The 224,499-nt window shown below is 69.5% G+C and carries 216 protein-coding genes, 3 tRNA genes and 8 pseudogenes (1 of these 227 only partly in view); 138 read left to right on the top strand and 89 right to left on the bottom strand.

What is annotated here, in order from left to right; translation table 11 throughout:
* Positions 1–253, top strand: partial view of a sulfite exporter TauE/SafE family protein gene (locus tag BJY18_RS21880; RefSeq protein WP_184781726.1) — the end only. Its footprint begins 509 nt before the window's first position; 253 of the gene's 762 nt are visible here — the last part of the coding sequence; its start codon lies off the left edge, out of view; its stop codon occupies positions 251–253.
* Here BJY18_RS21880 and hisC read toward each other — a convergent pair.
* Complete coding sequence (gene hisC / locus BJY18_RS21875) at positions 246–1,301, bottom strand: histidinol-phosphate transaminase (RefSeq protein WP_184781725.1); 1,056 nt, start codon at positions 1,299–1,301, stop codon at positions 246–248. The genes BJY18_RS21880 and hisC overlap by 8 nt on opposite strands.
* Before the next feature lie 104 nt (positions 1,302–1,405).
* Between hisC and BJY18_RS21870 the strand changes: the two genes are divergently transcribed.
* The 5 genes from BJY18_RS21870 to BJY18_RS21850 all read left to right on the top strand — a co-directional run bounded on the left by BJY18_RS21870 (position 1,406) and on the right by BJY18_RS21850 (position 6,080).
* The gene (locus BJY18_RS21870) at positions 1,406–2,038 is read left to right on the top strand and encodes a dienelactone hydrolase family protein (RefSeq protein WP_184781724.1); all 633 of its coding nucleotides are present in this window, start codon (positions 1,406–1,408) and stop codon (positions 2,036–2,038) included.
* Between the two features lie 39 nt (positions 2,039–2,077).
* Entirely contained in the window at positions 2,078–4,057 is a 1,980-nt protein-coding gene (locus tag BJY18_RS21865; protein ID WP_184781723.1) for an acetoacetate--CoA ligase, read from the top strand.
* Between the two features lie 42 nt (positions 4,058–4,099).
* Positions 4,100–5,809: a phosphatidylglycerol lysyltransferase domain-containing protein gene (locus tag BJY18_RS21860; RefSeq protein WP_312873921.1), complete on the top strand. Its 1,710-nt coding sequence runs from the start codon at positions 4,100–4,102 to the stop codon at positions 5,807–5,809.
* 66 nt (positions 5,810–5,875) lie between these two features.
* Positions 5,876–5,965 (top strand) — tRNA-Ser (locus BJY18_RS21855).
* Positions 5,966–6,006: 41 nt separating this feature from the next.
* A tRNA-Arg gene (locus BJY18_RS21850) sits at positions 6,007–6,080 on the top strand.
* A 930-nt stretch (positions 6,081–7,010) separates the two neighbouring features.
* On the opposite strand, the gene BJY18_RS21845 is transcribed toward BJY18_RS21850, so the two are convergent.
* Complete coding sequence (locus BJY18_RS21845) at positions 7,011–7,997, bottom strand: RNA polymerase sigma-70 factor (RefSeq protein WP_184781722.1); 987 nt, start codon at positions 7,995–7,997, stop codon at positions 7,011–7,013.
* 153 nt (positions 7,998–8,150) lie between these two features.
* Between BJY18_RS21845 and BJY18_RS21840 the strand changes: the two genes are divergently transcribed.
* A complete protein-coding gene (locus BJY18_RS21840) occupies positions 8,151–8,525 on the top strand; it encodes a DoxX family protein (protein ID WP_184781721.1) in 375 nt (124 codons plus the stop codon).
* A 334-nt stretch (positions 8,526–8,859) separates the two neighbouring features.
* Here BJY18_RS21840 and BJY18_RS21835 read toward each other — a convergent pair whose 3' ends face one another.
* On the bottom strand, positions 8,860–9,489 hold the full coding sequence (locus tag BJY18_RS21835; protein WP_312873920.1) for an SDR family NAD(P)-dependent oxidoreductase: 630 nt from the start codon (positions 9,487–9,489) through the stop codon (positions 8,860–8,862).
* Positions 9,486–9,803 (bottom strand): hypothetical protein, encoded by a 318-nt coding sequence (locus tag BJY18_RS21830; protein WP_184781720.1) that lies wholly within the window; start codon positions 9,801–9,803, stop codon positions 9,486–9,488. Before BJY18_RS21830 ends, BJY18_RS21835 begins: the two co-directional genes overlap by 4 nt.
* Before the next feature lie 70 nt (positions 9,804–9,873).
* Here BJY18_RS21830 and BJY18_RS21825 point away from each other — a divergent pair, with 70 nt between their 5' ends.
* From BJY18_RS21825 to BJY18_RS21810, 4 genes are all read left to right on the top strand, one after another.
* Positions 9,874–10,731, top strand: a complete 858-nt coding sequence (locus tag BJY18_RS21825; protein WP_184781719.1) for a LysR family transcriptional regulator — start codon at positions 9,874–9,876, stop codon at positions 10,729–10,731.
* Positions 10,732–10,876: 145 nt separating this feature from the next.
* Positions 10,877–11,272, top strand: coding sequence for a nuclear transport factor 2 family protein (locus BJY18_RS21820; RefSeq protein ID WP_184784768.1), 396 nt, complete (start codon positions 10,877–10,879; stop codon positions 11,270–11,272).
* A 302-nt stretch (positions 11,273–11,574) separates the two neighbouring features.
* Positions 11,575–11,988: a carboxymuconolactone decarboxylase family protein gene (locus tag BJY18_RS21815; protein ID WP_221457892.1), complete on the top strand. Its 414-nt coding sequence runs from the start codon at positions 11,575–11,577 to the stop codon at positions 11,986–11,988.
* A gap of 29 nt (positions 11,989–12,017) precedes the next feature.
* Positions 12,018–13,718: a thiamine pyrophosphate-binding protein gene (locus BJY18_RS21810; RefSeq protein WP_184781718.1), complete on the top strand. Its 1,701-nt coding sequence runs from the start codon at positions 12,018–12,020 to the stop codon at positions 13,716–13,718.
* 77 nt (positions 13,719–13,795) lie between these two features.
* Here BJY18_RS21810 and BJY18_RS21805 read toward each other — a convergent pair whose 3' ends face one another.
* Positions 13,796–14,968 carry an epoxide hydrolase family protein gene (locus tag BJY18_RS21805; protein WP_184781717.1) on the bottom strand — a complete coding sequence of 391 codons (1,173 nt, stop codon included), beginning with the start codon at positions 14,966–14,968 and terminating at the stop codon, positions 13,796–13,798.
* A 99-nt stretch (positions 14,969–15,067) separates the two neighbouring features.
* Here BJY18_RS21805 and BJY18_RS21800 point away from each other — a divergent pair, with 99 nt between their 5' ends.
* Positions 15,068–15,667 carry a TetR/AcrR family transcriptional regulator gene (locus BJY18_RS21800; RefSeq protein ID WP_184781716.1) on the top strand — a complete coding sequence of 200 codons (600 nt, stop codon included), beginning with the start codon at positions 15,068–15,070 and terminating at the stop codon, positions 15,665–15,667.
* 36 nt (positions 15,668–15,703) lie between these two features.
* Here the strand turns inward: BJY18_RS21800 and BJY18_RS21795 are convergent, their stop codons facing one another.
* Positions 15,704–16,393 (bottom strand): TetR/AcrR family transcriptional regulator, encoded by a 690-nt coding sequence (locus BJY18_RS21795; protein ID WP_184781715.1) that lies wholly within the window; start codon positions 16,391–16,393, stop codon positions 15,704–15,706.
* A gap of 109 nt (positions 16,394–16,502) precedes the next feature.
* Between BJY18_RS21795 and BJY18_RS21790 the strand changes: the two genes are divergently transcribed.
* A complete protein-coding gene (locus BJY18_RS21790; protein ID WP_184781714.1) occupies positions 16,503–18,104 on the top strand; it encodes a linalool dehydratase/isomerase domain-containing protein in 1,602 nt (533 codons plus the stop codon).
* A 17-nt stretch (positions 18,105–18,121) separates the two neighbouring features.
* The gene (locus BJY18_RS21785) at positions 18,122–18,631 is read left to right on the top strand and encodes an SCO family protein (protein ID WP_184781713.1); all 510 of its coding nucleotides are present in this window, start codon (positions 18,122–18,124) and stop codon (positions 18,629–18,631) included.
* Positions 18,632–18,655: 24 nt separating this feature from the next.
* Here BJY18_RS21785 and BJY18_RS21780 read toward each other — a convergent pair whose 3' ends face one another.
* Positions 18,656–18,889 carry a hypothetical protein gene (locus tag BJY18_RS21780; RefSeq protein ID WP_184781712.1) on the bottom strand — a complete coding sequence of 78 codons (234 nt, stop codon included), beginning with the start codon at positions 18,887–18,889 and terminating at the stop codon, positions 18,656–18,658.
* 211 nt (positions 18,890–19,100) lie between these two features.
* On the opposite strand from BJY18_RS21780, the pseudogene BJY18_RS21775 reads away from it, so the two are divergent.
* From BJY18_RS21775 to BJY18_RS38080, 5 genes and pseudogenes are all read left to right on the top strand, one after another.
* Positions 19,101–20,015, top strand: a pseudogene (locus BJY18_RS21775) (LLM class flavin-dependent oxidoreductase); the annotation flags it as partial.
* 12 nt (positions 20,016–20,027) lie between these two features.
* Entirely contained in the window at positions 20,028–20,465 is a 438-nt protein-coding gene (locus BJY18_RS21770; protein ID WP_184781711.1) for a nuclear transport factor 2 family protein, read from the top strand.
* A gap of 2 nt (positions 20,466–20,467) precedes the next feature.
* On the top strand, positions 20,468–21,283 hold the full coding sequence (locus tag BJY18_RS21765) for an alpha/beta fold hydrolase (protein WP_184781710.1): 816 nt from the start codon (positions 20,468–20,470) through the stop codon (positions 21,281–21,283).
* A pseudogene (locus BJY18_RS38085) lies at positions 21,280–21,852 on the top strand (DUF1028 domain-containing protein); the annotation flags it as partial. The gene BJY18_RS21765 and the pseudogene BJY18_RS38085, both read left to right, overlap by 4 nt.
* Positions 21,807–22,049 carry a helix-turn-helix domain-containing protein gene (locus tag BJY18_RS38080; protein WP_184781709.1) on the top strand — a complete coding sequence of 81 codons (243 nt, stop codon included), beginning with the start codon at positions 21,807–21,809 and terminating at the stop codon, positions 22,047–22,049. The pseudogene BJY18_RS38085 and the gene BJY18_RS38080, both read left to right, overlap by 46 nt.
* A 146-nt stretch (positions 22,050–22,195) precedes the next feature.
* On the opposite strand, the gene BJY18_RS21750 is transcribed toward BJY18_RS38080, so the two are convergent.
* The 3 genes from BJY18_RS21750 to hxlA (BJY18_RS21740) form a co-directional block, all read right to left on the bottom strand.
* A complete protein-coding gene (locus BJY18_RS21750) occupies positions 22,196–22,816 on the bottom strand; it encodes a GPR1/FUN34/YaaH family transporter (protein WP_184781708.1) in 621 nt (206 codons plus the stop codon).
* A 287-nt stretch (positions 22,817–23,103) separates the two neighbouring features.
* A complete protein-coding gene (locus BJY18_RS21745; protein ID WP_184781707.1) occupies positions 23,104–23,397 on the bottom strand; it encodes a hypothetical protein in 294 nt (97 codons plus the stop codon).
* Between the two features lie 93 nt (positions 23,398–23,490).
* On the bottom strand, positions 23,491–24,120 hold the full coding sequence (gene hxlA / locus BJY18_RS21740) for a 3-hexulose-6-phosphate synthase (protein ID WP_184781689.1): 630 nt from the start codon (positions 24,118–24,120) through the stop codon (positions 23,491–23,493).
* 473 nt (positions 24,121–24,593) lie between these two features.
* Between hxlA (BJY18_RS21740) and pqqB the strand changes: the two genes are divergently transcribed.
* The 8 genes from pqqB to BJY18_RS21700 all read left to right on the top strand — a co-directional run bounded on the left by pqqB (position 24,594) and on the right by BJY18_RS21700 (position 32,593).
* Positions 24,594–25,496, top strand: coding sequence for a pyrroloquinoline quinone biosynthesis protein PqqB (gene pqqB, locus BJY18_RS21735; RefSeq protein WP_184781705.1), 903 nt, complete (start codon positions 24,594–24,596; stop codon positions 25,494–25,496).
* The gene (gene pqqC / locus BJY18_RS21730; RefSeq protein WP_184781704.1) at positions 25,493–26,188 is read left to right on the top strand and encodes a pyrroloquinoline-quinone synthase PqqC; all 696 of its coding nucleotides are present in this window, start codon (positions 25,493–25,495) and stop codon (positions 26,186–26,188) included. The genes pqqB and pqqC overlap by 4 nt, the downstream gene beginning before the upstream one ends.
* Positions 26,188–26,463 (top strand): pyrroloquinoline quinone biosynthesis peptide chaperone PqqD, encoded by a 276-nt coding sequence (gene pqqD / locus BJY18_RS21725; RefSeq protein WP_184781703.1) that lies wholly within the window; start codon positions 26,188–26,190, stop codon positions 26,461–26,463. Before pqqC ends, pqqD begins: the two co-directional genes overlap by 1 nt.
* Positions 26,460–27,584 (top strand): pyrroloquinoline quinone biosynthesis protein PqqE, encoded by a 1,125-nt coding sequence (gene pqqE / locus BJY18_RS21720; protein ID WP_184781702.1) that lies wholly within the window; start codon positions 26,460–26,462, stop codon positions 27,582–27,584. Before pqqD ends, pqqE begins: the two co-directional genes overlap by 4 nt.
* 793 nt (positions 27,585–28,377) lie before the next feature.
* Positions 28,378–29,388 (top strand): LysR family transcriptional regulator, encoded by a 1,011-nt coding sequence (locus BJY18_RS21715; protein ID WP_312873918.1) that lies wholly within the window; start codon positions 28,378–28,380, stop codon positions 29,386–29,388.
* A gap of 96 nt (positions 29,389–29,484) precedes the next feature.
* Positions 29,485–30,462, top strand: a complete 978-nt coding sequence (locus BJY18_RS21710; protein WP_184781701.1) for a class I fructose-bisphosphate aldolase — start codon at positions 29,485–29,487, stop codon at positions 30,460–30,462.
* Between the two features lie 54 nt (positions 30,463–30,516).
* On the top strand, positions 30,517–31,548 hold the full coding sequence (locus BJY18_RS21705) for a fructose-bisphosphatase class II family protein (RefSeq protein WP_184781700.1): 1,032 nt from the start codon (positions 30,517–30,519) through the stop codon (positions 31,546–31,548).
* The gene (locus tag BJY18_RS21700; protein WP_184781699.1) at positions 31,538–32,593 is read left to right on the top strand and encodes an HAD-IIA family hydrolase; all 1,056 of its coding nucleotides are present in this window, start codon (positions 31,538–31,540) and stop codon (positions 32,591–32,593) included. Before BJY18_RS21705 ends, BJY18_RS21700 begins: the two co-directional genes overlap by 11 nt.
* Positions 32,594–32,715: 122 nt before the next feature.
* On the opposite strand, the gene BJY18_RS21695 is transcribed toward BJY18_RS21700, so the two are convergent.
* Positions 32,716–33,195: a ribose-5-phosphate isomerase gene (locus tag BJY18_RS21695; protein ID WP_184781698.1), complete on the bottom strand. Its 480-nt coding sequence runs from the start codon at positions 33,193–33,195 to the stop codon at positions 32,716–32,718.
* A 458-nt stretch (positions 33,196–33,653) separates the two neighbouring features.
* Here BJY18_RS21695 and BJY18_RS37515 point away from each other — a divergent pair, with 458 nt between their 5' ends.
* The 6 genes from BJY18_RS37515 (at position 33,654) to BJY18_RS21670 (ending at position 39,810) form a co-directional block, all read left to right on the top strand.
* A complete protein-coding gene (locus BJY18_RS37515) occupies positions 33,654–33,779 on the top strand; it encodes a hypothetical protein (protein WP_281393686.1) in 126 nt (41 codons plus the stop codon).
* Between the two features lie 273 nt (positions 33,780–34,052).
* Positions 34,053–34,607, top strand: coding sequence for a manganese efflux pump MntP (locus BJY18_RS21690; protein ID WP_184781697.1), 555 nt, complete (start codon positions 34,053–34,055; stop codon positions 34,605–34,607).
* Positions 34,608–34,644: 37 nt separating this feature from the next.
* The gene (gene katG, locus BJY18_RS21685; RefSeq protein WP_184781696.1) at positions 34,645–36,900 is read left to right on the top strand and encodes a catalase/peroxidase HPI; all 2,256 of its coding nucleotides are present in this window, start codon (positions 34,645–34,647) and stop codon (positions 36,898–36,900) included.
* A 377-nt stretch (positions 36,901–37,277) separates the two neighbouring features.
* A complete protein-coding gene (locus tag BJY18_RS21680) occupies positions 37,278–37,733 on the top strand; it encodes an MSMEG_3727 family PQQ-associated protein (protein WP_184781695.1) in 456 nt (151 codons plus the stop codon).
* Between the two features lie 17 nt (positions 37,734–37,750).
* Positions 37,751–39,433 carry a PQQ-dependent dehydrogenase, methanol/ethanol family gene (locus BJY18_RS21675; protein WP_184781694.1) on the top strand — a complete coding sequence of 561 codons (1,683 nt, stop codon included), beginning with the start codon at positions 37,751–37,753 and terminating at the stop codon, positions 39,431–39,433.
* A 170-nt stretch (positions 39,434–39,603) separates the two neighbouring features.
* On the top strand, positions 39,604–39,810 hold the full coding sequence (locus BJY18_RS21670) for a recombination activating protein 1 (RefSeq protein WP_184781693.1): 207 nt from the start codon (positions 39,604–39,606) through the stop codon (positions 39,808–39,810).
* 35 nt (positions 39,811–39,845) lie between these two features.
* Here the strand turns inward: BJY18_RS21670 and BJY18_RS21665 are convergent, their stop codons facing one another.
* Positions 39,846–41,240: a DNA-binding protein gene (locus BJY18_RS21665; RefSeq protein WP_184781692.1), complete on the bottom strand. Its 1,395-nt coding sequence runs from the start codon at positions 41,238–41,240 to the stop codon at positions 39,846–39,848.
* A 155-nt stretch (positions 41,241–41,395) separates the two neighbouring features.
* On the opposite strand from BJY18_RS21665, the gene BJY18_RS21660 reads away from it, so the two are divergent.
* Both BJY18_RS21660 and BJY18_RS21655 read left to right on the top strand, forming a co-directional pair.
* The gene (locus tag BJY18_RS21660) at positions 41,396–41,566 is read left to right on the top strand and encodes a hypothetical protein (RefSeq protein WP_184781691.1); all 171 of its coding nucleotides are present in this window, start codon (positions 41,396–41,398) and stop codon (positions 41,564–41,566) included.
* A 201-nt stretch (positions 41,567–41,767) separates the two neighbouring features.
* Positions 41,768–43,219, top strand: a complete 1,452-nt coding sequence (locus BJY18_RS21655; protein WP_184781690.1) for a DNA-binding protein — start codon at positions 41,768–41,770, stop codon at positions 43,217–43,219.
* Between the two features lie 43 nt (positions 43,220–43,262).
* Here the strand turns inward: BJY18_RS21655 and rpe are convergent, their stop codons facing one another.
* Complete coding sequence (gene rpe, locus BJY18_RS21650) at positions 43,263–43,943, bottom strand: ribulose-phosphate 3-epimerase (protein WP_184784764.1); 681 nt, start codon at positions 43,941–43,943, stop codon at positions 43,263–43,265.
* Positions 43,944–44,138: 195 nt separating this feature from the next.
* Here rpe and hxlA (BJY18_RS21645) point away from each other — a divergent pair, with 195 nt between their 5' ends.
* From hxlA (BJY18_RS21645) to BJY18_RS21610, 8 genes are all read left to right on the top strand, one after another.
* Positions 44,139–44,768, top strand: coding sequence for a 3-hexulose-6-phosphate synthase (hxlA, locus tag BJY18_RS21645; protein WP_184781689.1), 630 nt, complete (start codon positions 44,139–44,141; stop codon positions 44,766–44,768).
* Positions 44,769–44,830: 62 nt separating this feature from the next.
* Positions 44,831–46,963, top strand: coding sequence for a transketolase (tkt, locus tag BJY18_RS21640; RefSeq protein WP_184781688.1), 2,133 nt, complete (start codon positions 44,831–44,833; stop codon positions 46,961–46,963).
* Positions 46,964–47,221: 258 nt separating this feature from the next.
* Positions 47,222–47,809: a 6-phospho-3-hexuloisomerase gene (hxlB, locus tag BJY18_RS21635; protein ID WP_184781687.1), complete on the top strand. Its 588-nt coding sequence runs from the start codon at positions 47,222–47,224 to the stop codon at positions 47,807–47,809.
* Positions 47,810–47,867: 58 nt separating this feature from the next.
* Positions 47,868–48,836 carry a class II fructose-bisphosphatase gene (gene glpX, locus BJY18_RS21630; protein ID WP_184781686.1) on the top strand — a complete coding sequence of 323 codons (969 nt, stop codon included), beginning with the start codon at positions 47,868–47,870 and terminating at the stop codon, positions 48,834–48,836.
* 45 nt (positions 48,837–48,881) lie between these two features.
* The gene (locus BJY18_RS21625) at positions 48,882–50,264 is read left to right on the top strand and encodes an ATP-dependent 6-phosphofructokinase (protein ID WP_184781685.1); all 1,383 of its coding nucleotides are present in this window, start codon (positions 48,882–48,884) and stop codon (positions 50,262–50,264) included.
* 189 nt (positions 50,265–50,453) lie between these two features.
* Positions 50,454–51,239, top strand: coding sequence for a DUF2382 domain-containing protein (locus BJY18_RS21620; RefSeq protein WP_184781684.1), 786 nt, complete (start codon positions 50,454–50,456; stop codon positions 51,237–51,239).
* Between the two features lie 231 nt (positions 51,240–51,470).
* Positions 51,471–51,818 (top strand): hypothetical protein, encoded by a 348-nt coding sequence (locus BJY18_RS21615; RefSeq protein WP_184781683.1) that lies wholly within the window; start codon positions 51,471–51,473, stop codon positions 51,816–51,818.
* A 431-nt stretch (positions 51,819–52,249) separates the two neighbouring features.
* On the top strand, positions 52,250–52,909 hold the full coding sequence (locus BJY18_RS21610; protein ID WP_184781682.1) for an anti-sigma factor antagonist: 660 nt from the start codon (positions 52,250–52,252) through the stop codon (positions 52,907–52,909).
* 3 nt (positions 52,910–52,912) lie between these two features.
* On the opposite strand, the gene BJY18_RS21605 is transcribed toward BJY18_RS21610, so the two are convergent.
* Entirely contained in the window at positions 52,913–53,857 is a 945-nt protein-coding gene (locus BJY18_RS21605) for a glycoside hydrolase family 43 protein (protein ID WP_184781681.1), read from the bottom strand.
* A gap of 332 nt (positions 53,858–54,189) precedes the next feature.
* Here BJY18_RS21605 and BJY18_RS21600 point away from each other — a divergent pair, with 332 nt between their 5' ends.
* The 4 genes from BJY18_RS21600 (at position 54,190) to BJY18_RS21585 (ending at position 57,796) form a co-directional block, all read left to right on the top strand.
* Positions 54,190–55,089: a hypothetical protein gene (locus BJY18_RS21600; protein ID WP_184781680.1), complete on the top strand. Its 900-nt coding sequence runs from the start codon at positions 54,190–54,192 to the stop codon at positions 55,087–55,089.
* Positions 55,090–55,950: 861 nt separating this feature from the next.
* Positions 55,951–56,337 (top strand): hypothetical protein, encoded by a 387-nt coding sequence (locus BJY18_RS21595; RefSeq protein ID WP_312873917.1) that lies wholly within the window; start codon positions 55,951–55,953, stop codon positions 56,335–56,337.
* Between the two features lie 372 nt (positions 56,338–56,709).
* A complete protein-coding gene (locus BJY18_RS21590) occupies positions 56,710–57,069 on the top strand; it encodes a hypothetical protein (protein WP_184784762.1) in 360 nt (119 codons plus the stop codon).
* A gap of 406 nt (positions 57,070–57,475) precedes the next feature.
* The gene (locus tag BJY18_RS21585) at positions 57,476–57,796 is read left to right on the top strand and encodes an STAS domain-containing protein (protein WP_184781679.1); all 321 of its coding nucleotides are present in this window, start codon (positions 57,476–57,478) and stop codon (positions 57,794–57,796) included.
* 172 nt (positions 57,797–57,968) lie between these two features.
* Here the strand turns inward: BJY18_RS21585 and BJY18_RS21580 are convergent, their stop codons facing one another.
* On the bottom strand, positions 57,969–58,313 hold the full coding sequence (locus BJY18_RS21580) for a hypothetical protein (RefSeq protein WP_184781678.1): 345 nt from the start codon (positions 58,311–58,313) through the stop codon (positions 57,969–57,971).
* A gap of 148 nt (positions 58,314–58,461) precedes the next feature.
* Between BJY18_RS21580 and BJY18_RS21575 the strand changes: the two genes are divergently transcribed.
* Positions 58,462–59,049: an HNH endonuclease family protein gene (locus tag BJY18_RS21575; protein WP_312874116.1), complete on the top strand. Its 588-nt coding sequence runs from the start codon at positions 58,462–58,464 to the stop codon at positions 59,047–59,049.
* A 40-nt stretch (positions 59,050–59,089) separates the two neighbouring features.
* On the opposite strand, the gene BJY18_RS21570 is transcribed toward BJY18_RS21575, so the two are convergent.
* The 4 genes from BJY18_RS21570 to BJY18_RS21555 form a co-directional block, all read right to left on the bottom strand.
* Positions 59,090–60,070 (bottom strand): aldo/keto reductase, encoded by a 981-nt coding sequence (locus BJY18_RS21570; RefSeq protein ID WP_184781676.1) that lies wholly within the window; start codon positions 60,068–60,070, stop codon positions 59,090–59,092.
* A 29-nt stretch (positions 60,071–60,099) separates the two neighbouring features.
* Positions 60,100–60,510 (bottom strand): ATP-binding protein, encoded by a 411-nt coding sequence (locus BJY18_RS21565; RefSeq protein WP_184781675.1) that lies wholly within the window; start codon positions 60,508–60,510, stop codon positions 60,100–60,102.
* A gap of 69 nt (positions 60,511–60,579) precedes the next feature.
* Complete coding sequence (locus BJY18_RS21560; protein ID WP_184781674.1) at positions 60,580–61,356, bottom strand: SigB/SigF/SigG family RNA polymerase sigma factor; 777 nt, start codon at positions 61,354–61,356, stop codon at positions 60,580–60,582.
* Positions 61,353–61,769, bottom strand: a complete 417-nt coding sequence (locus BJY18_RS21555) for an ATP-binding protein (protein ID WP_184781673.1) — start codon at positions 61,767–61,769, stop codon at positions 61,353–61,355. The genes BJY18_RS21560 and BJY18_RS21555 overlap by 4 nt, the downstream gene beginning before the upstream one ends.
* Positions 61,770–61,919: 150 nt before the next feature.
* Between BJY18_RS21555 and BJY18_RS21550 the strand changes: the two genes are divergently transcribed.
* From BJY18_RS21550 to BJY18_RS21535, 4 genes are all read left to right on the top strand, one after another.
* On the top strand, positions 61,920–62,225 hold the full coding sequence (locus tag BJY18_RS21550; protein ID WP_184781672.1) for a WhiB family transcriptional regulator: 306 nt from the start codon (positions 61,920–61,922) through the stop codon (positions 62,223–62,225).
* Between the two features lie 217 nt (positions 62,226–62,442).
* Complete coding sequence (locus tag BJY18_RS21545; RefSeq protein WP_184781671.1) at positions 62,443–62,796, top strand: STAS domain-containing protein; 354 nt, start codon at positions 62,443–62,445, stop codon at positions 62,794–62,796.
* Between the two features lie 57 nt (positions 62,797–62,853).
* On the top strand, positions 62,854–63,639 hold the full coding sequence (locus tag BJY18_RS21540; protein WP_184784761.1) for a metal-dependent hydrolase: 786 nt from the start codon (positions 62,854–62,856) through the stop codon (positions 63,637–63,639).
* A gap of 138 nt (positions 63,640–63,777) precedes the next feature.
* Positions 63,778–64,317, top strand: coding sequence for a TetR/AcrR family transcriptional regulator (locus BJY18_RS21535; RefSeq protein ID WP_184781670.1), 540 nt, complete (start codon positions 63,778–63,780; stop codon positions 64,315–64,317).
* Here BJY18_RS21535 and BJY18_RS21530 read toward each other — a convergent pair.
* Entirely contained in the window at positions 64,314–65,522 is a 1,209-nt protein-coding gene (locus BJY18_RS21530; protein WP_184781669.1) for an MFS transporter, read from the bottom strand. The genes BJY18_RS21535 and BJY18_RS21530 overlap by 4 nt on opposite strands.
* Positions 65,523–66,068: 546 nt before the next feature.
* Between BJY18_RS21530 and BJY18_RS21525 the strand changes: the two genes are divergently transcribed.
* From BJY18_RS21525 to BJY18_RS21500, 6 genes are all read left to right on the top strand, one after another.
* Positions 66,069–66,548, top strand: a complete 480-nt coding sequence (locus BJY18_RS21525) for a GbsR/MarR family transcriptional regulator (RefSeq protein WP_184781668.1) — start codon at positions 66,069–66,071, stop codon at positions 66,546–66,548.
* A gap of 687 nt (positions 66,549–67,235) precedes the next feature.
* On the top strand, positions 67,236–67,991 hold the full coding sequence (locus BJY18_RS21520) for an SGNH/GDSL hydrolase family protein (protein ID WP_184781667.1): 756 nt from the start codon (positions 67,236–67,238) through the stop codon (positions 67,989–67,991).
* Between the two features lie 89 nt (positions 67,992–68,080).
* Complete coding sequence (locus BJY18_RS21515; protein ID WP_184781666.1) at positions 68,081–68,221, top strand: hypothetical protein; 141 nt, start codon at positions 68,081–68,083, stop codon at positions 68,219–68,221.
* Between the two features lie 1,046 nt (positions 68,222–69,267).
* Positions 69,268–69,873 (top strand): RNA polymerase sigma factor, encoded by a 606-nt coding sequence (locus tag BJY18_RS21510; RefSeq protein WP_184781665.1) that lies wholly within the window; start codon positions 69,268–69,270, stop codon positions 69,871–69,873.
* The gene (locus tag BJY18_RS21505) at positions 69,870–70,352 is read left to right on the top strand and encodes a carboxypeptidase regulatory-like domain-containing protein (protein WP_184781664.1); all 483 of its coding nucleotides are present in this window, start codon (positions 69,870–69,872) and stop codon (positions 70,350–70,352) included. The genes BJY18_RS21510 and BJY18_RS21505 overlap by 4 nt, the downstream gene beginning before the upstream one ends.
* 41 nt (positions 70,353–70,393) lie before the next feature.
* Positions 70,394–73,036, top strand: coding sequence for a CHAT domain-containing protein (locus tag BJY18_RS21500; RefSeq protein ID WP_246458936.1), 2,643 nt, complete (start codon positions 70,394–70,396; stop codon positions 73,034–73,036).
* 264 nt (positions 73,037–73,300) lie between these two features.
* Here the strand turns inward: BJY18_RS21500 and BJY18_RS21495 are convergent, their stop codons facing one another.
* Positions 73,301–73,744 (bottom strand): SRPBCC family protein, encoded by a 444-nt coding sequence (locus BJY18_RS21495; protein ID WP_184781663.1) that lies wholly within the window; start codon positions 73,742–73,744, stop codon positions 73,301–73,303.
* A gap of 75 nt (positions 73,745–73,819) precedes the next feature.
* On the opposite strand from BJY18_RS21495, the gene BJY18_RS21490 reads away from it, so the two are divergent.
* Complete coding sequence (locus BJY18_RS21490) at positions 73,820–75,781, top strand: FUSC family protein (RefSeq protein ID WP_184781662.1); 1,962 nt, start codon at positions 73,820–73,822, stop codon at positions 75,779–75,781.
* A 78-nt stretch (positions 75,782–75,859) separates the two neighbouring features.
* On the opposite strand, the gene BJY18_RS21485 is transcribed toward BJY18_RS21490, so the two are convergent.
* From BJY18_RS21485 to BJY18_RS21470, 4 genes are all read right to left on the bottom strand, one after another.
* Entirely contained in the window at positions 75,860–76,087 is a 228-nt protein-coding gene (locus BJY18_RS21485) for an antitoxin (RefSeq protein WP_184781661.1), read from the bottom strand.
* A gap of 80 nt (positions 76,088–76,167) precedes the next feature.
* Complete coding sequence (locus tag BJY18_RS21480; protein WP_312873916.1) at positions 76,168–77,136, bottom strand: prephenate dehydrogenase; 969 nt, start codon at positions 77,134–77,136, stop codon at positions 76,168–76,170.
* Between the two features lie 29 nt (positions 77,137–77,165).
* Complete coding sequence (locus BJY18_RS21475; RefSeq protein ID WP_184781660.1) at positions 77,166–79,175, bottom strand: NADPH-dependent 2,4-dienoyl-CoA reductase; 2,010 nt, start codon at positions 79,173–79,175, stop codon at positions 77,166–77,168.
* Positions 79,172–79,720, bottom strand: a complete 549-nt coding sequence (locus tag BJY18_RS21470) for a PadR family transcriptional regulator (protein ID WP_184784758.1) — start codon at positions 79,718–79,720, stop codon at positions 79,172–79,174. The genes BJY18_RS21475 and BJY18_RS21470 overlap by 4 nt, the downstream gene beginning before the upstream one ends.
* Positions 79,721–79,795: 75 nt before the next feature.
* Here BJY18_RS21470 and BJY18_RS21465 point away from each other — a divergent pair, with 75 nt between their 5' ends.
* Positions 79,796–80,236, top strand: a complete 441-nt coding sequence (locus BJY18_RS21465) for a VOC family protein (RefSeq protein WP_184781659.1) — start codon at positions 79,796–79,798, stop codon at positions 80,234–80,236.
* A 60-nt stretch (positions 80,237–80,296) separates the two neighbouring features.
* Positions 80,297–81,226, top strand: coding sequence for a patatin-like phospholipase family protein (locus tag BJY18_RS21460; RefSeq protein ID WP_184781658.1), 930 nt, complete (start codon positions 80,297–80,299; stop codon positions 81,224–81,226).
* 2 nt (positions 81,227–81,228) lie between these two features.
* On the opposite strand, the gene BJY18_RS21455 is transcribed toward BJY18_RS21460, so the two are convergent.
* Positions 81,229–82,074, bottom strand: a complete 846-nt coding sequence (locus BJY18_RS21455) for an SAM-dependent methyltransferase (protein WP_184781657.1) — start codon at positions 82,072–82,074, stop codon at positions 81,229–81,231.
* A 38-nt stretch (positions 82,075–82,112) separates the two neighbouring features.
* On the bottom strand, positions 82,113–82,586 hold the full coding sequence (locus BJY18_RS21450; protein WP_184781656.1) for a MarR family winged helix-turn-helix transcriptional regulator: 474 nt from the start codon (positions 82,584–82,586) through the stop codon (positions 82,113–82,115).
* 195 nt (positions 82,587–82,781) lie between these two features.
* Between BJY18_RS21450 and BJY18_RS21445 the strand changes: the two genes are divergently transcribed.
* Positions 82,782–83,486 (top strand): DUF4383 domain-containing protein, encoded by a 705-nt coding sequence (locus BJY18_RS21445; RefSeq protein ID WP_184781655.1) that lies wholly within the window; start codon positions 82,782–82,784, stop codon positions 83,484–83,486.
* 128 nt (positions 83,487–83,614) lie between these two features.
* Here BJY18_RS21445 and BJY18_RS21440 read toward each other — a convergent pair whose 3' ends face one another.
* Together BJY18_RS21440 and BJY18_RS21435 are read right to left on the bottom strand one after the other, a co-directional pair.
* The gene (locus tag BJY18_RS21440) at positions 83,615–84,967 is read right to left on the bottom strand and encodes a class-II fumarase/aspartase family protein (protein WP_184781654.1); all 1,353 of its coding nucleotides are present in this window, start codon (positions 84,965–84,967) and stop codon (positions 83,615–83,617) included.
* A 131-nt stretch (positions 84,968–85,098) separates the two neighbouring features.
* Complete coding sequence (locus BJY18_RS21435) at positions 85,099–85,638, bottom strand: DinB family protein (protein WP_184781653.1); 540 nt, start codon at positions 85,636–85,638, stop codon at positions 85,099–85,101.
* A 335-nt stretch (positions 85,639–85,973) separates the two neighbouring features.
* Between BJY18_RS21435 and BJY18_RS21430 the strand changes: the two genes are divergently transcribed.
* Complete coding sequence (locus BJY18_RS21430; RefSeq protein WP_312873915.1) at positions 85,974–87,080, top strand: tryptophan dimethylallyltransferase family protein; 1,107 nt, start codon at positions 85,974–85,976, stop codon at positions 87,078–87,080.
* 37 nt (positions 87,081–87,117) lie between these two features.
* Positions 87,118–88,491, top strand: coding sequence for a tryptophanase (locus BJY18_RS21425; RefSeq protein WP_184781651.1), 1,374 nt, complete (start codon positions 87,118–87,120; stop codon positions 88,489–88,491).
* Between the two features lie 74 nt (positions 88,492–88,565).
* On the opposite strand, the gene BJY18_RS21420 is transcribed toward BJY18_RS21425, so the two are convergent.
* The 8 genes from BJY18_RS21420 to lanKC all read right to left on the bottom strand — a co-directional run bounded on the left by BJY18_RS21420 (position 88,566) and on the right by lanKC (position 99,148).
* Positions 88,566–89,156 carry a GTP-binding protein gene (locus BJY18_RS21420; protein ID WP_184781650.1) on the bottom strand — a complete coding sequence of 197 codons (591 nt, stop codon included), beginning with the start codon at positions 89,154–89,156 and terminating at the stop codon, positions 88,566–88,568.
* A complete protein-coding gene (locus BJY18_RS21415) occupies positions 89,137–89,505 on the bottom strand; it encodes a DUF742 domain-containing protein (RefSeq protein WP_184781649.1) in 369 nt (122 codons plus the stop codon). The genes BJY18_RS21420 and BJY18_RS21415 overlap by 20 nt, the downstream gene beginning before the upstream one ends.
* Positions 89,502–89,927: a roadblock/LC7 domain-containing protein gene (locus BJY18_RS21410; RefSeq protein ID WP_184781648.1), complete on the bottom strand. Its 426-nt coding sequence runs from the start codon at positions 89,925–89,927 to the stop codon at positions 89,502–89,504. The genes BJY18_RS21415 and BJY18_RS21410 overlap by 4 nt, the downstream gene beginning before the upstream one ends.
* A 66-nt stretch (positions 89,928–89,993) precedes the next feature.
* On the bottom strand, positions 89,994–92,396 hold the full coding sequence (locus tag BJY18_RS21405; RefSeq protein WP_184781647.1) for a sensor histidine kinase: 2,403 nt from the start codon (positions 92,394–92,396) through the stop codon (positions 89,994–89,996).
* Between the two features lie 303 nt (positions 92,397–92,699).
* Complete coding sequence (locus tag BJY18_RS21400; RefSeq protein ID WP_184784757.1) at positions 92,700–94,445, bottom strand: ATP-binding cassette domain-containing protein; 1,746 nt, start codon at positions 94,443–94,445, stop codon at positions 92,700–92,702.
* 238 nt (positions 94,446–94,683) lie between these two features.
* Positions 94,684–96,339: an ABC transporter ATP-binding protein gene (locus BJY18_RS21395; RefSeq protein ID WP_184781646.1), complete on the bottom strand. Its 1,656-nt coding sequence runs from the start codon at positions 96,337–96,339 to the stop codon at positions 94,684–94,686.
* Between the two features lie 87 nt (positions 96,340–96,426).
* Entirely contained in the window at positions 96,427–96,570 is a 144-nt protein-coding gene (locus BJY18_RS21390; RefSeq protein WP_184781645.1) for a class III lanthipeptide, read from the bottom strand.
* A 31-nt stretch (positions 96,571–96,601) separates the two neighbouring features.
* Positions 96,602–99,148: a class III lanthionine synthetase LanKC gene (gene lanKC, locus BJY18_RS21385; protein WP_184781644.1), complete on the bottom strand. Its 2,547-nt coding sequence runs from the start codon at positions 99,146–99,148 to the stop codon at positions 96,602–96,604.
* Positions 99,149–99,542: 394 nt separating this feature from the next.
* Here lanKC and BJY18_RS21380 point away from each other — a divergent pair, with 394 nt between their 5' ends.
* The 3 genes from BJY18_RS21380 to BJY18_RS21370 are packed head-to-tail and all read left to right on the top strand — an operon-like array spanning position 99,543 to position 100,718.
* Complete coding sequence (locus tag BJY18_RS21380) at positions 99,543–99,908, top strand: hypothetical protein (RefSeq protein WP_184781643.1); 366 nt, start codon at positions 99,543–99,545, stop codon at positions 99,906–99,908.
* Positions 99,909–99,930: 22 nt separating this feature from the next.
* Positions 99,931–100,311 (top strand): hypothetical protein, encoded by a 381-nt coding sequence (locus BJY18_RS21375; RefSeq protein ID WP_312874115.1) that lies wholly within the window; start codon positions 99,931–99,933, stop codon positions 100,309–100,311.
* A gap of 41 nt (positions 100,312–100,352) precedes the next feature.
* Positions 100,353–100,718 carry a DUF427 domain-containing protein gene (locus tag BJY18_RS21370; RefSeq protein WP_184781641.1) on the top strand — a complete coding sequence of 122 codons (366 nt, stop codon included), beginning with the start codon at positions 100,353–100,355 and terminating at the stop codon, positions 100,716–100,718.
* Here BJY18_RS21370 and BJY18_RS21365 read toward each other — a convergent pair.
* From BJY18_RS21365 to BJY18_RS21350, 4 genes are all read right to left on the bottom strand, one after another.
* On the bottom strand, positions 100,682–101,158 hold the full coding sequence (locus BJY18_RS21365; RefSeq protein ID WP_221457890.1) for a VOC family protein: 477 nt from the start codon (positions 101,156–101,158) through the stop codon (positions 100,682–100,684). The two genes, BJY18_RS21370 and BJY18_RS21365, sit on opposite strands and share 37 nt — an antisense overlap.
* Positions 101,151–101,867: an SDR family oxidoreductase gene (locus tag BJY18_RS21360; RefSeq protein ID WP_184781640.1), complete on the bottom strand. Its 717-nt coding sequence runs from the start codon at positions 101,865–101,867 to the stop codon at positions 101,151–101,153. Before BJY18_RS21360 ends, BJY18_RS21365 begins: the two co-directional genes overlap by 8 nt.
* A 12-nt stretch (positions 101,868–101,879) precedes the next feature.
* Positions 101,880–102,629 carry a DUF427 domain-containing protein gene (locus BJY18_RS21355; protein WP_221457889.1) on the bottom strand — a complete coding sequence of 250 codons (750 nt, stop codon included), beginning with the start codon at positions 102,627–102,629 and terminating at the stop codon, positions 101,880–101,882.
* A 128-nt stretch (positions 102,630–102,757) separates the two neighbouring features.
* On the bottom strand, positions 102,758–103,642 hold the full coding sequence (locus tag BJY18_RS21350; RefSeq protein WP_184781639.1) for an alpha/beta fold hydrolase: 885 nt from the start codon (positions 103,640–103,642) through the stop codon (positions 102,758–102,760).
* Positions 103,643–103,726: 84 nt separating this feature from the next.
* Between BJY18_RS21350 and BJY18_RS21345 the strand changes: the two genes are divergently transcribed.
* From BJY18_RS21345 to BJY18_RS21315, 7 genes are all read left to right on the top strand, one after another.
* Positions 103,727–104,230 carry a CGNR zinc finger domain-containing protein gene (locus tag BJY18_RS21345; protein ID WP_184781638.1) on the top strand — a complete coding sequence of 168 codons (504 nt, stop codon included), beginning with the start codon at positions 103,727–103,729 and terminating at the stop codon, positions 104,228–104,230.
* A 13-nt stretch (positions 104,231–104,243) separates the two neighbouring features.
* Positions 104,244–105,917 carry an MOSC domain-containing protein gene (locus BJY18_RS21340; RefSeq protein ID WP_184781637.1) on the top strand — a complete coding sequence of 558 codons (1,674 nt, stop codon included), beginning with the start codon at positions 104,244–104,246 and terminating at the stop codon, positions 105,915–105,917.
* 59 nt (positions 105,918–105,976) lie between these two features.
* Complete coding sequence (locus BJY18_RS21335) at positions 105,977–106,420, top strand: helix-turn-helix transcriptional regulator (RefSeq protein ID WP_184781636.1); 444 nt, start codon at positions 105,977–105,979, stop codon at positions 106,418–106,420.
* A 10-nt stretch (positions 106,421–106,430) separates the two neighbouring features.
* Complete coding sequence (locus tag BJY18_RS21330) at positions 106,431–106,841, top strand: VOC family protein (RefSeq protein ID WP_184781635.1); 411 nt, start codon at positions 106,431–106,433, stop codon at positions 106,839–106,841.
* A gap of 28 nt (positions 106,842–106,869) precedes the next feature.
* Positions 106,870–109,260, top strand: a complete 2,391-nt coding sequence (locus tag BJY18_RS21325; protein WP_184781634.1) for an ATP-binding cassette domain-containing protein — start codon at positions 106,870–106,872, stop codon at positions 109,258–109,260.
* Positions 109,257–110,165 carry a phosphotransferase gene (locus BJY18_RS21320; RefSeq protein ID WP_312873914.1) on the top strand — a complete coding sequence of 303 codons (909 nt, stop codon included), beginning with the start codon at positions 109,257–109,259 and terminating at the stop codon, positions 110,163–110,165. The genes BJY18_RS21325 and BJY18_RS21320 overlap by 4 nt, the downstream gene beginning before the upstream one ends.
* A 119-nt stretch (positions 110,166–110,284) precedes the next feature.
* The gene (locus BJY18_RS21315) at positions 110,285–111,763 is read left to right on the top strand and encodes a class I adenylate-forming enzyme family protein (RefSeq protein WP_184781633.1); all 1,479 of its coding nucleotides are present in this window, start codon (positions 110,285–110,287) and stop codon (positions 111,761–111,763) included.
* Here the strand turns inward: BJY18_RS21315 and BJY18_RS21310 are convergent.
* The gene (locus tag BJY18_RS21310) at positions 111,760–112,986 is read right to left on the bottom strand and encodes a cytochrome P450 (RefSeq protein WP_184781632.1); all 1,227 of its coding nucleotides are present in this window, start codon (positions 112,984–112,986) and stop codon (positions 111,760–111,762) included. The genes BJY18_RS21315 and BJY18_RS21310 overlap by 4 nt on opposite strands.
* Positions 112,987–113,116: 130 nt before the next feature.
* Here BJY18_RS21310 and BJY18_RS21305 point away from each other — a divergent pair, with 130 nt between their 5' ends.
* Positions 113,117–114,124 carry a pyridoxamine 5'-phosphate oxidase family protein gene (locus BJY18_RS21305; protein ID WP_184781631.1) on the top strand — a complete coding sequence of 336 codons (1,008 nt, stop codon included), beginning with the start codon at positions 113,117–113,119 and terminating at the stop codon, positions 114,122–114,124.
* A gap of 2 nt (positions 114,125–114,126) precedes the next feature.
* Here the strand turns inward: BJY18_RS21305 and BJY18_RS21300 are convergent, their stop codons facing one another.
* On the bottom strand, positions 114,127–114,834 hold the full coding sequence (locus BJY18_RS21300) for a FadR/GntR family transcriptional regulator (protein WP_312873913.1): 708 nt from the start codon (positions 114,832–114,834) through the stop codon (positions 114,127–114,129).
* 100 nt (positions 114,835–114,934) lie between these two features.
* On the opposite strand from BJY18_RS21300, the gene BJY18_RS21295 reads away from it, so the two are divergent.
* Entirely contained in the window at positions 114,935–116,254 is a 1,320-nt protein-coding gene (locus BJY18_RS21295; protein ID WP_184781630.1) for an MFS transporter, read from the top strand.
* 19 nt (positions 116,255–116,273) lie between these two features.
* Here the strand turns inward: BJY18_RS21295 and BJY18_RS21290 are convergent, their stop codons facing one another.
* Positions 116,274–116,492: a hypothetical protein gene (locus tag BJY18_RS21290; protein ID WP_184781629.1), complete on the bottom strand. Its 219-nt coding sequence runs from the start codon at positions 116,490–116,492 to the stop codon at positions 116,274–116,276.
* A gap of 166 nt (positions 116,493–116,658) precedes the next feature.
* Between BJY18_RS21290 and BJY18_RS21285 the strand changes: the two genes are divergently transcribed.
* The 5 genes from BJY18_RS21285 (at position 116,659) to BJY18_RS21265 (ending at position 120,246) form a co-directional block, all read left to right on the top strand.
* A complete protein-coding gene (locus BJY18_RS21285; protein ID WP_184781628.1) occupies positions 116,659–117,543 on the top strand; it encodes an ABC transporter ATP-binding protein in 885 nt (294 codons plus the stop codon).
* 26 nt (positions 117,544–117,569) lie between these two features.
* Complete coding sequence (locus BJY18_RS21280) at positions 117,570–118,289, top strand: ABC transporter permease (RefSeq protein WP_184781627.1); 720 nt, start codon at positions 117,570–117,572, stop codon at positions 118,287–118,289.
* 182 nt (positions 118,290–118,471) lie between these two features.
* The gene (locus BJY18_RS21275; RefSeq protein WP_184781626.1) at positions 118,472–118,708 is read left to right on the top strand and encodes a hypothetical protein; all 237 of its coding nucleotides are present in this window, start codon (positions 118,472–118,474) and stop codon (positions 118,706–118,708) included.
* A 121-nt stretch (positions 118,709–118,829) separates the two neighbouring features.
* Positions 118,830–119,789, top strand: coding sequence for an aldo/keto reductase (locus BJY18_RS21270; RefSeq protein WP_184781625.1), 960 nt, complete (start codon positions 118,830–118,832; stop codon positions 119,787–119,789).
* 85 nt (positions 119,790–119,874) lie between these two features.
* Positions 119,875–120,246, top strand: coding sequence for a MerR family transcriptional regulator (locus BJY18_RS21265; protein WP_184781624.1), 372 nt, complete (start codon positions 119,875–119,877; stop codon positions 120,244–120,246).
* 113 nt (positions 120,247–120,359) lie between these two features.
* On the opposite strand, the gene BJY18_RS21260 is transcribed toward BJY18_RS21265, so the two are convergent.
* Entirely contained in the window at positions 120,360–120,668 is a 309-nt protein-coding gene (locus BJY18_RS21260) for a hypothetical protein (RefSeq protein ID WP_184781623.1), read from the bottom strand.
* Positions 120,669–120,842: 174 nt separating this feature from the next.
* Here BJY18_RS21260 and BJY18_RS21255 point away from each other — a divergent pair, with 174 nt between their 5' ends.
* The 4 genes from BJY18_RS21255 to BJY18_RS21240 all read left to right on the top strand — a co-directional run bounded on the left by BJY18_RS21255 (position 120,843) and on the right by BJY18_RS21240 (position 125,880).
* Positions 120,843–121,508: a response regulator transcription factor gene (locus BJY18_RS21255; protein ID WP_184784753.1), complete on the top strand. Its 666-nt coding sequence runs from the start codon at positions 120,843–120,845 to the stop codon at positions 121,506–121,508.
* Complete coding sequence (locus BJY18_RS21250) at positions 121,505–122,710, top strand: sensor histidine kinase (protein WP_184781622.1); 1,206 nt, start codon at positions 121,505–121,507, stop codon at positions 122,708–122,710. The genes BJY18_RS21255 and BJY18_RS21250 overlap by 4 nt, the downstream gene beginning before the upstream one ends.
* A 38-nt stretch (positions 122,711–122,748) precedes the next feature.
* Entirely contained in the window at positions 122,749–124,224 is a 1,476-nt protein-coding gene (locus tag BJY18_RS21245; RefSeq protein WP_184781621.1) for an alpha-amylase family protein, read from the top strand.
* A 210-nt stretch (positions 124,225–124,434) separates the two neighbouring features.
* Entirely contained in the window at positions 124,435–125,880 is a 1,446-nt protein-coding gene (locus tag BJY18_RS21240) for an alpha/beta hydrolase (RefSeq protein ID WP_184781620.1), read from the top strand.
* Between the two features lie 14 nt (positions 125,881–125,894).
* On the opposite strand, the gene BJY18_RS21235 is transcribed toward BJY18_RS21240, so the two are convergent.
* Genes BJY18_RS21235 through BJY18_RS21205 form a run of 7 tightly spaced genes read right to left on the bottom strand, consistent with a single transcriptional unit; the run spans position 125,895 to position 132,558 of the window.
* Positions 125,895–127,136, bottom strand: coding sequence for a hypothetical protein (locus BJY18_RS21235; protein ID WP_184781619.1), 1,242 nt, complete (start codon positions 127,134–127,136; stop codon positions 125,895–125,897).
* On the bottom strand, positions 127,133–127,804 hold the full coding sequence (locus BJY18_RS21230; protein ID WP_184781618.1) for an N-acetylmannosamine-6-phosphate 2-epimerase: 672 nt from the start codon (positions 127,802–127,804) through the stop codon (positions 127,133–127,135). The genes BJY18_RS21235 and BJY18_RS21230 overlap by 4 nt, the downstream gene beginning before the upstream one ends.
* Before the next feature lie 10 nt (positions 127,805–127,814).
* Complete coding sequence (locus BJY18_RS21225; protein WP_184781617.1) at positions 127,815–128,747, bottom strand: N-acetylglucosamine kinase; 933 nt, start codon at positions 128,745–128,747, stop codon at positions 127,815–127,817.
* Positions 128,744–129,589, bottom strand: a complete 846-nt coding sequence (locus BJY18_RS21220; protein ID WP_184781616.1) for a carbohydrate ABC transporter permease — start codon at positions 129,587–129,589, stop codon at positions 128,744–128,746. Before BJY18_RS21220 ends, BJY18_RS21225 begins: the two co-directional genes overlap by 4 nt.
* Positions 129,586–130,491 (bottom strand): carbohydrate ABC transporter permease, encoded by a 906-nt coding sequence (locus tag BJY18_RS21215; protein ID WP_184781615.1) that lies wholly within the window; start codon positions 130,489–130,491, stop codon positions 129,586–129,588. Before BJY18_RS21215 ends, BJY18_RS21220 begins: the two co-directional genes overlap by 4 nt.
* Before the next feature lie 4 nt (positions 130,492–130,495).
* On the bottom strand, positions 130,496–131,806 hold the full coding sequence (locus BJY18_RS21210) for an ABC transporter substrate-binding protein (protein WP_184781614.1): 1,311 nt from the start codon (positions 131,804–131,806) through the stop codon (positions 130,496–130,498).
* A gap of 20 nt (positions 131,807–131,826) precedes the next feature.
* The gene (locus tag BJY18_RS21205) at positions 131,827–132,558 is read right to left on the bottom strand and encodes a GntR family transcriptional regulator (RefSeq protein WP_184781613.1); all 732 of its coding nucleotides are present in this window, start codon (positions 132,556–132,558) and stop codon (positions 131,827–131,829) included.
* 258 nt (positions 132,559–132,816) lie between these two features.
* Between BJY18_RS21205 and BJY18_RS21200 the strand changes: the two genes are divergently transcribed.
* Positions 132,817–133,314 carry a hypothetical protein gene (locus tag BJY18_RS21200; RefSeq protein WP_184781612.1) on the top strand — a complete coding sequence of 166 codons (498 nt, stop codon included), beginning with the start codon at positions 132,817–132,819 and terminating at the stop codon, positions 133,312–133,314.
* Positions 133,315–133,469: 155 nt separating this feature from the next.
* Here BJY18_RS21200 and BJY18_RS21195 read toward each other — a convergent pair whose 3' ends face one another.
* A complete protein-coding gene (locus BJY18_RS21195; RefSeq protein WP_446680349.1) occupies positions 133,470–133,895 on the bottom strand; it encodes a hypothetical protein in 426 nt (141 codons plus the stop codon).
* Positions 133,896–134,266: 371 nt separating this feature from the next.
* On the opposite strand from BJY18_RS21195, the gene BJY18_RS21190 reads away from it, so the two are divergent.
* Entirely contained in the window at positions 134,267–135,757 is a 1,491-nt protein-coding gene (locus BJY18_RS21190; RefSeq protein WP_184781610.1) for an alpha/beta hydrolase, read from the top strand.
* 931 nt (positions 135,758–136,688) lie between these two features.
* Here BJY18_RS21190 and BJY18_RS21185 read toward each other — a convergent pair.
* The 3 genes from BJY18_RS21185 to BJY18_RS21175 all read right to left on the bottom strand — a co-directional run bounded on the left by BJY18_RS21185 (position 136,689) and on the right by BJY18_RS21175 (position 139,318).
* Positions 136,689–137,336, bottom strand: coding sequence for a response regulator (locus BJY18_RS21185; protein ID WP_184781609.1), 648 nt, complete (start codon positions 137,334–137,336; stop codon positions 136,689–136,691).
* Positions 137,333–138,526 (bottom strand): sensor histidine kinase, encoded by a 1,194-nt coding sequence (locus BJY18_RS21180; RefSeq protein WP_184781608.1) that lies wholly within the window; start codon positions 138,524–138,526, stop codon positions 137,333–137,335. The genes BJY18_RS21185 and BJY18_RS21180 overlap by 4 nt, the downstream gene beginning before the upstream one ends.
* Before the next feature lie 273 nt (positions 138,527–138,799).
* Positions 138,800–139,318, bottom strand: a complete 519-nt coding sequence (locus BJY18_RS21175) for a winged helix-turn-helix transcriptional regulator (RefSeq protein ID WP_221457886.1) — start codon at positions 139,316–139,318, stop codon at positions 138,800–138,802.
* Between the two features lie 94 nt (positions 139,319–139,412).
* On the opposite strand from BJY18_RS21175, the gene BJY18_RS21170 reads away from it, so the two are divergent.
* The gene (locus BJY18_RS21170) at positions 139,413–140,867 is read left to right on the top strand and encodes an MFS transporter (RefSeq protein ID WP_221457884.1); all 1,455 of its coding nucleotides are present in this window, start codon (positions 139,413–139,415) and stop codon (positions 140,865–140,867) included.
* A 4-nt stretch (positions 140,868–140,871) separates the two neighbouring features.
* Positions 140,872–141,153 carry a hypothetical protein gene (locus tag BJY18_RS21165; RefSeq protein ID WP_184781605.1) on the top strand — a complete coding sequence of 94 codons (282 nt, stop codon included), beginning with the start codon at positions 140,872–140,874 and terminating at the stop codon, positions 141,151–141,153.
* 109 nt (positions 141,154–141,262) lie between these two features.
* On the opposite strand, the gene BJY18_RS21160 is transcribed toward BJY18_RS21165, so the two are convergent.
* Entirely contained in the window at positions 141,263–142,045 is a 783-nt protein-coding gene (locus BJY18_RS21160; protein ID WP_184781604.1) for an N-acyl homoserine lactonase family protein, read from the bottom strand.
* Positions 142,042–143,361, bottom strand: coding sequence for a bile acid:sodium symporter family protein (locus BJY18_RS21155; RefSeq protein WP_184781603.1), 1,320 nt, complete (start codon positions 143,359–143,361; stop codon positions 142,042–142,044). The genes BJY18_RS21160 and BJY18_RS21155 overlap by 4 nt, the downstream gene beginning before the upstream one ends.
* A 155-nt stretch (positions 143,362–143,516) precedes the next feature.
* On the opposite strand from BJY18_RS21155, the gene BJY18_RS21150 reads away from it, so the two are divergent.
* Positions 143,517–144,284 carry a TIM barrel protein gene (locus BJY18_RS21150; RefSeq protein WP_184781602.1) on the top strand — a complete coding sequence of 256 codons (768 nt, stop codon included), beginning with the start codon at positions 143,517–143,519 and terminating at the stop codon, positions 144,282–144,284.
* A 22-nt stretch (positions 144,285–144,306) separates the two neighbouring features.
* Here the strand turns inward: BJY18_RS21150 and BJY18_RS21145 are convergent, their stop codons facing one another.
* The 3 genes from BJY18_RS21145 to BJY18_RS21135 are packed head-to-tail and all read right to left on the bottom strand — an operon-like array spanning position 144,307 to position 147,561.
* Positions 144,307–145,044, bottom strand: a complete 738-nt coding sequence (locus BJY18_RS21145; protein ID WP_184781601.1) for an SDR family NAD(P)-dependent oxidoreductase — start codon at positions 145,042–145,044, stop codon at positions 144,307–144,309.
* Between the two features lie 37 nt (positions 145,045–145,081).
* Positions 145,082–146,473 carry a GntT/GntP/DsdX family permease gene (locus BJY18_RS21140; protein ID WP_184781600.1) on the bottom strand — a complete coding sequence of 464 codons (1,392 nt, stop codon included), beginning with the start codon at positions 146,471–146,473 and terminating at the stop codon, positions 145,082–145,084.
* Entirely contained in the window at positions 146,473–147,561 is a 1,089-nt protein-coding gene (locus BJY18_RS21135) for an isocitrate/isopropylmalate dehydrogenase family protein (RefSeq protein WP_221457883.1), read from the bottom strand. Before BJY18_RS21135 ends, BJY18_RS21140 begins: the two co-directional genes overlap by 1 nt.
* A 168-nt stretch (positions 147,562–147,729) precedes the next feature.
* Between BJY18_RS21135 and BJY18_RS21130 the strand changes: the two genes are divergently transcribed.
* Genes BJY18_RS21130 through BJY18_RS21110 form a run of 5 tightly spaced genes read left to right on the top strand, consistent with a single transcriptional unit; the run spans position 147,730 to position 153,127 of the window.
* Entirely contained in the window at positions 147,730–148,527 is a 798-nt protein-coding gene (locus BJY18_RS21130; protein WP_184781598.1) for an IclR family transcriptional regulator, read from the top strand.
* Positions 148,524–150,245, top strand: a complete 1,722-nt coding sequence (locus tag BJY18_RS21125; RefSeq protein ID WP_184781597.1) for an IlvD/Edd family dehydratase — start codon at positions 148,524–148,526, stop codon at positions 150,243–150,245. Before BJY18_RS21130 ends, BJY18_RS21125 begins: the two co-directional genes overlap by 4 nt.
* Positions 150,246–150,271: 26 nt before the next feature.
* Positions 150,272–151,210: an acetaldehyde dehydrogenase (acetylating) gene (locus tag BJY18_RS21120; protein ID WP_184781596.1), complete on the top strand. Its 939-nt coding sequence runs from the start codon at positions 150,272–150,274 to the stop codon at positions 151,208–151,210.
* Between the two features lies 1 nt (position 151,211).
* The gene (gene dmpG / locus BJY18_RS21115) at positions 151,212–152,240 is read left to right on the top strand and encodes a 4-hydroxy-2-oxovalerate aldolase (RefSeq protein ID WP_312873912.1); all 1,029 of its coding nucleotides are present in this window, start codon (positions 151,212–151,214) and stop codon (positions 152,238–152,240) included.
* Positions 152,237–153,127: an NAD(P)-dependent oxidoreductase gene (locus BJY18_RS21110; protein ID WP_184781594.1), complete on the top strand. Its 891-nt coding sequence runs from the start codon at positions 152,237–152,239 to the stop codon at positions 153,125–153,127. Before dmpG ends, BJY18_RS21110 begins: the two co-directional genes overlap by 4 nt.
* 192 nt (positions 153,128–153,319) lie before the next feature.
* On the opposite strand, the gene BJY18_RS21105 is transcribed toward BJY18_RS21110, so the two are convergent.
* Positions 153,320–154,459, bottom strand: coding sequence for an FAD-dependent monooxygenase (locus BJY18_RS21105; protein WP_184781593.1), 1,140 nt, complete (start codon positions 154,457–154,459; stop codon positions 153,320–153,322).
* Between the two features lie 176 nt (positions 154,460–154,635).
* Between BJY18_RS21105 and BJY18_RS21100 the strand changes: the two genes are divergently transcribed.
* Positions 154,636–155,244, top strand: a complete 609-nt coding sequence (locus tag BJY18_RS21100; RefSeq protein WP_184781592.1) for a TetR/AcrR family transcriptional regulator — start codon at positions 154,636–154,638, stop codon at positions 155,242–155,244.
* 62 nt (positions 155,245–155,306) lie between these two features.
* Here the strand turns inward: BJY18_RS21100 and BJY18_RS21095 are convergent, their stop codons facing one another.
* The gene (locus tag BJY18_RS21095; RefSeq protein ID WP_184781591.1) at positions 155,307–155,990 is read right to left on the bottom strand and encodes a GntR family transcriptional regulator; all 684 of its coding nucleotides are present in this window, start codon (positions 155,988–155,990) and stop codon (positions 155,307–155,309) included.
* A gap of 128 nt (positions 155,991–156,118) precedes the next feature.
* On the opposite strand from BJY18_RS21095, the gene BJY18_RS21090 reads away from it, so the two are divergent.
* The 5 genes from BJY18_RS21090 to BJY18_RS21070 are packed head-to-tail and all read left to right on the top strand — an operon-like array spanning position 156,119 to position 163,097.
* Positions 156,119–157,627 carry a fumarylacetoacetate hydrolase family protein gene (locus tag BJY18_RS21090; RefSeq protein WP_184781590.1) on the top strand — a complete coding sequence of 503 codons (1,509 nt, stop codon included), beginning with the start codon at positions 156,119–156,121 and terminating at the stop codon, positions 157,625–157,627.
* On the top strand, positions 157,624–158,589 hold the full coding sequence (gene dapA, locus BJY18_RS21085; RefSeq protein WP_184781589.1) for a 4-hydroxy-tetrahydrodipicolinate synthase: 966 nt from the start codon (positions 157,624–157,626) through the stop codon (positions 158,587–158,589). Before BJY18_RS21090 ends, dapA begins: the two co-directional genes overlap by 4 nt.
* Before the next feature lie 2 nt (positions 158,590–158,591).
* Positions 158,592–160,085: a 5-carboxymethyl-2-hydroxymuconate semialdehyde dehydrogenase gene (gene hpaE, locus BJY18_RS21080; protein ID WP_184781588.1), complete on the top strand. Its 1,494-nt coding sequence runs from the start codon at positions 158,592–158,594 to the stop codon at positions 160,083–160,085.
* A gap of 29 nt (positions 160,086–160,114) precedes the next feature.
* Positions 160,115–161,182: a 3,4-dihydroxyphenylacetate 2,3-dioxygenase gene (gene hpaD, locus BJY18_RS21075; protein WP_184781587.1), complete on the top strand. Its 1,068-nt coding sequence runs from the start codon at positions 160,115–160,117 to the stop codon at positions 161,180–161,182.
* Between the two features lie 10 nt (positions 161,183–161,192).
* Positions 161,193–163,097, top strand: a complete 1,905-nt coding sequence (locus tag BJY18_RS21070) for an FAD-binding monooxygenase (RefSeq protein ID WP_184781586.1) — start codon at positions 161,193–161,195, stop codon at positions 163,095–163,097.
* Positions 163,098–163,141: 44 nt separating this feature from the next.
* On the opposite strand, the gene BJY18_RS21065 is transcribed toward BJY18_RS21070, so the two are convergent.
* Both BJY18_RS21065 and BJY18_RS21060 read right to left on the bottom strand, forming a co-directional pair.
* Complete coding sequence (locus BJY18_RS21065; protein WP_184781585.1) at positions 163,142–163,552, bottom strand: Dabb family protein; 411 nt, start codon at positions 163,550–163,552, stop codon at positions 163,142–163,144.
* 81 nt (positions 163,553–163,633) lie between these two features.
* Positions 163,634–164,349 (bottom strand): annotated as a pseudogene (locus BJY18_RS21060) (SDR family oxidoreductase).
* A 52-nt stretch (positions 164,350–164,401) separates the two neighbouring features.
* Here BJY18_RS21060 and BJY18_RS21055 point away from each other — a divergent pair.
* Together BJY18_RS21055 and BJY18_RS21050 are read left to right on the top strand one after the other, a co-directional pair.
* Positions 164,402–165,268, top strand: a complete 867-nt coding sequence (locus BJY18_RS21055; protein ID WP_184781584.1) for a LysR family transcriptional regulator — start codon at positions 164,402–164,404, stop codon at positions 165,266–165,268.
* Positions 165,269–165,428: 160 nt separating this feature from the next.
* Complete coding sequence (locus BJY18_RS21050) at positions 165,429–166,028, top strand: TetR/AcrR family transcriptional regulator (RefSeq protein ID WP_184781583.1); 600 nt, start codon at positions 165,429–165,431, stop codon at positions 166,026–166,028.
* Positions 166,029–166,044: 16 nt separating this feature from the next.
* Here BJY18_RS21050 and BJY18_RS21045 read toward each other — a convergent pair whose 3' ends face one another.
* Together BJY18_RS21045 and BJY18_RS21040 are read right to left on the bottom strand one after the other, a co-directional pair.
* Positions 166,045–166,608: a manganese efflux pump MntP gene (locus BJY18_RS21045; RefSeq protein WP_184781582.1), complete on the bottom strand. Its 564-nt coding sequence runs from the start codon at positions 166,606–166,608 to the stop codon at positions 166,045–166,047.
* Between the two features lie 67 nt (positions 166,609–166,675).
* Positions 166,676–167,047: an ArsR/SmtB family transcription factor gene (locus tag BJY18_RS21040; RefSeq protein ID WP_184781581.1), complete on the bottom strand. Its 372-nt coding sequence runs from the start codon at positions 167,045–167,047 to the stop codon at positions 166,676–166,678.
* A 112-nt stretch (positions 167,048–167,159) separates the two neighbouring features.
* Between BJY18_RS21040 and BJY18_RS38250 the strand changes: the two are divergent.
* Together BJY18_RS38250 and BJY18_RS21030 are read left to right on the top strand one after the other, a co-directional pair.
* Positions 167,160–167,435, top strand: a pseudogene (locus BJY18_RS38250) (cation diffusion facilitator family transporter); the annotation flags it as partial.
* Positions 167,436–167,488: 53 nt separating this feature from the next.
* Positions 167,489–168,259, top strand: a pseudogene (locus BJY18_RS21030) (IS982 family transposase); the annotation flags it as partial.
* A gap of 16 nt (positions 168,260–168,275) precedes the next feature.
* Here the strand turns inward: BJY18_RS21030 and BJY18_RS21025 are convergent.
* A complete protein-coding gene (locus tag BJY18_RS21025) occupies positions 168,276–168,833 on the bottom strand; it encodes a TetR/AcrR family transcriptional regulator (protein WP_221457882.1) in 558 nt (185 codons plus the stop codon).
* A 204-nt stretch (positions 168,834–169,037) separates the two neighbouring features.
* Between BJY18_RS21025 and BJY18_RS21020 the strand changes: the two genes are divergently transcribed.
* Complete coding sequence (locus BJY18_RS21020) at positions 169,038–170,471, top strand: MFS transporter (protein WP_184781579.1); 1,434 nt, start codon at positions 169,038–169,040, stop codon at positions 170,469–170,471.
* A gap of 108 nt (positions 170,472–170,579) precedes the next feature.
* Positions 170,580–171,314 (top strand): methyltransferase, encoded by a 735-nt coding sequence (locus BJY18_RS21015; RefSeq protein ID WP_184781578.1) that lies wholly within the window; start codon positions 170,580–170,582, stop codon positions 171,312–171,314.
* Positions 171,315–171,429: 115 nt separating this feature from the next.
* Here BJY18_RS21015 and BJY18_RS21010 read toward each other — a convergent pair whose 3' ends face one another.
* On the bottom strand, positions 171,430–173,055 hold the full coding sequence (locus BJY18_RS21010; protein WP_184781577.1) for an FAD-dependent oxidoreductase: 1,626 nt from the start codon (positions 173,053–173,055) through the stop codon (positions 171,430–171,432).
* A 240-nt stretch (positions 173,056–173,295) separates the two neighbouring features.
* On the opposite strand from BJY18_RS21010, the gene BJY18_RS21005 reads away from it, so the two are divergent.
* Together BJY18_RS21005 and BJY18_RS21000 are read left to right on the top strand one after the other, a co-directional pair.
* Positions 173,296–174,768 carry an AfsR/SARP family transcriptional regulator gene (locus tag BJY18_RS21005; RefSeq protein ID WP_184781576.1) on the top strand — a complete coding sequence of 491 codons (1,473 nt, stop codon included), beginning with the start codon at positions 173,296–173,298 and terminating at the stop codon, positions 174,766–174,768.
* Positions 174,768–175,555 (top strand): annotated as a pseudogene (locus BJY18_RS21000) (beta-ketoacyl-[acyl-carrier-protein] synthase family protein); the annotation flags it as partial. The gene BJY18_RS21005 and the pseudogene BJY18_RS21000, both read left to right, overlap by 1 nt.
* A gap of 834 nt (positions 175,556–176,389) precedes the next feature.
* Here BJY18_RS21000 and BJY18_RS20995 read toward each other — a convergent pair.
* From BJY18_RS20995 to BJY18_RS20985, 3 genes are read right to left on the bottom strand one after another with little or no spacing between them, the layout of a single operon-like run.
* A complete protein-coding gene (locus BJY18_RS20995) occupies positions 176,390–177,733 on the bottom strand; it encodes an MFS transporter (protein WP_312873911.1) in 1,344 nt (447 codons plus the stop codon).
* A gap of 45 nt (positions 177,734–177,778) precedes the next feature.
* Complete coding sequence (gene ilvD, locus BJY18_RS20990) at positions 177,779–179,473, bottom strand: dihydroxy-acid dehydratase (protein WP_312873910.1); 1,695 nt, start codon at positions 179,471–179,473, stop codon at positions 177,779–177,781.
* Positions 179,474–179,499: 26 nt separating this feature from the next.
* On the bottom strand, positions 179,500–180,867 hold the full coding sequence (locus BJY18_RS20985; RefSeq protein ID WP_184781574.1) for an FAD-dependent oxidoreductase: 1,368 nt from the start codon (positions 180,865–180,867) through the stop codon (positions 179,500–179,502).
* Between the two features lie 67 nt (positions 180,868–180,934).
* Here BJY18_RS20985 and BJY18_RS20980 point away from each other — a divergent pair, with 67 nt between their 5' ends.
* A complete protein-coding gene (locus tag BJY18_RS20980) occupies positions 180,935–181,594 on the top strand; it encodes a GntR family transcriptional regulator (protein ID WP_312873909.1) in 660 nt (219 codons plus the stop codon).
* 33 nt (positions 181,595–181,627) lie between these two features.
* Here BJY18_RS20980 and BJY18_RS20975 read toward each other — a convergent pair whose 3' ends face one another.
* Positions 181,628–182,644, bottom strand: coding sequence for an Lrp/AsnC family transcriptional regulator (locus BJY18_RS20975; protein ID WP_246458934.1), 1,017 nt, complete (start codon positions 182,642–182,644; stop codon positions 181,628–181,630).
* 95 nt (positions 182,645–182,739) lie between these two features.
* Here BJY18_RS20975 and BJY18_RS20970 point away from each other — a divergent pair, with 95 nt between their 5' ends.
* Entirely contained in the window at positions 182,740–184,023 is a 1,284-nt protein-coding gene (locus BJY18_RS20970) for an MFS transporter (protein ID WP_184781571.1), read from the top strand.
* Positions 184,020–185,453, top strand: coding sequence for a M81 family metallopeptidase (locus BJY18_RS20965; protein WP_184781570.1), 1,434 nt, complete (start codon positions 184,020–184,022; stop codon positions 185,451–185,453). The genes BJY18_RS20970 and BJY18_RS20965 overlap by 4 nt, the downstream gene beginning before the upstream one ends.
* On the opposite strand, the gene BJY18_RS20960 is transcribed toward BJY18_RS20965, so the two are convergent.
* A complete protein-coding gene (locus tag BJY18_RS20960; RefSeq protein WP_184781569.1) occupies positions 185,437–186,858 on the bottom strand; it encodes a carboxylesterase/lipase family protein in 1,422 nt (473 codons plus the stop codon). The two genes, BJY18_RS20965 and BJY18_RS20960, sit on opposite strands and share 17 nt — an antisense overlap.
* A 25-nt stretch (positions 186,859–186,883) precedes the next feature.
* Positions 186,884–187,786: an MBL fold metallo-hydrolase gene (locus tag BJY18_RS20955; protein WP_184781568.1), complete on the bottom strand. Its 903-nt coding sequence runs from the start codon at positions 187,784–187,786 to the stop codon at positions 186,884–186,886.
* Between the two features lie 127 nt (positions 187,787–187,913).
* Between BJY18_RS20955 and BJY18_RS20950 the strand changes: the two genes are divergently transcribed.
* A complete protein-coding gene (locus BJY18_RS20950; RefSeq protein WP_184781567.1) occupies positions 187,914–188,765 on the top strand; it encodes a helix-turn-helix transcriptional regulator in 852 nt (283 codons plus the stop codon).
* On the opposite strand, the gene BJY18_RS20945 is transcribed toward BJY18_RS20950, so the two are convergent.
* Positions 188,736–189,197 carry a hypothetical protein gene (locus BJY18_RS20945; protein WP_221457881.1) on the bottom strand — a complete coding sequence of 154 codons (462 nt, stop codon included), beginning with the start codon at positions 189,195–189,197 and terminating at the stop codon, positions 188,736–188,738. The genes BJY18_RS20950 and BJY18_RS20945 overlap by 30 nt on opposite strands.
* Positions 189,198–189,299: 102 nt before the next feature.
* A complete protein-coding gene (locus BJY18_RS20940; RefSeq protein WP_184781566.1) occupies positions 189,300–190,259 on the bottom strand; it encodes an ArsR/SmtB family transcription factor in 960 nt (319 codons plus the stop codon).
* A gap of 91 nt (positions 190,260–190,350) precedes the next feature.
* Here BJY18_RS20940 and BJY18_RS20935 point away from each other — a divergent pair, with 91 nt between their 5' ends.
* From BJY18_RS20935 to BJY18_RS20915, 5 genes are all read left to right on the top strand, one after another.
* Positions 190,351–190,980, top strand: a complete 630-nt coding sequence (locus tag BJY18_RS20935; RefSeq protein WP_184781565.1) for a hypothetical protein — start codon at positions 190,351–190,353, stop codon at positions 190,978–190,980.
* Between the two features lie 422 nt (positions 190,981–191,402).
* On the top strand, positions 191,403–192,203 hold the full coding sequence (locus BJY18_RS20930; RefSeq protein ID WP_184781564.1) for a hypothetical protein: 801 nt from the start codon (positions 191,403–191,405) through the stop codon (positions 192,201–192,203).
* Positions 192,204–192,480: 277 nt separating this feature from the next.
* The gene (locus BJY18_RS20925; RefSeq protein ID WP_184781563.1) at positions 192,481–192,678 is read left to right on the top strand and encodes a hypothetical protein; all 198 of its coding nucleotides are present in this window, start codon (positions 192,481–192,483) and stop codon (positions 192,676–192,678) included.
* Between the two features lie 101 nt (positions 192,679–192,779).
* Positions 192,780–193,478: a PAS and ANTAR domain-containing protein gene (locus BJY18_RS20920; protein ID WP_221457880.1), complete on the top strand. Its 699-nt coding sequence runs from the start codon at positions 192,780–192,782 to the stop codon at positions 193,476–193,478.
* A 20-nt stretch (positions 193,479–193,498) separates the two neighbouring features.
* A complete protein-coding gene (locus BJY18_RS20915; RefSeq protein WP_184781561.1) occupies positions 193,499–193,801 on the top strand; it encodes an MFS transporter in 303 nt (100 codons plus the stop codon).
* A 167-nt stretch (positions 193,802–193,968) separates the two neighbouring features.
* On the opposite strand, the gene BJY18_RS20910 is transcribed toward BJY18_RS20915, so the two are convergent.
* Positions 193,969–194,940 (bottom strand): hypothetical protein, encoded by a 972-nt coding sequence (locus BJY18_RS20910; protein WP_184781560.1) that lies wholly within the window; start codon positions 194,938–194,940, stop codon positions 193,969–193,971.
* A 110-nt stretch (positions 194,941–195,050) separates the two neighbouring features.
* Here BJY18_RS20910 and BJY18_RS37805 point away from each other — a divergent pair, with 110 nt between their 5' ends.
* Both BJY18_RS37805 and BJY18_RS20900 read left to right on the top strand, forming a co-directional pair.
* On the top strand, positions 195,051–196,262 hold the full coding sequence (locus BJY18_RS37805; RefSeq protein ID WP_221457879.1) for a sensor histidine kinase: 1,212 nt from the start codon (positions 195,051–195,053) through the stop codon (positions 196,260–196,262).
* Positions 196,259–196,942, top strand: a complete 684-nt coding sequence (locus BJY18_RS20900; RefSeq protein WP_184781559.1) for a response regulator — start codon at positions 196,259–196,261, stop codon at positions 196,940–196,942. The genes BJY18_RS37805 and BJY18_RS20900 overlap by 4 nt, the downstream gene beginning before the upstream one ends.
* On the opposite strand, the pseudogene BJY18_RS20895 reads toward BJY18_RS20900, so the two are convergent.
* The 4 genes and pseudogenes from BJY18_RS20895 to BJY18_RS20885 form a co-directional block, all read right to left on the bottom strand.
* Positions 196,909–197,754: pseudogene (locus BJY18_RS20895) on the bottom strand (FAD-linked oxidase C-terminal domain-containing protein). The gene BJY18_RS20900 and the pseudogene BJY18_RS20895 overlap by 34 nt on opposite strands.
* A 77-nt stretch (positions 197,755–197,831) precedes the next feature.
* Positions 197,832–198,071: an FAD-binding protein gene (locus BJY18_RS36985; protein WP_312874114.1), complete on the bottom strand. Its 240-nt coding sequence runs from the start codon at positions 198,069–198,071 to the stop codon at positions 197,832–197,834.
* A gap of 88 nt (positions 198,072–198,159) precedes the next feature.
* Positions 198,160–198,513: a transposase gene (locus BJY18_RS20890; RefSeq protein ID WP_376774764.1), complete on the bottom strand. Its 354-nt coding sequence runs from the start codon at positions 198,511–198,513 to the stop codon at positions 198,160–198,162.
* A 577-nt stretch (positions 198,514–199,090) separates the two neighbouring features.
* Positions 199,091–199,163 (bottom strand) — tRNA-Lys (locus BJY18_RS20885).
* A 137-nt stretch (positions 199,164–199,300) separates the two neighbouring features.
* Between BJY18_RS20885 and BJY18_RS36980 the strand changes: the two are divergent.
* Positions 199,301–199,521 (top strand): annotated as a pseudogene (locus BJY18_RS36980) (helix-turn-helix domain-containing protein); the annotation flags it as partial.
* A 65-nt stretch (positions 199,522–199,586) separates the two neighbouring features.
* Complete coding sequence (locus tag BJY18_RS20880; protein WP_184781557.1) at positions 199,587–200,168, top strand: dihydrofolate reductase family protein; 582 nt, start codon at positions 199,587–199,589, stop codon at positions 200,166–200,168.
* A gap of 185 nt (positions 200,169–200,353) precedes the next feature.
* Here the strand turns inward: BJY18_RS20880 and BJY18_RS20875 are convergent, their stop codons facing one another.
* Entirely contained in the window at positions 200,354–200,989 is a 636-nt protein-coding gene (locus tag BJY18_RS20875) for an FMN-dependent NADH-azoreductase (RefSeq protein ID WP_184781556.1), read from the bottom strand.
* Between the two features lie 207 nt (positions 200,990–201,196).
* On the opposite strand from BJY18_RS20875, the gene BJY18_RS20870 reads away from it, so the two are divergent.
* Together BJY18_RS20870 and BJY18_RS20865 are read left to right on the top strand one after the other, a co-directional pair.
* Positions 201,197–201,550, top strand: a complete 354-nt coding sequence (locus BJY18_RS20870; protein ID WP_312873908.1) for a winged helix-turn-helix transcriptional regulator — start codon at positions 201,197–201,199, stop codon at positions 201,548–201,550.
* 334 nt (positions 201,551–201,884) lie between these two features.
* A complete protein-coding gene (locus BJY18_RS20865; RefSeq protein ID WP_184781554.1) occupies positions 201,885–202,322 on the top strand; it encodes an SRPBCC family protein in 438 nt (145 codons plus the stop codon).
* A 4-nt stretch (positions 202,323–202,326) separates the two neighbouring features.
* Here BJY18_RS20865 and BJY18_RS20860 read toward each other — a convergent pair whose 3' ends face one another.
* Positions 202,327–203,112 carry an MBL fold metallo-hydrolase gene (locus BJY18_RS20860; protein WP_184784750.1) on the bottom strand — a complete coding sequence of 262 codons (786 nt, stop codon included), beginning with the start codon at positions 203,110–203,112 and terminating at the stop codon, positions 202,327–202,329.
* Between the two features lie 189 nt (positions 203,113–203,301).
* Between BJY18_RS20860 and BJY18_RS20855 the strand changes: the two genes are divergently transcribed.
* Positions 203,302–204,423 carry an amidohydrolase family protein gene (locus BJY18_RS20855; RefSeq protein WP_184781553.1) on the top strand — a complete coding sequence of 374 codons (1,122 nt, stop codon included), beginning with the start codon at positions 203,302–203,304 and terminating at the stop codon, positions 204,421–204,423.
* Here the strand turns inward: BJY18_RS20855 and BJY18_RS20850 are convergent.
* Positions 204,420–205,439 (bottom strand): Rieske (2Fe-2S) protein, encoded by a 1,020-nt coding sequence (locus BJY18_RS20850; RefSeq protein WP_184781552.1) that lies wholly within the window; start codon positions 205,437–205,439, stop codon positions 204,420–204,422. The genes BJY18_RS20855 and BJY18_RS20850 overlap by 4 nt on opposite strands.
* A gap of 143 nt (positions 205,440–205,582) precedes the next feature.
* Between BJY18_RS20850 and BJY18_RS20845 the strand changes: the two genes are divergently transcribed.
* From BJY18_RS20845 to BJY18_RS20820, 6 genes are read left to right on the top strand one after another with little or no spacing between them, the layout of a single operon-like run.
* Positions 205,583–206,671 (top strand): polyprenyl synthetase family protein, encoded by a 1,089-nt coding sequence (locus BJY18_RS20845; protein ID WP_184781551.1) that lies wholly within the window; start codon positions 205,583–205,585, stop codon positions 206,669–206,671.
* 31 nt (positions 206,672–206,702) lie between these two features.
* Positions 206,703–207,644: a phytoene/squalene synthase family protein gene (locus tag BJY18_RS20840; protein WP_184781550.1), complete on the top strand. Its 942-nt coding sequence runs from the start codon at positions 206,703–206,705 to the stop codon at positions 207,642–207,644.
* A gap of 1 nt (position 207,645) precedes the next feature.
* Entirely contained in the window at positions 207,646–207,981 is a 336-nt protein-coding gene (locus BJY18_RS20835) for a lycopene cyclase domain-containing protein (RefSeq protein WP_184781549.1), read from the top strand.
* Positions 207,978–208,298, top strand: coding sequence for a lycopene cyclase domain-containing protein (locus BJY18_RS20830; RefSeq protein ID WP_184781548.1), 321 nt, complete (start codon positions 207,978–207,980; stop codon positions 208,296–208,298). Before BJY18_RS20835 ends, BJY18_RS20830 begins: the two co-directional genes overlap by 4 nt.
* Positions 208,295–209,011, top strand: a complete 717-nt coding sequence (locus tag BJY18_RS20825) for a class I SAM-dependent methyltransferase (RefSeq protein ID WP_184781547.1) — start codon at positions 208,295–208,297, stop codon at positions 209,009–209,011. Before BJY18_RS20830 ends, BJY18_RS20825 begins: the two co-directional genes overlap by 4 nt.
* A 20-nt stretch (positions 209,012–209,031) precedes the next feature.
* Positions 209,032–210,513, top strand: a complete 1,482-nt coding sequence (locus tag BJY18_RS20820) for an FAD-dependent oxidoreductase (protein ID WP_184781546.1) — start codon at positions 209,032–209,034, stop codon at positions 210,511–210,513.
* Between the two features lie 48 nt (positions 210,514–210,561).
* Here BJY18_RS20820 and BJY18_RS20815 read toward each other — a convergent pair whose 3' ends face one another.
* Positions 210,562–211,422, bottom strand: a complete 861-nt coding sequence (locus BJY18_RS20815; RefSeq protein WP_184781545.1) for a hypothetical protein — start codon at positions 211,420–211,422, stop codon at positions 210,562–210,564.
* Positions 211,423–211,590: 168 nt separating this feature from the next.
* On the opposite strand from BJY18_RS20815, the gene BJY18_RS37800 reads away from it, so the two are divergent.
* The gene (locus BJY18_RS37800) at positions 211,591–213,297 is read left to right on the top strand and encodes an AAA family ATPase (protein ID WP_221457872.1); all 1,707 of its coding nucleotides are present in this window, start codon (positions 211,591–211,593) and stop codon (positions 213,295–213,297) included.
* A gap of 3 nt (positions 213,298–213,300) precedes the next feature.
* Entirely contained in the window at positions 213,301–214,149 is an 849-nt protein-coding gene (locus BJY18_RS20805) for a DUF7192 family protein (RefSeq protein WP_184781544.1), read from the top strand.
* A 461-nt stretch (positions 214,150–214,610) separates the two neighbouring features.
* On the opposite strand, the gene BJY18_RS20800 is transcribed toward BJY18_RS20805, so the two are convergent.
* Complete coding sequence (locus BJY18_RS20800) at positions 214,611–215,123, bottom strand: DUF4232 domain-containing protein (protein WP_184781543.1); 513 nt, start codon at positions 215,121–215,123, stop codon at positions 214,611–214,613.
* 162 nt (positions 215,124–215,285) lie between these two features.
* Between BJY18_RS20800 and BJY18_RS20795 the strand changes: the two genes are divergently transcribed.
* The 3 genes from BJY18_RS20795 to BJY18_RS20785 all read left to right on the top strand — a co-directional run bounded on the left by BJY18_RS20795 (position 215,286) and on the right by BJY18_RS20785 (position 219,756).
* Positions 215,286–216,842, top strand: coding sequence for a molybdopterin-dependent oxidoreductase (locus BJY18_RS20795; protein WP_446680364.1), 1,557 nt, complete (start codon positions 215,286–215,288; stop codon positions 216,840–216,842).
* Positions 216,843–217,227: 385 nt separating this feature from the next.
* Complete coding sequence (locus tag BJY18_RS20790; protein ID WP_184781542.1) at positions 217,228–218,208, top strand: LacI family DNA-binding transcriptional regulator; 981 nt, start codon at positions 217,228–217,230, stop codon at positions 218,206–218,208.
* A 108-nt stretch (positions 218,209–218,316) separates the two neighbouring features.
* Positions 218,317–219,756, top strand: a complete 1,440-nt coding sequence (locus BJY18_RS20785) for a GntP family permease (RefSeq protein ID WP_184781541.1) — start codon at positions 218,317–218,319, stop codon at positions 219,754–219,756.
* Between the two features lie 142 nt (positions 219,757–219,898).
* Here the strand turns inward: BJY18_RS20785 and BJY18_RS20780 are convergent, their stop codons facing one another.
* Entirely contained in the window at positions 219,899–220,312 is a 414-nt protein-coding gene (locus BJY18_RS20780; RefSeq protein ID WP_184781540.1) for an acyl-CoA thioesterase, read from the bottom strand.
* Complete coding sequence (locus BJY18_RS20775; protein ID WP_221457870.1) at positions 220,306–221,628, bottom strand: hydroxyacid-oxoacid transhydrogenase; 1,323 nt, start codon at positions 221,626–221,628, stop codon at positions 220,306–220,308. Before BJY18_RS20775 ends, BJY18_RS20780 begins: the two co-directional genes overlap by 7 nt.
* Positions 221,629–221,712: 84 nt before the next feature.
* Between BJY18_RS20775 and BJY18_RS20770 the strand changes: the two genes are divergently transcribed.
* Positions 221,713–223,356: a thiamine pyrophosphate-binding protein gene (locus BJY18_RS20770; RefSeq protein WP_184781539.1), complete on the top strand. Its 1,644-nt coding sequence runs from the start codon at positions 221,713–221,715 to the stop codon at positions 223,354–223,356.
* A gap of 242 nt (positions 223,357–223,598) precedes the next feature.
* Positions 223,599–223,964, top strand: a complete 366-nt coding sequence (locus tag BJY18_RS36970) for a hypothetical protein (RefSeq protein WP_246458933.1) — start codon at positions 223,599–223,601, stop codon at positions 223,962–223,964.
* Positions 223,965–224,499: the final 535 nt, after the last annotated feature.

The raw sequence follows: 224,499 nt of genomic DNA, 5'->3' as shown, positions 1-224,499 counted from the left end.
GCTGCTCTCGGAACCCATGCAGCGGCTCAACGGCGTGAAGAACGCGCTCTCCGCGGTCGTCAACGTGGTCGCCGGCGTGATCTACGCCTTCGTCGCCCCGGTCAGCTGGCCGGTGATCGGGCTGCTCGCGCTCGGCTCGACCGTCGGCGGACAGCTCGGCGCGAAGATCGGCCGGAAGCTGCCGCCCGCGGTGCTGCGTGGCGTGATCGTGGTGATCGGCCTCGCCGCGGTGGTGCAGCTGCTGCTCAAATAGCGAACTCGCGCGCCGCGGTCAGGAACTGGTCGTTCTCCTCCGGGGTTCCGATGGTCACCCTGGCGCCGTCGCCGGCGAACGGGCGCACGATCAGCTTCCGGTCGAGCATGTGCTCGGCGAAGGCGACGGTGCGCTCGCCGAGCGGGAGCCACACGAAGTTCGCCTGCGTCGGCGGGATCTCGTAGCCCATGTCCAGCAACGCGTTCCGCACCCGCTCGCGCTCGGCGACGATGTCCTGGCAGCGGGCGAGCAGCTCGTCCGCGGCGTCCAGCGAGGCGATGGCGGCGATCTGCGCCAGCGAGTTCACCGAGAACGCCACGTAGACCTGTTGCAGTGCCTGGGCGATCGCCTCGGGGGCCACCGCGTAGCCGACCCGCAGCCCGGCCAGCCCGTAGGCCTTGGAGAATGTGCGCAGCACCGCGACGTTGTCCCGCGTGCGCGTGAACTCCACGCCGTCCGGGACCTCGGGATCGGTCACGAACTCCTGGTAGGCCTCGTCAAGCACCACCAGCACGTGCGGCGGCACGGCGTCGAGGAACCGCTCGATCTCGTCGCGGCGCAGTGCGGTGCCGGTGGGATTGTTCGGATTGCAGACGAAGACCAGCTTCGTGCGCTCGGTGACCGCCGCCAGCATCGCGTCGAGGTCGAGGCCGTGCTCCGGGGTGAGCGGGACCTTCACGCCGGTGGCGTGCGCCACCTGGGCGACGATCGGGTAAGCCTCGAACGAGCGCCACGGGAACAGCGCCTCGTCGCCCGGCCCGCACACCGCCTGGATCAGCTGCTGGCACAGCGACACCGAACCGCAGCCGACGGCGAGCCGTTCCTGACCCACCTTCAGCTCCTGGGAAAGGCGCTCACGCAGCGCCTGCGCGCCGTTGTCCGGATAGCGGTTCACGCTGGTCATCGCGGCCGCGACGGCCTGCTGCACGCTCGGCAGCGGTCCCCCGGGTACCTCGTTGCTCGCAAGCTTGATCGCGCCTTCGATCGTCCGGCCGGGGACGTACTTCGGCAACGAATCGAGGTCGGAACGGGGGGCGAGAGACGGCATCGTCGGTCTCCTGGGGGCTGGCTGGGACGGCTCGGTCACCGTATCTCGCCTCCGCGGATCCGCAAAGGTTCCCAATGTTCACCCCGAGGTGATTGCATGAGGCGATGACGTCGACGACCACCCTGGATCACCAGCGTACCGACGGCCGCGCGGTGCGCCTGACCTTCGCCGAACCCGAGGGTGCCCGCCGCGGCGGCCTGATCGTGCTCCACGAGGGCGATGGCGTCACCGACGGTGTGCTGCTGCTGGTCAAGAGCCTCGCCGGGGAGGGCTGGCTCGCGGTCACGCCGCACCTCGAACGCGACGCGGACCTGACCCAGCAGGACCTCCTCGACGCGACCGACCGGGCACTGGAATGGCTCCTCGACCGCGGCGTCGAGGCCGACCTGCTCGGCGTCGTCGGCTTCGACCTCGGCGGCACGGCCGCACTGCTGGTGGCGTCGCGTCGCAAGCTCGGCGCCGCGGTGAGCGTCGGCGGGCAGGCGGTCGCCGAACTGCCGCGGCTGCTGGAGATCGCCGGCCAGGTCACCAGCCCGTGGCTCGGGATGTACGGCGACGCCGGTGACGCCGACGGCGAGGCCACGGTCGAGCAGCTGCGAGAAGCCGCGTCGACCGCGAAGGTGGCCACCAACGTCGTCCACTACCCCGGTGCGAACCACCGCTTCGACGCCGATCCGGAAGCCGCGCAGGAGGCCTGGCAACGCACCCTGGACTGGTTCGACGCACACCTGCGGTGAGCTCTTGCCGGTGGTGATGGCCACAGTTAGCTTCGGTGCGTGACCCCGAACGCTGATGTTCCCGAAGTGCTGTGGCAACCCGAACCCGGCCAGGTCGCCGGCACGAGGATCGAGGCTTTCCGCGAGTGGCTGCGCGAGCGCCAGGGCGTCGAGCTGGCCGATTACGACGAGCTGTGGCGGTTCTCGGTGGAACACGTGCCGGAGTTCTGGGCCGCGGTCGCGGAGTTCTCCGGCGTGCGCTGGCACGAGCAGCCGCGCGAGGTGCTGTCCGGAGCCATGCCCACGGCCAAGTGGTTCGAAGGCGGCACCCTCAACTACGCCGAGCACGCGCTCAGCCCCGGCGTGGCCGGAGCGGCGAAGGCCGACGACGAGCTGGCCGTGATCTTCCACCGCGAGGACGGGTTCGCCGAGCAGCTGACGTTCGGCGACCTCCGCGCGCACGTCGCCGCCGCGCGAGCCGGGCTGGCCGCGCTGGGCGTCGGCAAGGGCGACCGGGTGGTGGCACTGGCGCCGAACTGCCCGCAGACCCTGATCGCCTTCCTCGCCACGGCCTCGCTCGGCGCGATCTGGTCGTCGTGCTCGCCGGACTTCGGCATCCGCGCGGTCTCCGACCGGTTCACCCAGATCGAGCCGAAGGTGCTCGTCGCGGTGAACGGGTACGCCTACAACGGGCGTTCGTTCGATGTGTGCGACACGGTGCGACTGCTGCAGGAGCAGATCCCGACACTGGAAGCCACCGTGCTGGTGAACTACGCCGGCGAGGGGACCGTCGAGGGCGCGATCGACTGGAGCGCACTGCTTGCCGAGCACTGCGGCGGACCGCTGGACTACGAACCGGTCGATTTCGCGCATCCGTTGTGGGTGCTGTACTCCTCGGGCACGACGGGCCTGCCGAAGGGGATCGTGCAGGGGCACGGCGGAATCGTCGTCGAACACCTCAAGGCGCTCGGCCTGCAGTCCGGTCTGGGCCCGGGCGAACGGTTCTTCTGGTTCACCACCACCGGCTGGATGATGTGGAACTTCCTCGTCTCCGGCCTCACCGTGGGCGCCACGATCGTGCTGTACGACGGCAGTCCCGGCCACCCCGACCTGAACGTGTTGTGGCAGCTGGCGCAGCAGCACCGGATCAGCTACTTCGGCACGTCCGCGCCGTTCATCCAGAGCTGCCTCAAGGCGGGACTGAAACCGGCGGAGCGCTACGACCTCGGCGCCCTGCGCGCGCTCGGGTCGACGGGGGCGCCGCTGTCGGCGGAGGGATTCCGCTGGATCGCCGACGAGATCGGCCCGTCGGTGCAGATCTGCTCGGTGTCCGGCGGCACCGACCTGTGCGCGGCCTTCGTCGCCGCGGCGCCGGACGTGCCGGTGTGGCTCGGCGAACTCTCCTGCCGCGCGCTGGGTGCGGCGGTGGCGGCGTTCGACGAGAAGGGCGAACCGGTCGTCGAGGAGGTCGGCGAGCTGGTGATCACCGAGCCGATGCCGTCGATGCCGGTGTACTTCTGGGCCGACCCCGACGGTTCGCGGCTGCGCGAGGCGTACTTCGAGATGTATCCGGGGGTGTGGCGGCACGGGGACTGGATCAAGATCACCCGGCGTGGCTCCGCGGTCATCTACGGCCGCAGTGATTCCACTCTCAACCGCGGCGGCGTGCGGATGGGCACGGCCGAGTTCTACCGCGTCGTCGAGGCGTTCGACGAGGTCGCCGACTCGCTGGTGGTGGACACCTCGGCGGTCGGCAACGAGGACGGCCGGCTGCTCTGCTTCCTGGTCATCGCCCCCGGAGCCACCCTCGCCGAAATCGAGCCCGAGCTGCGCAAACAGCTGCGCAGCGCGCTGTCGCCACGACACGTTCCGGACCGCTTCGTGGTGGTCGCCGAGATCCCCCGTACGTTGAACGGTAAGAAGTGTGAGGTACCAGTGAAGAAGATCCTCTCCGGAGTCGCGCCGGAGCGGGCGGTGAGCAAGGACGCGCTGGCCAACCCGGCCGCGTTGACGCCGTTCGTGGAGCTCGCCGTGGAGTGAGGAAAACGGGGGAAGCATGGCTCGGCTGTACGTGTTGCACGCGTGGTGACGGGGACGCGCGCGCAGCACACCTGGCAGGTGGCGGGGGTCACGTCGGTCGTCGCGATCACGTGGGTCACCCGGCTCGTCGGCCTGATGACGATCGTGAGCGTCGTCGTTCCCATCGGCCGTGACCTGCGTGGTCACCTGGCGAAATGGCTCGAGCTGCCGCAGGAGGCGACGACCGCGGCGGCCGCGGTGGCGATCGTCATCGGCGTGCTGCTGATCCTGCTGGCCGCGGGGCTGCGCCGGCGCAAGCGCCGGGCCTGGCAGCTCGCGGTGGGTTTCACCGCGCTGTTGACCTTGTCACACCTGGGGTTGCGCCATTCGTTCGGCGCCGGGCTGGTCTCGGTCATCCTGCTCGCCGGGCTGCTCGCCACCCGCCCGTACTTCATCGCCCGTCCGGACCCGACGGTCGGTCGGTGGCGGGCCGCGCGGGTTTTCGCGCAGCTGCTGCTGGCCGGGTTCGTGATCAACGTGCTGCTGCTGTCGATGGCTTCGCCGCGCATGCTCGACCCGCTGCCCTTCCCACAGCGGCTCACGCAGTCGGCGCTGGCGCTGACCGGGGTGAGCGGGCCGGCGGTGTTCCGCGAGGAGTGGCTGGAGGACCTGTCCGCGACCGTCGGGCTGGTGTTCAGCCTCGGCGGGGTGCTGCTGGCCGCGTACTTCCTGTTGCGCTCGGCCGAACCGGCGCCGGAGCTGTCCGACGACGAGCTGGCGCGGCTGAACGCCTTGCTGCGCCGGCACGGCGATCGCGATTCGCTGGGCTACTTCGCTTTGCGGCGGGACAAGTTCGCGGTCTTCTCGAAGTCCGGCAAGGCGGCCGTGACGTTCCGGGTGATCGCCGGCGTCGCGCTGACGTCGGCCGACCCCCTGGGCGACCACGAGGCGTGGCAAGGGGCGATCGAGGAGTACCTGGAGATCTGCCGCCGCAACGCCTGGGTGCCGGCCGCGATGGGGGCTTCCGAACTGGGTGCCACGGTGTGGGCGCGGTTCGGCCTGGAGGTGCTGGAGATCGGTGACGAGGCCGTCGTCGACACCCAGGACTTCACCCTCGAGGGCCGGACCATGCGTGGTGTGCGGCAGGCCGCGTCGCGGACGAAGCGGGCCGGGTACAAGGTGCTGGTGCGCCACGCGGAGGACCTGCGCCCTGGCGAACTGCCCGAGCTGAGCGACCTGGCCGCCGCCTGGCGTGGCACGGAGACCGAACGCGGTTTCTCCATGGCACTCGGGCGAATGGGCGACGCCGGCTCGATGATCGTCACCGCGGAACAGGACGGCCGGGTCCGTGGCGTACTGCAATTCGTGCCGTGGGGCGAAAAGGGCCTGTCGCTGGACGTGATGCGGCGTGACCGCAATGTGGACAACGGCGTCAACGAGCTGATGATCTCGGAGCTCCTGCTGTACGCCCGCGAACACGGCGTCGACCACGTGTCGCTGAACTTCGCCGCTTTCCGTGCCCTGATGGAACAGGGCCAGCGCATCGGCGCGGGCCCGGTCGCGAGGCTGTCGGCGAAGGTGCTGCACTTCTTTTCCCGGTGGATCCAGATCGAAAGCCTGTACCGGTTCAACGCCAAGTTCCAGCCCCGGTGGGTCCCGCGCTACCTCGTGTACCCGGGCGTGGGTTCCCTGCCGAGAGTCGGCATCGCCACCTTCGAGGCCGAGGGCCTTGGCGGCCGTTCTCCCTGGATGCGCCGCCTGCTGCACCGTTGAGGGGGGTACCTTCACGGTGGGTGGTGGGGGTGTGTAACCTATCTGAGCAGTGGTCGTGTGGACCCAGGAGGCTTCGCCTAGTCTGGTCTATGGCGCCGCACTGCTAATGCGGTTGGGGGTAACCCCCCCTCCCGGGTTCAAATCCCGGAGCCTCCGCTGGTGTCTGCTCCGGCAGGTGCTAGGTTACAACTGAACACGCGCCCGTAGCTCAGCTGGATAGAGCATCTGACTACGGATCAGAAGGTCAGGGGTTCGAATCCCTTCGGGCGCACTGTCTGGTCGAGACAGTATAAGCAGGTCAGGGGCCTTGTCTCTCTTGAGAGACAAGGCCCCTACTTGTCTCTCGCGGGGAAACTATCTCACAATTTATCACGTACGCTTGTACTGTTAGATCAGGTCGACCTCTGCAGCTCGGCCTGAGCCCGCATCGCTGCGGCCGGATCGCCCTCGCTGGCTCGTACGTGAAGCTTGGGCTGTAGTGCCCGGCCCACAGGCTGAGGATGCTGATCGGTACTCCGGCCTTCTCCGTGAGGTTCAACGAGACCGATCTTTGATCACGGAGAGTGATTCTCGTCTTGACCTCGAAGGTGCGTGGGCTCATGCCCTCGAGCCCAACCCGGCCATGATCTTGGCCGCGGTCTTCGCTGTGATCACCTCGCCATGGTCGCGGAGTCATCTTTGGCCACATCAGCGCCGCGATGGTCACTGACGCCATCGACGCCGCGGTGGCCGTGTCGTGGCACGATCCCGCATTCCGACCGGGGCGGCCGAATATACCGCCCATCTGACAGCGCGTGCGTGCTTCGGGCACGGACTGCGGCGGTCGATGGGCGAGACCGGGACCTGCTGGGACAACAGCACTTCCGAGTCGTTCTGGTCGACGTTCGAACACGAGGAAACTACCGGCGCGGCTACGCCTCGAAGACGGAACTCATTGCCGCAATTGACAAGTGGGTCCGTAGAGCATGCGCTGCCTATCCCAGGTCTCCCGAGGAAGCTGATCCTGGCCTGCTTGCGCCGGTGCTGCGCTGCGGTCGCAGCCAACGAGCGCGTCCGGACGATGTGCATCTCGTCGCCGACCCGGATCGACGCCGTGACCCGGTCGTGGTCCTGCGCGGTATCGATCAGTTCCGCGCCGAGCTCCACCCGGCGGCGCAAGATCGTCCGCACTGCCGTCGGCAGGGACTGAACGGCACACCGTTCAGTCGCTGTCGCGCCGGTCGGACCTTCGGGCGCGATTGCGTTCGCGTGCGGTCGCGGGCAGATCGCCGACGGGCCCGAGGTGCGCCAGCTTCTCGGGGTTCGTCACGGAACGGATCGTCTGGATCCGGTCGTCGAGGATCTCCAGTACCCACGCGGCGAGAACGCGACCGTCGCGGTCACGGACGACCGCTCCGGGCTGTCCGTTGAGCTCGCACTGCCGGAGCGTCGCGTCCAGAGCGAGCAGTGGCGAGACTGCGTTCGCAAGCAGCCGCGCGGCGCGCCGTGCGCCATAGACCCCACCGGCGCCACCGGCGATGCCGCCGCCGTCGTTGATCGTCGCGACGTCGGCGGCCAGGAAGACCTCGAGTGCCTCGACGTCGCCGTCCTGCAGCGCTGCGAAGAACCGATCGGCGAGTTCTGACCGTTCGCGACGGTCGGCCTCGAAGCGCGGGCGTCCGGCGTCGACATGGCGACGGGCACGGGAGCGGAGTTGACGGCACGCACTCTCGGACCGGCTCACGATCACGGCGATCCGGGCGTACTCGAAGCCGAAGACGTCGTGCAGTACGAACACCGCGCGCTCCAGCGGGCTGAGTCGTTCGAGCAGCACGAGCGCCGCCATCGACACCGAGTCAGCGAACTCCGCCGCCTGCACCGGATCGACGGCCGGGGCCGTGCCCCACGACCGGCTGTCGCCGGCGTCGGTCGGGAGCGGTTCGGGGAACCACGGCCCCACATACGTCTCCCGTCGCGCCCGCGCCGAGCGGAGAACATCGATGGACAGGCGCGTGACGATGGTGCACAGGTACGCCCGCGGAGAGTCCGGCTCGACGTCCGTGGTCGCGTAGCGCAGCCACGTCTCCTGGACCGCGTCCTCGGCTTCAGTGACACTGCCGAGAATGTGGTAGGCCACCGAGAAGAGCGTCGGGCGCAGCGTCTCGAACTCCGCCGCTCGGTCCTGAGCATCTGCGAACTGTCGTGCCACCTCTACGCTTCCCACCTTTCACGAGACCCTCTGGTACAGGACGGCGTAGCGCTTCGGGCTGTGACACGTCGGTCCGGCGCCGAGGCGATGTCACGCCGACGGAGGCTATCCCGTCTCACTTCCGGAAGCGTGATCGCAGTCGGGAGCACAACCATGAACATCGCACTCTGGATCGTCGCCGGCCTCTTCGCCATCGGCTACATTGTCGGCGGCGTCGTCAAGCTCGTTTGGCCGTACGAGAAATACGCCGCAAGGCAATACTGGCCCGAGGACTTCACCTCCGGCAACGTGAAGTTCATGGGAACCATCGAGGTGCTCGGCGGGCTCGGCCTGGTTCTTCCCGGCCTGCTGAACATCGTGCCCGTCCTCGTGCCGGTGGCCGCTTCGGGTATGGCTCTGTACATGGCGGGCGCCGCCACCGAGCGGATGCGCCGAGCCGAGTACAAGGAACTTCTCGGTGACCTGCTCTTCCTCACCGGGGTGGTCTTCGTCGCGTGGGGACGGTTCGGACTGGTCCCGTTCCACTGACGTGGTCCGTCTCCCGCGCCCATCGGGTCAGCCTCGGGGCCCGGTGACACGTGCAGCACCTCGTAGTGGGCGGGCAACGGCCGAGTCGAGATCGACATCAAGTTCAAGCCAGAGAATCCGTCGAGCAGACTCCCGCTCCGGGCGACGCGATCACCGAGAACCATCGAACGGAGTGCTTCCCACGGTCTGCCCCACGCGTACTTCTCCCGAGGGACCCAGCACAGGAGCCGGGGATCGGTCGCCCACGTCATCGCCGAGTTGAACGACCGGCCCTGCCTATGTCTCGATGACAGAACGCCACTCGCGCGCGGCCATCAGGCCCGGCGGCCGCCGTCTACTGACAGGGTGGTGCCGGTGACGAAGGGAATTCCGTGTTCGCCGCCCATTTCTCGAAGCCGGGCGTGCGGGTCGGGCCGGGGCAGACGGCGTTGACGCGGATGCCTCGCGCGGCGTAGTCCACCGCGGCGACCTTCGTCAGTCCGACGACACCGTGTTTGGCGGCCACGTAGGCGGGCGCGTTGCGTATCGCGGCCAGGCCGCCGTTGGAGGCGACGTTGACGATCGCGCCGCCGCGGTCGAGCGCGGGCAACTCGTGCTTGAGGCACAGGAAGGTTCCCGCGAGATTGACGTGGACCACCCGCTCGAACCCGTCCAGGGGCATCTGGTCGAGCAGCCCGCGCGAGGACATGCCGGCGTTGTTGACCGCGAAGTCGAGGCCGCCGTACCCCGCGACCGTGCGGTCGACGGCTGCTCGCACTGATTCTTCGTCCGCGATGTCGACGGCTGCGGCCAGCGCTTCGCCGCCGTCCTTGCCGATCATCGCGGCGGTCTCGGCCGCGGCGTCCTCGTCGACGTCGAGCACGGCGACCGACGCGCCCTGCCGGGCGAACTCGATCGCCGCCGCGCGGCCGATTCCGCTGCCCGCGCCCGTCACCAGTCCGCGTTTCCCGGAAAAGGCGCTCACGACAGCGGCTCGTGGTTTGCCCACGCGACCCTGTACGGGTGCCGCGACTGCCAGCGGTCGATCATCTGGTGCAGGCTGGGCGAGGTGAACGCTTTCGCCAGCGTGTCTGTGTCGGCCACGGCGACCTGCACGATCGCGGTGGCGATCAGCGCCGGGATGGCCTCCTCACCGGGGGTCGGAACATGCCGCCGAGTCGCGACCGACTGCGCGAAACCCGTGTCGAACATCGCCTGTTCGATATCCGCGAGGTACTGGTCGAGCTCGGCGTCGGGAAGGGGCTCGTTGAAGGAAACGATCATCGTATGTGTGAGCATGCCTCGATTCTTCGCCTGTCCTGCCGCCGCCGTCCAAGACCGATTGGACATTCGGCGATAACCTGGAGGCATGATTGAGCTGGAGACGCGGGAGCTCGAGTACTTCATCGCGGTCGCCGACGAACTGCACTTCGGCCGGGCGGCCGCCCGGCTGTCGATCGCCCAGCCCGCGCTGTCGAAGGCGATCCGGCGGATCGAGGGACGACTCGGGGTCGCGCTGTTCGTCCGCTCCAGCCGTCAGGTGTCGCTCACCCCGGCTGGGGAGGCGTTGCGGGAGCACGGCAGGCACGCGCTGAACGCGGTAGGTGCGGCGGTGCGGAACGCCCGTCGCGCCGGCGACACCCAGGCTCCCCTGCGGCTCGTGCTCAAGCCGGGCGGCGATGGCGGTCTGCTGTCCGGGATCCTGGCCGGGTACGCCCAGCAGCCGGGCGCCCGCCGGGTCAACGTCCTGTTCAGCGGTCCTGCCGACCGCACCGACTTCCTGCGCGACGGAAGGGCGGACGTCGGCCTGCTCTACGCGCCGTTCGACGATCTCGACGGCTTGGCCCACGAGACGCTCCGCACGGAGGACCGGGTCGCCATCCTCCCGCTCGGGCACCGGCTGGCCGGCCGGAAGTCGGTCCGGATGGCCGACCTGGAAGGCGAGACCCTGCCGCACTGGAAGGACGTTCCCGGTGGTGCCGGCACCGGCCCGGAGGTCGCCGACGTGGTCCAGCTGGTCGACATGGTCAAGGTGGGCCGGATGGTCGGCGTGCTGCCCCGCTCACTGATCGAACCGATGCAGGTCGGCGTGGAGTGCGTCCCGGTGACCGACGCGCCACCCAGCCGTCTCGTACTCGCCTGGAACGAGCAGGACCGCCGGCCACTGGTCGCGTCGTTCGTGACCGCCGCCCTGGAGGCGAAGCCGCACGCGGCCGGCCTGGTGTAGGGCGCCGCTCCTGTCTTGCGCCGCGGCGGGCCCCGGAGCCTGCTTGTCGAGGCGGCCCGTGAGTCGAGTTCACCTCGCTGGACACGACGACAGACCGACCATAGGGTCGGCGATGTTCGATCATGTGCAGGAGCGGGGAGTGGCTGTGCGGACGTTTCGCGAGGCTGTCGAGGCGCATGACCCGGCTGCGATGGACGCACTGCTGGCCGAGGACGTCGTGTTCCGTAGCCCGGTCGCGTTCAAGCCCTACCGGGGCAAGGCGATCACCTCGGCCATTCTTCGCGAGGTGATCCAGCTGCTGGAGGACCTGCACTACATCCGCGAGATCCGCGACCCGAACGGCGTCGACCACGCACTGGTCTTCGAGGCAAAGGTCGAGGGGCTCGACGTCACCGGCTGCGACTTCCTGCAGTACGACGCCGACGGCCGGATCGCCGACTTCATGGTGATGGTCCGCCCGTTGCGCGCGGCCGAGGCGGTTGCGCGGCAGATGAGTGCTCGGTTCGAGCAGATCAAGGCAGCCGCCGGCGGCGAGCACTGAGGCGATCTGCCACAGGGTCTCCATCGGCATCAGTGCCGGTGACGTCGGCGCGGAAGTGCGGGCAGTCGACCCCAGTCCGATCCCAGCCCGACCCCAACGCGGCCCTCTTCGCCGGAATATCCCCGAAAACCCGTCGTCACGAGTCGGTCGCAGGGAAAAGGATCAACGGGCACCAAGGTTACCCGTTGTTACCGATCGGCTACCAGTGGCGGTCGGCGGCCGATATCGTCTGACCTTGCCCATCGGGACGTTGCTCACCGCGACGAGGCTTACCGGGACGAGGGTGGCGGAGAGGTGGCGGCATGGCGGACTCGTCCGCGGGCTCGGAGCGTTTCCTGCGTGGCGAGGCGGCGATGCGCCGGCTCACCGGAGGTGATCCCGCGCTGTCCCGTGCCATGGCGCAAGCGGACGAGGTCACGCCCGACCTCGCGCGCTTCGTCGTGGAGTTCGTCTTCGGCGAGCTGTACTCCCGCACCGGACTCGACCCGCAGCGCCGCCATCTGGTGACGCTGTCCTGTCTGATCAGCCTCGGTGAGACCGAAGAACTGCGCGTGCACCTGGGCCTGGCGCTCAACACCGGGTTGTCGCCGGACGAGATCGTCGAGGCGATCCTGCACACCGCCGCGTACGTCGGGTTCCCGCGAGCCGTAGCCGCCACCCGCGTCGCGCGGGAGGTCTTCATCGACAAGGGAATCATCGGCTCCGGCGACCAGTGAGGTACCACCACAGCCGGAGAGAGAAGGCCATGTCGCCAAAGGCAGGAACGCTGATCGAGACGGCCGCCGACGCGATCGTCCGAGCGCTCGAACAAGCGGGCGCCGAGCACGTGTTCACGGTGCCGGGCGGGGCGGTGACGCCGCTGCTGTTCGCGGCGGAGTCGGCGGGCCTGCGCGTGGTACTCGCCAAGCACGAGAACGGCGCGGCGTTCATGGCGATGGGCTACGCCCAGGCGGGCCACCGGCTCGGGGTGTGCGCGGTGACCTCGGGACCGGGCGCCACCAACGCCGTGACGGGCGTCGCGGCCGCGTGGCACGACTGCGCACCGGTCCTGGTGCTCACCGGCCAGGTCGCGGTCGGCCAGTTCGGTCGCGGCGCGTTCCAGGACAGCAGTCCCGGGGGACCGCTGGACATCGTGGGCCTGTACCGGCACCTCGCGAAGCGCTCGGAGCTGGTCATGGACCCCGACGAGGCCGGTCCGCTGACGAGCGACCTGGTGCGGGAGGCGCTTGCCGGACGGCGTGGTCCGGTGCACCTGAGCGTGCCGAACAACGTGGCGATCGCGCCCTGTCCGGTGTCGCCGCGGGTGGACGACGAGGCCGAGCCGCCGACGCTGGACGAGGCCGCGATGAGCACCGTCACCCACATCCTCGCCACAGCCCGGCGCCCCGTGATTCTCGCCGGTCACGGCGTGTACGTCGCGGACGCATGTGCGGCATTGCGTGCCGTGGCGGAGCAGTTCCGGATTCCCGTTGCCACGACCCCGAAAGGCAAGGGTGCTTTCCCCGAAGACCACCCGCTCTCGCTGGGGGTTTTCGGGTTCGGCGGTGACGCCCCCGCCGAGTCGTACCTGCTCGGCGAGAACGTCGACGTGCTCGTGGTGGTGGGCAGCAGCCTGGGTGAGTTCCAGACGGGCGGCTACGCCCCCGCCCTCGGAGCCGGCCGCACCGTGGTGCAGATCGACATCGACCCGAACGTCATCGGCCGCACCTACCGGACCGACGTCGCGGTGATCGCGGATGCCCGCGCAGCGCTCGAGAGCCTGGCGGTGCTCGGTGGTGACGTGGTGCCACGTCGGGAATTCGAGCCCCTGCCCGTGGCCGTGCGCAGAGACGCCGACCGCATGGAAGGCATGCTGTCTCCTCGCGCCGCCGTCGAGACGGTGTGCGAAGCACTGTCGCCGGACACCCTGCTGTTCGTCGACATCGGCAACTGCATGGGGCTGGCGAGCGAATGCCACCGGGTGCGGGAGCCTGGAACGTACTTCGTCGGGCTCGGTCTGGGGTCGATGGGATACGCGGGTCCGGCATCGATCGGCGCGAAGCTCGCCCGGCCGGACCGTCCGGCCGTCGCGTTGATGGGGGACGGCGCATTCGCGATGACCGGCGCGGAGATCCACACCGCGGTGGACAACGACATCCCGGTGATCTGGGTGGTGCTCAACAACGGCGGCCACGGCATGGTCCACGCGGGCGAGGTCATCGTCTTCGGCGAGTCCAAGCCGTGGAACCTCTTCGGCCAGAGCATCGACGTCGGCAGCGTGGCCGCCGGCCTCGGAGCGGTGGCCCGCACCGTGAAGTCCGTCGACGACCTGCGCGCGGCCGTCGAAGAGGCCACGGCGGCACGGCTTTCCACGGTCATCGACGTGCGGGTGGACCCGGACGAGACCGCCGCCGTGGTCCGGAAGCGAGCCGAGGTGCTCCGCGACAAGATCGCCGGCCCGGCCTGAATCGGGCGGGACAGCCACTTCCGCTCGGGGCCCTCGTCCGACGGCCGGGTGGCCATGCCTGAGCTCGCGCGTCGGCGTCAGGAACGAAGGGTGCGCAGCCCGGTGCGGATTTCGCCGACCAGGAGCTCGGGCTGTTCCAAGGCCGCGAAGTGCCCGCCCTTGTCGGCCTCGCCGTAGTGGATCAGATTGTGGTAGGTGTCTTCGATCCAGCTTCGTGGCAGGCGTGGGATGTCCCTCGGGAAGACGGTCACCGCGACCGGAAGCGACAGCTTCGGGCCGGCGAAAGTGAGCGACTTGTTCTCCCAATAGATGCGGGCGGACGACGCTGCGCTGTTGGTGAACCAGTAGAGGGATATCGCGTCCAGCATGTCGTCGATGCCGAGGACGTCCTCGGCGAGCCCGTGGTTGTCGGTCTTGGACTGGAACTTCTCGTAGATCCAGGCTGCCTGCCCAGCCGGAGAGTCCGCCAGGCCGAACCCGACAGTCTCCGGTTTCGTGCCCTGAAGGTGGTTCGACCCACCGAGTTCACCGGTGTAGAGGGCGAGGGTCTCGACGGTGTGGCGCTGTTCGGGCGACAAGGTGCCGGGTATCTGCGCGGGAAGGGCGTACTGGGTGTTCAAATGGATTCCGAGCAGCCCTTCAGGGTGCATGGCTCCGAGTGCGGTGGTGACGACGGCACCCCAATCGCCGCCTTGCGCGGCCCATTTCGGGTAGCCGAGACGCTTCATCAGCTCCACCCACGCGCTGGCGATGCGCGATACGGTCCACCCGGTCTCCGTGGGCTTCTGGGAGAACCCGAACCCGGGGAGCGACGGGATGACGACGTCGAACGAATCGGCGGCGTCTCCTCCGAACGAAACCGGATCGGTCAGCGGGCCGATCAGCTTCAGGAACTCGGCGATCGAGCCCGGCCATCCGTGCGTGAGGATCAGCGGCATCGCGCAGGGATTCCGGGACTTGACGTGGATGAAGTGGATGTCCAGCCCATCGATCTCGGTCCGGAACTGGGGGAAGCGATTGAGCTCGGACTCGAAGCGCCGCCAGTCGTAGCCGTGCTCCCAGTAGCCGACCAGAGATCTGGCGTTCGCCACGCGAACCCCTTGCGACCAGTCGCCCACCGTTTCCGGATCCGGCCATCGGGTTCTGGCCAGTCGCCGCTTCAGGTCGTCGATCTCCGCATCCGAGATCGAGACGGTGAACGGGCGGACGAGGGTCGAGGTCGGCGGGGTCGGCGGGGTCGGTGCGGTCATTGCCTTCTTCTCTCCTGAGCTTCGAAGCACAGCGCAACTCTTCGTTGCACACTGGTGTGCAAGCTACGTCATTGCACACCAGTGTGCAACAATGGTGCCGTGCCCGCCGAGTCCTCCCGCGCGCGCTCGATGAACGAGACACGCGATCGCATCCTCGACGTCGCCCTCGATCTGCTGGGAGACAACCCCGACGCCGGAATGGGCGACATCGCCGCCGCCGCCGGCGTCGTCCGCCGCACCGTCTACGGCCACTTCCCCTCGCGCCTCGACCTGGTTCGGACACTCACGGAACGGGCCGTCACCGAGATGACGACCGTGCTCACCGAAGCCAACGCCTCCCACTCGGAAGCAGACGTGACGTGGGTCGAATTCATCGCCCGCGTCTGGCCGGTGGCGCACCGGTACCGAGTCCTGCTGGCGCTTCGCCGTGGCGAGTACGGCGAGGCGATCCACGGCCTGCTCGGGCCGGTTGATGAACTCCTCGCCGACCTCGTGAAACAGGGCCAGGACAGCGACGTGTTCGCCCAGCATCTGCCGGCAGACATCCTGAGTCAGCTTGCCTACGGCGCTGTTTTCACGATCGCGGACAGCGACCGGTCGAACGGGCCCCTCGGCTCCCGAGCAGCGACGATCACGAGCCTGCTGATGCTCGGAGTTCCTGAAACGCGCGCAACCGCTCTCGTGGACGACCGGCCGTGACCCCGCCCGGCCGCGTGCGATTCTCGGCGGCGCCGGTCACGCTCCCGGCTTGTGCATGATCCCGCTGAGGAGCAGGCCGGCCAGTGTTTGCCCGTACTGGATGTCCTCGTCGTCCGAGGACGGTTCCGGGCGGCCGAACTTGCGGGCGAGCGGCTGCTGGATCAGCCCGCTGGTGGGCCCCATGACCGCGAAGTAGAGCAGATGCACGGGTACCGGCGGCATGATCCCCTTGGCGACCAGCCGGTGGATGCTCGGTTCGACGTTCGACATGAAGGGGCGCAGGTAGCGCTCGAAAAGGTAGTCGAGCCGTTCGGAGTCCCGGGCCGCCTCGTCGGCCACGATCCGGTGCAGCTGGGGCAATTGGGCGGACACCCGGTAGATCTTGCGCACGGAGGCGGCGATCAGCTCCTGGTCGTCCTCGTAGTCCTCGGCGAAGATCCATCCTCCGCTTTCGAGCGCCTCCGAGGAAGCGAAATCGACGACTGCGCACCAGAAGGCGAACTTCGAGCCGTAGCGCACGCTGATGAAGTTGTGGCTGACTCCCAGCCGCTGCGCGAGGACGCGCACCGTGGTCGCCTGGTAGCCCAGCTCGGCGAAGGCGTCGAGGCCCCGCCGCAGGATGGCCTGTTCGGTCTCGGCCGGATCGCCGCCGAGTACCGACGTCGGCGAGCCTGCCCGCTGCCCGGATGAATCCGGTGAACCCGTCATGCCGCTGCTCCTCGTCATCACTCCCCAGTGTAGTTGACAGCTGTCAAATCGCCGAGTCATACTGTGTTGACAGCCGTCAACTTCGTCCGTTCCGTGCCGCCGTCGAGCACTGACGAAGGAGGAAGCCATGACATCCGAACTCGTTGCTCGTGATCCGGGGCCGGGAATCGATCCGGACCAGGTCCCGGCCCTCGACGATCTTCAGATCGGCCACCTGCGTCATATCGAGAATCTCGCGAACCAGTTGCCGGGTGACTGGTCGAAGATGGGCGGGGTCGATCCCGGGCAGGAGCTGTTCGACGCCTACCGCTACCAGCTCGCATACATGGCGTACACGCTGGGGCTCGCGCAGTATCACTGGTTGCCCGCCGCGCCGTCGGCGCTCAAGCCGACCTTCGAGAAGACGGTCGAGAAAATGCTGCGCCGCGACGTCTGGAGCTATTGGAAGGAGACCAGCCGTGGTGCCCGCGTCCTCGACCCGGACATCACGGCGCTGCGCGAACCCTGGACCGACCCGGTGGTCAAGGAGAACATCATGTACAGCGGGCACCTGTACATGATGACCGGTATGCACGCGGCGTTGTTCGATGACGACCGTTATGACACGCCTGGGGCCCTGACGTTCGAATGGGATCCGGTTTTCCAGGGGCTGGCACCGGAAAGTCACGTGTATCAGCGGTCGACTCTCGGCGAGGTCATCTACTGGCAGATGGTGGAGAACGGGTGGCTGGGCGTGGCCTGCGAACCCAACTGCATCTTCATCGTCTGCAACCAGTTCCCCATGATGGGTTTCCGGTTCGAGGACCTGCGCAAGGGGACGTCCCGCGCCGAGGAAGCGACCAGCGCCTACGCGGCGGCATGGGAGCGGCGGGGCATGTATGCCGGCAACGGCTCGTTCCACCCGTTCCTGATGGTGAAGCAGGACCAGCTGGCCCCGCCGGGCGGCATCGCGGGCGACGCGTGGGTGGCGTCGGTGATGAACACCTGGAATCGGGACGTCGTAAGGGAAGTCTTCCCCCGGCAGCTGCGCGGCACGCTGAAAACCGGGCCGGACGGCACCCTCTCGCACTACTCGCCGTCTGTCGTCCCGCAGGTCCGGGCCGCGCTGGACGCCGGCGAGCCCGCGGACCTTCCGCACGACACCACCGACCTGTCGACGGATCCGACTTTCGGGTACATCGCGGCCGCGTTGTCCGAACTCGGTGACGAGCGCGTGCGTGGATTGCGCGCCCACGCCGACCGGTTCATGAACCCCACCTGGGAGAACGGCGGACTGTACTATCCACGCAACGACAGGGCGTGGGACGGCGAGGGCAACCGGACCGGCGTCGACACCATGACCGGCAACGTCCTGCTGGGCTACAGCAGGCTCAACGTCCCGGACGGGCTCTGGGCACTCTACAACCGGCCGTGGACCGCCGAGCACTTCGCCGAACCGCGTGTGGTCTCGCAGGAGGGCGCGTTTGACCTGCGTCGCGCCTACTATCACCGCGACAGCCGCACTTTGCTGCTCACCGCGCGCCCGCGCGACGGCAAACCGACCGATCTTTCGCTGACCGTCGCCAATGCGCTGCCTCGTCCCTGGACGCTGAGCGTCGACGGGATCGCTGTCGCCGGCAGTGACGGTCCGGAGCACTCCTCAGCGGTGCGTGTCGTCGCGGACGGCGACACCCTTCACCTCAGCACCGCGCTCGATTCCGAGACGACACTTGCCCTGCGCTGGTCATGAACACGGAGGTCTCTCGCATGCCAACCTCGCAAGCCCGCGTCGGCGGCCACTTCGAGCTCATCGATCACTTCGGCGAGCGCGTCACTCCCGAGTGCTACCGCGGGCAGTTCATGCTCGTCTTCTTCGGTTTCACTCATTGTGGACAGATTTGTCCTGCCGTGCTGAGCCGAAACAGCCGGGCGCTGGAGCTGCTGGGGCGGGACGCCGACGAAATCCGGCCGCTCTACGTCACTGTCGACCCCGACCGCGACACGCCGGAGGTGCTCGCCGAATACCTCCGCGACCGGCATCCCCGCTACACCGGGCTGACCGGTACTGCGGAAGAGATCGAAGCAGCCAAGCGCGCTTATCACGTCTTCGCCAGGCGTGCGGACGAACTGGACGACTACACCGTGCCGCACACGTCGTTCACCTTCCTGATGAACCCCGACGGCGACTACGTCACGCACTACACGGACACCGTCACAGCGGAAGAACTCGCTGCCGCCCTCGCCGGGGAAATCGCACGCCACCGCAGGAACAGCTGAAGGACTTCCCGGTAGAAGTCGCCCTCAACGGTGCAGGGCCCGGTATCCGGCCTGGTTCACGTTGAACGCGAGATCGATCGCCAGCGGAGCCACGACGACCAGCGTGGCGAGCGGCTGCGGCAGGCGAGCGGTCAGCTCGAGCACGTACCGGCCGACGTCGTTTCCGGCGGCGTCGGTGATGTCGAACTGTTTCTGCCGGGTGCCTGCCGACCGTAGTTTCCCGGGCTTCGTCCCCTGGTACGTGAGGTCGAAGCTCACCCGGCTTATGGTGCGCTTCGCGGGCCGGAATCTCTTCGATGTCGTACGAACTCTCAGAAAGAATGGCGCGATCTCATCCTGGTTGACAACAGGCTGCGAAAACCCGCCACGGCGACCATCGAGGTGACATCGCCGGTCCCGTGAGTCGGTTCGAGCCTGTCGTGCACGGTGCACTGTCAGGACCTTCGCGGTTCGGCGCCGTGCCCGAAGCGCGGGTGGCGGTCTGTTGTGGCTCCCGGAGGACTACTTCTTCCTCGGCGGCGTGGCTGGCGCCGCGCTCGCCCTCGGTGCCACGGCGCGCATTCCGGTGGGCATCGGGGTCGTGTCCTCGGTCGCGCGCCATCCGGCGTTGCTGGCCATGGAGATCAGCACCCTCGCCCGCGCCCACCCCGGCAGGCTGATCCCCGGAATCGGGCACGGCGTCCCAGGCTGGACCGGGCAGATGGGCCTGACCCAGCGGTCGCCGATGAGCGCCCTGCGCGAAACCCTCACCGGCGTCCGGGCTTTGCTGAACGGGGAGACGGTCGATGCCGAGGGACGGTTCGCCACCTTCCGTCAGGTCGCGATCGCCCACCCGGTTCCTGACCGCGTGCCGCTGTTCACCGGCGTACTCGGCGACAAGGGGCTCGAGCTGACAGGGCGGCTGGCCGACGGTCTGCTCGTCAGCGCCCTCGCACCGGTCGAGTACGTGCGGAGTGCCCGGCGCAAACTGGACGAGGCCGCCCGAGCCGCCGGACGCGACGAGCGGATCGCGATCACGGTTCTCACCGCGGCCAACGTCACGCGGGACCCCGGCCAAGTGGCCGCGACGCGGAAAGCGCTCAAAACGGTCCTCGCTTTCTACCTCGCCGCAACAGGTCCCGGCCCGCTGTTCGACGCGGTCGGTGCCAACGAACAACTCGCGGACCTGCTCTCCCGCGGCGGCCCCGAGGTGGTCGCCGCGGAGATGCCGGACTCCTGGATCGACGTCTTCGGCATCGTGGGCGGCCAGGACACCGCACGGGCACGCATCGAGGACTACCTCGACGCCGGCGCGGACAACGTCGCCATCGCGACCGTCGTCGCGGACGGAGCGGAAGAGACCGTCGCCGCCGTCGGTGAACTGACCGGCGAATTCACCCACTGAAAGGGCACGACCATGAGCACCGATCTCGAGCGGATCCTCGAAGTGCACCGAGGCTGGTACGAAGCGAACGTCGGCCTTGTCGCCGACCGGATGCTGCGGTACTTCCCGGAGGGCAACGGATACCACCAGTTCAACCTCAACGGCCACACCTACCACGGCGTGCTCGACAAGCACCGGCTGTGGGTCAACGCCGCGAAGATCGGGTTGAGCATCACCGCGATCAAGGACACCGTCGGCCCGGACGTCCAGGTCTTCGGTGACGTCGCGCTGCTCACCGCGGAAGGGATCGCGGACGTGCTGGCCCCCGGACAGCAGGACGCTGTGCCGACTCCGTTCCGCACCACGGAGTTCTTCCGTCTCGACGACGGCAAGGGCGCCCCGGACTGGCGGATCTGGCACATGCACGTCAGCGTCCAGGATCCGCAGATGCCCAAGCACGGTACGGAGTGAGGATGGGACTGGACCGACTGGGCGTCGAGGGGCGGACGGGACGGTTGTCGGTGCTGCGCACCTCCGGTCACCGGCCCGGGGTCCCGCTCGTGCTCATCCACCCGATCAATTCCGCCGCCGTGGTCTGGACCGACGTCGCCGCGCGGCTCGACCGGCCGGTCGTGGCGCTGGACCTGCGCGGGCACGGCGACTCCGGGCTGACCGGCCCGTTCACCGTCGAGGAGGGCTATGTGCCAGACGTCCTCGCGGTACTGGACAGCCTCGGAGTGAACGAGGTGCATCTGGCCGGGGGGTCGCTCGGCGGCACGATCTGTGTCGCGCTGGCCGCGCTGTACCCGAGACGGGTTCTCAGCGTCACCACGTTCGGTTCGACGCTGGGCACCGGTGTTCCGGCCGAGGCCATCGGTGCGATGGTGAGTGAACTCGAAGCCGGCGGCACCGCCGCGTACTTCGCCGGGCTGGTGCCGGACATCGTGGGCCGCGAACATCGGGAATCGGCTCACCTCAAGGAGGTCATGGCCGAGGCGGTCGGCACCCGGCCGGAGGCGGTGGTCGCCGAGATCCTGTACGGGGCCTTCGGTGCCGACATCCGGCACCTGGCCGGCAAGGTCGCCACGTCCACGATTCCCGTGCTTGCGGTGGCCGGCGACGAGGATCCGACCTGCCCGCCCTCGATGTCGCGAGAACTGGCCGAGACCACTGGCGGCATCGCGAAAGTGCTGGACGGGACGGGACATCTGCCGATGCTCGAAGAGCCCGGCCAGGTGGCGGATCTCCTTCGGACGCACATCGCCCGTGCCGAGGGAGAGGCGTCGTGACGTACTCGATCGTCGCGCGCGATCCGGTCACCGGATCGCTCGGCATCGGCGCCCAGACCCACTTCTTCGGCGTCGGCACGTTGCTGCCCTGGGCCGAGGCGGGCGTCGGCGCGGTGGCCACGCAGGCGTTCGTCAACGTCGACTACGGTCCTCGTGGCCTGGAATTGTTGCGGGCCGGCGTACCAGCACCGTCCACTGTGGACCTGCTGGTGGCGGATGACCCGGATTCCGGTTACCGCCAGCTGGGAATCGTCGACGCCCATGGCTCGGTCGGTACGTACACCGGCGAGTCCTGCGCGCCACACGCCACCTTCGCCCGGGGACATCAGGTGACGGTGCAAGGCAACATGCTGGCCGCTGACGACGTGTGCCGGGTCGCGCTCGCCGCCTTCGAGTCGGCGGACGGCGACCTCGCCGACCGCATCCTCGCCGGGCTCCTGGCCGCGGACGGCGCCGGGGGAGACGTGCGTGGTTCGCAGTCGGCCGCGTTGAAGGTGGTGTCGGGCCGTCGTGGTCCGGCACCGTGGAACGAGGTGGTCGCCGACCTGCGTGTCGACGACCACCCGGAGCCACTCGCCGATGCTGGTTCGACGCCGGCGGTGACGCCACCCGCGCCGCCGCCGCACTGCAGATACACCGCAACACCTTCCGCTACCGGCTGCAGCGCATCGAAACCCTGTGCGCCGTCGACCTCGACGACCCCGCCCAGCGATTCACGATCGAGCTGCAGACCCGCCTCCTCACCTCGCCCAGCGGACGATCCTGACTGCCGGCCGGATCGCGGGGAGGCGCTGACTCGTGGGTGTCGCACGACTTGGCCGGCCCCGCACTCCGTCCGGAGACGGCGTGCGGGGCCGGCGATGAGCCGACGCCGGGTGGGAGGGCTGGACAGGTGCCCACCCGGGCGTCGACTCAGGTCAGGACCGGGCGGCCCAGCGGGAGCGGACGGCCGCCGGTCGCGGCGGAGACGGCGCCGGCGTACAGGTACACCCCTACTGCCGTGAACGCGAACGTCACGTAACCGCCTGCCGTGGTGGCTGCTGTGGAACCGCCGACTGTGCCGTAGAGGACGAGGGCGAGTGCGATGTCGATCAAGCCGAACAGCAGCGTGAACGCGGCGGGCATCCGCAAGGTGGTCAGGGTCAGCAGGACGATCGTGATCAGCCAGGCGATCAGGAACAGGCCCTGGGTGGCGATCGCCGCGTCGGCGGAGATGCCGAACCAGTTGTGCGCCAGGCCGAGCACGAGTGCCGCGTAGCTGATCCAGAAACCGGCGAAGATCCCGAACACCGAGGCGACGGCGTTCTGGCCCAGCGCCGCTGCCCACACGGCCGCGATGAGCTGGCCCAGGCCGGTCGCGGGCAGGATGATCGCGATCGAGGCGCCGACGGCATCGGCCGGGACGTACCCGGTCAGCACCAGGCCGAGTGCGGTCGCGCCGACGATGAAGGTCGGTACGCCGATCAGGGCGGGATCGCCCGCCGGAGCGGACCGGGCGGGGGCTTCGGTTTCGGCGGCAACGTCAGTGGTCATCGGATACTCCTCGTTGAGCTGCGGATGATCCTCGAGTTCGGTCAGGTCGGGCGGCAGCCCGGAATCGGTGTGCCGCAGAGAAATGGGGAGACGCGACGGCAGCACCCCGCCGTCGGGGCCCGCTCGGTCACCGGCACCGGGACGAAACGGCGGGCCTGGCCGGTGACCGAGCCGGACGCCGAACGCGCCAGACCACGGTGTCCGGCCGGCGGGGCGGAAGGTGACCGGAATCCGTCCGTGGTCAAGGACATCAGCGAAACCTTCAAGCCACAGTGGACTCTCGCCGGTCAGCCGGTCCTGGGCCACATCCCGGACAGCTCCGGCTGGTCGTCGTCGATCAGACGATGCGCCAGTGCGATCGCCTCCTTGGGATCGATCTGGTCGAAGTCGGGATGGCCGTTGGCGAGACCGTCGAAGACGTTCGCCAGTTCGGCCGCCGCGGCCGGAGACAGGCCGGTGTCGCGGCCGCACTGCACGTAGCGCAACCGCACCACTCCCGCGGCCTGCAGCAGCAAGGCGCAGTACGAATCGTGTGCGGCTGGTGCCCGATCGGCTCGAGCATTCGGCTCTTGGCTTCCCACGCCGGCTCCCTTCCTTTCTGCTCGTCTCCCGCCGCGGCTCATCAGCGTGTCCGGAAACGACGGCTGATGCCCGTTCATCGGCGCGGTGTGGGGTCAGGCGGTGGCGTGTTTTTTGAGTTCTTTCGCGGCGGCGGCGGGGTCGGTGGCGTTGTAGATCGCGCCACCGGCGACCGCGACCTTCGCACCCGCCTCGCGCACCGACCCGATCGTGTCGATCTTCACCCCACCAGCGATCGAGAACGGCACCCCAGCCTGACGACCATCCTCCAGCAACGTCGCGATCGTGTACCCCGGACGGGCCTGCTCGTCCAGACCCGCATGAATCTCCACGAACGACACCCCCAGCTTCGCCACCTCACGAATCCGCGCCACCCGACCCTCGGTCACCGTGATCATGTCCGCCACCACACTCTTGCCGTACTTACGACCCGCCGCGACCGCACCCCGCACCGTGTCATCATCAGCGGCACCCATCACCGTCACCAGATCCGCACCCGCCTCGAACGCCAACCCCGCCTCCAACTCACCCGCATCCGCCGTCTTCAAATCCACGAACACCAGCTTGTCCGGATGCGCAGCCTTCACCGCACTCACCGCACCGATCCCCACCGACTTCACCAACGGAGTCCCCAACTCCAAAATATCCACAAACTCCGCCACCTGATTCGCCAACGTCAACGCCGACGGCAAATCCACCACATCCAACGCCACCTGCAACTCCACAACACCCTCCACAACACTCAACCCGACAACGGACACGCCACCAGCCTCACACCAGCAACCCCCACAACAATTCCCCCCAACCCCACCACCCACAACACCCCACCACATGCAAAAACCCAATCCACCAATACACACAACAAATAACCTGCCCGGGACGTGGCCTCGCGCGTACGTGCCGGGGGTCGGGCGGCTGGGGCGGCGGGGTGGAGAGGCGTGGGGGCTGCCGCCTTGGGCGTGCAGTCAGTCGCTTACGCGGCGGGTATGCGCTGGTCAGGGGGACTTTTCAACGGGACGAGGCGGGCGTGGTGACAGGCTGGATGACGGCGGTCCGTTCGTGACGGCGCGGGCGCCGTTCGTCGGTGATTCGGTGCCGGTCGTTCGTGATCGGTTGCCAGGCCGGGAGTGGGCGAAGAAGCTGTGAAACCTGTTGTCGTAAGGCCGCGGCGAGAGGTCGAATCCGAAGGAGGACGCCGGTGTTCGTACATTGCCTCGGAGCGGCGGCAGGCGGCGGTTTTCCGCAGTGGAATTGTGCTTGCGACGGGTGTCGCAGGGGCCGCGCCAAACCCGAAGCCGCCACGACCCACGCGGGAATCGCGGTTTCCGGGGACGGCGAACAGTGGTTCCTGCTGAACGCCACCCCGGACGTCCACCATCAGATAGCGGCGGATTCCGCGCTGCATCCCGGTCCGGAAATCCGGAAGACGCCGGTCGCCGGCGTGCTGCTGACCGACGCGGAGTTCGACCACACGATCGGCCTGCTGATGCTGCGGGAGGAGTCGTCGCTGACGGTGTACGGGACCTACCCGGTGCTGGAAGCGCTGACCTTGTGGTTCCCGATCCGGGACCTGCTGAGCGACTACGCGGACCTCACCTGGTCGGTGGTCGAGGCCGGCAAGCCGCTCGACCTGGACGATCGGGTGCGGGTGACCCCGTTCATGACCGGCGCCAAGGCACCCCGTTACGTCGGCACTTCCCAGCTGCGTGGGCCGTCGTCGGAGTGGGAGGTCGGCTACCGCCTGGAGGACAGGAAGACCGGCGGGATCGTCGTGTACGCACCGACGCTGCCGCGATGGGACGAGAAGTTCGCCGAGCAGGTGGCCTCGGCTGACTGCGTCTTCCTGGACGGCACGTTCTGGACCGACGACGAAATGTCGCGTCAGGGCGCGGGAAGCCGTACCGGACGGTCGATGGGGCACATGCCGGTCGGCGGCGAGGACGGCTCCGCCGGTGCACTGGCCGCGCTGCCGGCGAAGCGCAAGATCTACACCCACATCAACAACACGAACCCGATTCTCGACGAGGATTCCGCCGAGCGGCGCCGGCTCACGGACCTGGGCATCGAGATCGGTCGAGCAGGCTTGGAGGTGGAAGTATGAATGCTTGGTCCGCTGAGGAGTTCGAGGCGCGGCTACGGGCGATCGGCGAAAAACGTTACCACCATCTGCACCCGTTCAACGAGCGAATGCACTCGGGCGACCTGTCCGAGGGCGAGTTCCGCGGCTGGGTACGAAATCGCTTCTACTACCAGATGAACCTTCCGAAGAAGGACGCGTTCATCCTGACCAAGCTGCCCGGCCGCGAGGACCGGCGCAGGTGGATCCAGCGCATCATCGATCACGACGGGCGGACCGGCGACGAGGGCGGGATGGAGAAGTGGGTCCGCCTCGGCGCGGCCGTCGGGCTGACCCGCGAAGAACTCTACGACGTCGACACGGTGCTGCCCGGCGTGCGGTTCGCCGTGGACGCCTATGTGGACTTCTGCCGGGAGAAGCCGTGGCTGGAGGCCGTGGCGTCGGCGCTGACCGAACTGTTCGCGCCGGACCTGCTCAGCCGGCGGATCACCGACGTCCGGCAGCACTATCCGTGGGTCGCCTCCGAGGGCCTGGAGTACTTCCGGGCGCGGCTCACCCAGCAGCCCAAGGACATCGCGCACCTGCTGGAACTCGTGCTGGACAACGCGAAGACCAGGGACCAGCAGGACGCCTGTGCCCGGGCGCTGGAGTTCAAGTGCGACGTCCTCTGGAGCCTGCTGGATGCCGTGCAACTCGCCTACCGCAAGAGCTCATGATGGATGAAACCGATTTGACGGCGGTCCCGAAGCTGGCGACCAAGGCGATGCTCAAGCACGACAACGTCCGGGACGTGGAGTTGCTGCTGCTGCCCGAACGGGTCGTGCTGCTCAACAAGTCCGGCGCGGCGATCCTGGGTCTGTGTGACGGCAGCCGGACCGTGCGGCAGGTGGTCGACCAGCTCGAGCGGGATTTCGAGGCCGCCGAACTCGCCAACGACGTGATGACGTTCCTGCACGATGCCCGCGGACGGGGTTGGGTGGTGGTCACATGAGCGGTACGCCGCAACCGTACGGCCTGCTGGCCGAGGTCACGCACCAGTGCCCGTTGCACTGTGTCTACTGCTCGAATCCGCTGGAGTTGATGGGCCGCCAGGACGAGCTCGCCACCGAGGACTGGGTGCGGGTGATCGGCGAGGCGGCCGAGCTGGGGGTCGTGCAGGTGCACTTCTCCGGCGGTGAACCCCTCGTCCGCGGCGATCTGGAGACGCTCGTCGCCGAGTGCCGCCGCCTCGGCCTGTACACGAACCTGATCACCAGTGGCCTCGGGCTGACCGAGAGCCGCGCGAGCTCGCTCGTCGCGGCGGGCCTCAACAGCGCCCAGCTGAGCATCCAGGGTGACGCCGCCGAGTCGACGAACCTGGTCGCCGCGAGCAAACGGTTCGACAAGAAGGAAATCGCCGCGCGCATCATCCGCGAGGCCGGGCTGCCGTTGAACATGAACGTGGTCCTGCACCGGGTGAACCTGTCCCGGCTGGACGCGATCATCGACGTGTGTGTGTCGTGGGGCGCCGAACGGCTGGAGCTCGCGAACGCCCAGTACTACGGCTGGGCCCTGCGCAACCGCGGTCTGCTGATGCCGAGCAAGGTCCAGCTGGACGAGGCGGTCGGTGTCTACGAACGCCGGAAGGCCGAGCTCGCGGAGAGCATGGAACTGCTCTGGATCCTCCCGGACTACTACGAGCCCTATCCGAAGCCCTGCATGGGTGGCTGGGCGCAGAACGCGCTGACCGTCGCACCGGACGGCACCGTGTATCCGTGTCCGGTGGCGGCCGAGATCACGACGATGAACTTCGCGTCGGTTCGGGACCACAACCTCGCGTGGATCTGGTCGAAATCCGAGGCCTTCCAGGCGTTCCGGGGAACGGCGTGGATGCCCGATCCGTGTCAGAGCTGTCCACGCAAGGAGATCGATTTCGGCGGCTGCCGATGCCAGGCCTTCGCGTTGACCGGGGACGCGGCGCGCACCGATCCGGTGTGCATGCACTCGCCCGATCACCACCTGGTGCAGGAAGCCCTCGTCGGCGCCAACGAGGATGTCGTCGCGGTGGACGCCGAGGTGCTGCGCGAGAAGCTGGTCTACCGCCGCCCGACGGTGCCGGCGCGCGACCGCTGAGGGTGCGACGCGAAGGTCCGCTCGTTTCGTGAGGTGAGCTGACGCGCGGCGAGGCGGCGCGCTCTCCGACGTTCACTATGCGGTCGAACTCGAGGTAACCGCCGGCGAGCGGACTTTCGCGACGACTACATTTCGCACCCGAGTACGCGTTCGGAAGGAAAATCCGGGCTGTGCGTCGGAGAGTTCGGCGGGGCCCCGCCGCACCCGGGTTCGTGCTGGCGTTCGCGTGTGCCCTCTTTCCTCGCTTCATCCACGTCACGCAAAGCGTGCTGGCGAGTGGGCCGGACAGTGGATGGCGCAAGACTCCGGTGCCGGTGCATGCCGGAGTCCTGCGCCGGCTGGGGGTCCGCCCGCGGTTGCCGGTCAGCCACCGCGATCGCGGGAATCCGGCAGGTCGCGGCAAACTATCGACGGAAACTCGGAAATGTCGCAACCCGGGACGGACAATTGGCGGATAATCGGTGACGAGCGGCGCTGATACTGCCATGAGCGGGACGGCGCCAGGTGGTCGGCCGTACCGAAATTCGCGGCGGGAAACGAAGATCAGGTGACAGTAAACGAGTAAGCCGCACGATTCCGGAGAAAGCCCGTAGGTGGCACCGTGACGGCCGTTCATGCCCGTGCGGTGCGCGTTCGTGTCCAACAGATTGACCGGACGTACGGCACCCAGGCAATCTCGTTGAACACCGCGAGTCGCCGGTGTAACCGACAAGTGTCTTCCGGCGTTCCGCGCATGCCGCGCATTCTGACCACAGGTGACAGCACGACGTCGTCCGGAGCGAGAGGTGAAATCGTGGTTCTTCCGTCAAAGATGCCTCAGCTCGCCGATCTTGATCTGCTGCTGTCGGTCGAGAGCTACGGCAGCGTGGGAAAGGCCGCGCAGGCGCACAGTCTTTCCCAGCCGGCCGCCAGCATCCGGATCAGCGCGATGGAACGTCGCCTCGGTCTTCGGCTGCTGGAGCGTTCTCCCACCGGTTCGAAGCTCACCGAGGAAGGTGAGATGCTGGCGAAGTACGCCCGCAACGTGATGAGTGCCGCGCGGGAGCTGCTGGAGTTCGGCTCCGGTTCCCAGCCCGCCGCCGCGAAACGGTTGCGGGTCGCGGGCAGTCCGGCCATCTCCGAGCACCTGATCCCGGAATGGCTGAACCGGTCGGGGTTCTCGTTCGGTGAGGCCAGGGTCGAGGTGCAGTCAGGGAGCATCGACACGCTGCGTCAGCTGATCCGGGCGAGCCACATCGATCTCGCGTTCATCGACGGCTGGTGCCAGGCCGGCAACCACGTGCAGAAGCAGTTCGGTGACGACATGGCCACCCGCTACATCTGTGAGGACAGGCTGTCCGTGGTGGTCGGTGCGAAACACCCGTGGGCAAGGCGGACCAGCCCGCTGACGGTGCGGGAGCTGGCCTGCGCTCCACTGGTCCTGCGCGAGCGTGGCTCGGGGATCCGGGAGTTCACGGACGAACTGCTGGGCACCGCACGCACCCCGCACAGCTATGTCGAATTCCCCTCCAGCGCCGCGGTCAAGCAGACGGTCGCGACCAGCCAGCGGGTGACGGTGCTGAACATTTCCACCGTGCGGTCCGAACTCGAGGAGGGCCGGCTGAATCTGGTGACCGTCGACCAGGAAATGCCGGCGAAGCCGATCTACGCGGCGTGGAGTGAGCGCCGTGGTCTTCCGGAGTATGCGCGGGAGCTGGTGGACATCGCCGCGGCGAAGGGCAGCCCGATGCCCGTTTTCGTTCCTGGACAGAAGATCAAGAGCAGCCGGCTCGCGGAGGCGAAAACCACCATCATCGCAAGCTGAACACCCGGTACAGGTCTGTCCGGCCGGGGCTCATTGCCGAACCAGTCGTGAAATTGCCACCCCATCCGGTGTCGAGCGCAGGAGGATCAAGGTTAGATGTCAGCTCTGAACAAGATTGCGCGTACGCTCGTCTCGAATCGGCGCGGTATTCTCGCGGCCGACGAGAGCATCGGGACGATGTCGTCCCGGCTGGAGAAGGTCGGGGTCGAGCCGACCGAGGAGAACCGCCGGATCTACCGGGAACTGATCGTCACCACCCCTCGGCTCTCCGAATCGATCAGCGGTGTCATCCTCGCCGACGAGACGTTCCACCAGGAACTGGACAACGGCCGCACGTTCCCGGAGTTCCTCGACGATCTCGGCATTCTCGCCGGGATCAAGGTGGATACCGGAGCGAAGCCGCTGGCCGGCTCTCCGGAGGAGAAGATCACCGAGGGGCTCGACGGACTGCGCGAACGGGTCGCCGGCTACGAGCGGCTTGGGGCGACGTTCGCCAAATGGCGCGCCGTGCTCACGATCGGCGACAACCAGCCGTCGGCTCGCGCGGTGCAGGCGAACGTCCACGCGTTGGCGCGGTATGCCGGTCTTTGTCAGGAAGGTGGCCTGGTGCCGATCGTGGAACCCGAGGTGCTGATGGACGGCACCCACTCGCTGGCGCAGTGCCAGCAGGTGACGACTTCGGTGCTTGAGTCGTTGTTCGAGGAGCTCGAGCTGATGCGGGTGCAGCTCGACGGCATCGTCCTCAAGCCCAACATGGTGGTTGCCGGGTCCGGCAGCGGGGAGCAGCCGGCGGTCGCCGACGTCGCCCGGGCCACTGTGGACGCTCTGCGTGCCACGGTGCCCGCGTCGGTGCCGGGTATCGCGTTCCTCTCCGGTGGGCAAAGCCCGGAAACGGCGACCGAGCACCTCGGGGCGATGCAGAACTTCGATGCGCTTCCCTGGGAACTCACGTACTCGTTCGGACGGGCGCTGGTCGGTCCCGCGCTGGAGACCTGGCGCGGGGACGAAGGCAAGCGGGTCGCCGCACAGGAAGTGCTCTCCGCGCGCGCCGTGGCGAACGCCGCCGCCCGCTGAGCGTAGGTATCGAAGGCGGTCTCGGGCCCCGTTCGTCGGAGTGGAGTGAAAGTGATGAAGGCCAAGGAATGGGGCATCTCCGGGGCTGCCGGAGGTCTCCGTGTGGACGAACGCGACGCCGGCACCGATGGACCCGGTGACGGGCTCGCGCTCGAACTCGTGCGGGTCACCGAGGCCGCCGCGATCGCCGCGGGAAGGTGGGCCGGACACGGCGACGAGGAGGGCGGCAGGGCCGCTGCCGACGTGATGCACGAACTGATCAGGTCGGTGCCGATGCGCGGCGTAGTGGTGATCGGCAGAGGCACGGAGCGGGACACGCCGGTGCTGTTCAACGGCGAGACCGCCGGAGACGGGACCGGACCGGCCTGTGACATCGGGATCAGCGTGGGCGACGGCGTCCTTTCGGCGGCCGGGGACGTGCCGAACGCGCTCGCGGCGATCGCTGTTGCCGAGCCCGGTGCGCTGTACGACCCGTCGCCGGTTCTCGCCATGGAGAAGCTGGCCGTCGGACCCGATTACGTCGATGTGGTCGACATTCGCCTGCCGGTGGCGGACAACCTTCGCGCAGTCGCCAGAGCCGGCGACGCCCAGGTGTCGGACCTCGTCGTCGCCGTGCTCAACCGGCCACGGCATCGGCGACTGGTGCACGAGATCCGTGACGCCGGCGCACGGGTTCACTTGATCGAGGGCGGCGACGTCGCGGGTGCGATCGCGGCAGCGCGCCCCGAAAGCCCGGTGGACCTGATGCTGGGCACCGGAGGATCGGCGGAGGGCGTCGTCGCCGCGGCTGCCCTGTCCTGCCTCGGTGGGTCGTTGCAGGCCCGGCTGCGGTCCGAAACTCCCGGACCAGCCGAAACCGGCTTCGGTGAAGTCCTGCACACCGGTGACCTGGTACGCGGCGAGAACGTGGTGTTCTGCGCTACCGGGGTGACCGGGAACGAGGTGCTGCGCGGCGTACAGCACCACTCGGGTCGCACCACCACCCAGTCCATGGTGATGTGCGCCAAGGCGAACACGGTACGGATCGTCACCTCCGAACACCGGCCCTCCGGTGGCACGAGGAGCACCGGTCCGTATGACGGGTGAGACGACGTCCGTCCGGGCCGAGTCGCTCATCAGCCGTTACCGCGGGCTGATCTGTGATCTCGACGGTGTGGTCTACCGCGGCGCGGTGGCCATTCCCCATGCGGTGGAAACCTTGAACCGGGTGGCGGAGGACGGCGTACCGGTCGTGTTCGCGACCAACAACGCGTCCCGTCCGCCCGCGGAGGTGGGTGACCACCTCCGCGGGCTGGGCGTCACCCAGCAAGGCTGGTCGGTGGTCAACAGTTCTCAGGCGGCCGCGGCGTACCTGACGGCGCGTCTGGCCCCGGGCGCGCGCGTCTGCGCGGTGGGCGGGCCAGGCGTCGCGCACGCGCTCACCGAAGCCGGGTTGACCGCGGTACGCGCCGCGGACCTGGAGAACGCACCGGTCGAGGCTGTGGTGCAGGGACTGGGTTTCGACATCACCTGGCGCGAACTCTCGGCGATCAGCAGGCTCGCCGAAGCCGGGGCCACCTGGGTGGCCACGAATGTCGACCTCACGTTGCCCACCCCGTACGGGCGTGCGCCCGGCAACGGGGCCTTGGTCGCGTTGGTGCAGACGGCGACCAGTGTCTCGCCGCACGTGGTCGGGAAGCCGCAGGCCGCGCTCTTCGACCTCGCCCGCGACCGGCTCGGTACCGAGCGGCCGGACACTCTGGTGTGCGGGGACCTGCTGGACACCGACATCAAGGGCGCCAACGCTTCCGGCCTCGACTCGCTCTTCGTCCTGACCGGTGCCTCCCGGCTCCGGGACCTCGCCTTCGCCGAGCGGCCCGCGCGTCCGACGTACGTCGCCGCCGACCTGAGCGGACTGCGCACGCCCGGACTGCCGTTGCACACCACCTCGCGCGAGTACCTCGTCGAACTCGGGCCGGACGCCGTACCGCGCATGGCGGATGCCGGCGACAACGGCACACTGCTGCAGTCTGTGGTCACCATGGCGTGGGCGGCCAGGGACGCCGGTCGCGCGGTCTCCGACGACGCCGGCGTGTGGGACCGGATCGAACGGCAGCTCGGAGTTTCCCTTCCGGCACAAGCGACACACTGAAGCCGCCCTTGCCGGTCGCGCGGTGGCCATCGCTGTAGTCGATGGCCACCGCGCGGCATTCCAGTGGGACGCTTGCCGCGCCCCGTGCGGACGGCACAACCCGTGCGGGGCCGGGGGATGGGTCAGCGCACGGGTTCTCCTGGCAGCGCGGGCGGTTCACCGGACCGCTCGTAATCCGAGAGCAGATCGATCCGGCGCTGGTGACGGCCGCCCTCGAATCGGGTGGTGAGGAACGCTTCCACGATGCGTTCGGCCTCCTCGACTGTGTGCATCCGGGCGCCGATGCCGGCCAGCTGCGCGTTGTTGTGCAGGCGGGCCAGCCTGGCGGTGTCCACATTCCAGGTCAGCGCGGCGCGGGCGCCGGGCACCTTGTTCGCGGCGATCTGTTCGCCGTTCCCGGAGCCGCCGATGACGATGCCGAGGCTGCCTTCGTCGGCGACGACGCGCCGTGCGGTCTCGACGCAGAACGGTGGATAGTCGTCATTCGCGTCATAGCCGGCGGGGCCGACGTCGGTCACCTCGTAGCCGAGACCGGAAAGTCTCGTGACGAAGTGGTTCTTGAGTTCGAATCCAGCGTGATCAGAGCCGAGGTAGATGCGCACGCACGCCATTCTAAGTGAAGTTCGCGAGATTGTCCGGACGCAGACGAGGTATTTCCGGAGCGCATTGTCCGGTGGTCAAGGTCGAGTCTTGGGCGGTGGCTGTGGAATTGTGGTGGATACTGATGGGTGAGCGCGGCGACCCGACGGCCACGGTCGAACGCCGGACGGCAACGGGCACCGGACTGTCTCGGTTCAGTCGGCCACTGTCCGGGCGCAGATGGTCCGGACGAGATCGGCTGCACGGCTCTGACCAGGCCGTCGTCCGTCGTCACGGTCCGTTGACCCGCCGTGCGCCGCCGGTGTGCGGGCCCGGCCCACTCGTCGGCTCCGGGACGCCGTTCGGCACTGGTTACCGACCACTGGTGCCAGGTCGGTTGCGGGGGCCGCGTTAAATCGAAGATGCTCTTTCATGACCGCGGTATTTCGGGAGGTTGTCCTCGAAATTGCGCGGATCACGAATGTCCGGTATTTGCCCGGTCGCCGGGCGCAGCCAACAGGAGGAGGAACATATGAAGTGGGAAACTCCGCAGTACACGGTGGTCGAGGTCTGCGCTGAGGCCACCGGCTACTTCTACCGGGCCTGACAGCCGGGGCCCCGTGGCCTGTGCTGCTCGATTTCTCGTAGTCGCGGCAGGTGGCTAGGCCTGCGACGGGACTACGCCCGGGTCGACGCAAGGCCCCTGGATTCACGAGTCGATCGTCCAGGGGCCTTTGCGTCACTCGGTGAAAAGCGGGGCCGGCGTGCCTCGCGCGGGCAAGTGCTCCGTTCCCGGTGAGAAGTGAATTTCGCGCCGTAGAAACGTGATTCCCTGCCGATCTCCCGGTCCCCCTGGTCATGCATTCGAGGTGGTTCAAAGGTGACACTCGAGTTTCTTCCGCTGATCGCGCTCGCTTTCGGCCTCGCTCTCGACAACTTCCGTTCGTCGATCGCCATCGGAACGATCCCCTTCGGCTGGCTCCGCGCTTTCCAGGTGGCGATCGTATTCGGGGTGTGGGACGCCTTGAGCCCGCTGCTCGGCGGACTGATCGGACACTTCCTCGGCGAGTTCCTCGGAGACTGGGCGGACTACATCGGGGCGGCCGCGCTGGGACTGTACGGTATCTACTTCATCGTCGGAGCGATCCGGAACCCGCAGCCGGAAGAGGACGACCTGGACCATCCCTGGGTGACGCTCTTCGGTATGCCACTCTCGCTGAGCATCGACAACTTCGTCGCCGGTGCCGGCCTCGGGATCGCGGGCTTCTCCCTCATCGTCCCGATGCTGACTTTCGGCGCCATGACGGTGGTGATGTCGTTCGCCGGGCTCTTCGTGGGGCGGATGGCCGCCAAGGTCATCCGGATCCGTGCCGACCTGCTCTGCGGTATCTCGCTCCTCGGTTCGGCAATCCTGCTGCCGCTGGTCTTCGACTGACGACGCCTCAGGTCCGGCAACACCGGGGAGGATCCTGATGCCCGAGAATCCCGATACCCACGTCTACCGCACGTACGACAAGGTGCTGGGTGAGACGCGGCCGGCTCGGCGGCGGAATCATCCGGTGGCGGGGGGCAACGCCAACGACTGGTGGCCGCACCGGCTCAACCTGAAGGCATTGCGCCGCAACCAGTCTGCGAACAATCCGCTGGGCGCCGACTTCGACTACGCCGCGCGGTTCGCGACGGTGGATCTCGAAGAGCTGGCGCGTGAGGTCGACGAGGTGCTGACGACCTCGCAGGACTGGTGGCCCGCCGACTTCGGTCACTACGGTCCCCTTGTCCTGCGCATGGCCTGGCACGCCGCGGGTACCTACCGGATCTTCGACGGGCGGGGTGGTGCGAGCGCCGGAATGCTGCGCTTCGCCCCGTTGAACAGCTGGCCGGACAACCGCAATCTGGACAAGGCACGCCGGTTGCTGTGGCCGGTGAAGAAGAAGTACGGCCGCAGGATCTCCTGGGCCGACCTGATGGTCTTCGCGGGAAACCGCGCACTGGAGTCGATGGGTTTCCGGACTTTCGGGTTCGGCGGCGGTCGCGAAGACGTGTGGGAGCCGGACGAGACGTACTGGGGCCCGGAACGCAAATGGCTGTCCGACGAACGGTACAGCGGTCTGCGTGAGCTCGACGCACCGCTGGCAGCCGCCGAGATGGGACTGGTCTACGTCGATCCGCAGGGCCCGGCCACCAACCCCGACCCGGTGCTCGCCGCCCGCGACATCCGGGAGACCTTCAAGCGGATGGGGCTGGACGACGAGGAAACGGTGGCGCTCATCGCGGGTGGGCACACTTTCGGCAAGACGCACGGCCCGGCGGATCCGAACGTGACCGGTGGCCCCGAACCCGAGGCGGCGCCGCTCACCGACCAGGGCCTCGGCTGGATCGGCGGGTACGGCAGCGGCATCGGGCCGGACGCCGTCAGCACCGGACTGGAAGGCATGTGGACCCGCACACCGGTCACCTGGGACCACACGTTCTTCGAGACACTGTTCGACTACACCTGGGACGTCGAGCTCAGCCCTGCGGGCCTGTGGCAGTGGGTGCCGAGCGACGGCCAGGGCGAGGGCACCGTGCCGGACCCCTTCGACCCGGATACCAGACACCATCCGGTCATGCTCACCACCGACCTGTCGTTGCAGCAGGATCCGAGCTACGAGGCGATCTCGCGGCGGTTCATGGAGCACCCGGAGCAGTTCGAGGACGCGTTCGCGCGGGCCTGGTTCAAGCTGACCCACCTCGACATGGGCCCGATCCAGCGCTACCTGGGGCCGCTCGTCCCGGATGAACGGCTGATCTGGCAGGACCCGGTGCCGGAGGTGGACCACGAGCTCGTGGACGCCGCCGACGTCGCCGCCCTCAAACGCGAAATCCTCGAATCCGGCCTGACGGTGGCACAACTCGTCTCCACGGCGTGGGCGTCGGCTTCGACCTACCGCGGCAGCGACAAGCGTGGCGGGGCGAACGGGGCGCGGATCCGGCTCGAACCGCAGCGCGACTGGGCGGTCAACGAGCCCGCGCAGCTGGGTGCCGTCCTGGCCATGCTGGAGGCGATCCAGCAGCGGTTCAACGCCTCCCAGCAAGGAAACAAGCGCGTCTCGATCGCCGACCTGATCGTGCTCGGCGGCTGTGCGGCGGTGGAACACGCCGCCGCGGCCGGTGGCCACGTCCTCGACGTTCCGTTCCGTCCCGGACGCACCGACGCGACTCAGGAATGGACCGACGTCGAGTCGTTCGACGCGTTGCGGCCCGTCGCGGACGGATTCCGCAACTACCTCGGTGACGGCTTCTGGATGCCCCCGGAGCATTTGCTGATCGACCGGGCGGACCTGCTGACCCTGAGCGCGCCGGAGATGACCGTGCTGATCGGCGGACTGCGGGTGCTCGGAGCCAATCACCGGCGTTCCGCGGTGGGCGTGCTGACCTCGGCGCCGGGAACACTGACGAACGACTTCTTCGGCACCCTGCTGGACGAGAAAACGGAATGGGCGCCGAGCCGGAACGGGGACACCTGGGCCGTCGTCTACGAGGGCCGCGACCGGGACACCGGTGCGGTGAAGTGGACCGCGAGCCGCGTCGATCTGGTCTTCGGCTCGAACTCCGAACTGAGGGCGCTCGCCGAGGTCTACGCGAGCGAGGACGCGGGCGGGAAGTTCGTCCGGGACTTCGTCTCCGCGTGGGTGAAGGTCATGGAACTCGACCGGTTCGATCTCCCCCGGCCGTGGCGGCACCGATGAACCCGGACGAAACCCTTCTGCAGCAACACAATCGGCGCTCCCGCGGCCGGCGGGACGCGGCAGGGGACGTGCTCGATGTGCGGGCTGCCGCGGCCGATCGTCCGGCGCGAGAGCGCACGAACGGTAGCTCATCGCGGGGGAACGGCGGGGCCGGGCCGGTCGGTGGCGATGGATATCCGAATGGCTTGCGCCGGTGTAGAGTTCGAACTCGTCACCAGCCAGGAAATCGGTTTTCGGGTGACGGATCAGGACAATCGAGATCCTTGGTTGTCGCGCCCACGTCGACCAGAACAACGACACCGGCGCTTTCGGGAAATCAACGTGTTCCGCGAATTCTGTCAGAACCTGCATTTTTGCTGACGAGGAGGTGAAGTCCGATGACGATTGCCCAGGAACGAGAGGATCTCCTGGCCGAGCTCGGCGGACAGAACAGGGCGACGATCGGTGCCGTGCTCGGGACCGGCTCGATCGCCAAGGCGGTCGAGCGTGCCGACGGGACGATGGAAGCGACCATCCGGATCCCGGAGGACGCGATGGCCTGGGAGCCGGGCGTGCTGATCCTGCCGCACGGCGGCACTCTCGAGCTGACGATCATCAACGACGACAAGAACACCCACGCCTGCCTGCTGCCCAGTAACGGCGACCGGCAGTTCATCGGCCTGCTGAACCACTCGAAGGGCAGCGCGACCCTCGAACTGGACGGCCCCGGCTGCTACTGGTACGGCTCGCCCGCCGGCAACGACGAGGGCCGGGGCCTGCAGGCCGCCATCGTCGTGACCGGTGAGGTGCCGCCGGAAGCGAAGCTCGACCGCCCCGCCCAGCCGCGTCCGTAGAAAGGCAGGAACCACCCATGACACTCGAATACGTCGATGCCGGCAAGGCGTTCGACCACGGTCAGCTCTCCAATCTGCCGCACAGCGCGCCGGACGTGACGCGCGGCGTCAACTACGAGCGCATCCTCCAGGCGCGCAGTGAATCCCAGAACTGGATCACCTACTACGGCGACTACGACGGCAAGCGGCACAGCCTGCTCGACGAGATCAACGTCGACAACGTCAAGAACCTCAAGGTCGCCTGGATCTTCCAGGCCGGCGCGACCGGGATGATCGCCTCCACCTCGACGTATGCGTTCGAGGCCTGCCCGCTCGTCGTCGACGGCGTCATGTTCGTGACCGGCTGGGACGGCTGGCTCTGGGCGCTGGACGCCAAGACCGGCGAGCAGCTGTGGCGCTACAAGCACGCGATCCCGATCGACGTGACGCTGTGCTGTGCCAACGTCAACCGCGGCTGCGCGGTGGCGAACGGCAAGGTCTACATGGTGACCCAGAACGCCCAGCTGGTGGCGCTCGACGCCACCAACGGCCGGAAGGTCTGGCAGAAGACCATCGGTGACGTGCGGGCGGGTGAGAGTGCTTCGCTGGCTCCGCTGGTCATCAAGGACACCCTCATCACCGGTTCCGCCGGTGGCGAGTACGGCGTCCGCGGTCACATCGACTGCTGGGACCTCGAAACCGGTGAGCAGCGCTGGCGCACCTACACCGTGCCGAAGCCCGGTGAGCCGGGCTCGGAGACCTGGCCCGCCGACGGCGAGGCCTGGCAGCGCGGTGGCGCGAACCACTGGGTCACCGGAACCTACGACCCGGAGCTGAACCTCTACTTCGCGGGCACCGGCAACCCGGCTCCCGACTTCGACGGTGAGGTCCGGGAGGGCGACAACCTCTACACCGACAGCGTGGTGGCACTCGACGTCGACACCGGCGAGATCAAGTGGCACTACCAGTTCACCCCGCACGACCTGTGGGACTACGACTCCACGATGGAGATGACCCTGTTCGAGCGGGACGGCAAGAAGCTGCTCGCCCACTTCGACAAGAACGGGTACATGTTCGTCCTCGACCGCACCAACGGCGAGCTGCAGCACGTCACTCCGTTCGTCGACCGGATCGACTGGGGCGCCATCACCCGCGACGGCAAGTTCCTGCCCCGGAAATACCCGGACAAGGAGGGCGAGCCCTGCCACTTCTTCCCCGGCCCCGCCGGCGCGAAGGAATGGACGCACGCCTCGTACAACCCGGACCACGACCTGTTCTACGTCCCGGTGGCCGACGTGGGCGCCACGGCCACCCGGCGTCGACGCGAGTTCAAGGAAGGCATGCCGTACTGGGGTGCCGCCGTCGAGGTCGACATCGACAACATGGCCGGGTCGGTCAGCGCGTTCGACTCCCACGGTGAGGAGAAGTGGCGCCACCGGCTCACCAACATGCCGATGGCCGCGTCGACACTGAGCACCGCGGGGAACGTGGTGTTCGCGGGTACGCCCGCGGGCGAGTTCCTGGCGCTGCACGCCGAAACCGGTGAGAAGCTGTGGAGTTTCCAGTGCGGCAGCGGGCACCACAGCAGCCCGAGCACCTTCACCGTCGAGGGCAAGCAGTACATCTCGGTGCCGGTCGGCTGGGGCGGCTGGCTGGAAGGCATCGTCCCCGGCCTGTCCGGGCAGGGGCACGGTGCCGCGCTGATCACGTTCGCCCTGTGATCGGGAACGGCTGTGCTCGGGAACGGGACTGAAGCGTACTGAGCGAGGCCCGAGGTAACTCCTTTTCCCGCCCGTGCTCGGGCCGTCCGTGGGACGGCCCGAGCACGGGCGGGTTCCCGCATGCGCACCCGGCCGTGCGGAACCAGCGGACGGAAACTACAGGTGATCTGATGAACCAGTCGTCGGTGCCCCAGCAGGACAACGGACCCAGGCTTCTGCCGTGCCAGTACTGCGGGGAGGCCTACGGGCCCGAAGACGTCGCGCGGCACACCGAGCCGGTGCGCTGCGGGCCGTGCATCACCTGCGTGGACAAGCCCGCGTGCTTCAGCTGTCGTCTCATGTACTGCGTGTGCGACGTGCACCGGTACCGAGGGTGAACCACCCCGCGGGGTTGCCGTAGCCGGGAAGCGTCTCAGATGTTCAGCGCCCGCCGGACCACCGGGGTGTTCCGGCGGGAAACCGGCACCATCGTCTTCTCCTGGTCGTCCATGACCAGGAACAGCTCGCCCTTGAACCGGCGCTCGACCTCGCGGATGCGGCTGAGGTTCACCACGTACTGCCGGTGCACGCGCAGGAAGCCCGAATCGCTCAGCTCGGTCTCGAGTTTGTCGAGGCCCGGCGAGGCGGAGCGCAGCCGTCCTTCGTCCGTGGACAGCCACACGTCGTTGCCGTCCGACTGCGCGAACGAGACTTCCGGGAGCTGCAGCAGGACCATCCGGTTGCCGCGGATCGCGACGACCCGGTGCGGCTGCGTCTGGATCGGGCTGTCGTTACCCGTGCGCGGCAACGGATCCCCGCCGGATACTCCGAACGAGACGAGGTTGCCGACCAGGTGCCCGGACAGAAACACCGGCCGGAAGCTGATGGACATCGGTTCGTTGGCGAGCCGGGTGAAGATCTGGGTCGAGCCGACCCAGCCGGGATCGCGGGTGGCCTGTTTCGCGGCATATCCGGCGGCCCGGATGAATTCCGGCAGTTCCGGCTTCCACCGCACCGCGGGGTCGGGCGCCGGCGTGGAGCCAGGGATACCGAGCAGCACGCCCGCGGTGTCGTCGGCGAGCACCACCCGGCCCGCGGAGTCCACGGCCGCGAGTGCCGCGCTCGAGCGCGACCTGGCGTCGTTGAAGGCCGCGATCAGCTCGGCACCGTCGTCCTGGGCACGCCGGCGCAGGATGCGCTGGGTGACCGTGGCGGCGTTGCCGAGCCACGCTGCCGCGGCCGAGGGGAGCTCGCCGCGCCAGCACGAGATGTTGAGCACTGCCACCGGTTTCCTGGTCACCACGTCCCGTACCGCCACGCCGGCGCAGGTCCAGTCGTGGAAGGCCTGGCACCAGTGCTCGGCTCCGCGGATCAGCACCGGGGTGTAGGACATCAGCGCGGTGCCCATGCCGTTGGTCCCGGTGGCGCCCTCCGACCAGCAGAACCACGGTGCCAGGTTGGCGTCGTCGGCGACGGTGCGCGTGGCCTGGTCTCCCCATTGGGCCAGGACGCGGCCGCCGGCGTCGGTGATGGTCACGATGCCGCCGAGAGTGCTGACCTCGTGCGCCAGCGAGGCGGCGCGGAAGCCGAGCTCGGCGATCACGCCGTCGTGCTCGAGCGCGTGGTCGACTTCCGCGACGGCCACCGGGGCTTCGGTGAGGTACGGGTCGACCCGGTACTGGTCCCGGCACCGGTGCCAGGAGATCGCGATCTCGGGGCGTACGCCGCGGAGGTCGTCCCCGCCCGCCACGAACCGCTCCCAGGCGCCGTGCACCGTGGCCTCGCCGCGGCCGCGAGAGGTCGGTTCGAGCCGGCGTACCTGTGCCATGTGAGACCGCCTTTGGTCTGTCGCCAACCCGGATGGCGTACTCGCGCGCGGTTTCGGTGACCGCTCGTGTACCGCCTGGAGTGCCGGGCCTTGCCCCGTCGCTTGGCCGTCGCCGAAGCTAAGCTCTCCGGTCAGCCGAGGGCAAGCGAACTGGGATGACCGCGCGCGAACGACTGACGAACGGTCGCGCGACGGCGACGACCGGTGGCCATCGGCACACCAGCGGTCGCTGCGCGGTGTTCGGGTGCGCGGCCTCCAGTATGCCCGGCTTGACCCGCATTGCTGTTGTGCCGCATGATGTTTCGCTGATCGACCACGTGTTGTGAAGGCGTCCGCCGTGGTTGTCCGTCCGACGGATTGCCCGGTTTTTCCGGCGACCGACAGCCGATCTTGATTGTCTACAGGCAAGTGGTTGAACGACACGAACATGTCTTGCAATGTCGTACGGCGCGGGGTTACGTTGGCTTTTCCGTCACCGCCCGGTGGTCCCAGAAAACCCCGGCGCGCCAGGCGACAAGGAGGTGGCGATGACCGGGACAGTGCCGCCGCTGGCGATCGCACCGAGCAGGCGCAGCGGTCGTGACCGCGGGCCCGGTGGTTCGCTGGTGACCACGTCGTCCGCGAGGGAAGTGGCTCGCGCGTGGGAAAGCTTCGCCGCCGGTGAGGACGTGGAAACGGGAGTACGGCCCGAGATACTGGCCTCCTGGTACCGGTGCCGGGACCGGTACGACGTGGACCGGACGCTGGACGTCGCGCCGGGGGCCCGCAGCGAGGCCGCGGAACGCATCGACAACGGTGTCATCTTCACCGCGCTCGGCGGGCTGGGTGCGTTGGCGGGCAAGGAAGTGGAGCGGGACGGCGCCGTCGTCACGGTCACCGACGGGGACGGGCGCGTTCTCGGGAGCTGGGGCGACCCGACCGCGCAGCGCCGGGCCGAACTGCACAACCTGGCTCCGTGGTCGTCGTGGTCGGAGCAGTGCACCGGAACGAACGGGATGGGGACCTCACTCGAGATGTCCGGCCCGGTGACCGTGACGGGGCCGGAGCACTGGTGTGAAGCCTTCCACCAGTGGGCCTGCGCGGGCATTTCCATCCGCGACGTGGTGACGGGTTCACCGGTCGCGTCGATCAACATCTCGCGGTGGAACGCGTCGCTGTCCGAGCTCGTCCCGGCGTGGCTGACGACGGCGGTCGCCTGCGTCGAGCAGGAGATCTACCGGCGCGCTGTCTACGAGGCCGACAAGGTCATCTTCGAGTTCAACCGGAAATCCGCCCAGTTCAGCGGTCCGTTCATGGCGATCGACCGTGGCGGGAACGTGGTCGCGGCCAACGAAGCGGCGGTCTCGTTGCTCGGACTGACCGGGGAGACCCCCATCGCCGCGGGGGCGATCGAACCGGCGCAACGCTGGATGCCGGAGATCTCCGGGCTGTCCGGCGTGGTGCGGTGGGCCAAGGACCGGGCACAGGCGGCCACCGACTGGAGCGGCTACGCGTGTCTGCCGATGGGGCCCGGCGAGGACGCCACCTCGCTGACGATGCGGCCCGTTGTCGACGCGAACCACGTGGTGGGCATGCTGTGCGCTTTCGGGGTGCAGGAAGGCGAACCTTACGAGAGCCCGTCGGAAGCCGCGGCCGGTCCACTGCCAAGACGGGTCATCGGAATGCGCAACGACCGGCTGGTCCTGCTCGCTCCGTCGGAGATCCGCTATGCCGAGGCCGACCGGAACATCGTGTGGCTCAGCACGGAACGGGGCAGGATCCAGGCCGCCACCCGCGGCCTGGAAAACGTCGAACGGTTGCTGACGCCCTACGGGTTCAGCCGGGTGCACCGGCGTTTCCTCGTCAACCTCCGCCGGGTCGCCGAGCTGGAGCGCGGCATCAAGGGCGAACTGTTCCTGATCATGGACTCCCGTTCACACGAGTTCGTTCCCGTTTCCCGGCGGCACGCCCCGGAGCTGCGACGCATGCTCGGGGTGTGAGCCACCGGCCGTCATCGGGCCGAACAAGGGGTTCCGGCGGGAATCAACGCCTGCGGTGCGTGGAGGAGGCCGCCGCCTGGCTGCGCAGCCCCGCCACGGCACGTGCCGGGTCGTCGGCGGCGTAGACGGCCGAACCGGCCACGAAGCAGTCGACACCGGCTTCGGCCGCCTGTTCGATCGTGCCGGTGTTGATGCCGCCGTCGATCTCCACCACCAGGTTCAGGTGGCCGGTGTCGACCATCGTCCGCGCCGTGCGCACCTTGCCGAGGACCTCGGCGATGAACTTCTGGCCGCCGAAACCGGGCTCCACGGACATGACCAGCAACGTGTCGTAGTGCTTGAGCACGTCGAGGTAGGGCTCAAGGGGTGTGTCCGGCTTGATCGCCAGCCCCGCCTTCGCACCCGCGGCCCGCAGGTTCTTCGCGAGCTTGACCGGGTCGTCGGCGGCCTCGACGTGCACGGTCACGTTGTAGGAACCCGCTTCCGCGTAACCGATCGCCCAGCGATCCGGATTCTCGATCATCAGATGGCAATCCACCGGCAGTCCGGTGGTCGCCAGCAGTGACTGCACGACCGGCAGGCCCAGCGTCAGGTTCGGCACGAAATGCGCGTCCATGACGTCCACGTGCAGCCAGTCGGCTCCTCGGCCCTGCTGCCCTTCCACCACGGCCACTTCGTCGGCGAGCCGGGCGAAGTCGGCGGAGAGGATGGACGGCGCGATCAACGGCTGCTTAGTCACGAAACTCAGCGTAAAGCAGCCGGCGAACCCGGTGGCTATTTGTTGTGTGTATTGGTGGATTGGGTTTTTGCATGTGGTGGGGTGTTGTGGGTGGTGGGGTTGGGGGGAATTGTTGTGGGGGTTGCTGGTGTGAGGCTGGTGGCGTGTCCGTTGTTGGTTGTGAGTGTTGTGGAGGGTGTTGTGGAGTTGCAGGTGGCGTTGGATGTGGTGGATTTGCCGTCGGCGTTGACGTTGGCGAATCAGGTGGCGGAGTTTGTGGATATTTTGGAGTTGGGGACTCCGTTGGTGAAGTCGGTGGGGATCGGTGCGGTGAGTGCGGTGAAGGCTGCGCATCCGGACAAGCTGGTGTTCGTGGATTTGAAGACGGCGGATGCGGGTGAGTTGGAGGCGGGGTTGGCGTTCGAGGCGGGTGCGGACCTGGTGACGGTGATGGGTGCCGCTGATGATGACACGGTGCGGGGTGCGGTCGCGGCGGGTCGTAAGTACGGCAAGAGTGTGGTGGCGGACATGATCACGGTGACCGAGGGTCGGGTGGCGCGGATTCGTGAGGTGGCGAAGCTGGGGGTGTCGTTCGTGGAGATTCATGCGGGTCTGGACGAGCAGGCCCGTCCGGGGTACACGATCGCCACGTTGCTCGAGGATGGTCGTCAGGCGGGGGTGCCGTTCTCGATCGCTGGTGGGGTGAAGATCGACACGATCGGGTCGGTGCGCGAGGCGGGTGCGAAGGTCGCGGTCGCCGGTGGCGCGATCTACAACGCCACCGACCCCGCCGCCGCCGCGAAAGAACTCAAAAAACACGCCACCGCCTGACCCCACACCGCGCCGAGAGCGCGAATTCCCGAAAACACCGAATTCATCAGGAGTGCGCGTCCATGGCAGCACAGGAATCGATCCCGAGACACCGGGCGATCGAATCGACCGACGACGTCGCTCGCTTGACCACCAGGCGAGTTCCCGAGGACTGGACGGAGCTGGACCGGCGCGCGGTCGACACCGCACGGGTGCTGGCCGCGGATGCTGTCGAGAACTGCGGCAGCGGGCACCCCGGCACGGCCATGAGTCTCGCGCCCGTCGCCTACGCGCTGTTCCAGCGGGTCCTGCGGCACGACCCGGGTGACGCGCAGTGGATCGGCCGGGACCGGTTCGTGCTCTCGGCCGGCCATTCGAGCCTCACCCTCTACATCCAGCTGTTCCTCTCCGGCTACGGACTGGAACTCGACGATCTGAAAGCCTTGCGCAGGTGGGATTCGCTGACCCCTGGCCACCCCGAGTACGGGCACACCACCGGCGTCGAGACCACCACCGGCCCGCTCGGCCAGGGCCTGGCCAACGCGGTCGGCATGGCCATGGCCGCCCGCCGCGAGCGCGGGCTGTTCGATCCGGACGCCGAGCCGGGCCGCAGCGTGTTCGACCATCAGGTCTACGTGATCGCCTCGGACGGCGACATCGAGGAGGGCGTCACCTCCGAGGCTTCGTCGCTGGCCGGAACGCAGCAGCTCGGCAACCTCACGGTGATCTACGACAGCAACGAGATCTCCATCGAGGACGACACCCGCATCGCGCTGTCCGAGGACACCGCGAAGCGCTACGAGTCCTACGGCTGGCACGTCGTCACGGTCCACGGTGGCGAGGACGTGACCGGATTCCTGGACGCGGTCGAGCAGGCCAGGGCCGAGACCACCCGTCCGACCCTGATCGTGCTGCGTACCGTGATCGGCTATCCGGCACCGACGAAGATGAACACCGGCAAGGTGCACGGCGCCGCGCTGGGCGCCGAGGAGCTCGCGGCGGTCAAACTCGCCGTCGGTTTCGAAGCGGAGCGCAGCTTCCAGGTCGACGACGAGGTCCTGCGTCATACCCGTGCGGTGACCGAACGGGGCCGGGCCGATCACGAGAAGTGGCAGCTCGAGTTCGACGCATGGGCGCGGGGCAATCCGGAACGCAAGGCGTTGCTGGACCGCATCAGCAAGCGCGAGCTGCCCGCCGGCTGGGCCGCGGGCCTGCCCAGCTGGGAGACCGGCGGCAAGGCGGTCGCCACGCGCAAGGCCTCGGCCGCGGTGCTGGCCGAGCTCGGCGCGGTGCTGCCCGAACTCTGGGGCGGGTCGGCGGATCTGGCCGAGAGCAACAACACCACGATCAAGGGCGCGGACTCCTTCGGTCCGGCCGAGATCTCGACGAACGCCTGGCAGGCCAACCCGTACGGCCGGACGCTGCACTTCGGAATCCGCGAGCACGCGATGGGGTCGATCCTCAACGGCATCGCGCTGCACGGGGGAACCCGCCCGTACGGCGGTACGTTCCTGATCTTCAGCGACTACATGCGTCCGGCGGTGCGCCTGGCCGCGTTGATGAAGCTGCCGACGATCTACGTGTGGACCCACGATTCGATCGGCCTCGGTGAGGACGGCCCGACCCACCAGCCCGTCGAGCAGCTGGCCTCGCTGCGCGTCATTCCCGGGATGTCGGTGGTGCGCCCGGCCGACGCGAACGAGACCGCGCACGCGTGGAAGGCCGTGCTGGAGGACACCAGCGGTCCGGCAGGGCTGGCGCTGAGCCGTCAGGACCTGCCGATCCTGGCGGGCACCTCCGCCGAAGGCGTGGCGCGCGGCGGTTACGTGCTCGCGGAGGCGTCCTCGGGCAGCCCCGAGGTGGTGCTCGTCGGCACCGGATCCGAGGTCCAGCTCGCCGTGGCGGCCAGGGAAATCCTCGAAGCCGAAGGCGTGGCCACGCGGGTGGTGTCCATGCCGTGCGTGGAGTGGTTCGACCGGCAGGACCGGTCGTACCGGGACCGGGTGCTGCCCCCGTCGGTCCGCGCGCGCGTGATCGTCGAAGCGGGCACGGCGCAGCCGTGGCACCGATTCGCCGGCGACAGCGGTGAAATCGTGTCGCTGGAGCATTTCGGTGCCTCGGCGGACTTCAAAACCCTGTTCCGCGAGTTCGGCATCACGACCGAGGCCGTGGTCGAAGCGGCACGACGAAGTGTGCGTTCCGTGCGACCGAATTGATACCGGCCGTTCGCACCGGCGGCCCCGGCAAGTCTGCCGGGGCCGCCTTGTCGTGCTTTCGGCCAGCATTCGTTATGCCAATTACGGGATAGTGCTTCCCAATGTCGTAAGCCTTGCCGGGCACCGCGAATGTCGAGAATCATCGTGGTCTGAGCGGCTCATCGGTGCCGCTGACACGATCCGCGCGATGGCGTGTGCACCGTACCCGGCGAAGTGACCGGCGAATGCCGTCCGCCCGGCAAGTGGAGGAAGATCTCGTTGACGCAGTCGACCACGAAAAAGCTTGACTCCAGCCAGTTCTCGGACGCGGCGCGGGCCGTCGTCGGGGAGGTGGACAAGGTGAGCGCGGGCGTGCACTCGCCCGCCTGGATTCGTGCCGGTGCCCTGTTGCTCAAGGCACCGACGGTGTTCACGATCGGCACCGGGCGCAGTGGGCTCGCCCTGCAGATGGCCGCGATGCGGTTCATGCACCTTGGGCTTCCCACCCACGTCGTCGGGGAGGTGACCGCTCCCGCGATCGGTTCGGGCGACGTGCTCGTGGCGGCTTCGGGCTCGGGCTCGACCGCCCGCGTGGTGCGGGCCGCCCAGACCGCCCGTGACCAGGGCGCGAACGTGATCGCGCTGACCACGGCCGCGGATTCGGCGTTGGCCAAGGCCGCCACCGAGGTCCTGATCATCCCGGCCGCGGACAAGCAGGACTTCGACGGGACCGCCTCCGTCCAGTACGCGGGCAGCCTGTTCGAACAGTCCGTGCTACTGATCACCGACGCGCTGTTCCACACGCTGTGGCAGACGAGCGGGACGCAGGCCCGCGAGCTGTGGCGGCTGCACGCGAATCTCGAGTGATTGCACCGTCATCGCGAACTCCGGCGTCCTGATGCCACCGACGAGAATGGAGCCCCAGATGCAGTATCGGAGCGAGGTCGCGCCGCGGACTTCCGGCGATCTCCACACTCTGGAGTCGGTGGCGCTGGCCGCGACCCGTGGTGCCGCGCTGGCCAGCTATCCCTGGGTGGGCCGCGGCGACCAGAAAGCCGCCGACGCGGCGGCGACCACGGCGATGCGCGCGGCACTGGCCGACGCACCCGGGCGGGGAAGGGTGGTCATCGGGGAGGGCGAGAAGGACGACGCCCCGATGTTGTTCAACGGCGAGATCGTGGGCAACGGCCAGGGACCGGACTTCGACATCGCCGTCGATCCCCTCGAGGGAACCTCGTTCTGCGCGCACGACCTGCCCGGCGCACTGGCGACGATCGCGTTCGGCGACGCGGGAACGTTCTGGTCGCCCGGCCCGGGGTTCTACATGGACAAGATCGTGGTGCCGCCCCGGGCGAAGGACGTCATCGATCTGGACGACCCGCCCGAGCAGACCTTGGCCAACGTCGCGAAGGCCCTCGGCAAGCAGGTCGGCGAACTCCGCGTGGTCATCATGGACAAGCCGCGGCACAAGGAGCTGATCGCCCGTGTGGTGCGTGCGGGCGCGGCCGTGCAGACCCCGGCGGGCGGTGATGTCGGGGGGAGCCTGGCGGTACTTCTGCCGACGCTCGACATCGACCTGCTCATCGGGGTCGGCGGCACGCCCGAGGGTGTGCTGACCGCCGCTGCGGTCCAGGCGCTCGGTGGCGGCATGCTGGGCAGGCTGGCCCCGCAGCGGGACGAGGAAGCGGACAACATCCGGGCGGCAGGTCTGTCCCTCGACCGCGTCTACACCGGCGCCGAACTGGTCGCAGGCGATGCCTTCTTCGTCGCCACCGGCGTCAACGGCGGCCCACTCGTCGGACGTCCGCGGAAAAGCAATGGCACGACGATCGCCGAATCGCTCCTGATCTCCCGGGGAGAAGTCCGGCACATCACGCACACCACCTTCGAGTAGGCAGTGAACCGCCTCGAAACGGACCATCACGATCAAGGAGATCCGGTGACGTTGCATCTGGACGACCTCCGCGTTCGCCGGCTCGGCGAATGCCGCTACGACTCGCCGTTCTCCGAGACGCTGTCCACCAAGCAGACGTCCCCGCACTACGTCGCGGAAGGCGATCGCGTCCTGCTCGAGGACACCGTTTCCATGCTCGCCGACCACGGTCTGCCCCTCGGCCGCATTCCGAGTTTCGAGGCCGCCGGGCCGCGCCGGAAGATCTACTTCGATCCCTCGCAGGTGACCGCGGGCATCGTCACCTGCGGGGGGCTGTGTCCCGGGCTCAACAACGTGATCCGCGGTCTCGTCCAGGAAATCTACGTGCACTACCAGGTCAAACAGGTGCTGGGCTTCCGCAACGGCCTGCAGGGACTGACCGCCGCGCACCGCGACGACACCATCGAACTGACGCCGGACCGCGTGCGCGACATCCACAACGCCGGCGGCACGATCCTGGGCAGCTCGCGTGGTGGCCAGGACGCCGACGAAATGGTCGACACCCTCGTTTCGCGAGGCATCGACATCATGTTCGTCATCGGTGGCGACGGGGGAATGCGCGCGGCGACGTTCCTCAGCGAGGCCATCCGCGCGCGGGGGCTGGACATCGCGGTCATCGGGGTGCCGAAGACGATCGACAACGATCTGCCGTTCACCGATCAGTCGTTCGGTTTCCAGAGCGCCTTCGCGCGGGCCACCGACTTCATCTCCGCGGTCGCCGTCGAAGCCGCGGCCGGCCTCAACGGCGTCGGGATCGTGAAGCTGATGGGCCGGCACTCGGGATTCATCGCCAGCTACGCCGCGCTGGCGGCCAATGCCGCGGACATCGTGCTGATCCCCGAAATTCCCTTCGCACTCGGCGGACCGGACGGCCTGCTGGCCCACGTCGAGCAGCACGTACGCACGAAGGGACACGTGGTCATCGTCCTCGCCGAGGGGGCGGGGCAGGAGCTTCTCGAAGAACACGGCCTGCCGCAGCAGAACGGACGCGGCACCGACGCCTCGGGCAACCTCAAACTCGGTGACATCGGCGGCCTGCTGCAGGCGAGCATCACCGCGCACCTGACCGCGGTCGGCCTGTCCCCGACGATGCGCTACATCGACCCGAGCTACGCGGTCCGCAGCATCGCCGCCAACGCCTACGACAGCGTTTACTGCCTGCGGCTGGCCCATGCCGCGGTGCACGCTGCCATGGCCGGTCGTACCGAGGCCGCGGTCGCGCGGTGGCGGCGCCGTTTCGTGCATGTCCCGTTGTCCCTGATGACCAGCCGGCGCAACCAGGTCGACCCCGACGGCGACCTGTGGATGTCCGTGCTCGAAACCACCTGTCAGCCGGCGGTGTTCGGTCCGGCGCGCGACCGTGGGATGGTCCGCATCGGGTTCTGCTGACACCCCACTTGTCACTCACACGAGAAGCGCTCGGGCGCGTAGCGCTGGGGTCGCGCGGACGCGGGGGTCGCTCGTTGGTGTGGCGGGACGGTCGTGCGGCGGGATGGTCGCCGGACCTGGGTATCCGATGGACACGAACGTCCATGAAGGGCAGCGCGAGGCGCTGGCACCCCCAGGAAAGGACAGGGCATGACTCGCAATCTCGACCCTCAGCAACTGGTCGGCAGCACCGCGCTCGACCGTGACGGTGAGAAACTGGGGAAGATCGGCTCGGTGTATCTCTCGGACGACACCGGGGATCCGGAGTGGATGACGGTCAAGACCGGCATGTTCGGGCACAAGGAAAGTTTCGTCCCCCTGCAGGGCGCGGTGCTCCGGGACGAGGACGTCGTGGCCCAGGTGCCGAAGCAGAAGGTCTCCGACGCGCCGCAGATCGACGCCGACGGCCATCTCTCCACTGACGAAGGTGACGAGCTCTACCGCTACTACGGGCTGCAGCAGTCCGGCCGGCACGCGCAGAATCCTGGCGAGGGCGCCCAGCCCGCAGCCGGGGCGGTACCGGGCACCGGCCGTAGGAAGGCTGCCCCGGGTGAGCACGCGGCGCGTGGCGAGAATGCCGAGGTGACCCGTTCGGAAGAACGGCTTCGCGTGGGGACCGAGTCGGTGGAAACCGGGCACGTACGGTTGCGTAAGTACGTGGTGACCGAGGAACAGGAGATGAAGGTTCCGGTACGCCACGAAGAGGTCCGGGTGGAGCGCGAACCGATCGAGCGCGGCGAGCCGGGCGAGGCCCGGATCGAGGAGGGCGAGCAGGAAGTCACCCTGCACGCCGAGAAACCGGTCGTGAACACCGAAACGGTCCCGGTGGAGAAGGTGCGGCTGGACAAGCAGCAGGTCACCGAGGAAGAGACCGTGCACGGGCAGGTCCGCAGGGAAGAAATCGACGTCGACGACGACACCCAGCGCCGCCGTTGAGCAGAACCTGTGAGTGGCCACGCCGATGGGAACCGGCGTGGCCACTCACGACTGCGAAAAAAAGAATTCGTGAGACCAACCGATCAGGGTAGGAAAACCTCGGTCAGAGAACTGCGACCCGACACGATCGTGGAACGAAGTGGAAGATCGTCGTGAGGCGCCAGTACGTTCTCGGCACACATACGGCGAGGCGGAACGCCCCCGTCAATCCTCAATCCCCGGGAGTACCCGATGCTGAAGAAGATCGGTTTCATGACCGCTGCGCTCGCGGCAGGTGCCTTGTTGTCGGGCGGGATCGCGTCCGCGGCCACCGACGGCCACCACGGTGACGGAGATCGGAACGGTCAGGTCGGTCTGGTGAACCTGAACAACGTCGACGTTCTGCACAATGTGAACGGGACGCTCGGTTTCTGTGGAAACGACGTGAATGTGCTCGGCGTGCAGGTTCCGATCCGGCACTCACTCGAAGGTATCGGTGTGCCGGTGCTCTCCCCGGGCGCCAACTCCGCGGAAGGGAAGAACCCGTACAACTGCGCTTCGGGTGGCGTGGCCGACGGAGGCAGCCTCCAGCACAACTGAGTCTTCGCGCCCGGCCGCCCGTGGTGGGCGGAGTCCGGTTGAGGCGCGGAGTCCGGCGGTTCGGGTTCGAGCCGCGCGGCGTCCGGACCGGAGCCGAGTCCTGACATTCCCGGTTCCGGTCCGGGTCCCCGCACCCGCCCAGTGCAGCCGGTCAATCCGGTAACGACCTGGTAGGGCGGTTCGCGCAGTCGTCAGACGACGGCCGTCGTGTGCATAGCGCACACGACGGCCGTTTTCATGTGGCGCACCTTTCCGGCGACCAGCGTTCGGCCCGGTCACGGTGGCGCGTGCGTTTGCGTTTGCTGGTGCACGTGCGATGTGCATTTTTCCCTCCGGACGCGGTAAGTTGGTCTCTCGAACGGTCAAGCAGTGCGCCGCAGCCATCCGTCGTACGCGCTGGGAGAATTCCGTTGAACATTTCACGACCTGAGATGAGCGCGGCGCTGTCGGTCGGCGTCGACAGTGGGCAGCCGATCCCCACGGTGACCGCGAAGGGTGAAGTCGACCTGACGACGACGTCGGTGTGGCGGGAGGCGTGGAGCCGGCTGTGGCAGGCCGGGGTCACCGCCCCGGTGGTGCTCGCGGACACGACCGGCGTCACCTTCTTCGGTTCCGCGGGAATCACGGTCCTGCTCGAAATGGTGCGCGAGGCACGGGAACGCGGTCTGGAGCTGGCGGTCGCGGCGTCCACGACGGTGCGCCGGTCGTTGCAGATCGTCGGTGTCGACTCGCTGATCAGGGTTTACGACACTCTCGACGAAGCCCAGGAGCACATCGGGGCCGCTCGCGCCGGCGAGGCGAACGGAAACGGTGCGTACTGGAAGCCGCCCGCGGTGCCCCGGCCACGGGAGGACGCGACCCCGGCGGAACTCGTCCGGTACCTGCGTGCGGAGAACCTCCAGCTGCGCGAGGCCCTCGAAACCAGGACGGTGCTGGAGCAGGCGAAGGGAATCGTGATGGCGCGGGAGGAGGTCTCCTCCGACGAGGCGTTCGAAATGCTGAGACGGCTTTCGCAACGCACCAATGTCAAGGTCTACGACCTGTCCGCGCAGCTGATCAACCGGGTCGCACGGCGCGGGTCCCGGCGGTGAGGCTCAGCCGAGCCGCGGAACGCCACCGGGGAACGTGATCGGCAACTGGTAGAGACCACGTGCCGGTTCCCCGCTGGTCCGCCTGCCGTGGAAGTAGATGTACCCGTCGACCACATCGGCGCCGCCCGGCCCGTCGACCTTGCCGTCGAGCAGATCGGTCGACAGCAGCGGCGCATCCGCCTTCACGAACGGTCCGGCGAGGGTCGGCGCCGAGGCGTAACCAGTGTGGTATCCGGAGCTCTGGAACGTGTCGGCGGAGTAGAAGAGCAGGTACTGCGACGAGGTCTTGACCACCGAAGGCGCCTCCACCACGTTCTTCTCCGAAGTGAGGTCGGCGCGCAGCAGCTCGGTCCGCGGCCCCGACAGTGTTCGCCCGTCGGAGCCGAGTTTCTGCGACCAGATCGCCGCGGGCGGTCCCACGGTCGCGCCGTCCGCCTTGTACAGCAGGTACCGACTGCCGTCGGAATCGAGGAAGGTTTGCGGGTCGATGTCTCCGTCGTCGGCGGGCACGCAGACGAGCGGCTCGTCACCGGCGGGCTGATAGGGGCCGGCCGGTCGCGAGGAGGTCGCGACGCCGAGGCACATCGGTCCGTCCGGTGCGATGGGCGCGGCGAAGTACAACACGAAAGTCCCGTCCGGCAGCGTCGTGACGTCCGGCGCCCAGAGCCCGCCGTCCGGTTTGGCCCACTTCGGTACGGCGGCGAGTGCGTCACCGACGACCTGCCACGGACCGCCGGGTGCCGGCGCGCTTGCCACCGGGATCTTCCCGGAACCGGTGTTCGTCGAAAAAGCGAAATATCCCGATTCGGTTTTGACGATGTCGGGGTCCGGGAAATCCTGGTCCAGCAGCAATCGGGGCGCGCTGACCGCCAGCGCGGCCGGCGAGTGAACGAGGGCGAGCAGAACGGCGGCGGCGACGGCGGACCCCGTGCGGCGGAGAATGGACATGCCGACGATTCTGGGTGCCGGGGAACGGATTCGCCCCCGGAAATCTGAACCCGGGGCGCCTGCCACCGTCAAAGCTGCGAAGCGCAGTCACCCTGCAGTGGCCGGGTTTTTACCCTCGTGACGGGCGAAAGCCCAGGTGAGGTGCGCAATCGCGGCGTTACTGGGCGAAGGGGAAGGAACACGGCTGGGCGGATCGCTTTCCCTTCGGGGCACCGCCGGTCGTTCTCCGGGTAACGTCAGTTCGGCGGGCAGGACGCCCGGTCATCCCGGCGCTCGCTCGTGGCACTTCGGCTTTCATCTCGGGCGCCTTTCCTTGAGAGGAAAACACTGTCATGTCGAGAAAGCGGACCTTGCTGTCCGGAGTGCTCTTCGTCCCGTTGTGCCTGGCGCTGACCGGCACGGCCGCGGTCGCCGCCGAGCCGGCGCACACGCTCCCGCTCACCACCGGCTGGTGGCCCGGCGGCGCGAGCAGCCAGGAGGACTCGGCGGTCTACGCCGGAATCGGCGGAGCGGGCGTCCTGCACCAGGAATCCGGCACCGACGGATGGGGAAATGTGTGGAACGAGCAGCACGGCAGCGTCGCCGGGATCGGCGGTGCGGCCGTGCTGCACGGCGAGAGCGAGGCAAGCGGACGGGGCGACAGCCGCCCCACCGCCACCACGGACCCGGCACGTTCGGCGAGCGCGACTCGGCCGGCAGGCACATCACGTTCGGCCTCCGCCCCCGCTGTCGACCAGGGTTCGGCCTCGGCTCCGGTCGCGGCTCCGGTACGGGCGAAGGTCGCGAAGCGGCATGCGGCTCCGGCGAAGTCCGAACCGGCGTTGCGGCGTAAGGAAGCCGTCACACCAGTGAAGAAGGCTGCTCCGGCGCACGCGGTCAGCGCCGCCGAGCCGAGGACGACCAAGGCCGGACACCAGCGCTCCGGCACTCGCCCGGACAGGGCGAGCCGGCACGTTCAGGATTCGTCGTCGTACCACCAGGGAACCACGTCCGCCGGCCCGGCAGGGGCGGCCTCGTCGAACGTGGCGAGTTCCGCGGGACGTGACTACGCCGCATACGCCGCCTCCTCGCTCACCGCGGGGCCGGAAGGCGCTACTTCGAGTGGAACGAGCGCACTCGCAGTACCGGGAGCGGCCGCGTTCCGCACTTGGGACGTCGCGGCCGGCCCGACGGGGGCGTACAGCCACAGCACCGAAACCTCGACGGGTGTCGGCGGACACGACGTCGACTGATCGGACGCCGAGGAGCGCGAAGGTGGGCTGGTGCGAAGGCACCGGCCCACCTTCGCGTCCAGCAACGGCCCCCGGGCGACGCGCGACGGCGATCTCGGTCACTGCGGCGAAGCAGGCAACGACTGGTACCGCTCCGCGTATGGCATTGCTCCATTCGTCCCAGAAATTGGCATTAGCGTGAGGCAGTAGCAGGGCCTGCTCTGATCGATATCACTAGGCGCAGTCATCGCCACTCTTCAGTGTCATCGCGGCCGGGCGGAATGCAGGACGCCGGCGCCCCGTGATCCCGATGTTTGGCCTTCTGGAATTCGGGTAGCCACGGGGGTTTCCACCTGACCGGACAGCCACTCGTAGGACGGTCATTCCGTGCGGAAACTGTTCGGACGGCTGTGGGGTCGGTATTCTCTCGGGTGCCGGGGAAGCGCCTCGGAGGCGGCTTCGCGGCCGACCGCTCCCGGCGCCGGGGACCTGACAACCAAGGCGCCGGAGAGGCCGCATCCCTGGTGGCGGAGGACTTCTCGGCGGGATCACCCCGCCGGGAGGTTCTCGACGGGGGCCGCCACGGCGTTCCGGATCGCGGCGCGAGCCGGACGATTCTTGCCGGATCTGCCTGTTGAGGCCGGTCATGGCTGCTGTTTTCGCAGTTCGATCCCCATGCCCGCCGAGTCGTGAAGAGCGGTTTCCGGAACCGGAGCGGATGATCGTTTACCGGTCCGATTCCGTTTCGGCGGGTCGAGTTTCGCCGCATCCGGTGGATCCGTACCATTAGTGGTGGTTCAGTAAGCAGCCGTGGAAGGACGAGCCCCCGGGGGAGCGTCCGCCGGCAGCTGTCCTTCCCTGGTAACGCCTACGCTCCCGCGCGTGGGCGGACCGCCACACATCCGGCTCGGTGGACTCGGGGGAGGAATGGACAGTCATCTCGTGATCGGCGCTCCGGGCGCGGCCTACACGCCGCGCCTGGTGGCGATCACCGGCGACCGGCTCATCCATCCGGCCGACGCACGCAACGACCTCGCACGGATCGTGCTGCGCTGGGCGCGTGCCTGGGTTCCGGAAACCTGGGCCGCACGCCAGTACTTCGCGTCCTTGGGCATCGGTGATGACGAGTCACCGCGCTACACCGATCGGGACGTGACCGGCTGGCTGTTGCTCCGGCCGCAGCCGGGATCGCTGGCCTCGCAGGTGCGTTCGAGCGAGCTGGATGTCGCCACTGCTCTCGCGGCGGAAGCGGAGGCCTGGCCGGAGTAGCGCTACCCGAATTCCCGTTGCGGCTCTGTATCGCCTGATCCCGGCGATGCAGGGTCTTTCCGTGCGCGCGTAAGAGAATATCGTGCCGATCGTAGCGAAACGCCTTGTCCCGCAACGAGCTTGATGTCATCGTGAGGTGAATCTTGTTGTCCGACATACAATAACGCGGCGGACGACCCGAAAGAGGTCTTGTAGGCCGGTCAACGGGTCGGCAGCTGACACGATGGTGGCGTGCGGTGGAAATGGCGACCATCGGTCGGTACGTTTCCCTCACGCGGTTCGGATTACACACCTTCATTGCCGAATCCGTGGACGCAATCGTCAGAGTCGGTGATCGTCGACTTCGATCATCGAAGCCCCAGAGGAGTTCGAATGCTGAAGAAGATCGGTCTCGTGACCGCCACGATGGCGGCCGGCGCCTTCATGTTCGGTGGCATCGCGGCCGCCGACACGCAGGACAGCGGCCACCACGGTCACCACGGCGGTGGGGACCAGGGCCAGGTCGGCCTCGTGAACCTGAACAACATCGACGCGCTGCACAACGTGAACGGCACACTTGGCCTGTGCGGTAACGATGTCAACGTGCTCGGCGTCCAGGTTCCGGTTCGCAACGCCCTGAACGGGATCGGCGTGCCGATCCTGTCGCCGGGTGAGAACGAGGCGTCCGGCGAGTCCCCGTACAACTGCGCTTCGGGCGGCGTCATCGACGGCGGAAGCCTGCAGGGTAACTGAGTCTCCTGCCGAGGCCGCCCGCAGTGTGTGCGGAAGGCAGGCCGAGGCACGGAGTCCGACGGTTCGCGTCAGCGCCATGAGGTACCCCGGAGCACGGATAGAGCTGCACACTCCTGATCCGTGCCCCGGGTGTACCGGACGCCGTGCGACGTCGGCACGGGTGGGATCGGTTGCCTGGCCCAGGTCTGTGCCGGTCCCACCCGGCGTGCCCGACACGATAACCAATGCCCGCGATCCCGGCGACCGGAGACGGTGTCCGCACGGGACGGTGAGCACGCCGGCCTGAGGTTTCGCCAGGTCGCGTCGGTCTCAGGCTGTGCGTATCGAGAATCTCCCTCCCCGCCTTCGGCTGTCCGCCCCGTGGACAGTGGTGCTTCCGGTGTGGTGTGTGCGAGGGAGGCTGACCGTGGCGATTTTCACCCCGTTGAACGTGTCCGTGGTGACGACGTCCGCGGGCGGAACCGTTTCGCTCGAGGTGGCCGGCGAACTGGACGCCATCAGCAAACCGGTACTGGAGGCGGAATTCGCCGACGCGCTGCGGCGCCGTCCCCGTAACCTGGTCGCCGACCTGGCCGGGGTCACGTTCTGCGGTTCCGCAGGTCTGACCGTGCTGGTCAACCTGTGGCTCGAATGCGCATTCGCCGACATCCGCTTCTTTCTCGTACCGTCGTGGATCGTCCAGCGTGCCCTGGACCGCACCATTCCTGCCTGGCGTCCCTCGCTTTAACACAAATAGCCCCGGTGAAGTGATCAGGCAGCCTCGAGGGCGAAGAACAGAAACGCGTGCTTGTCCCCGAATTCGTCGGAACACCGCTTCCGGGCTCGCCCTCGGCGTCGGCTGGCATGGTCGAACCCCAGGCTCGCGAAGCGCCTTCCTGCACCGTCCGAAGTCCGTGTGGTCAGTGCCCTTCCGGTTGCTCGCCGGAGCGCATTGCGCGCAGCGCCTCGTTCGCCGCGGTGATCTCCGGGTAGTACTGCCGGTGCACCTTGTACCGGCGATCCAGTTCGATGCGGTGGTACATCCCGTTCGGTTCGCCGAAGCTCACATCCCGGGGAAGCCGTTGGACCTGGTTGCCGCCCACGATGAGGACGGCGCGGTCGGTGACCACAAAGGTCCAGATCTTTGCGGTGAACAGTAACGAACCGGTCTGCGCGATGAACCCGGTCTGGATGCGTTCACCCGGCTCGAGGTGCGCAGCGGCCCGCTTGGCGATCAGTGCCACCCGGCGTTCCTGGTAGCCCACGGTTTCCTCCGGAATGAGCGGCGGGTACCCAGCGGCGAGCCGGGTGTCCGCGCGTTGTTGTCGGTGGTGGCGGGCATACTGCCGGACTGTGTCCCGGACTTTCTCCGTGCAGCGGATCGCGCCGCTCGTGGTCGTGCTCGTCTTCGCCGTGGCCGGCATCTGGTGGTACTCCGGCCGTGAGGTGGATGCCGAACCGGTGCCGGACGGAGACGCCGGGCAGCAGCTGGCCGAGCTGCAGATCGCCGCGCGCACGTCGATGTCCGGCTACTCGCGCACGAAGTTCCCGCACTGGGCAAGCCAGGGGCACAGCTGCAACACGCGCGAATCAGTGCTGAAGCGCGACGGCAAGGACGTCACGGCGGGCAAGGACTGCAACCCGAAGTCCGGGACCTGGTACAGCGTCTACGACGGAGAGACCTGGACGAAGCCGGGCGACCTGGACATCGACCACATGGTTCCCCTCGGTCAGGCATGGGCCAGCGGCGCGCGGGACTGGCCACAGGACAAGCGTGAGCAGTTCGCGAACGACCTGACGCGCCCGCAGCTGCTCGCCGTGACCGACAACCTGAACCAGCAGAAGAGCGACAAGGCACCGGACGAGTGGAAGCCGCCGCTGGTGTCGTTCTGGTGCACGTACGCGACCGACTGGATCACGGTGAAGCACTACTACGGGCTCACGATCACCATCGGGGAGAAGTCCGCGCTGGAGGACATGCTGCGACGTTGCCCGGCCTAGCCCGGAGGAAGGCACCGGTCGGAACGAGGCGAGCGCCCGGTCACCACTTGTCGTGCACGAGTGGCCGGATCAGGTCGTCGTACGTGGCGCGCACGCCGGCGGCAGCTTCCGCCGACAGTGCCGGAAGCCCGGCCGCGACGGTGTTCGCGCGTGCCTGGTCCGGGTTGCGCGCGCCCGGGATCACGACACTCACGCCAGGCTGGTCGAGGATCCAGCGAAGGGTGAACTGGGCGAGCGTCTGCTGTCCGGGTACGAGGCCGCGCAACCGGTCCACCGCCTCCAGGCCTGCCTCGAAAGGCACCCCGGCGAACGTTTCGCCGACGTCGAAAGCCTCGCCGTGCCGGTTGAAGGTGCGGTGATCGTCGTCGGAGAAGGTGGTGTCCTTGGTGTACCGGCCGGACAACAGGCCGGACGCCAGCGGAACGCGCACGATGATCCCGGCGCCGGCCTCGGCCGCGGCCGGCAGGACCTGCTCCAATGGCTTGAGCCGCAGGCAGTTGAGGATGATCTGCACGGAAGCGACGTTCGGGCGGCGAAGCGCGGTGAGGGCTTCTTCGCAGGTCTCGACGCTCACGCCGTAGGCGTTGATCCGGCCCTTCTCGACGAGATCGTCCAACGCGTCGTACACCGCGTCGGTCGAGTACACCGGAGTCGGCGGGCAGTGCAGCTGGACCAGGTCGAGGGTGTCCATCCCGAGGTTCCGCCGCGACCGGTCGTTCCACTCGGCGAAGTTCGCGGCCACGTAGTTCTCCGGCACCTGCTCGGCCCGGCGGCCCATCTTCGTGGCGACGAAGACGTCGTCACCACGCTCTTTCCGGAACCGGCCGACCAGCGTCTCGCTGCGCCCGTCGCCGTAGACGTCGGCGGTGTCGAAGAACGTGACCCCTTCGTCGGCAGCCGCGTGGAGCACGCTCATCGCGTCGGCTTCGTCGACCGAACCCCAGTCCCCACCCAGCTGCCAGCACCCGAGCCCGACGACCGATACCGCACGGCCCAGACGGGCGATCTCACGAGTCTCCATCCGCCGATCCTAGAACCGGCCGGGACGCGTCACAGGGCGAAGGCCGCCCACACGCACTTGCCGCCTTCGGCCGGGTCGTACCCCCACCGCGCGGACAGCGCGTGCACCAGCTGGAGACCGCGGCTACGCGCCGCGGCGGGCATGGGCTCCTTGAGCTCCGGGATCTTCGAACCGCGATCGAACACCGACACCACCAGCTCGTCGGTAGTCAGCATCAGCTCCAGCCGCTCGGGCCGTTCCCCGTGCTCGACGGCGTTGGTCACCAGCTCCGAGGTGGCCAGCAGCACGTCGTCACGCAGGTGCCCGGGCAGGTCGATCGAAGCCAGCGCGGTCCGTACCTTGTGGCGGGCGACCGCAGGCGCGGTGACGTCATCCGGGAGGTGCAAGCGCACCGGGTCCGGTGCAGTGGTGCGCATCGCCGGCAGCTTCGACGTCGTCATGGCCTTCCCACCTCCCAGCCTCTTCCGTGTCTCGCACTGTGGTGTTTACCCAACCGCGTCCGAGGCGAATCAGGTGCCTTCGGTGATGTCTGTCTCGGACAGTCCGGTGCGGAGTTTCGCCAGCGTAGCGGCCAGCAATCGGGACACCTGCATCTGCGAGACCCCGACGCGACGCGCGATGTCCGACTGGCTCATCCCGGACCCGAACCGCAGCGCGACGATCTTGCGCTCGCGTTCGGGCAGGCTGTCCAGCATCGGCCGGAGCGCCTCGCGCAGCTCCGCCTGCCCGAGGTTCGCGTCGGGCGCGCCGAAGCGGGTGTGCGCGGAGTTCTCCAGCAGGTTGTCCAGCGACGCGCCGTAGCGGCCCTGCCCGGCTCTCAACCCCTCGTAGACGTCTTCGATCGGGACGTCGAGGTGCTGGGCGAGCTCGCTCGGCCGGGGCGCACGGGAAAGCCGCACGGTGAGTTCCTCGCGGGCGGCCGAGATCGTCGCGTTGAGTTCCTTGAGCCGCCGCGGTACCCGGACCGACCAGCTGTTGTCGCGGAAGTGGTGGCGTAGTTCGCCCGAGATCGTCGGCACCGCGAAGGCGAGGAAATCGGTGCCCTGGCCGGGATCGTAGCGGTCCACCGCGTGGATCAGGCCGACCGTGGCGATCTGCACCAGATCGTCCATCGCCTCGTCCCGGTTGCGGAACTTGCGGGCCAGGTTGCGGGCGAGTTCGAGGTGCTCGCGGACCAGCTGGTCGCGGATCTCCTCACGGCGCGGTGCCTGCGCCGGCAGAGTGGACAGTTCGTGGAACAGGGCCGCCACGTCGGTGGGCTCGTCGCCGCCGGCGGGCTCGGTCACGAGGGGGCCGCCTCGCTCTCCCGGACCAGCTGCACCCGCGAGAGATACCGCCCGTCCGCCGGGGTCACGGTGCGCCGGGCCGAGGTGGCGAGCGCGGTGAGCAGCTGCCAGGACAGGCCGGTGTCGTCGCCGTGGTCGGCCTCGTCCGACAGCACCGACACGGTGACCTCGATCCGGCCCTCGATCCAGGAGAAGACACAGGTGAGCTTGCCGTCCGCCGCGGCGGGCAGCAGCATCGAGCAGGCCTCGTCCACGGCCATCCGCAGATCCTCGACCGCGTCCAGGTCGAAGTCCTGCCGCATGGCGATGTCGGCCACGATCGTGCGCAAGGTCGGGACCACGTGCGGGATGGCTGCCGTCCGCACCTCGATGAGCTGGGCGTCCTCGCGCTCGAGCGGGGCGTTCTCCTCCACGTGCTGTCCTCTCTCCGGCGGGCTACGCCGTCTTCTGTGGTGCCCGGTCTGCACATGCCCGGGGTGTGAGCAAACCAAACCCGCGTTTGACCCGTGCGACCGGCGGGCATGTAGCGGTCGGAGTGCCGATCCCGGGAAAGGTGGGACGAGATGGCTGACGTGAGCCGGCTGCCCAACGTGGTCGCCGAGGAGTGGGAGTGGCAGCTTCGCGGGTCCTGCCGAGGTGCGGACAGCAGCTTGTTCTTCCACACCGACAACGAGCGGGGCTCCGCGCGCGAGCGCCGCGAGTCACGGGCGAAGGCGATCTGCCAGAGCTGCCCGGTCCTGGCCCAGTGCCGCAGCCACGCGATGGCGGTGCAGGAGCCGTACGGAATCTGGGGTGGTCTCGGCGAGATCGAGCGGCGGGAGCTGTTCATGCGCGAACGACGGGCGAAGCGCAAGGCGTTCACCGCCTGACCCGTCCCCGGCTGTCCCCGCGTGCGAAGTGGCACGCGGGGTTCGTAGTGCGTGTGCGGTCCCGGGTCGCCGAGTGCGGGAAGCCGTGCCGCCGCAGCGGCGGTCACCCACTGGGTTAGGGTTGAGTTTCCAGATGCCTTGGAACCGTGACACGGTTGCCGCTTGAGACCACAGGCGCGTACCGGCGCAGGAGCAGCGCCTGACGAGGAGAAACTGCATGCCCGCAGCCGACCAGAACGCCACTCCGCCCGGATTCGGCATCACGCTCGACACCGCGGCCGCCGAACCCAGGGTGGTGGTCACCGGTGAGCTCGACCTGCTCACCAGTCCGCAGCTGCAGGAAACCCTTGCCGGGCTGATCGCGGACGAGAAGTCCCACCGGGTGGTGGCCGACCTGACCGGGGTGACCTTCTTCGACTCCTCGGCGCTGAACGTCGTCCTGCACGCCCAGCGCGACGCCGGGGAGCGCCACGTCGAGCTCGAGGTCGTGCCGAGCCCTGCGGTGAGCCGCGTGATCGAGCTCACCGGCGTAGCCGAGCACCTGAGCGTGTCGGAGGACCCGCAGTCCTGATCCCCCGGTACGGTCGCGGCGCGGAAATCGCTCGCGACCTGGGGGACGACCACGATGATGGGGCGCACGCACGCCCTGACCGGCTGGTGCGCGGGCCTTGCCCTGGCGCCCGCGGTCGGTGCCGGCACAGTGCATCAGGCAGTCGTTTTCGCCGCCACCACGGCCGGCTTCGCCCTGCTGCCCGACCTGGATCATCCGGGGGCCAGCGCGTCCCGGTTGTTCGGCTGGCTGACCGGCGCGCTGTCCTGGCTGCTGCGCCGGCTGTCCGCCGGGGTGTACGCGCTGACCAAGGGCCCCCGAGACGAGAAGGTGACCGGCACGCACCGGCACCTGTCCCACACCGTCCTGTTCGCCGCCGGACTCGGCGCGGCGACGTCAGCGGGCTGTTCCGCAGGGGGACTGTGGGCCGTGCTCGCCGTGCTGCTGCTGGGGTTGCTGCTGGCCGAGTCCGCACTGGGCGACTGGCTGCTGCCGGTCTACGGCGGCGCGGTGGCCTGGTGGTTCTTCACCGCCCCACCGGACCGGGAAGGCCAGCTGGCGGAGATCTCCGGCTGGCTGGGCGTGGCCGTGGCGGCCGGCTGCTTCGTGCACTGCCTCGGTGACTCGTTGACCGAGTCGGGCTGCCCGTTCCTGTTCCCGCTGCCCATCGCGGGCGAGACCTGGTACGAGATCCGCCCACCCAAGCCCCTGCGGCTGCGTACCGGCAAGAAGGTGGAGACCCGGCTGGTCTTCCCGCTGTTCGCGGTCGCGGCGGTACTCCTGGTGCCCGGCGTGTGGGACTGGCTCGCCGGCACCGCGGAGCAGCTGTTCGTCCCGCCCGACGCGCAGACGGCGACCCCGTGACCTTGGTGATCCGGCGCCGACCGGCAATCGAGTGGAAACGTTCCCTCAGCGCCAGGAGAATGGACGTGAATCGGAACGGTGCACCCGCTTCCGGCGCTACGGAACGAGCGTTCCGCTGGTCAGCAAAGGAGGCTTCCGGTGGACAAGTCAGCGCTGCGTGCGGACGCGCGACGGAACCGGGCTCGGGTCCTGGCGGCCGCCGAGGAGGCGTTCGCGGCCGACGGCCTGGCCGTGCCGCTCGACGACATCGCCCGGCGGGCGGGTGTCGGCGCGGGCACGGTGTACCGGCATTTCCCCAGCAAGGAGGCGCTGTTCCAGGCTGTTGTCGCGGAGCGGCTGGAGCAGTACGCGGACGAGGCGCAGGAGTTGATCGACGCTGAGGCGCCGGCGGAGGCCTTCTACGAGTACTTCCCCCGCGTGATCGAGCAGGCGTCCCGGAACCGCGCGATCTGCGAAGCACTGGGCGAGGCGGGCGGCGCCACCTACAAGGCGGAGGTCGGCGAACGGTTCCGCAAGAACCTCACCGCGCTGCTGAAACGTGGGCAGGCGGCCGGGATCGTACGCAGCGACATCAACGGCGACGACCTGCGCGCGTTCATCATCGCGGCCCTTGCCGTAGAGCGGCATTCGCCCGGCGACCAGCGTTTGGTGAGAGTGCTGCTGGACGGCCTGCGCTAGCCGGGCAGCCGACGCAACGGCGTGGCGAACAGAATCGCCGTCGACGCGAGCAGGCCGAAGCCGCACACGTAGAGCGTGACCCGGATGTTCGCCGCTTCCGCGATCGCGCCTCCGAGCAGGCTTCCGAGTGGGGCGGCGCCGAACAGCACCGTCTGCGTGACCGAGGTGACGCGGCCCAGCAGCGGCCGTGGCGTGACAGCCTGACGAAAGCTGGTCGTGTAGACGTTCAGCAGGATGATCCCGAAGCCCGAACCGAGCCCGGCTGCCACGAACCAGGTCAGGCCCCAGCCCGCGGTGGTGAACGCGTAGAGGGGGAATGAACCGCCGTACACCACCGCTGCGAAGAGCAGCGCCCGCGCCGCGCCGAACCGGGCCCCGATGCGCTGCGCGACGACGCCCGCGAGCAGCGCTCCGAGGAGTGACACCGCGCTGAGAAGGCCGATCACCCCGGGTGCCAGGTGGAGATCGCGGCTGAGGAACACCACCGAGACCGCCAGGTACATCGATTGGAACAGACTGGACAGTGCGCCATACGCCGCGGTCGACCGCAGGATCGGCTGCCGCAGCACAGTGCGCAGTCCTTCGGTGATCTCCCGGCGCAGATTCCGCTCCGCCGCCTCGGGTGCCGCCTCCGGTGTGCGGATGCGGCGTAGCCACAGCGCAGACCACAGGTAGGACAGCGCGTCGACGGCGATCGCGCCTGCGTTTCCGGCGGCCTGCACCAGTAGTCCGCCCAGTCCCGGACCGGCGATGGCGGCGACCGACATGTTCGTCTGCAGGGCCGCGTTGGCCTCCGCGAACGCGGATCGCTCGACCAGCAGCGGCAGGTAAGTTTGGTGCGCGACGTTGAAGAACACCGTGCACACGCCGGTCAGCAGGACCACGGCGAACAGGTGGCCGAGCGTGAGCATGCCACACAGCGCGGCCACCGGGACCGAGCCGATCAGCAGCGCTCGGGCCAGGTCGGCGGTGATCAGCACCGGCCGGTTCCGCATCCGGTCGCACCACGCGCCCGCCTGCAGGCCGAGCAGCAGGTACGGGAGCGTGCTCAGTGTCCGCAACAGCGAGACCTGAACCACCGACGCGGCCAGTGTCGTGGTCGCGAGCAGCGGGAGCACGAGGAAATCCACGCGGGTGCCGAGCTGGCTCAGTGCGTCGGCGAGCCAGAGCCGGCGGAAGTCGGGCCGCTGCAGGATTTTCGGCACTCGGCCACTATGCCTTACTTGAGTCGGTTCGACTCAAGTTGCACGGTCGGTAACGGAGCTTATGATCGACACGACCTGATCCTCGGAGCCGGGCAGTGGCGCGGCGAGGAGGTGCCGGATGTCAGATACGGCTCCCACCTGGGGATACGTTGTGGTGACCGGACTCGCCGGGTTTGCCGGCGGCCTGCTGGTCGCGGCGCTCCTCGTCGCTGGGAGTGCATCCCGATCCGCGCCGGTGTCCACGCCGCCGAGCAGCACGCCGGCTCCCGCGCAGCCGGTCACGGAGACTGTCACGCACGCGCCTCCGCCACCGATCACGGTCACCAAACGGCCCCCGGCCGAGGTTCGCACCACGACGGCCACCGTGCCGGTGACACCATCCGTGCCGTCCGGAGTTCCGACGTCGTTGGGCCCGACCGGCTTCCGCCAGGACGCGCGCTGAGTTCCGGCCTCCCGTGGCCGAGCCGCTATGATCGCTTCATGAAGTTGTGAAGTTCAGAAAATGTCTGGATGATCTTCGGCGGGGCGTTACGGGAGGATGGACCGATGGCGACCGAACGTGACGACGAAGCCATCCGCCGTTACGTCGAGAGCCTCGCTCTGGTGCTGGCGCAGATCGGCATGCAGCGGATGGCCGCACGGGTGTTCGCGGCGCTGATGACCACCGACGCGGGGCAGCTGACCGCGGGCGAGCTGGCCGAGCAGCTGTCCGTGAGCCCGGCCGCGATCTCCGGTGCGGTGCGGTACCTGGAGGGCGTCGGCATGGTGACGAAGGTCCGCGAACCCGGCGAACGCCGCGACCACTACCGGCTCTACGACGACCTCTGGTACGCCACGTTCCTCAAGCGCGACCGCCTCCTGATGGTCTGGCACGACGCGTCCGAGGAGGGAATCGAGGCGCTCGGCGCCGACTCCCCGGCCGGCAAGCGCGTCGCCGAAATGCGCGACTTCCTGGCGTTCATGCTCGAGGAACTCGACGACCTGTTCGCCCGCTGGCAGGAGCGCCGGGGGAAGCGCCACTCCTGACGGGCTGCGGGTCGAGTCTCTCCGACCGGGAGGACGGTCGATCGGGGCGTGGACTGCGCTGACTGGGGACGACTGCGCTGACCGGCGACGATCGCGCCGACTGGGGAGGACTGCGTTGACCGGCGACGATCGCGCCGACCGGGCGGCCGTTCCTGCGACCGGGCCTTGTCCGCGCCACTGTCCGCGCCACTGTCCGCAGCTGTGGACAACCCTTCGCGTTCGCCCTTCGGCCATGTCGGTGCGTTTTCGGCACCCTGCGGTGTTTACAGCTGTTGACACGCACGGAGTCCGGTTGGCCTTGACGCCGAGGTCAAGGCCGGGGTGCGGCAAGGAACCTGTTATCGATTGCTGACACCCGCCGCTGTTCGTGAGCGCCAGGTCAGCGATGCCATTCCGGCTCAGCTCGAAACCGCTGGAACGCCCGTCGGCGCTCACGGTCAGCTCGTCGTGGTGCGTGTCGTGCTCCGTGTCCGCACTTGGTGACACCCATGGGACGCCGCGATCGCTGATGCGCAGGTGCACGCGATAACCGTCGGAGTATTCGTCTGCAATTGGTGACGTAGTAGGGCGCGCTGGAATCGCATCCGTTCGTCGTGGCCGCGCCCAGTTGTCCACAACTGGATACGCCTGTGGACAACTCCGCGCAGCGGACCGGTTCTGTCGGTGTCTCTCGCTAGTGTCTGACCCATGGCATTCCTCCGGCTGTTCGTCCTCGTCCTGCTGGCGCCCGTGCTCGTCGTGCAGGCGGTTCGGGTGCGCCGGGCGACCCCTCGTCTGCCCGGCGCGGCGGGGCCCGCCAAGGGCGCCGTCGGTGCGGGTCATCCGCTGCGGATCGCAGTCCTCGGTGAATCGACCGTGGACGGAGTTGGGGCGCCCACGCACGCCGAAGCGCTCACCGGGCAGCTCGCCGGGCTCCTGGCCGAGGCCGGGCGGGAGGTGCGATGGCAGGCGGTCGGCCGCACCGGGGCCACCGCGCGGAATGTTCTGCACGAGCTGGTTCCGCGGCTGCAGCCCGCCGACGTACTGGTCGTCGTCTTGGGCGTCAACGACACTCTCGCGCTGCATTCGGCGGCACGTTTTCGTCGCGAGCTGCTCGAGGTGGTCGTCGCTGCGCGGCGCCGGCTCGGTGATGTTCCGGTGATGCTGGCGGGCGTCCCACCGCTCGGGAGTTTTCCCGCCCTGCCCCGGCCGTTGCAGGATGTGCTGGGGGCGCGGGCCTCAGCGCTCGACCGGGCGGTCCGCGCGCTGGACCGGCTGCCCGCGGTGACGTACACGCCGTTCGCGGAAGACCTGCTGAGTCCGGAACTGTTCGCCGTGGATGGGTTTCACCCGGGTCCGGCCGGTTACCGGGAATGGGCCCGGGTCCTTGCGGAGGGCTTACCAGCCGTCACGGTCCGTCGGCATTCGGGGGATCCGCCCCATCCGTTTGACCAGGTGGTTTGAAAAAGGGCCGAAAAAGTTCTGCGCTCCGTGTATCCGGGTGCACTCTGGTTGCGTCATATAGGGCGACCTGATGGAGCAAGGAGGCACCGATGTCGATCGAACAGCAGGAGAAGCCCGAGCCGAACGTTCCGGCCGCCCCTCCGGCCACGGAGGAGCCGCCGTTCTCCCAGGGCCACGAAGTGCACCCGACCAATCACGAGCCGTTCGACGACCCGGTGCCCGCCAAGTAGTCCAGACGGGCGGTGCCCGGTAGCCGAGGGGGTTGCCGGACGCCGTCGGCCGGACGGGTTCGGGGAGGAAACCGTCCGGCGGGCCTGAAGGGGAGCAGGCCCCGGCGGGGGAGGGGAGCATCGGTCGGCGCGAGCATCGACTCGTGCCGGCCGGTGTGCTCCGTCCGCCCCATGACCGGCACTCGCTTGCCGCGCCGCTGGTGCAGGCTCGGTGTGGGTGCGGGTGCGGGTGCGGGTGCGGGTGCGGGTGCGGATGCGGATGCGGGTTGCGGTCGTCACCACCCGAGGCCAGCCCGAACCCCGGCACGCTCCGCGTGCAAGATCCGGCGACGCCCCTCCGTCCGGGGATGACTGGCCAGGACACCGGACCGCCCTGACGAGTTGGGCAGCACCGCACCGGCCGAGGCTCAGACCAGACCAGACCGACCAGACCCGACCGTCTTCTGCCCGGCCCGGCCCGGAGACGGTCGAAAGGACGAGCCCGACACCGCTGCCAGGGCGAGCTCGATACGGTTGCCCGGGCGAGCTCGATACGGCTGCCAGGGCGAGCCCGAAAACGGCTGACCAAGCGGACCCGAGACGGCTGACAAGCCGGTCCCGAACCACCGCGGCGTCCCTGTCATCCCGGCCGCGGAGGCAGTAGCGGCGCGCCTGCGGCCCGGTCGTCTCGACTGCGGTGGCAGTGCCGGCATGTCCGCGACCCTGTCGGCAAGCCCGCGGTCCCGTCCGCGGCGACACCGCATCGGCAAGCCCGCGGTCCCGGCGTCTCGTCCGCGGCAGCACCACCGGCAAGACCGCGCCCCTGCCGTCCGACCGCGGCGTCGCCCCCTCTGACCAGGGCTGCGACTCCGCCGGAAAAAAATCCGGCCGAAATTCCGATTCGATGTATCTGGGCGCCGTCTCGTCGCTCTTCATGGTCAAGGGCCCTACTACCTACGACCTCCCCGCGAGACCTCATGACTTTCGTGACCTTGACCAGACCGACGAAGATCGAACCTACGACACTGTTGCTCGGGACGACCCACCTTCGGAGTGAGGCAGCTACGGTGACCGACGTGCGTACCACTGAGGTAGACCCGCCATGGGAAGGCTTGACCGGCGCCGATCTGCATGCTGCCTGTATGGAGGCGGCGCGGGGTGGTGACCGGCGGGCCATGGCGAAGCTCGTCGACGAGCTGACGCCGCTCGTCTGGCACGTGGCTCGGGCCAACGGGCTGGATCGGCAGGTCGCCGAAGACGTGGTGCAGACCGTGTGGCTCGCGCTGTTCAGCCAGCTGGAGAAGCTGCGCGATCCGCGGGCGCTGGCCGCCTGGCTGATCACCACCACCCGCCGCGAGGCCACCCGGCCGTTCGGGCGACGGGCGCAGCCGGTACCGCTGAGCGACGAGGTCGCCGCCACGCTCGAGAGTTCCCAGCCCGGGCCCGACGACGAGGCGGTGCGCGCCGACCGGGACCGGCGGGTGTGGCGCGCCTTCCTCCGGCTGCCCGCACGTTGCCAGGAACTGCTCCGGCTGACCGTGCTCGCCGGGCGGGCCGAATACCAGGCGGTCTCCGAGGCGATGGGGATGCCGCGAGGCAGCGTCGGACCGACCAGAGGTCGCTGCCTCGACTCGATGCGCGAACTCCTCGCGGGAGAAGGGGGTGTCCGGTGAACGACATCGGCAGGCCGGGCGGTGGCAGCGCGTTGCCGGACGACGAGACGTTGCTCAACGACCTCGGCCGTTACCTCGACGAGCTGGACCCGCCGCCGGACGATCTGGTGCAGCGGGTCCAGTTCGCGATCGAGCTCGAGAACCTCGACGTCGAGGTCGCGCGCTGGGAACGGCTCGACGAGCTGGCCGGGGTGCGCAGCACGGCGACCGGCACGATCACGTTCACGGTCAGCGACCTGACCGTGATGATCAACCTGGCCAGGGTCGGCAAGACCCACCGGATCGACGGCTGGCTCGCGCCGGCCGGCGAGTACGACGTGGAGGTGCGGGTGGCCGATCAGGGCACCTTCGCCACCACGACCGACGAGGGCGGCCGGTTCGTGCTCGACAACGTACCCGGCGGCACCACCCAGATCCTCGTGCACGTCGGCTCCGGTGAACACCGCCGTACGGTGGTGACGCCCACCGTCGTGCTCTGAACCTGGACGGGCGGTTACGTCGGCGGCAGAGGTGTGGTCCCATGGACGGCGTGCCTGTGCCGCCTGTACTCGATCCGACCAGCGCGGCAAACGATTTCTACACCCAGGGCCGGGCCGCGGCGTTCGATCAACGGCCCGGCGCCGCGGTGCGCTTGTTCCGGCGGGCGCTGGCCCGGCTGGACCGGGCGAGTGAAGCCGGTGCTGCACAAGGAGCCGGTCCCGCCCCGCAAGCCGGCCCTGCACCGGAATCCGGTTCCGCGCAGGACGAGCTGCGGGTCCGGGTCCTGATCAGTCTCGGGGCGGCAGCCGCCGAGGTGACCTCCACCGAGGTCGGTCTGGCGCACCTCGAAACCGCCGAACGGGTACTGGACGGGCTCCCGGGCAACCGGGAACTGGCGCTGTTGCTGACCGTCCAGCGTGCGGTCGTGCTGATGCGCGGTGGCCAGTACACCGAATCGCTCGCGGTGCACGACGCGGTGTTGCCGGGGATCGAAGCGGAGTTCGACGACAACCGCGTCGCGCTCGTGCGCACCCTGAACAACCGTGCTCTCGTGCACCTGTCGCTGAATCACCTGGATGCCGCGCAGGCCGATCTGCACCGCGCGCTCGAGCTGGCGCGCCGGCACGGGCACGCCCGGCTGGAGGGCAAGCTCCGGCAGAACCTCGGCACCCACGCCCAGCTCGTCGGCGACATCCCGCAGGCGCTGGCGAACTACGAGCAGGCGGCGCGCATCCTCGTCGTCGAATCACCCGGCTCGCTGCCGCTGATCCGCTACGACCAGGCCAGGGCGCTGCTCGCCGCCGGTCTGGCGGACGAGGCCGCGCGGCACCTGGACGAGGCGCTGCCGCAGTTGCGTGCCAACGGTTCCGGGCAGCACATCGCCGAAGTGCAGGTGGCGCGCGCCGCGGCCGCCCTGCTGGAGGGCGATTTCGACCTGGCGCGCAGCTGCGCCTCCGAGGCCCGGCGCCGGTTTCTGCGGCGTGGGAACCACACGTGGGCGGAGATCGCCGGGCTCGCCCGGCTGCGGGCCGACGTGCACCGGATTCTGTCCACTCCGGACAGTCGCTGCCCGCCGCGGCTGCCTGCCGCACTGGTCGCGCAGGCCGAACGGCTCGCCGATCTGGGGCTGCGAGACGAAGTCGCGGTCGCGCGCATGCTCGCCGTGCGGTTGCTGCTGCGACGTGCGGAGACCGAAGAAGCGGCGGAGGTGCTCGCGCGGGTCCCGCGTCCGCGCGCCACGACTCCGGTCGACCACCGGATGCTGTTCCGGCTGTGCCGGGCGGAGCTGGCGGTGGCCGAGGACCGGCCGCGGTCCGCGCTGGCGCAGGCCCGGGCCGGGCTGCGCGAGCTGGGTACTATCCGCGACCGGATGGGTGGTCTGGACCTGTTGTGCGGCACCGCCGTGCACGGTGCGGAGCTGGGCAGGCTGGCGATGCGGCTGGTGCTGCGGCGCGCGCGGCGCAACGCGGCCGGTGCCCGCCGGATGTTCGCCTGGCTGGAACGCACCCGGGCGCAGGTGTACCGCTACGAACCACTGCCGGTCATCGAGGATCCCGTGCTGGCCAAGCACATCGGCGAAATGCGGCATGTGCAGCGCACGATCCAGCGGGCCCGACTGGCCGGAGAACCGGTGCGGGCGCTGGAATCCCGCTACGTCGCCCTGCAGCGGGAGGCGACCCGGCTCGGCTGGTACACCAGCCGGTGGGGCCGTCCGCGGCCGGTCGCCACCCCCGACGAGGTGGTCGCCGCGCTCGGCGACCGGGTACTGCTGAGCCTGGTGTCCTACAACGGACAGCTGTACTCGCTGGTCGTCGACCGGGGCACGTTCCGGCTGCTGAAACTCGGGCCGCTGGATGACATCGTGGAGACCGCCCGGCAGCTGCACGCCGACCTCGACGCCCTCGCGCCGGACCAGCTGCCGCCGATGCTGGCCGAGACGGTCGCCGCGTCCGCGCGCCGGCGTGCGGACAAGCTCGACGCGCTGATTTCCGCGCCACTGGTGAAAACCTTGGACGACCGCGAGATCATCATCGTCCCCATTGGACAGTTGTACGCGATGCCGTGGGGTGCGTTGCCTTCGCTGCGCGGGCATCCGGTGTCGATCGCGCCGTCGGCCACCGCGTGGATCACCGCGCAGCGCCCGACCGGGGACGGACCGGTGCTGCTGACCGGCGGCCCGGGGGTGCCGGGCGCGGTCGGCGAGGTGAGCAAGCTGCGCTCGGTCTACCCCGACGCTCAGCTGGTCGAGGGCGACGACGCGACCAGCGCCGCGGTCCTGTCCGCGCTCGAAGGCGCCGGGCTGGCGCACCTGGTCGCGCACGGCGCGCACGAGCCGGCGAACGCGTTGTTCTCCCGGGTCGAACTCGTCGACGGACCACTCTTCGCGCACGAGACCACGCGGCTCGTGCACCCGCCGGAGCGGGTCGTGCTGGCCGCGTGCGAGCTGGCGATGAGCCACATCCGGCCGGGTGAGGAAGCGCTGGGGTTCGCCGGCACGCTGCTGGCCAGCGGCTCCCGCACGGTGATCGGCGCGGTGGCCCGCGTCGGTGACCGGGCCGCCGCGGACACCATGGCCGACCTGCACCGCAGGCTCGTCGACGGCACCTCACCCGCGCAGGCCCTGGCCGACGCGGTGGCGGTGGACCCGCTGCGCCGCCCTTTCGTGTGCCTCGGCGCCGGTTGAGGGGCAGGCCCGGAAGGAACACTGAGAAAATTCTGGCGCGAGAAAGTGGATTCCACGGACTCTTGCCCGGTAGAGCGCGCGAGTCGTAGGGCATGAAGTCCGCGAGCCGTGGGGTACGTGGCCTGCGGTGCCCGCGAGCCGTGACCCGCGGTGCCCGCGAGCTGTAGGGCGTGAAGTCTGCGTAGCCCGTGCCTCACGGAGCCCACGGAGCCCGTGCCTCCGGACAGCGCCCGGGACGCTTCGCGTGCAAGAGAACCCGCCGGCTCAGCGTTTCTCCGCGCCTTTCACCAGGCGGGCGGAGAGGAGCCCGATCGCCCCGCGCAACGCGGTCCGCAGGAGTGGACCGGTGCCGGGTACGGATTCGGTGAACGCCGCGGTCCAGCGCAGGTCGGTGCCGCCGCCGGAGTTGGGCGTGAAGAGCACTTCGCCGCGGTAGTCCTGGAGCGGGGCCGGACCGACGAGCGTGTAGACGTGCCGCCGGTCGGGCTCGTACTCCAGGGTCTTCTCCCGGATCAGGACCGGCCAGAGGCCGAGTTCGCGGACCGCGCCCACGCCGCCGTCGTCGCCGCGTTCGGCCCAGCGGGCCTGCACGATGAACGGGCGGCCCCAGCTCGACCACTGCGGGCCGTCGGTTTCCAGCCGGAACAGCGTGGCCGGCGACGCGGTGCTCACGCGGTTGACCTCGAACGAGTACCTGCGTCCGCGCATCGGTGTCCTCCCGAGAGAAGTTGTTGGCAGGTGGATAATTAATCCCGCGCGGGGCCGGTAGGTCAAGATGGGGGCGTGAGCCGCCCCGATTTCGCCGCACCGCACTGGCTGGTGCAGCTCCTGCGTCCGAAACAGGTGCCCGTTCCGTGGAACATGGTCATCCGCGCGGCGATCTCGCTCGCCACGCCGCTCGCGGTCGCCTACGCACTCGGGGACATCGCGGTCGGCGCGTTGATGTCCACCGGTGCGCTGCCGGTCGTGCTGTCGGAGGCGGCCGGCACCTACCGCTACCGGGCCCGCAGGCTGGGCGGTTCGACGGTCGCCGCCGCCGGAGGCTACCTGATCGGCCTGCTCACCGGTGGCATGCCGGCGTGGTCGGTTCCGGCGGTCGTGCTCGTCGCGGCGGTGTCGGCGTTGATCAGCGCGGCGGGGAGCAACGCGTCGGTGGCGGCTTTGCAGATGTTCGTCTTCTGCGTGCTCGGCACCGCGCAGCATGCCACGGGCCTGCGGGTCGAAGTGCTGTTCGGCTACTTCTGCGTGGGTGCGGTGTGGGCGCTGCTCGTGGCACTCGTGACCTGGACGGTGCGGGCGACGAGCCCGGAACGTTCGGCGGTCGCGCAGGTGTACATCGAACTCGCGGCCATGCTCTCGGCCACCGACGAACCGACCTCGCGTGTCGCCCGCCATCAGCTCACGACCGCGATGAGCACCGCGTACGACCGGTTGCTCATCGCGCGTTCGTGGCTGTCCGGCCGCGACGCGACCTACCGGCGGCTGCTGAACCGGCTCTCGGCGGCGACCCCGGCCGTGGAGGCGGCGGTGGCGATGGTGAACGCCGGACGCCGCGCTCCGGACGAGGTGATCGACTACCTCACCGGCGTGGCCGCTTCGGTGCTCGCCGCGCAGCCGCTGGCGGCTCCGCCCGAGCTCCCGGAGCAGGACCCCGACCCGCTGTCGGCCGCGCTCTACACCGGTCTGAAGCGGATCGAGCAGGGCGACGACCGGCAGCGTCGTGAGCCGGTTTCGCCCCTGCGACGCGTACGTCAGTGGGCAGGGTCGCTGATCTCCGGCCCGCTGACCTGGCTGGTCGCCTTGCGGCTCACCGTGTGCGTGGCGGTGGCAGAGGTGGTGGCGCTGCTGGTTCCGTTCGAGCGCTCGTACTGGATCACGCTGACCGTCGGCGTGGTGCTGAAACCGGACTTCGGCTCGGTGTTCGGCCGCGCGGTGCTGCGTGGGCTCGGCACGGTCGCGGGCGTCGGCATCGGCGCGGTGGTTCTCGCGGTCGGCGCGCGTGGCTGGGTGCTCGTGGTGCTGATCGCCGCGTTCGCCGGCGGGGCCGCGGTGGGCAAGGTCCGCAACTACGGCATGCTCGGCACCTTCGTCACGCCGCTGATCATCCTGCAGATGGACCTCGCCAGGACGGGCAGCTGGCCGGTGGTGCTGGCCCGGCTCGTGGACACCGTGACCGGCTGCCTGATCGTGCTCGTCATCGGCTACCTGCTCTGGCCGGGTTCGCGCCGTCCGCAGGTCGGCGGACGGCTGGCGGACAGCTTCGACGAGGTCGCGTCCTACGTGCGCGCGGCCATGGTGCGCACCTCGACGAACGAGGCGCGGCTGGCCCGCTCGCGGGCCCGGCGGGCGGCGTACCGGGCGCTGGCCGACCTGCGCACGGCGTTCCAGCAGGTCATCGTGGAGCCGTCGCCGGCAGGACGGCAGGCGGTCGCGTGGTGGCCGGTGATCGCCGGGCTGGAACGGGTGACCGACGCGGTGACCGAGGTCGGCGTGACGATCGGCAGGGGCACTCCGTCGCCGTCGCCCGCGGACATCGAGCTGGTCACCGCCGCGCTCGCGGAACTGGCCACCGCGGTGCGTGAACAACGCGACCCGGATTCGATGCCGATGCCGGACAACCCACGCCTCGCCGGCGTGGCCGACCAGCTCGGCTCGACGTTCGACGCGGTCCGCGGCCCGGACCTGGTGGAACAGTCGCCGCTGCGGCTGATGCGCCGGTTCCTGCCCTACCACCGGCGCACCTGACCTCGCACGTACCACCGGTCTCGTGCGTGGTGCGGCCGGTTCCGGCCGGCCGCACCACGAGGCCACCCCGGCGCCGGATTACTGCGGAGGCTTCGGGCCGGGCTGGTCGCCGTCCTCGGGTTTGCCGCTGACCTTGCCGAGAAGATCCTTGGCCTTTTCCACGCCGCCGTCGATCTTCGAATCGTGGCCGGCGACCCGCGACTTCGCGAACTGCGCGGCCTTGTCCAGCCCCTGTTCGATCTTCTCGCTGTTGTCGCGCAGCGCGCCGGTCGCTTTGTCCTTGATCTCGTCGAAATTGATGCCCATTCCGGGCCTCCCCGTTTCCGCCGACAGTGTGGGCTCCATCGTCACACAACCGGCGGTCCGGGCAAGTCCTGGCGAATCGGTCAGGACACCTCGCCGAGCGCGACGCTGCCTTCGAAGCCGGTGATCCGGCCGCCGCGTTCGCCCAGCGCGATGAGGCCCTCGCGGGCGTCCGGCGCGGTGAGGTCGATGCGGACACCTGCCCGCAACGCGTCGCGTTCCGCGGAGAGGGCGAGCGCGCCTTCGTGCCCGGCGTTGATCGTCACGGCCAGCCCGCCGGTGGAGGCGAGCGAACCACGGGCGGCGCCGAGGCGGCCGAGCGCGTCGTCGACGATCGGGAGCAGTGCCTCGCGGTTCCCCTCGGTCATCGCCCGCACGAGTTCCGGCGACGATCCGGCCACCCGGGTGCCGTCGCGGAACGAGCCTGCGGCCAGCGACATCGCCAGCGGGCCGCCCTGCGCGCCGACCGAGGCCAGGATCGCGGCGAACAGGTGGGGCAGGTGGGAAATCCGGGCGACGGTCTCGTCGTGCGAATCCGCGGGCAGTGGTACGGCGAAGGCGCCGAGGTCGAGGACCAGTTCGGCGACTTCGGCCCACGCCGCCAGGTCCGTGTCGTCCTCGACCGCGACCACCCACGGCGCGGCGCGGAACAGCTCGGCGCTGCCCGCAACCCAGCCCGAATCCGCGGTGCCAGCCATCGGATGCCCGCCCACGTAACGCGTGTACGGCGCGCGCCGGCGGACAGCTTCGAGCATGGGGCCCTTCACGCTGACCACGTCGGTGAGCAGGCAGTGCGACGCGTGCTGCGAGACCAGCCGCAACAGGTTCTCCACCGCGGGCAACGGCACGGACACGACCACGATCGCGTCCGCCTCGGCAGCGCGGTGCAGAGCGGCCTCGACGTTCGCGGTCACCTCGTAACCGCTCCGGCTGGCCGCGTCCGCGTCCACTTCGGACACAGTGGCGCCCCACGCGGTCCTGCCACTCGCCGCGGCGCCCCGCAGCACCGATCCGCCGATGAGCCCGAGCCCGATCACGCATACGTCTCGCACGCAGCCATCCTGCCAGTGCACGCAAGCCGCTACAGCGTGGCCGCCAGCCGGGTGCCCTGGTCGATGGCGCGTTTGGCGTCCAGTTCGCGGGCCTGCTCGGCACCGCCCACGAGGTGCACCGGCACGTCGCCGAGCCGGCCGGCCAGCTCCCGCACCGGTTCCTGACCGGCGCAAACCACGATCGTGTCCACCGCCAGCAGCCGCGGCCTGCCGTCGACGCTCAGGTGCAGGCCAGCGTCGTCGATCCGCTCGTAGCCGACGCCGGTGATCCGCTCCACGCCCTTGGCCCGAAGCGCCGCGCGGTGCACCCAGCCGGACGTCTTGCCGAGCCCGGCGCCGATCGGGGTCTTCTTGCGTTGCAGCAGGTAGACCTGCCGGGGGGACGGCGCCGGGCGCGGTCGCGTCAGCCCGCCGGGGACGAGTGCCGGATCGGTGACCCCCCATTCGGCCATCCACGCGTCGCGGTCGAGCGCGGGTGCTCCGGTGTGGGTGAGGAACTCGCTCACGTCCACGCCGATCCCGCCCGCGCCGATCACCGCGACGCGGTGGCCGACCGGTTTCCCGTGCCGGACCACGTCCACGTAGGACAGTACTTTCGGATGGTCGATGCCGGGCAGCGCGGGCACCCGCGGGACGACGCCGGTGGCCAGCACCACCTCGTCGAAGCCGGTCAGGTCCTCGGCGTTCGCGCGGGTGCCGAGGTGCGTCTTCACGCCGGTGACCTCCAGCCGCCGGGTGAAGTACCGGACGGTCTCGGCGAACTCCTCCTTGCCCGGGATCCGCCGGGCAATGCCGAACTGGCCGCCGATCTCGGAATCGGCCTCGAACAGCTCGACCCGGTGCCCGCGCTGCCCGAGTGCGGTCGCGGTGGCCAGCCCGGCCGGGCCGGCCCCGACCACCGCGATGTGCTTGGCCCGGCGAGCAGGCAGCAGCCGCAGCGTGGTTTCGTGCCCGGCCCGCGGGTTGACCATGCAGGACACCGGTTTCCGGGCGAACGCGTGGTCGAGGCAGGCCTGGTTGCAGGCGATGCAGGCGTTGATCTCGTCCTCGCGGCCGCTTTCGGCCTTGCGGAGCCAGTCCGGATCGGCCAGCAGCGGGCGGGCCATCGACACCAGGTCCGCGTCCCCGTCGGCGAGCGCCTGTTCGGCCACGTGCGGCAGGTTGATCCGGTTGGACGTGACCACCGGGACGGGTACGTGCGGCCGGAGTTTCGCGGTGACCCAGGTGAACGCGGCGCGCGGCACCGAGGTGACGATGGTCGGGACGCGGGCCTCGTGCCAGCCGATACCGGAGTTGATGACGGTGGCGCCGGCCGCCGCCACCTCCTTCCCGAGCGCCAGGACGTCGTCCCAGCTCTGTCCGCCTTCGACGAGATCGAGCAGCGACAGCCGGTAGATGATGATGAAGTCGGGGCCGACCGCCTCCCGGGTCCGGCGCACGATTTCGACCGCGAACCGGCGGCGTTTCTCCGGCGAACCACCCCAGGCGTCGGTGCGCCGGTTGGTGCGTTCGGCGAGGAACTGGTTGATCAGGTACCCCTCGGAACCCATGATCTCCACGCCGTCGTAGCCGGCCTCGCGGGCCAGCGCCGCGGTGTCGGCGAACGCGCCGATGGTGCGATGCACGCCGTAACCGCTGAGCGCACGGGGTCGGAACGGGTTGATCGGCGCCTTCCGGCTCGACGCGGACACGCTCAACGGGTGATAGGCGTAGCGGCCGGCATGCAGGATCTGCAGCGCGATCTTGCCGCCCTCGGCGTGCACGGCGCCGGTGAGCTGCCGGTGCTGCCGTGCCTCGGCGGGTGTGGTGAGCTTCGAGGCCAACGGCAGCAGCCAGCCGGTGCGGCTGGGCGCGAACCCGCCGGTGACGATCAGGCCGACGCCGCCGCGTGCGCGCTCCGCGTAGTACTCGGCCAGCTGCGGGAACTGCTTCGCCCGGTCTTCCATGCCGGTGTGCATCGAGCCCATCACGACCCGGTTGCGCAAAGTCGTGAAGCCGAGGTCGAGCGGAGCCAGCAGATTCGGATACGGCGTCGTCATCGGTCGTCCCTCTCGTCGGCGTGCAGGGCGGCCCGGATCTCCTCGAGCCACTCCACCTGTCCCTCCTCCACGCGAATTCCGCCGCGCAGCACGAGGTACTGGTGCAGCGAACGTCCGCGAAGCCGGTCCGGGCCGGGGAAATCCCGTTTCTCGATCCGGCGGTAGAGCTCCAGCTGCGCGGCGTGCGCGTCCCGGTGCCGGGTGATCTCGGCTGCCACCGCCCCGGCGTCCCCGAAGGAAGCGCCACGCAGCTTCACGGCGAGTTCCTGCGGCCCGGCAGCCGGCGACGGTTCGGCCAGCCAGCGCCGCAGCTCGGCCCGCCCCGGTGCGCTGACCGTGTACACCTTCTTGTCCGGCCGCCCGTCCTGGGCGACCACGTCGGCGGCCACCCAGCCCTCCCGCACCATCCGCTTCAGCACGCGGTAGATCTGCTGGTGGGAAGCACTCCAGAACAGGCCGATGGACTTCTCGAACCGGCGCGCCAGCTCGTAACCCGACCCGGACCGCTCGGACAGCGAGACGAGGATCGCGTGCTCCAGTGCCATATCGGGCAGTGTCATATGCAACTGGGTGCAGTGCAACCCAGTGCATGCGAGGTCACTCTCGCGCTAGGGTGCCGCATGGCAATCCAGCGGATGGACAACGTCCTCATCGTGGTCGAAGACCTCGACGCGGTCATCGCCTTCTTCGTCGAGCTCGGGATGGAGCTGGAGAACCGGAACCCGGTCGAGGGGTCCTGGGTGGACCGGGTGATCGGGATCGACGGCGCCCGGCAGGAGGTCGCGATGCTGCGCGTCCCCGGTGGACAGGGCCGCGTCGAACTGGCGATGTTCCACACGCCGAAGGCGATCGGCGGGGAGCGTGGCGAGACACCGTCGAACACGCTGGGCATCCGGCGGATGATGTTCGCCGTCGACGACGTCGACGAGGTCGTCGCCCGTGCGCTGGCCCACGGCGCCGAGCTCGTCGGCGAGGTGGTGCGGTACGAGGACATTTACCGGCTCTGCTACCTGCGTGGTCCGGAGGGCATCATCGTCGGATTGGCCGAAGAGCTGGGCTGATCACCCAGCGGGGTGGGCAAATCGGGTCGACGGATCGTGCGAAACGACCAGGATGGATCTGTGCACCCGGTTCTGGAGCTGATCAACGAGCGGATGGCGGCAGGCAGCGAGCCGGGAAGGCGGACCGACGGGCGGCGGCTCGCGCTCGCCGTCGAAGGGGGAAGCAGCCGGGGTACCTACTCCAGCGGAATGGTGCTCGCGCTGGACGAGCTCGGGGCCACGCCGGCGTTCGACGCGGTCTACGGCTCCTCCGCCGGATCGCTCAACGCGGCCTGGCTGCTGTCCGGCCGTTCACAGACCGGGGTGCGCACCTGGTGGAACCCGGTCGTGATGCGGCGGATCATCAATCCACTGCACACCCTGCGCGGCCGGGCGGTGATCGACCTCGAGTACCTCGTGCACCAGGTCTACTCGGTGCTGGAGCCGATGGACTTCCCGGCGGTACTGGCCAATCCGGTCACCTTCCACCCGCTGGCCACCGACGCCGACACCGGCGAGTCGACCGATCTGCACCCGTTCATCACCGACGTCGACGGGATCAAGACCGCGCTCGCCGCGTCGTCGTGCATGCCGGTGCTCGCCGGGCCGCCGATCGCCATGGGCGGGCGGCGGTTCGTGGACGCGGGGATCGCCGAGCCGCTGCCGTTCCGCACCGCGCTCGCCCAAGGCGCGACCGACGTGCTCGTGCTGCGCACCCGGCGGGCGGACGAACCACCGCTGCCGACGCCGCGGGTGCAGGACGTCGTGGTGCCGCGGTTCCTCCGCCGGCACGCGCCGGGCACCGTCGAGGCCTGGCACGCGCAGTACCAGCGGGATCTGGACGACGAGCGCATGCTCGCCGACGATCCGCGGCTGGCCAGCATCCGCCCGCCGGCGGGCGCGCCGGACGTGGTGGTGCTGGAGCGTGATCCGGCCGTGCTGCGCAAGGCGGTGGAGCTCGGGCGCGACGCGACCTACAACGCGTTGGACCTGCTGCGCGAGGCCTCGTGACGTCACCGCGGCTTGCGCGCGATCCCGCCGATCACGCGTGACTCCGAGGGGGAGTCCGCGAACACGGTGGCGGCGTCCGGATGGAACGCGGGCGCGTACCCCAGCCCCGGTTCCAGCATCGGCCAGCCGCCGAAGAACCGCTCGAATTCCGTCACGGTGCGCAACACCGCCGGGTTGGTGGTCGACTTGTAGTACTCGACGAGGTCGGCCAGCGCCTGCCTCTCCTCGTCGTCCACCGGGTTCTCGTTGGTCATCTGCGACAGCACCAGCAGCGACCCCGGTGCGAGCTGTTCACGGTAGGTGGCCAGCATCCCGTCCGGATCCTGGTCGTCCTGGATGAAGTGCAGTACCGCGTTGACGATCAGCGCGATCGGCTGCCCGGCGTCGATCACGTCGGAGTCGAGCACCCGTTCCCAGAGGTCACCGGGACGCAGCAGGTCCGCCGCGAGCGCCTGGTGCCGGTCCGGGTCCGCGGTGTCGGCGAGCAGGATTTCCGAATGCGCCAGCGCCACCGCCTCGTTGTCGAGGTAGAGCACGCGCACGTCGTGGTCCGGACGCTCGTCGTCGGCGACCTCGTGCACGTTGCCCGTGGTCGGCAGGCCCGAGCCGAGGTCGACGAACTGCCGGATGCCCTCGCGCACGCACCGGCGGACCGCCCGGCCGAGGAACTGGCGGCTGGTCCGGCAGTAGTCACCGATCAGCGGCAACCGGTTGCGGACCTTCTCGGCGAACTCGCGGTCGACCGCGTAGTGCGTGTTCCCGCCGATGAAGTAGTCGTAGACCCGGGCGGCCGACGGCCGGTCGAGGCTCGCTTCGATCGCCTGCAGTGCGTCGTCTCGTGAATTCATCGCCCGTCCATGCTAGCCACGGCGCGCGGACGCGGAGATCAAGCCGGGGGAAACGACTCCCGATAGGCGTTCACCGACGCGGTCAGCTGGTCCATCGCGGCGCGCATCCGGGTCAACGTCACCGAGTCGAAGCCCATCGCGGCCCCGATGTGCGGCGGGATCCGCTCGGCCCGCGCGCGCAGCGCGGTGCCCGCTTCGGTGAGCCGGATCCGGACGGAGCGCTCGTCGTCGGCCTGCCGCTCGCGGGTCACGAGACCGGACTTCTCCAGCCGCTTCAGCAGCGGCGACAGCGTGCCCGAGTCGAGGTTCAGCGCGGTGCCGAGCTCCTTGACCTGCCGCCCGTCCTCCTCCCACAGCGCCAGCATCACGAGGTACTGCGGATAGGTGAGATCCAGTGGTTCGAGCAGGGTGCGGTACAGCGAGGTGATCGCACGCGACGCCGAGTACAGTCCGAAGCAGAGCTGGTCGTCGAGCAGCAGCGAACCGGTCTCCCCCGGATCCGGGCTGGTCATGGGCTCCTCCTCGCTGGTCGGCCGGTAACCCTCCATCCTCCCGGAAACCCCGCCGGTGTAGCAACTCAAGTGCTCGATATCTCCTCGTGGACAACTTGGTTGCGGGCAATTCTCTTTTCTGCGAGCGGGCCGGCGTTTCGCGCCGGGTCCCGCGGGTATGCCCCGGCGAAACCTTCGCACGGAAGGACCGAAGTCATGACTCGTGCGCGTGAACCCCGCATGCGGGTGGAGGGCCTGCAGCCCGCCCAGGTGCTGACCGCCATCCTCGGGCTCCTCTTCCTCGCCTACGGCATCCTGGGTTTCGTGAAGTCCGGGTTCGGTGATTTCACCGGCCACCACGACGCCGATCTGTGGCGGTTCTCCGCCAACCCGCTGAACAACCTGGTGCACGTGGTGACCGGCGTGATCGGCCTGCTGCTGGCCTTCGGCTCCGGCCGCGCCCGGACGTTCGGCTGGGTGCTGCTCATCGGCTACGGCGTGCTGTTCGTCTGGGGCCTGGTGCTCACCGGCACGATCACCACGAACCCGGTTTCCGGCCTGGGCAACCCGCTGGACCTGCGCACTGCCGACACCTGGCTGCACCTGGGCATCGCGGTTGTCGGCCTGCTGATCGCGGTGCTGCCCGCCCGCCGCCGGGTCCGGCTTCCGGAGGACGACCAGCCGCAGCACGTGGCCGATCCGTCTGCTGCCGGTCAGCCGATGGCCGGTCCGTCTGGGGGCAGTACGTCTGCTGCCGGTTCGCCCACCGCAGGCCCGACCGCTGCCGGTCCGCCTGCCGCCGATGCGCCCGCGGCCGGTCGGTCCGCGGCCCGTCCGCCCGCGGCCGACCCACCCACCGCAGACCTGCCCGCGGCCGATCCGTCCGCCACCGGCCGGCACGGGCGCGGCCTGGCGCACTGAGGCGTTGCCACGACGCGGCCGCCCGATCGTCGGGCGGCCGCGTCATTTCTGTCTCTGCCCGGGCGGAGACATCGCTTCCGGTGGCGCGGTGGAGGTGGAGCGGTCGTGGACGAGGTGAAACGTTCGCATCAGTCGGTCGGTGACGTCAGGGCGCGGTCCACCATGCGGCCGGCCGCGCCGAGGTAGCGCGCGGGGTCCAGCAGGTCGGCGAGGGTCGAGGGGGACAGGACGGTGGTGACCTCCTCCGTGGCGGCCAGGATTTCGGCGAGCGGACGGCCTTCCTCGAACGCGCGGCGGGACACGGCGGTCAGGAGTTCCTTCGCGCGTGCCTTGCCCAGCAGCGGCGTCAGCGTGGCGGAAAGGCGTTCGGAGACGATCAGGCCGTGCGTGCGGTCGACGTTTTCCCGCATCCGGCCCGCGTGTACGCGCAGGCCGGCGGTCAGCTCGGTGGCGGTGTGCGCGGCACCGCCGGTGAGGCGAAGGCATTCGCGCAGCAGCTGCCATTCGGCCTGCCAGGCGCCGGCCGAACGTTCGTCCTCGGCCAGACCGGACTGCGTGACTCCGGCGACGAGCACCGGCACCTGCAGCGCAGCCGAGCGGACCAGCGCGGAGAGCACGGGATTCTGCTTGTGCGGCATGGCCGACGAGCCACCTCCGGCGGCTTCGGTGACCTCGCCGATCTCGGTCCGGGTGAGGACCTGGACGTCGACGGCGATCTTGCCCAGCGCGGTGCTCGTCTGCGCCAGTGCGGCGGCCAGTTCGGCGACCGGCGCGCGGTCGGCGTGCCAGGGGAGAACCGGCGCGGCCAGGCCGGTCTCCGCGGCGAACGCCTCGACGAGCCGTTCCGGGTAGTCCGCGGAGCCGTCGCCGTACTCGACGTACGCGGCGAGTGTGCCCGCGGCGCCGCCGATCGACACCGGCAGCTGCAGGGAACGCAGCTGCCGCAGGGCTTCGAGCACTCCTTGCCGCCAGCCGGCAGCTTTCAGGCCGAACGTGGTGGGTACTGCGTGCGCGGTGAGGGTACGGCCGGGCATCACCGTGTCCCGGTGCGCGCGGGCGAGGCCGGCCAGCGCCTGTGCCGTGGCGTCGAGATCCGCGACGATCAGTTCACGGGTGTTCCGCGCGACCAGCATCATCGCACTGTCCACAATGTCCTGACTGGTCGAGCCGCGGTGCACGTGGTCGGCGTCCTCGGGCACTGCGGCGGACAACGCGCGTACTAGCGCCACCACGGGGTTCGCGGTGGCGCGAGCCTCGCGCGCCAGCCGGACCACGTCCAGCTCACCCGCCAACCGGCGCGCGGCAGCGGTGATCCGCTCCGCGGCGTCCCCGGGCACGGCGCCCAGCCGGGCCTGCGCACGCGCGAGCGCGGCCTCGACCTCCAGCATGGCCACGGCGAACGCGACATCACCGGTCGTCTCCTCGGCCGGCGTGCCGGCTCGCACCGGCGACAGCAGTCCGGAATCAGGGTCGACGCTCATGGTCCTCAGCATCGCACGCGTCCGCCCGCTCGCCGGGCCCACGACCTCGCACAGGCGGGGCGGCGCTCGGTGCCCACTGCCAGGTCGAGTTTGCCGGGTGCGGTGCCGAGTTCGCCGTGCCGGTCGGGTGTTCACCGGCCGACCGATCCGTCGATCGCTTCCCGCAGCAGGTCGGCGTGGCCGAGGTGGCGGGCGTACTCGGTGGTCATGTCCAGCAGCAGCCAGCGCAAGGTGAACGGCTCCCCGGTGATCTTCGAGGTCCCCCGCGCCTCCAGTGACTCCGCCGCGACGGCGATCGCCCGGGCGTGGGCGCATTCCGCGCGCCAGACGGCCAGCGCCTCTTCGGCGTCGCCGTCGAGGGAGTCGAAGTCCTGGTCCGGATCGTCGTCGGTGTAGTAGAGCAGCGGGAGGTCCGCGCCGCCGAACTGGATGCGGAACCACCAGCGTTCCACGCCGGCGAGGTGCCGCGCGAGCCCGTGCAGCGACACGGTGGACGCCGGCACCGCGCGGGCGGACAGCTCCTTCTGTTCGAGACCCGCGCACTTCAGCCCGAACGTCTGCCGATGCCAATCGAGGGTGCTCAGCAAGGTCTCGCGCTCGTCGGCGAGCCGGGGGATCGCCGCGCGCTCGCCGGCGGCGGTGGGCGACAGGTGCCGCGGGATCCGGTCCATGAGGCACAGCGTCGCACCCGGCACCGACAGTTTCCGGAGAACCGGACCTGCCGCCGTGGGTGCAAGGACGACTTCGCGCCCAGGCCAGTGGTCTAGGCCACACGGCGGCGGTGGCCAGTAGCGGTCCGATGCGCCTGTGTCGATGCGGAATTCAGGTGAATCATCGCGGCGGCAGGCACACTCGGACACGGTTTCCGGGCCCGCTCGTCGCTCTGCCGGGGGTATCGCCGGACTAATTTTCCGATTAATCTGTTCGACGGTCCGGGGCGGGTATCCGCTGGGCGGCGCAACGCCGGCTGGGCCGAACGCACTAATGAACGGTGACCTCCTGAGCCATGGTCGGAGCGAGTGTGTCGATGGCTGATGTGTCGATGTATGCCCATACCAGCGGACAACTCGACCGGTTGTGCCGGGCGGTGGGATTCGATCCCGCGGAACGCCGGCACCTGGACCTTCTCCGGGGATTACTCGGAAACGCTGGGGAAATCAGTATTACCGAACCACCGGCGACGGCCTGCAATGTGGCCGACGACACTTCTCCGGTCGAATTCTCGCTCGCCTTCGACGCCGGCGGTGAGTGCGTGGTGCGGGTGCTCGGCGAGGCGGTCGGCAGTCCGCGCCCGCGGGACTTCCTCGACCGGGTGGCCGGCGAGTACGGCCTGGTCACCGACCGGCTGGACGCGGTGGCCGACCTCTTCCTGCCGCACGAGGAGCGCCAGGGCCCGTTCACCCTGTGGTACTCGCTGATCTTCCGGCCCGGCTCACGGCCGCGGATCAAGGTCTACCTGAACCCGCAGATCAGCGGGGCGACCATGGCGGATTCCCTGGTCAGCGAAGGGTTCCGGCGGCTGGGTATCGCCGGCGGCTTCGAGCCGGTGATCGAGAGCGCGCTGCGCCGCGGCGACCGGGACAACTTCACCTTCTTCGCGCTCGACCTCGACGACGGCCCGCTTTCCCGGGTCAAGGTCTACATCTCGCACGAAGCGGCCGAGTCCGAGGATGTGGAACGTGCGGCGGAACTGGTGCCAGGAACCGACCCGGAGCTGATCCGGGAATTCCTCGCCGTGCTCGGCGGGCGCAAGGGCCCGTTCGACGGCAGGCCGCTGGTTTCCAGTTATTCTTTCGTGGAGGGTTCGGGGCAGCGGCCCGGCAACTACAGCCTCTACCTGCCCATTCGCAGTTACGTGCCGGACGACGAGGTGGCCCGCGCCCGCGTGCACGCCATTCTCGCCCAATTCGACGTGGACGGAACTGTTCTCGACAACGCACTCGACGCGGTCTCCAATCGACCGCTGCGGAATGGTGTCGGATTGCTCGCGCACGTGTCTCTGAGAATGGGTGAGTTCGGTTCCGGAATAACCGTCTACCTGTCCTCGGAGGCCTATCAGGTGCTGCCTCCGCGGAAACGCCCGGTGCTCGGCGCACCGGCCGGGCTGCGGTAGTTTCGCCGGCGGTCGAACCAAGTTGGAGGAACAACGCATGCGGACCTTCCCGCCGTACCGCGCCCAAGTCGTGGCGGAAATCCCGATCACCACCCGCGAGCAGCGTGAGCGCGCGCTCGCCGAAGCCGGGTACAACGCCTTCAACCTGCCTGCCGACCAGGTCACCATCGACCTGCTCACGGACTCGGGCACCGGTGCCGTCTCCACCCGGCAGGAGGCCGCCGCGGCGGCGGCGGACCGCTCCTACGCCGGGTCCGCATCGTTCTTTCGCTTCCGCGAGATCCTTGCCGAACTCACCCACTACCCGCACATCCTTCCGGTGCACCAGGGCCGCGCCGCCGAACGCGTGCTGTTCTCCACCGTGCTGGCGCCGGGCAAGATCTCGGTCAGCAACACGCACTTCGACACCACTCGCGCGAACGTCGAGCTGACCGGCGCGGAGGCTCGTGACCTGCCGTGCGCCGAGTTCGCCGACCTCGACAGCCTCGAACCGTTCAAGGGCAACATCGACCTGCCGTCGCTCGAAGCGCTGCTCACCGGTCCGGAGGCCGGCCGGGTCGGGCAGGTCCTGATCACCATCACCAACAACGGCGGTGGCGGCCAGCCGGTGTCCATGGCCAACCTCGCCGCCGCCGCGAAACTCGCCCGCGCGCACGGGGTGCCGGTCTTCCTCGACGCCGCGCGCTTCGCGGAGAACGCGTGGCTGGTGGTGCAACGCGAGCCGGGTTACGCGGGCAAAACCCCTCGTGAGGTCGCCGAAGAAGCGTTCCAGCTCGTCGACGGCTGCGTGGCGAGCCTGAAGAAGGACGGCATCTCGCCGATGGGTGCGTTCATCGGTCTGACCGACCCGGAACTCGCCCAGCGCTGCGAAGGAAACCTCATCGCCACCGAGGGATTCCGCACCTACGGCGGGCTCGGCGCGCACGACCTCGACCGCGTCGCCCAGGGCCTGCGGGAGGTGCTGGACCCGAACTACCTCGCCGCCCGCGCCGGCGAGGCGGCCCGGCTCGCCCGGCTGGCGAACGACGCCGGGGTGGACATCGTGCAGCCCGCCGGGATCCACGCGCTCTACCTCAACGCCGGGCGGCTGCTGCCGCACCTGCCCGCCTCCCGGTTCCCCGGCCACTCGCTGGCCTGTGAGCTGTACCTGGAGGGCGGGATCCGGTGCGTGGAACTGGGTTCGCTCTACCTCGGCACGCTCGACGAGAACCGCGAGCTGGTCACCCCGGCACCGTTCGAGTTGGTGCGCGTGGCGCTGCCGCGGCGGGTCTACAGCCAGGGTCACTACGACTACGTGGCCGAGGTCCTCGCCGACATCGCGAAGAACCCGGAACGGGTGCCCGGCTACCGGATCGTGGACGCGCCGGACTTCCTGCGGCACTTCAACCTGCGCATGGCCCCCGCGGCCTGACCCAGCCCCGAAACGCCGCGAAGGCCTCCTTCAGGGAACCGGATTCCCCGAGGGAGGCCTTCACGCACGAAAGGTCAGGCGGGCTGCGGCACGATCGTCATGGCGTGTTTCACCAGCCGGATCAACGCGATCTTGCTGGAGTCGCGCTGGCGGGCGTCGCACATCACGAGCGGTACCCGGTCCGGCACGACGAGCGCCTCGCGGATCTCGTCGGCGGTGTAGCGCGGCGCGTTGTCGAAGCAGTTCACCGCGACGATGAACGGGATCTTGCGCCGTTCGAAGAAGTCGACCGCGGCGAAGCTGGTCTCCAGCCGACGGGTGTCGACCAGCACGATGGTGCCGATGGCGCCGCGGGCCAGGTCGTCCCACATGAACCAGAAGCGTTCCTGGCCCGGCGTGCCGAACAGGTACAGCACGTGCCGCGGCGAGATGGTGATCCGGCCGAAGTCGAGTGCCACCGTGGTGGTGCTCTTCCGCTCCACACCGGACAGATCGTCGACGCCCGCGCTCGCCTCGGTCAGCACCTCCTCGGTGGACAACGGCGGGATCTCGCTGACCGAGCCGACCATGGTGGTCTTCCCGGCACCGAAACCGCCCGCGATGATGATCTTGACCGGGGTCGGGACCGTGTCCGTTCCCCGGTGCTCAGAGCTTGATGAGTCCATCGAGAACCGCCTGGAGAGTTTCGTGGTCCGGCGCCTGCGCCGGGCGCTGGGAGGGGGCACGGGTGATGACGAGTCCGCGGTCGATCAGATCGCCGCACAGCACCCGGACGACGCCGAGTGGCAGCTTCACGTACACGGCGATCTCGGCGATCGACAACGGACGCCGGCACAGCTGCGTGATCGTCAGGTGCTCCGGCCCGAGCCCGCGGGGCGCGGAGTCCGTCTGCAGGGTCATCACCTGGGTGGACAGGTCGAGCGTGCTGTGCTCGGACGGGGTCCGGCCGCTGGTGATCGTGTAGGGCCGGACCAGGGGGCCGGCCGCCTCGTCGTACCAGTTGTCGTCGCTCACGTGGCCTCCCGCAACAGGTTCGCGGCCTCGCGCGGCGCCGAGGCGAGATAGTCGCCGACCCGCTTGACCAGCCGGTTCATCTCGTAGGCGATCATTTCGACGTCCACGTCGGCACCGGCGAGCACGGCAAGGCAGGCACCCTGCCCCGCGGCCGAGACGAACAGGTAGCCGCGCTCCATCTCGATCATGTTCTGCAGCACCGGACCGCGGTTGAACTGCCTGCTCACCCCCTTGGCGAGACTCTGCAGGCTGGACGCGATGGCGGAGAGCTGATCGGAGTCGTCCTTGCTCATCCCGGCCGATTTGCCGAGCAGCAGCCCGTCGGCGGAGAGCACGATCGCGTTCTGCGCGCCGACGACGCGGTTGACGACGTCGTCGAGCAGCCAGTTGAGGTCGGGTTTGGCGGTCCCGTACTCGTTCATGCGGACAGACCCTGACTTTCGGTTCGTGGCGGTGTGCTCTGTGCAGTATCGCGGTCGCGGGCGGCCTCAGCGGTCATTCGGGCCGCCTCGTGCACGGCGTGTGCCCTTGTGGAACGCAGTGAGCGTGCGGGCGGTGGTCTCCCCGGTGCCCTCGACGTCGACCGCTTCGGCGCCCGGATCGTCCTGCAGCTGGGCGACCAGGTTCTGCTGTGGCTGTCGGCGGGGCAGCCGGGGTCGCTGGTCACCCTGCAGGCGGCTGAGATCCTCTTCGCCCGCGGCGGGTTCCGCGTGCCGCGGTGGGCGTGCGACGGGTTCCGCGGGGCGCGACGGGGCCGCAGCGGAATCCGGTGCGGCCGCCGCGGTCTCCGGGGAAGGCCACGGACGTGCCGGGTACGGCCGGGGCTTGGCGGCGCGAGCCGGTACCCGAGCGGGCAGCGCAGCGGCGGAACCCGGGGATTCCTCCGGTTCGGCGGGGCCGCCCACCGGGGCGAGCACCGGGGTCTCGTCCTCGTGCTCGCCGTCCGGGTGCTCGCCGGCCAGGTGCTGGGACGGGACGAGCACGGTGGCCCTGGTGCCGCCGTAGCGCGAAGGGTCGAAGGTGACCGTGATGCCCAGCCGCGAGGCCAGCCGAGCGACCACGAACAGGCCGAGGCTGGAGTCCGCGCGCAACGCCATCGCGTCGAACTCGGGCGCGTCGGCCATCATCGCGTTCGCCCAGTCCCGCACGCCCTCCTTCATGCCCAGCCCCTGGTCGGACACGTCGACGACGACGCCGCGCGCGACCACCCGGCTGGTCACCTCGACCGGCGAACCGGGCGGGGAGAACGACGTCGCGTTGTCCACCAGTTCGGCGATCAGGTGGATCGTGTCGGCCACCGCCGTCCCGGCGATCGCCACGTCCGGCACCTGCTCGACCTGCACCCGCGAGTACTGCTCGGTCTCGGACACCGCCGCACGCAGGATTTCCATCAGCGTCACCGGCTTGCGCCAGCGCCTGCCGGGCTGCTTGCCGCCGAGGATGATCAGGTTCTCGGTGGTCCGCCGGGCACGCGCGGCGAGGTGGTCGAGCTGGAACAGCGACGCGAGCTGGGTCGAGTTCTCCTCGCGGCTTTCCATCTCGTCGATGATCTGCAGCTGCCGGTGCACCAGCACCTGGTTGCGGTGCGCGATGCCGAGGAACACGTTGTGCACGCCGCTGCGGGCCTTCGCCTCGTCCGCCGCGGCGGTGACCGCGGTCGTCTGCGCGAGGTTGAACGCCTCGGCCACCTGGCCGATCTCGTCGCGGCCGTGGTCGAGTTTCGGCAGTTCGGCGGTCACGTCCACCGGTTCGCCGTTGCGCAGCCTGCTGACGATGCCGGGCAGCCGGTTGCGGGCCAGGTCCAGTGAATCGTTGCGCAGCCGGGCCAGCCGGGTCATCAGCGCCCGGTCGACGAGTGAGCGCGAGACCCGCACCGCGACGATGATCGCGGCCAGCGACGCGAGCAGCACGAGGACACTGCCGATGATCGCGTTGCGCAGCTGCGAGTTGCCGGAGTCGATGGCGGCGGCCGACACCTGGTCGGCCTGTTCGGCGGTGAGCTGGGTCAGCTGGTCCGAGACCTGGGTGGTGAGGGCCTGCCAGTCGGCCGCGCCGACCGGCACGGTGTCGTCGTCGGCCGGCGTCCACGGGCCGTGCTGGATCAGCGCCGTCTCCCCGGCGTTGAGCCGTTGCCACGCATCACTGTCCACGAGCGCGCGGTAGTGCTGCTGGACCGCCGGCTCGAGGAACGGGGCGATCTGGTCCAGCTGCGTGCGGTAGAACCCGGAGAGCCGGGTGAAGGCCGCGAAATCCTCCGGCGAGAAGGAACCGCTCGTCAGCGCGCTGGACACCAGCGAGGTTTCCCTGGACATCAGGTCGCTGGCGCGGAAGAGCGTGGTCGCGGAAATCGCGCCCTGCACTGCCTGGGAGTCCGGCACGACGCGTGCCTGGGTGTCGAACAGCGTCGCGGCCGAGTCGAGCACACCGTTGTAGTAGCTGTTGACCTGTGCGCGATCGATGCTGCGGAAGTTGGCCTGCGAGCGCAGCACCGGCAGCTGGTCGAGCTGGGCGCGCAGCGCGGTGATCTTGGTCGCGATCTCGTCCGGGGCGCTGGAAATGGCGGAGTCGAAGGCGGTCTGCAACCCCTTGAGCTTGCCGTCGGTGTCGCGTTGCTGCTGCTGCAACTGCTGTGGTCCGGCGGCCGTGTTGTCCAGGTACTGCAGGGTGTCCTGGCGTTCCTGCTGCAGTGAGGACAGCGCGGTGAGCGCCGGGATGGACACGTCACGCACGGAGACGGCGACGAGCCGCACGTACAGGCCGTTGATGAAGAAGTACGCCGAGAGCCCGGTCCACAGCACCAGCAGGGTGATGCTCGGGATGAGCACGGTCCGGGTCAGCCTCTTCCGGATCGACTTGTCGTACGCCTTGCCGGGCTCGTCCTTGTTCTGCACGATGATTCATCCTCGGCGAAAGCCGGTAACCCGGCGGGGGAAGGGGGCACGGCGGCGAGTGCCGGTGGTGGTCGTCACATTGTGCTCGACATACCTGCACGACACCCTTCGCGGAGCCACGGAACGGAACAGCCCCGGTTTCTATCACGAAAGAACTCCCTGCGGTGCCGCTGTTCGGGCCCGGCGAGCGCGTCGTGACGATGGTTACCGGGTGTCGCGGGGCCCTTACCGGTGTTTGCTCAGGTACTGGGCCCGGAGCCCGGCCGGCTGGACTGAACGGGTGAAGGTGAATTCGGGGCGAACTCACCGGATCCCACTGACCGAGCAGCCCTCGAGGGGATTCGCCGGCAATGGCTGTGGTGGCTCCGGCAGCCACGCCCGCATCATCTCGGCGTACCGCGGTGCCGCGGCGACGAGTTCGTGGTGCGGGCCGAGCAGGGTCTCGCGTCCGTCGAGCAGAAGCACGCGCTGCGCGCGGACTGCCGACGACAGCCGGTGCGCGATCACGACGAGGCTGCCGCCGCGAGTGGCGAAGGCGCGCTCGGCACGAACCTCGGCTGCTGGGTCCAAAGTGGAGGTTGCCTCGTCGAGGACGACGATGCGGGCGGGCGAGGCGTAGGCCCGCGCGAGTGCGATGAGCTGCGCTTCCCCGGCAGAAAGTCCTTCCGCGCCGTGGCCGAGCTCGGTGTCGAGCCCGCCGAAGCGGGCGAGCAGCGCGGCGGCGCCGACGGCTTCGGCGGCCGCGGTGAGGTGGTGGTCGGGGGCGCCGGGGTGGAAGAGGGCGAGGTTTTCGCGCACGGTCCCGGCGAACACGTAGGCCTGCTGCGGGACGAGGACCAGGTGGCGGGCCCGCTCGGACAGTTCGGTCACGGGAACCCCGCCGAGCCGGACCTGACCGTGCTGGGGCGGCAGCAGACCGGTGAGCAGCCCGGCGAGGGTCGACTTGCCGATCCCGCTCGGGCCCACGACGGCCAGGTGCTCACCCGGACACAGGTCGAGGTTCAGGCCGTTGACCACCGGTTCCGGTGCGGCTCCCCAGCGGAAGGTCAGGGCCCGCACGGTGAGGACGGGCCCGGCGGGAATCCCGCCGGCCGGGCGGGACTCGGGAACGGCGGTGGTCTCGGCGAGCCGGCGCAGCGCGACGAACAGCCGGAGCACGACGGTGGCGACGGTGGCGGCGAGCCCGCGGATCGCCGGTTGCATGGTGGTGGCCAGGTACACGAGCGCGCCGAGGGCAGCACCCGCGGTCAGCTCGCCGCGGGCGACCATGGCCGGGGCCAGTGCGAGCGCGAGCACCAGCGGCGCGAACCCGCCGAGGGAGACGACCAGCGACCGCAGTGCGCTGGAACGGGCGACCCGGACCGCGGCGGCCGCCTGCGCGTCGACGGCCTGGTCGACCTCGAGCGCGGCGACGGGTTCGGCCCCGCAGGCGACGACGTCGCGCACCCCGCCGAGCACCGAGCCGATGGTGGCCGCGGTGCGTTCGTCGGCCAGCGTCAGTGCGCGTTGACGGCGGGCGAGTGACCGCAGCAGCACGGCGAACCCGGCCAGCGCGAGCACGACCGGAACGGCGACGGGCAGGACGAGCGCGCCGGCCACGGTGACCAGCCCGGCGATCGCCGCCGCGGTGGTCACGACCATGCCTCGGGCCTGTACCAGCAGCCCGCCGGTGGCGTCGCGAACCACCTCGACATGCTGGGTGATCCGCGCGACCCCGCTGGCGTCCGGCCCGGTCCGCGGCGGCGTGGGGTCGTGCAGCACACCGCGGACGACGGCGGTCACCAGCGCGTCGCGCAACGGCTCGACGACCGTGCCCAGCTGCCGCCACACGAGCCGGGACCCGACCGCGCCGGCGAGCGCGGCGAGCCCGAACGCCCCGAGCCACGCGACGCCGGGCCCCGGCCGCCCGACGCCGAACCCCCGGTCGACGGCCAGCTCCACGAGCCGTCCGGAGAAGAACGCCGGCAACCCTTCCAGTACGGAACAGGCCAGCAGGACCAGACCGCCACGCCACTGCCCGGCCAGCGCGTTCCAGTAGAGGTGTCGCATCCCGGACGGCGACTTGCGGGCAGTCCGGCCGGGGGGACGTCGGGTGGGTCGGTGTGGCTGGGTGGTCATGGCTGCTCCGTGGTCGCGGAGCGGTGAGCCGGTAGTTGGCACAGTCGGGACCAGGCCGGCAGGACCAGGCCGCCGCGCCACTGTCCGGTCAGTGCGTTCCGGTCAGGGTGCCGCATCCCGGGCGGCGTCTGGCTGGCGGGAGGCAGGGTGGGCCAGCGTGGCTGGGTGATCATGACTCCTCCGTGAAGACGGAGCGGTATCGCGGTAGCTGCCACAGCCGGGCGTGCGGGCCGACTGCGCGGACGTGGCCGGCTTCGAGCCACACCACGAAGTCGGCTCGGGCGGCCATGGCGGCTCGGTGCGTGACGATGATGCGGGTGCGGCGGTGGCCCAGCTCGGCCGTGACGGCGCGTTCGGTGACCGTGTCGAGGCTGGCGGTGGCGTCGTCGAGCAGCAGCACGCGCGGGTTGCGCGCGAGTGCGCGGGCGAGGCCGACCCGCGCGGCTTCTCCGCCGGACAGCGGGGTTTCGGCCATCGGAGTCCGGTAGCCCTGCGGCAGGCGGGCGATGGCGTCGTGAATGCGGGCGGTGCGGCAGGCCACGCCGAGTGCCGGGGCGGCTGCCCATGATCCGTAGCCCACGGCGTCGGCGACCGTCTCGCCCAGCAACGCGGGCTGATCGGAGGCGTACGCGATGCGGGCCCGCAGCTCGTCCGGGCGCAGCACGGTGAGGTCGCGTCCGTCCAGCAGCGCCTGCCCGGCGCCGGGGCGACGCAACCCGGCCAGCAGATCGACCACAGTGGACTTACCCGACCCGGAGCTGCCCACCACCGCGGTGAACGATCCGCCGGGAATGGTGAGGTCGACGTCGGTGAGCGCACCGTCCACGGTGACACCGCGCAGCTCCAGCGTGCCGTTTCCCCGCAACGGACCGAGTTCGCCGGGCGCCGGAACGTCGGTGTCGAGGACCTCGGTGATCCGCTGCGCGGCCGAACGAACCCGCGACAACGTGGTGAGCAACGGAATCTGCGTGACCAGACCGAGGCCGAGCGCGACATAACCGAGCGCGGCCAGTACATCGCCGGTGCTCAGCCGCCCGGCCAGTACGCCGAAACCGGCCGCGGTCAGCGTGGCGAGTTCCACCGCCGGCAGCAGCAGACCCGCGCGCCAGACCATCCGCGCTTGCGTCCGCCACATGCCGCGCCCGGCCACGTTCAGCCGCGGCAACGGACGCAGCACCCGCGCCGCCTCCGCCTCCGCGGTGCCGGACGCGGCGATCGTCCGCAACCCGGTGACCGCGTCCAGCAGGCGGGCCCCCAGCTCACCGGAAACCCGTTGGTAGGTCAGTACATCATCGGCGGTACCGCGCAGATGGGACCGCGCCAGCAGCAAGGCGAACGGGACACTGACCAGGAACACCAGCGCCAACCGCCAGTCCAGCACGGCCAGCAGCACCACCGCGCCGGAGGACAGCACTCCGGTCGACACCAGCTGCACCGACACCGCCGAAACCCGGCCTGCCATCGCGCAGTCGCCGGACACCCGGCTCACCGCGTCCCCCGCGGCGAACGGCGAGCCGACCCCGAGCGCGAGCAGGCGATCGGTCACGCGCCGGCGCAGCCACGCACTCGCGTCGCTGGTCAGCCGCGCGGGCAGCACCACTCCGGCCGCGTCCGCGATGATCTCCGCGCCACCCACGGCGAGCAGCCACAGCACGGCGGCGGTGCTGTTCCGGCCGCCGAGCACCGCGTCCGTGGCCGCCGCCAGCGCGCCCGGAAGCAGCAGGCCGGCCCCCGTGGAGACCAGCGAGGCCACGACGACCGCGGCCAGCCGGGGACGGTCGAGCAGGGCGACCGAGCGCAGCAGTCGATCGGCGGATCCGGCCATGTCGCTTCCCCTCGGTGCGCCTCGCCGGGGCAGAATGACGGACGGGAGCGGCGCACTTGGCCTGCGCCGCTCCCGTCCCCTTCCGGTTCAGTCGCAGAGAAGCAGACTGAGCCCGCTGTAACCACAGTGCAGACTCAGGTGACTGTGGTCGTGGCCGTGGTGGTCGAGTCCGTCGTGCCCCTCGAGTGCTTCAGGGGTCTCCAGGGCCTGCAGTTCCAGAACGTGTTCCATGATGTTCCCTTCTCTCGGAGTCCACCGGCGCTCAGCGGCCGGGGGTGTGCGGGGACGCCACGGTGCCCAGGAAGGGCAGCAGTTCCGTGCCGTCCAGGAGTGCGGCGAGCGTGCGGAGGACCCCCGCGCTGCCGGTGCTGACGTCGGTCGACAGGCGCAGCAGCTGGTTGCCGGGAAAGGCCAGCCCGCCGCGGAACGGCACGGCGTGCCAGGAAAGCCGCGCCAGGTGCAGGTCGATCGCCTCCCGGGCCCGCCGGTCCGGTTCGGCGGCCGCCGCCAGCGCGGCGGCCAGCCCGCACCGGCCGTACAGCAGGCCGGGATGGATCACGAACTCCCCGCGGCACGCCTCCCGCAACGCGGGCAGGCTCCGGCACACCCGCGCTTGCGGGCGGTGCCGGGCCAGCTGCTCGGCGACCAGCAGGATTCCGGCACTGCCGATCCCGGCGTAGGGCAGCATGCGCCGCATGCCGTCGCGGACCTGCAGTGAGCCGTCGTCCGCCGCGACGCATTCCTCCAGATCACGGTCCAGCGCCTGCTCGGCGAACGCCAGCCACGCCGTTTCCCCGGTCCGCTCGTACAGCCGCAGGAACAGCAGCGCCGGTCCGGACCAGCCGTTCAACAGCCCGGCCCTGGCGAAGCGACCCGGCGGCGCCGCGGTCTCCAGTGCGTCGGCCAGCCGCACCGCGATGTCCAGCGCCTGACGTCCGGACTCGTTGTCGCCGCGGCCGGTCGCCAGGTGCAGCCGGGTGAGGCCGATCCCGGCCAGCCCGCCTTCGAAGCCGTGGTCGGTGGTCTGCTCGACCAGCGCCTGCGAAGCGGCGAGCAGCCGGTCGGCCTCCTCGGAGTAGCCGAATTCCTCGAGCACGTAGGCGATGCCGTGGCTGCCGTCGAAGAAGCCCGGTCGCGTGGGAGGTTCCCGGCGGACCGCGGTCAGCAGCCACTGTTCGTGTTCGGGATAACGGCCGGCGCCGGCGACGTGCAGCGAGTGCAGCACTCCCGCGGCACCGACGCCGAAGTTCGCGCCACCCGAGCGGAACTGCTCGATGTCGCCGGGGAACAGCCGGTCGGCGCGGTCCGGCGTCGCGCTCGCGAGCACGCCTTCGGCGATCTGCTTGCGCACCAGCGACCAGTCGGGCCGGTCCTCGTCCAGCTCGGTGCGCGTCGTGGCGGGCGGATCGGTGCGGGGAGAGAGCACGGAGACCAGGCCGTCGGTGTAGCCGGCGGGCAGGTGGAACCGCTTCCCGGCGAAGTCCGCGACGCCGCGGAGCTTCCCCGGCGCCAGCTCCAGCAGCATGACCAGCGGAAGGAACAGCCACAGCCGCAGCGCCGCCAGCGCGTGCTCGTCGATCTCGAACCCGCTGCGGTCGGCCGGTGCGCGGAACCCCGGTGCGCCGAGTCCCGGCCGGTCCCCGGAGCCGGCGTCGAAGGCCATCTCGAAGTCGATCAGCGAGACCACGTCCTGGTCGTCCACCAGGATGTTCTGCCCGTGCAGATCCCCGAACACGATCCCGCGCCGGTGGATCTCCGCGAGCAGGGCCTCCACCTGGGCCAGTACGGACAACGCCCGCTCGCGGTAGGCCAGCAGGCCGGCTTCGGTGCGTGAACTGTGCGTGAGCGGGTAGTGCCGGGCCAGCCAGCTGCCCAGCGACCTGCCGGGCAGGTACTGCATGGCCAGGTAGTGGTGCTCCCACACGAGGAACCTCTCGTGCACCCGCGGTACGCCCGGAATGCCCGCCAGCCGGTCGAGGATCTCGTGCTCGTGGCGCAGCCGGGTGACCGCGTCGGCGCCGGTGCGGTCGATCCCGGCGTGCGGCCGGGCCTCCTTCAGCACCACCGGCTCGCCGCCGGCCTCGCTTTCGGCCAGGTACACGCCGCCGCCGTTGGAGAAGTGCAGCGAGCCGGTCACCCGGTACGGGAACCGGGGGCCGTCACCGCGCGCGGCCAGGCTTTCGGACAGGCACTCCGGAATCGGCACCCAATCCGGCACCGAAAACGTGGGCTCCCGCCGGTCCGGCACCAGCGTGCCGTCCGGACGGCGGATCGCGAGCACCCTGGTCCCGCCGTGTTCGGTCCACTGTTCGGCGAATCCGCCGTAACGCAGGTAAAGCGGTCCTTCGCGGTAGCGCAGATCGCTCAGGATATAGGCGCCGTGCTCGCCTGCCAGCGTGGTTGAAAGCTCATCCAGAATCCGACTCAACGCCTGCTCGTCGTCCGGGTAAATGGTGATCAGCTTGCCGCTTCCGGCGCGGGACGCGTATTTCGAATTGCGTGCCAGCAGGATCGCCCGGGAGCGCAGGTGCTTGTACGCCACCTGGTGCGCGAGACAGTACGCGTGCACCCGTGCGAGGACGCGATCGGCGTTGTCCATCCCGGCGGACACGTGGATTTTCCAGCCCTGCTCGGGAAGATCCCGGTCCCGCGGGTGCAGGACGCGCCAGATCCCGCGGGTCCCCACCGTCCACATCGGTCCCGGTGCGGGCAGGTCCGTCGCCAGGTCGTCGGCCGGGCCGGGATCGTCCCGCTGTTCGTCGAAGAACAGTGGGTCGGCGAAGCAGAATGCCTCGTAGCGGACATCCATGGAAAGGGCCCCTCTGCGTTTCGGTGAAACGCCGTCCGGCCGATGTCGGGCGGTAACTCCATTCCCGCACGGTGGGGGTGTCGCGGCCAATCCGCCATCCCGGGGGTTCGGCTCCGCTGATCAGGGGCGGGGGTGATGGTGTGCGAGCGTCTTTCCGGGAACCCTGCGTGATTTATTACCACTCGGTCGAGCTGTAACGCTGGTCGTTTACTCCGCGCAATGCGCGTGGAGCAGCGGAAACCCGGGACAATTGGCAGAATGTCATCAACCCATTCCGGTGAACCCATTCGCACGCACCGTTCCCGGTGGCCCCGGCCACCCGGACCGACCTCGCTCGTCCGGGGCCACGGTGGTGGCGGGTAGGTTTGGGCCGGGCAGGAAGAAGGAGGAACGGGTGATCTTCGGGTTCGCGGTAGCGGTGGCGGGTTGCGCCCTGCTCGTCGCGGTGTGGAGCTTCACGCAGTCGGTGCGCGACCGGCTCCCGGACACCCCGTTGCTCGTCGCGCTCGCCGTGCTGGAGCTGCTGCTGGTCGCCCAGCTGGTGATCGGCGTGGTGCTGCTGGTGTCCGGACAGCGGCCGGGCAGCATCGCCACCTACCTGGCCTATCTGATCGGCTGCCTGGTCGTGCTGCCGGCCGGTGCGGCATGGGCGCTGGCCGAGCGGAGCCGGTCGAGCACGGTCGTGCTCGGTATCGCCTGCCTGGCCATCCCGGTGATGGTGCTGCGACTGAACGAGGTGTGGAGTGGAGCAAGCGCGTAGGACGGCCACCGGGCCCGGGCGGATCCTGGTCGCGGTGTATGCGATCTTCGCGCTCGCCGCGACCTCGCGGGCGGGCGTGCAGATCGGCACGAAGTTCCACGAGGCCCCGCTGGCCTACCTGCTCTCCGCGTTCGCCGCGGTGGTCTACATCCTGGCGACCGTCGCGCTCGCCCGCGGCGGCGAGCGGTGGTGGCGGATCGCGCTGTTCTCCTGCAGCATCGAGCTGCTCGGTGTGCTGGCGGTCGGCACGCTCAGCATCTTCGACCGCCAGGCGTTCCCGGATGCCACGGTGTGGTCGGTCTACGGCCAGGGGTACCTGTTCATCCCGCTGGTGCTGCCGGTGATCGGGCTGTTCTGGCTGCGCCGCACCGCGCCGGGGCACGCCGCGGCCGAACGCGCCTAGGCTGGGTGGTGGCGCACGCCCGTGCGCGGAGGAGGACACCGATGCCGAAGCAGAAGACCCCCGGGCCGGACCATCCGATCACGGTCGAGCCGAACCCCGCGCGCGTCGTGGTCAGGGCCGGCGACCGGATCGTCGCCGAGACCACCCGCGCTCAGGTGCTGCGCGAGGCGAACTATCCGCCGGTGCAGTACATCCCGCTCGAGGACGTGGACGCCGCGGTGCTCAGCCGCACCGACCACCACACCTACTGCCCGTACAAGGGTGACGCCGGCTATTTCAGCCTCGCCGGGATCTCCGACGGCACCAACGCCGTGTGGATCTACGAGACGCCCTACGACGCGGTCGCCCCGATCAAGAACCACGTGGCCTTCTACCCGGGCCGGGTCTCGGTCGAGGAAACCGCCTGACCGAAGCCGCGTTCCTGCACGGTCCAGGTGTTGCCGTCCGGGTCGGCGAAGGTGAACAGGCTGGCATAGTCGCGCCGGTCGGGTGCGGGGCCGGGGGCGAGGTCGCCACGCCAGTCGTCCACCGGAGCCTTGTGCCGGATCGGGCCGGTCGGCACGTCCCGCGCGGTCAGCTCGCGATGCGCGGCCTCGATGTCCGGCACCACCAGGTAGGTCGCGCGGGACGTGCCCGGCTCGGCGTCGGTGAGGCCCACGCCGAACTGCACCGAAGCCGCCGAGCCCGGCGGCGTGACCTGCACGACGCGGAAGCCGGGGTCCGGACGGTAGTCCACGTCGAGGGTGAAGCCGGCCTGTTCGGTGTAGAACCGCAGCGCGCGGTCGGCGTCGGCGACTGGAAGAGTCAGCACCTCGATCCGGTACGCCGCCACGGGCGACTCAGACAAGGGACTCACCGCCGTCCACGGACAGCGAGACGCCGGTGGTGAACGTGCTGGTGAGCGCGAAGAGCACGGCGTCGGCGACCTCGTCGGAGCGGCCGACGCGGTGTGCCGGTGTGTCGGCTTCGCGGGCGGCGAAGAGTTCGGCCTTGCGCTGGTCGCCGAGGCCGTCGTAGGCGCCGGTGTCGATGGTGCCGGGGGAGACGGCGTTGACGCGGATCGGGGCCAGCTCGACCGCGAGGCCGCGGGTGAGTGCGTCGACGGCGGCGTTCGTCGCGCCCACCGCCAGCATGCCGGGCATGACCTTGCGTGCGGAGGCGCCGGAGAAGAAGACGAACGAACCGCCTTCCGGCATTCGGGGCGCGAGGTGCTTCGCCAGCAGGATCGGGCCGACGACCTTGGTGTCGAAGGAACTCAGCACCCTGTCGTGGGCCAGATCGCCCACCGCGCCGCGGGCGCGGGCCGAGGCGGTGGAGACCACATGGTCGATCGTGCCGAGCCGCTCGGCCAGCGCGGCGACGCTCGCCTCGTCGGTGAGATCGACCCGTTCGGCCGTCACGCGGGGGTCGGAGTAGGCCTCGGCGAGCGCGTCGGGGTCGCGTCCGGCCACCACGACGGTGCCTCCGGCGTCGAACACGGACAGCGTGACCGCGTGCGCGATCCCGCTGCCGCGGCCGATCACCAGGACTTTGCGGTCTTTCAACGATACGGGCATGTCGGTTTCTCCTCAGCGGGTGCGAAGTTCTTCGGGGTCGAGGCCGCGGTCGATGCCGTGCGCCACCACCGTCTGGCCGGGTTCGAGGGTGAGGCGGCACCCGTCCAGGGTCACCTCGACGTGGTCCGGTTCGAAGGAAACCCAGTCCGCGACCGCGTCGACCTCGGGCCACGCCTCGGCGTAGACCCACGCCGCACGCGGGTGCTCACCGATGTCGTAGTAGTCGGCCAATCCCTTGTACGGGCAGAAAGTCTGACCTTCGACCGGCTTCAGCGCGGTCTCGTCGATGTCCTCGCGCGGGAGGTACCACCGGGGCGCGAAGCCGGACTCGTAGAGCACGAACGGCCGGTGGGTCTCGGCGATGAGCCGGTCGCCGTCGCGGACGACGAGGTGCCGCGACGTCCGGCGGATGTCGATGCGGTGGTACTGGTCGGCCGCGTGCCCGACGATGCGTTCGTCCTCCTCGTAGAAGGCCTCCATGGCGCGCCAGGCGAAAGCGACCCGGTCCCGCAGGACGTCCGCGTACGCCGGGAGCCCGGTGTACTGCCACGCCGCGCGTGGTGCTTCCTGCCCTCCGCTTCGCACGGTGAACCACGCGGTGGCACCGAATTCGCGGTGGTTGGTGCTCCGGCCCTCCGGCTGCAGAACGCCTTCGGCCACGTCGGCGACCGGGAAGTAGGCGACCGGGTAGCGGCCCGGTTCGTGCAGCAGCACGACGTCCTCGCTGTCAGCCACCCACTGCCCGCCGAGCTTCACGCGCATCCGGCGGCGCAGCGGTTCGGCGAACGGAATCCGTTCGCCGAAGCGGTTGCGCGGTCAGAAACTGACCCACGGCCTTGTTCCCCAGCGGTCCTTGTTGCCGGCTCAAACCCATGACGGTGCTCCTCTTCCTACTTCGAGACGGTTGGCTTCAAGACCCGGCGGCCGAGGAAGTCGCGGATCAGTGCGGTCACCTCGGCGCCGGCGCTTTCCAGCAGGAAGTGGCCGCCGTCGAGGAGGTGGATCTCGGCGTCCGGCACGTCGCCGGCGAACGCCCGCGCGCCGTCCGGACCGAAGATCGGGTCGTTCTCACCCCACACCGCGAGCACCGGCGGACGGTGCTCGCGCAGGTAGGCGTGCAGCGCCGGGTACATCGGCGAGTTGGTCGCGTAATCGAGGAAGAGCGCGAGCTGCACGGCGTCGTTGCCGGGGCGGGAGAGCAGGGCGAAGTCGTGCTGCCAGGTGTCCGGGCTGACCACGCTTTCGTCGGGCACACCCGTGACGTACTGCCATTTCGTCATCTCCAGCGACAGCGCGCCGCGGATGCCGGCCTCGGTCTCCGGGTTCTGTTCCCGCTGGTAGTCCCACACGCCCTGCCAGAAGGACGGGACGAAACCCGCGTCGTAGGCGTTGCCGTTCTGGGTGATGATCGCGGTGATCGCGGACGGATCGGCCAGCGCCAGCCGCCAGCCGATCGGCGCGCCGTAGTCCTGCACGTAGATCGCGTACCGGGACACCCCCAGCTCGCGCAGCAGCCCGGCGCTCAGCTCGGTCAGGGCGTCGAAGGTGTAGTCGAACTCCGCGGCGTACGGTGCGTCGGAGTAGCCGAATCCGAGGTGGTCCGGGGCGATCACGTGGTAGTCCGCGGCCAGTTCGGGGATCAGCGTGCGGAACATGAACGAACTCGTCGGGAACCCGTGCAGCAGCACGAGCACCGGGGCGTCGGCGGGCCCTGCCTCGCGGTAGAAGAGCTGCTTTCCGTCGACGGTGGCGTACCGGTGGTGGACCGTGGTCATTTCTAACCCCTTAAATCGAATTTGATAGTTAGACTGAAGCACGCTAGACTGTAACCTGTCAACACCGAATTAGAGGTTAGAGAGATGACGGACGAAGTACTGCTGCTCGATCTGCTGAACAGCACCCCCGTCGTGGACGGGCAGCCGCGTGACGACCTGGCCGATGCGGCGGCGGGTCACCGCTGGCTCGCCGAGCACGGGCAGCCGGCCGGCGACCGCGAGTGGCACGCGTTGCTCGACGTCCGCTCGGTCCTCCAGGAAATCGTGCGAGGACAGGGGAAACCGCTACGGCTCAAGCCTTTCGTCGCCGGCGTCCGCTACACCGCCGCACTGGAGGGGGAGGGCGTCGAGTGGTCGCTCGACCTGCCGGAGGGGCGGAGTGCGGCGGCGCGTGCGGCACTCGCCTGGGACGCGCTTCGTGTGTCCAGCCCCGGCCGCTTGCGTCCGTGCGCCAACGAGGAATGCCGGCTGTTCCTCATTGACCACAGCAAACCCAACCGAGCGCGCTGGTGCTCCATGGCCGTCTGCGGCAACCGGATGAAGGCCCGTCGGCACTACCAGCGCACCCGTACCGCTTCGGCGGACTGACCGAGGAGAGCCGATGCCCCGCCTGCTGTCGCCGAACGTCGGAATGCCGAAGGACGTGTCCTGGCAGGGCCGGACCGTGCACACCGGGATTTTCAAGTACCCCGTCGAGGGATCGCGGATGGTCCGCAGGCTCAACGTCGGCGGCGACGGGCAGGGTGACCGCGCCGGACACGGCGGCGAGATCCGCGCCGTGCTGGTCTACCAGCGCGAATCCTACGAGCACTGGCGTACCCACCTCGGCCGCGATGACCTGGAGTATGGCCAGTTCGGCGAGAACTTCACCGTCGACGGGCCGAGTGACGACGAGGTGCGCATCGGCGACCGCTACCGGATCGGCGAGGCCGAGTTCGAGGTCACCCAGCCGCGGGTGACCTGCTTCCGGGTCGGTCTGCGCATCGGCGAGCCGGAGCTGCCCGCACTGCTGGTCTCGCACCGCCGGCCGGGCTTCTACCTGCGGGTGCTCACCGAGGGCCGGGTGCGGGCAGGTGACGAGATCGTGCGGACGCACACCGGCCGGATGAGCGTCACCGAAATCGACGCGTTGCTCTACCTGCCCGACCGGGATCCCGAGCGGCTGCGTGAGGCGGCGGAGCTGCCCGCGCTCAGCCCGGGGTGGCGCGCATCGTTCCGCGATCTGCTCGATACGCCGGCAGAAGCCGGGAAATCCGAAGGCTGGACCGGATTCCGGCCGCTGCGGGTCACCCGGATCGCGCCGGAGAGCACCACGGTCACGTCACTGCATCTGGCCGCCCCCGAGGACGATCCGTTGCCACGTCCGGAGCCGGGCCAGTACCTCACGGTGCGCGTACCGGTCGGGGTGCGGAACTACTCGCTGTCCGCGGCGTCCGAGCGGGAGTACCGGATCAGCGTGAAGCGCGATGGTGTCGTGAGCACCTATCTGCACACCGAGGTAGCGGTCGGGAGCACCCTCGACGTCGCGGCGCCGCGGGGTGAGTTCGTGCTGGCGGAGGCTGAATCGACACCCGTGGTCCTGCTTTCCGCCGGCGTCGGCGTGACGTCGGTGCTCGCCATGCTGCGCGCGCTCGTGGCCTCGGGCAGCAAGCGCGAGGTCCACTGGGTGCACACCGCCCGTTCCGCCGCCGAACACGCCTTCGCCGCGGAGGTCCGCGCGCTGCTGGCCAAGCTGGAAAACGGCCGTGAGTACCTCTTCCACACCGCGCCCGAACCACCGGCGCACCCGTGCCGGCTCACCCGGGAAACCCTCGCCACGCTCGGTCTTCCCAGCACCGCGACGGCCTACCTGTGCGGCCCCGACGGGTTCATGACCGAAATGCGGGCCGCGCTGGCCGGGCTGGGCCTGGCCGACGACCGCATCCACAGCGAGCTTTTCGGCACTCGTCCGGCGATCAACCCGGGAATCGCGGAGGTCGTGCACAACCCACCACACCAGCCGCCGGGCCCGGCGGGCGACGGGCCGGAGATCACGTTCGCCCGCAGCGGCCTCACCGTGCCGTGGAGCGAGCGTTACGGATCGGTCCTCGAACTGGCCGAAGCCTGTGCCGTCCCGACCCGCTGGGCCTGCCGCTCCGGCGTCTGCCACACCTGCGTGACACCGGTGCTGTCCGGCACTGTCCGCAACCGGCCCGAGCCGCTGGAACCCGCGCCGGCGGGCAGCACGCTCGTCTGCTGCGCGCGGCCCGGTTCGGACCTCGTCCTCGACCTGTGACCGCGGGGAGAAAATTTCCGGCTTGGGACAGCGGGTCCGATCGTGGCACGCTTACCCGGGTGACCAGTGCTTCGGCCGCCGATGCCCGGCTCAGCGACCTCGCCCGGCTGCGTCGCGTCCGCGACCGGATCGATCGGGAGTACGCCCAGCCGCTCGACGTCGAATCGCTGGCCCGGGGCGTGCACCTGTCGGCGGGGCATCTCAGCCGGCAGTTCCGGCTGGCCTACGGAGAGTCACCGTATTCGTACTTGATGACCCGTCGCATCGAGCGCGCGATGGCGTTGCTGCGGGCGAGCGAGCTGAGCGTCACCGAGGTCTGTTTCGCGGTCGGTTGCTCGTCGCTGGGCACCTTCAGCACCCGGTTCACCGAACTCGTCGGCGTGCCGCCGAGCGTCTACCGGCGGGAGCAGGCGCAGGCGACCGAGGGCATGCCGGCCTGCGTCGCCAAGCAGGTCACCAGACCGATCAGGAATCGAGAAGCGCCGCTGCCGGGCCGCGCATAGCGTGCTCGCCATGGACATCACGATTGCTTCGAGCTTCCTCCCGCAGAACGACCCCGAGGCCGCGACCGCGTTCTATCGCGACACCCTCGGCTTCGAAATCCGCAAGGACGTCGGCTACAACGGACTGCACTGGATCACCGTCGGCCCGCCCGGTCAGCCGGAGACCTCCATCGTGCTGTTCCCGCCGGAGGCCACGCCCGGCATCACCGACGAGGAACGCGCCACCATCACCGAGATGATGGCCAAGGGCACCTACGGCACGCTGCTGCTGGCGACCAAGGACCTCGACGGTGCGTTCGAACGGCTGCAGGCCGGTGCCGCCGAGGTCGTCCAGGAGCCGACCGAGCAGCCCTACGGCGTCCGCGACTGCGCGTTCCGCGACCCGGCGGGCAATCTGCTGCGCATCCAGGAAACCCGCTGACCTGCCTGCCCGAGCCGAAGGAGCCGCCATGACCACCGCCCGCAAGAAGGATGCGCAGACCTCGGAACCGCACGCCGCCGACAGCCATGACCTGATCCGCGTGCTCGGTGCGCGCGTGAACAACCTCAAGGACGTCAGCGTCGAGATCCCGAAGCGGCGGCTCACGGTGTTCACCGGCGTCTCCGGCTCGGGCAAGAGCTCGCTCGTGTTCGGCACGGTCGCCGCGGAGTCGCAGCGGCTGATCAACGAGACCTACAGCGCGTTCGTGCAGGGGTTCATGCCGAACCTGGCCCGCCCCGAGGTGGACGTGCTCGACGGGCTGACCACCGCGATCATCGTCGACCAGCAGCGGATGGGCTCCGACCCGCGCTCCACGGTCGGCACCGCCACCGACGCCAACGCCATGCTGCGCATCCTGTTCAGCCGGCTCGGCAAGCCGCACATCGGTTCGCAGATGGCGTTCTCCTTCAACGTCGCCTCGGTCAGCGGGGCGGGCGCGGTCACCGTGGAGAAGGCCGGGCGGCAGGTGAAGGAACGCCGCAGCTTCAGCGTGACCGGCGGGATGTGCCCGCGCTGTGAGGGCCGCGGCGCGGTCAACGACATCGACCTGACCCAGCTCTACGACGAGAAACTCTCGCTCAACGAGAATCCCTTCACCATCCCCGGCTACAGCATGGACGGCTGGTTCGGCCGGATCTTCAAGGGTTCCGGCTTCTTCGACCCGGACAAGCCGATCGCCAAGTACTCCAAGAAGCAGCTGAACGACCTGCTGTACAAGGAACCGACCAAGATCAAGGTCGACGGCATCAACCTGACCTACGAGGGCATCGTCCCGCGGATCCAGAAATCGATGCTGTCCAAGGACGTCGATGCCCTGCAGCCGCACATCCGGGCGTTCGTGGAGCGCGCGGTCACGTTCAGCGTCTGCCCGGACTGCGACGGCACCCGGCTGAGCGAGCTGGCGCGCTCGTCGAAGATCGGAAAGGTCAACATCGCCGACGCCTGCGCGATGCAGATCAGCGACCTGGCCGAATGGGTGCGCAAGCTCAAGGAACCCTCGGTCGCGCCGCTGCTGGCGAACCTGGTGCACACGCTCGACTCGTTCGTCGAGATCGGGCTCGGTTACCTGAGCCTCGACCGTCCGGCGGGCACGCTGTCCGGCGGGGAAGCCCAGCGCACCAAGATGATCCGGCACCTCGGCTCGTCGCTGACCGACGTCACCTACGTGTTCGACGAGCCGACGATCGGCCTGCACCCGCACGACATCCGGCGGATGAACGAGCTGCTGCTGCGCTTGCGGGACAAGGGAAACACTGTGCTCGTGGTGGAGCACAAGCCGGAGACCATCGCGATCGCCGACCACGTCGTGGACCTCGGCCCCGGCGCCGGTTCCGAGGGTGGTTCGGTGTGCTTCGAGGGCACGGTGGCCGGGCTGCGGGCCGGCGACACCGTCACCGGGCGGCACTTCGACGACCGGGCCTCGCTCAAGGAGTCGGTGCGCTCGGCCACCGGGACGCTGGAAATCCGGGGCGCGACCGAGCACAACCTGCGCGAGGTCGACGTCGACCTCCCGCTCGGTGTGTTGTGCGTGCTGACCGGGGTCGCGGGTTCGGGCAAGAGTTCGCTGATCACCGGTTCGGTGGCCGGGCGCGAGGGCGTGGTGTCGGTCGACCAGAGCCCGATCCGCGGGTCGCGGCGCAGCAATCCGGCCACCTACACCGGACTGCTCGAGCCGATTCGCAAGGCGTTCGCCAAGGCCAACGGCGTGAAGCCGGCGTTGTTCAGCGCGAACTCCGAGGGCGCCTGCCCCACCTGCAACGGCGCCGGGGTGGTCTACACCGACCTGGGCATGATGGCCGGGGTGGCGACCGTGTGCGAGGAGTGCGAGGGCAAGCGGTTCCAGGCCTCGGTGCTGGAATACCGGTTCGGTGGCAAGGACATCAGCGAGGTGCTCGCGATGTCGGTCGCCGCGGCCGAGGACTTCTTCGGCGCCGGCGAGGCGAAACTGCCCGCCGCGCACAAGATCCTCGACCGGCTCGCCGACGTCGGGCTCGGCTACCTGACCCTCGGCCAGCCGCTGACCACGCTGTCCGGCGGGGAACGGCAGCGGCTCAAGCTGGCCACCCGGATGGGCGAGAAGGGCTCGGTCTACGTGCTGGACGAGCCGACCACCGGCCTGCACCTCGCCGACGTGCGGCAGTTGCTCGGCCTGCTGGACCGGCTGGTCGACTCCGGGCATTCGGTCCTCGTCATCGAGCACCACCAGGCGGTGATGGCGCACGCCGACTGGATCGTCGACCTCGGCCCCGGCGCCGGGCACGACGGCGGACGGGTCGTCTACGAGGGCACCCCGGCCGACCTCGTGGCCGCCCGCGCCACGCTGACCGGGCAACACCTGGCCGAATACATCGGCGGGTGATCCCGGACTGGCTGCCTGCCTGGTGCCGGCACCGACTGGGCGCCGCACCCAGCGAGGTGCTTTTCCAGCGGTGGCAGGTCTCCGCGGTGTTCGGCCTCCGGCTGGCCGACGGCGCCGAGGTCGTGGTGAAGGCCCGCGCCGACGGCGGACGGGCCGCCACTTGCGTCGCCGTGCAGGAAGTGCTGGCGGACCGCGGTTTCCCGTGCGCCCGCCCGCGCACGCCGGTGTGCACGGTCGGGTCGCTGGCCGTGCACGCCGAGGAGTACCGGCCGGGCGGGGACGTGCTGGACGGGGATTCGCCGGACGTGGCGACGCGGTACGCGCGGGTGTTCGCCCGGCTGATGGCCGAGCTGGCCGGCGTGAGCGCGCCGCCACCGCTGCCGAGCCCGCGCTGGGTGCGGTGGGACCACGGCGGTCCCGGGCTGTGGCCGTCGATCTCGTTCCTCGACGAACGCGAGCAGAGCGCCGTGCCCGCGTACGTTGTCGACACCGCCGCGCGCGTCCGCCGGCGGCTGCTGGCGGCGGAGCTGCCGAGGGTGCTCGGCCACGGCGACTTCGAGGCGCAGAACCTCCGCTGGCAGGACGGGCAGATCCGGACGGTGCACGACTGGGACAGCCTGGCCTGGCAGCCGGAAGCCGCGCTGGCCGGGGCGGCTTCCGGCGCGTTCGCCAGCGCCGGACCGCCCACGCTGGCGCCGATCGACAGCTCCGCCGCGTTCCTGGAGTCCTATCAGGACGCACGCGGTCGCCGGTTCACCGCTGTGGAGAAGGAAATCGCGTGGGCGGCCGGCCTGTGGCCCGCCGTCCACAATGCCAGGTGGGAAGCCCTGCACGGCGACGAACCGCGCTGCGGCACCGCGCTGCGGGAGCAGGCGGCCGAACGGCTCCGGCGGGCGCGGTCGTAGCGGAGACGTCCGGCCCGGCGCCAGCGCGCGGGGCAGTTGAGGCAAGGCTGCTTACCTTAAGAACAAGATCCTCCCCGCGGCGCTGTGCCGGCACCGGCCGTCTCGGTACCTATTGAGCCATGCCTGACAATCTGACCGAGCGCCTGGCCGAGCACGTCCGCGCACATGGGTGGGACGCCAACGTCGCCTTCGTCGCCGATGCGCGGGACTGGACGTTCGCCGAGGTGTTCGCCGGGGCGGCGCGGGTCGCGGGTGGCTACCGGGCGGCCGGTCTGCGGCCTGGTGACCGGGTGCTGCTCGCCCTGCCCGACAGCATGGAGATGGTCTGGTGCCTGCTCGGCGCGTGGCAGGCAGGCCTGGTCGCGCTGCCGGTCAACGTCCAGATGAGCCGTGCGGACCTGGAACGGGACGTGCAGACCGCGGAACCGGCGCTGGCGGTGACCGATCCGGAGACCGCCGGCTGGCTCGACACGGCCGAGGACATCCGGACCACCGCGGCCGCAACGCTCGCCGAAGCCGATCCCGAACCCGGGTTCGCGCCCGGCGGTGACGCGAGCGCGCTGGGCCTGTTCACCTCCGGTACCACGGGGAAGCCGAAGCTGTGCTTCTTCCGCCACCGCGATCTCGGCGGACACCGTGGTCCCTCCGAGTTCCCTGGTCCGGGCACCGTCGGGTTTTCCGTGTCGCGAATGTACTTCCTCGGCGGAATGGCCTCGTCCCTGTTCGCCAGCCTGGACACCGGGCAGACCTCGGTGCTGTCCCGCCCGCGTGCCACGCCGGCCGTCGCGGTCGAGCTGATGCGCCGCCACCACGTGACGACGTTCTTCTCCCAGCCGAGTTTCCTGGCCCGGCTGCTGCTCGAGCCCGGGCACGAGGAGGTGCTGCGCCCGCTCCGGCAGGTGATGTGCGCCGGGGAGGTCATGTCCGCGCGGATGCGTGAGCGGCTGGTGCCGATCCTGGGTGAGCGGCTGATCAACGCCTACGGCGCGACCGAGATCGGCGGTATCGCGGTGGGCCGGCCGGCGGACTACCACCCGTCGCCGTCGGCGATCGGGCCCGCGTTCGACGGGCGGCCGCTGCGGATCCTCGACGAGCAAGAGCGTGAGCTGCCCGCCGGGGAGAGCGGGCACCTGCACATCCGGGTCCCGATGGCCTCGCGCGGTGTCGCCCGCGGCAGCCTCGGCCCGGACCAGGTGCACGACGTCTGGTGGCCGACCGGCGATCTGGCCACCATCGACGAGAACGCCGTCGTGCACGTCCACGGCCGGCTCGACGACGTCGAGGTGATCGGCGGGCAGAACGTGGTGCCGGGCGAGGTGGAGCTGCTGCTGGAAAGCCATCCGCGGGTGCTCGAGGCGGCCGTCAGCGCGGTGCGCCGTCCGGCGGGCTTCACCAGCCTGCGCGCCTACCTGGTGGCCACCCCGGCCGAGGAGACGAACCCCGATGCGCTGACCGTCGAACTGCTCGACCTCGCCCGTGACCGGCTGTCGTTCTACAAGGTGCCGGACGACGTGGTGTGGCTGGATGCCCTGCCCCGCAACGGAAACGGCAAGATCCTGCGCCGGACACTGCGGGCCGAGGGCGACCAGTTCGTCTAGGCAGCGGACTCCGGCCAGGTGACGGGCAGTGCGTGTACCCCGTAGATGTTCATGTCGGTGCGGAGCTTCACCTCGTGGGCGGGCACGGCGAGCCGCAGTGCCGGGAACCGGCGCAGCAGCCCGCCGAACCCGGCACGCATCTCGATGCGGGCCAGCTGCTGGCCGAGGCACTGGTGCACGCCGTGCCCGAAGGACAGGTGGCCGCGGGCCGCGCGGTGGAAGTCGAGAGTGTCCGGATCGGCGAACCGGCGGGGATCACGGTTGGCGGCCAGCAGGGAGATGACGACGGTCGAGCCCTTGCCGATCGTTTCCCCGCCGAGTTCGAGATCCTCGGTGGCGTAACGGTAGTTGACGTCGACCACGGACAGGTAGCGCATCAGTTCTTCGACGGCGTTGGGCAGCAGTTCCGGGTCGGCGCGCAGTTCGGCCAGCCGCGCGGGGTGCTCCAGGAGCGCGAAAGTGCCCAGCGACAGCATGTTGGCGGTCGTTTCGTGCCCGGCGAGCAGCAGCAGGAAGGCGGCGCCGGTCAGCTCCTCGACGGTCAGGTCCTCGTGGCGGGCCAGATCGGACAGGAGGTCGTCGCCGGGTTCGGCACGTTTGCGCGTGACGAGTTCGGTGAGATAGGTGAGCAGCGAACCGTACGCGGCCAGCTTGTCGTCGAGAGCGATGTCTTTCTCCAGGAACCTCGCGGAGTCGGCCTGGAATCCCGGATGGTCCGCGTAGGGCACGCCGAGCAGTTCGCAGATCACCAGGGAGGGCACCGGCAGCGCGAACTCCGTGACCAGGTCGACGGGCGGCGTCAGCGCTGCGAGGTGGTCCAGCTGCCGTTCGGTGATGGCGATGATCCGCTCTTCGAGCTGCTTCATCCGCCGGACCGTGAAGGCGCCGGCGAGCTTGCGCCGCATCCGGGAGTGGTCCGGCGGGTCCATGCTGAGGAACAGCCCCGGCTCCTGCGGGGACGGTTCGGTCGGCATCGGCATGCCGGGGGCTTCGTAGGGAATGTGCAGGACACCGAGGTCCTGACGGGAGCTGAACCGGGTGTCGGCGAGCAGCTGCCGCAGCTCCTCGTACCCGGTGACGAGCCAGCCCTCGTGCCCGTCCGGGAACACCAGCGGGCTGACCGGACGGAACTCGCGCAGCCGCGTGAGGTCGCGCGGCGGATCGAAGGGGCCGGCGTCGCGCTCCGTCGGCAGGCCGTGCGGGACAGGAACCGTGCTGGTCATGGAGAGTCCTCTCGTGGCAGGTGCTCCTGCCACGATCACCGACCGGACTGACACCGTCCTGACACGGCGCTGGCGTGCGCGTCCGGCTGGTTCCCTCCGGCTGCGCGGCAAGTGAGGTTACCCTTATTTCATGGCGACGATCCGCGCGGTGGACGAGTTGGAACAGACCGTCGGGAACCGGTCGCTGCCGGTGATGATGAAGTCCATTCCCCGGCTCGACCCGCACTGCGTCGCCCTGCTCGCGCATGCTCCGGTGGCTGCGTTGGGATACGTGGCGAACGGCGGACGGATGCGGGCCGGGCTGGTCGGCGGTGCCGCGGGGTTCGCGGCGCCGGAGACCCCGTCGCGGCTGCGGCTGCCGGTGCCCGCGGACGCAGTGCCCGGGACCGGCGCCTCGCTGCTGGTGCTGGTTCCCGGATGGCGCGAGACGTTGCGCGTCAACGGCACGGTGGACCGCGAGGGCCTGGCGGTCGAGGAGGCCTTCCTGCACTGCGGCAAGGCGGTGATCCGCTCGGGACTGTGGGCCTCCGGTGACTTGGCGGGTGACGGGGAAGCCGGAACCGTCGGTGTCGAAGAGGAAGGACCGGCCGTGGGACCGGCCGCGGCCGCGTTCCTGGCTGCCGCATCGTTCGCGGTGATCGCCTCCCGGGACGGTGCCGGGCTGGCCGACGCGAGCCCGAAGGGCGACCCGCCCGGGCTGGTCCGGTTGGTCGGGCCGACCACGGTGGCGATCGCCGACCGGCCGGGCAACCGGCGTACCGACACGTTCCACAACGTGCTGGACGACCCCGAGGTGGCGCTGGTCGTGGTCGTCCCGGGCGACGAACGCACGGTGGAACTGCGCGGTACCGCGACGATCAGCACCGACCCCGCGCTGCGGGAGTCGATGGCCGAGCGCAGGAGCACCCCGAAGGTGGTCCTGCTGGTCGAGGTTTCGCACGCGAGGCTCGCGCACAACCCGGCGCTGCGCGAAGCCCGGCTGTGGGACGCGTGCGGGCACGTCGATCCCGCGGAGCTGCCCAAGCCGGCGGTGATCTGGCGCGACCACCTCGCACAGGGCGAAGCGGAGCGCGACCAGGCCGCGGAGGACGCGATGGAGGCCGGTCTCGAACTGGACTACCAGCAGAACCTGTACTGAGTTCAGTCCGGAGTGGACGCTTCCGTGCCGGTGTAGCGGTGCACCAGGTCCTGCGCCTCCTGCAGGTGGCTCAGCGTGAGCTCGCGGGCACGCGCGCCGTCGGACCGGCCGACGGCGGCGAGGATTTCGCGGTGCTCCTCGACCGCCTTGGTGATCTGCCCTGGCAGCCGCAGTGCGGCCCGGCGTTCCTCGCCGACCAGGGACAGCACCGAACGCAGCAGGGCGGCCACGTCGTCGCTGCCCGCGTTGTCCGCGATCACCCGGTGGAATTCCGCGTCCGTGGCGATCACCCGGAGCATGTCGCCTTCGGCGGCCGCGGCGGCCATTTCCGCCACGTTCGCCCGCAACGTGTCGAGCACCGCCTCGGTGTGCCGGCCGGCCAGCCGCTCGGCGAGCGTCGGCTCGACCGTCCTGCGCAGGTCGAACAGGCGGTCCACCAGCTGGTCGTGTTCGCGGAACCAGCTGCGCAGCGGCTGGTCCGAATCGTCGTGGCCACGCACGTAGGTCCCCGAGCCCGGCCGGATGGACACGTAACCGATCGAGTCCAGCACCCGCAACGCCTGGCGCAACGACCCGCGGCTCACGTCGAGTTGCTCACACAGCTTGCGTTCCGCGGGCAACCGCGAGCCGGCCGGCAGTTCGCCGCTGTCGATGAGCGCGCGCAGGTGGTCCACGGTCGTGCTCCACACCTGCTCGTTGCTGGTTCCCACAGGAGCATCCTCCCCGATCCGGCGGCGGGAAACTGGTCCTACCAATTTACGCTCTGCTCTGCTAGCGTCGCCTTCCCGCCGGATGTCCGAGGAGGGGGCCATGATCGATCCGACGTCCACGGCGGTGCGCAAGGCCATGCGGCGGCTCGTGCCGCTGATGGCGGTCTGCTACTTCGTCGCCTACCTCGACCGCACGAACCTCGCCGTGGCAGCGTTGACGATGAACGCCGAACTCGGTCTGACCGCGACCGCGTACGGCTTCGGCGCCGGCGTGCTCTTCCTCGGCTACGTGCTGCTCGACGCGCCGAGCAACCTGATCATGCACCGGGTGGGCGCCCGCCGGTGGATGGCCCGGATCATGATCGTCTGGGGAGTGGTGGCCGCCTGCGGCGCGACGATCTCCGGCGAGGTCAGCTTCTTCGTGCTGCGCTTCCTGCTCGGGGTGGCGGAGGCGGGCTTTTTCCCCGGAATGATCCTGTACCTGACCTACTGGTTCCCGGCCGCGCGCCGCGCGACGGTGACCGGCCTGTTCATGGTGGCGGTGCCGCTGTCCACCGCGATCGGCGCACCGCTGGGCGGGCTGCTGCTCAAACTCGAGGGGCTGGCCGGGCTGAGCGGCTGGCGGTGGCTGTACCTGATCGAGGGCGCGCCCGCGTTCGTGCTCGGGATCGCGCTGCTGTGGCTGCTGCCGGACCGTCCGGCGAAGGCCAAGTGGCTCACCGCGGACGAACGCGGCGCGATCGAGGACGTGCTGGCGCGGGAGCAGGCCGAAACCGAGCGGGCGAACCCCATGCCGGTGCGCCGCGCGCTGGTGCACGGCCGGACCCTGGCGCTGGGCCTGGTCTACTTCGGCATCGCCTTCGGCCTGTACGGGCTCGGCTTCTGGATGCCGCAGATCATCAAGTCCAGCCTGCTGATCAAGGACAACCTGAGCGTCACGCTGCTCACTGCCGCGCCGTACGCGGTCGGCGCGGTGGCGATGGTGTGGTGGGGCCGGTCCTGCGACCGTTCGGGCAGGTCGGCGACCTACACGATGCTGCCCATGGTGCTCGGCGGGTTGGCGCTGGTCGTCACGGCGTTCCTGACCGGCGCGCCGTGGCTGGGCTACGCGGGACTGTGCGCGTGCGCGGTCGGCGTGATGGCGTCGTTCCCGGCCTTCTGGGCCATGCCCGCGACCTTCGTGTCCGGCGCCGCGGCGGCCGCGGCGATCGGGGTGATCAACTCGATCGGCAACGTCTCCGGCTTCCTCGGCCCGTACTGGGTGGGCTGGATGTCCGGCCTGTTCGGCTCCGCCCAGTGGGGCCTGGTGACCATCGGACTGGTCATGATCGCGGGCGGAATCCTGGCCCGCGCACTGGGAAACCCCACCCGCCGGACGGCGATGGCGGCCGCTGGTGGCGCCGGGAGCCCGTCGTCCTGACGTGGCGGGGCGAACCCGGTCACCGGCGATCGACGAGCATGGTGAGTGGTGCGATGCTCACCGCGCTGAGCACGGTGCCGGCCGCGGCCGTCCACTTCAGCCAGTCGTGCCCGTCCAGCCAGGAGCCCACCGCGGCGGGGTAGGGCACGTGCAGCTCGTGCAGGAGGAAAACCAAGCACACCACGAAGAACCCGGCCAGGACCACGGACAGCACGAGCAGCAGGGGTCGGGTGTTCACAGCGGGGGCCTCCACATGCGCACAGGACAGTCGCCACTCCAGCATCCACGGGCTTCCCCCGCGCCGACAGTGACACTGCGTCATGTCTTCACCGGCAGGAATGTCACTCCGGATCGATGACGTGGTCGCACTGGTGACCATTCCGGAACACCGCTGGAATTGCCCCATGTCCTCGACACCAGTCATCGACGTTGAACGTCTGAACCTCAGCTACGGCGACTTCCACGCGGTGAAGGACCTGTCCTTCCAGGTGGCGCGCGGCGAGTTCTACGCCCTGCTCGGCACCAACGGGGCGGGCAAGACCTCCACCCTGGAAACCATCGAAGGCCACCGGGCGGCCACCTCGGGCCGGGTCCGGGTGTTCGGGCACGACCCGCGCGACCGCGCACTGGTCCGGCCGCGGATGGGAATCATGTTGCAGGAGAGCGGATTCTCGCCGGACCTCACGGTAGGGGAGTCGGTCCGGCTGATCGGGCGGCTCACCCACCGCAGCGACCGGATCGAGCGTGTGCTCGGCGTCGTCGACCTCGCCGGCAAGGCCACCACCAAGGTCTCCCAGCTCTCCGGCGGAGAGAAACGACGGCTGGACTTCGCCACCGCGGTGTACGGCACGCCGGAGCTGGTCTTCCTCGACGAACCCACCACCGGACTGGACATCCAGTCCCGCGATCACCTCTGGGACTCGGTCGACCGGTTGCGCGACGAGGGCTCCACGATCGTGCTCACGACGCACTACCTCGAAGAGGCCCAGCAGCGCGCGGACCGCATCGGGCTCATGCACCAGGGCAGTTTCCACCGCGAGGGCACGGTTTCCGAGCTGACCCGGACCCTGCCCTCGACCATCAGGTTCCAGCTGCCCGCCGATGCGCTGCCGCTGCCGCTGCCGGCCACGCGGGAGCCCGAGGGCACGTTCCTCATCGAGACCTTCAGCCTGCAGAAGGACCTGCACACGCTGCTCGGCTGGGCCCAGGACCACGCGGTGGACCTGCGTGACCTGCAGGCCGGCCCGACCCGGCTCGACGACGTCTTCCGCTCCATCGGCAACGACTGACCATTTCGGCAAGAACAGGAATTCCCATGTTTGCCATCGCTCGCGGTGAGCTGCTCCAGATTTTCCGCAATCGGCTGGTCCTGCTCACCAGCATCATCCTGCCGCTCGCGTTCAGCGCTTATCTGATCGCCCAGCACGGCACTTTCGAAAAAATCGGAAGCATCGGATTCATCGCGGCGGCCATGCTGTTCGTGGTGGTGGCGATCGGCTTCTACACCAGTGTCGTGACCACGCTGGCTTCGCGGCGGCAGAACCTCTTCCTCAAACGACTGCGTTCCACCGCGGTGAGTGACCGCAGCATCCTTTCCGGACTGGTGCTGCCGCTGGCCGTCATCGCGCTGGTCCAGGTCGGGGTGATCCTGATCGTGCTCGGCGTGGTGGTGGGTGCGCCGGCCGACGTCCCGATGCTGGTCGTGGCCGTGCTGCTCACGGTGCTCATGATGCTCGGCTTCGGCCTGGCGACGGCCGGGGTGACGAACTCGCCCGAACACGCCCAGGTGACCACGCTTCCGGTGACCACCCTCGCCATCGGCGTGGCGGTCTGGGTGGGCATCACCGGCACCGAGCAGCTGGCCGTGCTCAAACGCCTGCTTCCCGGCGGGGCGGCCACCGAACTGGTCGTCGACGCCTGGAACGGCACCGCGACCTGGGCGCAGGCCCTGCCGCAGTTCGGCCCGGTCGCCGCCTGGATCGTCGTCTCGCTCGCCCTGGCCGCACGGCTCTTCCGCTGGGAACCGCGTCGCTGAGCGTCGCCGGAATTCCCGCGGTGCGGCCACTTTCGGCGAGAAGTGACGATCAGGCACGAGCGCGGGCCGTTCGGGTAAGTGTGGTTGTCACTTCTCGTCCGGTACTGGAAGTGTCGGGGCCATCGGGCGGATTTACCGCCAGCGCACGAATTCTCGCCTTACCCGAGCAAGGAGCGTTGTCCATGAAGGTCCTGCGCAAGGTCGGTACGGTCGGCCTGCTCACTGCCGCGTCCGCGGCCCTCGTCCTCTCCACCGCCGGCCATGCCGGTGCTTCGGGGCGAAAGTTCACCACCTACGAGCAGTGCGTGTCCTACGGGAACAAGCTGGCCCAGCAGGGCAAACTGCACAACTTCTACTGCAGCAAGAACATCGAGGCCGGTGGCAGCCACATCGAGTACGAGCTGCACATCACCGGCTGACACCGAAGCGCCGGGGGCTCGGCCGGTCTGTCCACCGAGCCCCTTTTCGCTCTGCGCGTAAGCCGCCACGGATGTGGTATCTGTGGATCAAGGAACAATGCGCGCAGTGGAGGCAGGATCAATGGCACAGCTCGGCCACACCGGTATCGACGTCTTCCCGCTGGCGCTCGGCGGGAACACCTTCGGCTGGACCAGTGACGAGGCGGCCTCGCACGCTGTGCTCGACGCGTTCGTCGAGGGCGGGGGCAACTTCGTCGACACCTCGGACAACTACTCGGCCTTCGCGCCGGGGAACTCCGGTGGTGAGTCGGAGACGATCATCGGTTCGTGGCTGGCCGCGCGGAAGAACCGCGATCGAGTGGTGATCGGCACCAAGGTCGGCCTGCATCCGGAGTTCGAGGGCCTGGCACCGGAGAACGTGGCGGCCGCCGCGGACGCCTCGCTCAAGCGGCTGGGCACCGACTACATCGACGTCTACTACGCCCACGTCGACGACGAGAAGGTTCCGCTCGCCGACACCGCCGGCGCGTTCGAGCAGCTGCGCAAGGCCGGCAAGATTCGCACGGTCGCGCTGTCGAACTACACCGGCGCCCGGATCGGCGAATGGCTGGAGATCGCCCGTCGCGAGGGCTACGAACTGCCCGCCGTGCTGCAGCCGGATTACAACCTCGTCAAGCGCCTGCCCTACGAGCGCGACGTCGCACCGGCGGTCGCCGAGGCCGGTCTCGCCGTGGTGCCCTACTTCGGTCTGGCCAGCGGGTTCCTCACCGGTAAGTACCGCAAAAAGGAGGACTTCGGCGAGGGCGTCCGGGAGTACCTCGCCACCCAGTTCTTCTCCGAGAGTGCACTCGCCGTGCTCGACGTCCTGGAGGAGGTCGCGTCCGCGCACGAGGTCGAGATGGCGACCGCGGCGCTGGCGTGGCTGCGTGGTCGCCCCGGGGTGAGCGCCCCGATCGCGAGCGCGCGCACGCCCGAACAGCTGCCGGCGCTGCTGGCTTCCGCCGAGGTGGAGTTCACCGCCGCGGAAACCGCTGCGCTGGACGAGGTTTCGGCGCGAGTCGAGGAGCGTCCGGCGGAGTAGTGGCCTCGCCAGGTCGCCCCTCGCGCGACCTGCCGACCTGGGTTAAGCTCACATGGATGTGAGGGAGTACGCCGGGAGGACGAGGATGCGCATCGGTGAGCTGGCGGCCCGGACCGGCGTGAGCGTCCGGTCCCTGCGCTACTACGAGGAACAGCAGCTGCTCAGCAGCACCCGCAGCGCCGGCGGGCAACGGCACTACACCGAACACGAGGTCGGGCGGGTCGAGTTGATCCAGCAGCTCTACGCCGCCGGCCTGTCCAGCCGGACGATTCTCGAACTGCTGCCCTGCACCGAAGCACCCAGCGCGGCGAATTCCGACGCCGCACTGGAGCGGATGGTCCAGGAGCGGGACCGGCTGTCCGAGCACATCGCCGAGCTGACCCGCACCCGGGACGCGCTGGAAGACCTCATCGCCTGCAACCGGTACCACCGAGACCTCGCCGCCACCCCGGCCTGACAGCTGTGAAGGCCTCCTCCGGGAACTGGGAGAGGCCTCCACGGCCGTCTGCCTAGCGAGGCGAGGGGACTTCATGGCCCCCGGTACTCGCGTAAGTCGGTCGGCTCAGCTGGTCACTCGGCGTGGCCGATCGGCTGGGCGGGCACCGAAGGTGTGCCCGGGGGCAGTTCGTGGGCCGGCTGGCAGGAGATCGGCTGGGCGGGCACCGAGGGGGTGCCCGGCGGGACCTCGTGGGTCGGCTGGGTCTCGATCGGCTGCGCCGGAACGCCCGGGGCGCCCGGGGGCAGTTCGTGAGTCGGCTGGCAGACGATCGGCGTGCCCGGCGTGCCGTCCGTGGCGTCGGCGGCGAACGCGGTGCCGGCGGTGCCGAACATGATGGCGAGACCACTGACGACGAGTGCGGCCTTGCGGACGTAGGACATGGGTTCCTCCTAGTGTTCCGGAACGGGCCCCGCGGTGGGGCGGCCGGGCGGTGTGCCGCGGTTGGTCTCATCCAGCCAGAGCCGGGTTATCGGCACTGTCTGATGATCTCCATACGGTTTCCATAGGTGCGGTTGTGGATCATCGGGCGCACGGCGAAGGAAGAGGGTGGGCGCATGCGGGTGCTGGTCGTGGAGGACGAGACCTTCCTCGCCGAGGCGCTGCAGTCCGGTCTACGCAGGGAGGGCATGGCGGTCGACCTCGCCGGCGACGGCGCGACCGCGCTGGACTGCGTGGCGGTCAACGAATACGACGTGGTGGTGCTGGACCGGGACCTGCCTGTGGTGCACGGCGACGACGTCTGCCGGCACGTCGCGGCCAGCCGCACGGACTGCCGGATCCTCATGCTGACTGCGTCCGGACGGCTGGCCGACAAGGTCGAGGGGCTGCACCTTGGCTCGGACGACTACCTGGTCAAGCCCTTCGACTTCCCGGAGTTGGTGGCGCGGCTGCGGGCGCTGCACCGCCGCGCCACCCCGGCGCATCCGCCGGTGCTGACCTACGCCGATCTGCGGCTGGATCCGGCCCGCCGCGAGGTGCACCGCGGGGCTCGCCCGCTGAGGCTGGCGCGTAAGGAGTTCGCGGTGCTGGAGTTGCTGCTGCGCGCGGACGGGGCGGTGCTCAGCGCCGAGCACCTGCTGGAGAAGGCATGGGACGTGCACGCCGACCCATTCACCAACGCGGTCCGCATCACCGTGTCGACGCTGCGGCGCAAACTCGGCGACCCGCCGATCCTGCGTACCGCCACCGGCGTCGGCTACTACCTGGACGCCGGCTCATGAGCGTCCGCCCGGTGCTGCGCCGCAGCCGACTGTCCATCCGGCTGCGGCTGACCCTGCTCTACGGCGGCCTCGTGCTGGTTTGCGGCGTTGCCCTGCTGGCCACCGTGTACTTCTTGATGCGTGAACTCCCGACCTACGATCTGGAAACCGCGGCCGGACCGGTGCAGGCGACCCCGGCGACCCGGCTCGGCGAGCTGCCGCTGGGCGTGATCACCACCAAGGAAGACATCCTGACCGTGCTGGCGGAGGCCTCCGCCGTGGCGCTGCTCGGACTGGCGCTGGTGTCGTTCCTGATCGGCTGGATCATCGCCGGGCGGATCCTCGCCCCGATCCACCGCATCGCCCGTACCGCGCGCACCGTCGCGAGCGACACCTTGCACGAGCGCATCAACCTCGACGGACGCCAGGACGAGTTCACCGAACTGGCCGACACCCTGGACACGATGCTCGACCGGTTGCTCGCTGGTTTCGAAGCCCGGCAACGCTTCGCCGCCAACGCCTCGCACGAGCTGCGCACCCCGCTGGCGACCATCCGCACGTTGCTGCAGGTCGCCGTCGCGCACCCCGACGAACACGATCTCGCCACGCTGGCGCCGAAACTCCTGGCGACCAACGACCGCAGCATCGCGACCGTGGAAGCACTGCTCACGCTCTCCCGCGCCGACCACGGTCTCGAGGACGTCGAGCCGGTCGACCTCGCCGAGGTGGCGGCGGGCGCGCTGGCGCAAGTGGGTGCGGAAGCTGCCGACCACCGGATCGGCGTGCACAGCGATCTGGCGCCCGTCCGGGTCGAGGGGGACAAGGACCTGCTGCACCAACTGGTGATCAACCTGCTGCACAACGCCATTCGGCACAACCATCCGGGCGGGACGGCACGGCTCACCACCGTGGTCCGCGGGGACACCGCTGTCGTCACCGTCACCAACACCGGTGATCCGGTGCCCGACCAAGAGGCCGAGCGGCTGTTCGAACCGTTCTACCGGCAGCTCAATCGCGTTCACGCGACCGGACACGGCCTGGGGCTCACTCTCGTCCGTGCGATCGCCCACAGTCACCGGGGCACCGTCGCCGCGAGCCCGAATTCCGGCGGTGGGCTCACGGTCACCGCGACGCTGCCGGCCCTCGCAGCGTCCGCGCCGAGATCTCCAGTGGTCTACGCCGACGCGGGCAGACGGCTTCTCCTCCCCGGAAGCCGGGCCTAACGTCGAAGAGATCACCGCCGGACACCGTGGGGGTCTCGATGGTCAGCAGGCGTGACGCGCTCCGGATCGGCACCGCTGCTCTCGCGGGCACGCTGATCGAATCGGCGGTTCCCGGTGGTGCGGTGCACGCGGCACCGCTGCCGGCCGGTCCGTCGCCTGTCGAACGCGGCTGCTATCTGACGTTCTGCCGTATCCCCACCGCCGGCCTGCGCACCTGGAAGTCCATTATGGACAGCTTTGCCGAGGACGGCGTGGACCGCGTCGTGCTGTGGCTGGGCGGAGCGTTCCGTTCCCGGAAGTACCCGATCACCTGGCAGTACAACCGGGAACACCGCAACGTGCGGGAGAACTTCGCCGGGCAGCTCATCGACTACGCGCACACGCTGGGGATCCGCGTGCTGCTCGGCTTCACGCCCTACACCTACGACGGTACGAACCAGTACGCATACGAACGTCCGGACCTCAAGGCACAGCAGGCGAACGGCACCCTGGCCCGACTGCAGGGCATCCATTCGTGGGGCTACAACCTGGATCCGACGAAGGCGGACGCGAAGCGGTTCATGCTCGAATACGCGCGTGAGCTGTACTTCGACTTCTACCCGAACGCCGACGGCCTGCTCATCGAATCCGCCGACATCGACATCTGCACCGGCGGCGACTGCGGTGGCCCACGGCACTACTACGAGGTCGAGTACGAGTTCGTCCGTCGTCTGTCCGACGAAGTGTGGGCACAGGACCCGGACGCCGAAATCATCGTGCACCCCAACTACTTCGTCGGCGGCGCGAACGGTGCGGAGCTGCCCTACGATCCGCGGTGGACGGTGATTTTCAGCCCGTGGACAGTGAATCTCGAGTTCGCGAAGAAGATCTCGCGCGCCTACTACTTCTCCCTCGACGTCATCAGCCAGCCGCCGGCGAACGTGGCGGCGAGCGTGCGCTGGGTGCGTGACCACGGGTTCGCTTCGTACTTCCCCTCGCAGGAGTTCTTCACCTACGTCGCGGAGCACGCCGAGATCGGCGAGACCAATCTCGTCGGCAAGCAGCTGCGTCCGTTCGGGTTCGACTTCCTGGGCCTGGACGAGAACCCGTACCGGGACCCGGTGGTCACCGTGAACCGCGTCGCGCTGCGGGAGTACGCGCGGAACCCGGACCTGCCGGAAGCCGAATTCCGGGCCAGGCTGGGACAGTCGGTGTTCGGGGACACCGCGACCGACCAGAACGTCGCCGATCTGCTGTTCCTGCACGAGTTCTGCTACGGACGGGACAAATCGCTGTTCACGCTGGCCGCCGGGGCGGACCCCGGCGCACTGCGCGACCGCCTGGAACGGGGAGTGGTGGGCTTCGCCGCCCTGCAGGCCATCCAGACCGAACTGGACGCACTCCCCGCGGTCGCCGCACGAATCCGGCGCTCCCGCAACCCGGCGGTGCGCCGGCTCGTGCGGCACACGGACCTTCTCGAACACAACTGGGATCCCGGCGCACGGGCCCTGTTGAGGGCGCACTTGCGGACTTGAGTGTGAATTCCGTCAGCCAGCGGGACCGCCGACAAGCCGTGCCGTGAGGACTGCTCCACCTCCTACCGAGGTCGCATCCCGTGCTCGACCTCGGTCCAGTACGGGTCGAGCCGCCGGGCCGATGTGCCGGCGGGGCCGGATGGACAGACTCGTTCCGGAACAGCCTGCCGGCCGATCAGCCCGTGGAGGGCTTCACCAGGAGGACAGGATATGCGCAGGAAACTGTCGGTCGCCCTCGCCGCGGCCGCGCTGATGGCGACCGTTGTTCCGGCGGCGTCGGCGGAAGCGAGCGAAACGCTGGAGTGGGGTGCGTGCCCGAAGGGGGTCGAGGGTCCCCGCCTCGAGTGCTCGACCCTGAAAGTCCCGCTGGACTACCGGGATCCCGACGGGAAACAGATCGAGATCGCGGTCTCCCGGCTGGCGAGCGAGAACCCGGCGCGGCGCCGCGGGGTGCTGCTGACCAATCCGGGCGGCCCGGGCGGTGAGGGGCTCGGCTACCCGGCCCTGCTCGCCGGTTCCGGACTGCCCCAGGAGGTGCTGGATTCCTACGACCTCATCGGGTTCGACCCGCGCGGAGTGGCCCACAGCACGCCGGTGACCTGCGAATTGACGCCGGAGCAGCAGGCTCGCGGCGCCTTCTCGTCATACGCCGAGACTGCGGCCGACGTCACCCGCGAAGCCGACTACGCCCGCACCATAGCCCGGCAGTGCGCCACCTCCCCGACCGCGCAGATGCTGCCGCACACCACCACCGCGAACACCGCACGCGACATGGAGCGCATCCGGGTGGCACTGGGCGAGCCGAAGATCTCGTACCTCGGCGCCTCCTACGGCACCTACCTCGGCGCCGCGTACGCGTCGATGTTTCCCGACCGCGGCGACCGGATCGTGCTCGACAGCAACCTGGGCCCCGGCGGATACGACTACACGGCCATGCGCGGGTTCGCCCGCGGCATGGAGGACCGGTTCCCGGACTTCGCGGACTACGCCGCCGCGCACCCCGAGTACGGCCTCGGCACCACGCCGGAACGGGTGACCGCCAAGTTCTTCGACCTGGCGAAGCGGCTGGACGCGACACCGGTCCACGGCGTGAACGGGCTGGCGTTCCGCGGGGTCACCTTCGAATACCTCTACGCCGACGCGAGTTTTCCCACGCTGGCCAAGACCTGGCAGCTGCTCGACACGAACCAGCCGCTGCCCGAGCAGCCTTCGACGGACCACGACAACACCATGTCCGCCCGGCTGTACGTGGTCTGCGGTGATTCGCGCTGGCCGGACTCGGTCGGGGACTACCAGCACGCCACCGCGGTCGACCGGGTGAAGTACCCGATGCTGGGCGGGTCCACGGCCAACATCGGACCGTGCGCCTTCTGGCCGAAACAGCGCCCCGAACCGCCGGTGCACATCGGAAACCGGGGCCCGTCGAACGTGCTGATGGTGCAGAACGAACGCGACCCGGGCACCCCGCTGACCGGCGCCCGCGCGCTGCGGCAGGCGTTCGGGCAGCGCGCCAGGCTGGTGACCGCCGACCAGGGCGGCCACGGCGTCTACCCGTGGGGCAAGAACACCTGCGTCAACGACGCGGCGACGGAGTTCCTGACGGCCGGGCAGCGTCCCGCACACGACCTCGCCTGCACGGCGGAATCGGGCAAGTGAAGCGGCTCGTGGCGCTACCGGAGGCCGCCGAGCAGCCGGAGGGCCTCCCGTACGGCGAGTTCGGCGCCGCCCTCGGCGGTGGGTGCGATGTTGACCTCGTAGACCGCGTTGCGATATGCGGCGGCCTCGGGGAGGTAACCGAGGTAGCCGCACGTGTAGCCGGCCAGCGCGAGCGGTCCGTCCACTTCGGATGCCAAGGTGGCTTCCAGCGACAGGTACGGTTCGCCACCGAAGCCGGCCAACGCGAGGTCGCCGAGCCGGACCGTGCTCACCACCAGACGTGGGTCGCGGATCTGGGCGGAGCCGGCCAGTTCCGCACCCTGCAACGCGGTCTCGGCGGTCCGCACCGCGACGGGATCGCCGGTTCGGAGGGTGGCTTCGAGGTGCCGGCGAAGCGCGCGGCTGTCCGGTGCGGGTTCGTTCGTCCGCGGCGGCAGGCCGAGGGACCAGGTTCGCGCGCCGGTGATCGGCCGGTGATCCACGTCGACCCGGCGACCCGGGGTGTCGAGGATGGCGAGCACCTGTTCGGCGGCCAGCACACCCAGCCGGTCCAGTTCCTCCGGGTGCTGGTTCCGGCGGTGTGGCCGGGTGCTGACGTCCCCGGCGGCGCCGGTCGCGACCACGGCCCAGCCGTCCAGCCGCGCGGACACCGCCCGGCGCACGGCTCCGGCGAGGTCGGCGCTGACCCGCAGGTTGTCCGCGCCCAGCACCGTCGGATGCACCGGCAGTACGAGGACACACCCCTGTACCCGGCCACGGTCGCGTGCGGCCAGCACGGTCACCGGCACGTCCTGGCGCGGGCCGGGACCGCTGCGTTGGCCGCCGACGCCTTCGATCAGTCCAGTGTGGGCAGTGAGGTCGGACGGCTGCTCGGTGGCCATCGCGTTGCCGGCCGCGTATTCGCCGGCCTGGAGGATCGGCTCACGCCACTGCGGCGAGGTCCGGCCACCGCCGGGACGGCATCCGGTGTCCGGTCCGGAGTGCGTATGCGTCGCCGACAGCCACACCAGCTCCGGGCGGGTCCGCAGCGAGCCGGCCAGCCTGCTGGTCAGCGCGCCGGCGAGGTCGGTGTTCACGGCGGGCAGATCGGCGACGACCCAGGCGAACCTGGCGCCGCCGGCGCTGACCGTCACCGCGTGCACTTCGAGGAGGTCGAGCGTGCCGGTGCTCGTGCCGGTGCGTGCGGCGTAGCCACCGAGCGGGGTGCCGGTGGGTACGGCGATCGCTGCCTGGCCGTGGCCGATGCGTGTGGTCACGACAACGCCTTCGCCAGCCGGGTGGTGATGGCCATCGGGTTCGTGATCGCTGTGCCGACGACGACCGCGTACGCGCCCGCGTCGACAGCTGCCCGTACGTCTTCCGCGCTGCGGTAGCGGCCCTCGGCGATCACCGGGCAGTCGAGCCTGGTCACCAGCTCGGCGACCAGGCCGATGTCCGGTCCTTCCGGTGCCGGGCCGCCGGTGTAGCCGGACAGCGTCGTGGCGACGACGTCGGCTCCGGCGGCCCGGGCCGCGGTGCCCGCCGCGAGGTCGTCGACGTCGGCCATCACCGGCACGCCGAGTTCCGCGTGGATCCGCCGGATCTGATCGCCGAGTGACCCGCCGCCCGGCCGCGGCCGCGCGGTGCCGTCGATCGCCACCATCGCCGCGCCTGCCCGCACCACCGCGGCGGCATCCTCGAACGTGGGCGTGATGAACACCCCGTCCGGGCCGAAGACCTTGTTGATCCCGAGCACCGGAAGGTCCACTTCGGACCGGATGGCGGCGACGTCGGCCGGGCCGTTCGCCCGGATCGCGCGTGCCCCGCCCGCGGCCGCGGCGGCGGCCATCCTCGCCATCGACACCGGTCCGTGCAGGGGGTTGCCCGGCTGTGCCTGGCAGGACACCAGCAACGCACCGGAGGGAAAGGGGAGCCGATCGTCCACTGTGTTCTCCTCAACGACAGGCGCGGTGTACGGACATCAGACGCGAATACGGGCCTGGTTCGGCGGTGGCGAGCCGGACGGCGCCGTCGAGCGGGTCGCCCTCCGGCGGGACGAGCCGAGCCGCCGGAGCGAGGACGGCGAGCCGTTCGCGGAGCGGGGCCAGCAGCAGCTCACCGGCCTCGAACACCCGGCCGGTGCACGCCACCGGAACGGTCTCGCCGCGGTCGAGCACCCGTACCGCGGCGGCGATGGTGCAGGCCAGGTCGTCAGCCGCGGCGGTCACGATCGCGCTCGCCACCGGGTCCGCCTGGGCGGCCACGGCAAAGACCTCGGGTGCGAAGGAGGCGATGGCGGCGACCGGGGACGGGATCTGGTGGATTCGTTGCGCCATCCCGGGTATCGGGCCGAAGCGCAGCTCGGCGACGGCGGTGAGGCTGGTCGCCGGTCCGCGGCCGTCGGCGGCGGCGAGCACGGCGGCGAGTCCGGCCCGGCCGATCGCGAACCCGCCCCCAGCGTCACCGAGCAGATGGCCATCACCGCCGACTTTGCGGTGTACCCCGCCCTCGCCGACCGCGAGGCACACCACTCCCGTCCCAGCGGCCAGCACCACACCGTGCCCACTCGGCAACGCTCCGGCGTGCGCGGTCACCATGTCCTCGCACAGCCGTACCTCGCCGGCTCGCAATACACCGGCCACCGCGGCGCCGAGCCGGTTCCGGTCCGCGGGTTCGGCCGGGTGGCCGGTCAGTCCGAGACAGGCCAGCGCCACCGGATCGGACAGCCCCGCGTCCAGCGCCGCGACGCGCACGGCTTCGGTGATCGTGGCGACCGGATCACCGTGCCGGTAGTCGAAACCCGGGCCCTTGCCCGCGCGTGCCTCGGGACCGGACACCAGGCGTAATCCGGTCTGGCCGCCGTCGACCGCGACCCACGTGGCGGTCATCGGATACCGGCCGACATCGTCACGCCCTCGACGAACTTCCGTTGCAGCGTCACGAAAAGCAGGACCGTCGGCAGTGCCGCGAGAAGCGCGGCGACGAGCATCATCGGCACCGCGGCGCTGCCGAGGTTGTCCGCCTGCATCGCCGAGAGCCCCACCGGAAGGGTGCGGTGCTCGTCGTCCGAGGCGATCAGCAGCGGCCACAGGTGGGAGTCCCAGTTGAGCATGAAGATGAACAGGGCCAGCGCCGCCATCGGGCCCTTCACCACCGGTACCACGATCGACACCAGCGTGCGCAGATCTCCGGCACCGTCGAGGCGGGCGGCCTCGATCAGCTCGTCCGGGACATTGCCGATCGCCTGGCGCATCAGGAAGATCCCGAACGCGCTCGTGCCGGCCGGCACGATCAGCCCGGCGAAGCTGTCCACCCAGCCCAGCGAGTACACCAGGCTGTAGAGCGGCACGTAGATGATCTCGATCGGGATCATCAGCGTGGCCAGCACGACCATGAACGCGGTGTCGCGGCCGCGGTAGCGGAACTTCGCGAAGCTGAACCCGGCCGCGGTGCAGGTCACCACGTTCAGCAGGGTGACGCTGACCCCGACGACCGTGCTGTTGAGGAAGTACCGCGCGAACGGCGTTTCGGTGAACGGCAGCGTCAGATTGGACCATTCAAAGGTACTGGGAAGCCAGTGCAGGGGAACGGAAAGCACCTCCGACGCCGGCTTCAACGCGGTCAGCACCGCGTACACCAGCACGGAAACGAACACCAGTCCGCCGAGCCCGGCGACGGTCATCGCGGTGCCGCGCCCCACGCGTGCGGCCTTGCTGCGCGGCCCGCTCATCGGTCCCTCCTCGCGAAGACCTTCAACTGCAGCAGGGTCAGCCCGAACAACAGCAGGAACATCAGCACCGCCACCGCGGAAGCCCGGCCCATCCGGGCGTTCTCGAACGCCGTCTTGTACACGAACAGGTTGACCACCTGCGTGCCGAAACCGCCGTTGGTCAACACCAGCTGCGGGCTGAACGCCTGAAAGCCGCGGATGACCGCCATCACCGAGCACACCGCGGTCACCGGGAGCAGCATCGGCCAGGTGACGTAGCGGAAGCGCGCGAACGCTCCCGCGCCGTCCAGCCGGGCCGCCTCGTGCAGTTCGTCCGGAATGGACTGCAGGCCGGCGAGGAACAGGATCAGGAAGAACCCGGTCTCCTTCCACACGCCCATCACGACCAGGCCCCACATCGCACTGCCGGAGCTGGTGAGCCAGTTGAGGTGCAGGCCGAGTGCCTGGTTGAGCAGGCCGTCCGGGTTGAGCACGACCCGCCAGATCACCGACACCGCGACCCAGCTGATCGCCACCGGCAGGAAGTACAGCAGCCGCAGCAGACCGCTGCCGCGTGTGCGGGTGTTGAGGGCGTGCGCGAGCACGAGTGCCAGTGCGAGCGCGGGAACGTAGGTGCCCGCGGCGTACACCACGGTCTGCCACAGCGCCGCGCCGAACTGCGGATCCGTGGCCAGGTACGTGAAATTCTCGAAGCCCACGAACTCCGGCGGCGAGGTCAGGCTGTAGTCGAACAGGGACAGGTAGAACACCCGTAGCATCGGGTAGATCGCGAAGACGAGGAACAACGCCAGCGCGGGCACCGCGAACAGCGCACCGACCGCCTTCCGCCGGCCTCGCACCGGCTTGTTCCGCGACGGCGCGGGGGAGCGCGGCGCCTTGGGCCTGATCGACAGCACAGCCATGCGCTCAGCTCCCCAGGCTGCGGTCGATCGTCTCGGCAGCCTTCCGGGACGCCTCCGGGATCGCGACGTGGTCGAAGACGGTGTCGTTGACCATCGCCATCACCGCGTCCTTGATCTCCGCGAAGTGCGGCGCCACCTCGTCGAACTTTCCCTGCCGGTAGGCCGCGGACCACACGTCGAGCCCGGGCACCTGCTTGCCCGCCGCGCTGGTGTCCCAGCCCTTCACCGGCTGGATGAACTTGACGTCGGACAGCCAGCGCTGCGACTGGCTCGCCAGGTAGGCGATGAACTGCCAGGCCTGCTGCTGGTGCTCACTCGCCCGGCTGACCCCCCAGTAGTAGCCGTACCAGCGGTTCACCGGTTTCGCCGGGTTCACCTGCGGCAGCGGGACGAGCTTCAGCTTGGCGAAGGTGTCGGGGTTGCTTTCCCTGATCTGCTCCATCGCCCACGGGTAGACGATCGCCATCGACTGGCGTCCGGTGGCGAGATCGCTGAACGGCGAGGTCGCCTCGCGTGAGGTCCGGTTCGGGTCCGCGGCACGGCCGGCGCCGGTCGCGAGATCGGTCCAGATCTTCAACGCCGCCTGTGCCTGCGGGCTGGTGACGGTCGCCTTCTGGTGGCCCGGGTCGGTGATCGTCCCGCCGGTCTCGTTCAACAGCGTCTGCAGTTGCTGGGTGTACCAGCCGGAATGCAGGTAGAGGAAGCTGAACGCCTGGGTGTGCCCTGCGCCGCTGAGCTTCCGCGCGTCCGCGGCCACGTCCTGCCAGGTCTTCGGCGGCGCGTCCGGATCGAGCCCGGCGTCGGCGAAGTGCTGGGTGTTGACGGCGAACGCGGTCGCGTTGAACTCGCTCGGCAGGCCGTACAGCTCGTTGTCCGCCGAAGCGCCGTCGAGGGTGCGCGGCAGGTAACGCGCCTTGAGCTCGTCCGCGGAACCCGTGCCCAGCGCGCCGTAGTCGATGGGCGCGAGCAGCCGTTTGGGAAGGTACTCGCCGCGCAACGTCGTGTCGTCGAGGTTCAGCACGTCCGGGCCGGTGCCGTTGCTCATCGAGGTCAGCATCTTCGTGTCGAACTCGTCGTTCGGGACCTGCTGGTACTCGATGCGGACGTTCGGGTGCTGTCGTTCGTACTCGGCGATGAGCGTCTGGTTGAGCTTGATCATCGGCGGATGGGTGTGCGTCCAGAACTTCAACGTCACCGCGCCGCCGGACTCGTCGCCACCGCAGGCCGACAGCGTGGCGGCGGCCAGCAGTGCCGCCAGGATCGCGGCACCTGCCGTCCGGATGTGGCGCAGGGAACGGATTCCGTGCTCGGCCATGCTGCCTCCAGGGTCGGTGCTCAATGGGGTACGGGTGGCTGGGTCCGGTTCGGCCGCCGCAGATCGGCGGTGATCGCGTAGCGGTCGCCGCGGTAGGTCGCCTCGCAGCTCTCCATCACCCGGCCGCGTGCGTCGAGGCTGATCCCGCGGATGCGCAGGCACGGCTGGCTGACCGGGATCCGCAGGTGCTCCGCGGTCCGCTGGTCGGGCAGCACCGGGTCCATCTGGCAGGTGCCGGTGACGATGTCGGTGCCGTAGCGGGTCGCGAGCAGCTCGTACCAGGAACTGTCGAGATCGCCGATGGCGAGCCCTGGCACGTAGCGGTCCGGGACGATGGTGCGTTCCAGCGCCATCGGGGCGTCGTCGGCCAGCCGCAGCCGGACGAACTCGACCACGACCTCACCGGCCGGGATCCGCAGCAGCCGGCACCGGGTGCGGTCCCCGCGGCGGCGGCGCAGTTCGAGGGTGTGGCTGGCCGGCCGCATGCCGCGGCGGCGCATTTCCTCGGAGAACGACGTCATGGCGAGCCGCCGGCTGACCTTCGGCCGCGACGTGAAGGTGCCGCTGCCCTGACGGCGCACTAGCATGTCCTGCAGCACGAGGTCGTCCATCGCCCGGCGCAGCGTCATCCGGGCCACCTGCCAGCGCACCGCCAGCTCGCGCTCCGGGGGCAGCGGGGAACCTTCGGGCAGGAGGTCGACGAGATCGAGCAGCCGGGCCCGCACCTCGCCGATCTTTCCGGGAGCGGTCATCGCGCCCTCCTCACCGCCGCGGGCAACCCGATCCAGCACACGCCATGGCGTGTGCCGTGGCCAAGGCCCGTGACGTATTCCAGTGGACCAATGCGTCTGTCGATGATGCCCCGGCAACCCCGCTCACCAGTAGGTTTCCGGCCCGGATTGGGCCGGTAGTGGTCCAGTTCGGGCCACCTCCCGGCCACTTCGGCTACTTGCCTGATCGGAAAGAAGTGACTACATTCCAGCTAGGCAAGTAGTGAAAGGGAGGTCATCGTGAACGATCCGGACGAACGGCAGCAGGCCACCGACGCACTGGCGGAGGTACGTACGCACCAGAGCCGCGCGGCCCGCGCGGCGCGGTTGCCGTGGTGGGTCTACGCGGCGATGTTCGTGCTCGCCGTGGTGCCGCTGGCGGCGGACGATTTCGTGGACCTGGGCGGGACCACGGCGATTTCCGCGGTGGTGCTGGGGTTGCTCGTGCTCGCGCTGGTCGCAGGCGCGCTGGGGAAGGGAGTGGCGCCGCTGAGCCGGCTGCGCGGCGTGCAGGCGCGGCGGCAGGTTTCCCAGGAGCGGTACGGCCTCGTCGTCGCCATTGGCGCGGCGGTCACCTGGCTGCTGGTCAGCCAGGGCCCGAGCCTCGCCGCCGGGCTGGCCGACGAGATCGGGCTGCACCAGTACCGGAACACGGTGACCGGGGTGCTCTTCGGTGCGGTGCTGACACTGCTGTTCGCGGGGAGCCAGGCCGTGCTGAACCGGATTCATCGACTGTGAACGCGCCGTGAATATTGCGCGCCGGTGAATTCGGTCCGGTCGTTCCGTGCGCTGCTGGTGCACGGAACGCTCCCTTGCTCCCGCCGATCGGTGCACCACCATGCGCATTCCCTGCGCGCGGCAACCGGCCAACGTTGAGCCTCGGGCGTTCCGGATCACCCACGGGTGGCGGACCGTCGGCGTCCGCGTAGCGTGCGGCGGTCAGTGCGGCTGAGCAGGCCAGAGGTGTCCCGCGTCCAGTGACCGCCGTGTGAGTCGGTGAATGAAAATTCCGGGATGGCGGAGGCAGAGTACAGATCCGCAGCGGGCATCGCTTCCTGCCCGAACGGCAACGCTCGCACTGCGGTGGCGCCGGGCGGGATGATGGCGAAGCGCACCTGGTGGGGTTCCGATTCATCGGGACGGCCGACCTTCAGCTCGCAGCCGAAAACCGGCGCGTCTCCGCTGTTGTGCGCGCAGACGACGTAGTCCTCCTCGTGGTCATACTGCTCGCCCCGGTCGAGCCAGGCGGAAACCGACTGTGCCTGTTCCTGCTGCCGAATGGCGGGCTGGTCCTTGCGATTGAGCAGCATGATCCACACGTAGGAAGCGAACCCGAGCAGCGAGCCTGCACTCCCGATCGCGGAAACCCAGGTGGCCGTGGTTTGAGAAGTCATCACCGAGGAAGTTACCACGTTGCCGGGTCGGCGAACGCGCGCCGTCTCCTCCGGTAGTGGGCCATCCCTTGGCAATGACTTGTCTTCTTCGCGCTGCGGACACTTGCCTCCCTTTCCGGTCCGTCCTTCCCTGCACGCCATTCTCGCTCTGGCGCGCCGTCCTTTTCGCTTCGGGCTCTCATCCTTTTGACCGAGAGAACCGTCCTCCAAGACCGTTCGCCCGCGGGATGTGTCCGGACGTTCCGGTGCGAAGAATGGCTTCAGTCATCGTTTCGCACCGTCGGGAGGGAATTCGGATGCGGAGAACGTTACCCACCGCACTGGCCGCCGCGGTCCTGGCGGCCGCGGCGGTCCCGGGGATCTCACTGGCCGCGGCCGCGCCCCGCGCGCTGGAATGGGGGCCGTGTCCGGCGGACGTCACGCCCTCCACCGGGCTGCAGTGCTCGAAGCTCTCGGTCCCGCTGGATCACCGGAACCCGGGCGGGCAGCAGATCGAGATCGAGATCTCGCGGCTGGCGAGCAAGAAGCCGGAGAAGCGGCGCGGCGTGCTGCTGACCAACCCCGGCGGCCCGTCCTCCGGGCTGAACTATCCGGCGCAGCTGGCGCAGTTCAGTCTACCCCAAGAAGTCCTGGACTCCTACGACGTGATCGGGTTCGATCCCCGCGGCATCGGGCACAGCACGCCGGTCACCTGTGGGCTGAGCGCGGAGCAGCAGAAGTACGGCAACGTCCCGCCGTACGCGCGCGATGGTGCCGACGTCGCGAAGCACGCCGAAGAAGTGAAAGAAATCGCCGAGAAGTGCACCACGTCGAAGACGGCGTCGATGCTGCCCTACATCTCCACGGCGAACACCGCCCGCGACATGGATCGGATCCGCGAAGTGCTGGGGGAGTCGAAGATCTCCTATGCCGGTTCGTCCTGGGGCACTCACCTCGGCGCGGTGTACACAACGCTGTTCCCACAGCGCAGTGACCGCTTCCTGCTCGACAGCAACCTGGCCCCCGGCGGATGGGACTACCCGTCCGACCGGCTCTACAGCCAGGGGGTCGAGGACCGGTTCCCGGACTTCGCGAAGTACGCCGCCGCGAACGACCGGGAGTACCACCTGGGCGCGACCCCGGAGCAGGTGACCGCGAAGTACTTCGCGCTCGCCGCGCAGCTCGACCGGAAACCGGTGGAGGCGCCGGACGGGCGTTACGACGGCACCCTGTTCCGGCTGATCACCTTCAGCCAGCTTTACGGTGGGCCTCAGCTGCCGTGGCTCGCGAAAGCCTGGCAGGCCCTGTCCGCGGGCCAGCCACCGCCGCCGTTGCCGGGGGAGACCGGTGGTGTGGGTTCCCCAGAGGTCGCGGAGAATCTGGTGTCCGGGCGTTACTACATAATTTGCTCCGACTCGCGCTGGCCCACCTCGGTGCAGACCTATCAGCGCAACGTCGCCGCCGACCGGATCCGGTACCCGCTGTTCGGTGCCGCCGGTGCCAACATCCAGCCGTGCGCGTTCTGGCCGGACCCCATCGAAGCGCCGGTGCAGATCGGGGACCGCGGCCCCTCGAACGTGCTCATGGTGCAGAATCTCCGTGACCCGGCGACCCCACTGGCCGGCGCCCGGAAGCTGCGGCAGGCGTTCGGCGACCGTGCGCGAATGGTCACCGTCGACGCGGGAGGCCACGGCGTCTACCCGTTCACCCACAACGAATGCGCGCAGTACGCCGCGACCACCTTCCTGACGACCGGCGAACGCCCAGAACAAGACCTGGCGTGCTCCGCGGCAGCCGAACCCCGCTGAGCACCACCCGCGAAGGGCCCGCGCCGTGCGCCGAACATCCGGCCACGGCGCGGGCCTGCCTTGTCGGCTACGGCGTGGGCCTTGCTGGCTACGGCGCGGGCCTGCCTTGTCGGCTACGGCGTGGGCCTTGCTGGCCACGGCTCGGGCCTTCTCGTCGTCTATTCGGGAAGCCGTTCCCCCGCACGATCCCGGCTTCCCCATTTCACCGACGTTCTTCTTGCACGCGGAGCGTGCCAAAGCAGAAGAGGCTTACTGCTTGGACGGCAGCGGCGTACCTCTCCCGCCACGGACAGCGCAGCCACCAGCCCGCTCTGACGTCAGTTCCGCGCCCCGCACCAGCCTCGATTTCGCGGCGTGGTCTTCTCTCGGCGCAGCAGGGAAACATCCAGAATACGAGCCGAGAACCCCAGGCTCACGCGATGCTCCCGGTGCGCTTACGCGTGGGGAACGTGCGCTCGATGAAAGCGCAGTGGGCCGTCACCGTGAAAAGCGGGTCCACGGCTCCCCTGGTGGCCGGCGGCCGGCGCCATCCGTGGTCCTGGCGGCCGGCGGCATCCGTCGCCGTTCCGGTCACGGCGCCTACTTGCCTTGAGGCCGCCACCGTGCACGACGAACCACCTCTTGCACGCGAAGCGTGCGCCCCTGCGCACGACGAGACCACCATGGTTCCCTGGCCTTGTTCGCTGACGCAGCGTGGCTACCGTCCGAGCCGGTTTCCCAGGCCTACGCGGCGGTCCCGGCGTGCTGGTGGCGGTTCTGGGTCGAGTGGGAGCGGGATGTGGTCGCCTGTCGCGTCCGTGTCGTTTCGGTTCTGACGCCCGCCCAGCGTGGGGTCGTCATCGGGCACGACGGACCGACGTTCCCCGGTGGTTGTTCGCTGATGGGATGTGGCTGCCACGCGAGCCCAATCTCCCAGGCGTACCGGGCGCGGCTACCGTACGAGCCCGGTTTCCCAGGCCCACACGGCGATCTCGGTGCGGTTGCGGGCGGAGGTCTTGCGCTGGATGGAAGCGAGGTGGGTCTTCACCGTGGACAGGGAGATCACCAGCTCCTCGGTGATCTCCGCGTTCGTCCGGCCGCGGGCGAGTGCCTTGGTCACCTCGAGTTCGCGGTGGGTCAGTGCTGGTTCGGCGTGGCGGGGCCGGCTGCCGGAGGCGGTGAAGTGCGCCAGCAACCTGGTCGTGATCGACGGGGAGACCAGGGATTCGCCGTTCGCGGCCGCGTGGACCGCCTCCACCAGCAGTCGCGGGCCGGCGTCTTTCAGCAGGAAGCCGCAGGCGCCGGAGCGCAGCGCCTCGTGCACCAGCTCGTCGAGGTCGAAGGTCGTCACGACCAGCACTCGCAGCGGATCGGTGACGTCGGGTCCGGCCAGCAGCCGGGTGGCGGCCAGGCCGTCCACCCGCGGCATCCGGATGTCCATCAGCGTGACCTCCGGGCGCAGCTCCCGGGCCAGCTCGACCGCCCGCCGGCCGTCGCCGGCTTCCGCGATCACCTCGACCCCCGGCTCGCGTTCCAGGATCAGCCGGAAGCCGGTCCGCACCATGGCCTGGTCGTCGGCCAGCAGAACCCGCAGCGTCACCGTGTCATTCCCCTCTCCGGCGGCCGGTCCGCCGCGGCGCCGCCGGGCAGCGGCAGATCGGCGAGGACCCGCCAGCCGCGTTCGCCGTGTTCCCCCGCGGTCAGTGTGCCGCCCAGCGCCACGATCCGCTCGCGCATGCCGACCAGGCCGTAGCCGCCCGGTGAGCGACGGGCACGGCCGGGGCGCAGTCCGTCGTTGTGCACCTCGATCCGGAGCGACTGTCCTTCGGCGGCGGATGCCACGGTGACCGAGACGCGCCGCGCCTCGGGCGCGTGCTTGCGCACGTTGGTCAGCGACTCGAGCACCACGCGGTGCACCGTGGAGACCGTCTCCGGAGCGACTGCCAGCTCCGCCAGCCCGGACGCCAGCTCCACGGTGACGGCTTCGTCCCCGTCCACCGCCGCCTCCACCGTTTCCACCAATCCGCCGGTGGTGACCAGCGCCAGCTGGTCGGGGCTGCGCAGCATCATGACGAGACGGCGTACCGCGGCCAGCGCCTCCGCTCCGGCGTGCTCGATCTCCTGGATGAGCTCCTGCTCGGGGCTGCCGGCCAGCACCACCCCGGCAGCCTGCGTGCGGACCACGACGCCGGTGATGTGGTGCGCCACCAGGTCGTGCAGCTCCCGCGCCAGCGCCAGCCGCTCCCGGTTCCGGGCGGCGGACAGCGCGGCTTCGCGCCGCACATCGCCGTCACGCAGCATCAACCCGACCGCGACCCCGCAGCCCCACAGCAAGGCCCACAGCACGGCGACAGCGAGGGTGGTGAAGTCGATGCCGTACCGCAACCCGGGCGCGGCCACGACAGCCACCCCGCCGAGCAGCGCGAGCCCGCCGGCGCCGCGCGGTGGCACCCGATGGCAGCTCGCGCCGACCAGCAGGATCACCGCGATGGCCTCCGGATCGCCGTTGAGCGTCGCGTCCGGTTCGGCGAAAAAACCCACCATGCTGAACACCAGGGAGAGCGCGATCGCCGACGCCGCGAGCGCCGCGGTCCGCTCGGGAAGCCGCCGCCGCGCCAGCGCGAGCCCCCCGGCCACCACGCCCACCACGAAGTAGACGGCCTCCCCGGCGGTGGGTGGTTCGTGCTGGACCAGCCACCGCACCACCTGCTCACCGTTCAGCCCGCCCAGGACCGCGACCTCGGCGATCACCAGGCCACGGCGCAGCGGCCAATCGGCGGTTCGCAGCACCGGGTTCGCCGTCCTTCCTGCTCGTGCACTGCCATTCTGCGTGCCCGAACGCTGTGGCGCATCAAGCGGGAGAACGGTTCCCGACCGCCGGCCCTCGGTCAAAAGGACTAGTGACCGGCCGGACGACGCTGCGAGTACGGGACCAGCAGACGACCGGGACCGACCGGCCGGTATAGCCGCGGGATCGACCGGCCGGAATCGACCGGCCGGTATTGACCGGCCGGTATCGCCGCGGGCTCGAACGACCGCCCTCGGCTCCGTGGCACCGGGACGCTAGTGCACGGACCGCAGCAGTGGCCGGGGTTTCGCGAGGACCGTGGTGACGTGGCCGCTGTCCGGCGAAGGGGTGGGCAGGCCCGGGCCCGGGGTCATCAGTGTCTCGCCGAGGGGCACCTGTGTGCCGCAGCGCAGGCATTCTCCGGTGGTCGCGATCTCGCCGGCGCAGGAAGCGTGCACGAACACGCGGCGCGGACCGTCCGGCGCGTAGTACTCGTCGCCCCAGTCGGACAGGGTGCGGATGACCGGCCAGAGCTTGCGGCCCTTGCCGGTGACCTCGTACTCGCTGCGCTTGCCGGTGCCCGGAACCCGCTCCAGTACGCCTTCGCCGAGCAGGAACTCCAGCCGTTCGGACAGCACCGCACGCGGAATGCCCAGGTGCTCGACGAAATCGCTGAAGCGGCGGACCCCGAACACCGCGTCGCGGACGATCAGCAGGGTCCAGCGCTCGCCGACGATCTCCAGCGCACGCACCATCGAACAGGCCTGGTTGGTGTATTCGCGGGGTAGTGCCATGGCTCCCATTCTGCCACGACGAGTTCGCTCACCGAACTCGTCGTGCTAGTGTCCGGGTCGAAGAGTTCGGTCACCGAATCAAATGGGAGTGCGCATGGCCAGCCGCCCGGGAGCCGTTCTCGTCGCCTCCGGCGGTGGGACGCTGCTCGCGCTCGCCGTCTTCACCGCGCCGTTGTCGATCGTTCCCGCAGTGGCCGGCGGGCTCGGCGGCGGCGCGGTCGCGACATCCTGGATCCTCAGCTCGATGAGTCTCGGCCTGGCCGTCGCCCTGCTGCCCGCCGGCGCGATCGGCGACGACTTCGGCCGGCGGCGGGTGTTCGTGGCCGGTGCCGTGGTGACGGCGGCCGGGTCGTTGCTGTGCGCGCTGGCGCCTGAGCCGCTGCTGTTCATCGGCGGCCGGGTGGTCGAAGGATTCGGTGCCGCCGCGCTGATCGCGTGCGGGCTCGCGGTGCTGGGCCCGGCGTTCCCGGACGCCGCCGGACGTGCCCGCGCCACCGGCACGTGGGGTGCCTGCCTCGGCGCCGGCATCGCGATCGGCCCGATGGCCGGAGCGGCTTTCGGGAGCTGGCGGGCGCTCTACCTCGTGCTCACGGCGGTCGCGCTCGGCGTGGCCGTGCTGAGCCACCGCCTGGTGGACGAGTCCGTTTCGGGCCGGACACGAACGGTCGACCTCCCTGGTGCGCTGTTGCTGGGCTGTGGCCTCGCGGCATTGCTGGCCGCGCTCACCGAAGGGCGACAAGGCTGGACGAGCCCGTTCGAACTGACGCTGCTCGCGGCCGCGGTCGTGCTGCTGGCCGGATTCTTCGGCCACCAGAACCGGGCCGGCGGGGGCGTACTCGATCTCGCGCTCTTCCGGCGTCCGGCGCTGATCGCCGCGACGCTGGGTGCGTTCGTGGCGGGGGCCGGGGTCACCGCGCTGATGTCGTTCGTCTGCACGATGCTGGAGAACGGCCTCGCCCTGCACCCGCTCGCCGCGGCATGGGTGGTGCTGGGATGGTCGGCGACCAGTGTCGTTTCGGCGTTGCTTACCCGCCGGCTGCCGTCTGCGTTTTCCGGTGGCGCGCGACTGAGCGGCGGGCTGCTCGTGGTCGCCGTGGGACTGGTGCCGCTGGCCTTCGTCACGCCTGGGTTCGGCTTTTCGTTGCTGCTGCCCGGAATGATCGTGGCCGGATTCGGAACCGGCGTGGTCAACGCGTCGCTGGGCGGGGAGGCCGTGGGGAGCGTGCCGCCGCACCGGACCGGCATGGGCAGCGGCATCAACAACACGAGCCGCTACGTCGGGGCGGCGCTCGGGGTCACGGTGGTGACCCTCCTGTCCGTCCGGCCTCCGGGCACGCCGGCGAGCCTGACCGCGGGCTGGAACACAGCCGTGGTGGTGGCCATCGCGGTGTCGCTGGCCGGCGCGGGGGTGATCGCCGCGTTGACCGTGCTGGGCAAGCGGTGGACTCCTGATCAGTCGCCCCACCGGGACGAGAGCGCGGCTTCTTCCATCCGCGTGCGCCGCGGGGGCGTGCCGCGTTCGCGCAGCAGCTCTCCGCCGACCGAGTAGCGGGGTGCGTTGGCGGGGTTCCGGTCAGGAATTCCGCGGCACGGTCGGCACCGACGACCTCGAAGCGCTGCTGATGCTCACCCTCCGGCGCCAGCCTCAGGTCGTGCAGGACACGGGCCAGGTACAGCATCCGCTCGTCGTGGTCACGGCCGGCGACCATGCCCCGCCGACGAGCGAACAGACAGCTGCGGTTGGCAATGAACGCGGACGCACAGCCGGTCATCGCCGGCCGGCCTGTCCCCCCGACCGGCTGATCGAGGTACGCAGCGTCGCCGCATACTCGTAACCGGCCCGAATCCCTTGGGCGGCAACCAGTGTGCGGCAGCCGGCCCGGAACCGCCTGTACCGCAACCGGTTCCGGGTACCGGCCGGCCACCTCGACGGCGTGCCGCGCCTCAGCTGATCCGGACCGCGATCTCCGGGGCGATCTCGGCCGCCGGGTACCGGGTCAGCACGAGATTGTCGTGGCCGGGGACCACCTCCGCTTCGCGGGCGGTCTGTTTCAGCCAGGCCAGGCCGTCGTACATGTCGGGCAGGCTGGAGGCGATGTGGAAGGGCCGTTCCTGTTCGAACTCCTCGTAGGTGTGCGAGGCGTCGGAGGCCAGCACCACGCGGCGGTCGCCGGCGCCCTCCACCTCGACCACGAGCTGGCCCGGCGTGTGGCCGGGCAGCGGGCGGAAGCTGATGCCGGGCAGCGCGGGGTCGTCCACGGGGACTCGCAGCAGGCGGCCTTCGCGATGTGCCTGCTGCACCCAGGCGACCTCCTCGGCCTCGACCGCAGGGGCGAACAGCGGGCGCGCGCCGATCGGCCCTGTCCAGAACGCGTACTCCGCGGCACCCGTCACGACCTGCGAACGCGGGAACAGGTTCAGGTTGCCGATGTGGTCGTAGTGGAAGTGCGTGAGCACCACGTGCGACACGTCGGCCGGGTCCACGCCGACGTGGCGCAGCGCCTCCGGAACCGGGGTGACCAGCAGGCGTTTGCGCCGGTCGGCCACTTCCGGGCGGAAACCGCAGTCGACGACCACCGTGCGCTGTTCGTTGCGCACGACCCAGAAGTAGTAGTCGACGCGGACCGGTTCGTCGGGCTCGTCGTAGGCGTCGAAGGAGTGGTAGAGGGTCCGCTTGCTGGTGGGCCACTCGCCGAACTTCACGGCGAGCACCTCGTAGCCGCTCAACGCTTCTCCTCCAGGACGAGTTCGGGCGCCGCCGCGGTTTCCGGGCGAGGCTGCTCGGTCGGGCGCCGCGACCAGTAGTTCGCGAGCAGGGATCCGGTCACGTTGCCCAGTGGGCTGAACACCGCGGCCGGCACCCCGGCCGTGGCGATCATGCCCATGGAGGCCGCGAGCCCGCTGGCGGCACCGCCGTTCTGCATGCCGACCTCGAAGGCGACCGACCGCGAGGACGCGATGTCGAGCCGGGCGGCGCGGGCGCCCCAGTAGCCGAAGGTGAAGCCGACCAGGTTGTGGATCAGTCCGATCAGCAGCAGGACCGCGCCCACCGTGAGCAGGGTGTCCCTGGCCGCCGCGGTGACCACCGTGTTGTAGTACATGATCCCGAACATGGACACGTACGGCATGAATCGCCCGATCGCCCCGTAGCGCAGGACGGCGGCGTAGTAGAGCCGGGCGAGGATGATCGCGGCCGCGACGTAGCAGACCTGCTGCAGCGCACGGACGCTGTTCTCGCCCATCCCCGCGGTCAGCGAACCCCACGCGAAGGCGACGACGATCAGCCAGGCGGCGGAGACGCCGGCGGCGGTGCTCACGATCCGCTTGGCCTTCGGCGATGCACTGCGCAGGAAATCGACCAGCAACGCCGCGCCCACCGGGACCAGGGTGATCTGGATGACGTCGTACATCATGCCCACGAAACTGACGTCGACGATGCGTCCGGCGAACAGCTTCATCAGCGCCGGGGTGGCCAGCGGCGCGAAGATGGTCGACAGCGCGGTGATCGTGACCGCGAGCCCGAGATTCGCCTTGGCGAGCAGGCTCATCACGTTCGAGGCCAGTCCACTCGAGACACAGCCGTAGAGGATGACGCCCACCGCCACCCCGGAAGGCAGATCGAACAGCTGCACGAGGACGAACGCGGCCGTCGGCATCACCAGGTAGTGCCCGGCCATCCCGACCAGGACGCCCTTCGGCTGCCGGGCCACGCCCTTGAAGTCGGCGATCCGCATGTGACTGGCCATGCCGAACATGACCAGCTGGATGATCGTGTTGATCAGGAACTTGTCGGTCAGCTTGACCTCGCCCCAGCTGGTGAACGCGCCAGGGTAGACCAGTGCGGCACAGCAGCATGCGACGACCCAGCCGGTGTACTGGTAGCCGGCCAGCTTGGGCAGTGCGCCGAGGCCGATGGCGATCTCGAAGCCGGTGCCCACCAGTGCGGGCTGCCAGAGCTGCGGTGCCCCGATGAGCAGGCCGACGACCGACGCGATGGCTCCGAGGGCGGCGAGACCGAGACAGACGAGACGTAGCTTCGTCATTGAGGCTCCGTGATGTTTCGAAGTAAGAAGAGCGTTTCGCTACGCGGAGTATGGTATGCCTGTTCCGATGAGGCAGTCAACGTAAATCGCGCAGTAGTCAAGCAGAGGTGATCGGATAATGATTCGGATAGCGAATGAGTAATTCGCAAAATGGCATGTTCGACCGAAGCTCCGCAGTCGCGAACCTCTCCACGCTCTTCGCCTCGCTCCCCGTCCTCGAACGGCCAGCGGCCGCTGCCCGGGCCGGCTACCGCGCGGTCGAATCGTGGTGGCCGTTCGACCGGTCCGTGCCTCCCGCCGGCGAGATGGACGCGTTCGCCGGTGCCGTCGAACGGGCCGGGGTCGAGCTGGTCGCGCTGAACTTCTTTCTGGGAGATCAGGGGGAGCGCGGCATCCTGTCGCATCCGGCGCGCACGGCGGAATTCCGTGCACACACCGAGGTCGTGCGGGAGCTGGCCCAGCGGCTCGGGGCGCGGCTGTTCTGCGTGCCCTATGGCGATCGCCTGCCGGAGCCGGCGGAACGGGACCAGCGCGCGATCGCGGTGGCGAACCTGGTGCACGCCTGCGAAGTCCTGGGACCGCTGGGCGGAGTGCCGATGCTCGAACCACTCAGCGGGCTGCCCTCGTACCCGCTGCGCACTGTGGCCGACGCGGTCTCGGTGCTGGACGAGGTCGACGCGGCGACCGGCACGGCGGGTTCGGCAGGGGTCCTGCTCGACCTCTACCACCTGGCGGCGAGTGGGGCCGATCTCGACGCGGACATCGACGCGTACGCCGGCCGGGTCGTGCACGTCCAGGTGGCCGACCACCCCGGGCGCCACGAACCGGGGACCGGCCGGATCGACTTCGGTCGGCACCTGAACCTGTTGCGCGCCAGAGGGTATCGGGGCCGGATCGCGCTGGAGTACTTCCCCTCGCGGTAGCCGACGGCGGTTCATCGGTCCCTCAGTCCATCGGGGTGCTGCGAGTGTCCGAGATACCGCCGTCGACCGCGATGACCGCACCGGTGGTCGACCGGTTCACCGGATCGGCGAGGAACAGCACCGCGTGCGCGACCTCGGCCGCAGACACCATCCGGCCGGTGGGCTGCCGCGCCGCGTATGTCGCGCGGGCGGCTTCCCGGTCGGGCGCGGCGGCCGCGAGGGAGGCCAGCAAGGCGGTGTCGACGGTGCCCGGGCGGATCGCGTTGACGGTGATCCCGTCCGCGATCAGGTCCGCCGCCAGCGCGCGGGTCAGGGCTTCGATCGCCCCCTTGGTCGTGGCGTAGGCGACCCGTCGCCGGAACCCCGCGGCCGCGGTGAACGACGACATGTTGACGATCGCGCCCGCCTCCGACCTGCGCAGGTACGGCAGCGCGGCACGGGTCGCCCGCACGTAACCCAGCACGTTGACGTCCCAGAGCAGGGCCCAGTCGTCGAGTGCGGTCTCCTCGACGTCGCCGCTGCGCACCACCGCCGCGTTGTTCACCAGGACGTCGATCCGGCCGTACCGGGCGGCGACGTCGGCCATCACGACCGCGAGCCGTTCCTCGTCGGTGACATCGGCTTGGTAGTGCGGTACTTCCGCGGTTCCCGGCGCCGCGTCGACCACCACCGGGCGGCCACCGCCGTCGAGGACCGCTTCGACGCACGCCCGGCCGATGCCGCCCGCGCCGCCGGTGATCACGACGACTCTGTCCTGCATCCCCACTGGAACCTTCTTTCCTTGTGTGCGAACGATCTCAGCCGACGACGGCGCCGAGTGCGACGACGCCGAGCCCGGCGACGAGGGAGACCACGCAGTCCATCACGGTCCAGGTGCGGAAGGTGTCCTTCACACTGAGGCCGAGAAACTCTTTGACCATCCAGAAACCGGCGTCGTTGACGTGGGAGCCGAACCGTGATCCCGCGCCGACCGCCAGTGCCAGCAAGGCCACTTGACCGGCGCCCATGGTCGCGGCGAGCGGCGACAGCAGGCCCGCGGCGGTGACGATGGCGACGGTGCCGGAGCCGACCGCAATCCGGATCACCGCGGCCAGCAGCCAGCCGAGGACGAGCGGCGGCAGCCCGAGCTGGTCGGTCAGGCCGGCGATCGTGTCGCCGACTCCGGTCGCGACCAGCGTGCTCTTGAAACCGCCGCCCGCGCCGACGATGAGGATGATGCCGGCGACCAGCGGCAGGCCGGTGCCCATCACGCTGCCGACTTCGCGTCGTCCGATCCCGGTGGCCAGTCCGAAAGTGACCATCGCGAGCAGGCAACCGGCGAGCAGCGCGACAGTCGGTTCGCCGATGGTCTCCGCGACTCCGCGTACCGCGCTGCCCTCGGGCAGGGTGAGTTCCGCGATCGCCCGGAACAGCATCAGCAGTACCGGTAACAGCATCGTGGCCAGCGTGGTGGCGGTGCCCGGCACCCGCGCGGACGGTTTCCGCGGAACCGCGTCCCCTCCGGCGTCGATCGGGGTGGCGGGCACGACCCGGGCCAGCAGGCTGCCCAGCAGCGGTCCGCCGATGATCACGGTGGGCACCGCGACGATGAGTCCGAACAACAGCGTCCGGCCGAGATCGGCGTGAAAGGCCGAGACAGCGAGCAGCGGCCCGGGATGCGGCGGCAGGAAGCCGTTGAGCAGCGAAAGCGCGGCCAGCGCGGGAATGGCCACCTTGAGCAGCGGCAACCCGCTGCGGCGCACCACGAGCACGATCATCGGGAACACCAGCACCAGCGCGACTTCGAAGAAGAGCGGCAGTCCGATCAGGAACGCGATCCCGGCCATCGCCCACGGGATCGCGCGGTCGGGGACCACCCGGACGAACCGGTCCACCAGCCGTTCGGCCGCGGCGGACGCGTCGAGCAGCCGGCCGAGCATCGCCCCCAGCGCGATCAGCAGCCCGATGTCGCCGATGGTGCCGCCGAGGCCGTCCACGAACGCACTGATGGTGGCTTCGGCACCCATCCCGGAGCCGAGTCCGAGTACTGCCGAGCCCAGGATCAGCGCGATCAGCGGATGCAGCTTCGCCCAGGCGATGAGCAGGATGATGACCACGATCGCGCCGACGGTGAGCCACAGCAGCGGACCCTGGCCGATCGTCGCGGCCGGTGCGTCGGCGGCCGCGACCGCAGCGGCCGCCGCTCGCATCAGCCGGCCGCCGCGAGCCGGCCCAGGGTGGCCACGACCGCGTCGCCGAACCCGGAACAGCTCAGGTCGCCGCCGAGGTCGGCGGTCAGCGCACCGGAGCGCATGGTCTCCACCACGGACCGTTCCACGAGATCGGCCGCGGCCCGCAGCGCGTCGTCGTCGTGCCGCTGGGCGAGCCAGTCCAGCATCATCCGGGCGGAGACGATGGTGGCCACCGGATTGGCCCGGTCCTGCCCGGCGATGTCCGGTGCCGAACCGTGCGCGGGCTGGAACATCGCGTGCTCGTCACCGATGTCGCCGGACGGCGCCAGTCCGAGCCCGCCGACCAGCGCGGCGGCCAGATCGGACAGAATGTCGCCGAACATGTTCTCGGTGACCAGCACGTCGTAGCGCTCGGGATGCTGCATCAGCAGCATCGAGAAGGAGTCGACCAGCGCGTGGTCGGCGGTCACGTCCGGGTACCCGGCTGCGACCTCGTCGTAGACCTCGCGGAAGAAGGCCAGCGAACGGAAGATGTTCGCCTTGTCCACACAGGTCAGCCGGCGCTCGCCGTCCTGCGGCCGTCCGGTGCGGCGGCGGGCGAGTTCGAAGGCGTACCGCGCGACGCGTTCAGTGCCCTTGCGGGTGACGATCATCGTGTCGGCGTAGACCTCGCCGGTGATCTCCGCGCCGCCGCCGAACGAGGCGAAGAGTCCTTCGGTGCTCTCGCGGACGAGGACCAGGTCGACCTGGTCCTGGTTCGGGTCCAGACCCTTGGCGCCGGGGTAGAACTTGATCGGCCGGACGCCGGCGTAGAGCCCGAACTTCTTGCGTGCGGTGACGATGAAGTGGCCCTGGGCCTCGGTGCCGTCCGGCATCCGGATGTCCGGATGTCCCATCGAGCCGAACAGGATGGCGTGCGCGGACTCCATCGTCTTCCAGGTGCTCTCCGGCGCCAGCTCGCCGTGCTCGGCGTAGTGGTGCGCACCGCCTTCGAGCAGGGTGAACTCCAGGTCGAGACCGGGCACCGCGCGCAGCACCTTGACCGCCTCGTCGACGATCTCCGGTCCGATGCCGTCACCCCGCAGGGTGGCGATTTCGTAGGTCACCACAACTCCCTCAAAGCGAATCACTTGTTCGGATAGCGAGTAAACTAAGTCGCCGTCGAGGTGAAGTCAACGGCGTGAGCGCTTGCTTGAGGATTGACGATTCGGATGGCGAACCATAGAGTCGCGTTCACCAGGTGCACCTCGCACCGCGAACCCTGAGGAGTCGATGTGTCATCGGAGCCGTCCGACGCGCAGGCCGCGTCGGCCCGCCGCGACCGCGAGGTCGCCTCGGTGGCGAACGCCATGCGGCTGATCGAGAGCCTGGGCCGGCGCGAGTCCGGCGGGGTCTCCGATCTGGCGCGTGAGCTGTCGTTGTCCAAACCCGCGGTCGACCGCCTGCTCAGCACGTTGATGAGCGCGGGGTACGTCGAGCACGTGGCCGAGACGCGGCGGTACCGGCTCACCATGAAGCTGGTCGCGATCGCGAACTCGGTCAAGGACCGCAGCGGGCTGATCGACCTCGCCCGGCCCAAGCTGGTCGAGCTGGCCGACGCCTTCCACGAGACGGTCAACCTGGCCACCCTGCACCAGGGTTCGATCATCTACGCCGACAGCGTCCCGTCCCGGCAGCTCATCCGGGTCGAGCCGGTGCCGGGCAGCGAGGTGCCCGCCTACGTCACCGCGCTGGGCAAGGCCATCCTGGCGTTCTCGCCGGACGAGGTCCGCGACCGCTACCTGCGGGAGTTCCACCCCGCGCCGTACACGCGGTCCACCGCGAACTCGGTCGCCGAGCTGCGGGAGCGCCTGGACACCGCGCGGGAGAAGGGGTACGCCCTCGACGACGGTGAGCTGGTGGAGGAGGTCCGCTGCGTCGCGGCGCCGATCATCGACGCGACGGGGTTCGCGGTCGCCGCGATCTCGGTGACCACGATCCGCAGCACGTTCGAGAAGTCCGGGGCACAGATCACGAAGTCGGTGCACGAAGCCGCCCGCGCGGTCAGCGACCGGCTGGTGGAGGCGGGATGACCGGCGAAAACCCGCGTCGTTCCCAAGCGTGGTTCGGCGGCGCGGACAAGACCGGGTTCTTCCACCGGTCCGGGATCAAGGCGATGGGCGTGCCGGACCGGATGTTCGACGGCCGCCCGGTGATCGGCATCTGCAACACCTGGTCACAGCTGGCGCCGTGCAACGCACACCTGCGCGACCTCGCCGAGTACGTCGCCCGCGGCGTGTACGAGGCGGGCGGGCTGCCGCTGGAGTTTCCGGTGACGTCACTGGGCGAGACGCTCATGCGCCCGTCCACGATGATGTACCGCAACCTGGTCAGCATGGACGTCGAGGAGACGATCCGGGCCAATCCGCTCGACGGCGTCGTGCTGCTCGCCGGCTGCGACAAGACCACCCCCGCGGTGCTGATGGGGGCGGCCAGCGTCGACCTGCCGAGCATCGTGCTCTCCGGTGGTCCGACGCTGACCGGCCGCCGCGACGGCGTGCAGCTCCCGTCCGGCACCGGTACCTACGAGATGTACGACCGGGTTCGCGCGGGGACGATGACCTCGGAGCAGTTCGTCGGCGCCGAGGTGTGCATGTGGCGCTCGAACGGCAGCTGCAACACGATGGGCACCGCGTCCACGATGGCGTCGATGGTCGAGACGATGGGCGTCGCGCTCACCGGCAACGCGGCCATCCCCGCGGTCGACGCCCGGCGCCGCAGTCTCGCGCACGACACCGGTCTCCGTGCGGTCGAGATGGTGCACGAGGATCTCCGGCTGTCGAAGGTGCTGACCCGGCAGGCGCTCGAGAACGCCATCCGGGTCAACGCCGCGATCGGCGGATCGACCAACGCGGTGGTGCACCTGCTGGCCATCGCCGGCCGGGCCGGGAGCGAGCTGCGGCTGGACGATTTCGACGAGCTGGCCGCGGGCGTGCCGCTGCTGGTCGATCTCGTGCCGTCGGGCAAGTTCCTGATGGAGGAGTTCTTCGACGCGGGTGGCGTCCCCGTGGTGATCAACGAACTGCGTGATTTCCTGCACCTCGACGCGCCGACGGTCACCGGGCGCACCCTCGGGGAGAACGTGGCCGGGATGACCGGCTGGGGCTCGCCGGCGATCCGGACGGTCGACGACCCGCTGCAGGAGGACGCCGGAATCGCCGTGCTGCACGGGAATCTGGCTCCGGACGGGGCGATCATCAAGCCGTCCGCGGCGACGAAAGAGCTGCTGGTGCACCGCGGCCCGGCGGTGGTGTTCGAGGACATCGACGACCTGCGTGCCCGGATCGACGATCCGGAGCTGGACGTGCACGCCGATTCGGTGCTGGTGCTCAAGGGCGCCGGGCCGAAGGGGTATCCGGGCATGCCGGAAATGGGCAACCTGCCGATTCCCGCCAAGCTGCTGCGTGCCGGGGTCACCGACATGGTCCGCGTTTCCGACGCGCGGATGAGCGGAACCGCGTTCGGCGCGGTCGTGCTGCACGTGGCTCCGGAGTCCGCCGCCGGTGGCCCGCTCGCGCTGGTGCAGGACGGTGACCTGATCGAACTGGACGTGCCGGCGCGGCGGCTGCATCTGGCGGTGGACGATGCCGAGCTGACGCGCAGGAGGGCCGCCCGCGGCGCCGAGAAGCTGCCGGAGATCGGCGGTTACACCCAGCTCTACCTGCGGCACGTCACCCAGGCCGACACCGGTGCCGACCTCGATTTCCTTCGCGGCAAACGAGGTTCGGACGTACCCCGGGCCAGCCACTGAGCGCAGTCCCCCGTGAGGAGTGACCCATGACGACGAAGGTCGCCATCATCGGGCCGGGCCACGTCGGCACCGACCTGCTCGTCAAGCTGAGCCGCCATCCGGAGCTGGAGCCGGTGGCCGTGGCGGACGTGGAGCCGGATTCGGCGGGGCTGGCCAAGGCCCGTGCGCTGGGTGTGGCCACCACCGGCCGCGGCGTGGCCGGGCTGCTCGAACTGGACGCCTTCAAGGAGGTCACGGTGGTGCTCGACGCGTCCACCGCCGCGGCGCACGAGGCTCATGCGGCCGCGCTCGGCGCGCCGGGCCGGCAACTGGTCACGCTGACGCCGGTGACGACCGGGCAGCTCGTGGTGCCGTCGGTGACTCCGGACTTCGGCGGTCCGGAACTCAGCCTGATCGGCTGTTCCGGCCAGGCGGCCATTCCCGTGGTGCACGCGCTCACCCAGGTCGTGCCGGTGCACTACGCCGAGGTCGTCGTCTCGATCGCGTCGTCGTCGGCGGGGCCGGGTCTGCGTGCCAACCTCGACGAGTTCACCGGGGCCACGAGCAGGGCGATCCAGCTCGTCGGTGGGGCGCGCCGGGGCAAGGCGGTCACGGTGCTCAACCCGGCGGATCCGCCGATGGCCATGCGGGTCACCGTGCTCGGCATCGTCGACGAGCTCGACGCCACGCTGCGCGACTCGATCTCCGCCGCGGTCTCGGCGGCGGTGGCGGAGGTGAGTGCCACGGTGCCCGGGTACCGGCTCAACCAGGACGTCGCTTTCCGTTCCCTCGGAACGGACGAGCCACTGCGCACGCTGCTCGGGGACACTACGCGAAAGCACGCGGAGGTGGCGGTTTCGCTGGAGGTGCGCGGCGCCGGCGACCATCTCGGCACGCATGCGGGGAACCTCGACATCATCACCACGGCGGCCGTCGACGTGGCCGCGCGGCTCGGCTCGGTCGCGCTCGAAGGCGAGGTGGCCTGAAGTGCCGAAAGTCTTCCTCCAGGACGTGACCTTGCGCGATGGCATGCACGCCATCCGGCACCGCATCGGCCTGGAACGGCTCGTGGAAATCGCCGCCGCGCTGGACGCGGCGGGCGTGGACGCGATCGAGGTCGCGCACGGCGACGGGCTCGCCGCCTCCACCCTCACCTACGGCGCGGCCAGCCACACCGACGACGAGTGGATCGCCGCGATCGCGGAGGTCGTCTCCCGGGCCCGGCTGACCACGTTGCTCATCCCCGGAATCGGCACGATCGGCGACCTTCGCCGTGCCTACGGGCTCGGCGTCGGTTCGGTCCGGATCGCGGTGCACTGCGCCGAACCGGGCACCGGGCTGCAGCACATCGAGCAGGCCAGGGAGATGGGACTGGACGTGTCCGGTTTCCTGATGATGTCGCACTTCCTGCCGCCGGACGAGCTGGCCGCCTCGGCCAAGCTCGCGGAAAAGGCCGGCGCCCACTGCGTTTACGTGGTCGATTCGGCCGGGCGGATGACCATGGACGCGGTGCGGGCGCGGATCCGGGCCTACCGCGAGGTACTCGACCCCGTGACCGAAATCGCCATCCACGCCCACGAAAACCTCTCGCTGTCGGTGGCGAACTCCGTGGCCGCGGTCGAAGAAGGTGCGCACCGCGTGGACGCTTCGCTGGCCGGGCACGGCGCGGGGGCGGGCAACACGCCGCTGGAAGCGTTCGTCGCGGTCGCCGATCTACTGGGCTGGGAACACGCCTGCGACGTGTTCGCCCTGCAGGACGCGGCCGACGATCTGGTGCGGCCCATCCAGGACCGGCCGGTCCGGGTGGATCGGGAAACGTTGACGCTGGGCTACGCCGGGGTGTACTCGAGTTTCCTGCGGCATGCGGAGAAGGCCGCCGGGAACTACGACGTCGACGTGCGGAAGCTGCTGGTCGAGGTCGGCAGGCGGGGGCTGATCGTCGGACAGGAGGACCTGATCGCCGACACCGCGCGCACGTTGCGTGCCACGGCACTGTCCGAAAAGGACGCATCGTGACGCGCGTCGGGTGGATCGGGCTCGGCGCAATGGGCTCGCCGATGGCCGTCTGCGCGGCGCGCGGCGGGCACGACGTCACCGCCTACGACGTCAACCCGTCTCGCGCGGAGGCGCTGGCCGCCGACGGAGTGGCGCCGGCGGCGTCGATCAAGCTGGCGGCAACGGGGGTGGCCACGCTTGTCGTCATGGTCGCGACCGCGGACCAGGTGGAAAGCGTGCTGTTCGGGGACGATTCGGCAGCCGGAGCACTCGTGCCCGGAAGCGTGGTCGTCGTGATGGCCACGATCGGCCCCGCGCCGGTCGCGCGGTGGGCCGAGCGGCTCGCGCGGCGGGGGATCGACCTGGTGGACTCCCCGGTCTCCGGTGGTGCCGCGCGTGCGGCGGACGGTGATCTGCTGATCATGGCCGGTGGCCCGGACCTGGCGGTGGACCGCGTCCGGCCGCTCCTCGACACGCTCGCCCGCACCGCCCCGCACGTGGGCACCGCACCCGGTGACGGCCAGAAGGTCAAGCTGGTCAACCAACTCCTGTGCGGCGTGCACATCGCCGCGGCGGCCGAGGCACTGGCGCTGGCCGAGGCCATGCACCTCGATCCGGCCGCCACCTGGGACGTTGTACGGACGGGCGCCGCGGCGTCGTTCATGCTCGAGGACCGCGGGGAACGCATGGTGCACGGCAGCGCCGAGGTCCGCAGCGCGCTCGGCATCATCCTCAAGGACATGGGCCTGGTCACCGACGCGGCACGCGACAGCGCCCACCCGGCGCCGCTGGCGTCCGCGGCCGAGCAGATCTTCCTGGCCGGACACCGAGCGGGCCTGACCGGACACGACGATTCCGAGATCATCGACATCCTCCGCGGTGACCACAGTGGACGGATGGTGCCCTGAGCCGGGATTATGGTGCTGGTGGTCGGGCACGAAACCACCGCGAACATGGTCGGGCTCGGCACCCTCGCGTTGCTCCGGCATCCCGACCAGCTCGCCGCCATGCGTGCGTCGACTTCCGGCGGAGGGCCAGGTGCGCGTCCTGGAGCTGCCCCGGGCCGGCCGCGAAATGCGGGACCGGTTGGTTGCGGAAGCCTACGCCCGTTCGCCTTTCGGTTCCCTGGACTTTGCGGGAAGGGAGCGGAGCCGGGTGTTGCGTGCGGTGATCGCTTCCTGCGTGGCGGGCGCCAGGATTGCGCCACCGACGTCGACGGTGCTCTGGGCGAATTCGACGTACGGGCGCTGGCGTTTCTCGTAGTGGTCGAATGCCACCGTGTGGTCGCCGCCGGCACGTTCGAGTTCCTCGGCCAGGAATAGGCCGCCGGTGAGGGCCAGTGAAGTGCCGCGGCCGGAGAGCAGTGCGGCGCAGTATCCGGCGTCACCGACCAATACCACCCGGCCGCGGTGCCAGGTCGGCAAGTGAATCTGGCTGACCGAATCGAAGTAGAACTCGGGGTCGGCATCGACCGCGGCCAGCAGGCGCGGGATTTTCCATTCTTCGTGCCCGGCGAAAGCGTCGATGACAATCCGCTTCTGGGCATCCAGGTCGCGGTAGTCGTAGTCGATGAACTCGGACCGGAACAGGAGAATCCCGAGCACTTTGTCGTGATAGCCGGTGATGCCGGCCATATGTCCCGGATAGTTGTACATTGTGCCGCGGTCGTCGTCGCCGAAGTCTTCGGAATTCAGTTCGGTGATGCCGACGTACAGGCCCAAATGTCGCAGGTAGTCGCTTTCCGGTCCGAACACCAGCTTCCGCACGCGCGAGTGCAGGCCGTCGGCGCCGACGACGAGGTCGAACCGCGCGGAGCCACCGGAGGCGAAACGCACGTCGACCCCGTCGCCGTCCTCGGTGAGGGCGGCGACGCTTTCCCGGAACCGGATCGTGGCGTTCGGCGGCAGCGCCGCGGCGAGGATGTTCGTCAGGTCTTCGCGGGGAATCTCGATGTCGTCGGCGGAATCGTTCACCTCCTCGTACGGCACCCGGGCGATCACCGTGCCCTCGCGGTCGACGAATCGGGTGCGCTCGGACATGTCGACCCGTTTCGCGCGGATCGCGTCGAGCAGTCCCATCTCCGCGGTGACCCCGATCGCGTCGCCGCGGACGTCGATGGGCGACCCGTTGATGCGCAGGTGGCCCGCACGTTCGACGACGGTCACCTGATGCCCGCGCACGCCGAGGTCCAGAGCCGTGCTGAGACCGGCGATGCCGGCACCCGATACGAGGATGTTCATACGTACTCCCTGGTTCCCGCGCGGACGTCGTTCGCGGTGGTGCCGGTTGGTTCACCCCGAGACAAGCTAAAGCGACGAAAGTTCTCGTTAGACTCCACGTTAGCAGACCCTTGCCGGTGCGGGCAGCGGCGCTGACGGAGAATCACCCCGCGAGGAGAGCGAGGAGTGAGCGGCAGATGGCGGACGGCTCGTCAAGGCAACCGGCGGCCTCGCGGCCGGGTGGGCGCACCGCTCGCGTGCGGGAGCGGATCCTCGACGCGACCGTCCAGCTCGTCGGCAGGCACGGCCTGGCAGGCCTGCGTTACGACGAGCTGGCCGAACTGGCCGGGGTGCACAAGTCGAGCGTCTACCGGAACTGGCCGGAGCGGGAAACGCTGGTCAGCGAGGCACTGCTGCGGTACGCCGCGGAGACGGCCGTTCTCACCGACACCGGTGACCTGCGCCGGGACCTGATCGAGTTCCTGATCGACCTGGCCGCCACCCTCGACACGCCGACCGGTCGCGCGGTGCAGAGCGCCGCGCTGACGGGCCACGAAAACCCGAACGTGGCCCGTGCGGTCGCCGCAGTCTTCGAACAACGCCTGGAAGTCATGCGGACGAGGGTGGAGGTGGCCGTCGAGCGGGGCGAACTTCCCCCGGTCGACGCCTACTTCTTCGGCGAACTGCTCTGCAGTCCGGTGCACCTCTACGTGAGCCGTGGCGTGCGCCCCTTCACCCGCGCGGTCGCCGAGCAGGTCACCGACGTGGTGCTGGCCGGCATCCGGGAGACCTCCCGGCGCGAATGAGCCCCGCGAGCGCGCCGGCCGTCGCAATCGCTTGCGGCACAAGCAGGTCGTGACGGGCGCGCTCAGCCGTCCGCCGGTACGTGCTGGAAGTGCAGGAACGCGTCCAGGGTTTCCGTGCGGTGCCTGCGCACGGCGAGTTCCACGTCGATCGGGTCGGCGCCGCTTTCGATCAGGTCGACGATGTGGTCGTGCTCGGCCACCGACTGCACGGCGCGGCCCGGTACGAAACCGAAGATCGAGTCACGCAGCATCCGCAGCCGGCTCCAGCCCCGGTGCACCAGATCGGTCATGGACGGGTTCGGGCAGTGCTGGAACAGCACCGCGTGGAACTTCTCGTTGAGGTCGGTGAACCGGCGCGGATCGAAGTGCTCGAGGCATTCGCGCATCTGCTGGTTCACCGCACGGGCCTGCGTCAGGTCCTCGGCCGTCAGCAGGGGAGCGGAGAAACCGGTCGCGGCGCCTTCGACCACGGCGAGCGTCTGCATCGTCGTGGCGTACTCACCCTCGTCGACCAACGCGACCTGGGCACCGATGTTCTTCTCGAAGGTCACCAGCCCTTCGGCCTCCAGCCGGCGGACGGCCTCCCGGACCGGGACGGTGCTGATGCCCAGCTCGGCGGCGATCTGGCTGAGCACCAGCCGGTAGCCGGGCGTGAAGCGGTGCGAGACGATCCGTTCACGCAGCCACTCGTAAGCCAGCTGGGACTTGCTGGTCCTGGCCTGCTCGGCCGGTGCGTCGGTGGCCATCGTTCCTCGTTTCGCCCGCGTGGCACTCCATCTTGCCGGAGCCCCGGTCTGCTTCCGGACTCCGCTTCGCTGCCTCGTCGTGATCAGAACCGTTGTGATCAGATATGTCATCGTATACGATTGCCGCCATGTCGCACGACTCAGTTCGGCCGTCCGAGGAAACCGGCCTTCACCGGCACCCCGTGGTGGGCCGTCCGGGCAAGGTGGTCGCGGTCCACCTCAACTATCCGTCGCGGATCGCCCAGCGCGGCCGGACCCCGGCGAAACCGTCGTATTTCCTCAAGCCGGTGACCTCGCTGGCGGCCGCCGGGCAGGCGGTCGAACGCCCCGCCGGGGCCGAGCTGCTTGCCTTCGAAGGGGAGATCGCGCTGGTCATCGGCCGGTCCGCCCGTCGCATCGCGCCCGCGGACGGCTGGTCGCACGTGGCCGCCGTGACCGCGGCGAACGACCTGGGCGTCTACGACCTGCGGAGCGCGGACAAGGGTTCGAACCTGCGTTCCAAGGGCGGTGACGGCTACACCCCGCTCGGGCCGGCGACCCTTCCCGCCGCCGAGATCGACCCGGCCGCGCTGCGTGTGCGCACCTGGGTCAACGGCGAGCTGGTGCAGGAGGACTCCGCCGGCACCCTGGTCTTCCCGTTCGGCGAGCTGATCGCCGATCTGTCGCAGCTGATCACGCTCGAGCCCGGTGACGTGGTGCTCACCGGCACGCCGGCCGGATCGTCGGTGGTCGTGCCCGGCGACGTCGTCGAGGTCGAGGTCGACGTGCCCGGCACCGAACATCGGACTGGCCGGCTGCGCACCGAGGTGACCGAAGGATCCGAAGTGCTGCCCGAGTTCAGCGCGCAGCCGGCTGTCGACGATCACCAGCGTGCCGAGGCGTGGGGCAGCCGCGAGGCCGCCGGCCTGGAGTCACCGTTCGAACTCACCGAGGACCTCGTCGCCAAGCTGCGCAAGGTCTCGGTCGCGACGCTGTCCGCCCAGCTGCGCAAGCACGGCTACAACCAGCTGTCGATCGACGGTGTGCGCAGCGACAAACCCGGCAGCAAGATCATCGGCCGGGCACGCACGTTGCGCTTCGTTCCCGCTCGAGAGGACCTTTTCCGCAGCCACGGCGGCGGTTACAACGCCCAGAAGCGGACTTTCGACTCACTCAGCCCCGGCGACGTGCTCGTGGTCGAGGCGCGTGGCGAACGCGGCAGCGGCACCGTCGGCGACATTCTCGCGCTGCGCGCCCAGGTGCTGGGTGCCGCGGGCATCGTCACCGACGGCGGGGTGCGCGACCACAGCGCGGTAAAGGATCTCGACATCCCGACGTTCTCCAGCGGCCCGCACCCGGCGGTGCTCGGACGCAAACACGTGCCGTGGGATGCCGATCTCACCGTGGCCTGCGGTGGCGCGACCGTGCAGCCCGGAGACGTCATCGTCGGCGACGACGACGGCGTGCTGGTCATCCCGCCCGCGCTGCTGGGCGACGTGCTCGACGCCGCCGTCGCACAGGAAGCCGAAGAAGCCTGGATCGCCGCGCGGGTCGCCGAAGGCACACCAGTACAGGGTTTGTACCCGCTGACCGGCGAGTGGCGCCGCCGCTACGACGCCGAGCGCGAGGCACGTATCTCGCAGGAGGGACCGAAATGAGCAACCGACCGGGTGCCTGGCGCACCCTACCCGAGCAGCTGACCGGATCGATCGCCCCGGTGATCACGCCGTTCACCGACGAAGGCGCGGTCGACCACGCATCGCTGGCGAACCTCGTGGAGTGGCAGCTGAGGCAGGGCTCCGACGGCGTGTCCATCGGCGGCTCCACCGGTGAGCCCAGCGCGCAGACCATCGACGAGCGCGCGGCGGCGATCCGGACGGTGCTGAAGACCGTCGACGGACGCGCGCCGGTCGTGCCGGGGACCGGCTCGGCCAAGCTCGACGAGACCATCGAGCTCACCGGCGCGGCCTACGAGGCGGGCGTGGACGCGGCGTTGATCATCACGCCCTACTACGCGCGGCCGACCCAGGAAGCGCTCTACGTCTGGTACTCCACGGTCGCCGCGGAATACCCGGAACTGCCGATCATCGCCTACAACGTGCCGAGCCGGACGGCGGTGGAGATCGCGCCGGAGACGGTCGCGAGGCTGCATCGCGACGTGCCGAACTTCGTCGGCATCAAGGAGACCACCAAGGATTTCGAGCACTTCTCGCGGGTGATCAAGGCGGCCGGGCGGGAGCTGCTGGTGTGGTCGGGCATCGAATTGCTGTGCCTGCCGCTGCTGGCGCTCGGCGGCACCGGTTTCGTCAGCGCCACCGCGAACATCGCGCCCGCGGCGACGAAGAAGATGTACGACGCGTTCCGCGACGGGCGGCTCGAGGACGCACTGGACATCCACTACGGACTGCACCCGCTGGTGGACCTGATCTTCGTGGAGACCAATCCGGCGCCGGTCAAATGGGTGCTGGCCGAGCGGGGCTTGATCCGCTCCGGCCACGTCCGGTCGCCGCTGATCGCGCCGACCGACGCGGGCAAGGACAAGATCCGCGCGCTGCTCGACGAGGGTGCCGGGTACCTGTCGCCGGTCACCGAAGCCGACACCATCGCCGGAGGCAACTGACCATGGCCATTCAGCACGTACCGGCCGAGCTGCCCGAACGCATCCGGCATTTCATCGACGGCGAGTTCACCGACAGCCTCGACGGCGCCACCTTCGAGGTCATCGACCCGGTGTCCAACCAGGCCTACCTGCACGCGGCGGCGGGCAAACCGGCCGACGTCGATCGGGCGGTCGCCGCGGCACGCAGGGCGTTCGAGGAGGGCCCGTGGCCGGGGATGCTGCCGCGGGAGCGGGCCCGGATCCTCTACCGCATCGCCGACATCGTGGAAACCCGCAACGAGCGGCTGGCGGAGCTGGAGACCTTCGACACCGGCCTGCCGATCACCCAGTCCCTCGGCCAGGCCAAACGGGCCGCGGAGAACTTCCGGTTCTTCGCCGACCTGATCGTGGCGCAGGCCGACGACACCTACAAGGTGCCCGGCAAGCAGGTCAACTACGTCAACCGCAAGCCCAAGGGCGTGGCCGGGCTGATCACGCCGTGGAACACGCCGTTCATGCTGGAGAGCTGGAAGCTGGCCCCGGCACTGGCCTCGGGCTGCACGGTGGTGCTCAAACCGGCGGAGTTCACGCCGCTTTCGGCGGGGCTGTGGCCGGAGATCTTCCGCGAGGCCGGGGTGCCCGACGGGGTGTTCAACATCGTCAACGGGCTCGGCGAGGAAGCCGGGGACGCGCTGGTCAAACACGAGGACGTGCGGCTGATCTCGTTCACCGGGGAATCCGCCACGGGCCAGACCATCTTCGCGAACGCCGCGCCGACCCTCAAGGGCCTCTCGATGGAGCTCGGCGGGAAGAGTCCCGCGGTCGTCTTCGCCGACGCCGACCTGGACGCCGCGATCGACTCCACGGTCTTCGGCGTCTTCTCCCTCAACGGCGAGCGCTGCACCGCCGGGAGCCGGATCCTGGTCGAGCGCGGTATCTACGACGAGTTCGTGCGCCGCTACGTCGAACGCGCGGAGAACGTCAGGGTCGGCGATCCGCACGATCCGGCCACCGAGGTCGGAGCGCTCGTCCACCCCGAGCACTACGAGAAGGTGGCCGGCTACATCGAGATCGGCCGGACCGAAGCGAAGCTGGCGGCAGGCGGCGGACGCCCCGAGGGCCTGGAATCCGGCAACTACGTGCGCCCGACCGTCTTCGTGGACGTGCCGCCGACCGCCCGGATCTTCCAGGAGGAGATCTTCGGTCCGGTCGTGGCGATCACCCCGTTCGACAGCGACGAGGAAGCCCTGCGGCTGGCCAACGACGTCAAGTACGGACTGGCCGCCTACGTGTGGACCTCGAACCTGGAGCGCGCGCACACGTTCGGCCAGCGGATCGAGGCCGGGATGGTCTGGCTGAACTCGCACAACGTCCGCGACCTGCGCACCCCGTTCGGCGGGGTCAAGGCGTCCGGGCTCGGCCACGAGGGCGGCTACCGGTCGCTGGACTTCTACTCCGACCAGCAGGCCATGCACATTTCCCTGGCTCCGGTGCACACCCCGAAGTTCGGCGCCTGAGGCGTCCCGCTCGTGAAGGGAACTCGACGATGAGTGTTTCTCCGCAGACTCCCATCCCGCCGGACATCGTGCGCTGCGCCTACCTGGACCTGGTGGTCACTGACCTCGCCGCGGCCAGGGAGTTCTACGTCGACGTGCTCGGACTGGTGGTCACCGCCGAGGACGACGAGGCGATCCATCTACGCACGCTCGAGGAGTTCATCCACCACAACCTGGTGCTGCGCAAGGGACCGGTCGCCGCCGCGGCCGCGTTCGCCTACCGGGTGCGGACTCCGGAGGACGTCGACCGCGCGCAGCAGTGGTACGCCGCGCGCGGCTGCCGCACCGAACGACGGAAAAAGGGCTTCACCAAAGGCGTCGGCGACTCGGTGCGGGTCGTCGATCCGCTCGGTTTCCCTTACGAGTTCTTCTACGAAGTGGAGCACGTCGAGCGGCTGGCCTGGCGCTACGATCTCTACACCCCGGGCGCGCTGGTTCGGCTCGACCACTTCAACCAGGTCACCCCGGACGTGCCGAGCGGCCGGAAATACCTGGAGGACCTGGGTTTCCGGGTCACCGAGGACATCAAGGACGAGGCGGGCACCACCTACGCCGCCTGGCTGCGGCGCAAGGACACCGTGCACGACACGGCACTGACCGGTGGGGACGGGCCCCGGCTGCACCACCTCGCCTTCGCCACCCACGAGAAGCACAACATCCTGGCCATCTGCGACAAGCTCGGTGCGCTGCGCCGGTCCGACGTCATCGAGCGGGGTCCCGGCCGGCACGGGGTGTCCAACGCCTTCTACCTCTACATCCGCGATCCCGACGGGCACCGGGTCGAGATCTACACCCAGGACTACTACACGGGCGACCCGGACAACCCCGTCGTCACCTGGGACGTCCACGACAACCAGCGCCGCGACTGGTGGGGCAACCCGGTCGTGCCCTCCTGGTACACCGAAGCCTCGCCGGTGCTCGATCTCGACGGCGCTCCGCAACCACTGCGCAAGCGCACCGAGGCCAGCGAAATGGCGGTCACGGTGGGCGCCGACGGTTTCTCCTACACCCGCAAGGAGAACGACGAGCAGGGCTTCAAACTGGGTCATTCGCTGTGAGGAGAGACCGTTGCAGTTCCACCACCACGGATACGTCTCGGGTGATCCGCACGTCCAGCCGGCCGCGGGCGTAGGCCTCGACCGGCCTGACGAACTGCCCGGCGAGGTCGATGTCCTGATCGTGGGCAGTGGTCCGGCCGGCATGATCGCCGCCGCGCAGCTGGCCCAGTTCCCCGGCATCGTCACCCGGATCGTCGAGCGCAGGCCCGGCCGGCTCGTGGTCGGGCAGGCGGATGGGATCCAGGCCCGCAGCGTGGAAACCTTCCAGGCGTTCGGCTTCGCCGGCCGGATCACCGAGGAGGCCTACCGGATCACCGAAATGGCCTTCTGGAAGCCGGATCCCGAGCAGCCGCGGAACATCATCCGCACCGCGCTGACCCCGGACGATCCGAGCGGGGTCAGCGAGTTCCCGCACCTGATCGTCAACCAGGCCCGCGTTCTCGACTTCTTCGCCGAGGCCGCGCGCAACGCCCCGGCCCGGCTGGTTCCGGACTACGGCTACGAATTCGTCACCCTCGACGTGGCCGAGGAGGGCGAGTTCCCGGTCACGGTAACGCTGCGCCACACCGCCGGGCCGGACGAGGGGACCGAGCGGATCGTTCGCGCCAAGTACGTCATCGGCTGCGATGGCGCGCGCAGCAAGGTACGCGAGTCGATCGGCCGCGAACTGCTCGGCGACCGTGCCAACCACGCGTGGGGCGTGATGGACGTGCTCGCCGAGACCGACTTCCCCGACATCCGCACGAAGTGCGCGATCCAGTCCCACGACGGCGGCAGCATCCTGCACATCCCGCGCGAGGGCAACCACCTGTTCCGGATGTACGTCGACCTCGGTGAACTTCCCGAGGACGACCGTGGCGCGGTCCGCGACACCACGCAGGAGCAGGTCGAGGCCCGCGCCAACCGGATCCTGCACCCGTACACGCTGACGGTGAAGCACGTCGCGTGGCGCAGCGTCTACGAGGTCGGGCACCGGCTCACCGACAAGTTCGACGACGTGCCTGAGGAACTCACCGGCCTCCGCGGCCCCCGGGTGTTCATCACCGGCGATGCTTGCCACACCCACAGCGCCAAGGCCGGACAGGGCATGAACGTGTCCATTCAGGACGGCTGGAACATCGCCTGGAAGGTCGCGCACGTGCTCGACGGGCGAGCACCGGAGTCCCTTTTGGACACCTACTCCGCGGAACGCCGGGTGATCGCCCGTGACCTGATCGATTTCGACCGGCGGTGGTCGAGCCTGATGGCCGCGAAACCGGGGGAACTCGACGATCCCACCGAACTCGAGGACTTCTACGTCAAGACCGCCGAGTTCCCCGCCGGGCTGATGACGCAGTACCAGCCGTCGATGATCGTCGCCGAGGCCGTGCACCAGGAGCTGGCGACCGGTTTCCCGGTCGGCAAGCGCTTCAAGTCGAACCCCGTCACCCGTGTCTGCGACGGCAACCCGGTGCACCTTGGCCACCATCACCGTGCCGACGGCCGCTGGCGGATCTACGTGTTCGCCGACCGTCCGGCGCCGGGGGAGCGTTCGAAGGTACGCGATTTCGCCGAGTGGATCGGCGGCTCTGCGGAGTCTCCGGTGCTCGCCCGCACGCCGGAGGGCCTCGACGTCGACGCCTGGTTCGACGTGAAGGTGATCTACCAGCAGAAGCACACCGACGTGGACCTCGGATCGGTGCCGAGGACTTTTCTGCCGAAGGTGGGGCCGTTCGAGGTGGTCGACTACGAGAAGGTCTACGCCGCGGCCCCGGACGACGACATCTTCGAGGCACGCGGCGTCGACCGCGACGGCGCCGTGGTCGTCGTGCGCCCGGACCACTACGTGGCGAACGTCCTGCCGCTGGCAGCGACGGGCGAACTGGTGACGTTCTTCGAGGGCGTTTTCGCCGTGCGGAGCCGATCGGCTCGCTGACCGGGTGGCCGGCGCACGGCGATCCCGGGGTACGCGCCGGCCACTCAGGCGGCGTGCGTCACGGCGCTGCTGCCGGTGTGCGAGGCGAGGCCCGCCATCAGGGTGACGAGCTCGGGATCGGCCTCGTAGTTGCGCTTCTGCAGTTCGGCGATCCTGGCCTCCAGTCCGGGGTCGGGATCGTCGGAAACGTCGTAGCACTCGAACTTCTCCAGCAGCGGAACACCGGCCCGCTCGGACCTCTTGTGCGCCGGGTGGGTCAGGTACTCCCAGTAGGCATCCAGGTCGGCCAGTACGAAGATCGCGCCCCAGTCGAACTCGCTGCCGTGCTCCGGTCCGACGACGAACGACTGCACCGCCGGAATGCGTCCCTGCTCCTTCAGGTGTTCGAGCGCGGTCGCGATCTGCTCGGGCGGAAGGCCTTGCTTCAGCTTCATGCGGTTGCAGTGGTAGATCATCGGACTGCCTCTCCTCGTTGTGGTTACGGTCGTAAGACTACGTGCGTTAGCTTACGATCGCAACCACAGTTTTCGTGCAGCTCACAGTTGTGAGCCGCCGCCGTCCACCGGGAGCTCGGCTCCGGTGGTGTAAGTGGCTTCGAAGGCGAGGAAGGTGACCGCCCTGGCGACTTCCGCGGGATCGCCGAAGCGGGCCATGGGGGTGCTTTCGGTCATCTGCGCCTTGGTCTGCGCGGCCACGTCTTCGGGCAACGCCTTGTCCAGGATGCCGGTGTCGATCGGCCCGGGACTCACCGCGTTGACGCGGATCCCCCGGGGGAGCAGTTCGGTGGCCAGGCTGCGGGTCATCGACCGCAGAGCTGCTTTGCTCGCCGCGTAGGCGCTGATCATCGGCAGCCCCTTGACGTTCGCGACCGAGGTGGTGAGCACGACGCCGCTGCCGTCGGCGAGCAGCGGAGCCAGCTTCTGCACGGTGAAGTAGGCGCCCTTGGTGTGATCCGCAGGAGCTCGTCGTACACCTGCTCGGTCATCGACTCGAACGGCACGAACCGGGTCACGCCCGCGTTCACGAACAGGGCGTCGACCGTGCCGAACTCGGCCTTCACCTGATCGGCGAGCGCGTCCAGGTCGGGCAGCGAGGCCACATCACCGCGCACCGCGACGGCGTCCGGGCCCAGCTGTACGCGCGCCGACTCGAGCGCGGCCTCGTTCCGGCCGGTGATCAGCACGCGGGCGCCGCTGTCGGCGAGCAGTTTCGCTGTGGTGAAGCCAAAACCGCTGCTGCCGCCGGTGATCACGACGCGCTTGCCCCGTCATGCGGCAGCCGTGTGACGGGTAAACTCGGCGTGCGTGGACCTCGACTTGCGGTTGGTGCGGTACTTCACGGTCGTCGCGGAGCACTTGAACTTCGGCCGGGCGGCCACTGCGCTGCACCTCGCGCAGCCGTCGCTCAGCAGGCAGATCCAGCGGCTCGAGGACCAGCTCGGCGTACGCCTGTTCGACCGCACTCCGCAGGGCAGCCGCCTGACCGAAGCCGGCCGGGTGTTCCTCCCGCGAGCGCAGGAATTGCTGGGCGCCGCCCGCGAGTCGGCGCTGGCCGTGCGCGCGGTCGCCCCGTCCCGGACGATCACCATCGGGTACATCGCGGACCTGGTCATCACCCCGGCGGTGCGTGAGCTGCGGCGGCGCTATCCCGACGCCCGGATCCGCACCCGTCACCTGGACTGGCAGGAAACGTCAGCCCTGCCCGAACACGAGGTGGACGCGCTCGTCGCACGGATGCCGCTGCCGTTGCCGAGCGACCGATTCCAGGTTCGCGTGCTCTACGAAGAGCCGCGCGTGCTCGTCATGTCCCCGGCACATCGCTTGGCGGGCAAGGAATCCGTTGCCCTCGACGATCTCGACGAGGAGCTCGAGGCCTGCGCCGGCTCGCCGGCGATCTGGAGCGTGCCGCGCCCGCTCGGCCCGGCTCGGGTGTCGGCCGGGCCCAGTGGCGAAGACAGTTTCGAGGACAAGGTCGAGCTGGTCGCCGAGGGACATTCGATCCTCATCCTGCCCCGCGGCGACGGGCGCACCACCCTGCGCGAGGACCTCGTCACCGTTCCTCTCGACGGGATCGACCCGTGCCAGGTCGTGCTCGCCACCCACACCGGCGACCGCAACCCGCTGGTCACCGCGTTTCGCGAGATCGCAGGGACCCACCTCGGCGCGGGATGACCGGCGGATCACCGGGGGCGGGCGTCTCCGGGCGCCGTTCGATGTTCATCTTGTGCGCGATCGGGTCCCAAATCTCCTCGAACGGCGCCAGGAGGGACTGTCCGCTGCCGCAACGGCGGGCACGCACGGCGTATCACTCCGTTACTGAATTGGACGGACGATGACCCGGCTGACACGGGCCGAGCAGCAGCAACGCACCCACGAACACCTGCTGACGGCCGGACGGCAAGTGTTCCTGCGCCGAGGTTTCCTGGCCGCGACCGTCGAGGAGATCGCCACCGACGCCGGCTACACCCGCGGTGCCGTCTACAAGCACTTCGGCGGTAAGGAAGGACTGTGGCTGGCGATCGTCGAAGCCGGCGCGCAGGCCCATCTCGAAGGGCTGCGGAAAGCTCTCGCCCGCGCCACCACCCGCGACGACGTGCTCGCGGCCCTGGCTCCCGCCGATCCGACGGACGAGGACGCGGCCAAATGGAGCGCGGCAACCGCGGAAGTGCTCGCCGCGACGGCCCAGCAACCCGAAACCGCCGCCTTGGTCGCCGCCATCCAGCAGCGGCACGACGACGAGCTGGTCGCCCTGCTCGCCGAGCACTCCCGGCGGCTACGCCTCGAACCCACGATGCCGCTGCAGGAGGCAGTCGTCATGCTCGGCGCGTTGGGCATCGGGCTTGCGCTGCGCCAGACGGTGGCCCCGGCGGCCGAACCCGGAACCATCTTCACGCACGTGCTGGGCACGGTGTTCCCGCAGCCTGCCGGCTGAGCTCGATCGCGCGTGGTCAGGCGAAGAGCTGTTCGGCCGCCAGGGAGAGCCCGAGCGCGAGGAGCACGATCCCGGCGAGGCGTTCCGCGCCTTCCCGGTAGCGCTCGCTGATGCGGTTGCCCAGGCGGAGGCCGAGCTGGGCGGCGACGAACGCTTGCGCCGCGATCCCGGCGAGCACCGGAACCACCGGCAGGTGCACGAGTCCGAGGCTGAAACCGATCGCGAGCTCGTCGAGGCTGATGCCCAGCCCGAGCCCGAGCAGTGTCGCGCCCCGTGCGGTGATGAGCTTTCCGGCGGTTTCCTTCTCGGTGTCGTCTTCGTGCAGCAGCATCCACAGGCCGGTCCCGAAGACGGCCCCAGCGGCGACGTAACCGGCGGCCGGCCCGATCGCGGCGGCCAGCGGCGCGCCGATCGCGAGCCCGATCAGCGGCATCCCGGCTTCGAGTGCCATGAACGTCAACGAGATCCGCCAGCGCCCCCGCTTCGTCATCGGGCCGGCGGCGCCGATCGACGCGGCGATCGCGAACGAGTCCAGGCCGAGCGGGAGCACGAACCCGATCAGCGCCAGCGCAGTGCTCACCGGCGGACGTGATGACCGTCGAGCACGGGCCGGAAGAAGTACTGTGCCGGCGGCCTGCTTGTGCGGGTCACTTCGTCCGGCCCGTCGGCCGGTGCTGCTTGGCGTGCTCGCCGGGGATGCCGCGATCGACGTGGTCGGCGTGGTAGAGGGCCTGGGTCAGCAGCGCGCGGACGTGGTCGTCCGCGGCGGAGTAGTACACGAACGTCCCCTCGCGCCTGCCTTTCACCAGTCCGGCGAGGCGGAGTTTGGCCAGATGCTGGCTGACGGCGGTCGGTGCCGCCCCCGCGAGCTCGGCCAGGCACGCCACGGACGATTCGCCCTGCAGGAGCACCCACAGCACCTTGATCCGCGTGGGGTCCGACAGCAGCCGGAGGCTTTCCGCGGCCAGGTGGACCTGTTCGTCGCTGGGCATGTCGAAGTCCGGCAGGGAGGAGCGCACGGCGAGCAGACTACCTTCCTGCTCGAAAACCTGCGTATCTGCATGACTGCACAGGTATTGCCCAGCCTTCCCTCGCCTGCAGCGGGCCGCGCCGACCACCTGGGAGTTCTCGATGGCACAGCCGCGCCACGGTCATGGATACGGCCACGGTCGCGAGGAAGTGGCCGGGTGGTGGCACCGGGTCAAGCACGCGATCATCCCGCACAACCACGACAGCGCCGATCGGCTCGACACCGCGCCGGAGACGAGCAAACGCGGCACTCGGGCGTTGCTGTGGTCGTTCGTGGCGTTGTCGTGCACCGCGGTGGTGCAGTTCGGGCTGGTCGTCGTCACGGGTTCGGTGGAACTGCTGGGCGACACGATCCACAATTTCGCCGACGCGCTGACCGCGCTGCCGCTCGGGATCGCGTTCGTGCTCAGCCGCCGTTCCGCGACGCGGCACTGGCCGTGGCGCAGGTGCTGCAGCGCTACGGCAGTGAGCGGCGCTGGATCCGGCACATCCATGCCGATTCCGGGTGGCGTGCGATGTTCCCTGCGATGCTGGGTCAGTCCGGTTATCACAAACGACTGAAAACCGCACAACCGTTGCTATGCAAGGCGATTCTTGCACTGGCTGTGTGTTGCCCATCGTGGTTCGACGATATGTGGATCACCGACGCCACCCCGGTGCCGTGCGGAATGTCGCGGGAAACTGTGAAGCGCTCAGACCTGGCCGGGCACGCCAGCTACGGCTACTGCGCGTCACACTCTCGCTGGTACTGGGGTCTGAAGCTGTACCTGGCCTGCGCCGGCGACGGGATGCCGGTCATGTGGTGCCTGGCCAACCCGAAACTCGGCGAGCGCGAGGTGCTGGCCGCTCTGCTCGCAGACAACCGTCACTTCATCCGAAACGGCCAGGTCTTGTTGGCGGACAAGGGCTTCGCCGGCAAGGAATTCAAGCAGCTGACCGAGGCGATGGGACTTGAACTGCTGCGCCCCGACCGTAAGGACGAGACCTACCGCAACGGCAACCTCGGCAGCGTCCGCCAGCGCATCGAATCGGTCAACCAGACACTCAAAGGCCAACTCGATCTCGAAGCGCACGGCGGACGCACCCCAGCCGGGGTGTTCACCCGGGTCGCCCAGCGGCTGCTGGCCATGGCCACCGCCATCTGGCACAACTGGACCACCGACCTGACCACCAAACGATCACTGATCGCATTCGACCACTAACACCAACTTCACGGAATCAATCATCTAGGCCGACAAGCCGGGCGAGGACGACCATTTGCTCGGCATAGTGTTCGAGGAACTCCGGCGACCGAGGGCTGACTCCGCACAAACCTTCGATGACGTGCGGGAGCGTGGTCGTCGCCATCGCGGCGCCCATCATCAGAATCGTCAGGCACGCCGGGTCCACCTCGGGCGGCAGCGCGCCTTTCGCTTGCAGGGCGCGGAGCTGGTCGACGTTGCGTTGCAGCCGCGCCGATCGCGGCGCGTGGTCGACGTCGGTCTCCGGACCGGAGTACTCGAGCCCGCCCCATGCCATCAATCGGACGCCGTCGGGGTTCTCCAGCGCCTCGAGCGCGTACAGCCGCATCTGTTCGGTCAACGACACGTTCTCGTGCACCAGCTCGCCTTCGCGCTCTCTCCAGCGTTCCGAGATCGCCTGGTACAGGCCCTCTTTGCCGTCGAAGTAGTACGAGATCAGCTGCTGGTTGACCCCGGCCCGCGCCGCGATCGCACTGGTGCGCGCGCCGGCGTAACCGTGCGCGGCGAACTCCGCCACGGCGGCGTCGACGATCAACCTGCGGGTCCGTTCGGGATCCCGCTGGCGCTCCTGCGGTGTGGGCGAGCGACGCGGCTTGGACTGAGGCACCGACTGATTATAACCGTGCCTGACGGTATCACCAGCAACCCGAACACCATCAAGTATTCAGTGGATTGACATAACTAATCATGTAATTGATTATGAGGCGCATCGAACGACCGGGAAGCAGGGGTGGGCGACGTGGACAGGCATCCTCTGCGGTGGTGGGCGCTGGCCGTCGCCATCGTGGCGATTCTCGTGGACATGATCGACAACCAGATCGTGACGGTGGCGCTGCCGACCATCAAAGACCAGTTCGGCGCAGGCGACGCCGCGCTGCAGTGGATCTCGGCGGGTTACGCGCTGGGGTTCGCACTCACCCTGATCACCGGCGGCAGGCTCGGCGACCGGTACGGCACCAAACGGCTCTTCCTGCTCGGCATGACGACGTTCACGATCGCGTCGCTGGTGGCCGGGCTGGCTCCGGGGATCGCCGCGTTGATCACTGCCAGGATCGTACAAGGCGTCGGTTCCGGCCTGATGGCTCCGCAGGTGATGTCGTTCGTCTACACCGAGTTCGGCGACGTCGAGCGGTCGCGGGCGATGGCGATCTGCTCGAGCGCGTTCCCGATCGGCGGGCTGGCCGGGCCACTGCTGGGCGGCGTGATCACCCAGGGCGACCTGTTCGGCCTCGGCTGGCGGGCGATCTTTCTGGTGAACGTGCCGTTCGGGGTGCTCGCGGTGCTCGGGGCGCTGCTGACCATGTCGTCTCACCCCGGCACGCCGGGGCAGCGGATCGACCGGGCCGGGCTCGCGCTGCTGACAGCGGGACTGTTCGCGCTGTTCTACCCCGTGGTGCAGGGCAGGGAGCTGCACTGGCCGGTGTGGATGATCATGCTGCTCGTCGCCGCGGTACCGCTGCTGGGCGCCTTCGCTCTCCAACAGCGCGCGCTCGCCCGGCGCGGCGGGGAACCGCTGATCCCGTCGGACCTGCTTCGATACCGCAACCTGACCGCGGGACAGTTGGTGCTGTTCACGATCAACGCGGCGACGGGGGTGTTCTTCGTCCTCACCCTGCACCTGCAGCTGCGGCTCGGGTACTCGCCTCTCGAGACAGCGCTGACATTCCTCCCGTCCGCCGCGGGCATCGTGCTCGGCGGGGTGGTCGCGGTGCGGCTGGCCGTGCGGATGGGCCGCAGGCTGATCGCCGCCGCCATGGCCCTGCTGGCCGCGAGCCTCGCCGCGATGGCGATCCTGGTCGGCGTGCTCGGCCCGAAGCTGGACGCGTGGGCCCTGCTCGGCCCCGCGGTCGGATTCGGGCTCGGCATGGGTGTCGCGATGAACTCGCTGATCATCCGGGCCATGGCGGACGTCCACCCGATGCGGGCCGGTTCGGCGTCCGGACTGCTGAACACGACCGTGCAGCTCGGCGTGGCGACCGGGATCGCTTCGTTCGGCACGGTGTTCTTCGCGCGCCTTCCGGACGGGTTCGAGCCCGCCACGATGACGGCGCTAGCGCTCGGCACTGGAGTGCTCGTGGCGGGCCTGCTGTGCACCGCCGTCCTGCCCAGCGTCCGACGCGCCGGCGGTCCTCCCGTCGGCCAGTCGCCTCAGGAGAGGAAGGTCACGCCATGACCGAGCCGTACGACCTCGAGACCCCTGTCCTCGTTGTGGGAGGCGGTATCGCGGGGCTGTCCACTGCGTTCTTCCTCGGACGTCTCCTCGCTGAGCTGGCTGGCGAACATGGCGCTGATGCAGATGGGCGAGGGCATGTGGAACCGGATGGCGCGGTTGCACGAGACCGTGCTGACCGGTCGACCGGTTCACGACGACCGCGGCGAAGAACTCTACGACTACTACGTCCGGCATCCGCAGGAGCGCGGCTGGCACGCGGCCGCGATGGCCGACCTGACCGACGACGCGGGCACGGCACTGGCCGAGCAGTACGATTTCGCGCCGTACCAGGAGATCGTCGACATCGGCGGCAGCATGGGTCTGCTGCTGTCGAAGATCCTGCCCGCGGCCGCGCACGCGAACGGCACGGTGGTCGACCGGCCGCAGATCGTGGAACAGGCCCGCGCGAACGCCGGTGCGTACGGCCTCGGCGACCGGCTCTCGTTCACCGGCGGCGATTTCTTCGCCAGCGACCTGCCGAGAGGCGATCTGTACCTGCTGAAGACGGTGCTGTGCGATTGGGGCGACGAGAACGCTTCGCGGATCCTGGCGAACGCGTTCCGCTGTACCCCTCCCGGCGGGAGGCTGGCGGTGATCGACTGGGTTCGCCCCGCTGGCCCCGAACCGTCCGAATTGGACATCATGAGCATCTCGCTCGAGGTGGTGACCGGCGGCAGGATCCGCACCGAGGCGGAGTTCGTGACGCTGATCGAGAGTGTGGGCTATCGGTTCGACAGCGCGGTGACAGTGGCCAGCCGGGAACGATCCCGGCCCTGGTACGTGCTGCAGGCGACTCGACCGTAGCCAACCGCGGACCGGCCCCGGACGCGAGTGCGTCCGGGGCCGGTCGTTGTCGGCGGGATCAAGGCCGCAGGGGGTCCGGCCCCCATCCCGGCCGAGTCGATGGGACGGCACCGTCTCAAGCCCGCGGAAGCGCGAGAATCCCTCGCAGCGCCTCGCGCAGCTCCTGCACCGGCTGATCCGCTTGTTCCTGCGCGCGCCAGGCCACGAAACCGTCCGGACGGACCAGCGAAATCCCCGACGCGCCGATTCCGTACGCCTTCAGGAACTGCTTCTCCGGGTCCTGCACGTCGTCACCGATGCGGTGGGCGGCCACATCGATGCCCAGCTCCACCGCCACCGTCTCCGCCGCGGCTGTCCACTCGGTGCTTTCCGGACCGGCCAGCACGGTGAATGAACCGGTGAAAAGGTCCAGGGTGGACGCTGCGGAACCCGCTCGCTCCAGCCAGACGTGCGGGGCGCGCAGGCCGGGCCGTCCGCTCGGGGTGCGGGGGTCTTCCACCGATGTGTCCGGGGTTCCCGGCTCCGTACGGATCGCCGCTGAGCGGTAGCGGTAGCCGTACGCCATCGTCACCTCGTCGATGCGGGTCGCCTCGTCGCCCTCCGCGTAGTGGCGGGCGTCCAGGATGTGCAGTGCCGTGTCCATCGTCGTCTGCGCCACCGGGTGGCGCTCCGCCTCGTAGCTGTCCAGCAGTTCCGCGCCGGCGTGGCCGTGCAGCACCGCGGCCAGTTTCCAGGCCAGGTTGTGCGCGTCCGCGATGCCGGTGTTCGCGCCGAACGAACCTGTCGGTGGCACGACGTGCGCGCAGTCGCCGGCGAAGAAGATCCGGCCCGCCCGGTATTCGCGGGCCACGTGCGCACCGATGCGGACGTCCATCAGCATCCGGTTCCAGCCCGGCACCGGCGGCACCAGCGCGAGCTCGAGGTCCGGGATGCCGACGGCGGTGCGGGCCAGTTCGACGCACCGCTGCTCGGTGAAGTCGTCGATGCTCTCGCCCTGGTCGGCCTGGAACGGCACGCCGAGCATCCAGCGGCCGAGCCGGCCGAGCGGCACCAGCACCGTGCCGGTCTTCGGCTGGTCGAAGTAGGCCAAGAGGAACCGGCGATCGCGCAGTGCCGAGCCGAGGTCGGCGTCGAAGAGGAAGTGCGCGGCGTGGCCGAGCACACCGGGCCCGTCCGCCTCGACGCCGAGCCGGCGCCGGATGGCGGCGCGGTTGCCGTCGGCGGCGATGAGGTAGTCGGCGTGCACCGTGGACTCGGTGTCGCTACCGAGGTCGCGCAGGACTGCCGTGACCGCCTTGCCGTCGTCCTCGAAGGACACGAGTTCGGTGGCGAACCGGACGTCGGCGCCCGCGGTCTCGGCGCGAGCGCGCACGACGCGCTCCAGCTCGTCCTGGTCGATCATCGCCCAGTCGCTTGGGCTGATCTTGCCGGGACGGACCTGGGCGAACATGTCGATCCGGAAGCGCTCGTCGCCGGCGAGGGTGTCACCGCCGATCATCTCCGGCATGTCGGCGAGGATCGACCGGTGCTCGTGGATCTCCTCCTCGAGCCCGAACGCGCGGAAAATCTCGAGCGAGCGCGCGTTGAACGCCCGTGCCTGCGGCATGATCGCCGTGGACGGGTGCCGCTCCACGAGCGTCACTTGAACTCCTTGCCGGGCAAGGAAGAACGCCGCGGACAGGCCGGTGATGCCGCCGCCGACCACGAGTACGGACGGATCCGTTGCGCGTGATCCGGTCATGGTGAAACCCCGCCTTCGTCTACTGGGACAGAACTTCGCTGCCGGTCCGGTTCCTGCCCCGCCGGCGCACTGGAACCATAATCAAGGCTTTGCGTCACTGTGTCAACTATTTCCTTGATTGACTGCCTCCATAGGCCGATTACAACTTTTTGAGCAGGTACTTTGCCTGAGAATGGGCTACGCGACGAGCGTTTCAGGCGGCTCGCGTCAGCGCCCTGCGAAGGATCGTCAAGGTGCGTGTTGCGTATCGATCTTCTCGGCCCGTTGCGGGTCACTCTCGACGGCGCGGTGGTCACGCCCTCCGCGCCGAAGATCCGCCGGGTGTTCAGCCTGTTCGCACTGTGCGCGAACCACATCGTGCGTACCGAACAGCTCATCGAGGAGCTGTGGGAGGAAGATCCGCCGAGCAGCGTCAAGACCACCTTGCAGACTTATGTCTACCAGCTGCGGAAATCCCTCTGTCTCGACGCGGCGCAGCGGCCGCGCGACCGGGGCGGCGCGGGGGACGGACGTCCGGTGCTGCTCACTCTCACCGGCGGCTACTTGCTGTCGGTCGATCCCGAGGTGCTGGACGCGAACCGGTTCGACCGCGAGGCCCAGCGCGGCTGGGGCGAACTCGACGCCGGCGATCCCGAGGCGGCCTACCGCACGCTCGACGACGCGCTCGGGCTCTGGCGTGGTCCCGCGCTGGTCGACGTCAATCCTGGGCCGCTGTTGCAGGCAGAGGCTCTGCGGCTCGACGAAATGCGCAAGAACGCGCTCGAACACCGGATCGACGCCGCGTTGCGGCTCGGCAGGCACCAGGAGGTGCTCGGCGAGCTGACCCGGCTCGCCGCACAGCAGCCGACGCACGAAGGCTTCCAGGCCAAGCTGATGCTTGCGCTCTACCGATCCGGCCGGCGTTCGGAGGCACTGCGCGTCTACCAGCGCACGCGCGCCGCGCTGGCCAAGGAACTGGGACTCGATCCGGCAGTCGAACTGCAGCGCGTGCACCGGGCTGTCCTCGCCGCGAACGGAAGCCTCGACCACCGGGCGGGCACCGCCGTGGCGCGGCAAGCGCGGCCGAGCAGGCCGGAACCGCCGCGGCAGCTACCGTCGGCCGGGCCGCGACTCGTGGGCCGGACCGCCGAACTCGACGCGGTGCTTGCCGGGCTGCGTCCCGCCGACCGGCACGGTCCGGCGGTCGTCACCGTCGAAGGCCCGCCTGGATCCGGGAAGTCGGCGCTGTGCGTGCACGCCGGGCACGAGGTGCGCGAGCGCTACCCGGACGGACAGTTCCACGCGGTGCTGGCCGACGGCGAAGGTCAGCCTGTCGACCCCGGCGATGTACTGGCCGGTTTCCTCCGTGCGGTCGGCATCCCGGCGGCGCAGATTCCGGATTCGGTCGACGAGCGGAGCCGGTGGTTTCGCACCTGGACCGCGGTCCGGCAGGTCCTCGTCGTGCTCGACGACCTGGTCGAGGACCGGCAGCTCGCTCCGCTGGTCCCGGCGGGTCGCGACTGCGGGGTCGTCGTCGCCAGCCGCCGCCGGCTGTCGGATCCCGGCGTCAGCACCGCGGTCGGGCTCCGCCCGCTCGCGCCGGCCGACGGCGCCCGGCTGCTGGTCGACCTCATCGGGGTGGACCGGGTCGGCGGGTCGCTGGAGGACGCGCACCGCCTCGCTGTGCCCTGCGACGGGCTGCCGCTGGCGCTGCACACGGTCGCCATCCGGTAGGACCGACGTCGCTGATCTCGACCGGCTGCACGTCCGGTCTCGACTCGGTCGGCTACGGGGCCTCGCTCATCGAGGAGGGTTCGGCGGACATCGTCATCGCGGGCGCGACGGACGCCCCGCTGTCGCCGATCACTTCGGCGTGCTTCGACGCGATCCGTGCGACGTCCCGGAACAACGAGGACGCCGAGCACGCGTCGAGGCCGTTCGACGCCACCCGCGACGGGTTCGTGCTCGGCGAGGGATCCGCGGTGCTGGTGCTGGAAGAGGCGGGTGCGGCCCGCCGCCGCGGAGCGCGCGAATACGCGCGCGTGCTCGGCTTCGCCAATCGCAGCAACGCGTTTCACATGACCGGGCTGAAACCGGACGGCCGCGAAATGGCGGAGGCCATCCGCGTGGCGATGGACAATGCCAGGGTGGCCCCAGCCGACGTGGACTACATCAACGCACACGGCTCGGGAACGAAACAGAACGACCGGCACGAGACGGCGGCATTCAAGCGGAGCATGGGGCAGCGGGCGCACGAATTCCGGTGAGCTCGATCAAATCGATGATCGGCCATTCCCTCGGCGCGATCGGTTCGCTGGAGATCGCGGCGTGCGCACTGGCGCTGGACCGCCAAGTGGTTCCCCCGACAGCGAACCTCCATTTCGCGGACCCGCACTGCGATCTGGACTACGTTCCGGTGACCGCACGGGACCACAGAATGGACGTGGTGCTGACGGTGGGCAGCGGCTTCGGCGGGTTCCAGAGCGCAATGGTGCTCGACCGGCCGTCCCGGGGACGCTGAACCGATGGGTGCGCCGGGCAGTGAGTGTTTGTTCTGGCGAGGTCCGGGTATCACGCGGTTGTGGTGGCGTCGCGAGATTGCCCGGGTTGGCCGCCATCAGGCGACGGGGTTCGTCGTGCCGTTTCCCGCGGACCCAGGGATGAAGGGCCGCTCGGAGTGCTCGCACCGCTGACGTGGTGTTGAGGCGGTCGTCGAGCCCCGGGCAGATCAGCAACTGGAATCGGATGGCGGGTCCGACGGTGCCGGGAGCGCGCAGCGTGGGTTGCCGCGGCCAGTGCGCCGCCGGCGCTGGCGCCGCCACGGCCAGCCGGCGCGGGGTGGCGCCCAGCTCGGCAGCGTGCTCGATCGCCCACAACAGCCCGGTATACCCGGATCGTCGTGCGGCAGGTCCGGTATGACGCGCAGCTGGGAAAACAGATCGGTGGTGGCGAAAATCGAGTGGAGGTCGTGCAGAAACGGGTCGGTGGTCGCGTCCAGGGCGCCTGAATTTCGCGATCGATTGCGGGAGTTGCCATGAGGTCAACTGTCCTGGGTTCTGCCCGGCTCCGGAAGTGGCCCGCTGGACACCTTATGCAACGATCGGTCCATGGTCGAAGTCAGTGCCGCACACCGGACGTTGTGCTGGCCGTGCCGCCGGTGGTGTCGTTCGACCTGAGCATTCCCGCGCAAATCCTGACCGGCGTTGAGCTGCTCACCGGGAACCGGCGTACGACCTGCTGACTGTGACTCCTGACGGCGGGATCGCGCCGACGACCGCCGGGTCCAGCATCGTTCCGCAGGGTGACATCGACTCCCGCACGGCGGCACTACGCGCCGCCGCACGGCACCGCGTGGTCAGGTGACGACGTCCTTTCGGACTTCGTCGGTCGTCGTGGGCTGTTGCCGCCGTAGTCGCCGGCGGACGGTTTCGGGGCCGAGTGCCAACGCGACTACGGTGAGCGCCGCCATGGCGGCCATGTACACGAGAATGGGCCACCAGTGTCCGGCCCATGCGTACAGTGCCGTGGCGATGAACGGTGCCAGGCCGCCGGCGAGGACCGAGCCGACCTCGCGGGAGAAAGCGAACCCCGACATCCGGAATTCGGTGTCGAACAGTTCCGCGTACCAGGCGGCCTGTGGGGCGAGCATGGCGGGATAGAAGACACCCAGCCCGATCACGAACGCGACCACGACCCAGGTCGCCGAACGGGTGTCGCTGAGCAGGAAGAACGGAATCATCCACGCGGCCGAACCGAGAATACCCACCAGGTACACGGGTTTCCGGCCGACCCGGTCGGAGAGCAGGCCGCAGATCGGGATGAGTACCGCCTGCACGGCCGACGCGATCAGCACCGCGGCGAGGCCGAGTGAACGGTCCAGCCCGAGCGTGGTCGACAGGTACGAGACGCCGAAGACCGGGATGAGGTAGGCGAACCCGTTCTCGCCCATGCGCGTACCGACCACGATGAAGAAACTCCGCGGATGGCGCCGGACCGCGGCGAAAACCCCGCGCGACGACATTGGGGTCGCGTCGGCCCGGGAATCCTGGAACACCTGCGGTTCCTCGACCTGGCGCCGGATCAGATACCCGACCACCAGACACAACGCTCCCAGCAGGAACGGCAACCGCCAGCCCCACGCGGCGAATTCCTCGGCAGGCAGCAACAGGAACAGGTAGAAGACCCCGTTGCCCAGCAGCGTGGCGACCGCGTATCCGAGCGGCGCGGCGGAACCCGCGAGCCCGCGCCGATCGGAACGCGCGTGCTCCACCGACAGCACCACGGCACCCGCGTATTCGCCGCCCGCGCCGAAACCTTGCACGAGCCGCAGCACCACGAGCAACACCGGCGCGAGCACGCCGACTTGCTCGTAGGTGGGCAGCACTCCGACGGCCGTCGTGGAGATTCCCATCAGCATCAGGGTGAGCACGAGCATTTTCCGGCGCCCGACCCGGTCACCGAGCCGTCCGAGGACGAGCCCGCCGACCGGGCGGGCCAGGAACCCGACCGCGTAGGTCGCGAAGGCCGCCAGGGTTCCGATGAGTGGATCGTCCGAAGGGAAGAACTGGGTGTTCAGCACGATCGCCGCGGCGGTGCCGTAGACGATGAAGTCGTACCACTCCAGCACGGTGCCGACCAACGCGGCGAGTGATGCCTTTCGCGACTGCCCCGGTGCAGTGGCGGATGGTTCAGCGGACACGGTCATCTCCTTCGATCACGGTGTCGGAGTGGGAAGACAGGCAAGTCAGGGTTTCGGGCGGCGGAGCACCGCGCCTTGCTGAACCGGCCCGACGAGCGCGGCGTACTGGCCCAGCCAGCCGCGTTCCTCGCCGGGCTTTCCCGCGGTGACCGGCTCGCCGAGTCGAAGCGGCTCGGCGTCGATCGTCCTGGCGTCGAGGTCGATGGTGATCGTGTCGCCGGACCGCACGCCCGCGAGCGGGCCGCCGTCCGCCGCTTCGGGCATCACCTGGCCGATGACCAGACCGTGGTTGAGGCCGGAAAGCTCCCCGTCGGTGACGACGGCGACCTTGCCGCCGAGGCCGGCGCCGTTGAGCGCGGCGACGAAACCGGCCGCGAAGACGGTACCGGGCCCGCCACGTGGCCCCATCCCGCGCAGCACGATCACCGTTCCTGCACGAATGTCACCGGTGCCCAGTGCCGCGATCGCGGCGTCCTCACCGGCGAACACCTCGGCCGGGCCGGTGAACCGTCGCCGCGCGGCGCCCGCGCCGGCGACCTTGACCACCGAGCCGTCCGGTGCCAGCGAACCGCGCAGGATCAGCAGCCCGGGTTCGTCGCGCACCGGGTCGTCGAGCCGGCGCACGACGGTTCCGTCCGCGGCCGGGGCTCCGGCGGTCGATTCGGCGATGGTCTGTCCGGTGACGGTCAGGGCGTCGCCGTGCAGCGCGGGCAGCAACGTCCGCAGTACGGCGCGGACGCCACCGACTCGTTCGAGGTCCCATACCTGGTCTGTCCCGTTGGGACGGATGGCGGCCAGCTGCGCGGTTTCCGTGCCGAGCCGCTCGAACGTGCCCACGACGTCGAGGTCGAGGTCCGCCTCGCTGGCCACGGCCGCCAGGTGGCGAACGCAGTTGACCGAGCCGCCCAGCGCCATCGCGACGCGGACGCCGTTCTCGATGGCCTTCGCGGTGATGATCTTCCGGGCGGTGAGGCCCTCCTCGATCATGGCGACGATCCGGCGGCCGGCGTCGGCAGCCAGTCCGCGCATCCGTTCGGAATCGGCGCGGATCGGCGCCGCCCCTGGCAGTGCCATGCCCAGTGCCTCCGCGAGGACGTGCATCGTGTTCGCGGTGGCCAGCCCGGCGCAGACGCCGGGTCCCTTGATGGCCGAATCCGCCAGCTCGCCCAGTTCGCCGACGGTCATGGTGCCCGCTTGCACGGCGCCCACCGATTCGTAGACGGTGTCGATGTCTACCGAGCACCTGCCGTGTCGCCCGCCCCGCTGGTAGCCGCCGGGGACGATGATCGACGGAATGTCCAGCCTGGCCGAGGCCATCAGGTGCGCCGGTGTGGTCTTGTCGCAAGAGGACAGACAGACCATGCCGTCCAGCACCGCGCCTTCGACCGCGGCCTCGACGTCGTTGACGATCAGGTCGCGGGTGGGCATCAGGTAGCGGGCCTTGCGGCCCGCGCTCGTGACGAAGTCCAGCGGTGCGGTCGTCCGGATCTCGAACGGGAGCCCGCCGGCCTCCCACACGGACTCGGCCACGAGCTCGGCAATGCCGTCGAGGTGGGAGAAGCAGATCCCGAGCCGCGACGAGGTGTTGACGATGGCGATCTTCGGACGGCCCTGGTCTTCGGACGCGAGGCCGAGCGCGGTCCACTGTGCACGGCGTACCGCCCAGCGGGTGCTGCCAGGAGTGAACTCGCTGCGCAGTGCGCCCGGGCGTACGGGGTCGTGGTCGGGCAGGTCAGTCACGGGGGAGTCCTTTCGGTGATCTCAGCTCAGATGCTGCTGCCGGCCGTCCGCATCGCCGCTCGGACCTCGCGTCCGGCGATCGAGCGGTACGGCTTGTCCTCGCGGAGGGAGAGCACGGTCGCGGCGGCAGCGGCGTGGCCGTACTCGAAACACTGGGCCGTGACCCGCGCCGAGGCGAGCGCCGCATGCTGCGCTCCGAGGCAGCGGCCGGCCACGACGATGTTCTCGCCGGTGCGAGGCACCAGCGAGAGGTACGGGACCTCGTAGTAGTCCCCGATCAGCCAGTGCAGTTCGGGGCGCGCGCCGGCGTGCAGCTCGATCGGCCACGCCGACCGGACGATCCCGTCCTCGCGTTTGCGACAGGCGAGCACGTCGTCGTTCGTCAGCGTCTCGACCGCCTCGATGCTGCGTGTCTGCCGGATACCGACTTCGACCCCGGTGTCGATGACGAACGCTTCCGCGCAGCCGGGCACCCGTTCGCGAAGGAAGCGTGCGTAAGCACGTACCTGGCGCCGCCCCTCGATCTCGGCCTCCGTGAAGTCCTCGGGGTCGATCACGTTGAGCATGCGCCCGTCGCGCCCCACCAGCCTCGTCGCGTTCACGAGCAGCTCGGCCGGGCGGGTGGTGTCGAACAGCCAGATGTGCGAACGCGGCAGGTCGAGCCCTTCCTCGCGTGCGGATTCGATGGCGGAACTGACCCATGGTGGGCAGATCGTGTCGCTCCCGTACGTCTCGTGAAAGTGGTCGAGGTCGACGTTGCCCAGCCGGAAGAACATGGTGGGGTTCTGGATCCGGCCGTCGTCACCGAAGCGGGTCGCGTGCCCGGCGCGGGCGACGACCGCCGCATCGCCCGACGCGTCGATGGTCCGGGCCGCGCGGACCACGGCCCGTCCGGCATTCGACTCGACGATGACGCCGGTGTGCCGGCCGTCCTCGACGAGCACGCCCGACACCACGGTGTGGAGCAGGATCCGCACGCCGGCTCCTTCGAGCAGGTCGTCGGCGACTTCGCGCCAGACCAGCGGATCGTGAGCGACGGTCCAGGTCCTGCCGTACCGCTGGGGTCCGGTGACCCCCGCACCGGCCGCGAGCGCCTGTCGGAAGCGCTCGGTGAACCCGTGCACGATCTGCTGCGGTTCGCCGTCGTCGGCCGCCAGGTACAAGCCGCAGATCGTGCCCGACATGCCCGCGACCGCGGCGCCACCGCAGAAGCCGTACCGCTCGATGAGCACGACCGAAAGCCCGTTCTCCGCGCAGACCGTCGCCGCCGCGACCCCCGCGGCGCCGCCGCCCGTCACCACGACGTCCACCTCGGCCAGCACCTCGAGACGGGAAACGTCGTGCGCGGCCGTGCCCAGCCGCCAGCCGGCGAAGCCGTCCACCATATCGCTCATATATCGACCGTATAGCACTGACCGGGCCGGTGGCCAGTGGGCCGTGACAATGCGCGATGATGAGGGGGTGACGGATCAGGTCAACAAGGCCGAGCAGGCCTACGGCGTGCTCGAGGACATGATCACCTTCCAGGATCTGGCACCCGGCGATGTCGTGTCCGAGGTGGGGCTCATGTCGCTGACCGGCTTCGGCCGCACACCGGTGCGCGAGGCGCTGCAGCGGCTGGCTCGTGAGCGCATGGTGGAGATCCACCCGCATCGCGGGGCGTTCGTGGCGGCGGTGTCCGTCGAGGCGCACTTCCAGCTGCTCGAGCTCCGGCGAGGGCTGGAGGAGATGGCCACCCGGTTCGCGGTCTACCGCGCGAAGCCGCAGCAGAAGGAGCAGATGCTCGCGTTGGCGACCGCGCTCGACGAGTTCGAGGGGACCGACGTCCGGCAGTTCGGCGTGCTGCTCAAACAGGCCCATTCACTCGTCGTCGAGGCCACCCAGAACGAGTACCTCGAACTGGCCATGGCGCCGCTGCAGTCGTTGTCGCGACGCTTCTGGTTCGCGCACCTGCCGGACGTGGCCAAGGAACTCCGTTCGGCCGCGGACCTGCACGGGAACCTGCTGCGGGCGATCGCCCACGGCGACGAGGCGGCCGCGGCCGCGGGAACGCTGAAGCTGAACGACTACCTCACCGACATCACCTACACCGCCTTGCGCGGACCGGGCTCGCACGGGTGAGCACGCCCCGTCCCTGTGGTCGAGTCGTGATGGTCACGACGACATGGCCCAGGGGTCGACGGGGACGACCCTGGTGCTGCGGCCCAGTTCGTCGACGATCCGCCCGTGCACCTTGACCTGCCGCAGCACGATTCTGCGGTCCACAATGGAGACTTCGGGGTGCTCCCGTGCGATGCGCACGAGCAGTTCGCCGAGATGCTCCAGCGATCGCAGGCTCACGATCAACGACAGGTTCGCCGGGCCGGGAATCGCCGCGCAGTGACGTGTCTCCGGCCAGACGCCCAGACGGCGGCCCACCGAGCGCAGTCCGAGGTCGGGCACCGCGAGCCACAGCAGCGCCATGGATTCCCAGCCCGCGAGTGGCCGGGCCACGTCGCAGCGGAACGTGATGTCGCCGTGCCGCCGCAGGCGATCGAGCCGCCGCTTGACCGCCTGCGGCGAGGTGCCCAGCTCGTCGGCCAGTTCGGTGTAGGGACGCCGCCCGTCGTGCCCGAGCGCGAGGAACAGAGCGCGATCGGCCGGGCCGAACGGCCGGATCTCGCCGGGCGGCGCTCCGGCCGGTTCGCGAACCAGCTCGGTCTGCGCACGGTTCATGACGCCCAGCCGCCACACCACACCACCGAAGAGCCCGCTGTAGACATGCGAACGCATGGTCGTCACCTCCGGGGGAATCGGCAGGGCCCGCACCAGAGTTTCGGCGATCGCGGGCAGCGTCGGCGCCAGCACCAGCGCGAACACCTGGAACTCTCCCGTGGTCACCCCGACCGTCGCCACGTTCGGCAGCCGCGCCAGCGTCAGCGCGACCCGTTCCGCGGTGCCGGGACGGCACGTCAGCTCCAGCAGCGCGCCCCGCATCCCGCTTTCGCTCAGTGCCACCGTGACCCACGCCGAACCCGTGTCGACCAGATGCTGCCAGCGCCGGGCCAGCGTGATCGGCGCGAGGTCCAGGACCTCGGCGAGGCGGGTCCAGCTCGCACGCGGGTGCACCTGTAGCGCGTCCACCAACGCGAGATCGGTTTCGTCCAGCAGCTTGCTGTCGTGATCCGACATCTGAGGCGGCATGAACACCCTTATCCATCATTATCCGGGGAAACTGCGGACTTTTGTGCACCCTACTGGGAAGTCGATCGGACCAAGGAGTGTCGATGGTGCACACCAGCGAGAGGGTCGTACCGGACGTGCTGTACCGCAAAGTCGGTTGGCGCATCCTGCCGCTGCTCGTGATCTGTTACGTCTTCGCCTACATCGACCGGGTCAACATCGGCTTCGCCAAGCTGCAGATGACCACCGACGTCGGGATCAGCGAATCGGTCTACGGGCTGGCCGCCGGTATCTTCTTCCTCGGCTACGTCCTGTTCGAGGTGCCCAGCAACCTCCTGCTGCAGCGGATCGGCACCCGGAAGACGGTGTTCCGGATCATGCTGCTGTGGGGCCTGACCTCGGCCGCGATGCTGTTCGTGCACAACGCGGGCAGCTTCTACGTCCTGCGGTTCCTGCTCGGCGTGTTCGAGGCCGGGTTCGCGCCGGGCATCATCTTCTACGCCACCCAGTGGTACCCGCCCGCCCGCCTGGCCACGGCGATGTCGGTGCTGATGATCCCGGGCCCGCTCGGCTCGATGATCGGCGGCCCGCTGTCCTCGTTCGTGATGACCTCGTTCGACGGCGCGGCGGGGCTCGCCGGCTGGCAGTGGATGTTCCTCGTCGAAGGACTGCCGTGCGTGCTGCTGGCGTTCGTGGTGTGGCGGGTGCTGCCCGACCGGCCCGCGGACGCCCGGTGGCTCAGCGCAGCGGAGAAGGACCGGATCGCCGCGGACGTGGCACCGGCCGGAACCACGCGCCAGCACAGCTTCCGCCGGGTGCTCGCGGACCCGAAGGTCTACCTGCTGGCGCTCGGCTACTTCTGCCTCATCAGCGGTCTGTACGCGGTGAGCTTCTGGCTGCCGACCATCCTCGAGGAGAACGGAATCTCCGGGGCAGTCCACATCGGACTGTGGACCGCGGTGCCGTACGCGGTCTCGCTGGTGCTGATGTTCGTGGTGTCGCGCTCGTCGGACCGGCGCGGTGAACGCCGTCTGCACAGCGCCATCCCGGCGCTCGTGGCCGCGGTGGCGCTCGCTGTCGCCGCCTTCACGGCCTCGTCCTTCCCCGTGTCGATGACCGCGATCGTGGTGGCCACGGCGATGATGTGGGTGTCCTACACCATTTTCTGGGCGATTCCCTCGGGCTATCTGGCGAACACGGCCGCCGCCGGCGGCATCGCCCTGATCAACAGCATCGGGCTCCTCGGCGGGTTCTTCAGCCCGACGCTGATCGGCTACGTCAAACAGACCACCGGGAGTACCGAGGCAGGGTTGCTGTCGATGGTCGCCCTGCTGGCGCTCGGCGGTCTGCTCATCCTGTTCACCCGCGTCGGAAGCGAAACACGATGAAAATCCTTGCCGCCGGTTTCCAGCACGAGACCAACACGTTCGCTGCGGCCCCAGCCGGCTACGCCAACTTCGAGAACGGGGAAGGATTTCCGGCGCTGCGCCGCGGTGATGACGTATTGGGGCTGGCGAAGGTGAACCTGCCGATCGGCGGGTTCCTCAGCGCGCTGCACGACGTGACCGTGCAGCCGGTGATCTGGGCGGCGGCCTCGCCGTCCGGTCCGGTCACCGCGGACGCCTACGAGCGCATCACCGGGGAAATCCTCCAGGCTGCCCGCGAGGGCGCACCGGACGGGATTTACCTGGATCTGCACGGCGCCATGGTCACCGAGCACCACGACGACGGGGAGGGCGAACTGCTGTCCCGCCTGCGTGCGATCGTCGGCAGGCACGTGCCCATCGTGGCGAGCCTGGACCTGCACGCCAACCTGTCCGAGCGGATGTTCGCCGCGGCCGACGCCTTGATCGCTTACCGCACCTACCCACATGTCGACATGGCCGAGACCGGGCGTCGCGCGGCGCGGCTGCTGGCCCGGCGAATGGCGGGCGAGCAGCTGAAGCCGGAGTGGCAACGCGTGCCTTTCCTGATTCCGATCAATGCCGGCTGCACGGACCTCGAGCCCGCCGGGTCGGTCTACGGGGCGCTGCCGGAGGGGCTCTCGTTCGCCGCCGGGTTCCCCGCCGCCGACATCCCCGACTGCGGACCGGTCGTGTTCGGGTACGGCACCGCCGGCGTGCGCGAGCAGGTCGACCGGGTCCATGAGCAGGTCACGAGCCTCGAATCGGACTGGGCGGTGGCGCTGCCCGGCCCGGAGGAGGCGATCGCGGACGCCATCCGGCTCAGCGTCGAGGGACCGGTCGTCATCGCCGACACCCAGGACAATCCGGGTGCCGGCGGGACCGCACGGACCACGGGCCTGCTCAAGGCGCTGCTCGCCGCCGACTGCGGCCCGGCCGCGATCGGCCTGTTCACCGACCCGGCCGCGGCTGCCGCGGCCCACGCTGCCGGGGTCGGGGCGACGCTGACCCTCGACCTCGGCGGTGAGCCGGCCGTTCCCGGCGACACCCCGGTGCGCGGCCGGTTCGTGGTGGAACACCTCTCCGACGGCCGCTGCCGGTTCGACGGGCCCATGATGCACGGCAACGTCGTCGACCTCGGCGCCTCGGCCTGTCTGCGCAGCGGCGCCGTCCGCATCGGCGTGACCAGCGGGCGCACGCAGATGTTCGACCGCAACCTGTTCCGCATGGTCGGGATCGAGCCGGAGCGTCAGCGCATCGTCGTCGTCAAGAGCTCCGTCCACTTCCGCGGCGACTTCGCGCCGATGGCCGCGCACGTCCTCGTCGCGAAGTCGCCGGGGGTGATGGCCGCCGATCCGGCAGACCTGCCGTGGCGGCGGCTCTCACCGGAGGTCCGGATCAGTCCGGCTCGCTGAAGCGGCGGGTCTCCGCCTCGGGCCAGCCGGGGTCACCGGTGCGCGCGAAACCCACCCAGGCCCCGTGCATGCGTGCGGCGAGTCCCGCCGGAGCCTCGGCGGGACCGAGCAGCCCGCGGGAGCCGTGCAGGGCGGGAAGGTCCGGCAGATCGAACACGTAGGGCAGCTCCACCGTGTGCGCGGCCCCGAGCTGACCGTCCACTGCGGACGATCGCCAGGCGAACTCGTAGGTGTGGGTACGGGTTTGCCGGTGGGTCGCGTGTGCTTCGGCGAGGTGGCGGCTTCCCGCGCCGAACAGCGCATCGCCCATGATCGCCGAACGCAGCTCGCCGAGGCTCGCCTCTGGGTGCCGGGCCCGGTACCGGGCCACCGCCGCGTCCGGATCGGAGTGTGCTTTGGCTGCGGTGGCGTGCACGTCCTCGATCGTCGAGGTGGTCAGATTTCCCTGTGGCGCGAGGTAGAGGTTGCCTTCCTCGGTGTTCGTGCCGACGAGCAGCGCGACCTCGGCACCGGCGCCCGCGGCGACGGCTTCGGCGGGTTGCCGGTCGAGCACCAGGCTGAACGTGCTGAGCCCGAGCAGCGGGTCGAACCCGGTGCTGGTCCGCAGATCCAGGCCACCGAGCTTCGGCATGATCTCGACGAACTGCTCGTCCGGAACGCGGGCGAAATCCGCGACGACCGGCTCGATGCCGAGCGCGTCCGCCGCGGCGGACGTCACCCGTGACGCCTGTTCCCGGGAGAATGCGCCAAGGCCACTGCCGCTCTGCATGATGGCGCGACGGACCAGGCCGTCCGCGTCGGGAGTGGCCAGCACCTCGCCGATGATCGTCGCGCCCGCCGACTGGCCGAACAGCGTGACGTTGCCGGGATCACCGCCGAACGCCTCGATGTTGCGGCGCACCCAGCGCAGCGCGGCCACGACGTCGAGCAGTCCGCGGTTGGCCGGCGCGCCGGGCAGATCGAGGAAGCCGGGAATGCCCAGCCGGTAGTTGAGGGTCACGAGCACCACGCCGTCGCGGGCGAACGCCGTTCCGTCGTAAAGGGCGGACCGGGTGGAGCCGGCGCTGAACCCACCGCCGTGCACGAAGACCATGACCGGGCTGTTCCCGGCGTCCGGCGGCGCCCAGACGTTGACGGTGAGGTAGTCGTCGCCGGGTACCCAGCCCGGTCCGAAGTAGACCGACATGTCCAGTGCGCCGAAACTGTCCCGGCGTGGCTGGGGAGCGGTCGGTCCCGGCCGCGTCCCGTCCCGGACACCCGCCCAGTGCGCGTGCGGGACGGGGGCGGCGAACCTGCCCGCACCGGTCGGCGGTGCGGCATAGGGAATGTCGAGGAAGACGTGTGCGAGGTCGGTGGCGCGGCCGCGGACCGCGCCCTCGGTGGTGGTGACGATCGGGTCGGACACCCGGTTCTCCTTTCCTGTTCGGCGGTCAGAGGCGGGTGAACGGTGCCCATTCCTTGATGGCGAACCGGTCGCCCTCGCGGACGACTTCGGCGGCCCCGTGACCGCCGAGATGCGCGGGCACGACGAGCGCGTTCTCGTCCGCCGCCCAGCCCAGCAGCCGTCGCCGGGTGGCTCTGGCCTGCGCTGGGTCCTCGCAGAAGCAGCTGTTCGTGTCCGGCTCGACGAACTGCAGGGCCGTGTGGAGCAGGTCGCCGGCGAACAGCGCACGGTCGGTGCCCGATGCGAGGGTGAGCACCGACGAGCCGGGGGTGTGCCCGGGCGCGAGATCCAGTGTGAGGTTCCGGTCGATCCGGTGGCTGTCCTCCCACAGCAGCGTCCGCCCGGCCTCGTGCACCGGGGCGACGCTGTCCTCGAAGACGTTCTGGTTGCCCCGGCCCAGGTTCGGCTGGTGGCCGTTGGCGGGATTCCAGAAGTCGAAGTCGGCCTTGGGCATGAGGTAGGTGGCGTTGGGGAAGGTCGGCACCCAGGCACGGTCGTCGAGGTAGGTGTTCCAGCCGACGTGATCGACGTGCAGGTGGGTGTTGATCACCAGGTCGACGTCCTCTGGCCGGACCCCGGCCTGTGCGAGGTTGCCGAGGAAGCCGGTGCTCAGGTGGCTCCACACCGGCGAGTACGGCCGTTCCTTGTGGTTGCCGACCCCGGTGTCGACCAGGATCGTCTTGCCTTCACTGCGCAACAGCCACGTCTGGATGGCTGTGACGCAGATGCCGGTCTCCGGGTCGAGGAAGTCCGGTGCCAGCCAGTGCTCGTGCTCGCGCCATGACTCCCCGGTGCTCTCGGGAAAGAACGTGTCCGGTGACATCTCGACCGAACCGAAGTACTCGATGATCCGGGTGACCGTGACGTCCCCCAGCACGATTTCCTGCATGTCAGCTCCCGAAGTGCGTTGGTGTCTCCGCCAGCCTGCGGCTCGCCGTAGGGCACCAGCCAGCCCTGCGTTTGCCTACCCACCGCGGGGACAGGTTCGCCGCCGGCGCAACGCGCATACTGGGAGAATGAACGTCGACGGCCAGCTGGGAGAGTTTCTGCGGGCGCGCCGCGATCGGGTCGGTCCTGAGGACGTCGGCCTGCCCGCGTACCCCGAACGCCGGCGCGTGGCCGGGCTGCGCCGGGAGGAGCTCGCGCAGCTGGCGGGCGTGAGCGTGTCGTACTACACGCGCCTGGAACAAGGGCAGTCGGTCAACGCGTCCGGCGCCATTCTCGACGCCCTCGCCCGCGCCCTCCGGCTCGACAGCCACGAGCGGGACCATCTGCGTGAGCTGGCGGCGCGTCGTCCCCGGCAGCAGCGCCGGCCGGCCGAAGAACGGCTCGACCCGTCCACGCGTGACCTGATGCGCTCGTTCGGAACCACGCCGGTACTGGTTCTCGGACGGCGCACCGACGTCCTGGCGTGGAACCCCCTCGGACACGCACTGCTGGCGGGACACCTCGACCGCGACGCGCCGGACTGTCCGGACGATCGGCCGAACCTGGCCCGCCTGCTGTTCCTCGACCCGCACACGCGTGATCTCTACGTCGACTGGCCCCGCAAAGCACGCGCGATGGTCGGCAACCTGCGGCTCGTCGCCGGGCGTCATCCCGAAGACGCGCTGCTGGCCGCGTTGATCGGAGAGCTGTCCATGAAGAGCCCGGAGTTCGTGGCCCTGTGGGCTGACCACCGCGTCAAGCCGTGCGAAGCCGATGCGTATGAGCTCCGCCACCCCCTGGTCGGCGCGGTCACGGTCGCGCAGCAGGTCCTGCTACCGGCCCGCACACCCGAGCAGTCCCTCATCGTCGTCACCACAGCCGAGGGCTCGGCCTCGGAGAACGCGGTCCGGCTACTCGGTCGGTCCGCCCTTGAGACCTGACCGTCCACGCCGAGTCTGCCCGCCGTTGCCGGACTCACGTGCGGTGACCTGCTTTTCGTGTGGCCGCACGACGATCTGCACGTCGTCGAGATAGAGGACGACGCCGGGGTCTGGTGATCTCCGTTCGACCCAGCCAACGCCGTACCGGTCGAGCAAGGCGAGGTGACCAGGCACCCTGGCAAGCAGGTGGCCGGCGGTGGATTCCTTGAACCAGCAAGACACGACAGGGTTGACGGCCTTGTCGAAGAGCGTCGGATCCACAGCTGCGGGATCCGGATAGGCCGCGTCGAACCAGTCATTGCCGGCCCGCCAGAAAGCCCAGTCCTGCGAGGACAGCTGGCCGGTGCGAGCGAGCCGGTTGGCCAGTCCGAAGATGCCGGTCGGAGCCTTCCCGGGGCTCGCTCGGTCAGCCTCGTAGCGGACGTAGGTCATAGGCCCGATCTTGCCAGCAGCGCGTGAAGCGCGCGCTTTCTCGAAAACCCGCAGCGGGAGCCGCTCACCGGGCTGGGCGGAACAACCATCCGGGGGACAGCACTAGCCTGCCCGGATGACGCTCAGCCCGAGTTCGGTGACCTCGTGGACTTGTTCCTTCCCCGCGCGGTAGCTGGTGATCAGTCCACTCGCACGCAGCACCGAAGCGTGCTGGCTGGCGGTGGCGGGGGAGATGTTGATCAGCTCGGCCAGTTTGCCGGTGTTGCACTGCGAGATCGCGATCCTCACCAGGACGCGAGCCCGCGTCCGGCCCAGCAGGGCAGCAAGCGACGACCCGGGCTCGGCGTCGTGGTCGAAGCGCTGGTGAAGAAGTGACTGGACCAGCACCGGCGACATGGCCGGATCCTTGTAGGTGGTCGGCGTGCCGTGCCCGAAGAAGGTGGGGATCACCCGTAGACCGCGGCCGTTGAGGTGCAGATCCTGCTCGACCGGGAAACGTACCCGTAGCACCGGAGGTGTCCAGGTGATGTCGGGGTGCAACGTCGACAGCAGCAGCTGGGGTCCGCCGCGGCTCAGGTTCGACCGCAGTCGCAGTCGATCGTGGGCCACGACCTGCCGGATCCGGCTCCAGGTCGAAGCCACGCATTGCTGATAGTAGTCGTGCAGGGCAACGCCGAGCCGGCGAAGTTGCCACGCGTCACCGTCGGCTACGCGTCGCAACCAAGACGGAACTCGGGCCCCCTGGGTGGCCAGCTCGGCAATGTCGGCGGTCAAAGCTCGCTCCGGTGTTGCGAGCACGGCGGCGACGCCATCACCGATGGAGCGCGTCCCGGCCGGAGTGAGAAAGTCGGGGCAGTAGCCATAGGCAGGTACGGCCGACATCAGCAGACGACCTGCTTCGGAGACCGCGGAGCGAGACTCCCGCCGCCAGTGGCCGAAGAGCACTTCGCCCTCCGGCCGCCGGATTCGGTAGCTGCTCGTGAGCAACTCCCACATCGGGTCGGCGTCAGCGGCGATGGTCACCCTCTCCAGGTCCGCATCCGTGAAGTGGATCTTGAGCATGGCCGGGTCGCTCCTTCCCGCGACTGGGAGACCAGATCGCGTCGACACCGTCGACCTACACCATCATCGACGTTCTGGCTCTCGCAAGATAGTGAAGTACCGGGCACCGAGCTTCGACGAGACGCTCGCCTGCGTCACCCGGCGGGCGGCCCACCGTTGTGCCGTTCCGCTTGCCGGCGTCGCCACCTTTCGTCTCAGCACGAAAAGCCCGGGCCGAGCTTGCCCGCGCCTGCTCGCCGGTGTGAGCATCACGGCACTTCAGGCGAACCGCCACATTTCAGGCGAACCGCCACGGCTAGCGGAGGGCACCATGGTCAAGATGAACAAAGCGTTCGGGGTGGCTGCCGCTGCCGCGGCCCTGTCGGCGATGACGGCCGCACCGGCGAACGCCGGGGTGATGACGGTGCAGGACTTCGCGGTCTTCGGCGGCGAGGTGCAGATGGTGGTGTTCGGCAGCGGATACCACGTCGACTCGGTGGCGATCTCTTCGCAGGCCGGCAACTTCCAAGGGCCGGCGCAGTTCAGTTTCACCTACTTCGCCACGACGTCGCCGACCAAGTCCAGCACCCTCATCTGCGGCGGAGGCAGCACCGGCGACGGCTGCTACAAGAAGTTCAGCATCAACGCGACCTACTCCCACGGAGCCGGAATCCGCAGCTGCGGTTCGATCAAACGTGTGGAAAACAACCAGAACATGGGAACGGCCTGCAAGGACTGGTGACCGCCGGTCGAGCGGGCTCGCACCAGGGCGGCGGTCTTCGCGGTGGCCGCCGGCTCGGTGTCAGCTGGTGCGGCGGCGTGTGGTCGTGCGCAGCCGGAATTCGGTGCCGGTCTCAACCGATGGAGACGTCGAACGTCAATCGCGGCGCGATGCCGAGGATCGATGCAGGTGTGGGCCCATTCGCTCTGGTCCGCAGGTGTGCTCGTTTCGCGGATGTTGGCGAGCCGCTCCTGATGGAAGGCGCCGGTCGTTCCGGTCGACGCGGGCAGGGAGGGGGTGGAAATCACCAGGATCAGACGTCGGCCAGACCGCGCCGGTGGTGTTGCTCGTGGCGTCTCGCGTTTCGCCATGTCGGTGGAAGCATCGAGGTCGCCAGCGCTTGGCGCCGTAGCTTTGGCCCGGCCAAGCTGCCATAGTTGGGTGTGGCCACCGCAGCGAGAAGATGGATGCGATTAGCCGTTCTCGGCGTAGTGGCCATTCTGGCGGTGTGGATCGTGAAGTCGCTACAACCGGTCACCTATCGCGATGTCCTCGCCGACCACGCCGACCGAATCCAGGCGATCAAGCAGGAGTTGACGCACATCGCGGACACCCTGCCGCCACCTCGAGCCACATCGTCGACCTGCCGTCACCTGCCTGATCTCCGGTTCTTCGGTGTCAGGGAAACTCCCCAGACCGAGGAGAACAACACTGCGTTCATGATGGAGACCCATCTACGGCATCCGGAGACAGCCCCGCCTAGCGGCTATGCGAAGGCGCCTCAACCTACATACCGGCGCGGGAATTTCGACCTCGCGGTCGGTCCGCCGGACTCGAGCCTTCGTGAGGTTCTGCGTCTTACCGGCCCTGCGCCTGACGTGAACCTTGACGCCAACGCCGGCGACCGCTACCCCCAAGCGGTCGACACCGCCCTCAACGTGGACTACCTGGTCGTCACCCGCGAACTCAATGACGCCCCCGACCGCCATCCCGAGGACAAGATGAACGGTTCCGCGCACCAGCATGTCGATCTGGAATCCTTGCTCCTGCGCGTTGCCACCGGTGAGGTCATTTGTGCCATCACGACCAGTAGCCCGGTGGGCACTCCTCAGGGATGGACAAGAAAGTACCCCAACGGCATTCGCGAAACAGAGTGGGACTTCTCAAGCATTGGGGTGTCCGCGCGGAAAGACCTGGGTGTCCGACTCGCCGAGATCGCCGGTCACGCGGTCGAACTTGGCTAGCGAACTACCCAGCCTCGGGCGTCAAAGTGAGTTGCGGTGCTGCTGCCGACCAAATCCGAACGTGGCCCCATTCCGCAGCAATTTCGTAATCAGTGTTGTGATGCTGGAGGGTGTCGATGTTGCCGAGGTCTTCTTCCCCCGGTGGGGTCGTGGTAGGTCCGGGACGTCGGGCAGCTCGCCGAGGCCGTCCACACGACCAGCTACGAAAGCGATGCGTACCGCTATCCGGACGCGCGGGCACGCGCCTGCCTCGCGGGGCCTGGTTGAGGCGACTGCGATGGTGCTCGAATTACGGGTCACGTCCGGTGCGGACCCATCCCGGATCAGGGCCGCCGTCGATACCGGGCGCGAGGACGCGGAGGCGGTCCGCCGGATGGTCGAGGACGCCCCCGCGCACTCGGTGCCACACGGCGTGGGGTTGGGCGCGCTGCTGATGCCCGCGGCCAAGGCGTTCCAGGAGATGACCGACGACTGACGGTTCGGGCCACGCAGCGCGGCGGGATGCGCCCCCGGTGGGGTGCCAACCGATTCGCGTCGCCAGCTGGACACGACACGATGTGCGGGCACGATGGGGTCGTGACCGACGCTGCTTCTCCCTCGGGCCCCCATGCCCGCACAGCGGGGCATCATGACGGCCGGCGTCCGCGGTCGATCGGCGATTTTCGGTTCTGTTTCGCAGACCAGTGGTGGGCGTGGTCCGACGAGGTGGCGCGGTTGCACGGCTATGAGCCCGGCGCAGTCGAGCCGACCACCGAGCTGTTGTTGACGCACAAACACCCCGAGGACCGCGATATGGTCGCGTGGACGCTCGACGAAGCGGTATGCGGTAGCAACGCGCTCTGCAGGCGCCATCGGATCATCGGCACCGGCGGTGCCGAGCATCATGTTCTGGTCGTCGCCGATCGTCTCTTCGACGGCGCGGGCACCGTCATCGGCACCACCGGCTACTACATCGATCTCGACGGCGACCTGATCGACGAGGATCGCCAACACGTTCTCGACGAGGCCGTACCCGACGTCGTCGACGCGCGCGCCGCCATCGAACAGGCAAAAGGCGTCCTCATGTCGGTGTACGGCATCAGCGCCGACCAAGCCTTCGCCATATTGCGCTGGCGTTCGCAGGAGACCAACACCAAGATCCGCCAGCTGGCAGAGAACCTCGTCACCGCGCTCCCCACCGTCGGCGGCAGCGGTAAGCATCAACGCTCCCGCTTCGACCACCTGCTGCTGACCATCCACGAATCACCGGCGCCCGCACCCCGCACCGGCCGTTGACCGGCTGCCGAAGTCGACCTGTGGCGTGGCCAGGGCTGTACGTTTTCGTCGCGGCGTGGGCGATCTTCGCTTGGGCGCTGAGCCCCGTCATTCAGGCCGGGATCATGAGCGTCGCCGGGGATCAGCCGATGTTGGCGATGTCGTTGGGCATCAGCGGCTTGTACGGCGGCAGCGCCGTCGGCGCGGCCCTGGGTGGATACCTTGTCGTCAACTACGGCCCGGCCGCCATTCCGTTGCCGGGCACCGTTTGGCTGGCTGTCGCCGTCGTTTGCGCGATTGTGAAACCCGCGTCGACGCGGGAAAGTGTCGCCGTCGGTGGGTGACGTTTGCCGATGAGGTCGTGCCCGAACCTCCGCGTGTATCGAAGATTCGGCCGTACTGACGATGAGGGGTGGCATCGGGCGCACACGCTACCCGGCGAGTAGCGGAATGGAACGGCCGGAGAACTACGGTGCCGCGCCCCGAAACCCCGAACCTGCAAGGGAAAACGTCAGCCGATTGGGGCGAAGTCTGACAGCACGGCGGCGAGATACAGTGCGGCGAGCAGTCCCAACGCTGCGACCGAACTCCAGAATCCTTTGCGGGACAGCGGTTCTGCTCGGCGCCACAGGGTGAAGCCGAGTGGTACGAACACCGCGGCGAGCAGCACGGCGCCGGTCAGAGTGTTGACGTCGCTGCCCTTGAGTACGCCGCTGTAGTGGGTGCTCATGAACGCCACACCCAGTGCCGGAACCCAGCCCAGTACATCCGCCCGGTATGCGCCGATTGCCAGCAGTGGCCACGCGATGTAGGTGGCGCCGTTGAGGGGTGCCAGCACGTACCACGCACCGTAGGTGTCACCAACGGCCGTCGTGGCTACGTCCAACCCCTGTGCGTCGACCAGTTGCAGCGCAAGGAAATTGATGCCCTCCTGGAAGATCCGCACCGTGCCGCCGATGACGGCGAGGGTCGCCGCCCAGAACGCCAAGCCCGGTCGCCGTTCCCGGATCTGCCCGGCCAGTGCGAGAAACGCGGGTAGCAGCAACACCAGTCCCGCCGTGTACAGGGCGTACGACGTCAGCATCGTTCCGCGTGAACCGACCATGGCCGCGAGCTGCGCCGGAAAGAAGTAGTGGTGTCCCGATCGCAGGATCTCGCCGGCGAGCAACAACAACGGCGCTGCGACGAGCGCACCCGCGCCGAACCGGGTGCCCGGCCATCCGCGTAGTGGCTCGGGCGCGGACACCGTGAACGCCGTGCCGGTGCCGCCGAGGACGAGTCGCCCGGCGAGGACCCCCGCCACCAGCGCGCCCACCGTCGTCGTATGGGCGGAGGTCTCCGAGCCGAGCCACCGTATGTCGCCGAACCCGGACAGGTCCGCGACGGCGAACCCGACCGTGCCGCCGAGGACGATGGCGACGGCGAATACCGCCACCGCGCGAAGATCGGAACTGTGCCGCCCCAACGGGCCGCCGGATGTCATGCGGGAAACCGTTCCACCCGCCGATGGCGCGCGCGTCGGACCGAGGTCCGAACTCGCATCTCCGACCCTGGTCGGACGCGCCGCCGCACGCCCGGCGCTAGCATGACGGAGTGCGCCGATTCGACGATCCGCAGGCCGAGCGAGGCCGGGTTCTCCTCGACGTCGTGATCGCTACGGCGGCGACCCTCCTCGCCGTGTACACCTCGCTGGACCCGCCGGGGCCCGCGTATTCGGGACCGCTCTGGGGTGCCTGGCTGGTAGGGGTGGCCGCGGGCGCGCCGTTGCTACTGCGCCGTCGATGGTGCGTGCCCGTGCTGGCGTGGGTATTGCTGATCGCCGTGGTGGCGACGTTGACGGGGGTCGTCGGCGCCGGGGCGGTATGGGTGATCTTCGTTCCGGTCGCCGTCGCGTCCTACACCGTGACCGACCGGGTCGACCGGCTGGCCGTCGCCGTGTCGGTGCTGGTTCTCGATCTCGTTGTCGCGGCCACGACGATCCCGGCGTTCTACGGGATCCATCGGCCCGCGGATCGGGACGTCGGCCGCAGCGAGGTGCCGTTGTGGTGGCAGGTGGAGCTCGGCGTCGTCCTCGCGCAGCTCGGTGCGGCCTGGGCCGCCGGGTGGGTGGTGCGGTCGCGGCGCCTGGCGAAGGCCGAGTTCGCGCGCCGTTCGGTGCGGGAAGCGGTGGCCGACGAACGGCTGCGCGTCGCCCGCGAGCTGCACGACATCGTCGGGCACAGCATGAGCGTGATCGCCGTCGAGGCGAGCGTTGCCGGGCGCCTCGCCGACGAACGGCCCGACCACGCGAAGGCGGCGCTGAACTCGATCGAAAGGTCCAGTCGTGCCGCGATCGGCGAGATCCGCCAGCTGCTCGGGGTGCTACGACCGGCCCCGGACGCGGCGGCTGACGCGGAACGGGGGCCGCTGCCGGGCGTCGCCGACCTGCCCGCGCTGGTGGACCGGCTCCGCGTGCCGGGATTGGCGATCGACCTGGACAGCGGCGGCGTCGACGAGCTCTCGGCGGGCGTCGATCTCGCCGTGTACCGCGTGGTGCAGGAGGCGCTGACCAACGTCGTCAAGCACGCCGACGCCACGCAGTGCCGGATCGTCGTGCGGGACGCCGAGGCGGCGGTGTACGTCGACGTCGTCGATGACGGCCCGGGGCGCCGGATCCCGCGCGGGCGCCCCGGCGGCGGGTACGGTCTGATCGGGATGCGGGAACGGATCGCGACCTACGGCGGCACGCTCGCCGTCGGTCCCCGTGCCCGCGGATTCCAGGTAGCCGCCGTGATTCCCCACATTGATTCGGATGCCGCACCGTGACGAGCCCCGACACCGACGCCGAGATCCGCGTGCTGCTCGCCGACGATCACGCGCTCATCCGCGAGAGCTTCCGTGCGTTGCTGGAGGCCGAACCTGGTTTCCGCCCGGTGGGCGAGGCCGGAACCGGAACCGACGCCGTCCGGCAAGCCCGCCGCCTGCGGCCCGATGTGGTGCTGATGGACGTCCGGATGCCGGAGATGGACGGGATCGAGGCCACTCGGCGGATCTGCGCGGACGCCGAGACGCCGGCCGTGCGCGTCCTCATCCTCACCACGTTCGACCTCGACGAGTACGTCTACGCCGCGCTCCGGGCCGGGGCCAGCGGGTTTCAGGTCAAGGACGCGACGGCCGCCGACCTCCTCGCCGGGATCCGCGTGATCGCCGGGGGCGATGCGCTGCTGGCGCCGCGGATCACGCGCCGCCTCATCGCCACCTTCGCGCGGCAAGGGCTCGCCGACCCCGCCCTGTCCGATTCCGTCGGCGTCACCGAACGCGAACGGGAGGTCCTCATATTGGTCGCGCGCGGCCTGTCCAATACCGAGATCTCCCGAAACCTCTACATCACGCTTGGCACCGTGAAGACCCACATCGGTCATCTGCTGGCGAAACTGGCCGCGCGGGATCGCGCGCAACTGGTCGTCGCCGCCTACGAGGCGGGCCTGGTGGTGCCCGGTAGTTGACGATGTCGGCGGGTGTCAGCCGGGGAGCAGGACGCCGGGTTGAGGATGCCCGCCGGGTCGAGGGCGGATTTCGCGGCCGCGAGCGCCGCGGCGAACGGGTCCGGACGTTGCCGGTCGTACCACGGGCGGTGGTCGCGGCCGACGGCGTGGTGGGTGATCGTCCCGCCTTTCCCTTGCAGCGCCTCGGAAACGACAGCCTTGATCTCATCCCATTGCCGCAGGGTGTCCCCGCGACGCCCAGCCGCGTAGATGCCGAAGTACGGCGCCGGACCGTCCGGGTAGAGGTGGGTGAACCGACAGGTCAGCACCCCCTTCGCGCCGACGGCATCGAGCGCGAATCTGGCGGCCTCGGCGACGGCGGCGTGCAGCGCGGGGAAAGCGCGTCAGGTGTACGCCGTATCGAACGTCTCGACGATCATCGACCGCGCGGCGAGGACGTCGCGCTGATACGGCATGCGCAGGAACGATGATCGCCAATCCGCCGCCGTGTCCGTGCGACCCGGCTTCGTGCCGCCACCCGGTGTGCCGTCGGAACGCTTCGACGGCACACCGCCGTGATCCGCACAAAGCTCAAGCGCCCGTGCCAGCGCGGCGTCGACCGGATGGTCCGCCGATTCGAAGCCGAGCAGCAGAACCCCGCCCGACGTCGGCACGCCCGCGTTGAGGAACGCCTCCGCCGGATCGAGCAGCCGACAGTTCGACGGCGACAACCCGGATTGCGCGAGCGCGCGGGTGGCCGCCACGCCCTCGGCGTAGTCGGCGAACGTAACCGTTGCGCCACCACGGAAACTCGGTCGGGTCCGAAGCCGCATCCAGGCCTCGGTGATGACACCGAGGATGCCCTCGGAGCCGAGGAACATCCAGTCGGGGGATGGGCCGGCCCCGGAACCTAGCGGGATTCACCGGCGCCGTACGGCGACACCACGTGCATCGACTCGACCATGTCGTCGATGTGCGTGGGCCCGGTGGCGAAATGCCCGCCCGCGCGCGTGGCCAACCAGCCGCCGAGAGAGGAGAACTCGAAGGACTGCGGGAAATGCCGCAACGTCAGGTCATCCGGGCGTAGCTGATCCTCCAGCGCGGGGCCGAGGACGCCCGCCTGGATCCGCACCGCGAGCAGGTCGCACACGGCGTCGGCCAGCGCGTGGATCTTGGTGGACAGCCCGCCCCGGGAACGTCCCAGCGCGTGATCGCCGGGCTCGGCCGTCAGATTCGTGTCATTCGCCGCAGCCCCCTGTGCCGCTGGTGGCCGAGGTCAGGGCCCGGCCACCGACCGTGGGCGCACCCGCAGCGTGCTGGTGCGCGCGTACCACCGAGGAATCCACCGACAGCAATTCGACGAGATCGTTATCGGCCTCGATCCCGTAGCTGGAGCGCACCACATCGAACATCCGCTGGTAGGTGCCATCGATCGAGAACCGGTGGTGACGCTTCCAGACCGTCTGCCACGGCCCGAACTCCACCGGCAGGTCCCGCCACGGCGATCCGGTGCGGAATCGCCACGCGATCCCTTCCAAGACCAAGCGGTGATCAGCAAGCGGCCTTCCCCGCAACCCCTCCCGGGAGGGCATCAGCGGCGCGACCAACTCCCACAACTCATCGGAAATCGCACCAGCACGAACCACCAGCTGATCATCACCCACTACCAAGCCAAAAATTTGGAGACACGCCCTAGCCGGGACGTCTCGTTCCCGGCACGCAACCAGCGCCGAACGTCGGCAACGGATCACAAATCCGCGGGAAACGCCGGGGCTCGCTAGCTGACTGTCGGTTTGACCAGCGAAAACGCTGAAATGCCGTCGTAGGGGTGTCTCCGATTGGGCTCCGTTGCTCAAAGCCGCGCTCACTGGCTCTGCGCGCAGTGCCGGTTCGGACACACCTCAGGGCACATAACGTCACGGCGTGCCAGCGGTCGGCCGTGGCAATCGGCCACGTGCTGCCGATTGCCGCGACCTACTGTCATCAGGCTGTCTACCTGCAAAAACAGGACTAGTGGCACTGCGTTGGGTGGCGCTGGGGAATCGTCAGGGCCGTGGTCGATTTGTCACGGCTCGGATGCGGAGATGCCAACCCGGCCACACGCGACCCGCGGATTTCTCCGATGATCATCAGTATCACTGTTTCCACAGGTCAGCCGGCTAAAATGAGTGGGCCGCCAGGGGCTCGAACCCTGGACCCAGGGATTAAAAGTCCCTTGCTCTACCAACTGAGCTAGCGGCCCTCGCGCACAGCTTACCGAGTGGGTCGGCCGGGCGTGTGCGGTGGGGCCGATTGGAGGACACGGCGGAGTTCCCCACGTCGCCAGTAAGTGATAATCGTTTCCAGGTTGCCTTCGGGGGATCGGTGCATGCGACGCACCTGGAGCTGGTCCGCCATACGAGCGGCATCATCGCGGCGACCGACGGGGGTGTCCCGTCGGCGACCCCGGCGAGGCAGCCGGTGTCAGCAGCACTCATCTGGCACAGCAGTTGAAGGGCCTCACTGGGCTCACGCCATCCCGGTACGTCGAAATCCGGCGGCGGTTCCTGCGCGAACATCCCGGCCACGCGCTGGACCGATGGCCGCTGCCGGCCGATTGATTTCTTACCAGAACGGCAGCTCACGACACGCTAGTTTGCGTGCACCCGAAGCAGAGGAGAGCCCCGTGGGCAAGGTGGTCATGTACAGCTCGGTGTCAGTGGACGGATTCGTCGCGGATGAGAATGACCAGCCCGGTCCGCTGTTCGACTGGTTGTCCGGCGGTGACGTCCCGTTGGACGAGAGCGGCGCGCTCACGGTGTCGCAGACGTCCTACGACTACACCAGGCCGTACTGGGACCAGATCGGGGCGACGATCGTCGGCCGGCACGTCTTCGACATGACGGACGGCTGGGACAGGGAGCCTCCAGGCGGGGTCGATCACGTGGTCGTCGTGACGCACCGGCCGGCACCCGAGGGCTGGGACCCGGAGGCGCCGTTTCACTTCGTCGACGGCGTCGAGGCGGCCGTGGCTACGGCGCAGGAGCTCGCGGGTGACCGCATGGTCGAGGTCTCCGCCGGCGACGTCGGTGGCCAGGTGTTTGCCGCGGGCCTGATCGACGAGGTACGCATGGACGTCGTACCCGTCGTTTTCGGGGCCGGTAAGCGTTATTTCGGGTCGGTCGATGTACAGCGCCTGTTGGAGAATCCTGACGTGATGATTCAGGGCAACCGGGTGCTTCACCTGCGCTATCAGGTGCGCCGTTGACCGATCTGAGCGGGTGTGCTCAGAAGCCCACTGCGAACGGTCACGTAAGTTTCCGGCTGCGTTCGGGGGTCGTGAGAAAGTGTGTGACGCGTTGGCTCCGGGGGTACCGGATGCGTCCTTGCGCCCACGACTCGCCCTCGTCTCGCGTGTCGAATCCGGTGACACGCGAGACGACCGTGGGGCGGTCAGGCGGCGGTAGCGGTGGTAATGGTCGCGGCGAGCTTGCGGGCACGGTCGTGGGCGTTGGCCATGGACGCCTTGTGTATCGGGAGAAAGTCCGACAGGGACGGTGTGTGCGGGGCCATGGTCATCTCGGCGACGACGGTGGCGACATCGAGTCCCAGCTGGTTTTCGTGTCCGAGCACCGCCTCGGTGGTGGGCACGACGTAGTCGAGGCCGTGGTTGGGCGCGCCTGGGCCGTAGCTGCCACCGCGGGCGGAGATCAGCACTGCCGGACGTCCGGCGGCCGGCGATGGCTTGAATGTGCGACCGAAGACCATGATCTGGTCGAGCCAGGCCTTGAACACCGAAGGCATCGACAGGTTGTACATCGGTACCGTGAACAGATAGGCCCTGGCGCCGAGAAATTCCTCGATGAGCTCGTCCTGCAATGCGGCCGCGGCTGCCTGTTCGTCGGTGTGACGGGCGGGATCGGTCACGCGGGCGGTGATGCCGGCAGCAGTGAGATGGGGCACGGGTGCCGCGGCGAGGTCGCGGTGCACGACCTTGCCGTTCCAGTCCGAGAGGAAGGATTGTGCGACCTGGCGGGAAACCGAGGTCTCGCCGAGCGCGGAGGAATCAATGTGAAGCAGGTACGACATGGCTGGATGTTCCCTTTCCGTAATGAGCGCGTTCCGGTGATCGACCAGAGCGAGTTCGTTGTCGTGCAGTGGTGTGATTCGCCGGCTGGGTGTTACAAACTGGTAGTGCGGTTGGACACTGGACGAGAGGCGAGTGGGATGTCGTCAGCGCGACGAATCAGTGGTCCGTGCCAAACTTGGCCAGAGGACAGCGCTTTCATCCGTGAGGTGCTCGATCGCATCGGGGACAAGTGGACAGTGCTGGTCGTCAGCACCCTGAGCGCCGGCGCGCTGCGTTATTCCGACCTGCAGGCGAGCATCGCGGGAATCTCGCAGCGGATGCTGACCCAGACCCTCAAGCACCTCGAGCGCGACGGGCTGATCACGCGGACCGCGTACCCCGAGGTCCCGCCGCGAGTGGAGTACGAGCTGACGGACCTGGGCCGGTCCCTGTTGGGTGCGGTGACGGCGATGGCCGGCTGGGCGGCCGCCCACCACAGCGAGATCGCCCGCAACCGGGCCGCCAGCGAACTGACCGGAGTCGGCCGGGGCAAGCCGTCGGCCGGCGCGTCGGCGGGCTGACCCCTCGGAGTGAGCCGGCTGCTCAACCATCTGTTCACCTCACTGCTAGTGCGTAACACCATCATGAGTGAGTGACCGAGGGCTTACAAAAGGCACTTTGAAGTGCGTCAGCATCGCACCTGCGGAGTGTTCGCGGCTCGCCAGCCGTTCGGTGGGGTGTTCTCTCCGCTCGGTGTGGTGAATGCGGCCGGTCGTGGCAACCAGCTTCCGTTTCGGATTCGGTGCGGTTAGCGTGAGCCAGGTTACTGAGTCAGCGTCGCTTCTGGCTGGTTGCGTGCGGTTCGGCCGTCGAGTCGCTGGCACGAGAGCGTTCGACCGACGTTGGGGAGTTTCCATGCCGCGCCCGTACGCCAGCGGAGTTGTCGCCGCGTCCGTCGACAAGGTCTGGGCCCAGGTCCGCGCCTTCGGTGACGTGTCCGCCTTCCTGCCCGCGGTCAGCCACAGTGAGCTCGTCGAAGGCGTCGACGGGCAGGTCGGAGCCGTTCGGAGGCTGACGCTCGGCGCGGGCGGTGACCCGTTCGACGAACAGCTGCTCACCCTCGACGACGCCGGTCGCACGCTCACCTACACGTTCCCCGGGGCGAATCCGTTCGGCGTGCGCCGTTACGTTTCGACGGTCCGGGTCAGCCCGGTCACCGACACCGGCGAGACCTTCGTGGAGTGGTGGGCCGAGTACGACGCCGACGCGGGCCAGGAGGCAGAACTCGACCGCACCTTCGCCCAGGGCGTGTACAGCAGCGGAATCGCCGGGCTGCGGGAACTCCTCGCCTGAACGATCACAGGGCCAGTGACTCGCCGCGTTGCAGCTGGTGGACCTTCGTCGGCGGCTGATGCGTCCGGACCTCACCGAGGAAGTCCGACAGGGGAGACCGGAACAGACCGTAGTCGTCGAAGTGCACCGGTACCGTTCGCTGGGGGCGGAGCAGGTTGAGCAGCTCGACGCCGCCCCGGTGGTCGAGTGTGACCAGAACGCCGAACGCTCGCGTGCCGCCGAGGTGGATCACTGCGAGGTCGAGGTCGGGGAACCGTTCACGGATGGTGGCCAGCTCGCGGTGCATCACGGTGTCGCCGCTGAGGTAGATCCGCAGCGGCTGCGAGTCCGGCCGGGCGCGGTACTCGAGGACGCTGCCCAGCACCGGCGGCAGCATGAGGTCCATCAAGCCGGGCCCGTGACGTGCGGGCACCGCGGTGACGGTGAGCGTGGCGCCGTCGTCGCTGAGAGTGTGCTGCTCCCACGTCCGTAGCGCGAGCGGATTCTCGAAACCCTTGCGGTGCAGGCGGGTCGCGGCGTGGTGGGTGGTGAGGATCGGCACGTTCGGGTGCAGCTCGCGGCGTGCGATCCGGTCGAAGTGGTCGCCGTGCAGATGGGACAGCACCACGGCGCTCAGCGGCGGCAGGTCCGCGGGCTGAAGTGCCGGTTCGGTACGCCGCCGGGCGAACAGGCCCTGCCCGAAGTAGCACCACTGGCCACGGTGCAGGAAGTTCGGATCGGTCAGCAGGGTGAACGGGCCGAGGCGCAGCAGCGTGGTGGCGGTGCCGACGAAGGTGAGACTGTCCGGCATGGAGTTCACGGGTTCCTCCGGTTCGTCGTTCAGGGCGCGTCCAGCCGGTGCCGTCCGGACGCACAGCGGAGCGGGTAACCCGTGCGGGCCTGGGCAAACCGTGCCGGACGAACGGATTCCCGCACCGGCCGCCGACCGGTGGCGTGACGACCGTCGTTTCCGCCGCCGGGCCACGGGTAACCGGTGTGGGTGTACGCCGACCACTTACTGTTGCCGTGGACGCGTGAGTTGCTCGCGCAGATACCTGACGTCCGGCTGTTCGATGTGCACACGCACCTCGGGTTGCACGACCCGAGCGGATTCCGGGCCACCGAGGCGGAGCTGCTCGCCGCGTTGTCGTTGGTCGATGCACGCGCGGTGATGTTTCCGCTGGCCGAACCCGGCGGCTACCGAGAGGCGAACGACGCGGTGCTGGCCGCCGCGGACGCGGAGCCACGGCTGGTGCCCTTCGCGCGGCTGAGTCCGCAGGACGCGGTGGCCGAGGGACGTCGTTGCGTCCGGGCTGGTGCCGCGGGATTCAAACTGCACCCGGCGAGTGACGGCTTCTCGCCGTTCGACGACCGCCTCGAACCGCTCTACGCGTTCGCCGAACGTGAAAGGCTGCCGGTACTGGTTCACACCGGACCGGGTACGCCGCCGTTGGGGAAGCGGCTGCTCGACCTCCTGACGAGGTTCCCGCAGCTGCGCATGGTTTTGGCGCACGCGGCGCTCACCGACCTCGAGTGGTTGGCCGACCGTGCCGCCGAGTTCCCCACGCTGATGTTCGACACTTCGTGGTGGAGCGCTTCGGATCTGGTCGCATTGTGCACGCGGGTGCCGCCCGGGCAGATTCTGCTCGCGAGTGACCTGCCGTATTCGACGCCGGTCTGGGCGGTGCACGCGACGCTGCGCTGCGGCGGCTACGCCGGCCTCGGCCCGGGCCAGCTCGCGGGAGTCGCCGGTGGGCAATGCGCTCGTCTGGTCGCCAAGGAGCAACTGCTCGACCTGGGCCCCGCACCCGGCCCCAGCGGACAGCAGCCGTGGCTCGAACGCGTGCACACCTATCTCGCCGCAGCCGTCGAAGCGACCAAACGTGGGGACGGCCCGGGCCAGACTCTGGAACTCGCCCGGAACGCCTGCGAGCTGCCGGACACCCATCCGCTGCGGTCGACAGCCGACTCCGTCGCAACCCTGCTCGACCGGTACGAAAGCTACGCGCCCCGGCACACCACTGGCAACCAGTACGCACCGGGCTGGGATCTCCTTGCCGCGGCGGCATTGCTCGCGCGTACGCCGGGCCCGCCGTTACCTACCCGGTCTACAATGGACTAACCGGGCAGTCGTCCGGCGCGCAGCGCGTACCTGCGTTCGGCATACGACAGGTCGTCACGCCAGAGACGGGTCGCAGTGTGGCGCATGAGGGGGCGGATCGCCGGCGCAAGCCGGGCTGCCAGCGCGAATCCCGGCCGCGGTGAGGCGGCAACTGTGGCTTCGATGACGGCCGTTCGCGGGTGGCCGTCCGCGCCGAGGCCGAGCGGCGTGGCGTGGGTTTCCACGACGCTGCCGGTCCCTTCGCCCTCGACGATGCGCATCACCACGGTTCTCGGTTCGGGGCAGACGAACTCGGCGAGCACCGGAACGCCCCACCGTCCGGCGATCCGGAAGGTCACTTCCACGAGGAACCGGTCCTCGTCGTCCCGTGCGCTGAGCCCGTGCGGCGCCTCCAGTACCCGCAGGTGGCTGAAGGAGTACGGGTGGAACCACGCGCCGTGCCAGGGATCCAGGCGGTTCGCCACGACGTCTTCGGGCTCGCAGGTGCCCTGGAGTGTCGCGACCGCGTCGACGCGGACGCCGGCCGGCCGCCGCGGCACCACCGGCCGGTCGGTGGGTGGTTCGCCGCCGAGCCGATCGAGGCGTGCCCACACCAGCACGCCGTCGTCGTGCGCCGGGATCGGGGACCAGGTCCCGCACTGTTCGCCGTCGATGCGCAGGCCGTGCCACCGGCAGACCAGGCCGCCGTCGTCGACGCGTGCGTCGGCGAGCGGCGCGCCCAGATGCGGGCAGGCGCCCGGACCGATCCGGACCTCGCCGCCGCTCCCGCGCCACGCGACGAGTTCGGTCCCGCCAACGGCGAGGCCGCGGGGCCGTTCGGGCCGGATCGACCGGCTCGCGGCCACGACGAACCAGTTGCCGGACGGACGCGCCGCGGCGCGTTTGCCCGCCGCCTCGATCAACGCCGGCGAGCAGTCGCGGTAAGTCGGCTCCTGGCGTGCCCAGGGTGGTGCGGAAAATGGCTGGACGGGCCACCGTCGAGGCCACCGTTCGATGATCCGTTCCGTCACGAGCATCAGGCACGCTCCCGATTTCGGGTGCTCGGGCACAGTTCATCGTGCCCCAGTGCCGTCCGCCCCGCAATTCCCCCGGCAGCGTTGTTTATCCGGCACCGGCAGGGGTATTCGTCGCCGGACCGGGAGTGCAGCGAAGGAGTCCGATGACGTCGATCGCCAAGCCGGACGCCCCCGAAGCGGCGGCGTGGCTGGACTCGTCGCGTCGCCGGTGCCGCGGCGACGTCCGGGCTTTCGTGACCGATCGGGTGCGCGAGTACTTCACTGGCCGCGCCTCGGAAATCCCGGCGGTGACGGTGCTGCCGGAGTTTGTCGCAGGTGGCAAATTGCTCCGGTCCATGTTCGCCTACACCGGCTGGTGCTGTGGTGGTCCGGAAAGCGACGCCGCGTTGCGGGCGGCCGGAAACCTGGAGCTGCTGCATTGTTTCGCGCTGGCGCACGACGACGTCATGGACGGCTCCGCCTGGCGTCGCAAACAGCCGGCGCTGCACGTCCAGTTCGCGCGCTGGCACGAGGAACACGGGTTGCGTGGGCCGGCGGCCCGGTTCGGAGAGTCCGCCGCGGTGCTGACCGGGGACATGCTGCTCGTGTGGGCCGAGCGGATGCTCTGCGAAAGCGGACTGGACACTGCCGCCATCGCCCGTGCCCGGCCGGTCTACGACATGCTGCGGTCAGAGCTGGCCGTGGGGCAGTTCTGCGACCTGGTGAACGACGCCCGCGAACTGCCGTCCTGGGACGACGTCCTCGATGTGATCCGCCGCAAATCCGGCAACTACACCGTACGCAGGCCACTGGAATTCGGGGCGGCGCTGGCCGGCTGCCCGCAGCAGGTGATCGACGCGCTCGGCGTCTACGGCGGGGTGCTCGGGGAAGCCTTCCAGTTCCGCGACGATCTGCTCGGCGTGTTCGGTGATCCGGCGGTGACCGGAAAACCCGCGGGCGACGACCTGCGGGAACGCAAGGCGACCAGTGTCGTGGTGCTGGCCGCGGAAATGGCGGATCGTCGGCAACGCGGCGAGCTCGCCGGCCTCCTCGATCTCGATGTCGTCGACGACGCGGCCATCGGCCGCTGGCGTGTTCTCCTCGCGGAGACCGGCGCACCGGACCAGCTGGAGAAGTACATCGACGCACGCGTCCGGCGCGCGTTGGAAGCGATCGACCTGGCCGGGCTGCCGCAGCGTCCTGCGGCGGCGCTCGCTGTACTGGCGGGTCGGTGCACCGAGCGGGTCCGATGAGGACAGCAGGCGGGTGGGCGGTGGATTTCCGATGACCCGCCGGGAACTCGACGCGGCCGGGATCTCCCGGCCCGAACTTCGCCGAGCTTACCAGAGTTGCCGCGAACTCAACGCACGGCACGGCCGCACGTACTTCCTCGCCACGCGCATGCTCACCCCCGCACAACGGCCGGCCATTCACGCGCTGTACGGCTTCGCTCGCCGCCTCGATGATCTCGTCGACGAACCGACTCCTGGATCCACTGTGGACTCGATATCGGCCGAGCTGCGGCACGCAGAACACGGATTCTTCGGCGACCTGGCGGACGGACGTAGCGACGATCCGTTGCGTACAGCGGTAATCGACACTGTGAATCGCTACGGCATAGCGGAAAACCACTTTCGCGCCTTCTTCACCTCGATGCGGATGGATCTCACGGTCACCAGTTACCCGAACCGTGTCGCGCTGGAGGAGTACATGTACGGCTCGGCGGAGGTCATCGGACTGCAGGTGCTGCCCGTGCTCGGTACCGTCGTCGGCCGGGAGGACGCCGCCCCGCACGCCGCCGCACTCGGAAAAGCGTTCCAGCTCACCAACTTCCTGCGTGACGTCGCGGAGGACCTCGCCCGCGGCCGGGTCTACCTGCCCACCGATGAACTGGACGCCGAAGGGGTCGACCGCGATCGGCTCGGCTGGTGCGCCCGCACGCGCCGGATCGACCCGCCGGTCCGGCGTGCGATCGCGGCTCAGGCCGCCCGCATCCGGGCCGTCTACGCCCAGGCCAAACCGGGCATCGCCATGCTGCATCCGGTGTCACGCCCCTGCGTGTCGACCGCGTACTCGCTCTACAGTGGCATTCTCGACCGTATCGAGGCGGCTGATTACAACGTGTTCGCCGGCCGCGTGCGGGTACCGCGTCGCGCACGGTTGTTCGCCGCCTGCAACGCCTTCACCCAAGTCCAGTGGGCCCGATACCGGCAGCCGGTGAGCTGACGTGAACCACGCGCAATACCTGTTCGTGCTCGCCGCATGCGTCGTGGTGACGCTGCCGCTGGAGCTGTCCGGTTCGCGCGTGTATCGCCGCCCTCGTCGACTGGCTCGCGCCGTGCTCCCGGTGGCGGTGGTCTTCCTCGTCTGGGACGCGCTCGCGATCGCGGCCGAGGCCTGGAGATTCGACCCGGCCTTCGTTTCCGGCGTGCGTGCTCCGTTCGGGATACCGCTCGAGGAAGTGCTGTTCTTCGTCGTGGTCCCGATCTGCGGGTTGCTCACCTACGAGACGGTGGTGCGCGTCGGTCGGCTGGTGCGGCGAAATCGGCGGGTGCGGCGATGATGCCTTGGGGTTACACGGTTCCCGCAGTCGCGGCCGTGCTCGTGGTGGTCGCGGCGGAGCTGCTCGTGCTGCGCACCGGGCTGTTCCGGCAGTCGGCCTACTGGATCACGATGGCGATCACAGTCGCCTTCCAGGTTCCGGTGGACGGGTGGCTGACCAAGCTGTCCGCGCCGATCGTCCAGTACGCACCCGAAGCCATCACCGGTTGGCGCTTCCCGTGGGACATTCCGGTCGAAGACTTCTTGTTCGGCTACGCACTTGTGACCGCGGTACTCCTGCTCTGGAAGCGTGACGAATCCGGAAAGGACAGTGCATGAGTTCCCTGCCCGAATCCGGTCTGCCTCGAGGTGAGGTGCCCGCCGCGTTCGACCGAGACGCGGCGGCCTACGACCGGCTCATCGGCCTGAACCCAGGCTACCACCGGCATTTGCGCATCTCCGCGCGACGGCTCCTGGCCGAAAGCGTGACCGTGCCCCGTATTCTGGACGCCGGATGCGGCACCGGCGCGTCTACCGCTGCACTGCTCGCCGTCGCGCCCCGTGCCCGGATCACCGCGATCGACGCCTCCGCCGAGATGCTCGCCAGGGCAAAGACGAAATCATGGCCCGGCACCGTGAATTTCGTGCATACCCCGGTCGAGGACCTGGCGACGGTGCACGGTCGGTTCGATGCCGTTTTCAGCGCGTATCTGCTGCGCAACCTCGCGGATCCCGATACGCAGCTGCGATCCCTGCGCGGATTGCTGCGTCCGGGAGGACGTTTCGCGGCGCACGAGTACTCGGTCCGCGATTCGAGACGCGCGCAATGGGTGTGGAAGGCGGTGTGCGCCGGAATCATCATCCCGATCGGCCGGATCGCCACCGGCGACGCCACGCTCTACCAGCACCTGCGCCGCAGCGTTCTGACTTTCGACGGTGTCGGCGAACTCTGCTCGCGGCTTTCCCGCGCCGGTTTCGCCGACGTCCGGACCGGCACGATGCCGGGCTGGCAACGCGGGATCGTGCACACCGTCCTGGGCACGGCCACGTGATCGCGGCCCGAGACCGCCTGATGCAGACCTATCCCGCACCCGCCGGGCTGGCCGACGCCGGGCTGCTGGGGCGCCGACCCCGTGCGGCTGTGGTCGGGGGCGGGATCGCCGGGCTCACGGCCGCGACCGGGCTGGCCGAACGCGGGGTCGAGGTCACGCTGTTCGAACGCGAGTCCTATCTGGGCGGTCGCGTGGGTGGCTGGCCCGAACGGCTTCCGGACGGCACCGCGGTGACGATGAGCCGCGGCTTTCACGCGTTCTTCCGCCAGTACTACAACTTGCGCACGCTGCTTGCCCGCACCGACCCGGACCTCGACCGGCTCAGCGCCTTGCCCGACTACCCCCTCGTTGACGCCCGCGGCCGGACCGACACCTTCGCCGGCCTGCCGCGGACGCCTCTGCTGAGCGCGCTGGCGTTCGCACTGCGCAGCCCCACTTTCCGCACGCGTGATCTGGTCCGGCTTCGGGGGCGGCGCGCGCTGCCGCTGGCCGCGGTCGGCGTCCCGCGCATCTATCGGCAGCTGGACGACGTCGACGCCGCTTCGTTTCTGACCGCGATCAATTTCCCGGCGGCGGCCCGGCATTTGGCGTTCGACGTGTTCTCACGCAGCTTTTTCGCCGACCCAGGTGAGCTTTCGGCCGCGGAGCTGGCGACGATGTTCCACCTCTACTTCCTCGGTTCGGCGGAAGGACTGCTCTTCGACGTGCCGGCCGAGTCGTTTCCCCAGGCGTTGTGGCAGCCTCTCGCCGATCACCTGACGGCACGCGGAGCCGATCTGCGTCTCGGGACGGCGGTGACCGCGATCGACCGTGAGCCCGGCGGTTTCCGCATCGGCGGCGAGTCGTTCGACGCCACCGTGCTGGCCTGCGACGTCCCGGGTCTGCGCCGCATCGTCGAGGAGTCGCCGGACCTCGGCACGCCGACCTGGCGCGCCGGAATCGATGACGTGAAGACCGCTCCACCGTTCGTCGTGCGACGCCGTTGGCTGGACCGGCCGGTCGCTACGCGTCGCCCGGCGTTCCTGGGCACCGGCGGCCTGCCACCGTTGGACAACATCAGCGTCCTCGACCGGTATGAAGGCGAAGCCCGCCGCTGGGCGGCACGCACTGGCGGCGCGGTGGTCGAGCTGCATGCCTACGCCACCGGAGAGGACGTCGGCCGGGCACTGGACGAGCGCCTGCACCAGCTGTACCCGGAAACGGCGGACGCCCGGGTGCTGGGCGAGATCACCCTCGTACGGCAGGACTGCCCCCTGTTCCCGGTCGGCGGCTTCGCCCGGCGCCCCACCGTCACCACTCCCGATCCCGCCCTGGTGCTGGCGGGAGACGCGATCCGCATCGACTTGCCGGTAGCGCTGATGGAACGCGCGGCGACAACCGGCTGGACCGCGGCGAACGCCCTGCTCAAACGCTGGGGACTCGCCGGCCATCCGCTGCGCTCGGTACCCAACCACGGCCGCCTCGCGCTCTTCGAACGGCTGGCGAGTCGCCAGTTCGCGTGAGCCGCTGGGGCCCGCACGCTGATCGGCTGCGCGCCCGTCGGTGCCGGGTCAGGTGCGCGGAGGCAACGGTGGTGGCTGCCCGTGTGCCGGGTGCGGGTTCCCAGGCGCGTCACTTGACGGGGACGGTACGCCCGGAAACGATTCCGGTGGAAAGTAGCCGCCCGGGCCGCCGGGAGCTGGCGCGGGACCGCTCGCGGCACCTGGTAACGGCGCGCGGCCACCCGTACTGTCCGGAGACGGCCCGGGTCCAGCCAACCCGCCGGGAAACGGCCCGGGACCACTCACGGCAGCCGGGAACGCTGCCGGACCGCCCACTACCCGCGCGTACGCGTTGGCCGGATCCGCTCGTCGAGGCAGCAGCGCCAGCACCACAGCGGCGATCGCCAGTACCGCGGCCGGCATTTGCAGCCAGATGGCCGGGCCGGCGGACACGGTCACGATTTCCTCGTCTTTCGCGCCCGCTGCCGACATCAGTTCGGTGAAACCCATCGTGGACATCAGAAGTGCCCCGATCAGTCCGCCGGATGCCAGCGTGACCAGCGGGCTCGTCCACGTCCACTGGCCGCGGCCGGCCAGCAGCACGATGGCCACCAGCACGGCGAACGCGGCAGCGGGCACGAGACCCCAGCCGTCGAGCGGATGGTTCCAGCTCTCGATCGGAACCGAGAAGGTCATGGACCACGCCGTGGTCGTCGTGACACTGACCTTGCTGTGCGCGTCGTTGAAATAGGCGCCGTCGGACAGCAGGCGGTCGGTCGTGCGGGTGAGTACCAGGAACGTGCTGACGATGGTCAGCGCACCGGCCACGATCAGGAGAACCGAAGGCAGCCAGTTCACTACCGAGGGTTGGCGGCGGGGTGGCGCGGCCGTGCTCGGCCACGGTCCCGGTTGGTAGCTGGTTTCGCTCATCGAGAAGGCCCCTTCCGGCTCGTCAGCGAGTGTGTGCGCTCGCGATGGGAGGGGTCCCGGCCCCGATAGGGCACCCTGGGCGATGGCAGCAACGTGCCGACTTCCTTGGCTGTTCGCCTGGCGAAACCTAGGGTCGGCTGAGCAGCACACACGTCATGCGGAGGCACCGTGCGGGACAGCACGAAGGCGGAGTTCACCTCGATCGCCGAGGAGGTGGCGCGCGGCGTTTTCACCCAGAGCAACCTGCTCTGGATGGCGGAAAGCGAGATTCGGGCCCGTCTCCCGGAGACCGTCTACCAGCATGCGCAGGCGTTGTTGCCCAACCTCGCCGCGCTCGCCATCGCCAATGCCACCCCGGACCGGGGCGAAATGCAGCGAAGTCTCGAAGGCGCGGCGTGGCATCAGCTGGAGGCCCGTCTGCCGGACCTGGTCAGCCGCGCCGCGAACGAGCTGCTCCCCGGGCTGGCCGAGTCCGCGGTTCGGGAGGCGACCCCGGACTCGGCTCAGCTGCGCGCGGAACTGGTCACCGGAGTGACCACAGACGTGACCGCCGAGCTGCGCGAGAAGACCGCGGCCGCGCTCGCGGACGTGGTGCGCGATGCCGTCGACCAGGTCCGCGCCGAGGTGGCCGGGTCGCTGGAGAAACAGTCCGAGGAGACGATCGCCGAGCTGGCCCGTACCGCGGTGGCGAACGCGGCGCCGGACCGGACCGAGGTCCGCGACGAGCTGGTGCGCGAGGGCACCGCCGTGCTGATGGACAACGTGCGCTCGGCGGTCGAGGACGCGGCGCCCGAGGCGGTCCGGCAGGAGGCGGACAAGGTCCGTGGGTCGCTGGCCGACGAGGTGGTGAAGGCAGCCGGCGACGTGCTGCCGCAGCTGGCCGGCGACGCGGTGGCCGAAGCGGCGCCGGACATGCAGGCACTGCACGACCAACTGGTCACCCGGGTGCTCGCGACCGTCACCGATTCGGCCCGCGCGGCCACGCTGGCCGCGCTGCCGGACATGGTGGACAGGGCGTCCGACGAGACGGTGAAGTCCTTGCGCCGCACCGTGCGCGAAGAGGCCGAGAAGGCGTTCGCGGAGTACGCGCCGAACGTGGTCACCGTGGTGCTCCCGCAGGGCAGGAAGGTCGAGTTCGGTTCCGACACCCACGAGGTGCTGCCGGAGCTGCTGGTGGCCCTGCACGCCCGCTGCCACGTGCTGCTCGTCGGCCCGGCGGGCACCGGAAAGTCCATGCTGGCCAAGCACGCCGCCGGCGCGCTGGAGCTGGATTTCCAGGCGCTTTCACTGGGTCCGACCACGCCGATGAGCAAGGTCTTCGGCTACTACGACGCCAACGGGCACTACCACGACACCCCGTTCCGCCGGGCGTTCGAACACGGCGGCGTGATGCTGCTGGACGAGCTGGACAACGGCCACCCCGGGCTGCTCGCCGAGCTGAACCAGGCGCTCGCGCTGGGTACCTGTGCCTTCGCCGACCGGATGGTCGACGCGCACGAGAACTTCCGGCTGGTCGCCACCGGCAACACCTACGGGACCGGCGGCGACCGGCAGTACGTCGGCAGGCAAAGCCTGGATTCGGCGACGCTGGACCGGTTCGTGGTGATCGACGTGCCGATCGACGAGGGCCTGGAGGAACGGATCGCCCTGCGGCACGCGCCGTCGCATCCGGACGCGGTGCAGGAACTCCTCGATGAGGTCCGGGACCTGCGGGAGCTGGCCGAACGCAAGAAGCTGCCGGTGATCTTCTCGCCGCGGGCCAGCATCGACGGGGCCAAGCTGCTGGAGGCGGGGGCCACGGTGGAGCAGGTACTGCAATGGCGGGTGGTGCGCGGGCTTTCCGAGACGCACCGCAAGGCACTCGAACTGGACTGAACCATGCTTCCTTGCACGCTCCCGCCGCTGCGGTCCTGGCCCGAGTTCCTGGACGCCGCTTCGGCCGAGCCCACGATTTCCGATCCGTCGAGCCGGCGGGAGGAGTACGGCTGGCACGGCGCTTCCTGGGAGGAAGCGCTGCGTCTGGCCGTCGACGGCTGGTCGGTGCCGTTGGAGGAAACGGATGTGACGGTCGGGGAACTGCGGGAGAGCGCCGGGCTCGCGCATTCGGTCACCGTGCTGGAGCCGACATGGGACGTGACCGGGAGCGAGGTCGACGTCGGCGCCTACCTCTCGGGGGTGCCCGAGTGCATGGTGGACGCCGTGCCGCGGCAGGTTTCCCGGCGGGGCAAGGTGATCACGTTCCTCGTGCCGGGTGGCTACTCGAACACCATCGAGCACGACGTGATCGTCAACCGCGGGCTGGCGCTGGCCGCGCTGTGCAGTGCGATCATCGACGCCGGGCACAGCGTGGAGATCTGGTCGGGATTCTGCGGGACTTTGCTGCAGTCCGAAGTGGAGCTGCGGTTTTCCGGAGTGGCAAGGGTGATCGCCGCCGGCGAACCGTTCGACGTCGGCCGGCTGATCTTCGCTGTGGCACATCCGGCGATGCTGCGGCGACTGTGGCTCGGAGTGTGGGACGCGCAACCGGAAAAGGTCGCCACGGCAATGCACGACGACCACTACGGAGGCCCGCCCTACACCTGCCTGCCGGACGACCTGCCTTCGGAAATCCACGATCCGTACGTGTTCCCGTACCTGACCGCGTCGGACCGGCAGTGGGACGACCTGCCGACCGCGCTCGACTGGGCACGCCAGATGTTCCGGGATCTGGAACTCATCCAGGACTGATGTTCGGCGGTATCGTGCGGAGTCTCCGGTTACGAGGGCGTAGCGCGGTTAGCACGTACTCGGCCGCTTTCAGCGCAGTGCCACAGGGATTGTGTTTCCAGTACCGGGAAGGCCCGAGTCACTCCCGGACCGTCCTGGCTCGGGTACTGCCGGCGCTTGGTATCCAGGTCCGCGAGGGTACGCGGAAAACGCCGGAGCGTCGACGCGGGCAATCGGGCTGCGAAAGGTGGACCACATTCATCCGCCACGTGAATCGGGTGTGGTTGGCGTGGCTCGCACCCCGGCAGGCGGGTCGGCAACGAACCCCGGCGACCTGTGCACGGTCCTCACCGACCCACCGTGCACAGTTGCCATCGCGCTCCTCCCCAAGGTCGATGGCTCAGCGTACCCGGGTGGACTCACCCTGCGGAGACACCGATGGCGGCCGGGCAAATCCCGGCCGCCATCGGTGTTTCGGCGCGTCAGTCCTGGGTGATGACCTCGAAGTGCGCGGAGGTGGTGAGGTCCTGGCCCGGCCAGGCGACCCCGATCGCGGTGCGCGAGGCGTCCGAGGGCAGGTGCAGGCCCAGCGACGCGACGGTCGGGCCGGGCTCGGCGTCGTTCGGGATCACGACGTAGGAGCTGGCGGTGTGCGTCGCGTCGATGGTGACCTGGGGCGCGTTCTGGCTGTCGGCCGAGTTGCTCGGCACGCCCAGCGGCGCGCCGCCGCCGTCGTAGAACACGGTGTCATAGGGGGCGCCGCTCACCGTGCAGTGTGTGGTGGGGGTGGCCGCGGTGTAATGCAGAATGTCGGCGTGGTGTCCGGATGCGTGGTCCGGAGCCGGAGTGGCGGTCACGGTGACGTCCGCGTCGGTGCACAGCGGCGCGTCGGACGGGGCGGCGTTGGCAGCGGTCGCGCTCAGCGCCGCGGCACCTCCGACGGTCGCGAGAACGGCCGCGGCAGCGAGGGTGCGACGAAGAGTGTTGGCGATCATGTGACTTCCTCCCGGTGATCGTTTGACCGAACGTGCTTCCAACCAGGGAGACGCCCACCGGTGGTCCGGGTGCGCCCGCTGTGCGGTTTGGCACTCGGACGCAACCCCCTCGCCGACCACCCGTTCGGGTCGGCCACCAATCCGTCGCGGACCCGGTTTCGAATTCCGGAAGTGACGACCGACGACCTGCGCTTGCGCCGCCCGAGTGCCGCGCTCTGCGGCATCCTCGCTCTGCTGGCCGCGCTCGCGGCGGGCCACCTCGTCGCGTCCTTCATCGCCGTGGACGCCTCGCCGTACCTGGCGGTCGGCAGCTCGGCGATCGACCTGACCCCGACCTGGCTCAAGGACTTCGCGGTCCGCACTTTCGGCACGCACGACAAGGAAGTGCTGCTCGGCGGCATGGCGGTGGTCATGCTCGTCGTGGCCGCGGTGGCCGGGTTGATCTCGGTGCGCCGGGTCTGGCCGGGAGCCGCGCTGGTCACCGTGTTCGGGCTGGTCGGCGTCGTGGCCGTGCTGACCCGGCCCAGCCTGACCCCGGTCGCGGTGCTCGCCCCACTCGCGAGTGTGCTCGTCGGGGTCGGGGCTTTCCTGCTTCTGCACCGCATTTCCTCGCGCATCGGGGCTCGTGACGAGGACGGACGACGCTCCGGCACGCCGCGGCGGGCCTTCCTGATCGGCGGAGCCGGTGTCGTGGTCGGCTCGGGCGTCGCCGCCGGAGCCGGACAGCTGATCGGCTCGACGCGTGACGCGGCGTCGTCCCGTGCCGCGATCGGCAGGCTGGCTCCGGCACGTCGCGCTCCGGCCATTCCCGCCGACGCCGATTTCGAAAAGCTGGGCACTCCGTCGTTCCTCACGCCGAACGCGCGGTTCTACCGCGTCGACACGGCGCTGTCGGTACCGCAGTTGCGTGCCGAGGACTGGAGCCTCCGCATCCACGGCATGGTCGACCAGGAGCGCACCTACCGCTACTCCGACATCCGCGGCCGCGCCCTCGTCGAGCGCACGATCACAATGACCTGTGTGTCCAATGAGGTCGGTGGCGACTACGTGTCCACTTCGAACTTCATCGGCATCGATGTGGCGGATCTGCTGGAAGAATGCGGAGTCCAGCGGGGAGCACAGCAGCTGTTCGCGACCAGTGTGGACGGTTGGACCTCGGGCACGCCGGTGGAGGCGATGCTCGACCGCGGCCGAGGTGCGATGCTCGCGATCGGGATGAACGGCGAGCCGTTGCCGCTCGAGCACGGTTTCCCGGCCCGTCTGGTCACCCCGGGGCTGTATGGTTATGTGTCCGCCACGAAGTGGGTGATCGACCTCGAAGTCACCACCTGGGCCGCTCGCCAGGCGTACTGGCTCCGCCGCGGCTGGGGGCAGGAGGCGCCGATCAAAACGGAATCGCGGATCGACCAGCCGAAGGGCTTCGCCACGGTACCGGCCGGCGCGGTCCGGCTGTCCGGGATCGCGTGGGCACAGCACAAGGGGATCGAACGGGTCGAGATCAGTGTCGACAACGGCCCCTGGACGCCGACCACACTGTCCACAGAGGTCAACGAAGACACCTGGCGGATGTGGTGGGCGCAGCTGTCGGTGAAGCCCGGCACGCACCAGGTGTTCTGCCGTGCCACGGACAAGACCGGCTACACCCAGACCTCCGACCGAGCCGGCACAGTGCCCGACGGCGCGACCGGCTGGCACTCCACCACCTTCATCGCGAGCTGATTCACCGGCCTGGCCACTGTCCGGGACGTCCCGGACAGCGGCGCCGGGGGTCCGCCGGTGTTTCGAACCGTCCGGACTGGTCTGGTCCCTGCCCGGACGTCCGCCGATGCTCGGAGCCGTCGGGGCGACGCGGTGGTCGGGGGTAGCACTGCCGTTGTGTCGAGCCGTCCGGGTCGGCGGGATAGCCGCGTGGACGTCTGGCGGTGTTTGGAGGGCCCCGGACCCGTCTGGCAGCAGCTCGGACGTTCGCGGTGTTTCGGGCTGTCCGGACCCGGCCCGGTCCTTCCTGTTTCGCCCGGTGCCGCCGCGGACGAGTGTTTCCGCTGCCCGGGACCTGTCGGCTGTGGAATGCTGTCGGAATCGGTTCCGGTCCCGGGAGGGTGGCATGCGTCGGGTATCGCTCGCAGACGTCGCGAAGGCCGCGGGCGTGGCCAAGGCGACGGCGTCGCGTGCGCTTTCGTCGCGGCAGCAGGACGTCGGCGAGGCGACCCGGGCACGCATCCTCGAGGTGGCCGCGGACCTCGGCTACCAGCCCAATCGCGCGGCGCAGAGCCTGCGTACCGGGCGGCTGCGGCTGCTGGCTGCCGCGGTGCCGGGGGACGCGAGTGGATGGGAACCGATTCTGGCCGGCGCGGCCGCTCAGGCCCGGCGGCGTGGATACCACCTGGTGCTGCACTACCTGGACCCGGCGCGGGACGGTGACCAGCCGGTCGACGGGCTCTCGGTCGACGGGCTGCTGCTCATCTCGCCGGGACGGACGTTGCCCCCGGTGATCGGCGAGGACGGCGTACCCCTGCCCACCGCGGTCGTCGACGACAACCTCGAGCACGGCGATGGTGCCTTGCTGCGCACCGCGTTGTGGCAGGCCGGACGTGCTGCCGGCCGGCACCTGGCCGACCAGGGCCGGACCCGGCTCGCCGTGCTGGCCGAATCGTCCGGCCCGGTGGTCGACGGTTTCCTCGCCGCCTGCTCGGCCGCCCGGCTGCCCGTGCCCGAGGTGCACATCGCGGCGCCGGCCGAGGCCGCGGTCGAACCGGTGGTCACCGAGGTGCTGGTGGACGGGTTCTTCGCCACCAGTCCGGCACTGGCCGCGCACTCCGTGGTGGGCTTCCGCCGGGGCGGGCTGACCGTGCCCGAGGACGTGTCCCTGGTGGCCTTCGGCGACGGGGAGCTGGCGCGGCACTTCGACCCGCCGCTCACCGTCGTCCGGCCACCGTGGGCGGCGCTCGGCGCCCGCGCGGTGGACCTGCTGGTCGACGCGGTCGAGGACGCCGCCGCGGTACCGGCCGGCCTGGAACTGGTGGCCGAACTCGTCGTGCGCGGCTCCAGCGTTCCGGAACGACGGCGTTCGTTCGTTCCCGACTAGTCCCGATACCCCCGAGTTGACCAGGCGTAACCCGAGTGTCAGACTTCCGGAATCGATTCCAGAGGTGCGCTGCCGCACAGCCGGCTGCCGCCCGAGAGGAGGCTGCCGGTGACCGGCCACACGTGGTTCCTGCTGGTGGTGCTGGTCGTCGCGATCGCGCTGCTGGTCACGTTGATCAACTCGCGGCTGCGACTGCATCCGTTCGTTGCGTTGCTGGTCGTGGCGCTGGCCGCGGGCCTGGTGGCCGGCGAGCCGGTGACCAAGCTCGCCAAGTCGATCGAGACCGGGGCCGGTGACATCCTCGGCAACGTCGGCGTCACCCTGGCACTGGGCACCATGCTCGGCAGGCTGCTCGCCGATTCCGGGGCCACCGACCGGATCGCCACCGCGGTGGTCGAGCGGTCGACGCCCCGCACCCTGCCGTGGCTGATGGCGCTGGCCGCGTTCATCATCGGCATCCCGATGTTCTTCGAGGTCGGGCTGATCGTGTTGCTGCCGCTGGTGTTCAGCGTGGCGGAGCGGCTGAAGCGGGCCGGGGCCGCGACCACGTCGTCCTACACCCTGCTGGCCACCCCGACCATCGCCGCGCTCGCCACCCTGCACGGCATGGTGCCGCCGCACCCCGGCCCGCTGATCGCGGTGTCCGGGCTGCACGCCGATCTCGGCAAGACGATCCTCGTCGGATTCGTGTGCGCGGTGCCGACGGTGATACTGGCCGGTCCGGTCTTCGGCCGGTGGTTGGCCGCGCGGCTGAGCGTCCAGCCGGAGCAGGCGCTGGTGCACCAGTTCACCCGGCGTGGCCGCGTCGACGACCAGTCCGGCGGTATGGCGGGCGCGGGCGTCCCGGCGCGTGGCGGCGAGGGCGCCGGGCGGGTGCGCGGTGCCGTGCCCACCGGCGCCGCAATCGTTTCCATCCTCGTGCCGGTCGTGCTGATGCTGCTGCGCACGCTGGCCGAAATCGTGCTGCCGGAAGGAAACGGCGTGCGGTCGGCGGCGACGTTGCTCGGTGAGCCGGTGATCGCGATGCTGGCAGGCTTCCTGTTCGCGTTGTTCGCGCTGGCGTTGCTGCGCGGCCGCCCGGGTGAAGCCGTACGACGGTCCCTTTCGGACAGTCTCAAACCGGTCGTCGGCATCCTGCTGATCATCGGTGGCGGGGGCGCGTTCAACGAGGTGCTGCAGGATTCCGGGATCAGCGACGCGGTCGGCTCGGCCGCGGGCAGCCTGCGGATCAGCGTGCTGCTGCTCGGCTGGCTGCTGGCGCTGCTGCTGTCCGCGTCCACCGGGTCGGCGACGGTCGGAATCGTTTCCTCCACCGGAATCGTCGCGCCGCTGCTCGCGCACGGCGACAGCTGGTACACCGCGATGGTGGTGGTCGCCATCGGCGCGGGCTCGATCGGGCTCAACTACGTGAACCACGCCGGGTTCTGGCTGGTCAAGGAATCCTTCGGGATGAGCATGGGGCAGGCCACGAAACTGCACACCACGGTTCAGACGCTGGTCAGCGTGCTGGGCCTGGCAGTGCTGGGAGTGCTGTCGATCTTCGTGTGAACCGGCTGGGCCGCCTGAGCCATGTGAACCGACTGGGCCGGTTGAACCGACTGGGCCGGTTGAACCGACTGGGCCGGTTGAACCGACTGGGCCGGTTGAACCGACTGAGCCGGTTGAACCAACTGAACCGCCTGAACCGTCCTCAGGCCGTAACCAGCAGTTCCTCCAGCGACTCACGCAGCTTGCCGGACACCGGTACCGGCCGCCGGTTCTCGCGGTCCACGAACACGTGCACGAAGTGCCCCTCCGCCACCAGCGCGCCGGTGGCGGAGTACATCCCGATCTCGTACCGGACGCTCGACCGGCCGAGGTGCGCCACCCGCAGCCCGATCCGCAACGAGTCCGGAAAGGACACCGAAGCGTGGTACGCGCAGTGCGATTCCACGCACAGCCCGATCACCGGACCGGCCGCGACGTCGAGCCCGCCCCGCTCCACGAGCCAGGTGTTGATCACGGTGTCCATCAGCGAGTAGTGCACCACGTTGTTCACGTGGCCGTAGACGTCGTTGTCCTTCCAGCGCAACGGAACCGTGTGCCAGTGCGGATAGGTCACCACAGGCTCACCGAGGCACGCAGGATGTCCGCGAGGTCGTCCTCGGACGCACTGCGTGGCGCGGTCGCCAGTAGCCGCTGTTGCTTGAGCGTGCCGTCCACCAGAGAGTCCACATCGGACTCCGAGTAGCCGACGGAACCGATTCCGGCCGGGATGCCGATCTCGCGCATCAGGTTGGTCAGCACCGCGGGCAGATGGTCGGCGAGGTCGCCGGGCCACTCGAGATCGGGTGCGAGCAGCCGGGCCACCCGCAGGTGACGCTCCGGCGCCGCGGAAAAGGTGAACCGGAACGCGGCCGGCGCGGTGAGCGACACCGCCATGCCGTGCGGCACCATCGCCTCGTCGCCCGGATAGCCGTCCGGGTGGAAGTCCCGCACCTGCCCGGCGATCGGATAAGCGTTGGCGTGGGGGATGTGCACGCCGGCGTTGCCGAAGCCGAGTCCGGCGAGCGTCGCGGCCAGCGCCATCGCCTCGCGTGCGGCGAGGTCCTCGCCGTCGCGGACCGCGGCGGGCAGCGCCCAGGAAAGCAGCTGCAGCGACTTTTCCGCGAACAGGTCGGCCATCGGGTTCGCGCCACAGTAGGGCACGCGCTCCTCGGGGCGTTTCCTGGCGAAATCGGTGTACGGCTTCGCGGTGTAGCTCTCCGCGGCGTGGCACAGGATGTCCATGCCGCTCGCCGCGGTGACTCCGGCCGGCTGGCTGACCGTGAGCCGCGGATCGACGACCGCAAGGGACGGACGCAACCGGAGGTGGCTGATCCCGCTCTTCACCCGCAGCGACAGCACGTCCAGCACGCACACCGTAGTGCTCTCGGAACCGGTTCCGGTCGTGGTCGGCACCGCGACCAGCGGCTTGAGCGGGTTCGCCGGCGCCCGGCCGCCGCCGACCGGCGCGTTGACGTAGTCCATCAGCTCACCGTCGTTGCTGGTCAGCAGATTGGCCGCCTTCGCGGTGTCGATGCTGGAGCCGCCGCCGACGGCCACGAAGGCGTCGTACGGCCCGGAGCCGCGTGCGAAATCGACCGCCTTCTGGAGACTGACGTCGGTCGGTTCGACGTGCACGCCGTCGAACGTCTCGGTCGCGATGCCGTATCCGCGGATGCCTTCGGCGATCCGCTCCGGCCAGCCGGTGGCCGCGACGACCGGATCGGTGACGACGAGGACCCGGCGTGCGCCGTACTGCGTCAGGTCGTAGCCGATCTCGTCGCTCGCGCCGGTGCCGTACTTCAGCGCCGGTGCTCCGTAGGTGAAGACGGTTTCATGTTCGGTGGACGGCACGGTGGCGACCTCGCTTCCTGCGTGGGCGGGCAAAGCGGACATTCTGCTCAACCTGGCATCCAGTTGTTCAAGATCACTTGACGGCGGTCAACGGTGCCGCCCTAAGCTCTCCTCATTAGATACCAAGTGGGAACCACCGTCGCGCACACGGCCGTGCGCATCCTGATCGAGGCACGGGTCCGCCGGGTGTACGCGGTCGTAGGCGAGTCGTTCCTGGAGCTGCTCGACGCGCTGCGCCGCGAACGTGAGGTCGCGCTCGTCTCGGCGCGCCACGATTCGGGCGCCGCCTTCATGGCCGAGGCGGAAGGCAAGCTCACCGACCGCCCCGCCGTGCTGCTCGCGAGCCGCGGCCCGAGCGCCACCGGCCTCGTCCTCGGCGTGCAGACCGCGTACCAGGACGAGACGCCGATGGTGGTCCTGCTGGAGACGCCCGCGCTCGATCCGGTGCTCACCGGCGAGGTCCCGGCCACCGACCTGACCAGCACGTTCGAGCCGATCTCGAAGTGGTGTGTGCGGGCCGAGGACCCCGACGACGTCCCGCACCTGCTCGCCGAAGGTCTCGCCCGCTGCCGGGAAGGGCGGCCGGGTCCGGTGGTCATCGGCGTGCCGAGCGACGCCTGGGGCGTGCCGTACGACTCGGCCAAGCCGGCAGCCACCGTACGGCCGCCTGCCACCGGCACGCTCGGCCGTTCGGCGGAAGCGGTGGCCGCGCTGGTGGACGAGGCGCGCTATCCGGTGGTGATCGTGGGCGGGCGGGCGCGTTCGGCGCGTGAGGAGCTGATCGCCGTCGCCGACGAGCTGTCGCTGCCGGTGTACAACGCGTTTCGCCGGCAGGATGCGTTCCCGGAGAACCACGAGCGCTACGCCGGGCACCTCGGCCTCGGCATCCCGGCACGGCAGCTCGACGCGCTGGAACGGGCCGACCTCGTGCTCGCGCTCGGTACTCAGCTCGACGAGGTGACCACGCAGGGCTACCGCTACCCGACGGCGCAGCAGACGCTCGTGCTCGTCGGCACGGGGATGGAGGAGCAGCGACGGCGTGGCCTGACCTTCCGGGTCGACTCGGAGGTGGAGCCGTTCCTGCGAGAACTACGGTCGATCGCTTCGCCGCGTACGCGGCGGGCGTCGGCTGCCAACGCCGCCGTGCACACCTTCATGACGCCGCCGGACACCAGTGGTGAGTCGCGCGTACACCCGGCCGACGTGGTCCGCGTGCTGCGGAAGCTCGCACCGGAGGACACCGTCGTCACCAGCGACGCGGGGAACTTCGCGCAGTTCATGCACCGGTACTGGTGCTTCACCGAACCACGCAGTCAGCTGGGTCCGAGCAACGCGGCGATGGGGTACGCGGTGCCCGCTGCGGTCGCGGCCAAGCTCGCGGAGCCGCGTCGCGCTGTCGTGGCGATGGTCGGCGACGCGGGCACACTGATGACCGGACAGGAGATCGAAACCGCCGTACGCTACCGCGCGCCGGTGATGGTGGTCGTCTTCCAGAACGGTCTGCACGGGCCGCTGGCTGTGCACCAGGCACGGACGCACGGCCGGCTGTCCGGGGTGACAGTCCCCATTGTGGACTTCGCTTCGTGGGCGCGCGGGCTCGGCGCGGCCGGGTACACGGTGGACGATCGCCACCAGCTGGAGCCGATCGTGGCCAGTGCGTTGGTACGGCAGCGCCCGTGCGTGATCGACGTGCGCACCGATCCGGACGTGGTCACCCCCGACGTGCGGCTGAGTACCCTGCTCGGCGCCGTCCGTCCGCCCGCGTCCTGAAATCTTCCTGAGAACAGGGGGAAACGCCGGAGACGTTCGGTGGCCGCGGGGGAGGTGCTCGGGTAACCTGGAGGTGTTCTCGGGGTACGGTCCACCGGCTCTGGCCGTCAGTGGAATCCTCGTGGGACAACCGCATTCCCGCAGTGGCGCAGCCGCTGCCGGACGGTTTCTGTCGGTGCCCGATGGCATCATCGCGGTCATCACCCCCCGCCGCTGCGGGGAGGAACGAGGGGAGTTTCGCCGTGACCGACGAAAAGAACGAAAAGCTCCGGCCCGGGCGGGCCAGGGGCAGCCGGACCACGGCCCGTGGAGGCGTGGCGGGCGTGGTCCTGGCCGACGCGGAAGTGTCCGCGTTGCGTGAGGCCGGCGCCGAGGTGTCCGCGTTGCGTGAGGCCGGCGCCGTGGGGCCGGGCGGCACGCGGCGCGGTATGAGCCGGTCCGCTGCCGGTGCGTCCGCGTCCGCAGGTGGCGAGGGCGAGTCCGGAGTGGTCCCGGTGTTGTTCAGCGCCAGCGCGGAGGCCCACGACGTCGCCGTGGTGGCACCCGACCGCGGAGCGGACTGGAGGTCACCGTTCGACGCCCCGCTACGCCCGGCAAGCGGGGAATGACCGCTCCCGCCGTCGCCCGGTAGTGGGGGCGGGTTCGTTCGGGGTGGAGTCGTAGGGGGTTCGAGCTGGGTCGGCGGTGAATGTACCGATCCGCGCGGAGTTGTCGGTGGACGCCGATCCGAGCGGGGTTGCCGGTGGATGTGGGGAATTCGAGCTGGGGCGTAGGCCGAGATGTCGGTCTGAGCCGGTGACGCGGCCGTCCCGTCGGATGGGCTGATGGCGTGGCTTATTGCCTGCGGGCGCCTCGCGTGGTGGGCTTGCGTTGACGCGATGGGCAAGCGCTCGGGGTGGCGATCCTGGCGGCGCGTGAACGCTTCGTGTGGCGTTGCTGCTGCGAATGCGGCTCTCCGGACGTTGGCCGTGGCCCGCCGCTCTCCTGCGGGCGCTGCACGTGGTGCGTGCCGACCGCCGGTGAGCGAGGTCTCGACTTCGTATGCCGTGTCGCTGTTGAGCCTGGCGATGGCAGATTCCTTGTCTGGCAAAGGAACGGCTGGGTGTAGCACCATCGGCTGGCGAGGAAACCTCGAGCCGATCG

This window comes from Amycolatopsis jiangsuensis (assembly GCF_014204865.1).
GTDB classification, from domain to species: Bacteria; Actinomycetota; Actinomycetes; order Mycobacteriales; family Pseudonocardiaceae; genus Amycolatopsis; species Amycolatopsis jiangsuensis.
This window is presented reverse-complemented; position numbering and strand designations above follow the sequence as displayed.

Coding starts and splice junctions, on each gene's coding strand:
- BJY18_RS20970 (WP_184781571.1), top strand. CDS start 182,740: ATGGTGCACACCAGCGAGAGGGTCGTACCGGACGTGCTGTACCGCAAA.
- BJY18_RS21275 (WP_184781626.1), top strand. CDS start 118,472: ATGAAGGTCCTGCGCAAGGTCGGTACGGTCGGCCTGCTCACTGCCGCG.
- BJY18_RS21250 (WP_184781622.1), top strand. CDS start 121,505: ATGAGCGTCCGCCCGGTGCTGCGCCGCAGCCGACTGTCCATCCGGCTG.
- BJY18_RS21600 (WP_184781680.1), top strand. CDS start 54,190: ATGTCGAGAAAGCGGACCTTGCTGTCCGGAGTGCTCTTCGTCCCGTTG.
- BJY18_RS21090 (WP_184781590.1), top strand. CDS start 156,119: ATGTCGCACGACTCAGTTCGGCCGTCCGAGGAAACCGGCCTTCACCGG.
- BJY18_RS21705 (WP_184781700.1), top strand. CDS start 30,517: ATGAAGGCCAAGGAATGGGGCATCTCCGGGGCTGCCGGAGGTCTCCGT.
- BJY18_RS20975 (WP_246458934.1), bottom strand. CDS start 182,644: ATGTCGGATCACGACAGCAAGCTGCTGGACGAAACCGATCTCGCGTTG.
- BJY18_RS21665 (WP_184781692.1), bottom strand. CDS start 41,240: ATGGCACAGGTACGCCGGCTCGAACCGACCTCTCGCGGCCGCGGCGAG.
- BJY18_RS21675 (WP_184781694.1), top strand. CDS start 37,751: ATGACACTCGAATACGTCGATGCCGGCAAGGCGTTCGACCACGGTCAG.
- BJY18_RS21620 (WP_184781684.1), top strand. CDS start 50,454: ATGACTCGCAATCTCGACCCTCAGCAACTGGTCGGCAGCACCGCGCTC.
- BJY18_RS21390 (WP_184781645.1), bottom strand. CDS start 96,570: ATGGAACACGTTCTGGAACTGCAGGCCCTGGAGACCCCTGAAGCACTC.
- BJY18_RS21540 (WP_184784761.1), top strand. CDS start 62,854: ATGGGGCGCACGCACGCCCTGACCGGCTGGTGCGCGGGCCTTGCCCTG.
- BJY18_RS20945 (WP_221457881.1), bottom strand. CDS start 189,197: ATGACCTACGTCCGCTACGAGGCTGACCGAGCGAGCCCCGGGAAGGCT.
- BJY18_RS20985 (WP_184781574.1), bottom strand. CDS start 180,867: ATGAGCGATATGGTGGACGGCTTCGCCGGCTGGCGGCTGGGCACGGCC.
- lanKC (WP_184781644.1), bottom strand. CDS start 99,148: ATGGATGTCCGCTACGAGGCATTCTGCTTCGCCGACCCACTGTTCTTC.
- BJY18_RS20820 (WP_184781546.1), top strand. CDS start 209,032: ATGCAGACCTATCCCGCACCCGCCGGGCTGGCCGACGCCGGGCTGCTG.
- BJY18_RS21155 (WP_184781603.1), bottom strand. CDS start 143,361: ATGACGAAGCTACGTCTCGTCTGTCTCGGTCTCGCCGCCCTCGGAGCC.
- BJY18_RS21050 (WP_184781583.1), top strand. CDS start 165,429: ATGACCCGGCTGACACGGGCCGAGCAGCAGCAACGCACCCACGAACAC.
- BJY18_RS21830 (WP_184781720.1), bottom strand. CDS start 9,803: ATGCTCACACATACGATGATCGTTTCCTTCAACGAGCCCCTTCCCGAC.
- BJY18_RS20950 (WP_184781567.1), top strand. CDS start 187,914: ATGAACGTCGACGGCCAGCTGGGAGAGTTTCTGCGGGCGCGCCGCGAT.
- BJY18_RS21525 (WP_184781668.1), top strand. CDS start 66,069: ATGGCGACCGAACGTGACGACGAAGCCATCCGCCGTTACGTCGAGAGC.
- tkt (WP_184781688.1), top strand. CDS start 44,831: ATGGCAGCACAGGAATCGATCCCGAGACACCGGGCGATCGAATCGACC.
- BJY18_RS21095 (WP_184781591.1), bottom strand. CDS start 155,990: ATGGCCACCGACGCACCGGCCGAGCAGGCCAGGACCAGCAAGTCCCAG.
- BJY18_RS21790 (WP_184781714.1), top strand. CDS start 16,503: ATGACATCCGAACTCGTTGCTCGTGATCCGGGGCCGGGAATCGATCCG.
- BJY18_RS21840 (WP_184781721.1), top strand. CDS start 8,151: ATGAACATCGCACTCTGGATCGTCGCCGGCCTCTTCGCCATCGGCTAC.
- BJY18_RS21870 (WP_184781724.1), top strand. CDS start 1,406: ATGACGTCGACGACCACCCTGGATCACCAGCGTACCGACGGCCGCGCG.
- BJY18_RS21270 (WP_184781625.1), top strand. CDS start 118,830: ATGGCACAGCTCGGCCACACCGGTATCGACGTCTTCCCGCTGGCGCTC.
- BJY18_RS21550 (WP_184781672.1), top strand. CDS start 61,920: ATGGCTGACGTGAGCCGGCTGCCCAACGTGGTCGCCGAGGAGTGGGAG.
- BJY18_RS21590 (WP_184784762.1), top strand. CDS start 56,710: ATGCTGAAGAAGATCGGTCTCGTGACCGCCACGATGGCGGCCGGCGCC.
- BJY18_RS21345 (WP_184781638.1), top strand. CDS start 103,727: ATGACGGACGAAGTACTGCTGCTCGATCTGCTGAACAGCACCCCCGTC.
- BJY18_RS20800 (WP_184781543.1), bottom strand. CDS start 215,123: ATGATCGCCAACACTCTTCGTCGCACCCTCGCTGCCGCGGCCGTTCTC.
- BJY18_RS20850 (WP_184781552.1), bottom strand. CDS start 205,439: ATGCTCGTGACGGAACGGATCATCGAACGGTGGCCTCGACGGTGGCCC.
- hisC (WP_184781725.1), bottom strand. CDS start 1,301: ATGCCGTCTCTCGCCCCCCGTTCCGACCTCGATTCGTTGCCGAAGTAC.
- BJY18_RS21565 (WP_184781675.1), bottom strand. CDS start 60,510: ATGACGACGTCGAAGCTGCCGGCGATGCGCACCACTGCACCGGACCCG.
- BJY18_RS21545 (WP_184781671.1), top strand. CDS start 62,443: ATGCCCGCAGCCGACCAGAACGCCACTCCGCCCGGATTCGGCATCACG.
- BJY18_RS21770 (WP_184781711.1), top strand. CDS start 20,028: ATGAGCACCGATCTCGAGCGGATCCTCGAAGTGCACCGAGGCTGGTAC.
- BJY18_RS21240 (WP_184781620.1), top strand. CDS start 124,435: ATGCGCAGGAAACTGTCGGTCGCCCTCGCCGCGGCCGCGCTGATGGCG.
- BJY18_RS21710 (WP_184781701.1), top strand. CDS start 29,485: ATGTCAGCTCTGAACAAGATTGCGCGTACGCTCGTCTCGAATCGGCGC.
- BJY18_RS21410 (WP_184781648.1), bottom strand. CDS start 89,927: ATGAACGAGTACGGGACCGCCAAACCCGACCTCAACTGGCTGCTCGAC.
- BJY18_RS21485 (WP_184781661.1), bottom strand. CDS start 76,087: ATGGGCATCAATTTCGACGAGATCAAGGACAAAGCGACCGGCGCGCTG.
- BJY18_RS21100 (WP_184781592.1), top strand. CDS start 154,636: ATGGCGGACGGCTCGTCAAGGCAACCGGCGGCCTCGCGGCCGGGTGGG.
- BJY18_RS21010 (WP_184781577.1), bottom strand. CDS start 173,055: ATGACCGGATCACGCGCAACGGATCCGTCCGTACTCGTGGTCGGCGGC.
- BJY18_RS21210 (WP_184781614.1), bottom strand. CDS start 131,806: ATGGCCGAGCACGGAATCCGTTCCCTGCGCCACATCCGGACGGCAGGT.
- BJY18_RS21785 (WP_184781713.1), top strand. CDS start 18,122: ATGCCAACCTCGCAAGCCCGCGTCGGCGGCCACTTCGAGCTCATCGAT.
- BJY18_RS20790 (WP_184781542.1), top strand. CDS start 217,228: ATGCGTCGGGTATCGCTCGCAGACGTCGCGAAGGCCGCGGGCGTGGCC.
- pqqC (WP_184781704.1), top strand. CDS start 25,493: ATGAATGCTTGGTCCGCTGAGGAGTTCGAGGCGCGGCTACGGGCGATC.
- BJY18_RS21495 (WP_184781663.1), bottom strand. CDS start 73,744: ATGCGCGGACGCAGGTACTCGTTCGAGGTCAACCGCGTGAGCACCGCG.
- BJY18_RS21350 (WP_184781639.1), bottom strand. CDS start 103,642: ATGACCACGGTCCACCACCGGTACGCCACCGTCGACGGAAAGCAGCTC.
- BJY18_RS21125 (WP_184781597.1), top strand. CDS start 148,524: ATGACCGGCGAAAACCCGCGTCGTTCCCAAGCGTGGTTCGGCGGCGCG.
- BJY18_RS21150 (WP_184781602.1), top strand. CDS start 143,517: ATGTTCGACCGAAGCTCCGCAGTCGCGAACCTCTCCACGCTCTTCGCC.
- BJY18_RS21615 (WP_184781683.1), top strand. CDS start 51,471: ATGCTGAAGAAGATCGGTTTCATGACCGCTGCGCTCGCGGCAGGTGCC.
- BJY18_RS21340 (WP_184781637.1), top strand. CDS start 104,244: ATGCCCCGCCTGCTGTCGCCGAACGTCGGAATGCCGAAGGACGTGTCC.
- BJY18_RS21065 (WP_184781585.1), bottom strand. CDS start 163,552: ATGATCTACCACTGCAACCGCATGAAGCTGAAGCAAGGCCTTCCGCCC.
- dapA (WP_184781589.1), top strand. CDS start 157,624: ATGAGCAACCGACCGGGTGCCTGGCGCACCCTACCCGAGCAGCTGACC.
- BJY18_RS21795 (WP_184781715.1), bottom strand. CDS start 16,393: ATGACGAGGAGCAGCGGCATGACGGGTTCACCGGATTCATCCGGGCAG.
- BJY18_RS21805 (WP_184781717.1), bottom strand. CDS start 14,968: ATGACCGCACCGACCCCGCCGACCCCGCCGACCTCGACCCTCGTCCGC.
- BJY18_RS20865 (WP_184781554.1), top strand. CDS start 201,885: ATGCCGCGCCCGTACGCCAGCGGAGTTGTCGCCGCGTCCGTCGACAAG.
- BJY18_RS20825 (WP_184781547.1), top strand. CDS start 208,295: ATGAGTTCCCTGCCCGAATCCGGTCTGCCTCGAGGTGAGGTGCCCGCC.
- BJY18_RS21215 (WP_184781615.1), bottom strand. CDS start 130,491: ATGGCTGTGCTGTCGATCAGGCCCAAGGCGCCGCGCTCCCCCGCGCCG.
- BJY18_RS21500 (WP_246458936.1), top strand. CDS start 70,394: ATGGACGGCGTGCCTGTGCCGCCTGTACTCGATCCGACCAGCGCGGCA.
- BJY18_RS21330 (WP_184781635.1), top strand. CDS start 106,431: ATGGACATCACGATTGCTTCGAGCTTCCTCCCGCAGAACGACCCCGAG.
- BJY18_RS21325 (WP_184781634.1), top strand. CDS start 106,870: ATGACCACCGCCCGCAAGAAGGATGCGCAGACCTCGGAACCGCACGCC.
- BJY18_RS21355 (WP_221457889.1), bottom strand. CDS start 102,629: ATGCGCGTGAAGCTCGGCGGGCAGTGGGTGGCTGACAGCGAGGACGTC.
- BJY18_RS21520 (WP_184781667.1), top strand. CDS start 67,236: ATGGCATTCCTCCGGCTGTTCGTCCTCGTCCTGCTGGCGCCCGTGCTC.
- BJY18_RS20925 (WP_184781563.1), top strand. CDS start 192,481: ATGGTGCTCGAATTACGGGTCACGTCCGGTGCGGACCCATCCCGGATC.
- BJY18_RS21310 (WP_184781632.1), bottom strand. CDS start 112,986: ATGACCAGCACGGTTCCTGTCCCGCACGGCCTGCCGACGGAGCGCGAC.
- BJY18_RS21295 (WP_184781630.1), top strand. CDS start 114,935: ATGATCGATCCGACGTCCACGGCGGTGCGCAAGGCCATGCGGCGGCTC.
- BJY18_RS21145 (WP_184781601.1), bottom strand. CDS start 145,044: ATGCAGGACAGAGTCGTCGTGATCACCGGCGGCGCGGGCGGCATCGGC.
- BJY18_RS20805 (WP_184781544.1), top strand. CDS start 213,301: ATGCTTCCTTGCACGCTCCCGCCGCTGCGGTCCTGGCCCGAGTTCCTG.
- hpaD (WP_184781587.1), top strand. CDS start 160,115: ATGAGTGTTTCTCCGCAGACTCCCATCCCGCCGGACATCGTGCGCTGC.
- BJY18_RS20830 (WP_184781548.1), top strand. CDS start 207,978: ATGATGCCTTGGGGTTACACGGTTCCCGCAGTCGCGGCCGTGCTCGTG.
- BJY18_RS21825 (WP_184781719.1), top strand. CDS start 9,874: ATGATTGAGCTGGAGACGCGGGAGCTCGAGTACTTCATCGCGGTCGCC.
- BJY18_RS20860 (WP_184784750.1), bottom strand. CDS start 203,112: ATGCCGGACAGTCTCACCTTCGTCGGCACCGCCACCACGCTGCTGCGC.
- BJY18_RS21395 (WP_184781646.1), bottom strand. CDS start 96,339: ATGGCCGGATCCGCCGATCGACTGCTGCGCTCGGTCGCCCTGCTCGAC.
- BJY18_RS21280 (WP_184781627.1), top strand. CDS start 117,570: ATGTTTGCCATCGCTCGCGGTGAGCTGCTCCAGATTTTCCGCAATCGG.
- BJY18_RS20955 (WP_184781568.1), bottom strand. CDS start 187,786: ATGCAGGAAATCGTGCTGGGGGACGTCACGGTCACCCGGATCATCGAG.
- hpaE (WP_184781588.1), top strand. CDS start 158,592: ATGGCCATTCAGCACGTACCGGCCGAGCTGCCCGAACGCATCCGGCAT.
- BJY18_RS21435 (WP_184781653.1), bottom strand. CDS start 85,638: ATGGACCGGATCCCGCGGCACCTGTCGCCCACCGCCGCCGGCGAGCGC.
- BJY18_RS21445 (WP_184781655.1), top strand. CDS start 82,782: ATGACTCGTGCGCGTGAACCCCGCATGCGGGTGGAGGGCCTGCAGCCC.
- BJY18_RS21810 (WP_184781718.1), top strand. CDS start 12,018: ATGTCGCCAAAGGCAGGAACGCTGATCGAGACGGCCGCCGACGCGATC.
- BJY18_RS21455 (WP_184781657.1), bottom strand. CDS start 82,074: ATGAATTCACGAGACGACGCACTGCAGGCGATCGAAGCGAGCCTCGAC.
- BJY18_RS21360 (WP_184781640.1), bottom strand. CDS start 101,867: ATGCCCGTATCGTTGAAAGACCGCAAAGTCCTGGTGATCGGCCGCGGC.
- BJY18_RS21475 (WP_184781660.1), bottom strand. CDS start 79,175: ATGACGACGCCGTATCCGAATCTGCTGGCTCCGCTCGACCTCGGCTTC.
- BJY18_RS20775 (WP_221457870.1), bottom strand. CDS start 221,628: ATGTCCGCTTTGCCCGCCCACGCAGGAAGCGAGGTCGCCACCGTGCCG.
- BJY18_RS20845 (WP_184781551.1), top strand. CDS start 205,583: ATGACGTCGATCGCCAAGCCGGACGCCCCCGAAGCGGCGGCGTGGCTG.
- pqqD (WP_184781703.1), top strand. CDS start 26,188: ATGGATGAAACCGATTTGACGGCGGTCCCGAAGCTGGCGACCAAGGCG.
- BJY18_RS21285 (WP_184781628.1), top strand. CDS start 116,659: ATGTCCTCGACACCAGTCATCGACGTTGAACGTCTGAACCTCAGCTAC.
- BJY18_RS21225 (WP_184781617.1), bottom strand. CDS start 128,747: ATGACCGCCACGTGGGTCGCGGTCGACGGCGGCCAGACCGGATTACGC.
- BJY18_RS21400 (WP_184784757.1), bottom strand. CDS start 94,445: ATGCGACACCTCTACTGGAACGCGCTGGCCGGGCAGTGGCGTGGCGGT.
- BJY18_RS21440 (WP_184781654.1), bottom strand. CDS start 84,967: ATGAGCGTCGACCCTGATTCCGGACTGCTGTCGCCGGTGCGAGCCGGC.
- BJY18_RS21120 (WP_184781596.1), top strand. CDS start 150,272: ATGACGACGAAGGTCGCCATCATCGGGCCGGGCCACGTCGGCACCGAC.
- BJY18_RS21315 (WP_184781633.1), top strand. CDS start 110,285: ATGCCTGACAATCTGACCGAGCGCCTGGCCGAGCACGTCCGCGCACAT.
- BJY18_RS21610 (WP_184781682.1), top strand. CDS start 52,250: ATGAGCGCGGCGCTGTCGGTCGGCGTCGACAGTGGGCAGCCGATCCCC.
- BJY18_RS21430 (WP_312873915.1), top strand. CDS start 85,974: ATGGTCGGAGCGAGTGTGTCGATGGCTGATGTGTCGATGTATGCCCAT.
- glpX (WP_184781686.1), top strand. CDS start 47,868: ATGCAGTATCGGAGCGAGGTCGCGCCGCGGACTTCCGGCGATCTCCAC.
- BJY18_RS20910 (WP_184781560.1), bottom strand. CDS start 194,940: ATGACATCCGGCGGCCCGTTGGGGCGGCACAGTTCCGATCTTCGCGCG.
- BJY18_RS37515 (WP_281393686.1), top strand. CDS start 33,654: ATGTCCGGTATTTGCCCGGTCGCCGGGCGCAGCCAACAGGAGGAGGAA.
- katG (WP_184781696.1), top strand. CDS start 34,645: ATGCCCGAGAATCCCGATACCCACGTCTACCGCACGTACGACAAGGTG.
- BJY18_RS21305 (WP_184781631.1), top strand. CDS start 113,117: ATGGCGACGATCCGCGCGGTGGACGAGTTGGAACAGACCGTCGGGAAC.
- BJY18_RS21680 (WP_184781695.1), top strand. CDS start 37,278: ATGACGATTGCCCAGGAACGAGAGGATCTCCTGGCCGAGCTCGGCGGA.
- BJY18_RS21670 (WP_184781693.1), top strand. CDS start 39,604: ATGAACCAGTCGTCGGTGCCCCAGCAGGACAACGGACCCAGGCTTCTG.
- BJY18_RS21105 (WP_184781593.1), bottom strand. CDS start 154,459: ATGAACATCCTCGTATCGGGTGCCGGCATCGCCGGTCTCAGCACGGCT.
- BJY18_RS21260 (WP_184781623.1), bottom strand. CDS start 120,668: ATGTCCTACGTCCGCAAGGCCGCACTCGTCGTCAGTGGTCTCGCCATC.
- BJY18_RS21190 (WP_184781610.1), top strand. CDS start 134,267: ATGCGGAGAACGTTACCCACCGCACTGGCCGCCGCGGTCCTGGCGGCC.
- BJY18_RS21015 (WP_184781578.1), top strand. CDS start 170,580: ATGGCGCTGATGCAGATGGGCGAGGGCATGTGGAACCGGATGGCGCGG.
- BJY18_RS21470 (WP_184784758.1), bottom strand. CDS start 79,720: ATGGCACTGGAGCACGCGATCCTCGTCTCGCTGTCCGAGCGGTCCGGG.
- BJY18_RS20815 (WP_184781545.1), bottom strand. CDS start 211,422: ATGAGCGAAACCAGCTACCAACCGGGACCGTGGCCGAGCACGGCCGCG.
- BJY18_RS21750 (WP_184781708.1), bottom strand. CDS start 22,816: ATGACCACTGACGTTGCCGCCGAAACCGAAGCCCCCGCCCGGTCCGCT.
- BJY18_RS20940 (WP_184781566.1), bottom strand. CDS start 190,259: ATGCTCAAGATCCACTTCACGGATGCGGACCTGGAGAGGGTGACCATC.
- BJY18_RS21175 (WP_221457886.1), bottom strand. CDS start 139,318: ATGGCACTACCCCGCGAATACACCAACCAGGCCTGTTCGATGGTGCGT.
- BJY18_RS20840 (WP_184781550.1), top strand. CDS start 206,703: ATGACCCGCCGGGAACTCGACGCGGCCGGGATCTCCCGGCCCGAACTT.
- BJY18_RS21245 (WP_184781621.1), top strand. CDS start 122,749: ATGGTCAGCAGGCGTGACGCGCTCCGGATCGGCACCGCTGCTCTCGCG.
- BJY18_RS21815 (WP_221457892.1), top strand. CDS start 11,575: ATGGCGGACTCGTCCGCGGGCTCGGAGCGTTTCCTGCGTGGCGAGGCG.
- BJY18_RS21370 (WP_184781641.1), top strand. CDS start 100,353: ATGCCGAAGCAGAAGACCCCCGGGCCGGACCATCCGATCACGGTCGAG.
- BJY18_RS21765 (WP_184781710.1), top strand. CDS start 20,468: ATGGGACTGGACCGACTGGGCGTCGAGGGGCGGACGGGACGGTTGTCG.
- BJY18_RS21450 (WP_184781656.1), bottom strand. CDS start 82,586: ATGACCAGCCCGGATCCGGGGGAGACCGGTTCGCTGCTGCTCGACGAC.
- BJY18_RS21605 (WP_184781681.1), bottom strand. CDS start 53,857: ATGTCCATTCTCCGCCGCACGGGGTCCGCCGTCGCCGCCGCCGTTCTG.
- BJY18_RS21140 (WP_184781600.1), bottom strand. CDS start 146,473: ATGCGAGCGGCGGCCGCTGCGGTCGCGGCCGCCGACGCACCGGCCGCG.
- BJY18_RS21700 (WP_184781699.1), top strand. CDS start 31,538: ATGACGGGTGAGACGACGTCCGTCCGGGCCGAGTCGCTCATCAGCCGT.
- BJY18_RS21655 (WP_184781690.1), top strand. CDS start 41,768: ATGACCGGGACAGTGCCGCCGCTGGCGATCGCACCGAGCAGGCGCAGC.
- BJY18_RS20875 (WP_184781556.1), bottom strand. CDS start 200,989: ATGTCGTACCTGCTTCACATTGATTCCTCCGCGCTCGGCGAGACCTCG.
- BJY18_RS21420 (WP_184781650.1), bottom strand. CDS start 89,156: ATGGACTCATCAAGCTCTGAGCACCGGGGAACGGACACGGTCCCGACC.
- BJY18_RS21570 (WP_184781676.1), bottom strand. CDS start 60,070: ATGGAGACTCGTGAGATCGCCCGTCTGGGCCGTGCGGTATCGGTCGTC.
- BJY18_RS21465 (WP_184781659.1), top strand. CDS start 79,796: ATGGCAATCCAGCGGATGGACAACGTCCTCATCGTGGTCGAAGACCTC.
- BJY18_RS21660 (WP_184781691.1), top strand. CDS start 41,396: ATGACCGCGCGCGAACGACTGACGAACGGTCGCGCGACGGCGACGACC.
- BJY18_RS21515 (WP_184781666.1), top strand. CDS start 68,081: ATGTCGATCGAACAGCAGGAGAAGCCCGAGCCGAACGTTCCGGCCGCC.
- BJY18_RS21220 (WP_184781616.1), bottom strand. CDS start 129,589: ATGAGCGGGCCGCGCAGCAAGGCCGCACGCGTGGGGCGCGGCACCGCG.
- BJY18_RS20965 (WP_184781570.1), top strand. CDS start 184,020: ATGAAAATCCTTGCCGCCGGTTTCCAGCACGAGACCAACACGTTCGCT.
- BJY18_RS20890 (WP_376774764.1), bottom strand. CDS start 198,513: ATGCCCTCCCGGGAGGGGTTGCGGGGAAGGCCGCTTGCTGATCACCGC.
- BJY18_RS21265 (WP_184781624.1), top strand. CDS start 119,875: ATGCGCATCGGTGAGCTGGCGGCCCGGACCGGCGTGAGCGTCCGGTCC.
- BJY18_RS21425 (WP_184781651.1), top strand. CDS start 87,118: ATGCGGACCTTCCCGCCGTACCGCGCCCAAGTCGTGGCGGAAATCCCG.
- BJY18_RS21205 (WP_184781613.1), bottom strand. CDS start 132,558: ATGACCGCTCCCGGAAAGATCGGCGAGGTGCGGGCCCGGCTGCTCGAT.
- BJY18_RS21255 (WP_184784753.1), top strand. CDS start 120,843: ATGCGGGTGCTGGTCGTGGAGGACGAGACCTTCCTCGCCGAGGCGCTG.
- pqqE (WP_184781702.1), top strand. CDS start 26,460: ATGAGCGGTACGCCGCAACCGTACGGCCTGCTGGCCGAGGTCACGCAC.
- BJY18_RS21170 (WP_221457884.1), top strand. CDS start 139,413: ATGGCCAGCCGCCCGGGAGCCGTTCTCGTCGCCTCCGGCGGTGGGACG.